Below are 230,686 nucleotides of genomic sequence, written 5' to 3'. Positions count from 1 at the left end.
GTACTCGGAGAAGCTGGGTGAGTTCGACGTGTTCCTCTACATCAGCCTGGGCACGGGCCTTTCGGGACTCATCCTGCTGGGCGTGGCGCCCATCCTGAAGCGGATGATGCACGGCACGGACGAAGAGAAGCCGCCCGCGCCCCAGGGCGCGTCGACGCAGGATGGTTCCTCGGTGGCCGCGGCCTGAGTCCAGACGACGAGAGGCGCGCTCCCTGAGGGAAGCGCGCCTCTTCGAGTGAAGCACCTGACGCCGGAGTTCCTCTCAGATTCGAGGGCTCCGGCGTTGCTCTTTGCGGGCAGAGGGCCAGTAAGATTCAGCGACGGCAGTGCTCCACAAGGGGGGACGCATGCAGCCGACGCCGACTCAACCTAGGCTTGAGATCTTATTCGAGGCTCTCTCTCGGATATCCATCCGGGTACATCTGTCACTCGAACAGGAACAGCCTGCGCGCCTGTTCCTGCTGCATCGTGCCTCGAAGCGGTCGCGGTCTTGGAATGGTTCGGCTTCGCTAGTAGCCGAAGTCGAACGGTGGATTCGTCAGAGGCAGCGTGAGGCGCCGACTCTATTCATTCGTGGCATCAAGGGTCCGCCCGCACGCCAGTGGGCGACATGGCTCGCTGATCTGCTGACGGAGCAAGGGCTTGGGGCACGTCGCAACGGCGGGCATTACCTTCTGTTTGTCGAGTCCGTAGGAGAGGTGGCGCCCGAGCCACCTTCCTCACGCACGAGCGTGGTTGCTCTGCCGATGCAACGAGCAAGCCCGCAGCCGCCTGCGATGGCGCCGCAACTGCGTACGACCTCGTCTTTCTTCGAGGAAGATCCGGACTTCGAAGTGGCATGCGCCAGCTTCGAGGAAGATCCGGACCTCGAAGAAGCATCCGCCGAGGAAATAGACTTCTGTGAGGTGAGCGGCGAGGAAATGGTGAATGACGAGCCAGTGGATGACTGGGATCCGCGCATGAGTGATAGAGCGCCTCCCGCGTGGCCCACCCCTCAAGCCGAGCCGAGCCGCGATCACAGGCCGCCTCCACCCAGGCGCGTGAGCCTCGCGTTCCAGCGCCTAGAGACGGCTCTCCCGGCTGGACAGGAAGCTCTGCCGCCAGGGAAGAAAATCTCCTGGCTTCCAGGGAACGTCTCCCTGTGTCAGCAGAAGAGCTATCGGCTGTGGTTGCGCATCGGTCGGGAACTTCCGGCGTCGCTATTGAAAGAGTCGCCGCCTCCGCCGCTTGACGACCTTCTTCCTCCAAGTGAAGGAGGGCACTCGCTGCACGTTGCTGTCTTTGGCGAAGATTTCACTGTGGAGGGAGACTTCTCAAAGATTGTGTTCCTTCCGTCCCAGGGAGACTCCGCTGCGGTGGGCTTCGTCGTGCGTGCCCCTGCTCTTCCAGGAATAGCCAAACTGGGGGTTGCTCTCTACCATCATCGGCATCTACTCCAGGCCTTCACTATCCAGGCACGAGTTGAAGCAATGGAGCGGATCAACGAAGGATGTACCGTGGTCACGGCAAAGCTGGAGGGTGGTTCGACGTCGAAGTTCACCAACCTCAGTCGGTTGTGGCCACGAGCCCTGTCGATCTTCATGGTGGACGAAAAGAGCGCGAGCGGCCCGGGAGTCCTGTCGCTGCGAGCCTTTGCCCGAGGCGGCGCCACCACCCTCCGACTGTCAGAACTCATGACGGCCGAGAGCACGGCGACGTATCGCCGCATCCTCCAGGAGTCCAGTGTCGACCCACTTACTCCTGATGAGCCTCGCTTCCTCGCATACCCGCCTTCCTTGGACGCGCAGCGGCCGGGCGTGGAGTCAGTTTTGGCGAAACTGGGGCGCCTAGGCTGCGATCTGTACCGCGCACTGCTGCTAGAGGTCCCGGAGTCTGCTCAGGTGTTCGAATCGTTGAGCACCAGACGGGATGAGGTCATTCAGGTACTGCGCACGCGCCCAGCTCAGACGTATCCCTGGCCCATTCTCTACGATTTCCCGGAGCCGGATGAGCGTGTGGGGGTGGACGTTCCGGTGTGCCTCGGCTTTGGCCCCAATGGTCGGTGGGGTGAATGTGGTTGCCCGCGGGCTGATCGCTGGTGCGCCCAGGGGTTTTGGGGTGTCCGACTCCAGGTCGAGGAACTTTTCGGTGAAGGGGTGCAGGCCGACGTCGTCGTCTCCATCGAGCAACCGGATAAGGGGAACTTGGTGGCTGTTGCCTGCGGTGACCGTGACGGAGGCAGCGAGCGGATGCGGAACGACCTTTCCGTTATTGTCAGCGGGCAGCGACTCAAGAACTTGGACCTGAGTGAGGACGTGTTGGCACCGCTTTGGAGTGCGGAACGGCCACCGGTCTTCATCGTACTGGGGCACCTGGAGACTCGCGAGCTTCAAGGCCAGCCCCGGGGACCGCGCATCGTCCTCCTTCAGAATGAGAAGTGGCTCCAAGGCAAGCATGTCATCGACCGCTGTCGTGGGGGCAAGACGTGGGGGCAACAGCCGCACACCCTGGTTATGGTGCTCTCCTGCGCTTCGGGGGCCATCGAGCCCGTCACCGTGACGGATTTTGTCCGAGCCTTCCGACATGCAGGTGCCGCCGCCGTGGTCGGAACAGAATGTACGGCCTTCTCTGGACTGCTAGGGCGCTTTGGGACCCATGTCACTGGATCGTTGCTCGCGAAGCGCACGCTAGGGTGGGCCATCACCGACTTCCGTCGCCAACTCCTGCGCGAACGCAATCCATTGGGCTTCATCTTCAATGTGGTCGGCAGTGCGGACTTGGTGCTCACGTCACGCACAGCCTGAGGAGGGGACATGAGACGTTCCACCGTTGCATGGCTGCTGGTGGTGTCCTGGGGGGGAAGTGCCTTTGCGGCCACGCTTGCCACCCCACCGAACATCACCGTGGAGCCGAGGCCTGGAGGAGACAAGGTCGTCGTTTCTCAGGGGCTCAAGCAGGTGGTGTTCCTCGCGGGGCTACAGCGGTGGCTCAAGGTTGTCCCCGAGTTTGGGAAGAACTCCTCAAGCGTATCCTTCGCCGTGCGGCTCCCCGACAAGGTGACAGCAGTCCAAGTCAACGCGACCGTGCAGGCCGTCACGCCCGGGCTCCAGGTGGAGGAGCGTCTACTAGGCAAGCTCCATGCGGAGGTGGTGCCGTCGGCCGATGCGAAGCGGACGGACCTGCGGCTTGACGTGGCCCTCGATGAGTCCCTTTCCGCAGGCACATATGGCCTCAAGGTTCAACTCACCTATCCCGGCACGGATGCGCAGGGGAAGCAGACGACGGTGCTCCAAGACGTCGACCTCAGTTTGGTTCTTCCCGCAGCCACGTTGCTGCTTCCGCCCAGGCTGGTGCTGGAGGTGGTGGATGGAGAAGCACCGGAGCACGCGGAGTTCCGACTGATGAACACGTCCGTGCTGTCCCGGCTCTCCATCGACAGCGTTGCCCACGGCAGCCTCCCGCTCAACGGCGGAAAGGCGGCGGCGGGGCAGCTCGGGCTCGACTTCCGCGCCAGGGACGCGGCGAAGTTCGCGTCGACGCTCACGCTGGGGGTCGGGCAGCCTGCCTATGCACGGGCTCTCATCGAGCAACCATTCCCGCTTGGGTCGACGTCAGGCTCCTTGCGCATCAGTGCGAAGGAACTGGCGAGCGCAGTGGAGCTGCCTTACGAGGTCCGCGTCCGACGCGGCTACGGCTGGCTCTTCTTCGTAGCCTTCCTGGGAGTGGTCGCGGGCAACGGGCTGCGCTGGGCCTTCACCCACATCGAGGAGCTGGGCAAGGCACGGGAGACACTCGACGAACAGTTGGAGCGGCTGCGCAAGGCGCGAGCGCAGCACCAGGACGCGACCTTCCATGGAGAGGTGGATAAGGCGCTCGGGCTCATCGCCGCCGCCTTCATCTCCGGACGGACCAAGGCCCTGGTCCATGTGTTCGACGCGTCGGAGAAAATATTCCAGGCTGCGCTGGGGCAGCTTCAGTCAACGAAGGAGCAGCTCGTCGCGAGGAACAAGGTCCTCGCGGAGGTAGCGGGAGCGCTGTACGGTCTTCCCGCGGGGCTCAAGCGCGGCGTCAGCGCGTTGTCTCTGTCGCTCCCGTCCATAGCCCGCCTGCTGGACGCGGACAATGTCACCGAAGCAGGGACGCTGCTGGCGGGCCTGGAGTCCGAGCTGAACCGTCACCTTGAGATTGAGGGCAGGGCCTGGAGCACGAGGGTCGCCGACTTGCTCGTGGCGCAGACCACCGTGGACGCTGTGTTGAAGGAGGCCAGTCCGGGGCTTGCGCGCACCGAGGTGAAGACGGCCGTGGAGTCCTTCGCCTCCACCTCTGCGTCCGTTGCACTCAAGGAGCGACTGACACTGCTCGATGGGGCCTGGCAGAAGGTGGCGAAATTCACCCGCCTGATGACGAGCCATATGGTGGCGGAGCTCGCGGCCGCGCGGGCCGCCCTTGCCGGAGTCGACTCCCCCTGTGAGCCGGGCGCCAGAGCCGTGGCGCAAGTCTCCTCGGAGCTGGCTTGGATGCAGAAGACCCATGGCGGCACCGAGCCCGAGCAGGTGTTGGAGTACATGCAGTCCGAGGTGCCGGAGCGCTTCCTGAACGCACTTCTCGGCTGCATGCGAGGCACGACGTCGGATGCCCAGAAAGAAGTCTCTACACTCGTGGACAAGGCGACATACGTAGAGGCGGCGAAGCTCGCCATCGCGAAGACCTCGAAATCGCTCACTGCGTCAGCCGAGGGTGTCATCAAGGGCGCGCATGACTCGCTGCCCTTCGGCGCTCCAATCTTAGCATCCGCCCGGTCACCGGACAGCCAGGAACCCTCGATGACCAGGGGCTTCGCGGCCTGGAGCCTGCGCACCGATGTCCTGGGAGGCGCGCCGCTGCCGCTGCGCATGGACGTGACGCGCTACTGGGAACTGGCGCGTCTGGGCGTATTGCTCTTCATGGGCCTGTTACTGTCGGCGGTGACAACAGCCCTCTTCGCTGACAACTGGATTGGCACCTGGGAGGACGTGATGAAGGTCTTCGTGTGGGCCTCGGCGCTGGACCTCACCGCGACCAGCATCACCAACACCCTGTCCAAACTGAAGAAGGAGCCCGTCCAGTCCACGAACCGCGGCTGAGCGCCGCCGCCTCATGAAGGTGAAGGCTCGAGCCTTCGCCCCGTGGAACCGCGGCCCCACCGTGACTCCCGGCGGGGCCGCGTGCGTCAGGCCGACCGGGCGGTGATTCCCGCGGCGTTGCGCTCCTCGGTGGGGAGGGGCGCGGACGTCTGGAAGTAGTCGCGCACCACGTAGCGGCGGGCGACCAGCGTCATCCCCACGGCGGCGATGAGCGCCATGCCCGCGTAGAAGAAGAACTGCCCGGAGCCGGAGAAGATGTTGAGCGCCGCGGAGATGGCCACCGCCACGTTGGCCAGCGTGTTCGTCACCAGCCACACGCTCTGGATGGTGCCCTTCATCTCCCGGGGCGCCTGCGTGTACGCGAACTCCAGGCCCGTGGTGGACATGAGGATTTCGCCCAGCGTCAGCACGATGTACGGGAGGATCTGCCAGGAGATGTTCAGCACCGTGCCGCTCTCCATCGCCACCTGGAAGAAGCCGGCGATGATGAACGACACCGCGCCGAACACGAGCCCCAGCGGCATGCGCCTGAGCGGCGTCAGCTCCCAGCCCGAGCGCTGGAACAGCGGGTACACCACCGCCGTCAGCAGGGGGATGAGCAGCATCACCAGCAGCGGGTTGATGAACTGCATCTGGCTGGGCTGGAAGGCGAACCCCAGGATGTTCAGGTCCATGGAGCGCGCCTGCACCACCCAGGTGGACGCCTTCTGGTCGAACAGCATCCAGAAGAACGGCACGAACGGCAGCATCAGCCCGCTCACCCGGAACACCGCCTTGACGCCCTCCACCGACTCCGAGGGGTGCGCCGCCTTGGCGCCGTCCAGCCAGTGGCCGCCCTGGCCCCGGTTCTTCAGCGCGCTGCCCACCACCTTGAAGAACGAGTGCGGGTTGGCCCCCGTCGGCGGGACGATGACGTAGTGGCGCCGGCCCAACCAGAAGATGATGGTCGCGATGAACATCAACACGCCGGGGATGCCGAACGCGACGGCCGGCCCGAAGTTCTTGAGCAACAGCGGGATGAACAGCGACGCGAAGAACGAGCCGAAGTTGATGGTCCAGTAGAAGATGGCGAAGAGCTTCTTCACCAGGTGGCTGTTGGACTCGTTGAACTGGTCGCCCGCCATGGCCGCGACACACGGTTTGATTCCGCCGCTGCCCACCGCAATCAGCGTCAGGCCCGCGAAGAAGCCCGTGGCGTTGTTCTCGAAGATGGCGAGAAACGCGTGGCCCACGCAGTACACGATGCTCAGCCAGAGGATGGTGCGGTACTTCCCGAAGAAGCGGTCCGCGAGATAGCCACCGATGAGCGGGAAGAAGTACACCCCCGCCATGAAGGTGTGCATCAGGCTCTTGCCCTGTGCCTCGCGCAGCCCTGAGTCGGGCACCGCGTTCTTCAACAGGTAGTCGATGAGGAACACCGTGAGGATGTTCCGCATCCCGTAGAAGCTGAAGCGCTCACACGCCTCGTTGCCGATGATGAACGGTATCTGCGGCGGGAACTTGTTGTTCTGCGCGGCGGGACTCTCAGCCATGAGGCGGGGTGCTCCCTGGTGGAGAAAGGTGGGGGCTCCAAGAAGACAAGAGGCCCAACCCTACCCAACGCGGGGCCCGGACTCCACCGAAGCCCCTCGCGGCACGTCCTCTCGTCCAGGCGGGCGGCCCTCTCCTCCACGGAGGGGCGACCTCCAACCCGGCCTCGCGGTCCGCCTGCCTTCAACCCGTGCGGGCCACGTGCTTCACGCTCCGCTTCGCAGTCCCACCGGAAATCTCCCGTCTGCCCAAGGCCCGGTTCCGGTGACAGTGCGTCTTTATTGATACACCTTAAGCGGGCTGGGCTGGTTTGACAGGAATTGATAAGGCCCTAGAATGCAACAGGCGTTGTCAATGATTTCGAGGCTCACACCCCACCTGTGAAGTCTTCCTCCAAGGTGGACGGGGGGTTGGGGGTGAATGAAGGCACCCTCAGCCCCCCGCTCCATGTTTTGGATGCGGTGGGAGTGCTCAGCCCGGTGCGGCGTGCTGCACGGGCGTCGAGCCATCCACGCGCTTGCCGACGCGAGCGCGCCGGGACTTGCCCAGCACGTGCGCCAGGTAGCGGCCGGTGTGGCTGCCCTGAACCTTGGCGACGCTCTCCGGGGTGCCCACTGCGAGCACCTGGCCGCCGCCCGCCCCGCCCTCGGGGCCCATGTCGATGAGCCAGTCCGCGCTCTTGATGACATCCAGGTTGTGCTCGATGACGAGCACGCTGTTGCCCGCGGCCACCAGCCGGTTGAGCACGGACAACAGCTTGCGGATGTCCTCGAAGTGCAGGCCGGTGGTGGGCTCGTCGAGGATGTAGAGCGTGCGGCCGGTGGCCACGCGCGCCAGCTCTCGCGCCAGCTTGATGCGCTGGGCCTCGCCGCCGGACAGGGTGGGGGAGGGCTGGCCCAGGCGGATGTAGCCCAGGCCCACGTCGCCCAGCGTCTGGAGCACGCGCATGAGGTCCTTGTGCGCGGAGAAGTGCTCCATGGCCTCGCGCACGCTCATGTCGAGCGTCTCCGCGATGTTCTTCCCCTTGTAGCGCACGCGCAGCGTCGCCTCGTTGAAGCGCTTGCCGGCGCACACCTCGCACGGCACGTACACGTCCGCCAGGAAGTGCATCTCCACCAGCTTGACGCCGTCGCCCTCGCACGACTCGCAGCGGCCGCCCTTGACGTTGAAGCTGAAGCGGCCCGGGCCGTAGCCGAACGTGCGCGCCTCCGGCGTCATCGCGAACACTTCACGGATGGCGTCGAACAGCTTGGTGTACGTGGCGGGGTTGCTGCGCGGGGTGCGGCCAATGGGCCGCTGGTCGATGTCGATGACCTTGTCCAGGTGCTCGAAGCCCAGCACGGCCTTGTGCTTCCCGGGAGACTCGCGGCTGTCGTACAGGTGCTTGGCGAGCGCGGGGTAGAGAATCTCGTTGATGAGCGTGGACTTGCCCGCGCCGGACACGCCGGTGACGGCGGTGAAGATGCCCAGCGGAATCACCGCGTCCACGTCGCGCAGGTTGTTCTCCTTCGCCCCTTGAATCACCAGCTGGTGCTTGGGATTGGGCGCGCGGCGCTGCTCGGGGATTTCAATCTCCAGCCGCCCGGACAGGTAGCCGCCGGTGGTGCTGTTCTCGTCCGCCATCACCTGCTTCGGCGTGCCCTGGGACACCACCTGTCCCCCCAGCTCGCCGGCGCCCGGGCCGAAGTCCACCAGCCAGTCCGCCTCCTCCATCGTCTCCTCGTCGTGCTCCACGACGATGACGGAGTTGCCCAAATCCCGCAGGCGCTTGAGCGTCGTCAGGAGCTTGCCGTTGTCGCGCTGGTGCAGGCCGATGGAGGGCTCGTCCAGGATGTAGATGACGCCCGTCAGCTCGCTGCCCATCTGCGACGCCAGCCGGATGCGCTGGCTCTCGCCGCCCGACAGCGTGGAGGCGGTGCGGTCCAGCATGAGGTAGCCCAGGCCCACGTCGACCAGGAAGGACAGACGGCTGCGAATCTCCTTCAAGAGCTCCGTGGCGATCTTCCGCTCCTGCGCCGTCAACCCCAGCTCGCCCAGGAACCCGAGCGCGTCGGAGATGGTCAGCCGGCTCAGGGCGACAATCGAGTGCCCGTGCACCTTCACCGCGCGGCTCTCCGGCCGCAGGCGCTCGCCCTTGCAGGAGGGGCAGGGCTTGTTGCTGAAGTACTTCTGCAGCTCGGTGCGCCGGGCCTCGGACGTGGTCGTCTTGAAGTTGCGCATCAAGCGCTCGACGAGCCCCTCCCACTCCATCTTGTACTGGCCGTTCTCGCCCCACTCGACGGTGAAGCTCTTGCCCTTGCCGCCGTTCATCAGCGTGTCGCGCTCGCGCTTGGACAGCTTCCCGTAGGGCACGTCCAAATCAATCTTGAACGCCTTCGCCAGGCTCTCCACGAAGTCCGCCGTCCAGCCCTCGCCGCGATTCATGCCGCTGGCCCAGGGTTCAACGGCGCCGTCGCGGATGCTGCGCGATGGGTCCGGGACGATGAGGTCCGGGTCCATCTCCGGCCGGGTGCCCAGGCCGTTGCAGTCCGTGCACATGCCCAGCGGGTTGTTGAAGGAGAACGACGCGGGCGTCAGGTCGCCAAAGGAGATGCCGCAGGCGGGGCACGCGTTCAGCTCGCTCATCACCCGGTCCGACGTGGACGCGCCCGCCTCGTCGGTGATGATGAGGGTGCCCTTGCCCTCGCGCAGCGCCGTCTCCACCGAGTCGGTGAGTCGCGTCTTGATGTCCGGCTTGAGCACCAGCCGGTCAATGACGAGCTCGATGTCGTGCTTGGACTTCTTGTCCAGCTCGACGCGCTCCTCCAGGCTCTTGAGCTTCCCGTCGATGCGGGCGCGGGCGAAGCCGCGCTTCTGCGCCTCGGTGAGCAGGTCCTTGTGCTCGCCCTTGCGGTTGGTGACCAGCGGCGCGAGCACCTGCACCTTGCTGCCCGCGGGCATCTTCAGGATTTCGTCGACGATCTGCTGCGCGCTCTGCTTGCCCACCTTGCGGCCGCAGTTGGGGCAGTGCTGCACGCCGATGGAGGCGTAGAGCACGCGCAGGTAGTCGTGCACTTCCGTGACGGTGCCCACCGTCGAGCGCGGGTTGTTGCTCGCCGCCTTCTGCTCGATGGAGATGGTGGGCGACAGGCCCCGGATGGTGTCGTACTTGGGCTTCTCCATCTGCCCGAGGAACTGGCGGGCATAGGCGGAGAGGCTCTCGACGTAGCGTCGCTGACCTTCCGCGTAGAGCGTGTCGAAGGCGAGCGAGCTCTTGCCGGACCCTGAGACTCCCGTGAAGACGACGAGCTTCTTCTTCGGGATGTCCAGGGAGACGTTCTTGAGGTTGTGCTCCTTGGCGCCTCGGAGGGAAATGACGTCGGGCTCGGACATGATGGGCGGGCGATTTACCACTGAATAGGTGTTCCGGTAGTGGGAAAACTCGTGACGGTGGGTGGATGGTCGTCAACGCGCGGCGTTGCGCCGCCACTCCCACCCGAGGCCGGCCTCCAGGCGTGCGGCCCGAGAGCACTGGAGGACGGCGGGGGAATCCGATAGAGGGGCGCCCTCCATGACACCCCGCTGGGTCCTCCCCGTGCGCTTCCGCGGCACGCCGCTGCTCGTCTTCTCGAGCGTGCTGTTCGCGGTGATGGCGCTGTGTACCCGCCTGCTCTCCGGCCGCCTGTCTCCAGGCCAGGTGGCGTCCGGCCGCTTCCTCATCGGCCTGCTCTTCCTCGCCATCTACTATCCGGTGATGGGCCGCGGGCCCCGCTTCGGTCGCCTGCCGCTGTGGTGCTTGCGAGGCATCTTCGGCGGCGCGGCCGTCTATCTGTACTTCGTCGCCATCGACCGGATGACGGTGGGCCCCGCGGTGCTGCTCAACGCGTGCTGGCCCATCTACGCGGCCATCATCGGCTGGGCCTTCTTGAAGGAGCGGGTGACGGGACCCCTGCTCGCGGGACTGGTGCTCACGACGGTGGGCGCGGGGCTCGTCATGTGGAGCACGATGGACGGCGGCGTGTCGCTGACCCTGGGCCTGGGCGCGTGGGCGGGCATGGGCTCCGCGGTGCTGGGCGGCGCGGCGGTCGTCGTGGTGCGCGCGCTGCGCCACGAGACGGACGCGGCCACCGTCTTCCTCTCCTTCTGTCTGTTCGGCCTGCTGTTCAGCCTGCCCTTCGCGCTGCACGACTGGAGGCCGCTCGGCTGGGATGTCGCCCTTCCTCTTCTGGGCGTGGGTTTGACCTCCGTGGTGGCGCAGATGACCTTCACGTATGCGTTTGGCTACGTCACCGCGGTGGCCGGCGGCGTCGCCACGCAGTTGACGCCCGTCTTCTCCTGGGTGCTGGGCGCGGTGCTGCTGGGCGAGGCCGTCTCGCCGCTGGCCGTGACGGGCGCCCTGGTGTGCATGGTGGGCGTTCTCTGGGGCACGGGAATGCTGGACCGCTGGCGCTCCGCGTCGGCCCGCACCGCGACCTGAGCCCCCGGATGGGTGGCGGTTTCTCCTGACTGTTACCCGCCGTTCCTGAAGGAATTCCAGTCCCACCCGGTCCGTGGGAAATGTTGTTCCCACGTCGGGGAAGGCCCTTTCCCAGGCAGGCCCACGGCTTGCCACGTTGGCCGGTGGACTTCAGACCCCTCTTTGGTCCGGGCACTCGGGTTGCAAAGCGCCCCCTCCGCCGGAATCGCGGGGTGCGAGGCCGCGCGGGATCCGGGCTTGGGGAGTCGTGGGGAGGCAGGCATGCGACGTGTGTTTTGGGTGGCGTGGGTGGCGGCGGCGTTGGTCTTTGGGATGGGCTGTGAGCGCCCGTCCTCGCAGAGAGCGAAGAGCGCCTTCGTGGTGCGCCCCGAGACCATCGACTTTGGCCCCGCGGCGCTGGGTCGCACCAAGAGCTTCAAGCTGAAGGTGACCAACGCTGGCCGCGCGCCGTACCGCGTGGAAGGCGCCGTCTCCAGCATCCCCAACGTGTCTGTGCCTCCGTTCGAGCCGTTCACCCTGGGCGCGGGGGCGGAGCGCGAAATCGAGGTTCACTTCAAGCCGGACGTCGAAGGCTCCGTGCAGGGCTCGCTGGAGCTCCTCACGGATGCGGACTCACAGGGCGAGGTGCCGGTGTCCGGGCGGGGCGTGAAGGCCTTCCTGGAGGTGCCCGACACGGAGCTGGACTTCGGCAACGTCTCCATGGGCTTCGTGGAGATGCGGCAGGTGACGGTGCGCAACACGTCGGACGTGGACACGGCGCTGGGCCTGTCCGTCCAGGGCGCGGATGCGGACCAGTTCACCGCGGAGCGCGGCGAGCCGGAGATGCTGGCCCCCGGTGAGCAGCGCGTGCTGTCGGTGGCCTTCGCGCCTCGGCGACTGGGCTTCGCGACGGCGGAGCTGCGTGTCGTGGTGTGCGAGGGCTGTGAGCCGGCCGTGGTGCCGCTCAAGGGCATGGGCGTGGCCTCCAAGCTGGAGGTGACGCCGCTGCGCCTGGACTTCGGGCGAGTGGCGCTGGGGGCCAGCGCGGAGCAGTCCATCACCGTGCGCAACCAGGGCACCGAGCCCCTGCGCTGGTCGGGCGTCGACCTTCAGGCCAATCCCGGTGGTGTCTACCGCGTGGTCAGCGAGCCGGTGCTCAGCGGTGGCATCTTGCCCCCGAGCGCGAGCGTGGAGGTGCGCGTGGCCTTCACGCCCGTGGTGCTGGGGCGCGCGGGTGAGGGCCGGGTGGAGGTGGGGGTGCGGGAGCAGGGCTCCTCCGCGCCGGGCCCCAAGGTGTCGTTGACGGGCGAGGGTGGCACGTCTTGCGTGGCGGTGCTGCCGCGCAAGGTGGACTTCGGCGTGGTGGCGGAGGGGATGACGGCGACGCGCGCGGTGGAGGTCGTCAACCGCTGCCGCGACAGCGTGCTCGTCAACAACCTGCGGCTGGACACGGCGCAGGGGGGCTACTTCACCCTGGCGCAGGCGCCGGCCAGCGTGACGGTGCCCTCGGGTCAGTCGGCCTTCGTGGGCGTGACGTTCAGCCCTCGCGTGGGCGCGGCGGGTGCCAGCGAGGGACAGCTCGCCGTCACGGTGCGGGCGGGGAGCACGACGTCGACGGAGGCGGTGGAGCTGAAGGGTGAGGGCCGCGCATTCAAGCCGTGCCAGTACGCGCTGCCGCAGCAGCTGCGCTTCGGCAAGGTACCGGTGGGCGCGGAGGTGGCGTTGGGCGTGTCGCTGCGCAACACCGGCGCGGAGGCGTGCTACCTGGCCTCCATGCAGCTGGTGGCGGGCTCGGACCCGTCCTTCGTCGCCGCGGCGGTGCCCAATGGCGTGCTCCAGCCCGGCCAGAAGGCCACGCTCGTCGTGCGCTTCAAGCCGGAGGCCGAGGGCGCTTTCGAGGGGCTCGCGGAGGCGTGGGTGAACCACCCGTCGCTGGGACATCCGCTGGTGACGCTCGTGGGCGAGGGCGTGAAGGGCTGCTTCGCGGTGCAGCCCACCACGGTGGACTTCGGCATCACCAAGCTGTCCTGCGGCCCGCGCACGCGGGAGCTGCTGGCCATCAACGAGTGCATTGGCCCGGTGAAGGTCGCGGGCATGGAGTTGGAGCAGACGGGCAGCGAGTTCGAGGTGGCGTCGGCCAACCCCTTCCCGGCGACGATTGCCCCGGGCGCGCGGGTGAAGCTGACGGCGCGCTACACGCCGACGGACGACGGGGATGACGCGGCGGCGCTGCGCTTCCGGCTGGAGGATGGGGGCGAGTACACGGCGGGCCTGGTGGGCCGGGGCGTGACGAAGGCGGAGCAGACGGACCGCTTCTTCCAGGAGTCGAAGGCGAAGGTGGACGTCCTCTTCGTGGTGGATAACTCGGGCTCGATGATGGAGGAGCAGCAGAGCCTGGGGCAGAACTTCGCGGCCTTCCTGAGCGCGGCGAGCGCGGCGGCGGTGGACTACCGCATCGGCGTCACCACCACGGGGTTGGACCCGTCTCCAGGGGGCTGGTCCGAGTGCCCCGGTGGCGCGCAGGGCGGAGAGAACGGGCGTCTGTTCCCGGTGGATGGCTCGCGGCCCCGCATCATCACCCCGGACACGCCGAACGCGGCGGGGGTCTTCGCCGCCAACACGCAGGTGGGTGTGTGTCATTGGAACGAGCAGGGCCTGGACGCGGCGCACCGCGCCCTGTCGGACCCGCTGCTCTACAACCTGGATGACGTCCGCACCCCGCTGGCCAACGACGGCAACGGCGGGTTCCTGCGCGAGGAGGCGAAGCTGGCCATCATCTTCCTCTCGGACGAGGAGGACTTCAGCTCGCAGCCGGTGTCCTTCTACGAGACGTACTTCCTGGCGCTGAAGGGCAACGACAAGTCCAAGCTCAGCATCAACGCGATTGTCGGCCCCATGGACCTGGCCACCTGCCCCACGTCGAGCAGCTCTGGCAGTCGCTACCTCCAGCTCGCGAGCGCGACGGGCGGCGTGGTGGAGAGCATCTGCACGCCGAACTGGGCCGCGTCGCTGGAGAAGCTCTCCAACAGCGCCTTCGGTCCCAACCGCAACTTCCCGCTGACCGAGGTGCCCGCCGACTCGACGCGCATCGTCGTCGAGGTGGACGGGGTGCAGGTCACCACGGGTTGGCACTACGACGCGCGCACCAACACCATCATCTTCGACCGTGACGCGGCCCCCGCGCCCGGCTCGTTGGTGGAGGTGACGTACCCGCTGGGCTGCAACTAGGGATTGCTCGCGAGGCAGTGACGGCGCCGCGCTTCACCTTCGGGTGGAGCGCGGCGTTTCGCATTCCCTCGCGGCGCGGGACGTCACGGTGGGAACTCGAGGGAAGCACGGACCGCGTCGTGGTCCGAGCCCCCGTTGCGCAGCACCTTGGCCTCGGACAGCGTGATTCGCCGGCCGAGGATGTGGTCGATCTCCACGATGGCCGGAAGGACGGAGGCCGCGCCCGGCCAGGTGGAGCCACAGCTCTCGCCCGGCCCTTCACATGCGTGCTGGAAGTCCGCCGAGGCGAAGGCCTTCATCGCATCACCCGAGCGGCCTTCGTTCATGTCCCCGAGCAGCAGCAGGGGACCCTGCTCCTTCGAATAGCGCTTCATCAGGGCGTCGGCCTGCTTCTTTCGGAGCACCGCGTTCTTCGCCATGGACTCAACCAGGTCGTCGTCCTTGCGATGCGTGGCCCCCGGCGCCATCAGGTGCACACAGGAGACCTTCAAGGTCCGCCCCGCGAGGCGCACGTCCGCTTCCAGGGCCGGCATGCGGTGTGGCTCCTGGGAGAAGTGCTCCGTGCGAGTCATCGGATGGCGACTCGCGATGCCCACGCCCCAGGTCCCCTTCCGGGGGACGAGCCGGACATGGGGATACTCCTTCCCGAGCCGTTTCCGGAAGGCGCTGGCGAACCCTGGCGTCAACTCGCGCAGACAGAGGATGTCCGGCGCCTCCTTCTCGATGAGGTCCAGCGACTTCGCCACATCCTCTGGCGGCGCGGAGTAGAGGACGTTGTAGGTCATGACCGTCACCTTCCCCTGCGCGGGTGGAGGTGACGAAGGCGCGGAGGCTTCCAGGACGGACAGCACCAGGGACGCGGCGAGGCTGGGGAGCCACATATCCAGACCCCATAGCAAGACCTGGGCTCGGACAATCGCAGGCGGCGTGTGGCCCCAGGGAGACACCTTCGGGGGTGACTGTCTCCCCTGTGCCGCGTGCTGAGGGCCTACACGGTGGTGTCATCGTTCCCATGCGCCGTGCCCCGGCTGCTGCTGGGGCTGTCGGGGTCCGCGCTGGGATCGGAGCGAACCTGTCCCGAGGGCGGGAAGAGGTTCGGGAACACCCGCTCGAAGACCGCCCGGATGATGGGCGGAAGCAGGGGACCCCCCATGGGGCGCGTACTGGTGGGGCTGTCGCCATCCGTGCTGGGATCTCCACCCCGAGCGACGCGCGCGGAAGCGGCGAACGTCGAGCGACCCTTCAGGGCCTGGTGGAGCGGGGCGGACCCGTGCTGCCGGTCTCCGGTGGGCTGGGAAGACTTCGGGCGTGGCTGCGCGGCGAGACGCCGCAGCGCGACCGCCGCGTGACGCAAGGGAGGCAACATGAGGGAGCTCCTGACTTCTGAATTCAGGCTTGCTTCATTCTCCAGGAAACCAAGGGCGGAGTTGCCGATGAGTGCTCAAGGCCTGGAATGAGCCTGCTTCCAGAGGGCCACCTCGCGGGCCTGGGCCTGTTTGGCTTTGCCTGCGGAGGTGAAGGCCGCGAGGGCCTCGTCGACGAGCGCGAGCGCCTGGCCTCGTGATGACTTCGCGTCCCAGAGGGCCTGGGCCAGGGTGAACTGGAGCTCCGCCCTGCGCGTGGGGCTCCACCCCAGCGGCTGGATGATATCGAGCGCGCGCTGTGCGGCGACGCGGGCGCGCTCGGGCTGCTTCAACTCCAGCCAGGTGCGAGCCAGCTCGACGAGCGACGTGACGAGGCGGGGCTGACGCGGGCCACCGTCCGCCTCCTTTCTCGCGAGCACCTCCTCCAACTCCGCCAGGGCTTCACGCGGCCGGCCCGCCTTGCGCAGCACGGCCGCGCGCTCCTCCCGCGTGCGCAACGTGGAGGAGTCCTTCGCCCCGAGCAGCCGCGCCTGGAGGGCCAGCGTCCGGTCATACCCCTTCAGCGCCGCGGCGAAGTGGCCCTGACGGTTCTCGAGCGCGGCCAGGGCCAGCAGGGACTGGGCGTACTCCGCATGCTCCTCGCCGAAGGCGTGGGCCGTCAGCGCCAGGGCCTTCTCGTGGTGCATCCGGGCTGAATCGAAGCGCTCGAGTTGCTCGTGCAGGCGGCCCAGGTCGTTGTGGAGACGGATGGTGTCCAGGTGCGTTTCGCCGAGCGTGGCTTCGCGCAGCGCGAGGGCTTGCTCGTAGAAGGCGACCGCGGCCTCGGGGCCCTCCACCCAGCGGCGTGCGTCTCCCAGGAGGATGAGGGTGTTGGCGACCAGGGGGTGTCCTGCTCCCAGCTCGCGTCGCTGGATGGCGAGCGCCCGCTCGTAGAGCGAGACGGCATCGAGCGGGCTCCCCTGCCGCGTGCGCACGAGGGCGAGGTTGGTGAGGACCTTGGCCGTGTCGAGGTGCTCGGGCCCGAGGGTTCGCTCGCGCAAGGCGAGGGCGCGCTGGTAGTGCTCCAGGGATTGGGGGAGCTGGCCTTCGCCGAAGTACACCAGGCCCAGGTTGTTCTCCAGCCGGGCCGCGCTCTCGTCCGCCGAGCCCACGCGCTCCATCAGCGCCCGCGCCTGGGCGGCGTGCTCCAGCCCGCGCTTCATGTCCTCCAACTCGTAGCCGATGACGAAGACCAGGTCCGTGCTCGCACGCAGGGCCAGCACGTCATGACGTCCGGCGAGCGCGGCCCGCATGGCCTCGGTCCAGGCGCGCTCGGCCTCTTCGTTCCGGGCGAGCCGATGCTCCAGCCAGCCCGCGACATGGAGCACCTCCGCCTCCAGCGGGCGGTAGCCGAGCGCGCGGGCCTCCTCCAGCGCCGCCGTGACCTCCGTTTTCCCCTGCGCGTAGCGCCCCGTCTCCAGCAGCACCTGGGCGCGCGACAGCCGCAGCCGCGCCTGCTCCATCCGGGTGCGCACGGCGGGGTCCTGGGGTTCGGGCGCGAGGGAGAGGATGGACTCCACGCGTGAGCAGTCGGAGACCGAGGGGAGGCGCAGGGAGGCCTCGGCGGCTTTCTGCACCAGGGCCGAATCGGCGCGCTCCAACGTGTCAGCGAGCACGTCAAGGGATTGGCGCCGGGATTCCAGGCAGGCCATGCGCAGCGCGAGCACGTTCTCCGGTTGCTCGTGGCGCACGTGGGTGGCCTCGCACGTCTCGGTGTAGCCCGCCTCCCAGGCCCGCGCGTAGTCGGAGAGGTGTCGTGATACCGCGTCCATGGTGGACCCCGCCAGGGAAGCGCCAGTGGAGAGCATGGCGGCGCGCACCCTGGCCTCGCGGGGGGCGCTCCACACCGGAGCGAGGCGCGCGGCGGCACCGGTGCAGGGCGCGGGCTCGGCGCACAGCCATGGCAGGAGGGCGAGGGCGGACACCCCGGCGACAGCGCACCCGGTGGCGAGCAGCCGCGCGCGCCGGCGGGCCGGGTCCTTCCCGAGGTCCTCCAGGAGCGCGGTCATGGAGGCGTAGCGGTCCGCGGGCTTGATGCCGAGGCCGCGCAGCACCACGCGACGCACCCAGGCGGGCACGTCCGTGTCGTGCGCGGGGGCCTGGAGGTGCTCGAAGTCGGGAGGCTGGCCCCTGGCGAAGGGGCGGATGCGGAAGAGGGCTTCGTACAAGGCGACGCAGAAGCTGAACTGGTCCCCCCGGGCATCCATGGGCTCGCCGCTCCATTGCTCGGGCGGCATGTAGGCCGGGGTTCCCACCAGGGAGCCCGTGCGCGTCAGGGGCGCGGCGTCGTCATCGGGCAGGTTCGCGCGCGGAGGCGTGGGCAGGGCGGGGGTGGTGTCCTGGAGGCGCGCGAGTCCGAAGTCCGTCACACGCGCGCGGCCCTGGCCATCGACGAGCACGTTGTCTGGCTTGAAGTCGCGGTGGATGAGCTGCGCGGCATGCGCGGCCGCGAGCCCCTGGCCCGCCTGCTTGAACAGGTGCAGCACCTCTCGCCACGAGCGAGGGCTGGCCTTGAGCCACTGGCGCAGGGTGGGGCCCTCGACGAACTCCATGGCCATGAAGAGTCGGCCGTCCACGGTGCCCACGTCGAAGACGGTGATGACGTGGGGATGGGAGAGTCGGGCCACGGCCTGGGCCTCGCGGAGCAGGCGCTGCTCCAGCTCCCTGGCGCCGTCACCGTCGAGCGCGCGCACCAACTTGAGGGCGACCCTGCGGTCCAGCCGAGGGTCATACGCGCTCAGCACCACCCCCATGCCTCCGGCGCCCACGCGGTCCAGGACCACGTAGCGGCCCAACTGGGTGCCTCGCCCGGGTGAGGACGAAGGGGCGGCCGCCGGCTTGTCGGTGCCGGGTTTTTCTCCGGGCGCGTCCATCAGCGTGGTGCGCGCGGCGCCCCGAGCCGCCTCACCCACCAGCGCGAGGCACGCGGAGCAATGGTCCACGTGGGCCTCCACGGCCTGGGCCTGGGACGGTTCCAGGGCCCGCTCGCAGTACGCCAGGAGGGTGTTTTCGTCGGGGCAGTCCATGGCCTCACTCAGCGCAGCAGGTGCCGCACGCTCAAGTCCAGTCCGCTCAGGAGCGTGCGGGCCAGACTTTCCAGCTCGGATGCGTCGACCTTCAGTCGTCGTCGCAGCTCCGCGTGGGTGCGCTCGGTGAGCGTGTCCCTAGCGGCCTTGAGCCACCGCGTCATGGTGGCGCGACTCACGCCATGCACCCGGCCAATGTCCTCCACGCCCACGTTCTCCACGAGGTGCAGCCGGAGGAAGGCGCGCTCGCGAAGCTCCATCGAGGCGAGCGCGGAGGCGATGGACGCTTCGATGTCCGCGTGGTGGCGATGCTTCAGCGCGGCGAAGGAGGCGTCCTGGACAGGCAGCAGCGCTTCCTCCAGGGCGATGGGGCGGGCGGCGCGCTCACGCAGCTCCGTGAGCGCGAGCCGAAGGGCCACGGTGCGGACCCAGGTCTCCAGGGGGCCGCGACCGTCGTATTCGGCAAGACGGGGTGGGGCATCCTCGCGGGGCAGCAGCAGGCGTTCGCGCAGCCGTTGCATGGCTTCGTCCACCACGTCGGGGGCCATGTTCCTTCGAGCCAGGGCCTGGCGCGCGGCGGGGAGGAGGCGACGCTCGAAGAGCGCGAGCGCCGCCGGAAGGCCCCGTGCGCACGCACAGGCGAGGTACAGGTCCTCCACGTGTCGGACGGGGTCCGTCCCGCCGCGTGCGCTCAGGTGCGCGAGGAAGACGCCGCGTTCGAGCACCACGCCGGGCCAGGCGGCGCGGGCCCTGAGGTACGCGTCCTCATCGGGGCGGGGTGGGTCCATGCGGTTGGGAGTGTACAACGCTGGCTCCTGTTCCAGCCCGAGGGCGCGCGCCGGGGCCGAGGGCTCGTACCGCGCCGAGTCATTCCCGCGGCGGGTGGATGGCGGTGGCGAAGCCTCCGGCGTGGTGCTCTGCGAGGAAGCGGGAGAGCTGGTCCGGGGTGAGTTCGCGGCAGGTGCTGGACGGGTCGTGGACGATGAAGTTGCCCTCGGGCGTCATGCCCGTCACCGCAATCCAGTGGCCTCCGGAGAAGTTGCCGGAGGCGTTGGGTGGCTGCTCGTTGGCGAGCATCACGCTGCTCTCACCGTTGACGGCGACGAGGTTGCCCGCTTCGAGCTGTTGCTGAATCCAGGCCGTATCGGAGCCGGCGTGGGTCTCCGATGTGAGTCCCTGGTTCGCGGCCATCTGCTCGATGCCGACGTAACCGGTGCCTTCGGCGCCCATGCCGATGGAGTTGGCGAGCTGGTTGATGAAGGCGCCGTCGGACAGGCCCTCGCCGAGCCCGTAGCCCTTGAGAATCATCGCCAGCGTCGTGGGGCCGCAGTTGGAGAAGCGGTTCCAGTCGTCCTCGGTGCCCTCGGAGGAGGTCTGATTGATGTACGGCACGGGGTAGCGCTCACCCGGCGCGGAGGGGCTGGAGGGCGTTGAGCCCAGCGTCGGCGTGGCGCCCGGCGTCGGAGCGGAATCCTGGGTGGGGACGGACGGCGGGAGGCCGTCGGTGAGGGTGGGAGGGGCGGGAACCTGGAGCGTGCTGCCCGCGTGGATGAGGTCCGGATTCTCCAGGCCGTTGAGCTCCACGATTTGTCGCGCGATGTCCTCGACGGGGCCCGGCACGCCTTGCTGCATCAGGCTCCACGAGATGTCCCCCAATGTGTCACCGGGTTGCACCTGCCAGTCGGTGGTCGGGGCCTTCGGCAAGCCGGGTGGAACGCTGTTTCTCAGCGCCTCCGCCATCTGGGCGCCCTGCTCACGAAGCGCATGCTGGAGGAGGAGGGCTTCAAGCTTCGCCATCTGCTCGTCCCGCCCCGGGTCGCCGAGCGCTTCGCGCAAGGCGTGCTGCCTGAGCGCGGCGCCGAGGTCCTCGAGCTTCTCGCCAGACCCTGCGTTGCCCAGCGCCTCGCGCAAGGCGTGTTGCCTGAGCGCGGCGCCGAGGTCTTCGAGCTTCTCGCCACGCTTTGCGTTGCCCAGCGCTTCGCGCAAGGCACGTTGCCTGAGCGCGGCGCCGAGGTCCTCGAGCTTCTCGCCACACCCTGCGTTGCCCAGCGCTTCGCGCAAGGCGTGTTGCCTGAGCGCGGCGCCGAGGTCCTCGAGCTTCTCGCCACACCCTGCGTTGCCCAGCGCTTCGCGCAAGGCGTGTTGCCTGAGCGCGGCGCCGAGGTCTTCGAGCTTCTCGCCACGCCCCGCGTCGCGGAGCGACTCACGGAGCATCCGCGCTCGAAGTGCCTCGCCCAGCTCATCGAGCTTCTCGTTCCGCCGTGCCTCGTCGGCGGCCTCGCGGAGTTCGGTGCCGACGGCACGCCCGGGGTGCTTCAACCCCTTCGTATCCTCGGCCCTGCGCGGGGACGGCCCCGGGGCGTCGAAGGCATCCATGCGTTGGCGCGGCGCCGGCCGTCCGGAGGCGGCTGTCCCGGAGGGACGAGATGTGTCGTGGGAAGGACTCCGGACGGGGCGCGCGGCAAAAGAGTGAAGGAGGGACCGGATGGTCATTTCGTTCTCCGCTGAGAGGGTTTGGAATGTTTGTCGATAAAACGCGAATATTTGTTTCGTGCGCCGGTGAGGTTTCCTTCATCACCCCGTCGCGCTGGGAACCTCATTGAATCCCAGTGAATTCATTGGGTTGGCGTGGATTTGAGAAATATTGAGCCACTAATTCCCCGGGTCCCGTCTTCCAGGTGGAGCGGTGTTTGAAACATTGGTTTTGTTTGTGATTGAGGGCCGGGGAAGGGATGGCCTCGTGGGGGGCACCCGCACTGAAGTGTGGGTTTTCTGTCAGCGGTCGGTCCCCTGGGGCACGGATGACTCGACAGAGTGGAGGAGCGGGTGCAGCCTTGCGGACGCGATGCCGGAGCCCCTCCTGGTTGCTGCCCTGGGTGACGTCCACGGTCGCTTCCACCGCGTGGAGACGTGGTTGGACGCGCTGGAGGAGTCTCGTGGGCGGCGTGTGGGAATGGTGCTCGCGGTGGGGGACGTGGAGGCGTTCCGCCGCGCGGATGACCACCGTCGCAAGGCCGCCAAGCGGATGATGCCCGCCGAGTTCGCCGAGTACGCGGACGGGGTGCGGCGCGTGAAGCGGCCGCTCTATTTCATCGGGGGCAACAACGAGGACTTCGATGCGCTGCACGACTTCCTGGACGGAGGCGAGCTGGCGCCGGGCGTGTCCTATCTGGGGCGTGCGGGCGTGCGGGAGCTATGCGGGCTTCGCGTGGCCTACCTCTCCGGCATCCATGCGCCGCGCTTCATCGACCAGCCGCTGAAGCGGCCCGTGACTCAGGACCTGATGAAGCAGGCGGGATACTTCCGCGCGGCGGAGGTCGAGCGCGTGATGTCCCTGCGAGACGTGGACCTGATGCTGGTGCACGAGTGGCCGCGCGGCATCGTCCAGCGCGCCCGCGAGGAGAATCCCTCGCCGCCCCGGCCCCTGCCTTCGTACTGGATTGGGAACGCGGTGACGCGGCGGGTGGTGGACACGGTGCAGCCGAAGTGGCTGTTGTGCGGTCACTCGCACAAGTCCTTCGCGGTGACGTTGGAGGGAGTGGGGCGGCCCGCCACGCGCATCGCCTGTCTGGACCAGGCCACCCGGCCGGAGGAGTCGGTCTTCTGGCTGGAGTACGACGGCTCGACGGTCCAGCGCGTCGGGTGGGGCACCACCGGGCAGGTGGCGTGGGAGGCAGGCCAACGCTGGGACATGTCCGCGCTGCCGCCTGCCCCCGTGGAGAGCGAGGCCAACGCCGACGACGCACCGGTCGGCGCGATGTAGCCCCGCTCAGGGCTGTCCTTCACCCCAATGCGTGAGCGTCACCCTCGGGTCGGGTGTCACGAGCGGGCTGGGGGGAGGGGGCGGGGCTCCCGGGATGACCAGCCTGCGCCGCACGTTCGCATCGAGGAACCTGCGCGTGGCGCTCGCCGTCGTGGCCCAGCCCCGGGCGATGTCCTCCGCGGACCGCGCGGGCGCGAGGCCCGGAGCCAGCACGCTCGCCGCACCCACGCTGGTGAAGTCCAGGTGCCGCATCCCCGCGATGCGCAGCGTCCATCGCTCCGCGCCGCGCAGGGACTCCAGCAGCTCGAAGTCGGGCACCACCTCCGCATCCCCCTCCTGGTAGATGTGGAGCAGCGGGACGCGATAGCGCTCGGGGTAGAAGTACGGCAGGCCCGTCAGCCAGTCCTTGCCCGCCTGGTTCGCGAGGCCGCCATCCAGGCTCACCAGGGCGGCGGCTTCGGGATGCGCGAGCACGAAGAGGAACGCGGCCCGAGCGCCCAGGCTGTGTCCCACCAGCGCCACGCGGGTGGAGTCGATGCGGCTGTCCGACTGGAGCTGGTGCAGCGTGCGTTCGAGCTCGTGCGCCTGGGCCCGGGCGGTGGCGAGCACGTCGAGGTCCGGTCCAGGCGGCGCGCGCCGAGTGGGTGAGGGCGTGGTCGCCACGACGTAGCCGTGGCTCGCCAGGTACTCGGCCAGCACGGCCTGATGCTGGGCGGAGTGGTAGCGGCCCTGGGCCACCAGCACGAGCGGGAAGCGGCCCGGCGCGGGCGGCGCGTCAGGTACCGCGGCCATGGGCGAGTCGAGCCAGGCGCTCGTGCTCTCCTCGGGAATGCCTCGGTCGACGAGGCCCTGCTCGTACCGCGTCACGGCCTCGTTCGCGAGGAGCGCGTCACCCGTGGCCTCGGGATGCTCCTCGGAGCTGGTGAGCCCCACGTAGTCGCGATAGTGCACGCGGCGCGTCGGGTCCCCACCCCGCGCGGGATACCAGAGGGTGAGCTGGAGCGTCGATGCGCCCGCCACGTCCGGAGGGAGGGTCCGCACGCGCAGCCCCACGTTCCAGGGCCCCGCTTCGAGCTGTCCCCACAGGGGCGGAGTCAGCACCACCGGCTGCGGAGGAACCAGCAGGTAGGTGGGCGCGAACCTGCTCGCGGACTGGCAGCCCGTCACGAGCAGCAGCGCGGCCAGGGCACCGAGCCATCGCGCGGTCCGGTGCATGCGCGGTGGCGCCGCGCGGAGCCACGCCGCGTGGCTGGAGGTGCTCAGAAGACGCCCGAGACGCCAGCCATGCGCGCGCCGGCGACGGGCATCAACCGGGCGGCGGAAGAAGAGCGGCGAGAGGCGTTGGCTTCCACGGTGCCGGTGCGCCCGTGAAGCAGCAGGGGCACCGCGACGCCGAAGGCCGCGCCCAGCAGGGCCCCGGTGGCCACGTCGGTGAGGTAGTGCTTGTCGGCGCCCATGCGCAGCAAGCCCACGGAGGTCGCCAGCGGCAGCCCCACCGCCCAGATCCACGCCTGATGCTCGTAGCCTCGCAGCGCGGCCACCGTGCCGGCGGAGACCACCAGCGAGAAGGCGAGGTTGGTGTGTCCACTGTAGAACGACAGGTTGTTGTCGCTGGGCTGCTCGGTGAGGCCCTTCTGGTCCTCCGGCAGCACGTGGACGAAGGGGCGCTCGCGACCGACGAGGAACTTCACCGTCTGGTTGGCCAGCGTCGCCAGCATGGCGCTCTCCAGGATGATGGTCGCGTCCTGGGCGAAGAACCGGTCCGGGCTGTCCGACGCGCGTCCCATCGCGAACTGCAGGCCCATCACTCCGGCGGGCAGCACGCCGAAGCCCAGGATGTTGCTCCATGTTCCTGCCCGGTTGCGCGACGCCTCCGTGCTCCCCGCGAGCCCCCGGCCCCAACGGTCCACCCGGTTGAGGGTGTCCGTCCCATCCGGCGCCCGGTCGCACCAGCGGCACGTCGCCGGCGCCAGGTCGCTCTTGAAGAACGCCTCGCTCGAAATCCAGAGCACCGCGGCCGAGCCGGTGATGACGCTGTCGCGAGCCCAGTCGAACCGCAGCTCATGCAGGCGGGGTGCATCCTCCGCCGCCTGGGCCAGGGCCGGAGTCGAGGGAGCGACCACGAGGAGGAGACCCAGCACGAGACTGGAAAAGGACGAGCGCACGGTTCGCAGCATAAGGGGCTTCGTCTCGTTTTCGAAGAACCGGATGCGGGGGCGGAAGGGGGCAGCCGTCACTGGCGTGCCGCGATGGGTTTGACTACAAGCAGCCGACTTCCATTCGCATTCCGAGGCACCATCGTGAGTGATCACCCCGTCGATTTGACGGCCGAGACCTTCGAGCAGACGACTGGCAAGCCGGGTCTGGTCCTGGTGGATTTCTGGGCGGAGTGGTGCGGTCCCTGCCGCGCCTTCGCCCCCACCTATGCGTCCACCTCGGCGAAGCATCCGGACGTCGTGTTCGGCAAGGTCGACACCGAGGCGCAGCAGGAGCTGTCAGGCCGGTTCGAGATTCAATCCATCCCCACGCTCATGGCGTTCAAGGACGGTGTCGTCGTCCACCGCTCCAGCGGCGCGATGTCGCCGGGGCGCCTGGACACGCTGGTCCGGTCCCTGAAGGCGCTGGACGCCGCCGTCGCCCGGCAGGCCGAGGAGAACAAGAAGCTCACCGAGCAGGGCATCGCTCCTCCCGGTGTTCATCCCGAAGCGGAATGGGATGACAGCGACAGCGAGTGGGTCCACGGCGGCAAGGACGCCAAGGGCCGCAACCACGGGCCCTATCGGTATTGGCGCGCGGACGGCACGCTCTGCAACGAGTGCACCTTCGAGCAGGGCAAGCCGCACGGCCCCTTCAAGCGCTTCCACGAGAGCGGCGAGGTGTCCCAGGACGGCGAGTTCGTGAAGGGCGACCTTCACGGCCCCCGGACGTGGTTCGCCTCCGACAAGTTCACCACCGAGCGCATGCACGAGAACGGCGTCTCGGAGAGGGTGCGCAAGACGGTCATGACCTATGACCACGGCCGCGTCGTCGGCGTGAAGCACTACGACGGCGAGGACCGCCGCGTGGTGCCGTCGACGGGAGAGCCGTACCCGGACCGGCCCGCGGGCATTCCCGTGGAGGCGGAGCTGCGCGAGGACCTGAACCAGTGGTCCCATGTGAATCTGAACGCGGAGGGTGAGCGTCACGGCCTGGCGCGCTTCTGGACCCAGGACGGCGAGCTGCTCTGGGAGGGAGAGTTCGTCGACGGCAATCGCCATGGCGTGTACCGCTCGCTGGCGAAGGACGAGTATGCGGACCCTCGGGTGATGTTCGACGAGGGGCGGTTCGAGGGAGACGACGCCTGCGGCACCTGGACGCTGTTCGACCAGGACCGCAAGGTGGTGCTGACGCGGGACCTGGGTGTCGCGCAGGGCGAAGACGAGATGAAGGCCTCGCCGGTCTTCTCCAATCTGCCCCGGGCGGCGGCGGCGTGGCGTGAATACGCGGACACGTGCATCGCGGCGCGCAAGTACCGCGAGGCCCTCCTGGCGCTGGCCCGTGCGACCTCGAGCGACCAGCAGGTGGGGCCGCTGAAGGAGTGGGTGGAGCGCGTGACGCTGCCGCGCACGCCAGAGAACGCGCAGGCGACGGCGGGTCAGGTGCTGGAGAAGGCGTCGGACTCCTGGTCGCCCATGGCGGAGACCCTGGTCCATGGCGGTGACGTGGCCATGCTGCTGCGGGGCTACGCGGTGCTGCTGGACCAGACGGACCGGCCTCGGGCGGCGCTGGACTTCGTCAACGCGGCGCTGCTGTTCGAGCCGACGCGGACGGCGTTCCTGTTCACGCGCGGCCTCATCCTGCTGAACCTGGGGATGGACGAGCACGCGCTGATGGATGCCGATGGACTGGCGAAGTCGGAGCCCGGCACGGCGGACTTCCTGCGGGCCTATGCGCACTGCCTCTTCCCCCGGTTCGATTTCTGGCCGGCGAAGGAGACGCCGCACTCGACGTACAACGACCTGCCGGAGAAGCCCGGCCAGCAGCTGAAGGCCATCCAGCGGGTCGCCCAGAAGTACGCGACGCGGCTGCAGATGCTTCGTGCGGAGTTGCTCAAGCGCTTCAAGCCGGGCGCGGCCATGCCCTGGATGCCGCCGGATGTGTCGGCGCTGCTTCCTGACGGGCCGGTGGAGCTGGCGGAGGACGAGGTGGAGATTGGCGAGGACTCGGTCGCCGTGGACGAGACGCTCGCCGTGGGGACGCTGGGGCTGCCGGACCTGGTGCGCACGGCTCGCGCGGAGTGGGCCGCGCTGACGTGGCTGCTGTGGGCCTGTGGTGAGACGCAGGTCGTGATGCCTCGGAAGCTGTCGCCGCCGAAGGACTTCGGCCACGCGGCGGGCATGGCCAGTCAGCGGTTGTGGCGCGCGAGGGATCGCCGCGTGACGGGAGGCCGGGGCGCTCAGGCGTCAGGGGCCGCCAGCTTCAAGTTCGAGGGTATCGACATCGACAATGTCCACCCCAACCTGGTGGGCATCGTCGAGCAGCAATACGGCGAGGTGCAGGCGATGTTCTACTGGATGGCCGACAGCGACAATGTGTCTCCCTGGCAGGACAACCTGAGGGGGAGCTGAGTCATGAACAGGACTCCTCGAAAGGTCGAAATCGCGGATCCGCTCTGGACCGCGCTGGAGACGATGAGCCGGGAGATGGGCGTGGACCGCGACGTCCTCGTCAATCAGGCCGTCTTCTCGCTCGCGCGACAGTTCGGGTTCATCCAGCCCACGCAGGTCAGCCTCGCGGAAGCGGTGGCTGCTCCGGCGGTAGTCGCCGTGGCGGCACCCGCGGTCGTTGTCGCCGTCGCGCCGCCCGAGTTGACGGTGGCGAAGGCCCCCGTCGAGACGAAGACGGAACCCAGTGACGCCACGCCGAGCGTCGAGGTCGCCGAGCGCGTTCGGGAGATTGTCCGCGAGGTCGAGCAGAAGGTGGAGCTGCGGACGGCACCGCCGGCTGTCGAGCTGGCGGATACGGAGGAGGACGAGTCCAAGACCGGGGAGCACGAAGGCTCACCGGATGCGGATGAAGCCTTGGCCAGTGACGCCGCGCCGGAGGAGAAGGCCGCCGTCGCGGAGGCTCCCGTTGATGTGGAGGCGCTGCGAGAGGCCGTCGGCGCGCGAGTCCGGGACCTCGTGCGGGATGTCGATCAATGGGTCGAGCCCGTAGAAGCGAAGCCGGAGGAGGACTCGGACGACGAGGACTCGGACGACGACGCTGATGACGAGGACTCGGACGAGGAGGATTCGGACGAGGGCGCTGAAGAGTCAGACGAAGACTCGGACGACGATGCTGATGACGAGGACTCGGATGACGAGGACTCGGATGACGACGCCGATGAGGAGGACTCCGACGACACGGATTCGGGCAAGGACGCTGACGACTCGGATGAGGATGCCGAGGGCGACGAGTCGGGTGCCGAAGACGCGGACGAAGAGGACGAGGCCGCGAGTGGTCCCGCCCTGGCGGACGATGACTCCGCCGACCTGGTGACCCAGGCCAAGGACGAGCGGAAGACAGGCGCCGCCGTCAAGCCGGACAAGACCATCATCGTCCAGGCGCCGCCGGAGCTGAAGGTGCACGTCAAGCTCGACGAGGGAGAGCCCGTGCTCGTCGCGCGCGAGCGGTTCATCATCGGGCGTGGGCCGAGCGCCGACCTGATGGTGAAGTCCGCGAGGGTGTCTCGCGAGCACGCGGTGATTCAGCGCGACGGCGACGAGGTCTTCATCGAGGACCTCAAGTCCTCGAACGGCACGTGGTTCGACAACACCCGCATCACCCGCCGGCAGGTGGCGGATGGTGAGGAGTACCTGCTGGGCGGTATCCGCATCACCTTCTCGCTGACCACCTGAGCCGCGAGGGAAGACTCACTGCCTCCACCGTCTTTCGAGAGGGTGGAGGCAGCCGGGGCTTCAGCGGGACAGTGGCACCGAAGCCACCCAGAAGTTCTCCGGCAGAGGCACCGAGGTGCCCTTGAGGAGTCGGTCGCGAAGACGCGCCTCCGTCACCCACACCGTGCCTTCGTCCGACACGGTGAGGTTGACGGGCGACTCCAACCCCGAGGCGAGCACTTCCAGCGCCCTCGGGCCCTGTGTCTTCCCGAGGACCTCGACGCGGATGAGGCGTCCGTCGCCGCTCTGAATCGAGCCTTCGACGAGGAGCAGGCGGCCATCCGGTGCGAAGCGCATCCCATCTGGGTTCTCCAGACGGCGAGGCAGCTCCACCTCGGTGACTCGGGGCGGGGCGTCGGACGACGCTCCGGGGTGAATCAAGAAGAGCCGCCCTGGCCCGTAGGTATTGACGGCGAGCGTGCGCCCATCAGCGGCGAGCGCGATTCCGGCGGGGCCGACCGCGCTCATGCCCGTGCCCTGGGCCTTGAAGCGCGGGTCTGTCACCCACGTCTCCAGGTGGTCACCACCGGGGCGCAGGTACAGCACGGAGGCACGGGCGCTGTCCGTGACATAGAGGCCGCCATCTGGCGCCACGGTGAGGTCATTTCCGAGCGCGCCTTCCGGCAGGTGGACGAGCTTGCGCAGCGCCCCCGTGCGAGCGTCGAGCGCGAAGATTCGAGCGTGACGTCGTCCACCCATGGTGCCCTTGGGGCGCAGCAATCCCATGGCATCGGGAGACGTCCCCCACAGCAGGTTCCGAGGTGCATCCAGACGGAGGCTCGTCGCGGAGAACACCTGCTCCGAGCCGGGAAACAGCTCTGTCCAGGTGCCTCCTGGCGCGCGCCGGAGCACGCGGCCATCCGCCACGGAGCCCACATAGAGCGTCCCGTCCACGGCGTGGGCGATGCCGTTCGGAATGGTGAAACCGGGAGGGAGTGGCAACTGCTCGGTAACGCGGGGACGCGACTTCGCGCTCACGTCGGAGGCCGAGGAGGCGGCGGGGGCGGGAGGTGACGCCGCGGGGGTGGAGGTGAGCAGCAGGGCGGTCAAGGCACCAGCGAGGGATGGTGAGCACATCCAGTGGACTCCCGAGGCAAGGAGAGGGGACTTCAGCGAGCCGCGCAGTGCGGGTTCGTGAAGGGCGCACGAGGCCCGTGGGCCTCGCCGCGCTTCGTCACGGCGTACCTGCGAGAGAGGACGGACTCGCGGGGACACGAGGGAAGTAACCCGGGAGTGGTGCCCCATCATCGGGAGTGGGCGCATTAGACTCGTGCGGAAGTCGCAACAATCGGAGGTTGGGCGTGGAGCGCTTGGAGTTGAGGGACCGACTGGAGGACATGCTGGGTTTCTCCGCCGTGGCGAAGGCGCTGAGCTTCGCGGATGCGGCGAGGGAGCTGCGGGTGAGCGCCTCCACATTGAGCCGCCGTGTGGCGCGGCTGGAGGCGGCCCTGGGGACCGCGCTGCTGCGTCGCACCACCCGTCATGTCTCGCTCACCGAGGCGGGCGCCCTGTACCTGGAGCGTTGCACGGATGTGCTCCATCGCGTCGAGGAGGCGGAAGCGCTCGTGTCCGGGCTCGGAGGCGACCCGAAGGGAAGACTTCGAGTGGCGCTGCCCAACCTCTTCGGCCAGCTCCACGTCGCGCCGCTCATCCCGGACTTCATGCGTCGCTATCCGCGCATCGAGCTGGAGCTCACCTTCCAGGACCGTTACGTCGACCTCGTCGAGGAAGGGGTCGACGTCGCCATCCGGATTGGCGCGTTGCCGGACTCCAGCCTGGTGGCGCGTCGTCTGGCCACGGTGCGGCGTCTGCTGGTGGCGTCACCTCGCTATCTGCGGGGACGAAAGCCGCCCGCGCGGCCACAGGACCTGTCGGCCCATCCCTGTCTCCAGTTCAGCCACTTCGCGGACGGAGAGACCTGGACGTTTTCGCGGGGAGCGGAGCGCGCCACGGTCCGCGTGCGGCCCGCGCTGAGGGCGGACAACGCCGAGGCGCTGAGGCTCGCCGCGTTGGGGGGCTGTGGTGTCTCGGCGCTGGCGACCTTCCTGGTGGGAGAGGACGTGCGCGCGGGTCGGCTCGTGCGGGTGCTGGAGGACTGGTCGATCCCGGAGGTGGGGGTGTTCGCCGTCCACCCACCTGGGCGACTGGTGGCGTCGAAGGCGCGAGCGTTCGTTGCCTTCGTGGCGGAGCGGCTCGCTGGCGAGCCTTGGGACAGCCCATAGCCGAGCGGCGCATCACGAGGCTCCGAGGGCGGGAGCGAGAGTGGTAGGGAGGGTGCTGAGTTCCGGAGACGTCATCGCCGTGGCGCGGAATGGACCGCGATCTCCGGGGTTCGAGCGACATCCCATGGACCTCATTTCCGCAGCGGAGTTGCCGTTCCTGGCCTTGTCCACGTTGTTCGCCCGTTCGTTCGAGGGCTACTTCGTCCCGATTCCCGACGCACCACAGGCCTTCGATGCGCGGGTGCGGAGCGAGCACATCTCGCTCATGGAGAGTCGGGTCGCGCGGGTGGACGGAGAGTGGGCGGGGCTGGTGTTGATGGCAAGGCGAGGGCGGGTCAGTCGTGTCGCGGGCATGGGCATCATTCCCAGTCGACGGGGACAGGGACTGGGTGGGGAGATGCTGCGGCCGTTGATGGCGGAGGCGCGAGCACGCGGGGATGCGCGGATGGTGTTGGAGGTCATCGAGCAGAATGCGCCAGCGGTGAAGCTCTACGAGCGGCTGGGTTTCCGGCGTGTGCGGCGACTCGTGGGGTTCGTGGGGACGCCGACGCCGGAGTCGGGGGCGTTGGAGGAGGTGGGGCTGCAGGAGTGCGCGAGGCTGCTTCCGGACGGACTGCCATGGCAGCTCGATGCGGCGACGGTGCGGGGGTTGTCATCTCCGGCGAGGGCGTTCCGGTTGGGGCCGGCGTGCGCGGTGGTGGCGGATATCTCAGCGCCGACGCTGGGGGTGCGGTCATTCGTGGTGGAGCCCGAGTCGCGAGGGCAGGGCGCGGGGCTCAGGTTGCTGCGGGCGCTGGCCGCCGCGCATCCCGGGAAGGCGCTGGCGGTGAGCGCCGTCGTTCCAGAGGGCCTGTGCGAGCGCTTCTTCCTGGGGGCGGGCTTCACGCATCCCGCGCTGTCTCAGTTGGAGCTCGTGCTCGACTTTTCGCCAGACGCGAAGTGAGTCAATCATGGGGGGGCAATGTCGCGACCGGTCCTCTTTGCCATCGTCCCCGTGCTCGTCTTCTTCGTGGCCTGCTCGGGGCGCAGGCTCTTTTTCGTGCGCTCGGAGTTGCCCATCCTGGAGGGACGATTCGATCTCGCGATAGCTCCGGGGCCGTGGTCCCATGGGGACGTGCCCGTGGTCATTTCCGATGCGGCCGATGTGCCGGATGACCTGGTGCTACCAACGCTCAAGACGTTGATGACCCTGCCGGGGGCTGTGGATGCCTGCGACCCAACGACGAGACGCCCACGCCCGGATGCGGCCGAATACTGTGTCGCCATCTACAAGACTCCGAGCGACTGGCGTGTCACGTGGCCTGTGCGCAACCTGATGAAGGAACAGAGTTCCTGCCAACCTCCGTTCGGTGGAGTCGATGACGAAGATTATGGGCGGGACCTTCCCGTCATCGGCTTCGCGCACAATCACCCTTGTGGATCCTGGATGAGCAGCCCAGACCTGACCCAGTTTCCCGCCATGAAGACCGAGGGAGGGGTGTGGACCATGGTGTCCTATGCGACGACCCCCAGTGGCCGACTGGCTCGTGACGCGAGGAATCAACTGATTCCCGCCTGGGCCTGGCTGGCCACCGGACACAAAGGAGCACCTCGTTTCTACAAATGGAATGCCGAGGGCAGGGTGTTCCAGTGGAATGAGGACAAGGCCCGCTGGGATTTTCAGTCCGTCTGCCGTCCGAGAGAGTCACCTGGAATGCGCGGTCCGAGGATGCTTTATCCGGAGTGCGTACCTGAACTGACGCAATAGAAGGCGCTGGAGCCTGGTCCCATGCTGACGCTTTCGCACTACATCCTGCTGATGACGCTCCTGTCAGACGGTGGGGTGCCTGTTCCTTCACCAGGGAACGGCGCTGGTCGCAAAGGCCCCGAAGTCTCGAGGGCCGAAGCGAAGAGTCTTCCCGAGCCTCCTCGGTCCATCAATGCAGTCCGGGATGGAGGTTCGCCGACGCCCGCAGCCAGCTCCTTGGTGCGGGACGGTGGAAGTTCTCGGCCCAATCCCCCCACGGCAGATGGAATTGAGTGGCCTGAGGACTTGAAGCCACTGGCTACGCTGGATGGCCCAGCGGTCCTGGCAGCGCATGCCGCTTTGAAGACGCTCCTGGCAAAATTGCCGAAGGAGTATGCGAGTGACTGCTCGTACTCGGCCAAGGCCATGGAGATCTCCGTAGGCCAACATGGCGGGCTCTACTTCGTCGAAATCAATCGACGGGTCGACAAGTGCGGATGGGCCGCTCCGGGGTTCAACCCTTCGCCGCACTGGTTCGAGCTGTACGCCGTATCACCTGAAGGGAAGGTCCTGGCGCGCTACCCTTACCACCCCTGAATCCGCAGGGGCGGACGCGGGCTCACCGCTCGCGCAGGTGGGCCGTGAGTCCCGTCAGGTGCTCCCTCGCGGGGGTGATGACTTCCGGCCGCTGCGTCTGGAGCGCGAGCCGGAACGAGGCGATGGCCGCCGCCAATTCCTCGCGGGCCCGTCCCGTGAGCTGGACATGCAAGGCATCTGCTCGCGCGAGCGCCGTCGTGTTCGGCAGGGCATCCTGGGGATGCAGCTTCAACGCCGCCATGGAGCGCCGCGCCTCTTCGATTTGCCCCGGTGACAGCTTGCCCGGCCGCTGCTCGATGACGAAGGCTTCCTTGCGACCCGTGGTGACGACGGTGACCTCCACCTCGAGGATGCCATTGAGGTCATACGAGAAGCGCACGTCGATGGACTGCTCTCCCGCCGGAGCCGGTGGAAGTCCCGAGAAGGCATACTCGCCCAGCTTCACGTTGTCGCTGCACTGCGCATGTTCGCCCTGGTACACCTCCAGCCGAATCTCTCGCTGGAAGTCGCCGGCCGTCCAGTAGCGCTCCACGCGGCTCGCGGGGATGACCGTGCCGCGCTCCAGGATGGGACTGAAGATGCCGGTGATTCGCCGGTGGCCCGCCTGCGCGGCGGTGCTCACCCCCAGCGTGAACGGCGCGACGTCCGTGACGACCAGGTCATCCACGGCCTGGTCTCCCGCCTTCATCGCCGCCTGCACCGCGGCGCCCATGGACACGGCCTCGTCCGGCGGCAGCTTGCGCAACGGCAACCGTCCAAACACCTGCGTCGCGAAGGTCGTCACGCACGGCATGCGCGTCGAACCTCCGACGAGCAGCACCTCCTCGATGTCCGTGGCCTTCAGTGACGCATCCTGCAACGCCCGATGAATCGGCCCGCGCATGCGCTCGAGCGCGGAGGCCCAGGCGTACTCGGCATCCTCACGGGTGAGCGCGAACTCGAAGTCCAGCTTCTTGCCTTCCGCCACCGGCAGCTCGGGAAGGACGATGCGCGTGCTCTCCGTCTGCGACAGCCGCCGCTTCGCGGCCTCACACGCCTCCCGCAAGCGCGCCCAGCCCGGTGCGTGGGCCTCCAGGTCGAAGCCCTTGTCCTGTCGCAACCGCTGGGCGACATGGCGCGCCAGCAACGTGTCGAAGTCCTCGCCGCCCAGCCGCGCATCACCCGCCGAGGACTGGATCTCCACCACGCCCTCGATGATCTCCAACACCGTGACGTCGAACGTCCCGCCACCCAGGTCCAACACAACGGCTTTCAGCTCCCGGTTGCGCTCGTGCAGCCCATAGGCCAGCGCCGCCGCCGTGGGCTCGTTGATGATGCGCTCGACCTTGAGTCCCGCGATGGATCCGGCGTCCCGAGTGGCCTGTCGCTGCGGGTCCCCGAAATAAGCGGGGACGGTGATGACGGCCTCTTCAACCGCCATTCCCAGGAAGGCCTCGGCGTCGCGCTTGAGCGCGGCGAGCACCAGCGCCGACAGCTCCTGGGGCGAGTACGTCCGGTCTCCCAGTCGATAGACCCGCGAGGTCCCCATGTCTCGCTTGAAGGCGAGCGCCGCCTGCTCGGGGTGGAGGACTCCGCGAGAGCGGGCCGCCGCGCCCACCAGCACCTGACCCTGTTCGTCGAGCGCGACAGCGCTGGGTGTCAGGAACTCGCCGAGGGAATTGGGAATGAGGACCGGCCGGCCCTCACTGAACACGGACACCAGCGAATAGGTGGTGCCCAGGTCGATGCCGAGGATGGGAGACTTGGAAGAAGGACTCATAGGGATTGGGGGCAGAGTCCCCGGAGTTCGTCCGTGAGACGGAACCGGGCGGCGGTCATTCGCGCCTGGCGCGCGGCGGGGTCCTGCTCGTTCGCGGGGACTCGGGCGGTCTGTTCCTGCACCACCGCGAGGACCTTCATGTACTTCCTCGACACGTCGGGACAGTCCTCCGCCTCCACCGAGTCGACCAGCTTGGTGAGCCCCGTACAGGCTTCCTTTGAGTCAGTGCCGGGGATTGCCGCGCACAGCACTCGGGCTGCCTCGCGCGCCGCCGACACGCGCTCCTCACGAGTGACCTCCTCGGTGCCTCCAGGACCCGACTTCGGCCCGAAGGTCATGACTCCCACGGCGACCATGGTCGCCATCAACACGCCGATGGACGCGAGCGCGTACGTGGTGTACCGCGAGGCGCTCCGTCCCGTGTCGGGCGCCGGCGGCTTCGCGTCAGCGGGGGCTTTCTTCGGCGGGGAAGGGCGGGTCACTCCGGGCGGCGGCCCCTTGGGCACCAGGCTCTCCCCGAGCGCGGCCTGGAAGGAAGGACAGCGGGCGCGAATCTGCTCCAGGGCATGGGCGGCGCGCTCGGGCTCGCGGCGGCGATAGGCGCGCATCTGCTCCCGGGTGTTCTCCAGGTTTCCGTTCAGCACCGCATCGGCGAGCAGCTTGCGCACGCCGGGAGAGACGTCGTCATCCAGCTCCGCCAGCTCCTGAACCAGCCTCCACACCCACGCCTCATCCTGTTCCTGGAACGCGTCGAGGAGTCCCTCGGCCTCCAGCCACGCTGAGTAGCTCGCCTGCAGCGCACGCGCTTCGCGGGGCCGGCCATTCAGGTGCAACTGCAGCAGGAAGGCGAGCACCCACGTGGGTTTCGGCGGTGGATGTTCGGGATGGCGCTTGATGGCAGCCAGCGCCACGAGCGCGGCCTGGCCCGCCTTGTCCCAGTCATCGGAGGTGCCCAGCTCCTCGGCGAGTCCCCACAAGAAGGGATGCGCGGCCGTCGTTCCGAGCAGGTTGATCTCCGCTTCGGTCAACCGCTGCGGAAAGGTCTGCGCGAACGCCAGGAGGAACTCGGGGTGCCCCTGGTTGAACGCGTCCCGGAAGGCTTGCGTCGCCTCCTCCTTCCGGTTCGACGCCATCAGGGCCTTGATGAGCCAGTGGCGGGCCTCGCCTGCCTCGGGAAGGGATTCCACCGCCTCGCGAGCAATCAGGACGGGCGCATCCGTGGGAGCATCCGAAGGCAGTGTGCTGAAGCGGGCCCGAAAGGTGTCGAGCCGCGCGTCGGCGCTCAGGGGCCCGGACGCGTGTGGCGCGTCGACCGTGGCGGGAGCCACCGGTTCCGGAGCGGCGCTCGTGCGCGGTGCCTCGGTGCCGTCGTGCGCGGCCTTGAGCAGCTCATAGGCTTCGCGCAGCCGGGCGAACCCTTGGGGGTCCACTTCCGGCTTGCGGGTCTTCAACATGCGCAGATACGTCCTGCGGACGAGGTCGGGCTCCGCCTCGGCGGCCACCCCCAGCTCCCCGCGAGCCTCTTCGAGCGTCATTCGAGTCGGAACGCTACACCGCGCCTCGAAGCGGAGCGACTGCCAAGAGTGGCTCGACCATCGACCCGATTTCAAACCCCAGGATTGGGAGCACGCCTGGGCTCGGGCCCTGGCCCGGCTCAACGAGTCTCAGCGGGAGGTGCTCGCCGCGACCTCGCTGCTGCCTGACCCCGCCGGGTTCGCGAAAGTCGCCAGCGAGGGTCCCGCGCAATGGAAGCTTGAGAGAGCTCCATCCGGCGGAGCTGCCCACGCTGACGCTCGATGAACAGGCCTGGAACGAACCCCGGGTCATCGCCGCGAACGTCGTCCTCACGGGCCCGGTGCGGTGGCGTGCGCCGCTCGTGTTCCTCGGGAGCGTCCTGTCCACGCTACCCCTCTCCGATTGTGGTCCCGACTCGTCTGTAACCATCGTCGGACGCGTCACCGCGCCGGGACTCGTCACCTCGGGCGACATGCAGCTCCTGGGCGAGGTGGACATTCCCCTCATCGAGGGGCAGGGCAACGACAACATGCTCATCGTGCTGGGGGACGTGAGCGCACGGGTCATCCAGGAAGCGGACCATGCCTGCTGCTGGGCGGGGACCGTCGTGGCGCGGACCCATGCGTCCCTGGGCGACCTCCCCAAGGAGCAGCGCCAGAAGCTGGAGGACGCCATCCTCCCCGAGTTCCTGGCGGAGAGTCGGCCGCGCCTGGCCCCCGCGATGGAGGCCCTGGCCGCCGGTCAGGACGTCTTCCGGGGGCGTCCCGAATGACGACCGCGGCGCCCGGATGCGCCGGGGCTTCGGGATAAACCCGGCACGGAGGTCCGGTTCACTCGTGAATCGTGTGAAACAGGTGGGCAAGCAGGCGGGCTTGCAAACACACTGGGCGCCGAGCGTGGAATGGAGCATGAAAGCGACCCGCTCGGTCGTTCTACACTCCGCGCATCCATGGCCCGCCCCATCCGTACCCTCCACGTGTTCCCCGATGCCAGTCGGCGTCAGGCCGCCTTGCGTGCGGAGCGGAGCGCCCGGGGCCTGGCGATGGGGACGGACCTGCTCACCTGGGATGAGCTGCTGGGCGTGCTCGGGGGCGCTCGCGAGCTGAACCGGCGTCCGTGCCCGGCGGTGGGCGCGCGCGCGGTGATGTCCTCGCTGGGGGCGTTGCTGGGTCCCACGCACTTCGGCGAGTACGTCCGGGAGCCGGCCTTCGCGCGCGCGGGGCTGGACGTGGTGCTGGACCTCAAGGCGGGGCGCCTGTCGCCGCGCGAGCTGCAGGACGCGGTAGAGGTCCTCCCGCCCGAACGGCAGAAGCACGTGCGGGTGCTCGCCCGGCTGTACCACCTGTACGAGCAGAAGCTGGCGGAGCTGGGCCTCGCGGACCGTGAGGACGTGTTGAGGGGCTCGCGCGAGGCGCTCGGTCGGGGTGAGTGGCCTACGAGCTGGGATGGCGTGGGCACGCTCGTCCTGCATGGCGTTTACGACGTGCGCCCCTCGGGCCTGGAGCTGTTGCTGGCGCTGGCGGCCGCGTGTGAATCGCGGCGCGTGACGCTGCGGGTGGAGACTCCGGTGGGTGGCTCTCCGGTGGCGGACGCGGCGCTGGCCTCGCTGTTCCGCGCGTTCGAGAACCGTGGCGAGACGATGCCACACGTGGACCTCTTCAAGGCGGACGTCACCTTCGAGGCCCGGCCCTTCATCGACCTGGGGCGCTTCGTCTTCTCTCCCCGGGCGCCGCGCGAGGCGCTGAAGGACGTGGAGCTCCAGCCCCGTGTGTGGAGCGCGGCCACGGCGCGGGAAGAAGCGCGACTGGTCGCCCGGGACGTGCGCCGACTCATCGCCGACGGGGCGTCTCCTTCGGACATCGCCATCGCCTACCGTGAGCTGGGAGCGGAAGCCGGGTGGCTCGCCGAATCGCTGGGCGAACTGGGGGTGCCCGTGCGTCTTCCCTGGGGCGAGCCGCTCGCGCTGGCGGGGCCGGTGCGCCTGGCGCTGGACCTGCCGTTCCTGGTGGAGGATGGCTTTCCGGCCGAGCGCGTGGCGGAGCTGGTGGGCAGTCGCTACGCGCCCACGTTGTCGCGGGGAGGACCGGAGGCGCCCGCGAGCTTCTTCGCACTGGCGGCCGTGCGTGATGACCGGCTGGGCGCGCTGCGCGGGCGTGGCGCCTATGACATCCGGCTGGATGGGCTCGCGCGTCGACTCCAGGCGTTGCAGGGTGCGCAGAAGAAGGACGGGAGCGCGCGCATCCATGCGGTGCGGCTGCTGCGCGAGCGCTGCCAGTTGCTGGTGGATTACTGCCGACGGATTCCCGAGAAGGGCACCGTCGCGGAGCTGCTGGCCACGTGGTGGCACGTGGTGGAGCGGCTGGGGTTGATGGACTCGGAAGGGCCGCTGGAGGGTCGTGACGAAGGCGGGCTCGCGGCGCGGGCCCTGGATGCGCGAGCCCGTGACGAGGCCGCGCGCGAGGCGCTCCGGTTGCGAGTCCAGGGACTGCTGCGGACGATGAAGGCGGTGGGCGGCGGCCCGGTGTTGCGTCGGCGCACCTTCGGCCGCTGGCTGCGCGATGCGATGGCGGACGCGCACCTGCCCGCGCGAGGGCCTCGTGGCTCCGCGGTGGAGGTGCTGGATGCCGCCGAGGTTCCAGGGCGCTCGTTCCGACATCTGTTCATCGCGGGGCTCACCGAGGGACGTTTCCCGGGACGGGATGCGCCCTCTCCGTTGCTCGGGGACGCGGAGCGCTCCGCGCTCAACCAGCACCTGGGACGGGATGTGTTCCGGCTGACGGGAGGCGAGTTCGAGGAGCGAGCGCCGTGGCGGCTCACCGAGGACCGGCTGTTGTTCGCCAGCGCGCTCGCGGCGGCGGAGGAGACGCTGAGCCTGTCCTTCGCGATGGAGGGCTCGGGAGGCCAGGAGCAGGTGCCGTCCTCGTTCCTGGAGGAAGTGCGCCGGCTCACCGCGCTGAAGTGGCAGCCGCGCTCGCTGCCGCCGATTCCCCCGCTCGACGAGGTGCTGACGGAGTCCGAGCTGCGTCGCTGCGTGGCGCTGGAAGCCCTGGCGCAGCCGAAGCTGCGCGTCACCGAGCCGGACGCGGCGGCGAGCCTCCTCAAGCGTCACTTCGACAAGGAAGCCTGGTACTCGGGCGCCCGCGAGCTGTCCCTGGTGGAAGTGGAGCGCCTGTTCTTCTTCGGCGACCCGAACAAGAAGCCGGGGCCCTTCACGGGCTCGGTGGACGGGAACACGCAGCGCGCGTCCTTGCGTGAGGCGTTCCGCTTCGACCTCACGCGGCCGCTGTCCGCTTCCGCGCTCGCGCGCTTCGGCAACTGTGGCTTCCAGGGCTTCCTCACGTATGGCCTGAAGGTGGCCGAGCCGGACCGTCCGGGCGAGGAGTTCGACGCGAGGGGCCGCGGCACCTTCTGGCACCGCGTCGTCGAGGAGGTGTTCCAGGCGCTCAAGGAGCACCAGCTCCTGGGCAAGGCGCCGGAGGACGTGCCGGACGAGGTGTTGGACACGGCGCTCCAGTCGGCGGTGGCGCACTTCGAGAAGTTCCACCACGTGGGGCATCCCGCGCTGTGGAAGCTGGCGCATGAGCGCGCGCGGGCGATGGCCCGTCGCATCCTCGTGGACGAGCGGCGCGGGCTGCCGTTCGAGCGGATGGTGCCAGAGGGCTTCGAGCTCCAGTTCGGCCCCGCGGCCACGGACGACCGTTGGCGGCATGTCGTCCTTCCCATCGAAGGGGACGCCATCGTCTTCGAGGGGAAGATCGACCGGCTCGACGTGGCGGGCTCGGAGGTGGGCGTCATCGACTACAAGTCCGGGAAGCTGGACAAGAACGAGCTGAAGAAGCGGCTGCTCACGTCGGACTTCCAGCTGCCGCTGTACCTCTTCGCGGCGCGGGAGAGCGGGCACGCGACGGCGAGTCAGGCCGCGTGGTTCTCGCTGCGCACCGGCGCCACCATCCATCTGTCCGACGTCGTCCCCGCGCAGGAGCTGGATGAGCTGCTGTCCACGGACCCGGAGGTGCGGGCGAGGGTCGCCGCGAAGGAGGGTGGACGCAACCTGCCCAACGCGGTGGAGTCACTCGTGAAGACGCTGCGAGAGGGACAGTTCGCCGCGCGACCCCAGGACTGCGGCATGTGTGGCTTCCGCGCCGTGTGCCGCATCACCGAGCGCCGGATGACGGAGGAGGGCGGATGAGCGTGGCTCCCTCCCTGCTCGCGCTGGAGCGCAACCTCGCGTTGATGGCGGGCGCTGGCGCGGGCAAGACGTACAGCCTGGTGACGATGACGCTGCACCTGTTGGCCGGTGCGCGCGAGGCGGGCGCGGCGATTCGTCCCGCGCGGCTGTGCATGTTGACCTTCACGGACAAGGCCGCGGCGGAGATGCGCTCCCGCGTGCGCCAGCGTCTGGATGGGCTGGCCCAGGGGGATGCTCGCCTGGACCAGGAAGTGGAGCTGCGCGAGTCGCTCGAACGGCTGGGCCGGCCCTTCCCGTTGCCCGATGCGTGGAGGCAGATGCGCGAGGAGCTGGGCTCGGCCACGGTGGGAACGTTCCACTCGCTCTGCGGCCAGTTGTTGCGACGGGCCCCTCCTGCGGTGGGTATCGACCCGAGCTTCGAGGTGCTCGACGAACTGGAGGCCTCCAGCCTCGTCCAGGACGTGGCCGAGCGCGTGGTGTTGGAGTCGCTGGAGGGCGGGGACGCGCAGGTGCGCGAGCTGTGCCAGGAGCTGGGCTTCTCCGGCTCGGGCTTCTCCGACGGACTGGTGGCCGCGCTGGTGTCGGTCTACGGCAAGCTGCGCGAGGAAGGGTTGAAGGCCGCGTCGGCCGCCGTCGGAGACGTGGCGGAGGCTCGCGAGGACCTGGATGAAGTCCTGACGCAGAGCCTTCGGCTGTGCGGTGAAGCGCGCGCGCTGGATGCGAAGGGCGAGTGGAGCCGGCTGGTGGGCGCCCTGGAGAAGGCGCTGAACGGGATGACGGCGGAGAACTTCCATCAGGGAGACCGCTACCCGTGGTTGCGCGCCAGCTTCGCGGCGGATGGGCGCAACTTCGCGAGGCTCAGCAAGGGCGCTGCGGGGCCGGTGCGTGAGCTGTACTGGCGGACGTTCGGCAAGAGCGACGGCTCGGTGCGCAGGCTGGAGGATTCCTGGGCCGCGTGGCGCACGGCGCCCTTCGAGGCCACGTTCCGTGAGCTGCTGGGCCGCGTGGAGACCCGGCACGACGCGGAGTTCTCCCGTCGCAACGTCTTCGACTTCACGTCGCTGCTGGTGAAGGCGAGGGACCTGCTCAGGGACTACCCCGAGTTCCGCCGACAGGTGCAGGAGCGCGTGGGCTCGCTGCTGGTGGACGAGTTCCAGGACACCAACCGTCTCCAGTTGGAGCTGGTGTTGTTGCTCTCGGAGCGGCGCGAGGAAGGCCCGCGCGAGCTGGCGCCGGACGTGGACCTGGCTGCCGCGCTGCCCTTGGAGCCCGCGTTCCTCTGCGCGGTGGGAGACCGCAAGCAGTCCATCTACGAGTTCCGTGGCGCGGATGTCTCCGTGTTCACGGTGCTCGCCAAGAAGATTGAAGACGAGGGGGGCACGCGCGGCTTCCTGCAGCACAACCGCCGCTCGGTGCCGGGGCTGTTGTCCTTCTTCAATCACGCCTTCGCTGGCGTGCTGGTGGCGGCGGATTCGCAGGCGCCGCGTCCGTTCGAGGTCATCTACGTCCCGGAGGAGGACGACCTGTCCCCGGTGCGTGCGTCGCTCTCCGAGACGGCCGCCGTGGAGCGGCTCCACCTGGAGGAGCAGGAGACCGCGGGCGACTTGCGCTGGCTGGATGCGGACTGCGTGGCGCGACGGCTGCGCATCATGCTCGCGCCGGGCGCGGCGCCCACCGTGGCGCGCGAGGATGGCGAAGGGGCCCGGCCCGCGCGCGGGGGGGACGTGGCCATGCTGTTCCGGACCTTCACGCACCTGGAGGTCTATCGACAGGCGCTCATCCGTCACGGTGTGCCGCACCGGGTGTTGCGCGGACGCGGCTTCTACGGCGCGCAGGAGGTGTTGGACCTGGCCTCGTTGCTGGCGCTGCTGGCGGACTCGGAGGACGCACTCGCGTTCGCGGCCGTGCTGCGCTCGCCGCTCGTGGGACTGTCGGATGCGTCCCTGTTCCAGCTCGCGGGGGAGCAGCCGTTGTCGCTGGCGTCGCCGCGCTTGTCGGACCCCACGGTGCTGGAGTCGCTGCCCGAGCGCGAGCGGGTGCGCCTGGTGGACTTCCTCGCCGCGCTGCCCGCGTTGCGCCAGGAGAGGGACCGCCTGGGTGTGAGGGAGCTGCTGCTCGCGGCGCTGGACATGACGGGGTATCGCGAGGCGTTGGCGGGCTCACCCTACGCGGAGCAGGCGAGCGCCAACGTGGAGAAGCTGCTGTCGCTGGCATCGCGGCGTGACGAGCGTGGCACAGGGGGCTGCGTGGCCTTCGCGCGAGAGCTGCGCATGCTGGCCGAGTCCGACCCCACCGAGGCGCAGGCGGACCTGCTGGACGCGGGAGACCCGCGCGCGGTGCAGTTGCTCACCATCCACCGCGCCAAGGGCCTGGAGTGGCCCGTCGTCGTGGTGCCGGGCATGGGCGGCCGCCGTCGGAGCACCTCCGGGCGCGCGCACTTCGAGCGCTCTCATGGCATCGCCCTGCGGCCGTGGGTGCCGGACTCGTTGGAGGGCTACACCTCCAATCGCTTCGAGGCGGTGCGACAGGAACTCAAGGCGCGCGAGGACGCCGAGTACCGCCGCCTGCTCTACGTGGCCCTCACGCGCGCGAGGGACTTGTTGGTCCTCTCTGGAGGCGAGGAGCCTCGCGCGGGCAAGGACTCGTGGTGGCATCTCGTCGATGCGCGGTTGGAAGACGTCACCACGCGCGAGTTCGTCGACGACGTGGACGTGGATGAACTGCCACCGCCCGCGGACCCGGAGCCTCCGGGACCGGAGTCGCTCGCTCGCGCGGGGGCTCGAGTGGAGGCCGCGCTGCTGCGCGTGCGGGGTGGGCTGGTGGAGATGGGCGAATCACCCGGTGGAGTCTCCGCGCCCGTGAGCGCGGTGCAGGACTTCCTCGCCTGTCCTCGACGCTTCCACTACGTGCACCGGCTGGGGCTGCGCGCGGCGCCCTGGCCCTGGGAAGCCCCTGTCCGGGACGCGCCGCTCCTGGTCGACCCGGAAGGCTGGCTGCCAGCGAAGAGTCCAGCGGAGCTGGTGCGCGAGCTGTTGCGGAGAGCGGACCTGCGACTCGCCTCGGCACGTGACGTGGATGTGACGGAGCGCCGAGCGCATCTGGAGTCATTGTTGCGCGAGGCAGGCGCGCTTCCGGACGACGAGGGCATGGAGGAGGTCCTGTCGACGGTGGAGCGCTTCCTCGTCACGGACTTCGCTCGCTCGGTGGCGGAGTCTCCCTCGCGCATGGTGCACCGGAGCCTGGCCTTCTCGCTGTCCCTGGAGGACGGCGTCTCCCTGGAGGGCGAGGTGGATGTCCTGTGGGAATCACCTCGCGGTGAGGCGGTGGTGGTCGCCTACAAGTCGGGTGGACGACATCCCCTGGGGGCCGCCGCGTATACACACGAGCTGGCGGCGCTGGCGTTGGCGGCTCGACGGATGGTGCGGCCTGGAGTCCCCGTCCGTGTGGGCGTGGTCTTCCTGGGCGAGGCCCAGCCCGAGCCCGAGTGGAGCATGGACGGGGTGGGTCAAGAGGAAGCGGCCAGGCGGCTCGCGGACGGCGCGCGGGCGCTGGCCAGAGGAGAGGTCCGAGGTGCCTGGGCGGGACGAGAGGTGGCGACCTGCCAGGCCCTGCATTGTGGCTTCTCGGAACACTGTCACCCGGCCCCTTCCGCGTGCTAAGCGGCGGGCACCATGCCGAACGTCGTCGTCATCGGAGCGCAGTGGGGAGATGAGGGTAAGGGCAAGGTCGTCGACCTGCTTACCGAGCATGCCCAGTTGGTCGTCCGCTTCCAGGGCGGCAATAACGCGGGCCATACGCTCGTGGTGGGTGGCCAGAAGACCGTCCTTCACCTGATTCCCTCGGGCATCCTCCACCCGGGCAAGACGTGTGTCATTGGCAACGGAGTGGTGGTGGACCCCGCGGTGCTCGTGGGTGAAATCGATGCGCTCAAGGCGCGCGGTTTCCTCAAGGAGGACTCGCAGCTCCTCATCTCCGACAATGCCCACGTCATCTTCCCGTGGCACAAGCTGCTGGACAGCTTCCGCGAGAAGGCCCGCGGTGGCAGCGCCATTGGGACCACCGGTCGCGGTATCGGCCCGTCCTACGAGGACAAGGTCGCGCGCCGGGGCATCCGCATGCGTGACCTGCTCAATTCGGACCGGCTGCGCAAGCGCATCGAGGAGCGGCTGCCGCAGGCGCTCGAGGAGCTGAAGGAGCTGTGCGCGAAGGCGGGCGTTCCCGTGCCGCAGCTGGAGGTGCCTCAGGTCCTGGCCGAGTTCTCCGCGCTGGGCGAGCGACTCAAGCCCTACGTGCACGACGCCTCGCTGTTCCTCGCGGAGCAGGTGCGCAAGGGCGCGCGCATCCTCTTCGAGGGCGCGCAGGGCACGCTGCTCGACGTGGACCACGGCACCTATCCCTTCGTCACGTCGTCGAACTGCGTGGCCGGCAACGCGGCGGTGGGCTCGGGCCTGGGGCCCACGGCCATCGACAAGGTGATGGGCATCAGCAAGGCCTACACCACGCGCGTGGGCGGCGGTCCGTTCCCCACGGAGCTGAACGACGCGATTGGCGATCAGCTGCGCAAGGTCGGTGATGAGTTCGGCGCGACGACGGGTCGTCCCCGCCGCTGCGGCTGGTTGGATGGCGTGGTGCTGCGCTACGCGGTGCGCGTCAACGGCCTGTGGGGCATCGCGCTCACCAAGCTCGACGTGCTCAGCGGGCTCAAGTCGCTCCAGCTCTGCAACGCGTACGACCTGGATGGCCAGAAGGTCACCGAGCTGCCCGGGGACTACGAGGACCTGGCGCGCGTCAAGCCCATCTACGAGACGCTGCCCGGTTGGGACGAGAAGCTCGCCGGCGTGCGCAGCTTCGACGAGCTGCCGGAGAACGCGAAGCGCTACGTCCGTCGCGTGGAGGAGATCAGCGGCGTCCCCGTGGTGTGCGTCTCCGTGGGCGCCGACCGTGGCGAGACGGTTTTGCTGCAGAACCCCTTCCGCAGCTGAGGCGGGGAAGCGCACCCTCGGAGGAAACTTCCCACCGAGGGTGCGGGAGCGCCGTGACGCCGTCCCCGGTTTCTGCTACGGCAGTCGGGAGCCACCCCCTGGGGGACGTCATGGTTTTCGTGAGCAGGTCCGTCATCGCCCTGACCGCGGTGTTGCTGCTCGGCGCCGCGGAGCCTTCCGAGCCCGCCCGGGCTGCCTTCGCTCGCGGTGAGTCAGCGCTCTCCGGTGGCCGTCTGGATGAGGCCGCCATCGCCTATCGCGAGGCGCTGGCCGCCACGCCTGGATACGCCCCGGCGCTCAATGGCCTGGGCAGTGTCCTGTTCCGCCAGGGCCAGCTGAAGGACGCCATGGCGCGCTTCATCGAGGCCACGGACGCGGACCCCCAGCACAAGATGGCGTTCTTCAACCTGGGCTACGCCGCGCGCAAGGCCGGGGATGCCTCCACCGCCGCGCGAGCGTATGCGCGCTACGTCCAGCTCGAGCCCGACGACGCGGACGGCTACTACGGACTGGCGGAGAGCCACCGTCAGCTTGGTGACAAGGCCCAGGCGATTGCCGCGTATCAGGGCTACATCGCCCTTGAGCGGCGGCCCTCGGAGCAGATCTGGGTGCAGAAGGCGCGAGGGCACCTGAAGGCCCTGGGCGGAGTGCCCCTGCCCGCGACAGCCGAGCGCACGGGCCCGCGTGTCGCCGCCGCGCCGCCACCTTCATCCGTTGTTCCCGCGAGCGAGGCCGTCCCTCCAGTGGGGAGCGCGGAGCCCGCGAGTGGCGTGCGTGAGAAGGGGAGCACCCCGAGCGCCACGCCCGTGGCGGGAAGTGCCTCCCCGGAGGGGAGCAGCGCGCAGAAGGGGACTGCTGCTCAGGCTGGGACTGTCGCTCCGGCGGGGAGCGCGGGCCCGGCGGTGGGGCTTGCCCAAGCTGAGTCGGCCTCACCCACGGGGAACGCCGCGCAGGATCCGCTGCCCTTCCCGTCGACCCGCGCGGCCACGGAGGGCTCCCAGGAGCGGCCGTCGAACCCGGCGCTCGCGGCCTCGCGCATCCGTGATGGCGATGCGTTGATGAAGGAGCGTCGCTACCGTGAGGCGGCCTTCGCGTTCCTGGACGCGTCGCACGCGGACTCCAGCCATGTGGAGGCCCTCTTCAAGCTGGGCAATGCGTTGGCGGTGCTCGGCTACTACGGGCAGGCGGTGGAGAAGTGGGAGACGGCGACGCGGCTCACGCAGGACGCCGCCATCCGTCAGAGCGCGCAGGACAACATCACCCGAGCTCGCGCGAAGCTGGCCCAGGCGGGCGCTTCACCCCAGGCCGCGGGGCAGGCACCTGGCTCCGGACCTGTCGCTGACACGACGCGCGCCCAGGCCCGGCGAGCCTATGAGCAGGGCGTGCAGCGCATCGGTGCGCGGGACTTCGCCACCGCGCTGACGCATCTGACCCAGGCCATCCAGCTCGAGCCCATGCTGGCGGTCGCCTACACCGCGCGCGGCAGCGCGAACATCGGCCTGCGTCGCTACGCGGAGGCCGCGGCGGACTACCAGTTCGCGTTGGAGTTGGAGCCCCAGGTGGCCTCCCCCCTTTACGGGTTGGCAGAGTCCTACCGCGCCCTCGGTCGCAACGCCGAGGCCCGTGGCCTCTACGAGCGCTACGCCGCTTCGTCCGCCACGGATGTCCGACCTCAGCTCCAGGAGGAATCTCGACAGAAGGCCACGAAGCTGCGTTGACCGGCTGGCAGGCGGGCGCCGGGGCAGGTGGATCCTGTCAGTCCCAGGCACTAATTTGGATGCATGGCCGTGCGCGACGCGGAGATGGACGAACGGCAGGTTTTCCGCCCCCGTCGGGGGCTGGCGGCCTCGATGGCGGTGGCTGGCCTGCTCTGGGTGGCGGTTCTTCTCTACCTCTTCAAGTTCGAAGGGGTCCCGCTGAAGACCTTCCTCTCGGCGGGCTTCTTCATCCTCTTCTTCGGCGTCTCGCTCACGTACTACGCGCGAACGCTCATCGTCGTGGATGCCCGGGGCATCACCTACCGGGGCATGGTGCGAACCCGGCGGTTCTCCTTCGCGGACATCCGCAACGTGGACGTCCTGCCGGGGCCCGTCACCGTCTACGCGATTCGTGGACAGTGGGGATTCGTACACTTCACGAGCTTCTTCCGGCACCACCAGACGCTCGCCCGGATTCTCGTCGAACGTGCCGGGTTGGGGCCTCTGCCGGGCTGACTATCCCGTCGCCAGCACATAGGTGACGAGCAGCCCCGCCAGCGCCGCTGCTGCGCCCAATCCAATGAGCCACCATTCCGCGTGAGCGCGGCGCACGGTGGGCCGAGCCTCCGAGGGCCCCTTTGCCTCGACCCCGTCGACGCTGGGTGTCGGAGCCTCGACGATTCCTTCCTGCGTCCGTGACGGGGGCTCACTGGCCACGGGCTCGGGTGTGGGTTCCTCCAACGGGGCCTGGAAGCGCAGCAGCGTCCGGCCCAGCTCCAGGACGTCGCCGTCGGACAGGGGCACCTGTTCTCTCACCCGCTGACCATTGACGAAGACACCGTTGGGACTGCCCAGGTCCTCCAGGGTGAAGTTGCCCTCGTCCTCGTCGTGAAGGATGCAGGCGTGGCTGCGCGAGACGGCGCGGTCTCGAAGGCGCAGCGTCGCCTCCTGGCCGCGACCCAGCCTGGTGCGTGCCTCCGCGAGCGCATGGGTGCGGCCCACGTCCAGCCCAGTCAGACAGGTGAGGGTGGCGGCTCGGGACGGCGCGGGCGCGTCCAGGCCCGTGAGCAATCCCTTGAGCACGGCGACCGTGCCCAGGCCGCGCTCCATGGGGGCTTCCGGCAGCACGCTCAGGAGCATCGTGTCGGGCAGGCCCAGCACTTCACCCGGGAGGACCAGTCGGGACACGCCGGGGGGCACGAGCACGCCATTGACGTTGAAGGTCCGCGTCGCCTCCACCATGAGCTGGGACCCTTCGATGCGCAGGGTCAACAGCTTGGGCGGGAGGGACTCCAGGCGGATGTGGTCGTCGGGACCGCCGCCCAGCAGGTGGTGTCCTTCGGGCAGTTCGAAGGGCGTGGTGGTGCCCAGGTGTTGGAACTCGAAGCGCATGGCCCGCCGTGGAGCAACGCGCGGACCGGCACGCCGCTCGGGGAATCGCGCGCTTACCGGGCGTGAGCGTCCGGGACGGCGTCAGTCCATCCCCACCGCGAGACGCTCGCCCGGGTACACCGCCACGCCCGAGCCATCCGCGACGAACGCCGACGCGGGAGTCCCGCTCAGGACGGACGTGAAGCGGTCGCCATACAGCCGCGAGACGTCACAGTCGAAGGCCACGTCGTCCGCCTGCCACACGGACCACCGCGGGTGCTCCACGCGGTACTCCGCGCAGCCGCCATCGCGCTGGGGCGTGTAACCCCAGTAGTGCTCGGTGATGAACTCTTCCTGCGAGCCGGGGGTGCTGGCGATGGGGCGGCCGCGAGTGCTCGCCGCCAGGCGCTGCCAGCGGCCCTCGTGCTTCCACGCATATTCCAGCCGGCCCGGAGCGCCCTGCTCGGCGCCCTCCATCTCCACGATGTGCCGCATGGGCAGCGCGAGATAGGGCTCGTTGTAGACGACGCGCGCCACGGTGGCGATGGCCCAGCGGGGGACCAGCTCCCGCACGAAGGCCACGCCGCGCCGCCAGCCTTCGGGGCCGCGATGGCGCACGTAGTAGCGCAGGTTCACCTCGTCGAATTCCCGGTGGAAGGGCACCGCGAGTCCGCGCACGCGGGTGTCCAGGAAGCGGAAGCCCACCATGCTGACGAAGGTCTTCCCCTGCCACGTGTCCAGCTCCGTGCCCCGCGGCACAAGCGGCGCGAGCACCTTCGGGTCCACCTCGTAGTTGAGCATCACGAGGTACCGCCACGTGGCCGTGAGAAAGGGGCGCATGCCCCTTCGTAATGCGCGCGAAGCCGCGACGTCCTGGCCGGCGCATCCTTCCTGGCACTCCGGCTTACTGGATTCGGAAGCCGATGTTTTGTGGCAGCGAGAACATGTAGAGGGTCGCCACCACCATCATTACCCCTGCCAGCGCGAGGAGGGCGATCTTCAGCGAGGGGTGGAGCAGCTTCGTCGACACGCCCGCGAAGAAGAGGACGGAGGCGAAGAGGACGACGCAGAAGGTGAAGTTGTCGCCGTTCTGGTTGGACTGTCGCGCCTGTTCGAAGGCCTTCTCGGCTTCTGCGGCCAGCTCCCGACTCTTGTCGAGCGTAGCGGGGTGGTACTCGGGTCGGGTGAAGGGCGTTCCCTCCGGAGTTTCGCCCGGGCGGGTTGCCTCCGCGCGCCAGGCTTCGAAGGCGGGTCGGAACTCTTCCCGGAAGCGGCGCTCGTAGAAGTCGAGCCTTTGCGAGTCGCCGTCGGTCCACGCGTCCGCCCAGCTCTCGAAGAGGCTGGTGTCGATTTCAACCAGCAGCGCCATCGTCGTGGAGGCGCGCACCGACTCCGCACGCAGCGCGTTCGCCTTGCTGTACTGGAAGGATTGGTCTCCGCTCCACCGGGTCGACTGGTAGGCGGTCCATGCGGACCCGACGGTGGCGAGGGCCAGCAGCACGGTGGCCAGGAGCTCCAGCACGTACTCACGGCGCCGCTCATGCGCGGGACGGAGGTGGAGGAGCGCGTCGGCGATCTCCTTCTTGAGCTCGGGCGGAACCGTCGCGGGCGTGTCCATGTCGTGGGCCCTTCGTTACTGCGGTGGGGTGGGACTCGTCGTGGCCTGGGTCGCCGTCACCACGGGCCCCTTGGGGCCTGGCTGGAGCTCGTACTGCACGGAGCCCTGTCGCGATGGACAGCAGAGCGGGTCGTCCGCGGCGTAGCGACGCACGGTGGCCGTCAGGTTCCTGGGGCTGTAGAGGCGGACCTCACCCATGGCTCCGTCGAACTGGAGCGGGCCCAGCAGCGTCCACCCCGCCTTCATCAAGGCCCGGTCCGACGCGGTGGTGGGCTTGCGCGCGAACTGTGCGCAGCGTCCGGTCCGCAGGGACTGGCCATCGCCCGGGAGCGCCTTGGGCAGGCGAGCGCCCGACGTGTTCCAGGAGGGCAGGGGCTTCGCGTCCAGCCAGGTGGAGCCCGTGGATACGGAGTCGTCGGAAGCCGCCATCGCGAAGAGGGATGTCAACACCGCGCAGAGCAGGGCCGTGGGTGCGAGCAACCGACTACGCGACATGAGCGAAACCTCCGGAAGGTGCCGGCTTGAAGATGGAGCCTGCGCCCCGCGAATGGGACGCAGGGGGCACGGCCGGGCAGGTGCGCGCAGGGCCGCCAGGGCTTCCCTTCGTGGCGAACGGGCCCACTCCCCACCGTGAAGTCGCTAGGATGCCCGCCGCCGATGCGCACCCCTTCCACCGTCCTTCTCCTGACCCTCTCGTGCCTCGTGGCCGCGTGCCGCGATGAACAGGCGGGCCCCAAGCCGCGCACGTCCCGTCTGCCCGAGCCCGCGAAGGCCCGCGTCCTGGACACCGCGCCCTCGGACCTGACGTACCGAAGCGGCGCCACGTTCGCGGGGGGCTCGGTGGTGTACCTGGGCTCGAAGGTGACGCCCGCTCATGCCGCCCCGGGCGAGCAGGTCCGGCTGGCGCACTACTTCCAGGCGGTGCGGCCGCCTCCGCAGGGGTACGGCTTCTTCGTCCACGTGGTGGACGCGGCGACCGGCGGAATGCTCGTCAACGCGGACCACGAGATTCAGGACGGCGCGGCGCCGCTGGCCTCATGGCCGGTGGGCAAGGTCGTCGAGGACGTCCACTCCGTGCCGATGCCGCCCGTGCCCTCTCGGGCGATGCTGGGCTTCTGGCGCGGCGACGAGCGGCTGCCGGTGGATGACGCCGCCTCTCACGACGGGGCACACCGGATGCTTGGTCCCCAGCTCGGCGGCGCGGCTCCGGAGCTGCCCGAGTATGTCGTCCGCAGGGCGGGCACCGCGCCCACCATCGACGGTGTGCTCGACGACGCGGTCTGGAAGGAGGCCGCGCCCGTGGTGTTGAGGGGCAGCTTCGACGGGCGCGCGGTGCGACTGCGCACCGAGGCGCGTCTCGCCTACGACAACGCGTACCTCTACGTGGCCTTCGACAGCGAGGACCCCGACGTCTGGGGCACGCTGCGCAAGCGCGACGACCCCATCTACGAGCAGGAGGTGGTGGAAATCTTCCTCGACGCCAACGCGGACGGGCGCACGTACAACGAGCTGCAGGTGTCACCGCACAACGTCAACTTCGATGCGTACTTCCCCGCGCGTCGGCAGGGAATGGACCTGTCCTGGGACTCGGGGATGACGACGGCGGTGAAGGTCCGGGGCACGCTGGACGACGCCTCCGACAAGGACGAGGGCTGGTCCGTGGAGATGCGGATTCCCTTCGCGAAGCTCGCCGAGGTCCCCCAGGTGCCTCCCCAGCCGGGAGCGCGCTGGCGCTTCAATCTCTACCGCCTGGAGCACCATGGCCGCCGCACCGTGGAGGGGCAGGCCTTCTCGCCCCTCTTTGTCGGTGACTTCCATGCACTGCCGCGCTTCGCGTGGCTGACCTTCCAGTGAAGACGACCGTGCCCCGCGCGCTCACGCGTGCGGAGTGATGTCCCACTGGGCATCCGCCACGGAGCGCTCGGAAGGGTCCCCGAGGAAGCGGAGGTAGCCCTGGAGCTCCAGCGTATCGATGAGCTCCTCGGCTTCCTGCTGGGAGAAGCCCTTCATGTCCACGAGCAAGTCCCGCATGAGCGACTTGCCGCGCAGGTAGCCCACGGGTTCTCCAGGGCCCAGCGCGTCCTTCAGGTCCGCCGTCAGTTGCCGCAGGTCGATGTCCTCGGGATTCATCGCCTCAACGATGGGAATGCCGCGCATCAACGGCAAGTCGAGCGTCCTCACCGGCGGGCTCGCGCGTCAGGTGAGGGACCAGCCGGACATCCCGCCCGTCACTCTCCACGGTGACGGCGCCGTCGATGTCCGTCCTCCAACACTCGCTGCCCGCGGCGCGATAGCGCGCCTCCACCTCCGGATGGGGAAAGCCGAAGCGGTTGCGCCGGCCGACACAGAACACCACGTGCTTGGGGCGTATGCGGTCCACCAGGGCCTGCGTGGAGGACGTGCGTGAGCCGTGGTGCGGGGCCTTCAGCACCGTCACCGGGCCCAGGCTGTCAGCCAGAAGCTCCTCCGCGTCGTGCTCCATGTCTCCGGGCAGCAGCACCGTGACGTCACCGTGGCGGACCCGCAGCACCACGCTGCGGTCATTCACGCCTTCCAACAGCTCGCGCTCCGCGTCCCCCGGCGGGCCCAGGACCTCCACCGTCGCCTCGCCCAGGAGCAGCGAGGGATGTCCGGCCTGCACTTCCTCCACGCTCGCATCGCGCGCGGCCGACACCACCCGCCGAGACAGCGGTCCACCCTCGTCGCCCGCCGGCAACCACAGGCGCGCGGTGGGCACGTGCTCCAGCGTGGACACCAACCCGAGCGCATGGTCCGGATGCGGATGGGACAGCACCGTCAGGTCCAGCGTGGAGATGCCCTGGTGTCGGAGGTAGGGGACGACGAAGCGCAGCCCCGTGTCGGCTCCTCCTGGCGAGCCACCGCCATCCACGAGCGCATGGTGTCCGCGCGAACTGAGTACCACCGCGTCTCCCTGGCCGACCGAGAGGAAGGTGACGCGCAGGCCCGGCTCGGGCGCGAGCCGTGGAACGAGCGCCGCGGCGACCAGGGCCACCGGCGCCAGCCATCCGCCCCCGCGCCACCGGCCCGTTCCCAGGGCCCACGTCAACAATCCGAAGGCATACAGCGCCGACCAGGCCCCGAGTGGCGGTACCTCCACCGAGGCCAGGGGCATGGCCGCGAACACCCGGGTGAGCCACAGCAGGGCCTCCGACGCCCAGGCGCCCGCCCACAGCACGGGAGTCGCCAGGGGAGGCGCCACCACGAACAGCGCAGCCCCGCCCGCCGCGAGTCCCGTGAGCAGCCCGCACAGGGGCAGGGCGACGACATTGGAGAGGAGCCCCGCGAGGCTCACCCGCCCGAAGGCCGACGCCGCCACGGGCAGTCCCGCGAGTGTTGCCGCCGCGCTCGCGCACAGCGTCTGTGCCACGGCCTCGCGTCCCTGCCCCCACAGTCGCGCCCATCGACGTGGCTCGCGCGGGTCCGGCCGAGGGAAGGGCAGGGCCAGTCGCAGGGCCGGCACGAGCAGCACGAGTCCGAGCACCGCGAGGAACGACAGTCGCAGCGACAGGTCCTCCACGCTGGAGGGCGCACACAGCACCAGCACCAGCGCGGCGGCACAGAGGCCATTCAACCCGTCCGCGCGCTTCCACCACGCCAGGCCCAACAACACCACCGTGGCCATCACGGCTGAGCGCACCGCCGGCGGCTGGCTGCCGGTGAACAGCACGTAGGCCCAGACGAAGGGCACCGCCGCGGGTGCCGCCACCCGTCGAGCATCCAGCTTCCGCCACCGGGCCCCCGCCCGCACCAGCAGACGCCGCAACAGCGCGAGGGTCATCAGCGCCAGGGCCGCGACATGCAGCCCGCTCACGCTCAGCACGTGCGCGAGGCCCGCCCGTGAGAAGGCCTCCTCCCAATCCGCGTCCAGCTCTGCTCGCCGCCCCGCCGCGAGCGTGAGGAAGAGGGCCGCGGAGTCACGCGAGGGAGCCACCCGGTGCGTCGCCTCGGCCAGTCGCTCCCGTGTGTCCTCCATCACCCAGCGCCACGCGGGCGCGAGCGACAGCACCAGCACACGCTCCGCGCTCGTCGCCCCCGTGAAGGCCACACCCTGCCTGCGCCGGACCGACGTGAAGTCCTTCTCGCCTGGATTGGCGGCGGGCGCGTCCGGAGCAAGGCGAACCCTGGCCCGCAGTCGTTGACCCGGCAGCAGTGGCGGCGCGGCTCCGCGAAGCGTCAGGTTCAGCTTGAAGCGGGCACTCTCGAGCGCCCCTTCCTCGGGCCCCGCGCGAACCACCGCGAGCCGGACCCGGGTGGCTCCGTCCAGGAGGTCCACCCGCTCGGCTTCGCCCTCCACCACGGCCTCGCCGCCCTTCGCCAGGGCCGTCGGAACCAGGGTCTGGGATTCCCAGCGCGCCAGCCCCGCCCCGGCCATCCAGAGTGCGCCCAGCACCGCCAGATGAGCACCAGGCAGCCGGGCGAGCGCCAGCCCGGCCACTCCCAGCAAAACCCCGCAGACCAGAAATAGCTCCGCCGGGCCGTCCGTTCCAGGAGACCAGAGAGCGCCTAGCAGCAAGCTCAACGAAGGAAAGAAAAGGGGACGCGTCCCCAGGTCGCGCCACGCGTAACGATCCACCCGCCACCCCGCCCAACACCGTCCGTCACGCCGGCTCGTACACCGAGCGATACCGCGTACGAAAACCGACAACGTAGTCGGGCGCGTCCTGGGTGGTCAAGGCGATATCGTTGCCCGTGGATGTGGTTTGTGGTAGTAGTGCCCGGCTTGGTGATGGAAGGCCGGGAGCGAGTCTTTCAAGGAGGCAGTTAGTGCAGACCAGCTTCAAGACTGGTGACAAGGCGGTTTATCCGGGCCAGGGCGTCGGTGAGGTGATGGGTATCGAGCACACCGAAGTGGCCGGGCAGCGCCAGTCGTTCTACGTGCTGCGCATCTTGGAGAACGGGATGCGGATCATGATCCCGATCAACAAGGTCGGGTCGGTCGGCCTCCGGGAGATCATCAGCGAGGAGGACGTCAAGCAGGTCTATTCCATCCTCAGGGAGAAGGACATCTCGGTCGACTCCACGACCTGGAACCGGCGCTACCGGGAGTACATGGAGAAGATCAAGACGGGCTCCGTCTTCGAGATCGCCGAAGTGCTGCGCGACCTCTACCTCCTGAAGGGCGACAAGGACCTGTCCTTTGGCGAGCGGAAGATGCTCGACACGGCGCGTTCGCTGCTCATCAAGGAGCTGTCGCTGGCCAAGGACTGCACCGAGGAAGAGATCGAGTCGGACCTGAAGAAGATCTTCAACCTCGCCTGAGCTACACGGGCTTCCGCCCGAGAGACTCCTTGCCCCGGGTTCCCGCGAAGGGAACTCGGGGCTTCGTCTTTTCACGTCATGAACGAGTCGCCTTCCTCCTCCTCGGTACAGGCCGAGCGAGACGCGCGCATCGCCGAGCTCGAGTCGAGCCTCGCGCGGCGTCGCGTGGGTGTCAGGCCGCTGGCGGCCGTGCTGGGCATCGTGGTGAGCCTGGCGCTCCTGCTGATGCAGCGTCGGGAGCTGGCGTACTTCTTCTCGTCCCGGGTTCCCCTGACCTTGGGTGTGGAGGGGGACTACCGCTTCGACGCGCTCGCCTCCAATCGCTACGCCCAGGTGCATGGCCTTCCCACGGCGCGAGGCGCCTACGAGCGGGATGGGAGCGCGCTGTTCGTGCTGGTGGGCCTGCGCGAGTCGCCCTTCGTCGTGCGCCGGCCCGCGTTGCCCGGCGAGGACTGGGTGACGGGGAGGCCGCCGCCCCCTCCAGACCCGAGGCCCTTCGGCATCAGGGGGCGTCTGCTCTCGGAGGACGATGCGCCGCGCTACCGCGATGCGCTCGCGCTGTTGCGAGGCATGGGGGAGCTCCAGGCCCACGAAGGCAGGCTGTGGTTGCTCATCGAGGGCGAGCGGCCGGGCGAGGACCGCGGGCTCGTCCTTGCCTGTCTGGCACTGGTCGCCTTCAGCGTGCTCAACGCGGTGCTGCTCTACAAAGCGCTCAAGGGGCCTGGTCGAGCCGCCTGAGTCCCTCGGTGGCCCTGCGGTTGCCCGCGTCGTACTTCAGGGCCTGCTGGAAGGCAGAGCGGGCCGCGTCGGAGTCTTGGGCCTTCATGTGGTCCGCGCCAGAGCGGACATACAGCGTCGAGAGCTGCGCGCGCAGCTGGGGCCCCAGGCGGCTCCACCCCCTGGACAGCTCCTGGTCGACGTTGACGGCGACGGTGAGCTGGGTGATGGCGCGAGTCGTATCGCCCTTCGCCAGGGCCTTGCGCGCCTCGCTGCCCGCGGCGTCGAAGCGGACGAGCTTCGCGTGCAGCGCCGTGAACCGGCCGGACTTCGCCATCTCCATGGCGGACGTCACCTCTCCGGCTTCATAGAGCCGCAGGACCTCCGCTTCCGTCGGAGGGCCCAGGGGCTTGGTGTCACGGGCCTTCGTGTTCGTGACGACCTTCTCAGCGGAAACGGCCTCGTCATCGGAGGACATGGCCTGGAACGCGGGGACTTCTTCCGTCGTGTCACGCGTCCCACGCGGGGGGGCGCGGACCGCTCCGGTGGCCAGGTCGCTCGCGCTGAGGCTCGAGGGCGAAGCAGCGGTGTCTGTCCGCGACGGACGCGCCGCGGCCGTGGCCAGGGCCGTCGCGCGCGGTTCTGCGGGCGCGGCGGACGTGTCGGTCCGCGAAGCCCGTGTAGCGCCCGACGCGATGTCCCGAGCGCTCAGGCCCGCCGTCGACGTGGACGAGCCGCCCTGGGACGGTCGGACCTTGTCAGGGGCGCGTGAATCGTCATCCCCGGACGGGGCCGCCTGAGCCTTGCGCTCCTCAGTCCGAGTGGCGGCGCGAGGCTCGTCACGTTCGGTGCCGCTTCTCCGCGTCCTCGCCGGTGTTTCGCCGACCGTGTCGTCGCCCGTGGGCGCACGGTCCGTGGCTCTGGCGGTGGGACGCACGTTCCCCGTGTCCACGAGGAGGGGACGATCATCCTCCGGTTGGGCGGGTTCGGACGGCGGAGTCTGCCCTCGCGTGGAAGCGGAGCCACCCGAGCGCGTCGCCTCGTTGGTGGGTGCCGTCCGATTCGAGCTCAGTCCCACCGCGAGCACGGTGATGAGGGCCGCCACGGTGGAGCCCAGGCCCGCGGCGACGAGTCCCACGCCCCAGGGGCCGAGACCTCGCTTGCGCGGAAGGGGTTCGGGGGTGGCGCCGGTGAGGGCGGGGATGCCCGCGGCGGGCGTGCCACCCGGACCGCGCAGCCGCAGCATCGCGTTGCCCAGGGTGATTTCGTCACCCTGCATCACCTCGACTTCATCGGTGACGCGGTTGCGGTTGATGAAGGTGCCATTCTGGCTGCCCAGGTCCTTGATGAAGACCTGGTCGCCCTGGCGGGTTATTTGCGCGTGACGCCGGCTGATGGACGGATGCTGGAGCCGCAGGTCCGACGAGGACGACCGCCCCAACACCAGGGGCCCCTGCTGCACGGGCACGAGCTGACCCGCCCCGGGGCCTCGCTCGACGTAGAGGAAGGCCGGTGGATGTCCGGGGTTCGAGTACTCGCGTCCCCAGTCGAACCGGCCGGACAACTCCCGGTCGTTCTTTTCCCGGCCCTTGCCGCCGCTCTTCGAGCGTCCCTTGCGAGAGCCCGCCGGAAACTGGGGCACCCGCTGGGGGCGAGGGTCGTCGGCCTGGAGGGGGGCCACCTCATCGTCGTCGAAGGGCAGCTCCACCTCGGGCTCCTTCGGCGCCTGCGTACCCGGCGGACGGGGAGGGCGGGGCGGGCGCTTGGGATTCGCTGGAGCCATGAACACCATTCTCGCTGATTGAGGACCGGCTGGAAGGTTCTCAGGCCCGGGTCGTCCGAAGTTGTCCACGTCCGGTGGATTCCGGAGTCATCCCGGCACCGAGGACCTCGTGAATGCTGGCCTGTTCAGGGACCGCGAATCTAGAGTAGCGGCCACACGCACAAAGACGGACCCCTCAGGAGGAATGGCGCAAGTGACTCCCCCACCCATCCGGCTCTTCAATACGATGACCATGCAGAAGGAGCTGCTGGAGCCCGCTGTCCCGGGCTGCGTCGGGGTCTACGTCTGTGGTCCTACCGTCTACAGTTACATTCATATCGGGAATGCTCGCACCTTCACGTCCTTCGACGTGGTGGTCCGCTATCTCCGGTACCGGGGCCTGAAGGTTCGCTACGTCCGGAACTTCACGGACGTGGACGACAAGATCATCAAGGCCGCGCACGAGACGGGGGAGGCCCCCGTGGCGTTGGCCTCGCGCTTCGTGGACATCTTCCACGAGGACGTCCGCGCGCTCCACATGCAGGACCCGGACGTGGAGCCGAAGGTGAGCGACCACCTTCCCGAAATCATCGCCATCATCCAGAAGCTGGTGGACAAGGGCTTCGCCTACGCGTCCCAGGGTGACGTGTACTTCTCGGTGAGCGCCGACAAGGACTACGCGAAGCTGTCCAAGCGACACCTGGACGAGCTGTGCGTTGGCGAGCGCGTGCAGCCGGGAGATCAGAAGCGCGAGCCGCTCGACTTCGCGCTGTGGAAGGGCGCCAAGCCAGGAGAGCCCGCGTGGGAGAGCCCGTGGGGGCTCGGCCGTCCTGGCTGGCACATCGAGTGCTCAGCGATGAGCGCGAAGTACCTCGGCGAGACGTTCGACATCCACGGCGGGGCGTTGGACCTCATCTTCCCCCACCACGAGAACGAAATCGCGCAGAGCGAGTCCGCCAACGGGCAGCAGTTCGCGAAGTACTGGATGCACTGCGGCTTCCTGGACCTCGAAGGCGCGAAGATGTCCAAGTCGCTGGGCAACGTGGTGCGCCTGCGCGACGCGCTGGAGAAGGTGGACGCGGAGGCCCTGCGCTTCTTCTTCCTCTCCACGCACTACCGCCATCCGCTCAGCTTCTCCGACAAGGCCCTGGCCGACTCGGAGGCGCGCATGGAGTACTTCTACGAGACGCTGCGCAAGGTGGATGAGCGCCTCGCGGGCAAGGACTTCGGCACGGGAGCGCTCCACGGCGAGCCGCACCGCTTCCTCGCGGAGTTCGAGTCGTCCATGGACGACGACTTCAACAGCGCGGGAGGCCTGGGCGCGCTGTCCGGCCTCTTCGGTCTGATGAACGAGCTGACCGACAAGCCGCCGGTGAAGGACAAGCCGATGGTGGGGCGGACGCTCCAGGCGTTGCGTGAGGACGTGCGCAAGGTGTCCGGCGTGCTCGGCCTGTTCGAGGACGACCCGAGCGCGTGGCTCCTGCGCCGTCGTGAGCGCGCGGTGCGCGAGCGTGGCATCGACGTGGCGGAGGTCGAGCGGCTGCTCGGTGAGCGGACGACCGCTCGGGCCGCGAAGGACTTCGCCGCGGCGGACAGGGTGCGGGCCACGCTGAAGGAGAAGGGCGTGGAAATCATGGATACGGCTGGCGGCACCTCGTGGAAGGTGGCGACCGCGCAGGGCTGAAGGGCTGCGGTGCCCCGGGCCTTCGTGTTAGGGCTCGGGGCACCATGAAGCATGTGCTGTCACTGTTCCTGGCCCTGACGTCCGTTCCCGCGCTCGCCCAGCGAGTGCCCTTGAGCACTCCCGCGGAGAAGGCCGCCGCGAGCAGCATCGACCCGGATGTGTTGCGCGCGCACGTGCGCTTCCTCGCGAGTGACCTGCTCGAGGGTCGAGGCCCTGGCACCCGGGGTGACGCGCTGGGGCAGGCGTACATCGCGGCGCAGCTGGAGGCCCTGGGGCTGAAGCCCGCGGGCACCGACGGCACGTTCTTCCAACCGTTCGACCTGGTGGGTGTCACCGGCCATCCGGAGACGATGTCCATCCGCGCACCGCTGGGCGCCGCGGAGCTGAAGTTCCACGAGGACTTCATCGCGGTGTCGGGCGTGCAGGTTCCCGAGGCGAAGCTGGACGTGTCCGAGCTCGTCTTCGTGGGCTACGGCATCCAGGCGCCCGAGTACGCGTGGGACGACTTCAAGGGGATGGATCTGCGCGGCAAGACGCTGCTCATCCTCAACAGCGACCCGGAGGATGATCCCCGGCTCTTCGGGGGGCGCACGCGCCTCTGGTACGGCCGCTGGGATTACAAGTACGAGCAGGCGGCGAAGGTGGGCGCGGCGGGCGCCATCATCCTCCACACCACGGCCAGCGCGGGCTACCCGTGGCAGGTGGTGCAGTCGTCGTGGACGGGCGAGCAGTTCGAGCTGCCCGCGACGTCGGGCCCCCGTCTTCAAGTGAAGGCCTGGGCCACCGAGGACGCCACGCGCCGGGTGTTGCAGCTCGCGGGGCGGGAGCTGGAGACGCTCCGTGCCGCCGCGCAGTCGCGCGACTTCCAGCCGGTGCCGCTGGGGGTGACGGTGTCCACGCGCTTCGCGAACGACGTCCGTCGTCGCCCCACGGCCAACGTGCTGGCGATGCTGCCCGGCAGCGACGCGAAGCTGTCCGGCGAGGTGGTGCTCTACAGCGCGCACCATGACCACCTGGGCAAGAAGGAGGGTGGCAAGCCGGGTGAGGACACCATCTACAACGGCGCGCTCGACAACGCGGCGGGCGTGTCCGCGATGCTGGCGGTGGCGCGGGCGTACCGTGCGATGCCGCAGGCTCCGCGCCGCTCCATCCTCTTCGCCGCGGTGGCCGCCGAGGAGCAGGGGCTGTTGGGCTCGCAGTACCTGTCCGAGCATCCGCCCGTGCCGGCCGGCCGCATCGCCGCCAACGTCAACATCGACGGCGCCAACATCCATGGCCGCACGCGCGACATCACCGTCATCGGCCTGGGCAAGTCCAACCTGGATGGCGTCATCACCGCGCTGGCGAAGACGCAGAACCGCGTGGTGAAGGCGGACCAGCTGTCGGACCGGGGCTTCTTCTACCGCTCGGACCAGTTCAACTTCGCGCGGCGCGGCATCCCCGCCGCCTACTTCGGCAGCGGCATGGACTTCATCGGTCGCCCGGATGGCTGGGGCCGCCAGCAGCGCGAGGCCTGGGAGGCGAAGCACTACCACCAGCCGTCCGACGAGCTGCGCCCGGAGTGGGACATGACGGGCGCGGTGGAGGACGCACGCCTGTTCTTCCTGCTGGGGGCCCATGTCGCCCGCGCTCCGGAGCTGCCGCGCTGGAACAAGGGGGACGAGTTCGAGGCCGCTCGCCTGGAGGCGCTGGAGGCACTCAAGGCCCCCCGGACGCCGCCCTCCGAGGGGGCATCGAAGTAGGGCTGGAAGCGCTCCGTCCGCCGCTCGACGGGCGGGTACAAATGTCCAGTGTTTCGCCCCGCGAGGGTGTTAAACCTCGCGGATATGCCTGAGTTCCAGATCGTCAGCGACCACCAGCCCGAGGGGGACCAGCCGAGGGCCATTGGCGAGCTCACGGAGGGCGTGCTTCGGGGCGACCGCTACCAGACGCTCCTGGGCGTCACGGGGTCCGGCAAGACGTTCACCATGGCGAACATCATCGCCAAGGTGCAGCGGCCCACCCTGGTCATCGCCCACAACAAGACGCTGGCCGCCCAGCTCTACGGTGAGTTCAAGAGCCTCTTCCCGAACAACGCCGTCGAGTACTTCGTCTCGTACTACGACTACTACCAGCCCGAGGCCTACGTCCCGTCGTCGGACACCTTCATCGAGAAGGACTCGTCCATCAACGACAACATCGAGCGGATGCGCCACTCGGCCACCCACTCGCTGCGCACGCGCGACGACGTGGTGATTGTCGCCAGCGTGTCCTGCATCTACGGCCTGGGCGCGGCCCGGAGCTACGTGGACCTGGCGGTGCGCGTGGACGTGGGCGGGGAGATGGGGCGCGACACGTTCATGCGCCGTCTGGTGGAGGGCCAGTACGACCGCAACGACATGGACTTCCACCGAGGCACCTTCCGCACGCGCGGCGACACCGTGGAGGTGTTTCCCGCCTACGAGGAGGAGCGCGCGGTGCGCATCAGCTTCTTCGGCGACGAGGTGGAGCGAATCACCGAGTTCGACCCGCTGCGCGGCGTCACGTTGGGCACGCTGGACAAAATCGTCATCTTCCCCGCCAGCCACTACGTCGCGGGCGAGGACGTGCGCCAGCGCGCGCTGCAGACCATCCGCGACGAGCTGTCCGAGCAGCTCCAGACGTTCAAGCGCGAGGGCAAGCTGCTGGAGGCGCAGCGGCTGGAGCAGCGCACGATGTTCGACCTGGAGATGATTGAACAGGTCGGCTACTGCAACGGCATCGAGAACTACTCGCGGCACTTCTCGGGCCGCGCCACGGGCGAGCCGCCCCCGTGCCTCATCGACTACTTCCCGCGCAACCTGCTGGTCCTCATCGACGAGAGCCACCAGACGGTGCCGCAGATTGGCGCGATGTACCGGGGAGACCGCGCGCGCAAGGAGACGCTGGTCACCTTCGGCTTCCGCATGCCCAGCGCGCTGGACAACCGCCCACTGAAGTTCGGTGAGTTCGAGGAGCTGGTGCCCCAGGCCGTCTTCGTCTCGGCGACGCCTTCCGAGTACGAGCTGCAGAAATCCCAGGGCGTGGTGGTGGAGCAGATCATCCGCCCCACCGGCCTGACGGACCCGGAAGTCGAAACGCGCCCTGTTGGCAACCAGGTGGATGACCTGCTCGAGGAGGTCCGCCTGCGTGTCACGCGCGGCGAGCGCGTCCTGGTGACGACGCTGACCAAGCGCATGGCGGAGGACCTCACCGAGTACTACGCGGACGTGGGCGTGCGCGTGCGCTACCTGCACTCGGACATCGACGCGATTGAGCGCATGGCCATCATCAGGGACCTGCGCAAGGGCGAGTTCGACGTGCTGGTGGGCATCAACCTCCTGCGCGAGGGCCTGGACATCCCCGAGGTGTCCCTGGTCGCCATCCTCGACGCGGACAAGGAGGGCTTCCTGCGCAGCCACGTGTCGCTCATCCAGACCATCGGCCGCGCCGCGCGCAACCTGAATGGCCGCGTCATCATGTACGCGGACTCCATCACCGATTCGATGAAGAAGGCGCTGGAGGAGACGACGCGCCGCCGCGAAATCCAGCGGCAGCACAACAAGGCCCACGGCATCACCCCTCGCTCCATCAAGAGCAACATCCTCAACTTCTCCGAGCACGCCTACGACGCGGAGGGCGGCGGCACGTTGCCCATGGCGGCCGAGGGTGAGGACGACTTGCTCGAGGCGAAGGAGATCCGGCGGCTGGTGAAGGAGTTCACCGAGGAGATGCAGCGCGCCGCCGAGTCGATGGAGTTCGAGAAGGCCGCCGAGTACCGGGACAAGGTCCAGTTGCTCAAGGACATGGACCTGGGGCTCAAGCCCGCCTCGCGCTTCCTGTTGAAGGGGCCCACGAAGGCGCCGGACGAAGCCCCGAAGCGTGGACGGGGCAAGGGCGGCCGGGCGCGAGGGCGCCGTTAGGAGGCGTCTGCCATGGACGTGAAGCTCCAGGAGAAGCTCGACGCCCTTCCCACCGAGCCCGGCGTGTACCTGATGAAGGACCGCCGGGGGCAGATCATCTACGTGGGCAAGGCCATCAACCTGCGCAGCCGCGTGCGCTCGTACTTCACGCGCACCGGGGACACGCGCGTCTTCGTGTCGCTGCTGGATGAGCTGCTCGGCGACCTCGAGACGGTGCTCGTCCACAACGAGAAGGAGGCGCTGCTCCTCGAGAACGAGCTCATCAAGAAGCACCGGCCGCGTTTCAACGTCCTGCTCAAGGACGACAAGCAGTTCATCTCCCTGCGCCTGGACCGCACCCACGCGTACCCGCGCCTGGAAGTCGTCCGCAAGTACGAGCGCGACGGCGCGCGCTACTTCGGCCCGTACTCCAGCGCGGGCGCCATCCGCGAAACGCTGCGCATCATCAACCGCTACTTCCGCCTGCGCACCTGCACGGACCACGTGCTGGCCAACCGCAAGCGGCCCTGTCTGCTGTTCCAGATCGGCCGCTGCCCGGCGCCCTGCGTCCACCCGGTGCCCGAGGACGACTACCACCGCAGCGTGGACGAAGTGGTGATGTTCCTGGAGGGCAAGGCCAGCGAACTGGTGGAGGGTCTCCGCCTGCGCATGAAGCGCTCCGCCCAGGAGCTGAAGTTCGAGGAGGCCGCGCGGGTCAGAGACCAGCTCCTGGCGATTGAGCGCAGCCTGGAGCGCCAGAAGATCGCCACCACGGACTTCAAGGACCAGGACGTCTTCGCGCTGTTCCGCGAAGGCGACCGCATCATGTTCTACGTCCTCTGGGTGCGGCAGGGCCGGCTCAACGGCGGCCAGGCGTTCCCCTTCGGCAACCAGGAGTTCCCCAACGAGGAGCTGCTCGCCTCGTTCGTGAACCTCTACTACGACCAGGGCAGCTTCGTGCCGGAGGAGGTGCTGCTTCCGCTGGACCCCGAGGACGGCACCGACGGACTCGAAGGCCTGCTCTCCGAGCGGAAGGGCGAGCGCGTGCGCGTGCTGGTCCCCAAGCGAGGGGAGAAGCACGAACTGGTGCAGATGGCGGTGAAGAACGCCGAACAGGCCTTCCTGGAGCGCCGCCGCACCAAGGACGAGACCGACCAGGTCCTCTCACGCCTCCAACAGCGGCTGAACCTCAAGAACTTTCCGCGCCGCATGGAGTGCTTCGACATCTCGCACTTCCAGAGCTCCGCCATCGTCGCCTCGCAGGTGGCCGTCACGGATGGCGACGCGGACAAGTCCCGGTACCGGAAGTACAAGATCAAGACGGTGGAGAAGCAGGACGACTTCGCGAGCATGTACGAGGTCGTGACGCGGCGCCTCAAGCGAGGGCTGGAGGACGGCGACCTGCCGGACCTGCTCGTCATCGACGGCGGCAAGGGGCAGCTGGCGAGCGCGCACGCGGCCATGAAGGACCTGGGCGTGGACTCCGTCGACGTGGTCGGCCTGGCCAAGAGCCGCGACTTGGAGGTCTTCGACCGGGATGCGGAGAGCGCTCGCAGCCCCGAGCGGGTGTTCGTCGTGGGGCGAAAGGACCCCATCGTCCTGGCTCAGAACTCGGCGGAGATGTTCATGCTGACGCGCATGAGGGACGAGGCGCACCGCTTCGCCATCACCTTCCAGAAGCAGGTGATGCGCAAGAGTCGGGTGCGTTCGGCGCTGGAGGACATCCCGGGAGTGGGGGAGGTGCGGCGCAAGACGCTCTTGCGGCACTTCGGTTCACTCAAGCGCGTGGGCGAGGCGAGCATCGAGGAGCTGGCCGACGTGGTGGGCCCCGCCGTCGCTGAGCGTGTCCATGCGGGGCTTCACGGACACCCCGACGAAGAGGAGGAAGACCCTGTCCGGGAAGCATCCCTCGACGATGCCGTCGAACCGGTGAACGAAAAATCGCAGGGAGGGTCGCCACCCGGTGCCGCGTGATTAATTTCCACTTCGGACTGCGGGGGAAGTGCGCTGGAACCGCGACGTTCCTGGGGTTTTTAATTGCGACTGGGCTCGGCGCTGATTTATAGCGGTTGACGATTCGAGCCGTCCAAAGAGGGCGAGGGACCGACATGAGGCTGTATCCGAAGGTGATCCCGATCATCTCGCGAGAGGCGATTCAGCAGCTCATGCAGGATGGGGACATCGAGGTGGAGCCGATGCGCGTGGCGGACGCCGAGATGGACCTGTCGGCCATCATGCGTGAGTACCTCGCGAATGAAGAGCGTGTGAACCAGGCGACGCGCGAGGCGTTGGAGCGTCGCGGATATGACTACTCCAAGTTCAACCAGGTGAAGCGCGAGATGGCGGATGTCCGCGGCTTCAAGATGGGCGACGAGGGCATCGAGTACGTCATCAACCAGATGATCGAATTCCTCCTCATCAGCCGGAACGTGGAGGAGGTCTACTCGGCCGACAACTCGCTGCGTCAGAAGATTTTCGCGGTGATGAAGCGGCACCTGGACGTGGATGATGAAATCGACAAGGAGGCTCGCTCCCGCCTGAAGCACCTGCAGGAGGGCACCAGCGCCTTCGACATCGAGTACAACAAGACGGTGGAGCAGATCCGCCGGGCTCGAGGCCTCATCTAGTTTTCTTGGGGGAGAGGGGACTGCCGTTCCCCGCTCCGCTGCCTACCTTGTTTTACAAGGAGGCAGCGTCGATGGCGGGACCTCTCACCGCGTTTCTCTTGTCCGGGTTGCTGGCCGCGGGGCCAGGCGGGTTCACGTTCGAGGGCCGGCAGGCCAGCGCGCGGACCGAGCAGCCGGACGCCTTCTTCATCCAAGGACCGCTGCCCTTCACGGACCTGGCCGAAAGCGGCCGAGGGAGCGCGGACCTCACCGTCGAGGACCGGGTGGACTCCCCCGAGGCCACGTACGGCGACAAGGCGAGCTTCTCCGCGTTGTTCCGCCTGGGGGCCACCGACTATCGGGTGGAGCTGTCCCAGGCCGGTTTCCCGCCCGCCCAGGCCCTTGGACAGGCGCCTTCCCGGCCGCTCCCTCCACCCCCGCCGCATACCGTGGCCGGCGGCGTGCTGCTGAACGTGCCGCTCTACGGCAACAGTGGCCTGGGGTGGTCAGCGATGACCCGCACGCATGCCGCGGTGGCGGTGTGGGGCGTGGGCAGCGTGTGGCGCAACGGGCGGCTGCTGACGGACACGGCCTTCGTGCACGTCGGGGCGTTGGATGCGGGGGCATTCTCGGACGACGACACGCACCGGATGCTGCGTCAGGCGCGCGTGGGTGACGCGGAGCTCGTGGTGCTGGTGTGGAACCTGCCTCCGGAGGCGGAGCCGCGAGGGTTCCTCCAGTTCATCTTCGAGGACGTGGCCATCCAGGTGGATGGGGTGTCCGTGCGCTCGGTGGCGGTGGTGGAGAACACGGGCCATGTGACGGGAGACCCGTATCTGCTGACGCCCGTGCCGGCGGGGGTCTATCCCGGTGTGCCGCCTCCGCTTCCGCCCGCGCCGGTACAGCAGACGGGGACCGGCGGCAGTGGGCTGGCGACGTCTGCGGCGGCGACGGCGGGGCAGGAGCCGTCGGTGGTCATTCCTGGAGGAAGCACGCGGGTGCTCGTGGGCGGGAGTGATGGCCAGGTGGTGACGGAGGGCGGCGCCACGCTGGGCACCGGCGCGAATGTCCTCGTTGCGCCTCGGGAACCCGAGGTGACGAGCGGCGTCTCCCCCATCACGAGCACGCCGAATCCACCGGTGAACACTTCGCAGGTGCTGCCAGGGACGCCCGTGCTGGGCCCGTCGTTCGCCGGGGACCAGACGGTGATTTCGGGGACGACAGCCCCGGGGGTGAATTCCACGGTGAGCGCCTTCGGGACTCCGGCGAACCTGTCGACCACGGGCTCGTTCTCCGTGCCGTCGCTGACCGCGCCCAGCTTCGATGCGTTCTCCGGGACGGCGCAGGTGAGCCCGGGCATCATCGGCACCGCGCCGCCGCTGAACGCGGACTCGGCGACGCCGCCCACCGCGCTGTTGGGCGCCCCCACGCCGCTCAATGCCGCGTCGGCGCCCCCGCTGCTGGGGTCGCCCACGCCACTGAACGCGGCGCCGGCCACGGGGCTGCCCGCCACGCCGGCGCCGGCCAATGCGGCGCCCGCGACAGGCGTGGGCTCGACCGGAGCGCCCGCGGCGGCACCGGCGGGTACGCCCGCGAACTGAGGGCGACGGGCGACACGCCAGCGGGCCAGGGCCGTGGATTCAGCGGCTCTGGGCGCGTTTCGCGCGGAGCGATTGGCGCGCAGGCGTGGGTCGTGGCGCCCACCGGACAGCGTCGAGGACGGGCGCGCGTCGTTCAGCGGACGCGCGAAGGGGGCGTCTGTCGCGCCATCGCGGCGGCCTGGGACAGGCGCTTGCGAAGCTGGAGGACCAGGTGCTGGAGGTAGTCGAGCCGCTCGATGATGCGCGGATCATCCCCCGCGTTCACCAGGTTCACCGGTGTCAGGGGCGCGGTGCGCAGCGTGCTCAGCAGGTCCGAGAAGTGGGCCTCCACGTCGCCGAGCGCATCCAGGCCTTCCCGCAAGTCATCCTCGATCATATCGACGAGCACGGTCGCGTCGGTGCGAGAGGGCAGGGTCCGAGCCAGGCGCTCGGTGGCCACTCGGACCGGGTCGGCCTGGCGCGACAGCACGGGGGCGGCGAGGGCGAGAGGGGACATGGCCTCGACGCTACAGGCCCGTAGCACCCCGTCAATTTTCCCGCCCTCGCGTCCCCGGTGCGTAGGGCTTCAGCGCCCGGCCGCCTTCAGGGTCTCGCGATGGCTCGTCAGGAAGCTCGCCACGCTGGTGGGAGCCTTGCCCGTGAGCTCCGCGACACTTCCCGTGGCCTCGCCCATGCGTCCCTCGGCCACCGCCACGTCGAACGAGGCATAGACCTCCGCCAGCGGCGCGGGCAACCCGTGCGCCACCATGCCCGCCTTGAGGCTCGCGGCGTCCACCGGAACGAACTGCACGGGACGACCGGACAGCTCGCCCGCCAGTCGCGCCAGCTCCGCGTGACTCACCGCCGAGGGGCCCGTCACTTCCATCGTGCGCTTGCCATCGAAGGTGGACATCAGCGCGGCCACTGCGATGCAAGCGCAGTCCTCGCGGGTGATGAACGCCGTCGAGCCCGTGCCGGTGGCGGCCACGAGCTGTCCCGTGGCGATGGCCTGCGGCAGGCTGTGCAGCAGCATGTCCGCGTAGATGTTATTGCGCAGCACCGTGTAGCTCAGCCCGCTCTTCGCCAGCGCCTGCTCCGTCGCCCAGTGGTCCTTCGCGAGGGTGATGGGCGAGTCCGGCTCGGGGCGGGTGAGGGACGTGTAGACGATGTGCCGGACACCGACGCGGAGCGCCGCGTCCAGGGCATTCTGGTGCTGGGTGATGCGGCGTCCGGGGACATCGAGCGAGTCCGTGCTGATGAGCAACAGTCGCTCCGCGCCCGCGAACGCGGTGTCGAGCGACTTCGCGTCATCGAAGTCCGCCTTTCGCACGACGACACCGCGCGCCGAGAGGTCCGAGAGCTTCGACGGCTCCCGGGTGGTGACGATGAGCGAGCCCTTGTGGGACTCCAGGAGCAACTCGACGACGCGACGGCCAAGATGGCCGGACGCGCCGGTGACGAGCAGGGTGGCGGACATGGGGACTCTCCGGAGCAGCGGGGTGACGTGAGCTTCGGCCCTTGGGTTAATCCCCGGACTCCCTGCTGCACAATGCCTCCTCGTGGAGCATACTGTTCCATGGAGGGAACAATGGACCTCAACCAGCTCGCGCTCTTCGTCGCCGTCGCCGAAGGGGCCAGCTTCTCCACCGCCGCGAAGAAGCTGGGCATGCCGAAGTCATCCGTGAGTCGAGGCATCTCCAGTCTGGAGTCTTCTCTGGGCGTGCAGCTCATCCATCGCACGACGCGTCGGGTGGCGCTCAGCACCGCGGGCCAGGCGCTGTATGAGCGCGTGTCTCCCATGCTCGCCTCGCTGCGCAAGTCGGTGGGGGAGCTGCCGGAGTTGGAGGACGAGCCCTCGGGCGAGCTTCGGCTGACGGCGGTGGTGGACTGGGGCACCACCGTGCTGGCGGAGATCATCACCCGCTTCGTGGCGCGCTACCCAGCGGTGAAGGTGGACCTGCACCTGGACAACCGCGTGGTGGACCTGGTGGCCGAGGGCTTCGACGCCGCCCTCCGGCTGTCCTCCAACACGCTCAAGGACTCCTCCCTGCGTGCCCGCCGGCTGGGGCCCTTCTCGCTGCGCCTCTACGGCTCACCCGCGTACCTGGCGCGCCGGGGCACTCCGCGCCATCCTCGCGAGCTGACCAGTCACACGTGGGTCTCCTTCCGGAGCGCGAAGCCCTTCTCGCTGGTGGGACCCGGGGAGACGATGCGCGTCCCTCAGTCGGGCTCCATCCGGTGCGATGACATGTTCTTCATGCGGGAGACGCTGCGCCTGGGCGCGGGCATCGGCTTCCTGCCATCGATGCTCGCGGAGCCCGAGGTCGCGGAGGGGCGGCTCGTCCCGGTGCTCCCGAAATGGAGCATGCCCGGGGGCAGCGTGTGGTTCGTCTCCACGGCGGAGCGGCACATTCCACGGAAGGTGGCCGCCTTCCGCGATTTCCTGCTGGAGACGCTGAAGCAGCGCCCGTTTCCACCCTGAGCCGGAGCGCGGTGCCGTCCCGCGCCCCTTCGCTGTCAGAGCGAGCCGAGGAACTTCATCAGCGCGGCGCGGTCGTCGCTGGAGAGCGCGCGGAAGCCATCACGGGCGGCGAGGGCCTCACCCCCGTGCCACAGCACCGCTTCTTCTATCGTCCGGGCGCGACCGTCATGCAGGAACCCTGAGTAGGGCAGCACCGTGTGCGTCAACCCCAGGCCCCACAGCGCGGGCGTGCGCCACTCGGTGCCGGTGGCCGCGCCATCCGGCCTGCCATCCGCGAGCTCCGGTCCCATGTCGTGCAGCAGCATGTCCGTGTACGGATGGATGCTCTGAAAGGCGAGTTCCTCGTAAGCGGACGCGCCTGTTTCGAGCGTCTCGCGGTGGCAGGATTCGCAACCCAGTGAGCGGAACAGCTTCTCGCCGCGCTGGACCACCGGGTCTTCCAGCGCCGCGCGCGCGGGAACGCCGAGCGACTGCGAATAGAAGACGGCGGCCTCCAGGAGTTCGGGCGTGAGTTCATGCGTCCCGTCGGGCTCTGGGAAGAGGGGGCTGCTGATGCCCATGTCGTTGAAGTATGCCTCGGCGGACTGCTGCAGCAGATGAGGGCTGTTCGCCTTCCACCCGAAGCGCCCGGGCACGAGCGTGTGCAGCGCCGCGTCCCAGACCTCGTTCATCCGCCCGGAGATGCCATCGCCGTCCCGGTCATCAGGGTCCTCCAGGGCGCGCAGCGTCTCGAGCGGCAGGGCTTCCAGCAACCCCAGCCCGAACACGGGAGGAGGAAGCCGCAGCGACATCAACATGTTCGCGGGCAGCGCCGAGCCATCCGACGGGGCGATGTTCACGCGCGGCGAGCGCAGCGAGTACGGCGTGCCGTCCGCGTACTGCCCGGTGCTCTCCACCCATGAAAGCGTGAGTGCGGCGGGTGGCATGGCGCCATAGACGGCCTGGTCCCTCACCTGCAACCCCAGGCCAGGGACCGGCACCGCGCCGTATGGATGCTCGGGCATTCCCTCGGGAAGGCTCACTCGCACGAGGAGCTGGGTGCGCTGGGCGGTCGGCCCCATCACCGGCATGCCGCGCCCGTTGCGCAGATGACAGCCGTTGCACGAGACGTTGTTGTAGGTCGGCCCCAGCCCTGGATTCACACGCGAAGGCGCCGGGACGAAGATGGCCTCGAAGGCCGCGTCGCCGTCCCGGTGCAGCCGGTCATACTCAGGTCGCAGATTGGCGGCGGGCTGGGCGAACGCCAGCGACGTGCGATTGTCGACGGTGGTGGCCCCACCCGCCCTCGGCGGAGCGAAAGGCACCTGGGGTGCCTCCTCTCCGCAGCCAGCGGTCCACAACAGCAAGGCCCCCATCATCACGGCACGTCGCATGGCGTTCACCTTCGCTTGTCACCCTACGTTACTTCGTCACCAGGGGCAGCACTTCGCCCTGGAAGGTGTCGTGCAGGGTGCGGATGGCTTCCTGCGCCGCCACGATCTTGGGGCGCTCCGTCTCGTTGGTGATGGACTCGCGGAACGGCTCGGCGATGGCGGCCAGGGCGCTGATGGACCCGGCGATCTGCTGGCGGATCTTGACGTCGAGCGTGCTGTCCACGCCCACCACGTCGCGCAGGGCGCTGCCCGTCTTCGTCTCACCCGGCAGGTGGCCCAGGTAGGCGTTCTCCACGCTGCGGATGTTGTTGGTGAAGTCCTCCAGCGAGTTGTACGCGAACTGGCTCTCCACCACGTCCGGCTCGCGGGTGTCGTACGGCTCGGCGATCTTCCCGTTGGCGACCTCGTCCAGGATGGTGGTGATGCCGCCCACCATCTCCTGCGCGGCGGCCTGCACGGACGGGTACGCGGAGTTGCCCGACTGGCCCGCGGTCGCCAGCGTGTCACGGAACGGCGCGTTGCCTTCCACCGACTGGACCCACCGGCCGTGCAGAATCTGGCCCACGGCCTTGAGCTCCGCGGATAGGGCCTTGAGGTACTCGAACTCGCGGGCCGTGAGCTGGCCCACCGTCTTGGTGCCGCCATTGCCGAAGATGATGTACTCCAGCGTGTGGAAGCCCTTCTGCTCGTTCTTGAGGTTGCTCACGTACTGCTGCGTGAGGGCGTCGTTGTTGGCCAGCACGGCCTCCAACTCGGTGTGGCTGACCGGCCAGCTGTCCAGCGCCGGGTCATAGCCGAAGCTGTCCACGGGACCGAACAGGAAGCCCTCGCTCTGCTCCCAGGGAATGCGCGCCGCGCGCCACGCCGCCTTGGCCGCCGCCAGCTTGTCCGCCGTGGGCGCCGCCGCCAGCGAGACACAGGCCGCGTCCAGCTCGGTGAGCCGCGTGGCCAGCCGCGCGTAGGTCGGCACCACGACCTTGTCCGCGAACGTGACGACGAGCTCCTGGGTGACCTTGGAGTCGTCGGTGGGGTTGTCGGAGTCGTCGCCGCAGGCGCCGAGGAACAGCGCGCTGGACAGGAGCGCCGGCGCGAGCGCCAGGCGGAGGGGCAGGGACATACGCTTCATGACTGACCTTTCGTTGGGGGTTGGTGGACGCAGGCACCTGGGCCGACGTCAGTAGTTGAAGCCGGTGGCGAAGCGCAGGGTGTTCTCCGGCCGGAAGGCGGAGGAGCCCAGGCGGCGGTGCCCGAAGTCGAGCTTCGCGAACGCCACGTTCATCAGGTTGTAGGACAGGCCCACGGTGTAGACGGAGCGCCGGAAGCGCGGGTTGTCGTACAGCTCCTCGCGCGGCTTGAACTGCGTGTCCGCGTAGTCGTAACGGACGAACGGGAAGAGGTGGTGCGAGTCGCTCAGCCCCACCACGCTCGCGATGTCGTAGCCAAGCTCGCCCCACACGGCCAACGCGTTGTCGGACACCGGCGTGCGTATCACTCCCAGCAGGTTGGACAGGCGCGCGTTGCGCTGGGAGACGAGCTCCGCGTTCTTCAGGTGGCCGTACATCACCAGGGCCTTCGCGCTCCACGGGCCCTTGCGCACGGACAGGTGCGCGTCGAGCAGCGTCAGCGGAGCCGACACGTAGCCGCACGGCGCTACTTCCCGGGGGTTCGCCTCCTCGCAGCTCTTCACCAGGTCCGCCTTGGGACGGTTGCGCGTGGTGTCGCCGTGATAGGCGGACACGCCGAAGGTGAACCCGTCGAAGTGCGTGACGTCCGCCCGGACGACGAGCGCCATGTCCGTGGCCCGCTGCACCTCGAAGCGGCGCTGGTGTCCGCCCGCCGACCAGAGTTGTGAGCTGAAGCCGGTGGAGTCCAGGCCGTTCACCAACTGGCCCGTGAGCCGCAGCCCCCAGGGGAACTTGTAGCGCAGGCGCACGCCCATCTCGTCCCACGTGTTGGGGATGATGCTCGTCTCCGCCTCGTCGCGGTTGGTGCCCAGGTAGTCGGTGGGCCGCGAGAACTCACTCAGCGTGCCCACCGCCACGTAGAAGCGGCCCACCGCGAGCGCGGCGTTGGCCCCCAGCTTCTTCGAGAGGAACATCTCCTCGACGAGGATTTCGCCGCCCTTGTCCAGCTCCTGGTCGAACTCGCCGAACTCCTCGTACTCCAGCTCCATCGCGGAGCCGGTGCCGCCGTGCTCGAATTCGACTTCGACCTCGGCCTCGAGACCGTAGTCGGGCAGGCCGCCCTTCACTTCAATCACGAAGCGGTTGGTGTCGAACTCGATGCGCGAGTCGCGCTGCGCACCACCCGCCCGGTTCTGGTCCAGCCCGTAGTTGAAGTAGGCGAACTGCAACTCACCGTACGCCGTGACGTAGACGTCGATCTTGGGACGCGTGGGCCCCAGCGGGGGCGTTGCGGGCGGTGCGGCGGGAACCGGAGCGGGCTGCGCGGGCTCGGCGATGGCCGGAGCCGAAGGCGCGGGCTCCACCTGGGGAGCCGAAGGCGGCTCCACGGCGGGCTCGGCCTGGGGGGCTGGGGGCGCCTGGGGACCGGCCGGAGCTTCGGCTCGGGCAACCGTGCCGGAGAACAGCAGCGTGGAACAGAGCAGCAGGGATGAACGGACGAAGCAAGAGCGTGGGCGCATCGGAGCGGCGCGCACCCTACGCTCGCGATTTTGATTTTGCAAACCAGAATCAAATTGTGTTCAGCAAGAAAGGCCCGGAATACCGCGCACCGGGCCTCTCCCGAGGGGACTTCAGCCTCTCGTCACCACTTCATCTCTTCCTTGCCGGGGCCGGCTTCCTGGCGCTTCTCGCCGGGACGGCTGACGGAGGTGAGGGTGGCGCGCACGGCGCCCAGGTCCAGGGTGCCCACGGCGGCCAGGGGCAGACGGCGTGCATCGTCGGAGAGCCACACGTGCACTTCGCGCTTCTGCTTGGGGCGGTCCAACCGAACCGCGGTGCCCTGCAGGTGCCACGCGGTGAACTGGCCCAGGGGCGTCGTCACCTGCTCCTTCTTGAGGACCTGTCCCTGCATGCGCCACAGCCGGCGCACGCCGTACACGTCGAAGCAGACGGACATGTTCTCCTCCAGGGGGAGCTGACGCAGCAGGTAGATGGAGCCCGCCACGTCGAGGCCGTCCTTGTCGTAGGTGTAGTTGTACTGGCCCTTGGCGCGCTGGCCGATCTGGTAGTCCACCTTGATGGCGCGGTCCTTGTGGGTGAAGGCGACCTCCACCTTGCGGCGCATCTCGTTCTCCGTGGCGTCCTCCACGTAGCGCTTGGGGCGCAGTGTTTTCGGGTGGAGCCACGTGGTGGCGCTGCCCCGGACACGGCGGACCTTGGAGAAGAAGGAGTTGGTCTGCGCCTCGGCCAGCACGGGGATCTGCCCGTCCTGCTGCTTCTGGACTCGCAGGGTCATCTTGCCCGCCTGCGCGCCCATGGCGTCCAGGTCGAACTCGAGCACCTCGCCGGGCATGAAGGCCAACGGCATGCGCAGCGCGGGCAGCGCCTGGGCGCACGGTTCCACGGTGATGGGGGGCTCTTCGGGTGTCGCCGCCGCGCTGGCTTCAGCGGGTTTGTCGGCTTCGGGCTTGTCGGCCTCCGTGTCCGGGAGCTGAGCCCAGGCGGTGCCGCCGGAGGACAGCATCAGCCAGGCCGCGAGGAGGGTGCGCAGGGAGCTCATCCATCTTCCTTCCACAAGGGACTACGGGGTGCTCTGGGGCGTGTGACGGCCCGGACGCTTCGCAAATTCGGACGTCGACCATCGCTGCCGGAGCCGGGCAGTCACGAGCTGGCGGACCTGGGTCCATTCTCGCGCATCCCGGCTGATGTCCCAACCCGACCGGACCAGGTGACGTGCCGCGTCTCGGGCGAACGCCTGGTCTCCCAGCTCGGAGAGGAGACGGAGGTACTCGTAGTCCTCCAGGCCGTCTCTCAAGTGTTTGAGCCGCAGCGACTGCACCGGGTGGTGTCCGGAATCTCCCAGGTGTCTGGGCGTGCCCGGGTAGAAGAGGGTGCCGTCGCCGTTGCCGCCGAACTCGAGGAGGTCCGTCCAGGGGTCCTCCTTCGTGTTGTAGGCGAAGACGGTGTCGAAATAGAGCTCGCCATCCACGCCACTCGCGAACGCCAGCGGGCCCATGGCCCGGTTGAGCGGGGCGGGGTGGTCCACCATGTACGAGGCCCAGCCGCTGTAGGCCCGCTCCCGCGCGGAGTCCGGAGCGGGGCCGCCGTTGCAACCATGCGAATTGCAACTCTGATACCACCACACCTGGGTGGCCTCGGGCAGCTTCGCGCGCAGCTCCGCGAGCTCGTGCACGGCGCGACAGGTGGCGGGGCCCGAGCGGGGATAGAAGCAGTTGAGCGTGGGCGCGAGGATGTCCGCGGCGGGCGCGAGCGTGGCATCGAGCGGGCTGGTGATGAGCACCCGGCTTCCACCGGCGGCGCGCACACGGCGCGACTGCGCCAGCACCAGCGGCACGTCCTCCGGCTTCGGCTCGTCCTTGGTGTAGAAGAAGAGCTGCGCGGGCCATCCCTTCGTCTGGAAGTGCTCGGCGAAGGCGCGGTAGTACGCCACCTTCTCTTCCTCGGTGACGGCCTGCTTGTTGTCGCGCAGGTCCGCGGTGGTGAAGCGGGCGCCGGAGTCCAGCAGGGTTCCTTCGAGGAAGGGCCCCATCTCCGCGTCGTACTCGCTCCAATCCAGGAGGGCCTTGCCGTCCTCGAAGCGCACCGGGGGCGGCGTCATGCTCATGCCGTGCGCGCTCACGCGGTGCTCCAGCAGGACGCGTGCGTACGCGCGCAGCAGCGCGCGCGCCTCCGGTGAGTCCGGGTTCAGGCCGTGTCCCCGGGCGATGCTGTAGAGGGAGATGCCGAAGCTGGTGGGCAGCGAGGACGTCGCAGGCAGCACGAAGGGCTGCACCTCCACCGTGAAGGGCACCGCGACGCGCTCCACCTTGTTGAAGCGTGCCCTCAACGTGCCCCGGTAGGTGCCCGGAGACTGGCCCTCCGGCGCGCACACCTCCACGTAGAGGACGGTGGGCAGGTCCGGGTCTCCGTCGGGGACGGGGGCGCTCAGCGGCAGCAGTGGATCCGGCCAGGCTCCCTGGTCGCCCTGGCTGTTGGATGCGAGGTGGACCGGAAGGTATCCCTCGCGCCAGAGGGCCGCGGGCAGCGCTTCCCCAGGGCCTCCGAGGAACAGGGGCGTCACCTTGAGCTGCCGGGCCGTGCCGGGGAGCACCACCTGCACGCCTTCGCACTCGCCGCGCGCGACGCTCAGGCGTGCCTGGGGCCGCCCCTGGAGCGCGGCACCGGGCCGCACCTTGACCAGGGCCGAGACCACCATTGGCTCCGGTGTAGCGGCCACCGCCGCCATCACCACCCACGCCCAGCCCGCGCCCATCCGCCCCCTTCACTCTCCAGCGGTGCTACCCACCGCTCTCGGCACTCGCCACCGTCATGGTGCGCCCGGGCTGGTAGTCGGTGATTTCCGCCACCACCATGCCCAGCGCGAACTCCGCCTCCACCCGCACCGGCACGTGACGCGCGTCCGTGGTGAGGTAGACGAACATGTCCCGCTTCGACGTCAGGCTGCCGCCGAACTCCGCCTGCACCCGCGTCTTGAACACCTCCTGGGTGCCCAGCTCCGTCTTCATCGTCTCGCGCGACTCCACCTTGGCGCGCATGGTGAAGCTCTTGCTGCCGGTGAACACGGGGTAGGCGTACTCACCGCCCACCGCCAGCTCCTGGTTGCGCAGCGCGAAGGTGGCGCCCGTCACGTCCAGCGTCCCTTCGACGACCTCGGCGGTGGACTCGCGCGGCGACTCGCCTTCCTTCTGCTTGACGACGAAGACGCTCTTGCCATCCGGCTGCATCTTGATGCGCTGCCGGCGGCGCTTGCCGTTCTCGTCCGCGTGCAAGTCACTGCCGACGACGCGCTGGGTGCTGGCCTTCCAGTACGACACGAACTTGTCCTTGATGGGCCACACGCCGATGAGCGCGTCGGAGCGCGCCACCGCGACGATGGGCCACACGTCCTCGCCCCACTGCTTCATGGGAGAGCCCACCGTCACCTGCGCGGTGCCCGCGGTCACACCGAGGTACTTCACGCGATACTGCGCCTGCTCACCGGGGCCGAACGCCGGGTTCGCGGAAGGCTCCTGGGCCACGGCCGATGCTGACCAGACCAGGCCCGCCAGCATCGCCGCGAACCCCCAATTGGACTGCGCACGCATCGGTTGAGCTCCATCGCTAGGAAGTTAAGTAGCCTGCCTGCTACCTGCCAGGCCCTGCCCCCGAACCATTCCCGCCACTCCACATTTCCATGGACGTGCCCGTCCCCCGGGCATTCAACGGACGCTCGTTCCCTGGCCGTGGGGGCGACGCAAGGGCCGAGCGGGGACGCAGTCTCGCACGCGAGGGCCCCCGGGCGCCTCTTCGCGGCCCAGGCCCGGCCGCCCTCCAGCAAGCCGGCCATGTCCACCGGCCGACACCGCTGCTAGCCTTCCGAACTGGCGCCTACAGGTAGGCGGCGCCTTGCCACGGAGGCACGGGAACATGGCCGGCAACTACGACTTCGACGATGACGACCACAAGGAATCGGCCCCGGTGGGGAAGAACAAGGAGTTCGACTGCCCGGGCTGCGACGCCAACAACCCCGTGCCTGACGGCTTCGGGGACGGTGACGAGCTGCGCTGCAACTACTGCGGGTGCGAATACAGCGTTCGCATCAGCGCGGAAGGCCGCATGAAGTTCAAGGAGATCTGAGGCGGCCCGCCAGCGAGCAAGCTCGGTCGTCTCAGGTCCGCTCGCCGAAGATGGCGGTGCCCACGCGCACCAGCGTCGCGCCCGCCTCGATGGCCAGCTCGAAGTCGTGCGTGGTGCCCATGGACAGCTCGGTCAGCGCGTGGCGTTGCCCGAGCTCGCGCAGCGCCTGGAAGTAGCCGCGCGCGCGGGCCTCGTCGTCGGTGGGCGGGGGCAGGGACATCAGTCCCACCAGCCGCAGCCCGGGCAACTCGCGCGCCTGCGCCAGGAAGTCGGGCAGGGCCGAGGGCTCCAGGCCGGACTTGGTGGCCTCGCCGCCCACGTTGACCTCGACGTAGCAGGGCAGGGGAGCCAGGCCCTCGCGCCGCTTGGACAGCTCGCGCGCGACTTCCAGCCGCTCCAGCGCGTGGAAGGCACTGGCCACCTTCGCCACGTACTTCACCTTGTTGGTCTGCAGGGGGCCAATCGCGTGCCAGCGCAGGCCCTCCAGGTCCGCCAGCTCCACGGCCTTGTCCCGCAGCTCCTGCGCGTAGTTCTCCCCGAAGTCGCGCTGGCCCGCGGCGTAGGCCTCGCGGATCAGCGCCGCGGGCTTCAGCTTGGAGACCGCCACCAGCGTCACCGACTCCACGGGGCGCCCCGCGCGAGCACACGCGGAGGTCACCCGCGCTCGCACCGACGCCAGCCGCTCCGCGACGTCCGAGCCCATGGTCATCGCTTCCAGGCCAGGGGCACGCCAGCGCGCTCGAGCAGCGCGAGCGTTTCCCCCAGGGGGAGTCCGACGACGTTGGTGGGGCTTCCGTCCACGGAGGCGACGAGGAAGCCGCCCTTGCCCTGGATGGCGTAGGCGCCCGCCCGGTCCACGGGCTCTCCGGTGCCGACGTACCAGGCGATCTCCGCCGCGCTCAGCTCCCGGAACGTGACGCGGGTGCGCACGACGAGCGCCTCCTCGTGGCGGCCCGCGAGCGCGACACCGGTGTGGACGTCATGCGTCCTGCCGGACAGTCGGCCGAGCATGGCGCGGGCCTCGGCCGGGTCCTGGGGCTTGCCCAGGAGCTCCGAGCCCAGGGCCACGGTGGTGTCCGCGGCCAGCACCCACGCGCCTGGGGAGCGGGCGGCCACGACGGCGGCCTTCTCCCGGGCCAGCCGGAGGACGTAGGGGCCTGCCTCCTCGCCAGGGCGGGGTGTCTCGTCGATGTCCGCCGCGGAGACGGTAAAAGTGAGACCCAGTTGCGACAGGAAGTCCCTGCGGCGGGGAGAACCGGAGGCCAGGACGAGCAACGTTTGATCAGCGTGCGTGTGCATGTTACGGCTCCAGGCGTCGCGTCCTTAGCAGACTTGCGCCTCGGAGTGGACTCTACGGATGAATCCCGCGGACCTCCTGTCGGCCATGAAGCGGACAGTGGAACAACTGGCCGCCTTCAACGAGATGGCGAAGGCGTTGACGTCCACGCTGGAGCTGCGCGAGGTGCTCGCGCTCGTCATGCAGAAGGTCAGCAGCCTGCTGCTGCCTCGCAACTGGTCCCTCATCCTCCAGGATGAGCGCACCGGAAAGCTCTACTTCGAAATCGCCGTGGGCGAGGGAGCGGGCGTCCTCAAGGGCCTGCAGCTCAACCCCGGCGAGGGCATCGCCGGCGCCGTCTTCTCCTCGGGCGTGGCCCGGCTCGTCCACGACGTGGGCGGCGACCCCAGCTTCTCGCCTCGCTTCGACGAGGCCTCCGCCTTCCACACCCGCTCCATCCTCGCCGTGCCCCTCTTGTCCCGAGGCCATGTGCTGGGCGTCATCGAGCTGGTCAACGGCCCCACGGACCCGCCGTTCTCCAACGACGACCTCACCACCCTCACCGCCATCGCGGACTACGCGGCCATCGCGATCGAGAACGCGCGCAACTTCCGCCGGGTGCAGGAGCTCACCATCACTGACGAGCACACCGGCTGCTACAACGCCCGGCACCTGCGCGCGCTGCTCGACACGGAGGTGAAGCGCTCCGCGCGCTTCCGGCATCCGCTGTCGCTCGTCTTCCTGGACCTGGATCACTTCAAGAGCGTCAACGACCGGCACGGGCACCTGATGGGCAGCGCCACGCTGAAGGAGGTGGGCGACCTGCTCATGTCCCTGGGGCGCAACGGCCTGGACGCCGTCTTCCGCTACGGCGGCGACGAGTTCGCCATCCTCCTGGTGGAGACGGACCAGGACGGCGCGGCCCAGATTGCCCAGCGCGTGTGCGAGGCGTTCCGCGGGCGCTCCTTCCTCCAGGAGCACGGCCTGGACGTGCGCGTCACCGCCAGCGTGGGCGTGGCCACGTTCCCGGAACACGCCACCTCCGCGTTGGAGCTCATCCGCTCGGCGGACTTCGCCATGTATGGGGCCAAGGCCCGGGGGCGGGACGCCATCTGTGTCGCCGAGCCCGGGGGGCCGGATACAGGCAGCGGCAACGGCTCCGATTTCCCGGCGCGCTGAAGCACCTGGCCCGCAAAGGCCGAGGGCCGGGGAGGGGAACACCCTCGGCCCGGCCCTCGTGGGACTGCGTCGTGCGGGACGACGACTACCCGGCGCCCACCACCGAGTCGATGGCCTCGGTGTTCGTCACGACGTTGCCGTTCTTCTTCAGTGCCTTGAGGAAGGACTCCGTCACTTCAATCTGCTTGGCCTGCTGGGCCTGGGCGCGCAGGGTGTCCTTCTTCGCCTCGAAGCCCGCGGCGTCCGGCTTCTGGCGCTCCACCACTTGCGCCACCACGAAGCCCTCGCCCACGGGGAACGTCTCACCCAGCACCTGGGGAGCGGTGGCCGCGAAGGCCGCCTTCACCAGCGCGGGCGCGGGGCCCAGGTGCGGCACGGCCTCACCCTCGGCGGTGAAGCTGTCCGTCTCCACGGCCTCCGGACGCGTCTCCGTCTCGAAGCGCAAGAGCGCGGGCTGCTCCTTCTCCGGCGGGAACAGCTCCTTCAGCGTCTTGCCGCCCTGCACGGTGGCCAGCGCCTTCTCGGCCTCCGTCTTCGCCAGCTCCTTGGCGCGCTCCTGCTTGAAGAGCGTGGTGGCGATCTCGTCCTGGACCTCCTCCAGCTTCTTGTCCTGCGCCGGCTGCTTCTCCTCGACCTTCACGAGGTGCACGCCGAACTTCGTCTCCACCGGCTGCGTGACGCCGCCCGCGGTGAGCGCGAAGGCCGCGTCCGCCAGCGCCGGCTCCCAGGAACCGCGCTCCACCCAGCCCAGGTCGCCGCCGCGGGCCTTGCTGCCCGGGTCCTCGCTGCTGTCGCGGGCAACCGTGGCGAAGTCCTTGCCGCCGTCGATCTCCTTCTTGAGCGCCTCCGCCTTCTTGAGCGCCTCCGCCTTCTGCTCGGCGGTGGCCTCCGGGGGCAGCTTCACCAGCACCTGACGGGCGCGGATGCGCTCGGGCTGCTGGTACACGAAGCGGTTGGCCTCGTAGTAGTCCTTGATCTCCTTCTCGTGCGCCTTCTTCCAGTCCGCCAGCTGCGCGGGCGTGGGCGCCGTCACCTTGTCCGCGAACATGGTGGGCAGGAAGCGCGCGAAGACGACCTTGGCCTGGTTGCCGTCCTTCTCGTAGCGGGCCCGGACCTCGTCATCGGAGACGACCGCGTTGGCGCGGACGACCTCGATCATCTTCTGCGCGGCCAGCTGGCGGCGCAGCTCGGTCTCGAACTCCTGGGGCGTCTTCCGGTAGAAGTCGCGCAGTACTTGCTGGTAGCGCGAGAAGTCGAACCCGCCCTCCTTGGCGTGAAAGTCCGTGTTCTGGTGGATGAGCTTGCGCAGCTCCTCGTCGGACGGGGTGATGCCACGCTGCTCGGCCGCCTGGGCCAGGAGCTCCGTGTTCACCAACCTGTCCATCACCTGGTTGTGCATGCCGAATTGCCGGGCCACGGACTCGGGGATGGGGCTGCCCTGCGATCGCAGGAAGCTCATCTGCCGGGCCCAGGCCGTGGCGAAGTCGCGCAGCGGGATTTCCTTGCCGTTCACCTTGGCCACCGAGCCCGGCGCCGTGGTGGCGGGACCCGTGGAGCCGAAGCCGGAGCTGCCCGGCCCGAACGAAAGCGTGAACACCACCGCGATGCCGATGATGAACAGCAGGGAAAAGACCTTCCGGGGGTTCAGACCGTCCATTGTCGTCACTTCGAGAGCAAACGCGCCGAGAAAAGTCGTGCGGAAGGACTCGCGACGCGGTGTTGTTGGTAGCCCGGCCGAAGGGTGGTTGACCTGCGGCCACCCCCGTCACAGGGCCTTGACTGCCTAGGACACTGCACCGGAAAATGCAAGCGATTTAGAGAGTTTAGCCGGACCCCCACCCTCCGCACTTCCCTCCCACCCCGGAATTCCCCTCTGTGCTGTCGCTCCTCAAGCGATATCGGCGCCCCCTCATGGTCGGCGTCCTGCTGCTCTACCCGCTGGTCGCCTTCCTGCTGAGCGGGCGAAAGGGCAGGGACCCCAACCCCATCGACCGGGCGGTCATCGCGGTGACGTCGCCCGTCCAGCAGGTGCTCACGGCCTCCATCGAGGGTTCGGTGTCGGCGGTGCGGCACTACCTGGATTTGCGCGGGGTGCGGCAGGAGAATGACGCCCTGCGGTTGGAGAACCTCCAGCTCCGGGCCTCGGTGCAGGCGCTGGGCGAGTCGCGCACGGAGAACGAGCGGTTGCGCAAGCTGTTGGGCTACGCGGAGGCCGCGGCGGGGCCGGAGATTCCGGCGCGGGTGGTGGGCGTCAATCCGGTGGCCAAGCTCTTGTCGGTGCGCATCAGCGCGGGGGAGAAGGAGGGCGTCTTCCGGGGCATGTCGGTGGTGACGCCGGATGGAATCGTGGGACAGGTCATCCGGGCCACGGGGAGCTATTCGGACGTGGCGCTGGTGACGGACTCCCAGAGCCGGGTGGCGGTGCGGGTGCAGCGCTCCAGGGCGCGGGGCACGGCGTCGGGTGCTGGCAGCGGACCTTTGAAGCTGGAGAACATGCTGCGCACCGAGGACGTGGACGACGGAGACCTCATCATCACCTCGGGCACGGATGGCATCTACCCACCGGGGCTGGTGGTGGGCCGGGTGACCCATCTAGAGAAGAAGGAACACGGCATGTTCCAGGGTGGGGACATCGTGCCGGCGGTGGACACCAGCAAGCTGGAAGAGGTGTTGGTGGTGGGCAGTCCCTACAGCGCGATGGCGCAGGGCAGCGCGGCGGAGGGTGCGTCGAAATGAAGTTCCTGGTGACGGTGGGCATCGCGCTGGCGCTGCTCACGTTGGAGTCCGTGGTCGTCAAGCAGGCGGGCCTGGTGCTGGGCCGCATCGACGTCACCGTGGTGCTGGTGGCGTTCCTCGCCCTGCGCGCCACGCTGCTGGAAGGCGCCTTCTCCGCGTTCGCGGTGGGCTACCTGTTGGACTTGATGAGTGGCCAGCCCACGGGGCTGTTCACCTTCCTCGCCGTCTTCACCTTCCTGGTGGGGCGGCTCGTGTCGACCTTCGTGGACGTGCGAGGCGGCCTGTCCTTCGCGCTGTTCGCGATGGGCGCGGACGTGGGGCACGGCCTTCTGGCGACCTTCTTCACCTGGCTGACGGTGAAGGACGGTGGCACGGGGCCGGTGCTGGCGGGGCTGCCCGTGCAGGTGGCGCTCACCGGAGCCGCGGCCCTGGCGCTCTTCCCGTTGCTGCGGCGCTTCGAGGCGGCGCAGGACCGTCCGGCGGGGTTGCTGAGGTGACGCCTCCGACGCTGGGCAACACGACGCCGGGCCGCGAGCTGCGCCGGCGCTTCCTGTGGCTGGGCCTGGCCATGACGGTGTTGCTGGGCGTGTTGTCCATCCAGCTCTACCGGCTGCAAATCACCCGGGGCGAGGAGTACTCCGCCAAGAGCGTGGCCAACTTCGTCAAGGAGGTGCGCCTGCGCGCCGACCGCGGCGTCATCAAGGACGCGCGCGGCACCATCCTCGTCGACAGCCGCCCGTCCTTCGACGCCGTCGTCACACCCGCCTTCTGCACCGACTGCTCCGAGCAGGTCATCCCCCGGCTGGCGGAGTTGCTCCAGTGGGACGCCGACCAGGCGAAGAAGGTGGAGGACCTGGTGCGGCAGGGCCGGCGCAACGCGCCCTTCCAGCCCGTGCCGGTGCGCGTGGACCTGACGCGGGACGAGTACGACCGGCTGGCCGCCCGCCGCGATATCCTGGACGGCGTGGAAGTGGCCCCCGTGCCGCACCGCCACTACCGGACCAACACGGTGCTGTCGCACGTGCTGGGCTACATGAACGAAATCACCCAGGAGGAGCTGGAGCGCCTCAACGGCGACGGCTCGCGCTACGCGCTGGGGGATTACATCGGTCGTCGCGGCCTGGAGCGCTACTTCGAGCAGCGCCTGCGCGGCCGGGACGGCGTGCGCAAGGAAGTGGTCAACGCGCGCGGCCAGAAGATTGAAGAGCTCAACGTCAAGCTGGGCGACAACGCCGTGGTGCAGCCCCAGGCGGGCAGCAACGTGGTCCTGTCCATCGACATGCGCCTGCAGGAAGAGGCCGAGCGCGCCTTCCCTGGCGTGACGGGCGCTGTCGTCGCCATCGACGTGCACACGGGCTTCATCCGCGCGCTGGTGTCGCGGCCCGGCTTCGACCCCAACCTCCTGACGGGGCGCGTGACGCCCACGCAGATGGCGCAGCTGTCCAGAGACCCGCTGGAGCCCATGGTCAACCGCGTGGCCGCGGAGCACTACAGCCCGGGCTCCACGTTCAAGGTCGTCACCGCGCTCGCGGCGTTCAAGTCCGGCGCCTTCCGTCCGGAGACGGTGGTGAACTGCCCGGGTGGTTACCGCCTGGGCGCGCGCACCTGGCGCTGCCACCTGGACCGAGGCCACGGTCCGGTCAACGGCCTGGACGCGATGAAGAGCTCGTGTGACACGTGGTTCTACAAGGTGGCGGACACCATCGGCCTGGACCCGATTGGAGAGATGGGCAAGTCGCTGGGCCTGGGCAGCCCCACCGGCATCAACGTGGTGGCGGAAGTGCCGGGCATCATGCCGACCAGCGCGTACCACGACAAAGCCTCGCCGGGCGGCTACACCAAGGGCATGGCGCTCAACAGCGCCATCGGCCAGGGCGACAACAACGTCACGCCGCTCCAACTCGCGCTGATGTACGCGGCCATCGCCAATGGCGGCACGCTCTACAAGCCGCAGATGGTCCAGCGGCTGGAGAACCTGGACGGGCAGGTGGTCCAGGAGTTCAAGCCGGAGGTCGTCCGTCGGGTGGAAATTCCCCCGGCGCACCTGAAGTCCGTCATCGAGGGCCTGGTGAAGGTGGCCCACGAGCCGGGCGGCACCTCCTACCGCTCACGCCTCAAGGGCATGCGCGACTTGGACGTCCTCGTCGCGGCGAAGACGGGCACCGCCCAGGTGGCGCGCCTGGGCGCCATCCGCCTCAGGACGCACCAGATGAGCTACTTCGAGAGAGACCATGCCTGGTTCGCGGGCTTCGCCCCGGCGGACAAGCCGGAGATCGCCGTCGTCGTGCTCAACGAGCACGGTGGCCACGGTGGCGTGGATGCCGCGCCGACGGCGATGGCCGTCATCCAGAAGTACCTGGACCTGAAGAAGCTGGACGCCTCGGCGCCGCCGCCGCGGCCCAATCAGCCCTACACCCCCTCGGTGCTGCGCGCGCCGTCTCCGGACGAGGCGGCCCTGACGCGCGGGGTGAAGCCCCCGAAGCTGTTGCCGGGCGACGAAGAGGCCTTGGAGGACACCCATGCAACTCCGGATTGAGCGGCGGATGGTGCCCCACGTTCCCTGGGGCCTCATCATCTGCGTGCTGGGCGTGTCGCTGCTGGGCATCTGGAACCTCGCCTCGGCGTCGCGTCCTCCGCTCGCGCCGGTGTGGTCCAGCCAGGCGCTCTACCTGGGGCTGGGCGTCGTCGCCGTGCTGGTGGTGTGTCTGGTGGACTACCGCTGGATTCAGCGCATGGCGATGCCCATCTACGTCGCCAACATCCTGGCGCTCATCGCCCTGCGCTTCATCGGCCACACGGCGAAGGGCGCGGAGAGCTGGTTCGTCATCGGCCCGTTCCGCCTCCAGCCCGCGGAGTTCATGAAGATTGGCGTCGTGCTGATGCTGGCCAAGGTCTACCACGACGACTTCCGCCCCAATGAGCCGTCCTACGGACTGGTCCGTCTGTGGAAGCCGGTCCTCGTCGTGGGCGTGCCCTTCGTCCTCGTGCTCGTCCAGCCGGACCTGGGCACCGCGCTGATGATTGGCCTGTCCTCGCTCACCGTCATCCTCTTCGGCAAGGTGCGCTGGTACCTGGTGGCCACGCTCGTCGCGGCCATCCTCGCGGGCGCCATCGTCATCTGGAACGACTACGTGCGCGACGTGCCGGAGCCCCGGCCCACCATCGTCCGGCACCACCTGAAGAAGCACCAGAGTCAGCGCATCTCAGGCTGGTTGGACCCGGAGGCGGACCTGCGCGGCAGCGGGTACCACGCGGCCCAGTCGAAAATCGCGGTGGGCAGCGGCGGTGTGTCCGGCAAGGGCTGGCGCGAGGGCACCCAGACAGGCCTGCGCTTCCTGCCCGAGCAGCACACCGACTTCATCTTCTCCGTCTGGGCGGAGGAGCACGGCTTCGTGCTGTGCACGCTCCTGCTCGTCCTCTACGGCGCCATCTTCATCTTCGGCCTGGGCGTGGGGTTCAACGCCCGCGACAGGTTCGGCGCCTTCGTGGCCGTGGGCGTCGTCGCCATGCTCTTCTGGCAGGTGTTCGAGAACATCGGCATGGTCATCGGCCTGCTCCCGGTGACGGGAATTACCCTGCCGCTGATGAGTTATGGCGGGTCTTCCATGATGTCCGTGATGCTCAGCATTGGCTTGTTGGTGAACATCAGCATGCGGCGTCACATGTTCTGAGACGTCGCGAGCCGCGACGCTCGAACCGGTGCTCCAAAGCGAAGGATGGCGAGGAGCGCTCGGCGGCTGCTCGCGGGTGGTGTATGAATCACCCCACCAATTCCGGGGGGAGGGCGAGTCCCTCTCGGGCCGGTGGAGGTCAGGCATGCAGAGGAAGGTCGGGCAGAAGGTGAGTGGGAGTGTCCGCGTGGCGGAGATTCCCGTGGCGGCGAGGGACGTGAAGCCCCCGGCGCCAGCGCCCGTGGCGCGGGCCCCCGTCGTGGTGAAGGACGAGGTCCGAAAACCGGCGGCGTCGCTGCCGACGTTCTCGCCCCTCATCGAGCGCAACCAGGGGGAGCCGGAGCACCGGGAGTTTCCCCGGGCGCAGCTGACGACGCGTTTCGAGGTCTGGGTGGATGACGCGGAAGGCGGGCGGCGCTTCGCCGCGAGCCTGGCCTCCATCAACGTCAGCGTCAGCGGGGCCTTCCTGGAGAGCACCTTCTACCTGCCCATGGGCACGGTGCTGGGCGTGAGCTTCTCGCTGGAGCCAGGCGCCTCGCCGGTGCGGGCGCGGGCGGAAATCGTCCGGGAGGAGCGTGAGGACGGCCCCGAGGGACGCAGCGGCTTCGGCATCCGCTTCCTCGACTTCAGTGGACAGACGGAGGTCGCCCTGGCGCGGCTCTTCGTGGGGGCCCGGCTGCGAGCCTTCGCGGAAGACTACCTGCACTCCCAGCGGGCGCGTTCGCTGCCCAACGAACTGGAGCGCGTGGTGGATGTCCTTTCGGCGTGGGAGCTGCTCAAGGCGACGAGCACCGAAGCGGACCCCTGGCAGGCCAAATAACGCCTGACACCCCACTCCGAGGGTCGGCCAGCCATGGAAGGGTGGGGGGGATTTGCTGGAGACACGGATTGAGGAGCGGCTCGCCCAGGGCCGTGGGCGCCACCGCGAACCGCCTGTCTCAGGCGGGCTTGCCACCCGCCAGCAGGCGTCGCCGCTCCGCCTGGTAATGCGCTGAACACAGTCCCTTCGAGCGCTGCTCCCGCGTGCAGTCCGGCATGGTGCAGCGCCGGTCTGATGCCACCATGTTGCCCGCAAGGGCCTTGGGCGGACGGCCACGACGACGGCTTGCCGCCATGCCGTTGCTGTTGCCACCCGTGGGAATGCCCTGGTTCATCGCCCGGAGGACGCCTCGGCCAATCGCATCGCCAAGCGCTTCCGCCCAATTCACCAATGCGGGGGTCAGGGGGACCTTCGACAACTCCTTACGTGGTCGTGCCATGAAAACTCCCGTGAAAACAGTCAAAACAAACAAGGCTTCCAATGCGCCTATTTGGCGGTGGATGTCAACGCTGTCAATACAACCAGGGAGGGGTCTCGTCTGACTCGCAAAACCCGCGCGGAAAATTGATGACAAGACTGCAAAGGGATACGTGTTTCCCGCAGGCGTGGCGGACGAGCATTCGGTATCCGCGCTGTATTTGTCCGCAGGGGTGAAAATGACGCGGAGTCTGAGAAATCGCTGAAGGCTCGTCACGACAACGTCGCGCGAGTCGATTCGGGTGTTGGGTTGGATTGAGTCAGTGCCGCGGCAGGGCAAAGCCGCTGCTCCAACGGTTCCGGGCTCGCGAGAAGGATCCGCTGACAAGCCATGCTTCGTGGAGTCAGTCCGTGGAACGAACGGGGCGGGCATCACGCCGGCCAGAGGCGCTCGGGGGGACGCTGGAACTCATCCCACGACCGGACAGCGCGAGAGGGCGACAGTGCCCTTGGGGTGACAACAAGGCCGGGCGAGGCGCGACGTGGGACTCGAGGTCCTCACGTGCGCACAGGCCCGGCGAAGCGGCCTACAGCGCCTTCTTGATGGCGTCTTCGATGCGCGCCTTGGGGACGGCGCCGACAATCTGCTCCACGACCTTGCCGCCCTTGAAGAGCAGCAGCGTGGGGATGGACCGGATGCCGTAGTCCTGCGGCGTTTGCTGGTTGTCGTCGATGTTCATCTTGGTGAACTTCACCTGACCGCCATACTGGGTGGCGAGCGCGTCGATGGACGGGGCGATGGCGCGGCACGGCGCGCACCAGGTCGCCCAGAAATCCACCAGCACGGGCTCCTGGGAGTCCAGCACCAGCTGCTTGAAGTCGCCATCTCCGACCGCCTTCACGTTGTCGCCTGCCATGGTGTCTCCTTCGGGCCCTCTCCGGCCTGCACGGCGCGTCGTCTAGTACGTGCCCCGGGAGCCTGCAAGAATCGGCGGACCGTCAGCCGATCTGCCAGAAATGATGCGGTGGACAAGCGGGGGTTTCACCCGTCATTCCGAACGGCTCCCCATAGAAGCCCGGCGCTGGTGTAGGCTGGCGGGCGTGACGAAGCTCTTTCTGCCCCAGTCCCAGCTCGAGGAGTGGGCACTGGCCGACAAAGCGGACGTGCGGGATGGCCGGCTGGTGGTCATGGCCGAGGGCGGCACCGCCTTCGCCGTCTCTCCCGCCGTGCATTTCCTGCAACTCGTGTCGGGCGAGGACACCCACGGTCTGGTGGCCAAGGTGAAGACCGAGGAGCAGCTCTCCCGCCTGGGGGCCGAGCAGATGGCCGACTCGGTGCTGGTGGGGGAGTCCGCCTATGAGGTCGTTCCAGGGTATGTGACGGAGGTGCCCTCCGGGGCGCCGAAGCCGGAGGCGGCGGGCAAGAAACCCGATTCGGAGACCGACCTGTTGGCGGCGTTCCTTCTCAACAAGATGGGCTGATTCGCTCGTCTGTCACGGTTATTGCCTGAATCCATGAGCCACACGCTCGTATCGCTCGCCTGCCACGCCTACGGCATCGCCGCCGTGGCCTATCTGGCCTACCTGGTCCGCCAGTCGGACGCGCTGGCCATGGCCGGGCGCGTGCTGGTGGGTGGGGGGCTCGTGCTGCACGGGGTGGCCCTGTTCGAACTGCTGGGGGCCCAGTCCGGCCGCCCCGTGGGGATGGCCCAGGGCTTCTCCACGCTGGCCTTCCTGTTGCTGGCCATCTTCCTGGCGTTGGATGTGCGCTACCGCCGCCCCGTCATCGGCGCGTTCCTCACCCCGCTGGCGGTGACGGTGCTGATACCCGGGCTCTTGATGCACGGAGGGCAGTCGCCGCTCCCGCCGGGGGTGCGACAGCCGCTGCTGCCGCTGCACATCACCCTGGCGTTGCTGGGGCTGGCGGCGTTCGCGGTGGCCGCGGGCGTGGGCGTCATGTACCTGTTGATGGAGCGGCAGGTGCGCGCCAAGCGCTTCGGCCTGCTCTTCTCCCGGCTGCCGTCGCTGGAGTTCCTGGACACCCTCAATCGGCGTTTGGTGGTGTGGGGCTTCATCGCGCTGTCCATCACCCTGGCGACGGGCGCGTTCTTCGTCGCCACGACGGTGGGCTGGCAGTGGGACGGCAAGTCGATTGCCACGGTGGTGGCGTGGGCCGTCTTCGCCGCGCTCGTCAACGCGCGCATCTTCGCGGGCTGGAGGGGACGCCGGGTGGCGTTGCTGACCATGGCGGGGTTCTGTCTGGTGCTGGTGTCGTTCCTCACTTCGTACGACGTGACGACGAGCACGGCGGCCGCCCTGAGGATTCCCTGAGTATGGAGCTCGTCTGCATTGGCCTGTCCCACCGTACGGCGCCCCTGGTGGTGCGCGAGCGGTTGGCCCTGTCCGAGACGCGTCAGGTGGAGGTGCTCCAGCGGCTGGCCCAGTCGCCGGTGGAGGTGCTCTGGGTGTCCACCTGCAACCGCGTGGAGGTGTATCTGTCCGCGCCGGACGGGCTGGTGGCTCGGGAGCGCGCGGTGATGGAGCTCCAGGCGCTCGGCGGTGAAGAGGCGTTGGAGCACCTGTACGAGCACCGCGGCGAGGCGGCCCTCATCCACCTGTTCCGCGTGGCCTCCAGCCTGGACTCCATGGTGCTGGGCGAGGCGCAGATTCTCGGGCAGGTGAAGGACGCCTTCGAGCGGGGGCAGGGCGCTGGGGCGGTGCGGGGTGAATTGACGCGGGCGTGCGCGGCGGCGTTCGGGTGTGCCAAGCGCGTGCGCACGGAGACGGCCATCGGCCGCGCGGCGACGTCCATGGCGTCCGCGGCGGTGCAACTGGCCAGCAAGGTGTTCGACGGCTTGAAGGGCAAGACGGTGCTGGTCGTGGGAGCGGGGGAGATGGGAGAGCTGGCGGCGCGCCATCTGCAGCAGGCGGGCGCGACGAAGCTGTTCATCACCAACCGGACGTTGGCTCGCGCGGAGGCGCTGGCGACGGAGGTGGGTGGGGTGGCGCGTCCCTTCGAGGAGCTGTTCACGCTCCTGGGAGCCGCGGACGTGGTGGTGTGCAGCACCGCGTCGCCCGTGCCCCTCTTCACGCGGGAGAACGTGAGCGCGGTGGGCAAGGGGCGCAAGGGCCGGCCGCTGTTCATGGTGGACCTGGCGGTGCCTCGAGACATCGACCCGGGGGTGGGCACGCTGGACTGGGTGCACGCCTACGACGTGGACGACATCCAGAAGTTCGTCGCGGACAACGCGGCCGCGCGCGCCGAGGAGGCGCACAAGGCGGGCGTGCTGGTGGCGCAGGAGGTGGCTCGCTTCGTCAAGGAGCGCGCGCTGCGCGAGGGCATGCCCGTGCTCGCGAGGCTGCGTCAGCGCGCGGAGGCGATTGCCCGCACGGAAGTGGAGCGCACGTTGACGGCGTTGGGTGACGGGCTGACGGACAAGCAGCGCAAGAGCATCGAGGCCATGGGGCGCGCCATCGTGAACAAGCTATTGCATGAGCCCACCTCGCGACTGCGCGCCGTGGGGCCGGAGGGCGAGGGCAACCGGCTGGCGGGTGCCGCCGCGGAGCTGTTCGGTCTGCTGGAGGCGGAGCTCGAGGCGGCGGACGCGGCTTCTTCCGCCCTGGCCCCTGTTCCACAACAGGTCGCCACGGGGGCGAAGCGATGAAGTCCGTGCGCATCGCCACCCGACAGAGTCCGCTGGCGCTCTGGCAGGCGCGTCACGTAGGAGCGCTCCTGGCCGCGCATCATCCCGGCCTGGAGGTGTCCTTCGTGGAGATGACCACCGAGGGAGACCGCTTCCTGTCCGCGCCGCTGTCCGCGGTGGGCGGCAAGGGTCTGTTCGTGAAGGAAATCGAGCAGGCGCTCATCGACGGTCGCGCCGACCTCGCGGTGCACAGCCTGAAGGACATGACGTCCGAGCTGCCGGAGGGCCTGGTGCTCGCGGCGGTGCCGACGCGCGAGGACCCTCGCGATGCCTTCTGTGGCCTGGAGGGACAGACGTTGGACTCGCTGCCCCAGGGCGCGCGCGTGGGCACGTCGTCGCTGCGTCGCAGCTGCATCCTGCGCTCGCGACGGCCGGACCTCGAAATCGTCAGCCTGCGTGGCAACGTGCAGACGCGTTTGCAGAAGACGAAGGAGCTGGGGCTCGCGGGCGCGGTGCTGGCTTACGCGGGACTCAAGCGTCTGGGCCTGGAGGGTGTCATCACCCAGGTGTTGTCCACCGAGGTGAGCCTGCCCGCGGTGGGGCAGGGCGTGCTCGCCATCCAGTGCAGGGGTGACGACGCGCGGGTGTGTGGGCTGCTTGCCCCGCTGGAGGATGCGACGACTCGCGTGGCGGTGACGGCCGAGCGCGCGCTGCTGGCGAAGCTCGAGGGGGGGTGCACCGTACCGCTGGCGGGGCACGCCACGGTGTCCGAGGGCATGGTGCACCTGCGCGGACTCGTGGGCCGGCCGGATGGCGCACGGGTGGTGCGGGGCGAGGTTCGTGGGCCCGTGGCACAGGCGCGGGAGCTGGGCGAGGCGCTGGCCGAGGACCTGCTGTCGCAGGGCGCGGCGGACATCCTGCGTGATTTCGCTCGCCGCCCGGACGCACGGCCCTAGACTGTCGCCCGCGTGGAACGGCGACTGGAAGGCATTCGAGTCTTGGTGACGCGCCCGCGTGAGCGGGCCGAGGAGCTGTGTTTTCTCCTGGAGGACGAGGGCGCGGAGGTGCTCAGCCTGCCGCTGCTGGAGTTGCGTCCTCCGGAGGACCCTCGGCCGCTGGCGTCCGCCGCCGAGCACATCCAGCGCTATCGCTGGGTGGTGTTCGCGAGTCCCTCCTCGGTGGACGCGCTGATGGATGCGCTGCGCGAGGCGGGCACGGCGCAGCGGCTCACCCGCGTGAAGCTGGCGGCGGTGGGGCCTCGCACGGCGCGCGCCGTGAGGGGTTATGGCCTGGACGTCGCCGCGGAGCCGGATGAGGGGACAGGGGAAGCGCTCTTCGAGGTACTCAAGGACGCGCTCCAGTCGGGTGACGAGGTGTTGTTGCCCGCGGCGGAAGAGGGACGGCGCGAGCTCGAGGATGCATTGCGAGACGCGGGCGTGCTCGTCACCCGCGTGACGGCCTATCGCTCTCTTCCAGCGGAGCTTTCGCCAGAGGCGCTGGAGCTGCTCGCCGGTTCACCGCCGGACGTCGCGGTGTTCGCCTCGCCGCGCACTGTCGAGGCCTTCCTGGACGCGGCGGGTCGCGAGCGGCTGGGGCCCGCGCGAGTGGTGGCGATTGGCCCCACCACGGCGTCCGCACTGGAGCAACTCGGTCTGCCTGCCACCGCCGTCGCGGAGAAGCCCACGCCCGAGGCGCTGGTGGATGCCACGGTCCGCGCGGTGCGCGGGTAGCTCACGGAAGTTGGCCTCGGCTGTCGCGGAGCGACCTCGGCCCGAGTCGTGGGTGGATGCCACGGTCCGAGCGGTACACGGGTCGCTCACGGGATTCGGCCTCGGCTGTCGCGGAGCGTTCTCGGCCCGAGTCGTAGGTGGATACCTCGGTCCTCGCTGTGTGCGGGTAGCCCGGGGGATTCGGCCTTGCCCGTCGCGGGAGGCGGCCCCGCTTGAGTCACGGGTGTGAGCCTCCGTGCCGTTCGCGGGTAGACTGTCCTTCCCGTCGACGTCCGGGCGAATGCGTACCCGGGGATGGTCGACGTGGAGGGGTCTTCGATGATTCGGGGTTCGCAGCGGAGCGCCGTCGTACTCGGGTTGTTGTTGTCCGTCACCGCGGCGGCGCAACAGGTGTTGGAATACAAGGACCTGGGCCACCGGGTGCTCAGCACCCCCGCGGACCCCTTCGTCTTCTACGTGGACGGCCGCCAGGCCCAGCCCGCGGGCAATGACCTCAACCTGGTGGTGGCCGCCAGCCGCGCGGCGGCCCAGACGTGGCAGGTGAGCTGCTCGTGGCCAACCTTCTCCTTCCCCCAGGACGGTGGCGTGGCCACGACGGGTTCGCCCATGGCGAACGTCAATGACCCCACCGACCGCTTCAACGTGGTGCCCGTCTGGGTGACGAGCGCGAGCGACCCGCGCTACACGGACACGCTCAATGGCGGGGACAGGCCCTCCGCCGCGCGTCCGCTGACCTTCAGCGGCTACGTGTACCAGTGCGACATCTTCCTCAACGCCGTGGACTTCACCTGGTCCACGCTGACGCCCACGCCCGCGGGCCAATACGACATCCAGAGTGTGCTGACGCACGAGATTGGCCACTGCCTGGGCCTGGGCGACTCCTTCGAGGCCATTGGCGCGGTGATGTTCTTCGACATCCCGAGGGGAGAGAGCCGACGCAACCTCGCGGACTACGACAGGACGGCGCTGTGCCGCTTCTATCCGAAGACGGGCGCCGTCGGTTCTCCGTGTGACACCACCGCGTGCACCACCGGCCTGACGTGTGTCACCGCGCCGTCCACCGTTTCTGGCGCCGACCTCAAGGTCTGTGCGAAGGGCTGCTTCGGCAGTACCTCCGGCGAGTGTCCGGCCCCCTATGTCTGTCGCGATTCCACGGCGGTCTCCGGGTACACCCGGGCCTGTCTGCCGGCCCTGCCTGACGGAGTCACCCCCGTGGGCCGCGAGTGCACGCCTGGCCCGAGAAGCTGCGGCAACACGAATGGCGACTGCATCGCCCCGGTGGCCCCTCCGTCGGGCAACGGCGAGTTCGACCGGTGGGACAATGGATACTGCACGGAGACGTGCAGCGGCTCCGGCTCGTGCCCCGCGGGCTCGGAGTGCTCCAACGTGGCCGGGCAGGGCTCCATCTGCCTCAAGGACTGTACGCCCGGTGGCAGTGACTGCCGCCCTGGCTATACCTGTGAGACCCGGCCCGAGGGCGACCTCTGTGTCCCCGGCTGCTATGGCGACCTGGATTGTGACAGCAACTCCGTCTGCCGGACGTGTGACCGTGTCTGTGTTCCGAAGCAGACCGCGGGCAAGCAGGTGGGCGATGCGTGCGCGGCGAACGCCGAGTGCGGCACCAACCAGTACTGCCTCTTCGCGGAAGGGGGCACGCAGGGTGTGTGCGCGCAGCAGTGCTCCGTCTCGGCGTGTGCCTGTCCGGGTGGAACGTCGTGCCAGGTGGTGAACAAGGACGGTGAGCGAGCCTGCGTCCGAGCGTGCTCCACCAGCTCGTGTCCCTCGACGCTGCGGTGTGGCGCGGTGGAGCAGGGGAGCTCCGCCTGCCTGCCTGTCTGTCTTTCCAACCAGGACTGCGCGCCCAACATGCTCTGTGCTTCTGGGGGCACCTGTTACGATCCGCTGGCGCGGCCCGACGCCGGCCCGTGCACGCTGTGCAACGATGGTGGCACCCAGCCGCCACCGCCCGTGGACGCGGGGCCTCCCCAGGGCAGCGTCAATGGTCCGGATGGCTGTGGTTGTACGGGTGCTCCTGTCTCGGCGGCGGCATTCCTGGGTGGATTGGTCCTGCTGCTGCTGGTGGCGGGAAGGAGACGGACTTGGCACAAGCAGTGAGCGGCTCTGGCAACCCTCCCGCGCGGAGCCGGGATGACTTCACCACGCTCTTCGTGCTGGAGGCGTTGGTGGGGCAGGGGCTGCTGACGGCCCAGCAGGCCCAGGAAATCCTCGCGAAGGAGGGGGCCGCGCGAGCGCGAGTCCTCAAGGCGCAGACAGCCGCGAGTGGCAAGGAGGCCGCGCGCTACGACGTGTCGCCGGTGGAGGTGGTGGCGGCCTTCCAGGTGCCCCTGGCCAGTGGCCGGGGCGTGCTGGACGAGGACCGCGTCACGGAGGCCGCCGCGCGTGCCGCGGGCATCGCCTACCGGAAGATCGACCCGCTCAAGCTGGACATGACGCTGGCCACGCGAACGGTGTCCCGGCCGTATGCGCAGAAGCACGTGTTGCTTCCGCTGGAGCGTACGGCGCAGGGGCGGCTGTTGGTGGCGGTGGCCAACCCGTTCGACCGGGAGCTGTTCGAGAGCTTCCATCGCCTCACCAGTCTCCCGGTGGAGCCGGTGCTGAGCTCGAAGGCGGACATCCTCAAGTCCATCTCCGACATCTACGGCTTCAAGAAGACGCTGGCCCGCGCGGCGGATGACTTCAGCGTGGCGGCGGGAGGGGGGCAGCTCTCCAACTTCGAGCAGCTCGTGTCGCTCAGCGGCACGCAGGAGTTGGAGGCGTCGGACCGGCCCGTGGTGCAGGCGGTGGACTATCTGCTGCGCTATGCCTTCGACAACCGCGCTTCGGATATCCACATCGAGCCCAAGCGGGCCACCAGTGTGGTTCGATTGCGCATCGACGGTGTGTTGCATCCGGTGTACTCGTTGCCGGCGCAGGTGCATCCGCCGATTGTGTCGCGCGTGAAGATGCTCTCGCGCATCGACATCTCCGAGAAGCGCAAGCCGCAGGACGGGCGCATCAAGACGGAGCGGGACGGGCGCGAGGTGGAGTTGCGTGTCAGCACGCTGCCCACGGCCTTTGGCGAGAAGGTGGTCATCCGCATCTTCGACCCGGAGACGCTGGTGCAGGACATCGCCCAGCTTGGGTTCGAGCCGGACGAGAAGAGCTCCTTCGAGTCGTGGATTGACCAGCCCCACGGCCTCATCCTCGTCACGGGGCCGACGGGCAGTGGCAAGACGACGACACTCTACTCGGCGCTCAAGGCGCTCGCGGGCCCGGACGTCAACGTCACCACGATTGAAGACCCCATCGAGATGGTGTGGGACGCCTTCAATCAGGTGCAGGTGCAGCCCAAGCTGGGGCTCGATTTCGCGAGCGCGCTGCGCCACATCCTGCGTCAGGACCCGGACGTCATCATGGTGGGTGAGATTCGTGACCAGGAGACGGCGGAGAACGCCATCCAGTCCGCGCTCACCGGACACCTCGTCCTTTCCACGTTGCACACCAACGACGCACTGGGCGCGGTGGCGCGCATGCGGGATTTGGGTGTCCCGTCGTTCCTGCTGGCGCAGAGCTTGTTGGGTGTCATGGCCCAGCGACTGTTGCGGCGCGTGTGCAGTCATTGCGCGGAGGAGGCGACGCTGACTCCAGATGAGCTCCTCGCGCTCCAGGCTCCGCTGCCCTTGTTGCCGGGTGGGGTGCGCCTCCTGAAGGGCGCGGGCTGCGTGCGCTGCCGAGGCACCGGCTACGTGGGCCGCACGGGCGTCTTCGAAATCGTCACCACGAATGGGGAGCTGCGCGAGCAGATTTCACGCGAGGCTCCCTACGAGAAGCTGGTGGAAGTGGCTCGGCGCGGAGGCATGCGCACGCTGCGCGAGGCCGCCGTGCGCAAGCTGGCTCAAGGGCTTACGGCTTTCGACGAAGTGGTGCGCATGACGTCGGCGTGAGGCGGGGCGTGGACAGGACTCCCGCTGACAGGGTGGGAGTCCCGCGGCCACCTGTATCTGACTTGACAGGAATTGCGCCAGGTCATGCATGCGAGGACCGCTCGAAGCGGCATGGCGTATGGCTTTCTGAAACAGTCGGCGTTGGGTTTGTGTTGGCTGGTTCATCTAGTATTGCTCCACTCCGCGTGTCCTGATGAGCCATCCAAGACCCGTGTCTTTGTGGGCCCTGGCTGAAGTCCCGTCACCTCACGCGGGCTCGGAGTCACTCCAATGACGCTCATCGAAGTTGAACTGTTCACGACGCCCGGCAACAACGCAGTGATTCGTCTCCCAGGACGCCGTTTTCCCGGCGTCGTCATCCAGGGAGACACGCTGCATTCCGTGGTGATGACCACGTCCGAGGCCCTCTCGGCCCTGATGCAGGGGGACACCTCGACTGCTCAGGAGCTACTTCAAGAGTCGGTCGAACAGCTTCGGGATGCACAGGAGCGCTATGAGACGGCGCTCCAGGAGCATGGCCTCGCGCTGCCGTATTGATGGGCTGGTCGGGCCACACCGGGATGAAACGACAACGGCCCGGTCCCCCGCGAAGGGAACCGGGCCGCGATGTCTGCTCAACCGAGCGAACGCCTAGAAGCGCGCCTGCAGCAGGGTGTTGAAGCCCAGCGCGTGCGGCTTCTCGAACGTGGCCTGCGCCACGCCCGTGATGTCATCCCGGAACGTGGTCCGGTTGGTGTCGTACGTGTAGTAGACCTCGCCCACCGCCGCGACGGAGTCGGACAGGTCCCAGCGGAACGTCGCCTTGGCGGAGTAGATGGGCTCCGCGCCGCACGCTCCCGAGCCACCGCACGTCTCCGGCAGGATGCTCAGCTGATTCACGTCACGCACCACGACGGTGCGCGTGCCCACCAGGTTCGGCGGCGGGTTGTTGCCACCGAGCAGCGACGTCGGGCTGCGGAACGACGCCGGACGCTGGATGCCGAAGATGAAGCCCGGCGTGAAGTGCAGCGCCGGCAGGTGGTAGTCCGCACCCAACGCCAGGAAGATCTCCGGGTTCAGCTCCGTGCCCTCGGGGAAGTCCTGGAACGGAGGGAAGCCCGGCACGTCGAACTGGATGTACGAGAGGCTGCGGTACAGGCCGAGCAGGCTCAGGCGCAGGAAGCCCAGCTTCGCGCGGGCCTGCAGCGCCAGCGCCGTGGCGCCCTGGGGCTCGGTCGCGCCAAACTGGTCCGGCTTCTCCAGCGTCTGGGACAGGTAGCTGCCTTCCAGCGACACGGAGTAGGACAGGCCACCCGGATACTTCTCCGGAGCGAAGAAGCGCTCGTAGATCTCCGGGTCGTTCTTGTAGAGCCGGAAGTCCACGCTCGTGCCGACGGGCACACCCACGTGGTAGACGACCTGCGCGGACACGCCCGCGGCGTTCACCGGCGCCTCCACACCCAGGGTCGCGAGCCCGGGGACCAGGCCCTTCTGGAAGTAGCCGCCGCCCGCCTCGACGCGCAGCGTCTCCAGGATGTCCACGCCCGCGCCGGCCATCACGCCGTAGAGCGTCTCTTCCTCGAGGACGAGCTCGTTCTGCACCAGCGCCGTCTTGCCGCCCACGTACGCGTACCACCTGTCGCGGGTGATCTGCAGCTTGGCACCCGGCACGCCGTTGGTGGCCGAGCGGGTGGTGAACACGCCGCTGCCGCCCCAGGAGATGCGGTACGCATAGCCCAGCCGGAAGCGGTCCGCGGACACCGGGAAGCCCACCAGCGAGATGCCTTCCTTCTCACCCCAGCCCGGGGGCTGGTAGTTGAGCCGGATGTAGCTGGAGTTGTCCTGGATGGCGACCTGACCGCTCGGGCGCTCCAGCACCAGCAGCGTCAGGGCCGCCTCCGTCGTCAGTCCCTCGAAGAACGCCGGTGCCCGCTTGTAGAGCACGATGTTCGACAGCGACTCGAAGCCGGAGAAGCGCGTGTTGAAGTTGTCGTAGAACTGGGTGTTCTGGTTGCCCGCGCCAAACCGTGCGTTGGGGCTGTTGGGCGTGGTTTCACCCGAGCCCGCGAGCACGTTGTCGTCCGCGAACACGAACGACAGACGCGTGTCCACGAAGTCACTGGCCCAGGCGGGCACACTCAGGGAGATAAGGCCGGTCAGGGCCAGCTTCTGCAGCGTTTTCAATGTCCCTCTCCACGGAGCGCCCGCTTGGGTTCGCTCCTCCCTGCACCCCGGTGACCCGGGGCGCGAGTTTCGTCAAAAGCCTACGGATTCACGCAAGGTTCGATGGGACGCGGGCACTCCATGCCCGGGCCAGGGTAGCAGCAGAGGTCGTCCTGATCTCGGGGCAGCACAATCCAGCGAGGCCGAGCCGCGCTGACGTGGCGCAGATGGCCCACGATGTCGAAGGTCGCTCCATGCAGGAACCGGCACTGCTCGGCGCGCTCCGCGTCGGCATCCGTCTCGCTGCAGTTGACCACCAGGTCCGGTACGGCGTCCTTGGTCACCAGGTTGATGCGGGTACGCGGGTGCTGGCTCACCTTGCAGCTGGCCGAGCCGTTCACCGCGTCCTGCACGGAGACCCACACAAACAACTGGTTGTCCTTGAGCGTGTGCTCCAGGCGCGTGGCCGCGGCCAGGGCGACGTTGGTCGCCACACCGGGCACGCTGCTGCCGCCGAACCGCACATTCACGGCCTTGTCGCACCAGATGTTCACCGTCACGCCCGTGGTGTAGGCGTTGGAGGAGCGCGTCCACGCCTCGGTGGCAGGGGACACGGGCGGCAGCGCGTTGAGCGCGTGCAGTCGGCCGTTCACGGTGGCGTCCAGGCCCGCTTCGGCGGCGCCCGTCGGGTTCATCTCCACCACGAACTGGCCGAAGTTGTCGTAGGTCGTCTTCTCCGCGCAGATCTGCCCACGGTACTCGCCCAGGCCCAGCGTGCAGTCGACGTTGCACTTACGCTCGGGGACGTCCGGGTCATTGGGGTCGTCCTCGCCGCAGGCGCCGAAGACGTTGGTGCGCGGGTCGGGACAGAAGAAGGGCACGCTGTTGTTGCCGTTGGCGTCGCAGCTCCGGAAGACCTGCGGGAACTTCACCCGGCGAATCTTCACCAGCGAGGACTCCAGGCCCTCCATCTTGTAGTTGCCGTAGCTGTAGCCGCACATCACGTCCGTGATGTAGGGCGAGCCGCTGAAGCCGCACAGCCGGCCGTTGATCTCCGTCGGCGGCGCCAGGGCCAGGTACTTGTTCCACTCGGCCTGGGGCAGCAGGCGGACCTTCTCGCGGATGCTCCACGAGGGGAACGTCAGCTGCGTGGTCGCCGTGAACTCCTGCACGGAGCCCGCGATGGACCACAGCAGGTCGCCCGGATCCAACCCTTCCGGGAAGGAGTAGTTGTAGATGTAGAGGGCGTTGAAGCGGCCTGGGAAGAAGCCCGAGGGCTCCGCCGTCTGGGTGTTGGCGCCGGGGATGCTTCCCTCGCGCACGCGGCACGCCGTCAGGTCCGTCACGAAGAAGCCGCCCGGGTCCGTGCCCGTCACCAGCAGCGTCACCGGCTGGTTGTAGTTCGGGTCGTCCGGCTCGCAGTTCTGGATCAGCGGCGAGCCCGCCTCGGGCGCGCGACCAATGCGCATGAACGTGCCGTTGTACGCGGTGAGCTGGTCGCTGTTCTGCGGCACCTGCACCGTGGAGATGGTGGGCTCCTCGAAGTGCATGGAGCGCGACAGGCCGGTGGAGAAGGTGCGCGTGGCGGGCTCCTCGGGGAGCTCTCCGGCGACGACCTCACCCTCGGCGTAGTCGACCTGGACGGGCTCGTCCTCCACCCACACGTGGGCTTCACCGTAGAGCTGCGCGCTGCGCACGGTGCCCGTGCCCTTGCCATTGGTGAGCTGCACCCACCGGTAGCGATAGGGGCCGGTGAGGTTTCCCGGGACGGTGCGGAAGGAGACGGGGCCGTTGAACGCATCCATCGGCTGGCCCTTCACGTCCACCGCCTGGATATCGAAGTCGATATCCACCGGCCCGCGAGGCATGGCCAGGCGGCAGTCCGGGGTGCCACGCAGCTCCATGGGCACGGCGGCCTGGGTGCCACCGTGCTGGGCAACGCAGCTGGCCACCACGGGCAGCGACGCGCGCGGATTGGAGTCCGCGACGTAGAAGCCCTTCACGGTGACTTCGAACGACGCGAGGCCCTTCGGCTGAGGCGACTCCTCGGTGTAACAGCCGACCAGGGCCAGCGCCGACAGCAGCATGAGCTTCTTCATTACTTCACCCTCCGGCCAATGCGGCCGTCTTCCACGGCGTCGGCGATGGGCATCGCCGTCGGGTTCGTGCAGAAGTTGCGCAGCTGCTGCGTCACCGTTCCGCACACGGGGTTGATTCCACTCATGACTTCGCGGCAGTCACACCGGCCGGTGAACGGGCCCGCGGAGACCGCGCAGGCGGCCTGGGCCTCCAGGGCGGTGGTGACGTCGGGGATGTTGCAGCCGTCCGGGTTGTAGCCCCGGGCCGCCAGATCTCCGCAGGTGCAGGTGCCCACCTGCTTGGCGGCGATGCAGGCCGCGCGGGCCTGGTCGGGGTTGGTGATGGAGGCGACACCGCAGCTCGACGGGTTGTAGCCGTTGCGCAGCAGGTCCTCGCAGGAGCAGCTCCCCACCTTGGCGGACAGCTCGTTCTCATAGTCCTGCATCTCCCGACAGGAGGCGCGCAGGCGATCATTGATGACCCACTGGCCGTTCACCAGCGAGCCACAGCGCTGCCCGTCAGCCCGGTTGCCACGCGTCGCGTAGCCCGCGTTGATGTCGTCGCAGGTGCAGAAGTCCTGCATGTAGCCGATGAGCGAGTCGCGCAGGGAGATGCCCGTCTCCTGGCGCGTGGTGTTGCGCTTGAGCACGTTGAAGCCCGAGCCACCCTTGGCGATGTAGTCGTTCACCGCCACGCGGTAGGTTCCGAACGGGTTGAGCGGCTTGCCGCCCACCACGATGTTCGTGCCGGGGTGGGCGTAGCAGCGGCCCGTCGTGGCCGAGGTGCTCGTGTCCTGGATGCACTGCCAGGGGGCGTGGCCTTCGCGGTTGTCCGGGGGGCAGTCCGCGCCCTCCAGCGAGAGCTTGCACTCGACGCGCAGGTCGTTGATCTGCACCTGGGCGCAGTCCATGGTGAAGCTGGCACCGGAGATCTGCGCCTGACTCACGCAGCCACGCTCGGAGGAGCGCTCGGCCACGAAGTCGAACATCTCCTGCATCTCCTTGCCCGACAGGTACATGATGTTGATGGTGTTCTCGAACGGGAACACGTTGAACATCGACTCCTGGGACACGACGCCGGAGTAGAGGTTGTCGCGGATGCCCAGCGAGTTGGTGAGCGCCATCTGCGCGTCCACGCGGCGACGCTTGCGCATCGAGTCCGCGGCGATGTTGCCCAGCGGCGAGTCGCCACCCGTCGAGTTGTTCCGGCGCGTCACGTCCGTGGGCGCGTACGCGAAGATGTTCGTGAGCTGCAGCTTCATGTCCATCCCGATGATGTAGGGCTGGAGCAGGTGCGTCGTCTGTCGGTCCTCCTGCTCGCGGCAGGCGTCGATGGCCGCGCGCACGGCGGGGGTCTGGATGAACTGGCCGTCCTCCCAGAAGATGTTGGAGTCGTAGCGGTAGCGGCGCATGGCGTCGTCGCACCAGAGCCCGTCGATGGGGAACACGCGGTAGTCCTGGCTGAGGACCTCGCCGCCTTCACCCGTGCCGAGCACGTCCGGCATCTTCACGACCAGCTCCAGCCGGCCCACGTACTTGGAGAAGGCGCCGGAGTGCGCGAGCACCACCTTGCGGCCGCTCGGGTCCGCCAGCAGCTGCGGCGGGTTGAGCACCACGTGCAGGTGGCCGCCCATGATGACGTCGACGCCGGAAACGCCGGGGACGAACACGCGGACGACCGAGTTCTCGTTGCCCTCCGGACCGAACCACTCCAGCACCTGCCAGGGGCTGTCCTCGCGGCGGATGAAGCTGCGGGCGCGGCCGTACTCGTAATAGGCCTCGTAGCCCTGGACGACGTCCTGGTCCTCGGTGAGGCCCAGGTGGCTGACGAGGACGATGAGGTCCGTCACCGGCCGCAGGAGCGCCACATAGGCGCGGACAACCTCGTTCTGCTCCAGGGGGGTGACCTGCAGGCTGTTGCCACCCTCGACGATGGAGTTGAGCGAGGAGATGTTGGCCATGCCGACGATGCCCACCCGCAGGCCCTTGATGTTGCGGATGGTGTACGGCGAGGTCTCCAGCCCCGTCTCGTTGCTGCCGTTCTGCCGCCAGTCATTCCAGTTGTAGTTGGCGGCGAGCAGCGGGAAGGTGGCGTTCTGCTTGGCCTGCTGCGTGAAGTTCAGCGCGCCGGCGTCGAACTCGTGGTTGCCCACCACCGCGGCATCCAGACGTGCCTGCGACAGGAAGCGGAACTCCACTTCACCGTTGTTGAGGTTGAAGATCGGAGCGCCCTGGAAGCAGTCGCCCGAGTCGACGTGCATCACCCGCTCGCCCCTCGCGCGCTCGCGCTTGAGGATGGCGGCCATGCGCGTCGCGCCACCGAAGGGACCGGCCTCGGGCACGAGGCCCAGGTCCTGGTCCGTTTTCAGCGGAGCGAAGTCATACGGGATGAGCCGGGAATGGATGTCCGAGGTATGAAGGAGCGTGAGGCGCACCTCCTGCCCCTCGAGGTGGTAGTCCTGGCCCTCCACCACTGGCATGCATGAGGCGGTGGCCAGGGCACTAAGAAGGCCGAGCAGGAGGCGACGCATCAGGAAGAATCCGTGTTTCGGTAGGACGTCGGGAGTAAAGCGCGCGCAAGGTACGGTATCGGACACGGGCGGGCAAGCTACGCCGCCATGGCATTCCTACTCGCACACCTTGACCGTTCAACTCCAGGAGAGCAGGCAGACATGCGGCAGAGCCATTCCAGTGTGACTGACATCGAGATCATCGAGGATTTCTCGGCCACGGCGCGCTGCGACGAGGGTTTCCTCCGAGTGAAGCGCCTGCGGTGTCGCAATCGACGCGCGGACGGCTCTTCCTCGCCAGTCTACCGGGTGGACGTGGTGGACAGGCCCCGACTCGATGCGGTGTCGGTGCTCGTTTATCGACGCGGTGCGGCGGGACTGGAGGTGTTGACGCGGATGAACCTGAGGCCCGCGGCGTACTTCCGGAAGGATCAGCGGGACGCGATGACGGTGCCGGACCCCGGTGCGGGCTACCTGCGGGTGGAGGAGATCGTCGCGGGGTTGCTGGAGCCGGAGGACAAGGGCGAGGAGGGCCTGCGGCGCCGCGCGGCCGAAGAAGTCCGCGAGGAGGCGGGCTACGCGGTGCGCCCCGAGGACATCCAGTTGCTGGGGGGCTCGTTCTTCCTGGCGCCGGGCATCCTCTCGGAGAAGGTGTTCCCCTCGGCGGTGGACGTCACGGACGTGAAGCAGGAGGAGCCGGAGGGGGATGGGTCGCCCCTGGAAGAGGGGACGCTGCTTCAGTGGCGGACGCTCCAGGAGGTCCTCGACGCGTGCCGGCGCGGTGACATCCCGGATGCGAAGACGGAGGTGTCGCTGACGAGGCTGCTCGCCCGACTGGGCTGAGACATGTCCGTGGGGTTTCTCGCGGGCCGCGTGCCAGGGTAGGGTGCGCGGCGTTTCCGCACTCCACTGACGAGGTCGCTGCATGTCGTCGCTGCCCCCGTGGCTGGCCAACCTGTTGCCCATTCTCATCCTGCTGGGGGCCATCTCGCTCGTGCTGGCCCGCCTGCCCAAGGTGGAGCTGGGTCACACGGACGCGTTCCGTCGCCGCCGCTTCTTCAACTGGTTCCCACTGGGGATGACGTACGCGTTCCTCTACATGGGGCGCTACAACCTCAACGAAGCCACCAGCGCGATGAAGGGCCACACGTCCAACGCGGACTTCGGCACCATCTTCTTCTGGGGCACGCTCGTGTACGGCTTCGCCTTCCTGCTCAACGGTCCGCTGACGGACCGGCTCGGCGGGCGGAAGACCATCCTGCTGTCGGCCGCGGGATCGTCCGTGGCGAACGTGCTGATGGGCATCGTCGTCTACAAGGTGCTCACGGACGGCTGGCAGCCGCCGGGTGGAATCGTGGGGACGCTGTCGTTCCTCTACGCCGTCAACATGTACTTCCAGAGCTTTGGCGCGGTCTCCATCGTCAAGGTGAACGCGTCCTGGTTCCACGTGCGCGAGCGCGGCCAGCTGGGCGGCGTGTTCGGCATCCTCATCTCCCTGGGCGTGTACTTCGCCTACGACTGGAGCCGCTTCATCGCCAAGGCGGCGCCCACGTACTGGGTGTTCTTCGTGCCCGCGGCCATCCTCGCGGCCTTCGTGGTGGTGGACTACTTCGTCATCCGCGACACGCCCAGCCACACGGGTCACCCGGACTTCGACACCGCGGACGCATCCAGCGGAGAGTCCCAGGCGGGCCTGGGCGTGTGGCCCGTCTTCAAGAAGATGATCACCAACCGCACCATCATCATCATCCTGATGGTGGAGTTCTGCAGCGGCTTCATGCGCAACGCCATCATGCAGTGGTACCCGAAGTTCGCGAAGGCGACGGGCATCGCCGACGGTTTCGTCGCGGCCAACTGGGGCATGCTGCTCTGCGTGGCGGGCATCACTGGCGGCATGTTCGCCGGCGTCATCAGCGACCGCGTGTTCGACTCGCGCCGGGGTCCTGTCTCCGCGGTGCTCTACGCGGGCATGAGCGTGGGCGCGGTGGCCACGCTGTTCCTCCTGGGCAGCCCCGCGCTGGGGTGGACCGTCATCTTCATGTCCCTGTGTGTCATCGGCGTGCACGGCATGTTGTCCGGCACGGCCAGCATGGACTTCGGTGGCAAGAAGAACGCGGGCCTCGCGGTGGGCATCATCGACGGCGCGGTGTATGCGGGCACGGCGCTCCAGTCGTTGCTGCTCGGGCGCATCCTGCCGGCGGGGGAGGTGGCCAAGGACCCCCACAACTGGGGCAACTGGCCCCTGGCCATGCTGCCCCTGTCCTTCGCGGGCCTGCTGCTGGCCACCAAGGTCTGGAACGCCCGGCCCCAGTCCAAGGCCGCCCCCGCCTCGGGCGCTTCCGCTGTCACGCAGACAGTTGCAGCTCCCAAGACTGGTACCGGGGGCTGAGCCCCCTGTGGACCGCTGGACGTCACGGGGGCGTCACTCCCCCGTGACAGGGTTGTAACGTAGAGTGGCGGTGTGTCCCAGGCACCCGCACCGCTCCATAGCCGCTTCGAGGTTCACGACCGGAAGCAGTTCGAGATCAAGCTCGAGTACCAGCCCTCGGGCGTGGACGAGACGCGCTACCTCGTGGAGGCGCATCTGTTCCTCCCTGGCAGCTTGAACATCGACCAGGAGACGTACCCCCGCGCGGACTTCTACGCGGACATCCACAACTACGTGCGCTTCAAGACGCCGGTGATGGCGGTTCAGGAACTGCTCTCGTCGGACACCTCGCCGCTGGTGCGGCTGGAGGCGTGGCTGCGCACGGGGTTGGGCTCGGAGCGGGACGTCGTCTACCAGGCGAAGCTCCTGTCGTGCGTGCTGCGCGGGGCCCTGCGCCGCTTCGCCACGGGCGTGGAGTCCCGCTGCGAGGGGCCAGTGGCGCTGCCCACCGACGCGTGCGCGACGCTGGAGTCGGAAGTCGTGGCGATGCAGGCGGGGGTGACGCAGGTGCTGGCGCGCTTCCGTCAGTGGCTGCGCTCGGTGGGGGAGCTGCGCCTGCAGGAGCGCTCGCGCGCGTCGCTGCGGCTGGTGGACGAGTACGTGAGCTTGCTGGTGGAGAACGGCTTTCGGCGCTCGGTGGCGGACATGAAGTCGCTGCCGCGCGGAGAGCCGTGGCTGGGGCTGCGCAAGGGGCTGATGGAGGCGGTGCTGCGCGAGGAGTCCTACCGCAAGGAGCACCGGCTGCGCAGCGTGCTGAGCCCCACGGGCGACAACGAGGAGTACATCCAGCGGCTGGGCATGCTGAAGAAGTTCTGCATGAACGTGCTCTTCCTGTCCTCGCGCCGGCTGCAGAAGCGGCAGGGGTGGGAAGAGGTGCTGTTCGCGCTGGCGGCGGGCATCGCGATGGCGTTCGCCACGGCGGTGGCGCTGTGGGCGCAGATCCGCTTCACCCAGGTGAGCCTCAACTTCTTCCTCATCGCCGTGGTCGGCTACATGATGAAGGACCGCATCAAGGAGGGCCTGCGGCGGCTGTCGAGCCGCGTGGCGGCCACGCACCTGTCGGACCGCACCGCGGACCTGGTGGACCCGGTGACGGGGCGCACCATCGGCAGGTGCGAGGAGCGCGTGGACTACGGGCCCAAGGTGCCGGACTCGGTGGCGGCGCTGCGGCACCAGGACGACTTCCTCACCGTGTCCCAGGGCGAGCTGACGGAGACGGTCATCCGCTACCGCAAGCACATCATCCTGGACGCGCGCCTCCTGCCGCGCTCGGACCGGGGCCTGTCGGGCGTCACGGACATCCTCCGGCTCAACGTGGAGCGCTTCCTGCGGGACATGGACGAGCCGGAGCTGGCGCTGGAGTACGTGGACCTGGCGGACCTGTCGGTGGGGCACATCCGGGGCGCCAAGCGCTACCCCGTGGACGTGGTGTTCCGCTTCACGGTGGAGGAGGAGGAGACGGACCGCCGCCAGGAGAGCACGCAGCTGGTGCGGCTGGTGCTGGACCGCAACGGCATCCAGCGCATGCTGCGCTTCGCGGACACGGCGCCGGGCGCGCCCCCTGGCCCCATGCCCTGGCAGTCAGCCGCCTGACACAGGCGGTTTCGGCGGCACGGGCGGGCGCGCGCGGGTAGTCTTCGCCGCGCCCATGGCCCACGAAGACTTCAAGAAGCGCATCCGCGACGACTGGCGCGACAGCCTGAACGCCATCCTGGCTCGGGCCCGCTCCCTCGGCGAGCGGGCGGTGCTGGCGTTCGACCTGGACTCCACCCTGCTCGACAACCGGCACCGGCAGGCCCGCATCCTCCGGGAATATGGCGAGGCCCAGGCCGTGGCGAGCCTCGCCGCCTGCGGCCCCGAGCACTGGACCTCCGGCTGGGACATGCGTGACGCGATGCGTGCCTGTGGCCTGGAGGAAGCCCAGGTGCAGGCCCACTTCCCGGAGGCCCGCCGCTTCTGGGGCGAGCGCTTCTTCACCAGCGAGTACTGCGAGGTGGACGAGGCCATCGACGGCGCGGCGGCCTTCACGCACGCCGTGGTGGCGACGGGCGCGCGGCTCGTCTACGTCACCGGGCGCCACGAGGGCATGCGCGAGGGCTCCGTCGCCTGCATGCGGCGCCACGGCATGGCGGTGCCGGACGACGTGCGGGTGCTGCTCTTGATGAAGCCCACGCTGCGCGAGGACGACGACGCGTTCAAGCGAGAGGCGCACGCGAGGCTGGGTCGGCTGGGCACCGTGGTGGCCGCCTTCGACAACGAGCCCACCCACGCCAACGACTACCGGGTGCGCTTCCCCGAGGCCACCGTGATTCACCTGGCCACGGATCATTCCGGTCGACCGGTGACGCTGTTGGACGGCATCATCAGCGTCCCGCATTTCACCCTCGTTTCCTGACGCACCGCGCCTGGAACACAGGTGCGGCCCTGAGGGGTTTGAAAGGCTTTGAAGTCCCCCTGCCGCGCGCTATGAGGCGCACGGCGTTTGCCGCCCCGGGTGAGGAGGGGCGGACAGCATGGAGGCACCCGCGGTGGCCAGCCCGTACTCGAAAGACTTGCTGTTGACGATGTACCGGAAGATGTACCTCATCCGCCGTTTCGAGGAGCGCGCGGGCCAGCAGTACACGCTGGGGAAGATCGCCGGCTTCTGCCATCTGTACATTGGCCAGGAAGCCGTGGCGGTGGGCCCCATCGAGGCCATCCGGAAGGAAGATTACATGCTCAGCGCGTACCGCGACCACGGCCAGCCCCTGGCGCGCGGCAGCGACGCGGGCATGGTGATGGCGGAGCTGTTCGGCCGGGGCACCGGCTACAGCAAGGGCAAGGGCGGCTCGATGCACATCTTCGACATCGAGCACCAGTTCTACGGGGGCTACGGCATCGTCGGCGGGCAGATTCCGCTGGCGGCCGGCATGGCCTTCGCCAGCCGCTATCGCAACGAGGACCGCGTGACGGTCTGCTACTTCGGCGACGCGGCGGCCAACCAGGGCGCGCTCCACGAGACGTTCAACATGGCGTCGAAGTGGAAGCTGCCGGTCATCTACATCTGCGAGAACAACCGCTACGGCATGGGCACGGCCATCTCCCGCACGTCGGCGGTGCCGGAGATCTACAAGCGCGCCGCCGCCTACGACATGCGCGGCGAGCCGGTGGACGGCATGGACGTGCTGAAGATGTACGAGGCCGTGAAGGACGCGGCCGCGTGGTGCCGCGCGGGCAAGGGCCCCGTGCTGCTGGAGGCGAACACGTACCGCTTCCGTGGCCACTCCATGGCGGACCCGGCGACCTACCGCTCCAAGCAGGAGGTGGAGGAGGAGCGCAAGGGCGACCCCATCCCCAAGCTGCGCGACTACGCCATCAAGAACGGCCTGGGCGCGGACGCGGACTTCGAGCGAATCGAAGAAGAGGTGAAGGCGCAGGTGGACGCCGCGGTGAAGTTCGCGGACGAGTCTCCGGAGCCGAGCCTGGAAGAGCTGTGGCGCGACACCATCGTCGAGCCGGGTGAGCCGGACGTGCGTCCCCGTGAGCGGGTGCTGGGCACGAAGGTGACGAACTGGCCGTCGTACCCGAGCGGCCAGGAGCTGAAGGTGACGTGGGACCTGGAGCCGCGTGAGCAGGCGGAGCTTGCGGACAAGAAGGCGGGCCTGACCCGCTAGTCCCCCCGCCCCCTGACCAAACCAACCTTTTTGATTTCGAGTCGGAGCCGACGATGCCCGAGTTGATGTACCGCGAGGCCCTGAACCAGGCGCTCGCCGAGGAGATGGAGCGCGACGCCAACGTCTTCCTGATTGGCGAGGAAGTGGGTCGCTACAACGGCGCCTTCAAGGTGTCGCAGGGGCTGCTGGACAAGTTCGGGAGCGCGCGCATCATCGACGCGCCCATCTCCGAGCTGGGCTTCGGCGGCATGAGCGTGGGCGCGGCCATGGTGGGCCTGCGTCCGGTGGTGGAGATGATGACCTGGAACTTCGCGATTCTCGCGATGGACCAGATCGTCAACAACGCGGCCAAGCTGCGCCACATGTCCGGCGGTCAGCTGCGCTGCCCCATCGTCTTCCGGGGGCCGGGCGGCGCCGGTGGCCGGCTGTCCAGCCAGCACAGCCAGGCGCTGGAGTCCAACTACGCGCACTTCCCGGGCCTGAAGGTGATTGCGCCCGCGACGCCCGCGGACGCGAAGGGGATGCTCAAGGCGGCCATCCGCGACGAGAACCCCGTCATCATGTTCGAGGGCGAGCGGCTCTACGCGCTCAAGGGCGAGGTGCCCGAGGGCGAGCACGTCGTGCCGCTGGGCAAGGCGGACGTCAAGCGCGAGGGCACGGACGTCACCGTCATCACCTGGAGCCGCATGTATTACTTCTGCATGCAGGCGGCCGAGGAGTTGGCGAAGGAGGGCATCAGCGTGGAGGTCCTGGACCTGCGCACGCTGCGGCCCCTGGATGAGGAGGCCATCCTGGCGAGCGTGCGCAAGACGAACCGCGCCGTCATCGTCGAGGAGGGCTGGGCGCTGGCGGGTATCGGCGCTTCCGTGGTGGACATCATCCAGTCCAAGGCGTTCGACGAGCTGGACGCGCCGGTGGAGCGCGTGACGGGGCTCGATGTGAACATGTCCTATGCGGCGAACCTGGAGAACGCGACCCAGCCGGACGCGCCCAAGATCATCGCGGCCGTGAAGAAGGTGTTGTACCGCCAGGGAGCCTGACCCGTATGGCCACGCCCATTCAAATGCCGAGCCTCTCCCCGACGATGACGGAGGGGAAGATCGTCAAGTGGCTGAAGAAGGTGGGGGACAAGGTCTCCTCCGGTGAGGCACTCGCCGAGCTGGAGACGGACAAGTCCAACCTCGAAATCGAAGCCTACGACGACGGCTACCTGCTTCAGATTCTCGTCGGCGAGGACCAGTCGGCCCCCGTCGGCGCGCCCATCGCCTATATCGGCGCGCAGGGCGAGAAGGTGGCGGCGGGTGGCGCTCCCGCGCCCAAGGCCGCCGCGCCCGCCCCCGCTCCCACGCCTGCTCCCGCCGCGAAGGTCGAGGCCCCCGTGGCCCCGGCCGCCGCTCCCGCGACGGGCGGTGGTCGCATCGCCATCCAGCTGCCGAGCCTCTCCCCGACGATGACGGAGGGGAAGATCGTCAAGTGGCTGAAGAAGGTGGGGGACAAGGTCACCTCCGGCGAGGCGCTCGCCGAGCTGGAGACGGACAAGTCCAACCTCGAAATCGAGGCGTACGACGACGGGACGCTGGCGGAGATCGTCGTCGGGGAGAACCAGTCGGCGCCCGTCGGCTCGCCCATCGCCTACCTCACGCCCAAGGGTGGCAAGGCCGCCGCTGCTCCGACTCCGGCCGCCGCGCCGAAGCCCGTCGAGGCCGCCGCGCCCAAGCCCCCAGCACCCGCCGCACAGGCCACGTCTGCCGCGTCGGCACCGGTGGCCTCCGGGGGACGACGCGTCCGGGCCAGCCCGCTGGCGAAGAAGATCGCCAAGGACCGGGGTCTGGACATCGCCCAGGTGCAGGGCTCCGGCCCGTCGGGTCGCGTGGTGAAGCGCGACATCGAGGAGGCGCTGGCTCGGGGCGTGAGGGCTCCGGCGGCTGCTCCCTCGGCGCCCGCCGCGCGCAAGGCTCCGTCCGCCGCGACGGTGGCCCGACCCGAGGCGCGGTCCGAGCCGCTGTCGTCCATGCGCAAGGTCATCGCGCAGCGGATGACGGAGGTGAAGCCCGGCGTGCCGCACTTCTATCTCACCCTCGAGGTGGAGATGGATGCCGCGGTGAAGGTGCGCGAGGAGGCGAAGGCGATGGAGCTCAAGGTCTCCGTCAACGACCTCATCGTGAAGGCCGTGGCGATGGCCGTGCGCCGCTACCCGAAGATCAACGTCTCGCTCCAGGGGGACCAGGTGGTCCACCACGGCTCGGTGGACGTGGGTATCGCCGTGGCGCTGGAGCAGGGGCTCATCACGCCTGTCATCCGCGACGCGGACACCAAGGGGCTCCAGGCGATCTCCACGGAGGTGCGTGAGCTGGCGGAGCGCGCCCGCAAGCGCGCCCTCAAGCCCGAGGAGTACACGGGCGGCTCCATCACCGTGAGCAACCTGGGCATGTACGGCATCGACCAGTTCGTCGCCATCATCAACCCGCCGCAGGCGTCCATCCTCGCGGTGGGCGCGGTGGCGGACAAGGTGGTGGCACGGGACGGGCAGATGGTGATTCGCAAGATGATGACGGCGACGTTGTCGTGCGACCACCGCATCATCGACGGTGCCATCGGCGCGGAGTTCCTGCGGGAGCTGCGCGGCCTGCTCGAGCACCCGACGCGGCTGCTCTTCTAGGCCGTTCTCGTGGCCCGCTCCTCGTCGTGCCCCATTCTCCGGGGCGCACGGGAGCGGGCCGCTTCGTCACTGGCGCGTCGGCTCTTCGCGGCGCGCTTCCTCTTCCAGTCGTCGCTGCTCGCACGTCACGCTCGCCTGCTGCTCGCGGCTCGTGCCCGTGGGCAGGTCGTGCTCGTCTCCCAGCGAACGCCCCCGCATGCCCGGCCAGGGCTCGGGGCGCGTGGCCTCCACGTGTTCGATGTGCTCCACGTAATCGCTGTCACTGGCCGCATTGCGCGGCACGTCGTCCGGCTTGTCCTGGTGCGCCATGGCGCTGTCCTCCTGGGGGTGGAGACTCGTGCGGAGTCCCTCCGTTAACGGTGTGACGCGAGGCGATAGGCGTCCACCCCGAGGCCTCGCCGCAAGGCCCGTTCCCTCGCTTGCTGAGCAGGCACGAAAAAAAGGCCGGCAGCCGCGTCGGTTCGCTGCTTAACTTCGTCCAAATGAACGACGACATGACACGCGAACGGCTCGTCCAGGGTGTGTCGGAGTTGGAGGAGCGGGTGGGCCAGCCGCTGCCTCTCGCGCAGTCGCTGCACCAGGCCCTGCTCGGCGCGGTGTTCCCCCTCACCGCTGAAGAGCTCACCTGGGTGGCCCGGGAGAACGAGGCCCCGCCCACGGTGCTCTCTCTGCTGGGCGTGCTGCCCAGGGGCAGCTTCCCCTCCGTGGACGCGGTGGCCGTGGCCCTCGAGCAGGATGCCGCCCACGCGGAGCAGCTCCCCGAGACGCGCGACTCCACCCTCACATCTCCCCGCTGAATCCTCCCTCCCAGGCGCGCCGGGCGCTCTCCCGGCGTGTCCATGCAAAGCCGCCTGGCACCTCCGTGCCCAGGCAGGGAACCATGCGGTCGTCTGGATTTTCCTGGGGGTCAAACCTGTCTGGTTGCTCTAGAGTTGAGGAGGCATTGCGTCCCGGGGGGACGGTTCCGTCGGCACCCAGAAGAAAGGGAGTCGGAGGAGGCGCTATCCTAGGCGTCACCAGCCTGGCCTCGTCGTGGGATAGCCGGCCAGGAGGAGCGTCATGAACCCGTCTGAGCTACCCGCGGTGCTGTACGTCGACGACGACGCCCTGAACCTGCGGGTCTTCGACGCGAACTTCGGACAACGCTTCCGCATCTTCCGCAGCGCATCGCCAAGCGAGGCGTTGACGCTGCTCGAGCAGCGCAAGGGAGAGATTGGCGTCATCCTCTCCGACCAGCGCATGCCGGGGATGACGGGCGTGGAGCTGCTGGAGCGGGCGCGTTCGATTGCGCCCGACGCCAAGCGCATGCTCGTCACGGCGTATGCGGACATGCAGGCCGTCATCGACGCGGTGAACCGCGGCCAGGTGACGCGCTACTTCGTCAAGCCGTGGGACCGCTCGGAGCTTCAGGCGGCGCTGGACGACGCGCTGAAGATTGCCCGGCTGGAGCTGCGCATCCGCGAGGTGGAAGGGCGGATGATGAAGTCGGAGCGTCTGGCCACGCTGGGTCAGGTGACGGCGGGCATCGCCCACGAGCTGATGGGCCCGGTGGGTTACCTGTCGCAGAACGTGGCGTCGCTGCAGCGCGACCTGACCAGCGTCATCCAGTACGTGTCGAAGCACCTGCCCGCGGACCCGAGTCCTCCTGTCGCGGAGACGGTGGAGGACCTGCCCGCGCTCATCAAGGACCTGGCGGACGGCGCGGAGCATCTGCGGCAGGTGGCGCTCGGGCTGCGCGCGCAGGCGCGTGGCGAGGACATGGAGGGCACGGCGGACGTGGCCGAAGTGGTCTCCTTCGCGGTGAAGCTGGCGCGGGCGGAGGTGCGGGACAGGGCGCGGCTGACGAGCAACGGCGAGCCGGTGCGGGTCGTCTTCGGTCCGGTGAAGTTGTGCCAGGTGTTGCTCAACCTCGTGGTCAACGCGGCGCAGGCCATGGGTGGCACGGGACGTCAGGGGCGCATCGAGGTGCGCTGGTCCGTACGCCCCGAGGACGTGGTCCTCACGGTGGCGGACAACGGCTGCGGCATCCCCATGGACCTGCAGGAGCGCGTCTTCCAGCCGCTGTTCACCACGAAGCCGGTGGGCATCGGCACGGGCCTGGGCCTGTCCATCTGCCGGGAGCTGGTGACGCAGGCGGGTGGCAACCTGCGGCTGTCGTCCACGCCGGGCGAGGGCACGGACATCGAAATCACCCTCCGGCGAGCCCCGCTCCCCTGAGGCCGAAGGCGTTGCTGAGCACGCGCCACATCCGGTGGAGTGACTCGCCTTCCGAGCGGCGCACGTCCTCCACCAGCACCGCGCGCTGGGGCTGCGCCCCTTCGGGGGCGTACTCCACGACGAGCGCGTAGCGGGGCCCGGGACGCTCGACGAGGTGCACCGCGCGCACGGCGTCGAAGGGCACCAGCTCCGAGCGGGTGGCGCCGGGTGTCCAGGCCAGCCGCTCCAGGCGCAGCGTCTCCGAGCGGAAGTGCAGCACGAATCGGCGGCGTCCCAGCCGGGCCTCGAATCGCAGGGCCACTCCCACGAGGGCCGCGGCGACGAGGGCCAGCGTCCCGGCTGTGATGGGGAAGGCGCCCTTCTCGAGGCCCACCATGACGGCGGCGCCCAGCGCGCAGCCCACGGCGACACCCACACACAGTCCCGGCAGCATTCTCCGCTCCCAGCGCGGAGGGAGGGATTCGCCCAGCAGCCGCCCCCCGTCGTAACGCAGGCGCACGTCCCCCAGCAGCGGGGGCACCCGGTTCTCCAGCAACGCGTCCTCGAAGCTCGCCACGGACGGCAGCATAGCGGCCCTCGCATGCGAGCCTCGAAGTCCGCGTGAAGCTGTGCGAATCTCCCAAGTCATGGATCTCCCGTTCGAGACCGGTGAGGGCGGCGGTGGGGAGGGGGGAACGCTCGCCTCGACGGTGTTGGTGGTGGACGACGAGCCCGTCGTGCTCGACATCTGCGCGCGGCTATTGGAGCGCGAGTCGGACCTGGTGGTGTTGGTGGCGGCGAGCGCGGAGGATGCGCTGCCCATTCTTCGCGAGCAGCGCGTCGACGTGCTGGTGACGGACAAGAACCTGCCCGGCATGGGTGGGGTGGAGCTCGTCGCGGAGGCGCGCAACCTCCAGCCCACGATGGAGGCGCTGATGATTACGGCCTACGCGAGCAGCGAGTCCGTCATCGCCGCGTTCGCCGCGGGGGCGAGTGACTACATCCTCAAGCCTTTCGACGACTTGCGTGTGCTGCGCGCCAAGGTGCGGGCGGCGCTGGAGCGGCGGACGTCCGGGACGCAGGTGCGGGAGCAGGCGCGGGAACAGGCCCGGGAAGCGGCCGCGCTGCTAGCGGCAGGGCAGGACGCACCGGAGCCGGCGCACGTGGCGCTGGAGGTGGAGCTGCGGGCCTACGAGGAGTCCTCTCGCACGGTGCTGGAGGGGAAGGTGGCGGTGGTGGGCAGCGAGGATGCGCTCCGCGCGCTGAGGGAGGCGGGCTTCGAGGTGCGGGAGGTGGCGCCGTACGCGCCTGAGCTGGAGACGGTGGACGTCGTCGTTGTCGAGACGGGCGATCCGCAGTGGCGCACGCTGGCGGAGCGCCTCCAGCGACGGCCTCCGGACGTGCTGCTGCTGGCCAGTCCGCAGGCGGACCTGGGGGACCTGCTGGAGGCCATCACCCTGCGCATGGACCTGGTGGGATTTGGCAGCACGCAGGGCGCGAGCGCGCTTCCGGAGAAGGTGCGGATGCTGCTCCTGCGCCGGGGCGTGCAGCGGGCACAGGACCGGCTCGCCGCCGCGCTCTCCGTGTTCCGTCGGAGCATCCCCACGCCGTCGGCTTGAGTCGGTTCAGCAGGGGAGGCGACGGGACGCGAGCGCCCTCAGGGGGCAGTGCCGTCGAGCTGCCGCGCGAACTCGAGCTGGACGTTCAGCAACTCCGTCATGGGGACCGCGCGCCGAGACACGAGGGCAGGGTCCTTGCCCTCCGCTGTCCATAGCGGAGGGTGGAGGGAGAAACCCTCATCCGGGGAGAGGCGTGAGACATCCTCGCTCCAGCCGGACCAGCGGTACGCGCCGTAGAACTCGGAGAGATCTCCTCCAAGAAAGAAGGCGAGCAGGTCCGAGTAGCCGCGTCCCAGGTCCTCCCACTTGAGCGAGTCGGGGGCGAAGTAGAACGCGCCGCCACGTCCTTCGCCGAGCGCCCCGCCGTCGAGTGCGAAGTGGCCACCGAGGACGTCGTGGGCGACGAGCAGCATCCCCTGCGTCGGTGCCACCGCCAGATGCGCGCCCAGGGCATTCCAATTCGCCAGGCTCCCGCGCATCCGCACACCACCGCTGCCCAGGACTCGGAGCCAGCCCTGGTCGACGAGCAACCCACCTGTTTCATAGGCCACCGCGCCCAAGGTGGAGCGGGTCGTCACTTGAAGCTGCTGGAGCACCTCGCCCGCAGCCACTTCATCCCGAGGCAGAACCTCGACGGGGCTGCTCGCGGAGGCGAGCCACTCCTGCACGAGGGGCAAGGCGGGCGAGGTTGCGTCGAGCAGCTCCTGCAACGTCCGCATGGCGAGCCACCGTGCCCCGGAAAAACAAAACGCCGCCTTCTTTTCAGAAGGCGGCGTCGGAGTGACCCTGCCGGGATTCGAACCCGAGTTTGAGCCGTGAGAGGGCTCCGTCCTAACCGCTAGACGACAGGGCCGACATTTCGCTGCAACCACCGTGTTTCTGCTGCTGCTTCCTACATTCTCGTTTTGCTCTCGTCAACCTTCTGATTTCGAGCTTCCTGAGGTGCTGCGGACTGCGGTGCTGCGAGCTGGGGAACTAGGATTCGAACCTAGATAAGCAGAGTCAGAGTCTGCTGTCCTGCCGTTAGACGATTCCCCAATCACTGCGGCTGCCTCTACTACCAACACCGCCCAGCGACTGCAACAACTTCGGTGGGCGGCTGCTGCTGCGACTTCTACTTCTTCTTCCCCGACTTCGTCTCCGGCTTTTTCACCGGCTTGACCGCCTGCTGGGTCGGGACGATGTAGATGCGAACTTCCTCGTTCGCCTCGTAAATATTCAGCCCCGCGAAGTTCTTCCCCGAGGGGTTGGTGATGTGGACCGCTTTCACGCCCGGCTGGTTGACGATCTGCCGTCGTGGATAGCTGCTCGTCGAGTAGACCGAGCGGTAGTAGTCCAGCGTCGCCTCGAAGTCCTTCGGCACCCTGTAACGATTCTCCCCCACCTTCTGAGCACCGTCCGGAAGCTGCGCGCCGCTGACCACGTCGGCACTCGCCCCCGCCACCCAGAGCGCACACAGCGCCGCACCGAGCGGGCGCGCCTTATAGAAATGCCGTTTCATGGTGTCAAGTGCACGCATCATGGGTGGTGAAGATAGGTGCCGAAGCGGCGGACGTCCACCGCTTCGTCGGGCGGTACGTCACCCGCCCCGCGTGAGCGCGGCGTCGATGCGACGCAGGGCCTCGTCCCGCCCCGCGAGCAGCAGCGTCTCTCCGATGCCCGGGCTCGTCGTGTTGCCGGTGATGGCGACCCGCACCGGCTGCGCCACCTTGCCCATGCCCACGCTGGAGGACTCGCTGACGGCCTTCACCACGCCGTCCAGCGACTCCACCGTCCACTCGGACAGCGCGGCGACGCCGTCGCGCACCTTGCGCAGCAGCACGAGCGAATCACCGACGAGGTGCTTGGCCGCGGCCTTCTCGTCGAGCGTGACGCCGGTGCCGAAGTAGAGCGCCGCCGTGGTGGCCATCTCCTCCAGCGTGCGAGCGCGCTCCTTGAGCGCATGCACCAGCGGAACCAGCCGCGAGTCGCCCTTCGCCTGGAAGCCCTTGGCCTCGAGGAAGGGCACCAGTCGCTCGGCGACGGTGGCCTCCGGCAGAAGCTTCATCCACTGCTGGTTGAGCCACAGCAGCTTCTCCGGGTTCCACACGCCGGACGTCGTGCCGACATCGGAGAAGTCGAACCACTCCTCCATCTGCTCGCGAGTGATGACCTCGTCGTTGCCGTGGCTCCAACCCAGGCGGATGACGAAGTTGCTCAGCGCCTCCGGCATGATGCCGGTGCGCTTGTGCAGCATCACATCCGCCTCCGGGTGCTTGCGCTTGGAGAGCTTCTCGCGGTCCGGCCCGAGGATGAGCGGCAGGTGCGCGAACTCGGGCGGCTGCCAGCCCAGTGCCTGGTAGAGCATCAGCTGCGGGAAGGTGGAGTTGACGTGCTCCTGCCCGCGCGCCACCAACGTGATCTCCATCAGGTGGTCATCGATGACGCAGCCGAAGTTGTAGAGCGGGATGCCGTCCGCGCGCAGCATGACCCAGTCGTCCAGGTCCGAGTACGGCTTGGTGATGACACCCAGCGCCTTGTCGTCGAACGACACGGTGCCCTCGGTGGAGGGCATCTTGAAGCGGATGACGGCCTCCTCCTCGCGACGGCCCGCCGGAGGACCCTTCAAGTCGCGGCACGTGCCCGGGTACTTGTAGAAGCCGCCGGACTTCTCCATCGACTCGCGCTGGGCCTCCAGGTCCTGCTTCGTGCAGTAGCAGCGGTAGGCCTTGCCCTCGGCGAGCAGCCGCTGGGAGTGCTCGCGATAGGTGTCCAGGCGCTGCGTCTGGAAGTAGGGCGCGTGCGGGCCCTCCTTGCCAGGGCCCTCGGTCCAGTCGATGCCCAGCCACACCAACCCGTCGAGGATGGCCTGCACCGACTCGGCGGTGGAACGCACGCGGTCGGTGTCCTCCATGCGAACAATGAACGTGCCGCCGAACCTCCGGGCCTGGAGGTAGTTCATCAGCGCCGTACGGGCACCGCCAATGTGGAGGTAGCCGGTGGGCGAGGGAGCGAAGCGGACGCGTGGGGCAGTGGGCATACGGGCGCGCGGATTAGCAGGGAGGCGGTAGGGGGTCAACGCGGATGGGCACGCTGAGGTATGGTGCGCGCCGAGGAGAGAAAGCGTATGTCGATTCGTCAGCTATTTCGCATGGGGATGGTGACGGTGGCGCTGTTGGGCGCCCTGCCCGCGGCCGCCACCACGCAGCTCCGGGTGGACCTGTCGCAGCTCTCCCGGGACTCGGACGCCGTCATTCACGGGGTCGTGCGTCGAGTGGAGAGCCGATGGAGCGGTGATGGTCGGCGCATCGTCACCGACGTCGAAGTCGAGGTGAAGGAGCCGCTCAAGGGACAGCCTGGGGGCACGGTGCTCGTGACGCAGCCCGGCGGTCAGGTGGGCGATATCGGACAGGTGGTGCACGGGCTCGCATCGTTCAAAACGGGCGAGGAGGTCGTCATCTTCCTGCGCAAGCGCGGCACGCAGGCCTTCCGTCTCTCCGGTCAGGCCCAGGGCAAGTATCAGGTGGTGCGCGAGGAGGCGGGCAAGCCCGCGATGGCCGTCCCGGAGCCCTCGGAGGCGCTCCTGCTGGACCCCGTCACGCGTCAGCCGAGCACGGTAGTGGAGAAGCCGAGGACCCTCGCGGAGCTCAAGGCGGCCATCCGCGCTGCGCTGACGGAGCCGGCGCCGTGACGCCCGCGGCAACCCTGCTCGCGGTCCTCGTGCTGGGACAGTTCGACCCCTATGTCCGCAGTCGGGTGACCCCGGGCGATGACGCCACCCAGTGTCTGTACTGGACGCAGCCGAGCATCACCTGGAACCAGAGCAGCTTCGGCAATCCGGACACGACGAGCGACACGGAGTTCGAGGCCATCCGCGTCGCCTTCCAGAGCTGGGAGGACATCTTCGCCGCCTGCGGCAACCTGACGCTGCGGCAGGGCCCCGTCATCGACGAGCGCAAGGCGGGCTATCTGCGCGGACAGCAGAACCAGAACGTGGTGCTCTTCCGCACGAAGGTCTGTAGCGCGTTGGTGGCGGCCACGGACGCGTGTTGGAAGGCGGAGACGTGCGGCAATCAATACGACTGCTGGGATGACGACGAGAGCACCCTCGCCATCACCCTGACGACGTACGACAAGCGCTCGGGCATCATCTACGACTCGGATATCTCCTTCAACGCGAGCCAGTACGTCTTCACCACGGCGAATGGGCCCACCTGCTTTCCTCCCGTGACGACGAACTGTGTCTCCACCGACGTGCAGAACACCGCCACGCACGAGATTGGTCACTTCGTCGGCCTGGACCACACGCGCCTCGCGAGCTCCACGATGTTCCCGAGCGCTCAGGCCGGAGAAGTGTCCAAGCGGACCATCGACTCCGGCTCCCGCGACTTCGTCTGCTCCGTCTACGCCAAGGGCGGCGCCAGTCAGGCGTGTCTGCATCCAGTGATGAACGACGAGCTGGGACCCAAGGGTGGGGGCTGCTCCGCGTCAGGCGCTTCGTCGCTCGGCCCCGCGCTGATGGCCTGGGTGCTGTGGCGGCGACGTCGTGCGCGGGAGGGCCGCTCATGAGCGTGCGGTGGCTACTGGGGCTTGTGCTCCTCGCCTCCTCGCCCGCCCTGGCGCAGGAGGAGTTCCCCTATCGTCGCACCGTCGTTCCCGGCAGGCCCTTGTGCCTGCTGTGGCCGGTGCGCGAGTACATCTACCACCTGGACGCGGACGGCAGCGCGCGCACGCCAGGGGACACCGAGGTCGCCGCCATCGAGGCGTCCTTCGAGTCCTGGCGACAGGTGTCGAAGACGTGCAGCGACTACGCCTTCAAGCGCGGTGACGACTGGAGCCTTCCCGTGGTCGTGGGCTACGACCAGGAGCGGCCCTTCGCCAACTACAACATCGTCACGTTCCGCGAGACGTCGTGTGATGACGTCGTCGCGGCGGACGACCCGTGCTGGGACGCGGAGACGTGCGGAAACCAGTACACGTGCTGGGAGCACGGCGATGGCACCATCGGCCTCACCACCTCCACGTTCAGCTTCACCGACGGCCGGGTGCTCGACTCGGACATCGAGCTGAACGCGTCCCAGCCCGGAGGCAGCACGGGCTTCCTCTTCACCACGGTGGACTCGCCGCCGTGCCTGGGCGTCCCGGCCACGAACTGCGTGGCCACGGACCTGCAGAACACCATGACGCATGAGATTGGCCACGTCGTGGGGTTGGACCACGTGCCCATCTCCGGAGCCACCATGGAGCCCACCGCGCCGCCGGGCGAGACGCGCAAGCGCATCATCGACGCGGGCTCCGCCGCCGGCTTCTGCTCCATCTATCCCCGGGGCCTTCCACCCAATCAGTGCCTCATGCGCGCGGAGGCGGGCATCGTGCTCCTGGCGGACGGGCGGGGCACCGGTTGCGCCGCCGCTCCTGGCGCGGGTGTCATGGGGGCCTGGCTGGCTGCCCTGGCGCTCTTGCGCGGGAGGCGGCGGACGGGCGGACGTCGGGATGGCACTGCGTCCACACGCGAGCGGACTTAGAACGAAGAGCGTGGCTGTCGCTTTCTTCGACCTCGACAAGACGTTGATTGCCGCCAACTCCGGCTCGCTGTGGGTCCGCCGCGAGCTGGAGCTGGGGCACATCACCCGGTGGCAGGCCGTGCGCGCGAGCCTGTGGATTGCCCGCTACCACCTGGGCTTCGTGTCCATGCGGGACGCGCTGGAGCGCGCGGTCGCTCTGCTCGCGGGCTCGCGGGCCCGTCCCATCCAGCAGCGCACCGCGGACTTCTACGAGCAGACGGTGCGGTCGCTCTATCGCCCGGGTGCGCTCGTCGCCGTGGAGGAGCACCGCCGCGCCGGTGACAGGCTGGCGCTCTTGACGTCCTCGTCGGGCTACCTGTCGGAGTGGGTGGCGCGCGAGCTGCGGCTGGACGCGGTGCTCTGCAACCGCTTCGAGGTGGATGCCGAAGGTCTGCACACGGGCCGTCCGCTGGGGCCCATCTGCTTCGGCGAGGGCAAGCTCACGTACGCGGAGGGCTACGCTCGCGAAGTGGGCGTGCCGCTGGCCGCGTGTGCCTTCTACACGGACTCGTACTCGGACTTGTCCGTGCTGGAGGTGGTGGGGCGGCCGGTGGCCGTGCATCCCGACCACCGGCTGAAGCGCGAGGCCCGGAAGCGAGGCTGGCCGGTGGTGAGCTGGGGTGTTCCGTCCGGAGGGGGCGCCATGTCCTTGCCGCCCGCGCCTCCGGTGGTGCCTTCCACCGGGCCCTGAGCGCGCGACGCCCAAGGCCCGGCGAGTCGCGCGGACCTCAGCGGCGCGGCGCGACCAACCGCATGCTGAAGGTGTAGTCCACGTTCACCGGATGGCCCTGGTACATGATGGGCTTGTAGGTGCGGGACTGGAGCGAATCCAGCACCGGCTTCTCCATGTACGTGACGGACTTGATGACGCGGCACTTCTCCACGCGGCCCTTGGTGGTGATGGTGCAGCGGACAATCATCACGCCCTCGGCCTTCGCCGCCATCGCCTCGCGCGTGTAGACGAGGTCCTTGCTCTGGTCGACCATCTCCGGGCGGGACATGTCCTCGTTGTAGGGCAGCACGTCGCCGCGCGCGGAGGCGAGCGCCGCGGTGGGCAGCACCGGCACCGCCAGCCCGCCCGACACGCCCTTGGCCTGCGTCGCCGCCGCCGCACCCACGCCGCCCGCGGTCTGCGGAGCCGCCGGCTCGGCGGCAATCGCCTGGGTGGGCGAGAGCAGCACCGGCGCGGACATTCCACCCGGCGTCGCCACGGGCTCGGCCACTTCGACTTCGTCCGTGGCGGCGGAGACGGACGCCACCTCCACGCCACCGCCCCGACCCGCGCCACCCCGGCGCTTCTGGAGCTTCTGCGACAGCACCACGTCACCGGAGCCGCCCGTGACGACGGTCTCCATCTGGTAGCCCTCCATCGCGAAGGTGAGCTCCACGGTGATGGAGCCGTCCTGTCCCGCCGGCAGCTCCAGGGTGAAGGGCGTCGTGCCGCGCTCCTTGCCCCGGTAGAAGACGCGCGCGCCGCTGGGCTGGCTCATCAGCTTGAAGCGGACCTTGTGCGCGCCGGCCGGAATGGGCGCCTCCTGCGCGGGCGCCGTGGGCGGAGCCTGCACGGGGGCCTGCGCCACCGCCTCCGGCTTCGTCTCCGGCGGTTTGACGGGGTCCTTGTTGCTCATGAAGAAGACGGCGCCCACGGCGACGAGTCCCGCCACCGCCAGTCCGCCCAGTCCGCCGATGGCCAGCGTGCGCTGACGGGCGCGCTGGACGGCCACCGGCACCTCCACGCTGATGTCCACCGCGAGCGTGTCACCAGAGTCCGTCCCCGAGCTGCCGGCGCTGGAGAACAGCGGGGAGGGGTAGGGGCCCGTCGTCGTCGCGCCACCGGGGCGCTTGAAGATGCCGCTGTTGCCGCCCGCGGACATGCTCGCCTCGCGCAGGCCCTCCAGCAGCTCGTCCATCGTCTGGAAGCGACGCGCCGGGTCCTTCTCCAGGCAGCGACGCACCACCGCCTCGATTTCCGGCGGCACCGCGATGTCCGGGCGCAGCTGCTGGAAGGTGGGCGGGGCTTCCTTGTAATGAGCGAAGATGAGCTCGATGTGGTCCCGCGCGATGAACGGCGGGCGCCCCATCAGCATCTGGAAGAGGACGATGCCCAGCGAGTACACGTCGCTGCGCGCGTCCGTCGCGTTGCGCGCCTGCTCCGGCGCCATGTACTGCGGCGAGCCGAGGAACGTGCCGTTCTGGGTGATCTCCGGGGCGATCTGCCCCTCCTGCGGCTCGGCCACCGACTTCACGAGCCCGAAGTCCAGGACCTTGACCAGGTCCTGATCCTGCTCGTTGAGCAGCATGATGTTCGCGGGCTTCAGGTCCCGGTGGATGATGCCCAGGCTGTGCGCCTCGCGCAGCGAGCGGCAGATCTGCTGGGTGATGGCGATGGCGCGCGACCACGACAGCGGCCCCACCTGCCCGAGCACCTGGGCCAGCGTGCGGCCGTCCAGGTACTCCATGGCGATGTAGAAGATGCCATCGTCCGTCTGCCCGTAGTCGATGACGGTGACGGTGTTGGGATGGCGCAGCTTCGAGGTGAGGGAGGCCTCGCGCAGGAAGCGCTTCTGGAAGCCGGGGTCCCGGGTGCTGGAGTAGCTGGGGTTGAGGACCTTGAGCGCGACGACTCGCTCCAGGGGGGCCTGGAGGGCTCGGTAGACCTTTCCCATGCCGCCGATGCCCAGGGGATCCAGGATGCTGAATCGACCGTTCAGGGTCCGGCCGATGAGCGGATCCGCGCCCGTCGCGGCGGGCGTCTCGGGGTTCGGCGAGTCGCCCTTGATCATTCGTACCCCCTGACTACAAGCAACATGGATTCTCCAGGAGTGTGCCGGGTACGCATCAAACCATATCTCCACTTCCGGACGCACTCCCGGCCTCGCGGATCCACGACGTACCAAGGCGGCTGACAGCACACACCTGGGCCGTCGGGTGTGGGACGGTCCATTTCACCCCGCATTGAACTCCTTCACGGCCCGGACTACCGTGAGTCCACCCGCGCGCCAGGGCTGAAGCGGGCGGGGACGCCCCCCATGGCAGACACCCCCAACTCCCCCGTCGTGGATGCACAGCTTCGCCGCGCCTCCGTTCAGGAGCGTCTTGGCGCGCTGGAGGTCGAGCAGGCGCGACTGCGCCAGGAACTGGTCTCCCTGTCGGGAGAGCTGCGACTGCCGGGCCTCTATCTCACCCTGGACGCGGCGGGCACCAGCGCGCTGCTGGTGGCGGACGCGGTCCAGGAAGTGGTCCGTCTGGTGGAGCTGGAGCCGCTGCCGGGAGCCCCCCCTCATGTCGCGGGGACCTTCATCTACAGAGGAAGCCCCGCCGTCGCCGTGGACCTGGCCGTGCTGCTGGGCGTGACGCGCGAGCCGGCGCTGGATGCGCACCTGGTCATCTGCAAGGGCGCTCGGCCGGTCGCCGTGCTGGTGGACAGGGTCCGCGACCTCGTCGAGGCGCCGGTGCTCGTGGAGGGCACTCCGGATGGTGACGTGGCCTTGCCGTGGGATGGCACCGGGTTGATGGCGGGCCTGTGCCGGACGCCCGAGGGGATTCGCCCGCTGCTGCGCATCTCCGCGGTGCTGGTGGGGTCGGAGGAGACGTGAGCGAGGCCGTCCTCGATGACGCGACGCTCGTGAAGGTCGAGGAGGTCCTCCGGGCCGCCTGCGGCCTGACGCTCGCGCACAGCCTGCGACGCTCATTGGAGACGGCGCTGGCGCGCTCCGCTGAGTCGCGCGGCCTGGAGCCCGAGTCCTTCCTGCGCGGCCTCTTGCGGCGGGACGCGCAGGCGGTGGAGACCTTCATCGAGTACGCCGTCATCGGCGAGACGTACTTCTTCCGTCACCCGGAGCACCTTCGCTCGCTCGCGAGGCTGGCGCTTCCCCAGGCCGGCCCGTTCTTCCAGGTGTGGAGCGCGGGCTGCGCCAGCGGCGAGGAGCCCTACAGCATCGCCATGGCGTTGCTCGCGGCGGGCGTGCCGGAGGGGCAGTTCCGCGTGCTGGCCACGGACGTGTCGGGCCGGGCGTTGGAGCGCGCGCGGGACGGGCTGTATGGCCCCTGGTCCCTGCGCCACATCGAGCCGGAATTGGAGCGGCGCTTCCTGGAGCCTCGGGGCGAACAGCTCTCCGTCGTGGCCCAGGTGCGGCGTATGGTGGAGTTCCGCCGCCACAACCTGGCCACGGAGCCGCCACCCCTGAGCGCACCGAGCGCCATCTTCTGCCGCAATGTCCTCATCTACTTCCCACCGGAGCTGGTGCGGCGGGTGCTGGAGCACTTCGTCTCCGTGCTCGCGCCGGGGGGGCTGCTCTTCGTCTCGCCCGCCGAGGTGCCCCTCACCAACGGGCTGGGCCTGGAGGCGGTGGACGCCGAGGGCAGCGTGGCGCTGAGGGTGCCTCCTCCCGGATGGACGCGTCCCGCGCCGCCGACTCCGCGCGCTGTTCGCGACGCCGCCACGGCCCTGCGTGCCGCGGCGCGAGCGCTGCCGCCTCGTCCTCCGCCCCCCGTGGAGCCTCCGCCGAAGCCCGTCGTCGTGGCCCAGGCGGCGACGCCCCCCGTCTCCGCCCTCAAGGACCCGATGGCGCGCGCGGTGGATGCGGCGCGGGCCGGACAGTTCGAGGAAGCGGAGGCGCTGGCGCGTGAGGCCGCGAAGGCGCTGGTGCCGGAGGCGTACCTGCTGCTGGCGATGGTGGCGGAAGGGCGCGGAGAGCTGAACGGGGCGGTGGAGGCGGTGCGCAAGGCGCTGTATCTGGACCCGAGGTTGGCGCTCGGTCACGCGACGCTGGTGGCGCTCTATGGGCGCATGGACCGGCCCGAGGACGCGGAGCGCGCACGACAGAATGCGCTGCGCGCGCTCGAGGGGCTGGACGACGAGCAGCCGTTGCGCGGAGTGGAAACGATGACCGCCGGAGGCCTGCGACAGGCCCTGGCTCCAAGAACGCAGTCCGGCTGGCAGGGTGTGCGCTGATGGCGCGCGTCCTTCACCGGTGGGAGGCAACGTGGACGACAAAGAGACGAAGCTGACGCTGCCGGGACGGCTCGCGGTGGGACGCCTCAGCCTGCGTTTCAAGATTGTCGCCGTGACGGGCGTGACGGGCGTGCTGGTGGCCGGCATCCTCATCCTCGCCTTCTGGGTGCAGATGAGCGGCGCGCAGCGGGAGGACCTGGCGCGGCGCTCGCGCTCGGTGAGCTCGGAGCTGTCCAGGACGCTGGCGCCCATGCTGGTGGCCAACCAGGACGCAAGCCGCATCCAGGCCACGGCGCACGGCGTCCTGCGCCACGTGCCCGACGTGGCCTACGTGCTGGTGCGCGATGCGAAGGGCGAGCTGTTGGCGGAGGTCGCCGCGGAGCGCTTCGCGGGCGCGGACCAGGCGTCCGCCGAGGGCGAGGACGCGGTGGAGCGCAGGCTCGTCATCCACGGCGAGTCGGTGCTGGAGTCCACCGTGCCCGTGCTCGCGCCGCAAGGGGGCTCCAACCGCCGCGTGGGCACCGTGCAGGTGGCGCTCCACGAGGAGGCGCTCACCAACGCGCTGAAGGGCACCACCCGCTTCACCCTGGTGCTCGGCCTTTTCATCCTGTCCGCGTGCCTGCTGGCGTCATGGTTCATGTCGGGCCTGCTCGTCGTCCCGCTGGAGCGGCTGGCGCGCGCGGCGTCGGGCATCGCGGGCGGCAACCTGCGCCAGCAGTTCGACACGGTGGCCTCGGATGAGATTGGCGAGGTGTCGCGCAGCTTCGCGGCCATGTCCGAGGGCCTGGCGCACCTGCTGGAAGACCTGCGCGGCGCGGCGGCGGCGATGGAGAAGGAAGCCGTCGGGGTGCTGACCACGTCCACGCAGCAGTCGGCCATGGCGCACCAGCAGGCGTCCGCCATCAGCGAGACGAGCACCACCGTGGCCGAAATCGCCCAGACGTCCAAGCAGGCGACCGCCTACGCGGACTCCGTCATCTCCCAGACGCAGAAGTCGGAGGTGCTCAGCACCGAGGGCCAGAAGGTCGTCTCGGAGAGCGTGGCCGGCATGGAGAAGCTGGGCGAGCAGGTGAAGGCCATCGCCCTGTCCATTACCGACCTGAGTGAGCGCACCCTTCAGATTGGCGACATCATCAGCACCGTGAAGGACGTCGCTGAACAGTCCAACCTGCTGGCGCTCAACGCCTCCATCGAGGCGGCCAAGGCGGGTGAACACGGGCGCGGCTTCGCGGTGGTGGCCACCGAGATGCGCACCCTGGCGGAGCAGTCCCGACTGGCCGCGGAGCAGGTGCGCGGACTGCTCAACGAAGTGCAGAAGGGAACGCGCGCGGCCGTCAGCGCGACGGAAGAAGGGAGCCGACGGGCACAGGCCGCGATGGAGCTGGCGCGCGGCGCGGGCTCGGCCATCCTCGGACTGTCCGAAGTCATTCGCGAGTCGTCCGGAGCGGCCCGACAGATCGCCGGCAATACCCGGCAGCAGACGATTGGCGTCGAGCAAATCGCCGCGGCGATGGGCGAGCTGACGTCCGCCATGGGAGACTCCGTCATAGGGACGCGACGCATCGAACAGGTGGCTGGAAACCTGACCAATCTCTCGAAGCGCTTCTCGGACCTGGTGGGTAGGTACCAGCTATGAACGCGAACGTGGCGACGTCACGACAGGCCTTGAAGGTCCTCATCGTCGAGGACACAAGGACCATCACCAACTTGCTCCAGGTCTACCTGATGGGATGGGGATTGGAGTTCTTCGACGCGCCCAACGGCGTGGAGGGTTTGAGCAAGGCAAGAGACCTCAAGCCCGATCTCATCATCTCCGACGTGCAGATGCCGCTGATGGACGGGTTCGCCCTGTGCGCGGCCGTCCGCGCGGACACCCAGTTGCACAACATTCCCTTCATGATGCTCACCTCCCTGAAGGACGACGCGAGTCGCCAGAAGGGCAAACTGGTGGGTGCCAATGCGTTCCTCAACAAGCCGGTGTCGGTGGATGACCTGCGCTCGAAGGTGAGTGACATGTTGAAGCTGCCCGCGAAGACCCGGTGATGCCCGCATGCCGAGTGACGAGGTCAAGGTGAACGACTCCTTGGGCCCCCAGCCCCAGCTCGACGTTTCCCACGCGCCCGGGGTGAGCGCGGACAAGCGCCGCGAGGTGCTCGGCGCCCGTGCGCGCGCCCTGGCCGAATCTCGTCACGAGGAGCACCACGAGGTCCTGTCGGTGCTCGCCTTCCAGGTGGGAGGCGAGCGCTACGCGGTGCGCATCGAGCATGTGGACCATGTGCTGGAAGCGCGTGGCATCTCCCCGTTGCCCGGTGCGCCGCCGCATGTGCTGGGCGCGCTGGCCAGCCGCTCGCGGGTGGTGCCGGTGTTGGACCTCCGCCAGTTGCTCGGGCTGGAGGGCGGCGGCATGTCGGACCTGGGAAAAATCGTGGTGGTGGAGGTCGGTGAGGAGACGTTCGGCCTGGCGGCGGAGTTGGTGGAGGGCCGCAAGGAGTTGCCGAAGTCCGAGCTCTCGGAGCCCCCGCCGGGACCCTTCCTGTACCTGACTCCGGACCGGCTGACAGTGCTGGAGTTGGAGCAGCTCGGAGGCCCGGCCGGCCAGGCGCGGGAATAGAGGCGCGACATGGACCCGCAGCTCTTGCGCAGCATCTGGCCGGTGTTCTCCGCGGAGACGCGTGAGCAGATCCAAGCCATTGGAGCGAAGGTGCTCGGGTTGGAGGGCCCGGCTCGCGAGCGCGAGGCGGACCTGTTGCCCTCGCTCAAGCGACTGGTGCACAGCCTCAAGGGCTCGGCGGCGAGCCTGGGGCTGGACGACATCGAGCAGGTGGTGCACGCCATCGAAGACGGGCTGACCCACATCGAGCCGGATACGGGCCTGCCTCGCGCCGCCGTGGAGTCCATGCTGCGCGGCCTGTCCGGCATCGAAGCGGCCATGGCCCGGGGTGACGCCGGCCAGTCTCCCGAGGTGGAGGGCCTGAGCGCGCTCCTGAAGCTGCTGGGGCGCGACGTCTCCATTCCCCAGTCGACGACGGTGGCCTCGGGCCTGTCCGCCCAGGGGATGGAGGCGCTGGACTTCCTCGAGGCCTCGCTCGGCGCGCTCTGCTCTCCGGACGTCCCGGACAGGGCGGCCGTCGTGCGCAAGGCGATGGAGCGGGCGCGCACGCTGCGAGGCGCGGCGCAGGAGTCCGGCGCCACGCGACTGGCGACGCTGGCCGAGTCCGCCGCGCTGGGCTTCGCGCGCATGGAGCCCGGAGGTGACGCGGCGAGTCTGGCCGCTTCCGACGTGGCCGGTACGCTGGTGGAGCTGCGGGCCCAACTGGAAGAGGGTGGGGCGCAGGGCAACATGGCGCGCACGGTGGATGCGCTGCGTGCCGTGCCCGCGCCGACTCCCGCTGACTCGGGCACCCCAGGCGCGCAGACGACCGCGCCGCAGCCGGAGGTGCGAGGCACCACGGCCGACCACACGGTGCGCGTGGCGGTGAAGACGCTCGAGTCGCTGGCGCTCCAGGTGGAGCTGCTCGTGGCGGGGCGCGCGCAGCAGGCGCGACGCTCCGAGGGCTATCGCGCGCTGTCGGACGGGACGCACGAGGTGCTGCGACACCTGGAGCGCGCGTCGTCGCAGCTCACGCTGGCGGGTGGCGGGCCGGCGCTGGAGTCGCTGCGCTCCGGCGTGGCGCTGATGCGGACGATGCAAAAGCGTCTGCTGGAGGTGTCGCGCGAGGCGCACCGCGACGGCGAGCAGTTGGCGCTGGTGGCGCAGGTGGCGCGCGATGACCTGCGCGACTTGCGCATGGTGCCCGCGTCCCAGCTCCTGGAGCCGCTGCGCCGCACCGTGCGCGAGGTGGCCACGCGACTGGGCAAGGACGTGGCGCTGGAGCTCACCGGCGGCGATGTGCGGTTGGACCGGCGCATCCTCGATGCGCTCAAGGACCCACTGCTGCACCTGGTGCGCAACGCCATCGACCACGGGCTGGAGTCTCCGGTGGAGCGGCGTGCCGCGGGCAAGCTGGAGACGGGCCGCCTGACGGTGCGAGTGGAGCCTCGGGGCGCGCGCATTGGCGTGGTGGTGGAGGACGATGGCTACGGCCTGTCACCGGAGCGCGTGCGCGCCACGGCCGTGCGCCGGGGGCTGTTGTCTGAAGAAGAGGCCGCCCGGCTCTCCGACGCGCAGGCCGCGCGGCTGGTGTTCCAGCCGGGCTTCTCCACGCGAGAGCAGGTGACGGCGACCTCGGGACGCGGCGTGGGGCTGGACGTGGTGCAGGCCATGGCGGCGCGGCTCCAGGGCTCCGTCGACGTGGAGTTCTGGGCCGGCCGGGGCACGCGCTTCACGGTGGACCTGCCGCTGACGCTGGCCTCCGCGCTGGGGCTCCTGGTTCGCACGGGCACGACGGTGTCCGCCATTCCTTCCGACAGCGTGGAGCGCGTGCTGCGCCTGAAGCCCGAGGACGTGGGCACGGTGGCGGGGCGCGTGGTGGCCCGCGTGGACGGCTCGCAGCTGACCTTCCTGCCACTGGCGGAGGCCATTGGCCTGCCCCGGCTTCCCCTGGCCATCGAGTCGGGGAACGTGCAGACGGCGGCGCTGATCGTCGTCGGCGGCGACAAGGTGCTGTACGCCATCGACGAGGTGGTGGGGCAGCAGGAAATCGTCGTGCGCTCCCTGGGCAAACATCTCCAAACCGTGCGGCACCTCGCCGGCGCGGCGGTGCTGGATGACGGACGCGTGGTGCCGGTGCTCAACGCGCCGGAGCTCGTTCGGGTGGCCCGGCCGGAGACGCGCTCGATGGCGGCGGAGGTGCGGCGTCCGCGCATCCTCGTGTGCGACGACGCGCTCACCACGCGCTTCGCCATGAAGTCGCTGCTCGAGATTGCCGGCTTCCCGGTGGTGACCGCGGCCGACGGCGAAGAAGCGTGGGGCATCCTGGAGCGCACGCCGTGTCAGCTCGTCGTGAGTGACTGGCAGATGCCGCGACTGGATGGCGTGGGGCTCGCCCGACGCATCAAGTCCCACCCGACGCTGCACTCCACGCCCGTCATCCTCGTCACCTCGCTCGACAGTCCGGAGGACCGCGCCGCGGGACTCGAGGCGGGCGCGGACGGCTACCTCGTCAAGCGCGAGGTGGAGCGCGGCAAGCTGCTCGAACTCGTGCGGCAGCTCCTGCCGACCCGCTGAAGTCGCTCAGGAACCGGAGGCTCCCGGAGGTCCCAGCTCCGCCGGGAGCTGGAGGACCCACGGGTGTCCGCCCGGGGCAGGGGAGCGCACGCTGCCGCCGAGTCGCCGCGTGAGTTCTCCCAGCAACATGAACGGGCGCTCACCTGGCTCGCGTCCTCCTTCTGTCGAGGCGGCCAGTCGCCAGCAGCGCATGGGTTCGAGCAACTCCAGTTGAAGTGTCACGGACGTGGCATGCGTCGACGCGAGCCCGCGCACCAGGGCTCGCACCCAGGCCTCCAACTGCGCCGGGCTTGCCTTCACCATCACCGCCCGGTCCGGCACCGCCAGCGCGACACTCCACCGGGACGCCCGCTTCGTATCGGGGCCGAATGCCGAGTGGAGCAGTGGACACAGGTCCGTGGCGCTGCCTCGTCCCAGCCGGAAGTCGATGAGGGCCCGCTGGTCCTGGGCCGAGCGCATCATCCGGTCCAGATAGCGCTGCATCGTCGCGCTCAAGGGTCCGGCGGTGCCCTTCATCATCATGTCCAGGTAGCCCTTGATGACCATCAACGGGGTTCGCAGGTCATGTGCCGCGAGCGAGCGGCGCTGCTCCCAACTGGCCGCGTTGCGTTCCTGTTCGCGTCGTGAGGCCAACAGGCGCGCGTGGCGGGCTTCGGCGGCGGACTCGCGGGCATGCGCGGCGAGCAGGGCGCTCGCGAAGGCGGACAGCCGTTCGAGCACCTGTCCGTCCGAGCGTCCTGTTCGCTCGGGCCACACCTTCAGGAGCCGTCCGCCTCCTGACGATGGACCGGCGACGCCCGTGCCCGCCCTGGCCACGCAGGTGCGCCCATCATAGAGGGCCGCGCCGGAGGCCTCCGTCAGCCGGAGCGTCTCGCGCAGCAGCAACTCCATCCCCGCATGGGAGCCACAGCGCAGCGCGCGCTCGGCCACCGCCGCGAGCGCCTGCTCCACCCCTGCGTCGAGCGTGGGGTCCACGCTCCGCCCACTCCAAGCACCGGCTTGCACGCGCAGAGGTATGGGCACGCCTCGGTCACGGCGCAACACTGCCCACGGAGGGCAAAGAAAGGGACGCCTACCGGCAATCCTTTACCCACGTGCGCCGATGGGCTCCCGACTTTTTACTGTCCCGCGGGGCAGGGTGATCGCCCAACCCCGCTCAACTCCTCGCGCGCACCCCTTGGCCGGACCCTTGCTAACGGCCACTGCGACGGGCGGCGGAAGGGACGAATGGGGACTCTCGACTACTACGCGGCAATCGCAAGACTCGCTCCGGGGGCCCTGGCCCTCAGTGCGATGCGGCGAGTGCAAGGCGTGGCACGGCAGGCGCGATATCGAAGGCGCGAGCGCACCGATGAGGTGTTGCTGCTTCAAGCCTTCGGCGCGGCCCGTGCGGAGGAGCTGGCGGAAAGAGCCCTCGGCAATCGAGCCTCCCGTGTCTGGTGTGAGCTGTCCCAGCGTGACTCCGTGCTGGAGGCGCTCGCGGCCATTCCCGGAGCGCGTGAGCGTGCCAGGGCCCGCGCCCAGGCCGCGCTCCGTCAGGAATGGGACGCCTTTGGAACGCACGTCGCCTTTGGTGAGGGCCGCCCGGTGGACTGGTCGCTGGACGCGCTCAGTGGCCACCGATATCCGCTGGCCCCCGTGGAGCGGATGCCGCTCCACTCGAAGGGGAATGACCCGAAGTACCCCTGGGTGATGGGGCGGCTCGACAGCGCCATCGCGCTGGCCCAGGGCTACTGGGTGGAGAAGTCACCGGACGAGCGAGACAGGCTGTCCTCCGCCTTCGCCATGCAGGTGCTCGACTTCCTGCAGGCCAATCCCGTGGGGCAGGGCGTCCACTGGACGTGCGCCATGGAGGTGGCGCTGCGCGCGGCCAATCTCGCGCAGGCGCTGGTCATGTTCTCCGATGCCGCCGTGGTGCGCCGTCCGGAGTTCCTGGTGCCGGTGCTGGGCTCGCTCGCGGACCATCTGTCCTGGGTGGAGGCGCATCTCGAGGACCGGGGCGCGGTGCCCAACAACCACCTGGTCTCCAACTACGTCGGCCTGCTCGTGGTGGGGCTGCTCTTCCCCCAACTGCCGGACACGTCGCGCCAGGTGTCGATGGCGGTGTCGGGCCTGTGCGAGCAGATGTCCGCGCAGGTGCACGTCGAGGGCACGTCCTTCGAGGGCTCCATTCCCTACCACCGGCTGTCGGTGGAGCTGTTCACCCTGGCGCTGCTGGTGGCGCGGGGCTCGGGCGTGGCGCTGGGCACGGCCTATGAGACGCGTCTGCGCAGGATGTTCCATGCCGTGCGCGCGTGGTGCTCGGAGACGGGGCTGGCGCCGCAGCTGGGTGACAACGACTCCGGTCGCGTCTTCCCCCTGCGGGAGCGGGGCGACCTGGAGCAGGGCTATCTGGTGGGCCTGGGCGCGGCCCTCTTCGGAGACGCGGGCCTGGGAGGCGGCGAGCCGCCGGACGAGGCGGCGTGGCTCCTGGGCCAGGCGGGCCTGGAGCGTCACCGTCGGCTGTCGCCCGCGGCGCCTCCTCTGTCCGTGAGCTTTCCCGAGGGAGGCTTCCACGTGCTGCGGGGCGCGGGAGCCGTCGTCACGGTGAGCGCGGGCAAGCAGGGGCAGCGCGGGGTGGGCGGGCACAGCCACAACGACAAGCTGTCCTTCGAGTTGCACCTGGGCGGCCGTCCTCTCATCGTCGACCCTGGCACGGGCTCGTACACGAGAGAGCCGGCGATGCGGAACGCGTTTCGTGGCACGGCCGCGCACAACACCGTGCAGGTGGATGGGGTGGAGCAGGCCCCGTTGGACCCGGCGCGTTTGTTCGCGCTGCCCGAGGGTGCGAAGGCGCGCGTGGTGGCCTTCCTTCCTGGCTCGAGCGTGGACAGATTGCGTGTCCGTCATGATGGGTACCGCATGCTCCCCGCGCCGGTGGGCATCGAGCGCACGTTCCGGTTGAACCGGCACGAGCGCGCGTTGGCGGGGTGCGACAGCTTCATCGGGACCGGGCAGCACGAAGTCATTGGACGCTTTCATCTCCCCGACGAGCAGGCACGGCGCGTGACGCCGGATGCGCAGGTGCTCGCCCGGGCGCAGCGCGCGGCGGAGGAGCCGCTGGAGTTCGAGCCCCTCGTGGTGGAGCTGGGCCCCGCGGGCGCGCCGCTCGCATGGATTCTGCTGGAGCGCGGACTGGAGTCTGGACTGGTGGCGTCTGGGTATTCACCCGGCTACGGGCGGGTGGTGCCGGCGATGACGGTGGAGTTCCGGAGGCAGGTGAAGCCTCCGACGGGTTTGAGGTGGTTGGTTGTCTTCAGGTGAGTTTCGGGTCGGGGCGTGACCGTCTTGACGGCACGTCGCATCAGGAGAGGTGAGGACGATGAGGGTGATGGTCGGCAGCCCGCTGCTGGAGCGTATTCGTCGGCGGGAGGCGAAGGTCGGTGTGGTGGGGTTGGGGTACGTCGGTCTTCCTTTGGGTATGGCGTTCGCGGAGGCGGGCTTCCCGGTGTTGGGGCTCGACGTCGACAAGCGCAAACTCGACAAGATTGAGAAGGGCGAGAGCTACATCAAGCACATCCCCAGCGGGCCGCTGGCGGAGCTCACGAAGTCCGGCAAGCTGAAGGCGACGAACGACTTCGCGAAGGCGAAGGACTTGGACTGCGTCATCATCTGCGTGCCCACGCCGCTGACGGCTTCGCGTGAGCCGGACATGAGCTACATCATCCAGACGGGTGAGTCGCTCGCGCCGCACGTGCGCCGGGGGCAGCTCTTCATCCTGGAGTCCACGACGTACCCGGGCACCACCGAGGAGGTGCTCAAGCCCCTGCTCGAGAAGAACGGCCTCAAGGCGGGCGTGGACTTCCACCTGGCCTTCAGCCCCGAGCGCGAGGACCCGGGCAACAAGAACTTCAACACGAAGACGATTCCCAAAATCGTCGGCGGCTACTCCCCGGAGTGCTCCGAGGTGGCGGCCGCGCTGTACGGCAGCGCGCTGAAGGAAGTGGTGCCGGTGTCCTCCACCCGCGTGGCGGAGCTCGCCAAGCTGCTGGAGAACATCTACCGCTGCGTGAACATCGCCATGGTCAACGAGATGAAGATGCTCTGCGACCGGATGAACGTGGACGTGTGGGAGGTCATCCAGGCCGCCAGCACCAAGCCCTTCGGCTTCCAGCCGTTCTACCCGGGCCCGGGGCTCGGTGGGCACTGCATCCCCATCGACCCGTTCTACCTGACGTGGAAGGCGCGCGAGTACGAGTTCCACACCAAGTTCATCGAGCTGGCCGGCGAGGTGAACTGGCAGATGCCGTACTACGTGGTGCAGCGCACCATGGAAGCGCTCAACAAGAGCCGCAAGACGCTCAACGGCGCGCGCGTGCTCTGCCTGGGCGCCGCGTACAAGAAGGACATCGACGACATGCGCGAGAGTCCTTCCCTGCGCATCATGACGCTCCTGGCGGAGAAGGGCGCGGACATCAGCTACCATGACCCGTACGTGCCCGAGCTGCACAAGGGCCACGGCTTCAACATGGAGATGAAGTCCGTCCCGTTGGTGCCGGAGAAGCTGGGCGACTACGACGTCGTCATCATCCTCACGGACCACTCCAACATCGACTACGCGGCGGTGGTGGCGAATTCGTCGTGTGTGATTGACACCCGCAACGCGACCAAGGGCGTGTCCCTGGGCCGCGAGAAGGTGACCAAGGCGTAAGCAGGGGCCCGGAAGCCGACCCTCCGGGCAGGGGTCCACGACTCCAGGTGTCGGGAGGGGCACCTGGGGTCGGCGGACCTGCTCGTCTTGCGGGGTGGTTTGGGTACAGTGGGGGCCGTGAATTCCCTCACCCGACCCGTTCTCCCCCTGCTGGCGGCCTCGGCCGTGTTGCTGGCGGCGACGCCCGCGCAGGACTCGCGACTGACGCTGCTCGATGCGATGTCGAGCGAGCTGTCGCGCAACCAACAGCAGCTCAAGCTCCAGAGTCACGAGCCGCCGTACTTCATGAGCTACCAGCTCAAGGACTACGCGCAGGAGGTCGTGGCCGCGCGTTATGGCGCCGTCTTCCTGGACGACGGCTACCGCGAGCGTCGGCTCTACGTCGACACGCGGGTGGGCGACTATGCCTTCGACAGCTCGGTCGAGGAGGGGCTGGAGTTCTCCTTCTCCACCAAGGGCACCAGCTACACCTCGCGCAAGGAAGGCCCGCTGGATGACTCGCCGCTGGCGCTGCGCACCGCGCTGTGGCTCATCACCGACGAGAAGTACAAGTCGGCGCTCTTCCAGTTCCTGAAGAAGAAGGGCGAGGACGTCTACTCGGTGGAGGACCCGAAGCGTCCGGCCTCCTTCACGAAGGAGAAGGCGAGCAGTTTCGTCCAGCCGCCGGTGGCGAACCCGTTCAACCGCGAGCGTTGGGTGAAGCTGTCGCGTGAGGTGTCCGCGCAGTTCAACGCGCATCCGGAGATCTTCGACTCGGAGGTCCGAGTCACCTCGGACAAGGTGACGCGGCTGTTCGTGTCCACGGAGGGCACGCGGCTGGTGACGGAGGAGACGTTGTACGGGCTCCATGTCACGGCGGTGACGCGGGCGCCGGATGGGCAGCTCCTGGATGACTCGCGGGACTTCTACGCGCCCACGGAGGCGGGGCTCCCGGACGATGAGCGCGTGCGCGCGGCGGCGGTGAAGGTCATCGAGGAGCTGCTCGCGCTGCGGCAGGCTCCCGCCATCGACCCGTACTCGGGGCCCGCCATCCTCGCGCCGGAGGCCTCGGGCGTGCTCTTCCACGAGACGGTGGGGCACCGGCTGGAGGGCGACAGGCAGGACGGGGACAACGAGGGGAAGACCTTCAAGGGGCAGATCGGGAAGCTGGTGCTGCCTGCGTTCCTGTCCATCCACGATGACCCGTCCCAACGTGCACTGGCCGGGGAGCCACTCAACGGGTACTACCTCTATGACGAAGAGGGTGTGAAGGGGCAGCGGGTGACGCTGGTGGAGAAGGGCGTGCTGCGAAACTACCTGCTGGGTCGACGTCCGGTGGATGGGTTCCTCAACTCCAACGGACACGGGCGCAGCCAGGGCACGCTGAAGCCGGTGGCGCGCATGGCGAATCTGATGGTGGAGAGCACGCGGCAGGTGAGCGACGCGAAGCTGAAGCAGATGCTCATCGACGAGGCGAAGCGGCAGAACAAGCCCTATGGCCTCATCATCCGCGACATCACCGGGGGCAACACCAACACGTCCAGCTACGGCTACCAGGCCTTCAAGGGGGTTCCGCGCATGGTGTACCGGGTGGATGTGAAGACGGGGAAGGAGTCGCTGGTGCGTGGCGTGGAGATTGTGGGCACGCCGCTGTCAGCGGTGAACCGCATCATGGCCACCGGTGAGAAGCGGGGCATCTTCAACGGCTTCTGCGGCGCGGAGAGCGGCAACGTGCCCGTGTCCACGGTGGCGCCCGCGGCGCTGCTCCAGGAGATCGAGCTCCAGCGCGCCGTTGAAGGCAAGGACCGTCCGCCCATCCTCCCCAGCCCGACGACCCTGCAGGCGTCGCCGGCTCGCGAGAAGCCCTGATTCGCCAATGCGGGGGGCATGGCACAAAGAACGTCCGGCACCGCCGGGCGGATGGGCGGAGAGCGGCGCGGTGCTCCTGAGGGGAGCCCGCGTCGTGTGGCGTCTGTTGTCGGCTCGGGCCGCTGATTCAGGCGCGGAGGGCGAACCGCCGAGAAGAAACCGTGCCGTGCCGCGAGCGAGGACTGGCGTCGTGTGGAGTCATGCGATGTCCCGGGACGGAGGTCGCGTTGCGAGGAGTTTGTGGAGCCGGATGGCGCCACGAGCAAGGACTGGCGTCGTGTGGAGTCATGCGATGTCCCGGGACGGAGGTCGCGTTGCGAGGGGTTTGTGGAGCCGGATGGCGCCGCGAGCAAGGACTGGCGTTGCGTGGAGTCGTGCGACGGCCCGGGACGTAAGTTGCGGCGCGCGGAGTCTATTGCGCCGCATGGCGCCGCGAGCAAAGGCTGGCGTCATGTGGAGTCGTGCGACGTCTCGTGACGGAGGTCGTGTCGCGAGGCGTCTGCTGTCGGCGTTGGGTGTCCTGTTCGTGCTCCTCGTGGGCGGTGTCGGAGTCGCGGAGCCCCTGCCCACGGGCGAAGCGTCGTTGGAGTTGGTGCATGAGGACAGGCTGAGCCCGGGTGGTAACTGGGAGCTCATCTCGGTGGAGTCCACGTTGGATGGACGCCCCCTGCCATCGGCCCCAGAAGATGGCGCGCGGAGCGCGTCGGGCGGCCCCCGGCATGTGCTGCCGCTCGGGTTGCACTGGCTCGACGTGACGACGGTGTACGAGGGACGCTCGGATGTCTTCTCGTACGTGGAGGGCTATCGCTTCGTGATGCGCGGGCGAGTGACGCTCGACGCGCGGCCTGGCGATACGGTGCGCATCACCTCCACGGCGTATGAGCGCGACGGCGTCACCGTGCAGTGGCAACAACGTCCCGCCTTCCTGCTCATGGGGCAGCCCCAGGAATCGGTGGTGGGAATCGAGTACGGCGCCGCTGCGAACAGGCCGCTCCCGGAGGACGTGGCGGCGCGGGTCGTCGATGAGGTGCTCGCGGAGGCTCGACGGCTGTCTCCCATTCAATCCGTGGCCACGGCCTCCGTGTCCTCTGCTGCCGAGCCTCCTGGCACCTGCGAACTGGAGCCCATCTTCTTCGCCTTCTTCGACACCCGACTCTCCCCGGAGGGCGATGCCTCGCTGCTGCGCGCGGCGGACTGTCTCCGTGAGCGTCCGAGCCTGCGCGTCCGGCTGCGAGGCCACGCGGATGTGCTGGGGACCGAGTCCGTCAACGCGTCGCTGGGCTTGGGGCGCGCTCAGTCCGTGGCCGCGAGACTCGAGGCGCTCGGCGTGGAGGGAAGCCGCCTGCTGCTGGAGACGCACGGCGCGGACCAGCCTCCGTGTGATGACGGGACTCCAGGGTGCTTCGCGCGCAGCCGCCGCGTGGAGTTGGTCGCGGAGCCGTCGCCTCCCTGAGTCGCGAGCCTCCGCCCGGCGCTCAATCGAGCCGCGCGGAGCCCACCGTCATCACCATGTCGCGCAGGTGCTGCGCCTCGAAGGGCTTGGCGAGCACCGGGTTGCGCACTTCCTGGAGGAAGCGCTTCGTCTCCGGGGTGAACGCGCCGCCGCTGATGAAGACGATGCGGTCATGCAGCCCCGGCCAGGTGTCGCGGACGGAGTGGTACACGTCCATGCCCGTCAGCTCCGGCATCATCAAGTCGCAGAGGATGACATCGAAGGCCCTGTCCTGGCCCAGGTGCGCCAGTGCCTCGCGGCCATTGGCGACGGTGACCAGTTCGTGGCCTCGCAGCAGCCTGCGCATCAAGTCGAGCACGCGAGGCTCGTCATCCACCACCAGCACGCGTCGCCCCAGGGACGGAGGGCCGACCCGGGGGAGCGGTGCGACGAAGGCGTCATGCTCCGCGCGGGGCAGGAACACTTCCACGGTGGTCCCCTGGCCCGGCTCACTGCTCACGCCAATGCGTCCCCCCAGCGCGGAGATGATGTCGCGACAGATGGCCAGGCCCATGCCCATGCCTTCGCCCGAGCGACGCGTGGTGAAGAGCGGGTCGAAGATGCGGGGCATGACGTCCGCGGCGATGCCGCAGCCGGTGTCGCTGATGGAGAGCCGCACCTCGTCGGCCTCGGCACGCAACGCGACGGTGATGCGATGCTGGGAGGCGTGCCCGTCGGGGATGGCGTGGGCGGCGTTGAGCACCAGGTTGAGCAGCACCTGGCCCAGCTTCGTCGCGGTGCCACGCACCCGGGGCACTACGGTGTCGTAGTCGCGCACGACTTGCGCCCGGTGGCGCAGCTGGTTGGCCGCCATCCGGAGCGTGCTCTCCGTGACGGCCTTGAGGTCCACCGGCTCCATGGCCTCGGCGCTCGTGGCCGAGAGGGCCTTGAGGTCCGCGACGATGCGCTGGATTCGCAGCGTGCCCTCCAGGGCTTCGTCGAGGACCTGGCGACATTCCTCGTCCGTGGGCTCGTTGGGGCCGGGCAGTCGCTCGCGCAGGTATTCGAGATTGCCCGCCGTGTACGCGAGCGGGTTGTTGATTTCGTGCGCCAGCCCCGCCGCGAGGATGCCGAGGGACTGCGCGCGCTGCTCCCGCTCCTTCTCCTGGAGGAGCTGCGCATCCCGGCGCTTGCGCTCCACCGCGTTGACCAGCACGTGGCCCGTCAGGCGCATCAGGTGCCGCTCTTCCGGCTTCCACTCCCGCGGCTGGTCCATGGCGTCGAACCCCATCCAGCCGATCAACCTGCCCGCGAGCAGCAGCGGCGCGTTGATGTAGGAGCGGATGGACAGCAGTGCGCAGAGGCGCCGCTCTTCGGTGGCCTCGAGGGGAAGCTTCGCCGCGTCCGTCACCGTCACCATGCGGCCCGCGCGCAGCTCGTCCAGCGACCAGCGGAAGTCCACCACGGAGCGTCCCCGGTGGGTTGCCAGTCCGTGGGGCTGCATGCCATGAGCGCACCACTCGTAGGAGTCCGACAGGTGCTCGCCGTCGTCGGAGAGCAGGTTGACGTAGCCGCGCTGCGCGTCGATCTGCCGGCCAAGCACTTCCAGCGCGGCGCGGACGCCAGCCTCCAATTCGTCGGGTGGCAGGTTGAGCAGCTTCTGGGACGTGTCGGTGAGCAGCGACCAGCTCTTGAGCAGGAGCCCCAACTCCCCGCGCATCTCCCGTAGGGCCTCGGCTTCCTGGCGCAATGTCACCTGCGCGCCCTCGGGAAGCCCCGGGGCTCGCGTCACGCTGAGTTGATCCAGGACGTCGGCGGACTGCTGGAGTCGCTCCAGCAGTGTCCGAGAGTCCGTTGCCTCGGCGGACAGCGCTGGGCTGCTCCGCTGCTGCTCGGCCATTGATTACCCCCTCCCGTCCCCGCACAGGCTTCCCCAACCTGTGGCGCGGATTTCAGCTCGGCCGAAATTGTGCCACCAGTTTGTTCTCTGCATCCAGTGTGCATTTTTGAAATATGCAACCGGGCAACAGGTGGTGGCGGCGACTCAGGGGGAGGTGGGGGGAGGGATGCCCAGCGGCTCCGGAGTAGGAGGGGGCGCGAGGCGAAGTTGCCGGCCGCCCTTGAATCCGCGCCATTGGATGTAGCGGCGGAAGTCCTGGAGGAAGGTGTCGGGGGAGAGGCCCACGGCCTGGGTGAAGGCCTCGGCGAAGTCGGGCCCCTGGCTCATGGCGTGGAGGATGCCCCGCACCACGGGCTCGCCGTAGCGGCGGGCCAGGAAGGTGAAGGCGTGGTGGGCGGCCCCGTAGACGATGTCGCTCTCGCGTCGGTAGAGGGTGTCGGCCTGGGCCAGCGGGTCCGCGCGGGGATGGGTGCTCCAGTAGCGGGCCAGGTCCTCGAGGGACGTGACGCGGTAGCCCTGCTCGGCGGTGTACGAGGCCATGCCCTCGCGGAACCACAGGGGGATGCGTTTGCGCGTCCAGCCCAGGCGGTCCGAGGCCACCTGATACATCAGGCTGTGGGTGAGCTCGTGCAACAGCAGCTCGTCCACCTGGGCCTGACCCGCGCCCAGGAGCGTCCAGGTGCGGGGGCTCTGGAGTTCGATCTGCTCGTAGCGGGCCCACGCGCGCAGGAAGTCATGGTCCGGGCGGTTGGCGGCGCGCTCCAGGGCGGCGTGGTTGGGGTGGATGATGATGGCGACGGAGTCGTCGAAGGTGCCCCAGCGGGCCATGCGCGGCAGGGCGCGTTCGACGGCGAGGCGGACCTGGGTGGCGGCGTCGGAGTCTCGCGGCTGGAACTCCAGGGTGATGCGCGCTCCGCTGGCGGTGGGCGTGCCGGGCCTTCGCATGGCGTCCGTCGGAACGTCCATGGTAGTTCGTCGCGGCGCGGAGCAGCCGGCGAGAAAGCCCAGCACCAGCAGGACCAGGGCTTGGCCGAGGCTCCCCTGTCTTCGCATCCATCCCCTCGTCACGAGCCTCACTCCACCCCGAGCCAGCGCAGCACCGCGCGCCCCACGTCCGCGACGGTGGTGAAGCCTTCGACGTCCGGCGCGGGGGGGCCGAAGTAGAGCACGGGGACGCGGTGCAGGGTGTGTCCTCGCGTGGACAGGTCCTCGACGTTGCCGTGGTCGCTGCACACCATCACCCGGGCATCGGCGGGACGGTGTGCCACCACGGCGCGCAGGAAGGCGTCGAAGGTGTCCAGCGCGGCATGGGCCGCGACGAAGTCCTGCGCGTGGCCGGCTTCGTCCGCGAGGTAGTGCTCGAAGAAGGTGAAGTCCGCGCCCGCGGCCACGCGCCAGAAGATGTCGGCGGCCTCCTCGGGCGTGCGCTCGGGAGCGGGCAGGCCGTAGGCGCGAGCGTTGGCGCCGGTGATGTCCGGGGTGAGGCCGTCTCCGGCCCGGGCGTCCTCCAGCGTGCGCAGGGGCACGGGGCCCGCGGCGAAGGCCAGCTTGGACGCGGAGGGCTTCATGCGGCGCCGGGCCTCGGGTGTCGGGGTGAACTCCGGAGGCAGGGTGGTGGGGCGCCGGGGGACGCCGAGCGCGTCCAGGTAGGGCGCGGGGTAGGCGTTGGCGAAGGTGGCGGTGCGGCCGGCCGCGAGCAGGCGCTTGACGATGGAGCGGTCCGCGAGCATCCCGCGCAAGGGGGCATTGGGGTAGCCCAGCACGTGCTGGCCGATGAGGGCGGGGGCCGGGTCTCCCGTGAGGATGGCCGTCTGGTTCGAGGCGGACTGGGGCCTTCCGGACACGCCGAACGTCGTGTCCACGGGAATACAGCGCCCTCCGTCCGGCAGGGTGGGGCCTGGGGCGTCCTGGAAGAAGGAAAGCAGGTGTTCACGGTGGGCGAGCGGGTTGATGGCCGGGTCCTTCCGGCCAATGCCCACACCATCGATGAACAGGAGCGCGACGCGCACGGCTCGCGACTGTATCCTCGAAACAGAACGCATGGCCCTCCACGGCGACCTCTTCAGCTATCCGCTTCCCGAGTTCCTTCAATGGTTGGACAGCTCCCGCAAGACGGGGACGCTCCAGCTCTCCTGGGAGGCCGGCGAGCGGAAGCTCTTCCTTCTCTCCGGTCAGGTCGGGGCCACGGCCTCGGAAGGACTGCGTGGGAGGGTGGCCCGCCTCCTCGCGCTGGCGAAGCTCGCCTCGGGCGCCAAGGTGCTCGCCGCCTTCGACGAGCTGTCGCGCACGCCGGACGTGGACGCCGCGTTCGACGTGCACGGGCTCCAGTCGCGGTGGATTCGGGATTTGGGCCGCGAGGAGCTGTTCGCGGCGATGACGGACCTGACGATTGCCGAGCGGGGGACGTTCCACTGGACGGAGGACGCGGACCGCTCGGGCGAGGACTGGGTTCCGTCCGACATGAGCATCCGCGAGCTGTTGTTCGAATCGCTGCGCTGGGTGGATGAGCAGCCGGACGTGGACAAGGCGCTGCCCATCGACGCGCTCAGCGTCCGCGCGTTGACGCCGCCCAGCCCGAGCCAGCCGCTGATGCATCGAATCATCCTGGGGTTGTGCGCGACGCCGCAGAACCTGGGACGACTGCGGCTGTCGATGGGCGTGTCCCGCTCGTCGGTGACGCGGCGGGTGTACGAGCTGCTCCGGGCGAAGCTGGTGGAGGTGGATGGCGCGCCGCAGGTGGAGGCGGACCCGGTGGCGGAGATGCTGGAGAAGGGCGCGGTGCTGATGCGCGAGGGCCAGTTCGACGCGGCGGGCATCGTCTGCGCGTCCCTGCTGGCGAGTGACCCCGCGGACCGGCGCGTGCGCGAGTTCGCGCGACTGGTGCAGCGTGAGCACGTCGCGGCGCTGTACTCGGACATGCCGCCGCTGCTGGTTCCCCTCGTGATTCACGACCCGCAGGGCATGTCGCTGCTCAAGCCCGAGGAGCGGCAGATCGCGGGCCTCGTGAGTGGGACGTGGGATGTGTCCACCATCGTCCTGGCGAGTCCCGCGAGGGAGCTGGAGACGCTCAAGACGCTCGCGAAGTTGCACCGCATGGGCTTGCTGCAGCTCACCGCGCCGCGCTGACCGGTGCGCCCGAGTCGGCTCCGCGCCCCGTGCGAAGTGCCGGGGCGCTCCACCATCCAAGCTACTCCGAGGCGGGGAGGCCCACCGCGTTGAGGCGGACGAAGGTCTGCATCAGCACGTAGAGGGCGAACGCCGCGTCATCGACGCGCAGGTGTTGCTGGGTGGCAAGTCCCTGGATGCGCAGCAGATCCGCCCCGTCCACGCGGAGCAGGAACGCCTGTTGCGCCAGCGTGCCCTCGCCCGCGAACGCCAGCGAGCGCCGGATGGCGTCCGTGCAGGCCGTGACGCAGGTGGAGTAGTTGCCCGCCATGAACGCGGCCTCGGCCGCGCGCGCGTGGTCAAACAGGTCTCCCGGCGCCAGCGCGCTCACCGCGCCGAGCAATTTGGCGGAGGCGGCCTGCGAGATGGGGGCCGCGATGGGAGGTGGAGGCGGCGCCACCATGGGCTCCACCCGAGGCGGGGGAGCAATCGCGGGGAACGAGCCCGAAGGACGATGAGGCACTGGCGTCGGCATCATCGCCACGGCGGGGCCATGGCCCGAGGGCGGGGCCAGATGCGTCGAAGGGGGCGGCTGCCGGTGCTGGAGGTGCTGGGCGAGCTGCGCTTCCAGTCCCGCGGGCTGCGCGCCACCGACGGGGGCCACCGGGCGCGGCGGCGGGACGATGCGCTTGGCGCGCAGGTCCTTGATGACCAGCCGGGTGATGGCCTTGAGCGTGTCGAGCACCCCGCGCCCATTGGTGGCGGCGGTCTCGAAGTCCGGCACGCCGCGCGGGTTGAGCTCCTGGCGGAGCTGCTCCACGGGCAGCACATTCTCCAGGTCCCGCTTGTTCCACTGCATCACCAGCGGGAAGCGGTCCAGCCGGATGCCATGCTCGAAGAGGTTCTCTTCCAGGTTCGCCAGCGACTCGCGGTTGGCGTCCATCGCGTCCGGCTGCGAGTCCGCCACGAAGACGACGCCGTCGGCGCCCTGGAGCACCAGCTTCCTCGTCGCGTTGTAGAAGACCTGACCGGGCACGGTGTACAGCGCCAGCCGCACCGAGCAGTCCCCGACGCGCTCCACCTTCACGGGGAGGAAGTCGAAGAAGAGCGTCCGGTCGCCTTCGGTGGCGATGGACATCATCTCGCCCCGGTGCGCGGGCCGGACGGTTTCGTAGATTTTCCGCAGCGAGGTCGTCTTGCCGGACAAGCCAGGTCCGTAAAAGACGATTTTGGCGGCCACCTCGCGGGCCATCAGGTTCACGCTGCTCACGGTGTCAGCTTTCCTAGAACGACTCGACGCTTCGCGCCAGTTGCGGACGGGACATTCGCGGGGGTTCCCACGAGGAATTCGGCGGCCAGCAACGCGAACAGGGCCGCTTCCTTCGCTCCTTCCGGAAATCCCAGGGTATCAAGCCGGCGGACGGGAAGGGGGGCCAGCCGCTCCTCGAGCCGCTCCATCAACCGGGGATTCCGGGTACCCCCTCCCGAGGCGTACATCGCCTCCAGACCTGGAGTGCGAGGCAGGACCCACGTCTCGTACGCCCGCGCGGTGCTCTCCACGGTGAACTCCAGCGCGGTGGCCATCAAGTCATGGGGGCGGTCCGCGTAGCGCGCCCACAGGCGCTCCACCATCACATCACCGTAGCGCTCGCGCCCGGTGCTCTTGGGAGGAGCCTGCGCGAGGAACGCGTCCGTGAGCAGCTCCGCCAGCAGCGCCGGAATCACCTGGCCTTGCCGTGACAGACTCCCGTCCAGATCGCACGCCAGTTTCCCCTGGGTGACGCGCCGCGCCAGCCCATCCATCACCATGTTGCCGGGCCCGGTGTCGAAGGCGAGGGTGTCATCCAGTCGCGCGCTGACGACGGACACGTTGGCGATACCGCCGATGTTCTGCAGGGCGCGAGGGGCCTCGGGGTTTCGGAAGGCCACCCAGTCGAAGTAGGGCACCAGCGGCGCGCCATGGCCTCCGGCGGCCACGTCCCGGGTGCGGAAGTCGCTGACGACGGGCAGGCCCGTGCGCTCGGCGATGACGGAGGGTTCGCCAATCTGCAGGGTGGAGGGGAAGGCCGAGGTCCCTGGTGGCAGGTGCGCCATCGTCTGCCCGTGAGAGCCGATGGCGCTCACGTCCGAGAGCGCCACCCCGGCCCGCTCAATCGCCTGGAGCGCGGCGCGGGCGAAGTGCTCGGCCAACTCGAAGTCGAGCTGACTCAGGGAGCGGGCGTCCTGGGGCCCCAGCATCCGGACCACCAGCTCCGGAGGAAAGGGCGCGGAGACGTGGGACAGCAGTCGCAGCCGGGCTCCGCCACCCGTGCCCGTCACCTCGCACAGCGCGGCCTCCACCGCATCCGCGCTGGTGCCGGACAGCAACCCGACGCACAGGCGCGGGCGCTGGGAGTCAGGGAGGGGAGGTTGGAGGCGCATGCCTCCAAGTCTAAGACTCGCCCCCCACGCCGCGCCGTCAGCGGCCGGGCGAGCGGGGGCTCCGTGCGTGCGCGCCCTTACGTCCCGGGCCGCCAAGCGCACGCAAGCCGTTCTCCTGGAGACGCTTCCGGGCGCCCCGGGCGTCCAGCCCCGTGAAGTGCATGGCCACGGCCACCTTCACCTCGCCGCCGGAGGCCTCCAGCAGACGGGAGGCTTCCGGAGCGGGCAGGTGCGTCAGCTCGGCCACCATTCGCGCGGCGCGGGCTCGCAGCTTCGCGTTGGCGGGGCGCACGTCCACCATGCGGCCCCGGTACACCTTGCCCAGCGCCACGAAGGCCGCGGTGGTGATGGCGTTGAGGATCAGCTTCGTCGCCGTGCCGGCCTTCAGCCGCGTCGAGCCGGCCACCAGCTCCGGCCCCGTGCGCGCCAGCACCAGGGTGTCCACGTCCGCGCGAGCTTTGGGAGGGTTGCAGCACACCAGCACCGTGTGCGCCCCACGCCGCTTCGCTTCACGCAGCGCACCCCGGACGTACGGCGTGGAGGAGCTGGCGGAGATGCCGCACACGACGTCGAGAGGGCCCGCGTCGAAGGCGCGCACGTCGGAGGCGCCCGCGTCGGCGTCGTCCTCGGCGCCTTCCACGGCGCGAGTCAGCGCCCGGCGTCCACCAGCGATGCGAGCCTGGACCTGGGAAGGAGGGCTGCCGAACGTAGGAGGACACTCGCTGGCGTCGAGCACGCCCAGACGTCCACTGGTGCCAGCACCTACGTAGAGAAATCTGCCGCCCGCCCGCAACGCATTCGCCACGGCCGTCGCTGCCTGGGTGACAGCGGGCAACGCGGGGCGAACCGCACGGACGGCAACGACGTCCTCGTCATGTAACCGGCGGACGACCGACCCGATGGAGCGTAGATCAAGGTCGTCCGCGCGGGGATGAAGCCGCTCGGTGGGAGGGAGTTTCTTGGATGAAGCGCGTGAGGACCCCACCCCCGAGCGCATTACTTCAAGCCGCCTTCGTCACCTTGCCCGCTTTGATGCAGCGGGTGCAGGCGAGAACGCGCTCCGTGCGGCCCTCGACGCTGGCCCGGACCTTCTGCAGGTTCGGGAGGGTTCGCTTCTTGGTCTTGTTGTTCGCGTGGCTGACGTTGTTGCCGACGAGCGGACGCTTGCCACAGATGTCACACTTCCACGCCATGACCTCTAACTCCTTGAAAACTGGGGCGTTGGACGCCTGCCGATAAAGAGCGGCGGAACCTGCCAGAAAGCCGCTTGGAAATCCAGCCTTTCAGCCGTTTGGATCAGCCCTTGAGCGGATCCTTCTTGTTCAACATGTCTTGAACCAGGCGTGCGGCGCGCACTCCGGCGAGCAGCTCGCCCTCCAGGCCGAGGCCGGGAAGCACCTCGCGGCCCGCGAGCAGCAGGTTCTTCACCGGGGTTCGCTGACTCAAACCGGTGACGCCCAGCACTGCTTCCGATTCGAAGCTGTAGAGCGGGTGCGGCATCAGCCGCGTGCCGCGCGAGCCGCTGGCGTCGAGGTAGGGCACGGAGCGCAAGAGCCGGTGCTGCGCGGTGAAGGGCATGACGGCGTCCAACTGCGCGTCGATGCGGGTGGCCAGGGCCTGAAGGTGCTCCTCGCCCAGCTCCCGAGCGGACGCGGGGATGAAGACGCCGGCGCACACGACGCGCAGGGCCTCCGCGTCCTTGCTCTCCTTGCCACCCGTGGCCGAGGCCCGCGCGGGGTGGAGCTGGAGCAGCATGGCGCCCAGCTCCGCGTCCTGGGTGTCCACGAGGGTCAGCTCGCCCAGGCCACGAGGGAGCGCTGTCTCCGGCACCACCCAGTTGACGGTGAAGAGGATGGACTTGGTCGTGGACTGATCCAGGTGCTCCATCAGGCCACGGTGGTGCTTCTTGTCCGTCACCAGCCGCCGCAGCGCGCCGGAGTCGGTGGCGGCCACCAGGCAGGCCGCGCGGTAGATCGTGTCCGAGCGGACCAGCTTCACGCCGGCGAACTTGCTGCCGTCGAAGGACAGCTCCTCGACGATGAAGCCGGTGGGGCTGTCGCGTCCGAGCACGTCGCCGCCCAGCTCCGCCAGCCGCCGGGTGAGCATCTCTCGCAGGCCGTCGTGGCCGCCGGCGAAGAAGGAGGGCGCCGCCAGCACCTGGGACAAGGTCCGGGTGAGCGCGAGCGGCGACTCCGGCTTCTCCAGGTGGTTGATGAAGGGGCGCAGGCCGCGCACCAGGGAGGCCGCGGGGGCGTCCGAGGCCAGCCGGAGCGGAGTCTCCAGCCCGGGGTGGGCCTTGATGAGCTTCTTGAGGCCCCATCCCTCGAAGAATCCATCCGGGGGCAGGGCGGGGTGGGCCTTGAAGAAGGCGTCGCTCGCCTCGTGCTGCGCGGTGGTGCCGACCAGTGCGCCCAGCAGCGCCTCGCCTTCCTCGCCCAGCTCACGCGTCACCTCGGCCTTGCGGCGCGTGGCGTCGGAGTGCAGGTCCATGCGGTTTCTTGGCAGGACGAGCTGCAGCTCGGGGGAGTGGGGGCGCAGCGCGCGCTGCACGGTGGTGGTGAGGCCCAGCTCGGTGAGGGCCTCCTCCACGGCGGGCATGGCCTTGAGGGGCGGCGCGACGAAGGGCGCGTAGGGGAGCACGTAGCCTCCGTGCTCGTAACCCGGGCCCATGCCGTCGTGCTCCACCAGCAGGACGCGGTGGCCGCGCTTGGCGAGCAACGCGGCCGAGAGCGCACCACCCAGCTGACTGCCCAGCACGATGACGTCATACACGTGCCGGGATGGACCCGAGGGAAGCTTGAGTTTGGCTGCGGACGTCATGAGGCGGGCAACACTACACAACGTCCCGCGCCGCTGGCTCCCTTTTGGCGCGCCGTGAAGGCCGGTGGGGGCGGAGTGACCCGGCCCCGGGCTCAGCTCCCCACGCCGAAGAGGCGCGCCTCCAGCTCGGGCGGAAGGGTGGTGAAGTCCGGGAGCGTCCAGAGGGCGCCGGCCTGGCGCAGCTGCGTCGAGGACGTCGTGGTGGTGATTCCCACCACGGGCATTCCGGCGTCGTGCGCGGACATGACGCCGAGGATGGCGTCCTCGAAGGCCAGGCACTGGGAGGGGTCGACGCCCAGGCCCTGGGCGGCCGCGAGGAAGATGTCCGGGAAGGGCTTGCCCCGGGAGACCTCCTCGGCGCCGACGATGCGGTGGAAGACGGGGCGCAGGCCCAGCCCGTCAATCACCAGCTCCCGGTTGCCGTGGGGTGCCGCGGTGGCGATGGCCATGGGGATGCCGGCCGCGCGCAGGCGGGAGATGAAGGCTTCGGCGCCCCGGTGCAGCCGCAGATGGGGCCGGTAGAGGGTGCGGTAGTGGTTCTCCTTCTCGTCCGCGAGCCGCTCCAGTTCGTCGGGGGCGAGCGCTCGGCCGAGCAGCTCCGGGAGGATTTCTTCGTTCTTCTTGCCGGCGAAGCGGGTCTGGAAGTCGTCGGCGGTGAGGGACAGGCCGAGCTTGCGCGCGAGCGCCACCCAGGCCTGGTTGTGGAACACCATGTTGTCGACGAGGGTACCGTCCATGTCGAACACGGCGGCGCGCAGGGGCGTGTCGGAAGGTGTCATGGTTTCCCACCCATAGCGCGGCGGGGGACGGGGCGGTCCACGAATCGCGCGCGTCAGGCCGACATGACTGATATTCGGGGCTCCACATGAGTGATGGCGTGCTGATGGAGACGCGTGGGGCGGTGGGCGTGGTGACGCTGAACCGTCCGAAGGCGCTGAACGCGCTGAATCTGGAGATGTGCCGACAGCTGCATCCCCAGCTGGATGCGTGGGCGGCGGACCCGGCGGTGAAGGCCGTGGTCATCCAGGGCGCGGGTGGCCGGGCCTTCTGTGCGGGAGGCGACGTGCGCGCGGTGGCGGCGTCCGTGGCCGAGTCTCCTCGGGGCGAGCAGGAGCGGGTGTCGCGTGAGTTCTTCCGCGCCGAGTACGCGCTGAACCACCGCATCCACCACTTCGGCAAGCCGTACGTGTCGCTGGTGGACGGCGTCTGCATGGGCGGCGGTGTGGGGCTCTCCATCCACGGGGCGTACCGGGTCGTGACGGAGAAGCTGGTGCTGGCGATGCCGGAGACCGCGCTGGGGTTGTTCCCGGACGTGGGGGGCGGCTGGTTCCTGCCGCGCTTCCCGGGTGAGTCGGGGACGTATCTGGGGCTCACCGGGGCCCGGTGTAGCGCGGCGGACGCGATGTGGCTCGGCTACGGGACGCACCACGTGGAGTCCGCGCGGCTCGCCTCGGTGTTGGAGGCGCTGGTGAAGGCGGAGTGGGGGACGGGGCCGGCGAGCGCGGTGGTGGAGCGGATCCTCGCGGGCTTCCACGCGGACGCGGGGACGTCGGTGCTCGCCACGCAGCACGCGGCGATGGACCGGTGCTTCGCGGCGGAGCGGGTGGAGGACATCCAGCAGGCGCTGGAGGCGGAGGGCTCGGCGTGGGCCCAGGAGACGTGGGCGACGCTGGTGCGCATGTGTCCGACGAGTCTCAAGGTGTCATTGCGCCAGCTGCGGATGGGGCGCACGCGGGACTACGACGAGATGGTGGCGGTGGAGTATCGGCTGAGCCAGTCGATGACGGCGCGCGCGGACTTCCGCGAGGGCATTCGCGCGGTGCTCGTGGACAAGGACAACAAGCCGCGCTGGCACCCGGGCACGCTGGGCGATGTCACCGAAGCGGACGTGGAGGCGTGCTTCGCGCCTCGGGCGGGTGACGAGTTCGTCGTGTCGTCGAATTAGAGCGCCCAGCTCCACGGGCCCTGGCGGGCGGCTTCGTCGCCGGGATTGGGGAGGACCTGGAAGTCCCAGTCCAGGCGGCCACAGCCTCGGCATGGAGGAGGCAGGCCACCGACGTTGCGCCAGACGATGGTGAGGTCCGCCGGGTCGAGGTAGAGCGCCTCTGTTTCCGAGTCGTGCAGGTACTGTGTCTCGCACGAGGCGCAGCGGACGAGCTCGAAGTCCTCGTCGCCGAGCACCTCTCCACCCCTGCGGCGAATCTTCTCGGGACAGGGCGAGAGCACGGACATGGAAGGGCTCTGGCGCGACAGGCTACAGGTCCTCGTCACTGACAACGGTGACGCCCTCGGAGCGGAGCAGCGCCGTGGTGATGCCCTCACCGGGCCTCAGTGTCCCGGACTCGTAGACGCGCTGGCTTCCGCAGGAAGGACTCTTCTCCTTCAACAGCGCTACCGAAGCACCGAAGTTGCGCGCGGCATCCAGGGCCAGTTGGGCGCCTCGCTTGAAGTCCTCGGTCCGGTCGACGCGAGCTTCTCGTTCCAGCGCCCGCGCCTGTCCCGCCCAGACGTCGACACCCGAGCCACCGCAGAGGTCCACGGGAGGACGAGGGATGGGAAGGCCCGAGCCCACTTCGGGGCAGACGGGAACGACTGCCTTGCCCTCCAGCGCCGCGAGCACTCTCTCGGAGCGCTGCGAGCGACCGTCGTACCGGCAGGCTTCCCCGAGCAGGCACGCGCTCACGAGCACCGTGGATGCCTCGCGAAGCGCCGCGCGCCTGTCGTCCTTTGACGGGTCCGCGCACGCCTGCGCCGAGCCGGGCTTCGAAAGGTCGGCATGCTCCGTGACTGGGCCCATTCCACCAGCCGCGTCGCCGAGCGCGCCGGAAGGCCCTCGCGAGCCCGTCACTTCACGGCCCCGGGACTGCGCAGCGCCAGCTCTCCCGCCGTCGCTACCGCCGTCACGCGAGTGCACATCCCATTCAGCGCAACCTGTCCCGTCACCGCGAGCCGCACGGCCAACGGATAGAGCCGATGCTCCTCGACGAGGATGCGAGCGCTCAGGCTCTGCTCATCGTCATCCGGCAGCACAGGCACGGCCGCCTGTCCGATGATGGGCCCGGTGTCCGTGCCCGCGTCCACGAAATGCACCGTGCACCCGGCCACCTTCACGCCACGCTCCAAGGCCTGCCGCTGCGCATGCAGCCCTGGGAATGACGGCAGCAGGGAAGGGTGGACGTTCAGCACCTTGCCCGTGAAGCGCCCCAGGAAGTCCGCGCTGAGCAGCCGCATGAACCCCGCAAGGCACACCCACTCCACGCCCGCCGCGCGCAGCGCCTCCAACAGCGCCGCCTCGAACTCCACCTTCGACGCGTGGGCCTTGTGGTCCACCACCACGGCCGGAACTCCCGCCGCGCGAGCCCGCTCGAGCGCGTAGGCGCCAGGCATGTTCGAAACGACGCAGGCCACCTCGGCCGGGAAGTCCTCCCGGGCGCACGCGTCGAGCAGCGCCTGGAGATTGCTCCCGCTGCCGCTGACGAGCACGCCCAGCCGGACCCGCCGTCCGCTCATGGCTCGATGACCGCCGTGGCCTCGCCCTGGCCCGCTTCCACGCGGCCCACCTCGCTGGCCTCCACGCCCCGTCCGCGCAGCACCTCCAGCGCCTTCGCGACGTCCTCCTGTGCCACCACGACGATGAGGCCCAGGCCCATGTTGAACGTATTGAACATCTCGTCCCGGGCCACGCTGCCCAGCTTCGCGATGAGGTCGAAGATGGGCGGCTTCACCCAGGACTTCTCGCTCAGCACCGCGCGCGTCCCATCCGGCAGGCACCGGGGCAGGTTGCCCGGAATCCCGCTGCCGGTGATGTGCGCCATGCCCTTCACCTTCACCTCGGCCAGCAGCGCCAGCGCGTCCTTCACGTAGATGCGCGTGGGCTCCAGCAGCGCGTCGCCCAGCGGACGCCCCAGGCCCTCGGGCGTCGCGTCCAGCGCGAGCTTCGAGTCCTCCAGGAGCACCTTGCGCGCCAGCGAGTACCCGTTGCTGTGCAGCCCCGAGGACGTCAGCCCGATGAGCGCGTCACCCGGCTTCACGCTCTTGCCGTCGATGATGGCCGACCGCTCCACCACGCCCACGCAGAAGCCCGCCAGGTCGTACTCGCCCCGCGCGTAGAAGCCCGGCATCTCCGCCGTCTCGCCGCCCAACAGCGCGCAGCCAGCCTGCTCGCAGCCCAGGGCGATGCCCTTGACGACCTCTGCCGCCGCGTCCACCTCCAGGCGCCCGGTGGCGAAGTAGTCCAGGAAGAACAGCGGCTCCGCGCCACAGGTGAGGATGTCGTTCACCGACATGGCCACCAGGTCGATGCCCACCGTGCCGTGCCGGCCCGCGGAGAAGGCCACCTTCAGCTTGGTGCCCACCCCGTCCGTGCCCGCCACCAGCACCGGCTCCCGGTACTTTCCCGGCGGCAGGGCGAACAGCCCGCCGAAACCGCCGACGCCCGCCAACACCTCCGGACGCATCGTCCGCGCGGCGAAGGGCTTGATTCGGTCGACGAAGGCGTCGCCGGCCTCGATATCCACTCCGGACTGCTTGTAGGTCGTTCCCACGGGCGGCCTTCTATCGGCCGGCGCGCCCGTTGTCTCGGCCAGCGAAAAGGGGGTGTCGGGTTTGAGGCGCGGACGCCTGCACACACTCGCTGTCCCACTGATCCGCACAACATGGAATTTGACCAGGGGGGGAGGGGCTGATTGACTCCTCGCAGGATGGGCGCCGAGGAAACCCTCTTTCAACGTTTCGGCAAGGAATTCTCAAAGGGCACCGAGCTCTTCCGCGAGGGAGAGGCCGGCCGGGAGATGTACGTCATCCAGGCGGGCAAGGTCTCCATCACGAAGCGCGTGCGCGACGTGGAGAAGACGCTTGCCGTGCTGGGCGCCGGAGAATTCTTCGGGGAGATGGCCATCATCTCCAACAAGCCCCGCAACGCGTCCGCGGTCGTCAACGAGGACGCTCGTCTGCTGGTCATCGACCCCAAGACGTTCGAGGCGATGATCCGCGGCAACGCCGAGATCGCCGTCCGGATGATCAAGACGCTGGCGGGGCGGCTCTCCGAGGCGGACGCCCAGATTGAGAACCTGCTCCACAATGATCCGGCCAGCCGGGTCGTCCACCAGCTCATCCTGTTGTCCCAGACCCGGAGTCGTCCGTCCGAAGAGGGCACCGAGGTGGACTTCGTGGTCCGCGACATGCCCCGCCAGATTGGCGTGGGCGAGCCCGCGGTGCGCAACGTGCTGGACCGGATGATCCGGGCCGGCCTCATCTCACGCAGTGGTGACAGAGTCACCGTGTATGACACGGCCAGACTCCACGACTTCCTCCAATACCTGGAGATGAAGTGGAAGTTCGGAGACCTCTAGCGTGAAGCTCCGAGTCCTCGGCTGCCACGGTGGCGAGCTTCCCACGTGCAAGAGCACGTGTTTTCTCGTCGATGACGTGCTGGCGCTCGATGCGGGCGCACTGACGGGGACGCTCTCGTTGGAGGAGCTGTGTCGGGTGGACCACGTTCTCGTGGGCCACAGTCACTTCGACCATGTGAAGGACCTGCCGCTGATGGCGGACCTGGTCATCGGTCGCCGCGACAAGCCCGTCACCATCCACGCCTCGCGCGAGTGCGCCAAGGCCCTGCGCGACAACATGTTCAACAACGCGCTCTGGCCGGACTTCACCCGCATCCCGACCAAGGCCAACCCCGTCCTGCGCATCAAGACGTTCCGCGCCGGCGGCACCTTCGAGGTGGGGCCCTACACGGTGCGCAGCGTGCCGGTGAGCCACCCCGTGGAGTCCTGCGGCTTCATCATCTCCAATGGGAAGACGTCGCTCGCCATGAGCGGCGACACCGGCCCCACCGACAAGCTCTGGAAGGCCCTCAACCAGACGCGCGACCTCAAGGCGCTCCTCTTGGAGACGTCCTTCCCCAACGCCCTCCAGTCGCTGGCCGACATCTCCGGCCACCTCACGCCCCACACCCTGGGCCTGGAGCTCCAGAAGTTCGAGCGCAACGGGACCTCCGTGATGCTCTACCACCTCAAGCCAGCCTTCGTGGCCCAGCTCAAGAAGGAGCTGGCGAGCATGCCGGTGGAAGTCCTGGAGCTGAACGACACCTTCGAGTTCTAGCCCCGTCCCAAGAGGGACGACGCGGCGCGCCACACGGAACGGTTGACGGGCGGAGACGGTCGGATTAACCCCCGGCCCCTCATGGCCTGGTTTTCGAAGAAGCCCCGCATCGCCGTCGACACCCAGCAGCAACCCGAGCCCGGTCCGTCTCGCATGGAGGGCTTGTGGGCCAAGTGCGAGAACTGCGACGAGATCATCTACCGGCAGGAGCTGGAGAAGCACTGGATGGTGTGTCCGCACTGCGACCACCATCATCCGTGGAACGCGCGCGCGCGGCTGGCGACGCTGCTGGACCCGGACAGCTTCGAGGAGTTCGACAAGGAGCTGGAGCCGCAGGACCCGCTCGGGTTCAGTGACACGAAGAAGTACAAGGACCGGCTGAAGTCCACGCGCAAGAACCTGGAGGAGAACGACGCCTTCGTCTCGGGCGTGGGCCGCATCGCCGGCCACCAGGTCTCCGTGGGCGCGTTCATCTTCGAGTTCATGGGTGGCTCCATGGGCTCGGTGGTGGGTGAGAAGGTGGCGAGGACCTTCGAGCGCGCGCACGAGCTGAAGTGCTCGGCGCTCATCTTCTCGGCCTCCGGCGGCGCTCGCATGCAGGAGGGCATCTTCTCCCTGATGCAGATGGCGAAGACGTCCGCGGCCATCGCCCGCTTCCGCACCGGCAACAAGCCGTACATCTCCGTGCTGCTGCACCCGACGACGGGTGGCGTGGCGGCATCCTTCTCCTGGCTGGGCGACGTCATCATCGCCGAGCCCAAGGCGCTCATCGGCTTCGCCGGTCCGCGCGTCATCGAGCAGACCATCCGCCAGAAGCTGCCGGAGGGCTTCCAGCGCTCGGAGTTCCTGCTCGAGCACGGGATGATCGACAGCATCGTCAACCGCAAGGACCTGCGCGCGAAGCTCGGGCAGATTCTCGGCCTGCTGGGCTGAGTCCGCGCGGCTCGCGTCCCTGGCATGAGCGCGCCCCGCACACCGGAGGAGGCCCTGGGCTTCCTCTCCCGGCTCAACCCCTCCGGCATCAAGCTGGGGCTGGAACGGGTGCGCGAGGCGCTCGAGGCCCTGGGCCACCCGGAGCGCCGCTATCCGGTGCTCCACGTCGCGGGCACCAACGGCAAGGGCAGCACCTGCGCCTTCGCCGCCACCGCGCTCCAGGCCGCGGGCCACCGCGTGGGGCTCTACACGTCCCCGCATCTGGTGCGCGTCAACGAGCGCATCCGCGTGGGCGGCGAGGACATCTCCGACGAGGACTTCGGCCGCGCCATCCTCGACGTGTTGGAGCGCTATCCCTCCGCCGTCGCGGAGCCGATGACGTACTTCGAGTTCGGCACCGTCGTCGCCCTGTGGCACTTCGCGCAAGCGGCCGTGGACGTGGTGGTGCTGGAGACGGGCCTGGGTGGGCGGCTGGACGCCACCACCGCCGCGCCGTCGATTGTCACCGCCATCACCCCCGTCTCCTTCGACCACATGGAGTACCTGGGCAACACCCTGGGCTCCATCGCCGGTGAGAAGGCCGGCATCCTCAAGCCTGGCGTGCCGTGCGTCGTCGCGCGGCAGGAGCCCGAGGCCCTGGAGGCCATCGAGGCCCGTGCCCGTGCCCTGTCCGTTCCGCTCTGGGTGGAGGGCCGGGACTTCTCCACCGAGCCTCAGGCCGACGGCAGCCTGGCCTACAGGGGACCAGGCTGGAGGCTGGACGGATTGCGGACCTCGCTGCGCGGACCGCATCAGCTCCAGAACGCTGGAGTGGCGCTGGCCTGTCTGGAGGCCCTCGACGCGCGAGGCATCGCCGTCACCCCCGAGGCGGCGCGAGCGGGCCTGGGCTCGGCGCGCTGGCCGGGACGGCTGGAGGAAGTAGGGCAGGGGCCCACTGTCCTGTTGGACGGAGCCCACAACCCCGCGGGTGTGGCGGTGCTGCTGGCGTCCCTGCGGGCGCTGTATGCGGGTCGCCCCATTCACTGCGTCTTCGGCGTGGTGGCGGACAAGGACCGGGGGCCGATGATGCGGGCCCTCTTTCCCGCGTGTGCTTCCGTCCAGCTCACCCCCCTGGACACCCCGCGCTCGTTGTCACCGGCGGCCTATCTGGACGAAGCGCGCGCCCTGGCCGCCGACGTGGCCGCATGGCCCGACGTGGATTCCGCGCTGGCGGAAGCCCGGCGGCGAGCGGGCGTGGATGGCGTCGTGCTGTGCACCGGTTCGCTCTTCCTGGTTGGCATGGTGCGAGCCCGGAAAGACCGGACCCGAACACCCTGAAGGGCCACCGCGAGACACCTGGACGACGGTGTTTCACCCAGCAGGACCAGGGCTCTCCCGACGAGGCTCGTTGGGGCGACCTTGTAGGGTGGACCTTCGGTCTTCGCTGAGCAAGACGGGTGAGCAGAGGGACTGAATCCTTGGCGCGCTGCATCAGCCGCCGTAGATTCAAGATATGCGCCTGCCGGACTGGAGAGCCGCGACGACCACGGGACCAGCCATCCCCTCCATCGATGAAGTCGACTTCCGGGCGCTTTACTCGAAGACGAAGTACGTGGTGGAGACCGCGGACGGCTGGTCGTTGGTCATCACTCGCTACCGGCCGGTGAAGCAACCCTTCGCCCAGCCGCTGTTCGGTGAGCCCCTGCTGCTGGTGCATGGCTTCTCCCAGAACCGGCACACGTGGACGAGCGGACAGTTCGTCAAGAACCTCCTCTTCTTCGGCGTGGACATCCACATCCTGGAGCTGCGAGGGCACGGCAAGAGCTCCATCGCCTTCCAGAAGGAGCGGGCCGAGCGCTTCAAGCGCCCCCTGCCTCCAGACCTGGACTACGGCTGGGACATCGACAGCTATTTCCTCTACGACCTGCCCGCCGCCGTCTCCGGCGTGAAGCGCATCACCCGCCGCGAGCGCATCTTCTACTGCGGCCACTCCATGGGCGGGATGCTGGGCTACGGCTACACCGGCATCCACGACGACTTCGAGGGCCTCATCACCATCGGCGCTCCAGCGGACCTGGGGCGGGGCTTCATGCTGCTGCGCATGGTGGCGCGCGGCGCGCCGATGCTCGGCGGCATGGTGGACCTGACGCTCGCGGGGCTGAATCTGGGTGGTGAGGTGGAGGGGCTGGGCAGGAAGGTGCTCGCGCGAGGCGTGGGCACGGTGAACGCGAAGCTGGGCAAGAGGCTGGAGCCCGAGGCGCGCCGCAAGCTGCGCTTCAACGCGATGCCGGTGGACCTCATCCTCAAGTTCGTCGAGCGGCAGATTGGCAAGGCGGAGGACTCGCCGCTGTATCAACAGCTCACCACGCGGATGAACCGGCTCATCAACCCGGAGCGCGTGGGCTCCGACGACATCCGCTGGCTGTTGCGCGAGGGCGGTGAGCGAGAGCCGCGCAAGGTGCTGGAGCAGTTCGCCCGCTGGATTCGTCGCGGGGAGATGGTCTGCTACCGCACCGGCTTCGACTTCAAGCGCGGCTTCGAGAAGATTCAAATCCCCATGGCCATCATCTTCGGGGACATGGACCCGCTGGCGTCGGTGGAGTCCACCCGGAGCGTGTATCGCGCCGCCAAGAGCGAGTACCTCCTCTGGCGACCGGTGAAGGGCAACAGCCACATCGAGCTGACGATGGGGCACGACATCCGGCAGATCTGCTACGACATCAAGAACCTCATCGAGTACGCCCGGACGCACCGTCACCGCACGCCGGCCCTGCCGCGCCTTCGCTGAGGGCCGTACGGCTGGAAAGTTGGAGGGTGAGGCGCGCGTGTTAGCATCCGCGCCCACTGTCAACGTGAAGGGGAGTGGTTGATGAAGGCCTCAGCGGTGTGGCTGCTCGGTGTGGTGCTCGTGCCCTTCTGGGCGCTCGCGCAGGCTCCGGCGAACCTGAACACCATCACCGGCGTGCAGGTGAATGGCGGGACGGTGACCATCACCGGCTCGAAGAAGGCGAACTTCACCACCTTCACCATGACGGACCCGCCCCGGCTCGTCATCGACATCGCGGAGGCCGTCTTCTCCGGCGTCCCCGAGGAGACGCAGGTGGGCAATGGCACGGTGACGGGTATCCGCACCGCCAGCTATGGCTCGGATGACTCCGCCATCGCCCGCGTGCTCATCGGCTTCGAGCGCGAGGTGGAGACGGACATCCAGGCCACCGACACGCAGCTCGTCGTCAAGGTGGTCGGCGGGGGCGGACAGGCCGTGGCCCAGGCTCCCACCACACAGCCGGAGCCCGCCGCCGCGCAGCCCACCACGGACGGCACCGCCGCGAAGGCCGCCGCCGCGGCCGAAACCGAGCGTCAGGCCCAGGAGAAGGCCGCCGCCGAGGCCACCGCCCGCGCCGAAGCGGACCGTCAGGCGCAGGAGAAGGCCGCCGCCGAGGCGAGCGCCCGGGCCAAGCAGGACGCGGACGCCGAGCGCCAGCGCCAGCAGGAGGCCGAGGCCCGCGCCACGTCCCAGCGAGAGGACGAGCAGCGCGCCGCGCAGGCCGCCGCCGACGAGCGCAAGCGTCAGGAAGAGGAGGCCCGTGCCTCCGCGCAGGCCGCCGCCGCCGACGAGCGCAAGCGTCAGGAAGAGGAGGCCCGTGCCTCCGCGCAGGCCGCCGCCGACGAGCGCCGTGCCTCCTCCGAGTCCGCCGCCGAGGAGAAGAAGCGCCAGAAGGAGGAGGCGCGTGCCGCCGCGAAGGCCGCCGCCGAGGAGAAGCAGGCCGCCGCCAAGGCCGCCGCGGACGAGGCCGTCGAGGCCCGCCGTCAGCGTGAGGAAGAGGCCCGCGCCGAGCGCGAGCGTCGCCAGCAGGAGCGGGTGGCCTCCGCCACGCCGCGTCCGCGTCGCGAGGTGGCCAGCGGCTCGGACTCGTCCGCGGAGGTGTCGTCGCGGCGCAAGACGATGACGCTGGTGGGCTTCCAGCAGCAGCCGGGAGTCTCGCGCGTCTTCATCCGCACCAACGAGCCGGCGCGCTACACGGTGAGCGAGCAGGGCAACGCGGTGGTGCTGGAGCTGGAGAACAGCCGCATCGACCTGAACAACAACACCCACCCGCTGGACACGTCCTTCTTCAACTCGCCCGTCACGCGGGTGGAGGCGGACGCGAACGGCCGCGATGTGCGTGTCACCATCCAGCTCCGGCAGCAGGCCCCGGTGCAGGCGCGGCAGGACGGCAACGTCATTTCGTTGGATTTTCAGCGCACGGCTCGGTGATAAGGGCGACCGCGCGGCCGTGGCGCGGCATACCCTGCACCCCTGAATGAGCCTCCTCGTTCCGCTCGCCGCAGCGCTGCTGGTGTCGTCAGCGCAGATTCCGCTCGCCACCCAGGTCCAGCTCCCCTCCGGCGAGACGGTGGAGCTGGCCGCGGACTTCCTCACCTACGAGGCCGACAAGCAGCTTCTCACCGCGCGCGGCCACTGCGAGCTGCGCACCGGCGAGATGCTGCTGCGCTCCGACGAGGTGACGTACGACGAGGCGAACCAGGTGGCCACCGCCACCGGCAACGTCATGTTCGTGGGCCCCGACGGCATGGCCGCGGTGGCGGACGACGTGCACGTGGACATCCGCACCTTCGTGGCCACCCTCAAGGGCGGCCTCTTCATGCAGAAGAAGGGTGTCACCCAGGAGGCGCTGCTCACGGCGAAGACGCCCCAGGAGCTGCGTGCGATGGGGGAGACGCCCATCATCCTCAGCGGCTCGCGCATCCGTCGCACCGGTCCCAACGCCTTCGTGGTGGATGACCTGGCCTTCACCCCGTGCGAGTGCGGCCCCGGAACGCCGACCTGGCGCATGGAGGCGAGCTCCGCCAACGTCATCCTCGGCGAGCGCGCCACGCTGACCTGGCCCGTCGTCTACATCCAGTCCGTCCCCATCTTCGCGCTGCCCTGGGTGTATCTGCCGCTGGCGGAGCGACGCACGGGCTTCCTCTTCCCCAGTCCGCAGTTCTCCAGCCTCAATGGCCTCGGCCTGGAGCAGCCCCTCTTCGTCACGCTGGGTCGCAGCTACGATTTGACGTTCACCCCGGGCTACTACCATGGCGCGCTCGTGGAAAAGACGCACGACCCCGATGGCAATTCCGAGACGAAGAACACGATTACCTACGAGGAACCGCGGCCCAACGGCGTGAAGGGCCCCCGGTTGCTCACTGAGTTCCGCTACGTGCCCAGCGAGCGGACGCGGGGGCGCGCCACGCTCGGGTTCCTCTACGACTCGCGGCCCAAGCTGGACCCCACGACCCTCGACTTCTTCCGCTATCCGGTGGATCCGAACGGGATCAGAAAAATCATCGACGCCCCGCGCGGACTGCGAGGAGAGGCTTCCTGGCAGCACTTCCAGGACCTGGGCTCGGGTTGGTACGACCGGGTGGACGCGTCGGTCGTCTCGGACGGCAACTACACCCGCGACCTCACCGCAGACATCCTCGTCCAGGGGCTGGATTACCTGCGCAGCACCGCCACCGTCTTCCGGCGACAGGAGGACTCCTACGCGGGCCTGGACGTCTCCCTGCGCCAGGACATCCGCTGGCCCTACCGCTTCTTCCAGGACAACCGCGTGCCGGCGGAAGTCGACCCGCTGCGGCCGGACCTGCCCTCACCGAGGACCTTCCAGCGACTGCCCGGGCTGGTCCTGTCGCTGCCCGAGCGCCCCCTCCTCGGGGGCCTCACCGGAGGACTGCGCGCGGAGTTCACCCGCCTGGCCCCCATCCATGAAGGCTTCGGGGACGAAGGCGTCGACGGCATCTTCCGACCCAATGGCAACTACCTCCGCCTGGGGGTCGGTGACGCGCCGGACCCCGGTCAATCCAATGCCCTCTTCGACTCGAGGGACCGCGAGGCCAGGGACCGCATCGACTTCACGTCCCGGCTGTCGACGTCGGTGGCGCTGGGGGACGTCGCGCGCGTGACGCCGTCGTTGTCGCTGCGCCAGGACGTGTGGGCCGGTGAGTACTCCGGCAAGTCTTGGCAGCGCGGCTACCCCATCGGCGGGCTCATGCTGGACACGCAGCTGAGCCGGACCTGGACGGGCGCGAAGACGAGCTACCGCCACAGCTTCGCGCCCTCCCTGGAGCTTCGCTACGTGCCGGGAGGGTGGGGGCGGGTGCCTTCGGCGGGCGCCGAGGATGGAGGCCTTGCCCAGCCCTACGACCAGATTGATCGGGCGGTGCCGCTCGCGCCTGATGGCTCCACCCGGGGCTTCCTCCAGGGTGTGCTCGCCGTGGACCAGTCCCTGCGCGTCAAGACGGGCACCCAGGTCCGTGAGCCCCTTCGGCTTCGCATCGGTCAGGGGTTCGACCTGACGCGCTACGTGCCGGCCGCCAACAAGCTGGGAGACCCCGAGCCCGTCCTGCGGGACACCTTCGCGCGACTCAGCGCGAGCGCCGGCGTGTTGACCGCCGGAGGGCTGGTCCGGCTCGACCCCAGGTCCGGCCGCATCACCCAGCTCAGCGCTGACTTCGCCATCGACGACGGCAAGGGCAACGCCCTGTACGCGCGCTACGACGACATCCTCACCACCAGCCGGGAAGCCCTCGCCAAGGGTGATTCCCCCTTCGCGCAGGGTCCCGATACCCTCCGCCGCCCTCTGGATGCCTTGGTAGGCGGTGTATCCCGAGAAACGCCCGGCCTCCCTCCGGCCGAGCGGTCTCAAGCTCTCATCGCGGGTGCGCGTTTGAAGCTCGGATTTGGCCTCGGGGTGCGGTACGAAGCTCTGGTGCAGCCCCTTTACCAAGATCAAATAACCCAAGAGTACAAGCCCCTCGCCCAGCAGACACTGGGCGTGTCGTATGGGCCAGCATGTGACTGCTGGCGCATCGAAGGGGTTGTGACTCTGCGACGTGATATCGGGTTGGAATTTTCCGATGTGAATGTCAGCGTCGCGGGTGTCGGATCGTTCGGTTCGGGCGGCTAGGAATCACCCCATGTGCATGGTGGTTCCACCAACCCCCAAGCAGCCAGGAGAAGTATTTCGTGTCGGACCTCGGAAAACGAATCGGCCAGCGCATCCGCGAGCTTCGTACGCAGAGGCCGGAGCGGTGGACGCAGGAGGAGCTCGCGGAGCGGGCTCAAATCAGCGTCTCTTTCCTTTCCATGATCGAGCGTGGAGAGCGTGTCCCCCACGTGGAAACGCTCGCCGCCCTGGCCAACGCCCTTGGCGTCAGCCTTGGAGAGCTTTTCACCGGAACGGAGCAGACCCTTGCCCAGACGGAGGACCTGCTGCGTCCTCTGTCTGATTTCGCGCGCGCCCGGGGCCTCACGGCACGGGACGTGGACCGCCTGCTGGGGGTCGCCCGGGTGATGTTCAGCGGCACCGCCGCCTGAATTCCACCCCGGGGGGCCCCTCGCCGGACGCAAGGGGCCCATCGGTCTTCCTGTCCTGTCCTTGACTGGACGGTAGGTAGACCGGGAAGATGATGGAAATGCGCTGTGCGCTGCTCGCGCACAGCGTGCTTCCTTCTTCGTCAAGGAGTCGTCGCTGATGCGTCCGGGTCTGGCCTCGTGGATGGCCTTCACGAGCATGGTGTTGTTGGCGTGCTCTTCGCCAGCTCCTGCCACGCTTGAGTTCGTGGATCAGTCTCCGGCTAGGCCGCGACTGGGAGAAATCACCACACTGCGCTTCCGCGCGGTGGACTCGCGAGGCATGGCGCAAGCCGGCACGCAGGTGACTTTCACCCTCCAGTCACCGGTACCGGGTGTTGAGATTTCTCCCACCGAGGGGACGACCAACCCCGGTGATGGACTTGTCTCCATGCAGGTGGTCGCCCGAGGAGGCCGTGTCGCCTCGGTGGTCGTGGTCGCGTCGGCGGGAACGGGTGCGGAGGCCAAGTCGGTCATCTCCCCGGTCATCAGCTTCGCGGGCACCAACTCCAGCTCCCGTCAGCTCACGTTCCAGTGTGGCTCGTGGTCCGGTGATGGTTCCGGTCTGCACCACGCCATTGGCGCCTGGGATGAGGCGCGGCACCTGATCGCCGGCGTGAAGGTGCGCTGCATCGCCCACGTGGGTGATCGCAACGGCGACGGCATCGAGGGCGCGCAGGTGTCCTTCCTCACCGAGGCCGGCACCATTGGCCCCACGGCCACGTCGACCACCGACGTGGTGGGCAACGCGGAGGTCCTCTACAAGACCTCGCTGCCGCTGCCGCAGGACGTGGCGCCGGGCGTGTTCACCTGGAATCCCGTCAAGGACGCCACCCACACGGGTGACTACATCGCCCCGCTGTGGATGGAGCCGTTCCTCTGGGAGAGGAACCCCCTGGCGGCCCATGGGACTCCGGCGCAGCCGTTCATCGACCGTTCCGAGCCCGAGCGCCCCGACCCCATCCGCCCGGGCATCACCAACAACCCGCGCGACAACCTGGTCGCCCTCATCGCCCTCACCACGGGCGAGGAGGCCTTCAACGACGACAACAACAACGGCCAGTGGGACACGGGCGAGCGGTACGACGACCTGACCGAGCCCTTCGTCGACAACAACGACAACGGCACCTGGGATGCGGGCGAGCGCTTCGTCGACACCAACGGCGACGGCCGGTGGAACGGCGGAAACGGCGCCTATGACGTGTCCACGCTCATCTGGGTCCAGGAGCGCATCCTCTGGACGGGTGTGCCCCACGGGTTGGACAAGGCGGACACGGTGCGGCAGATCTCCCCGCCGCCCCCGGCGACCAACGTCCAAATCGACCACTTCGGCTCCGCCGGCGCCACCTTCCTCGTGTCGGACCCCTGGTTCAACCACATGGCCCAGAACTCCGAGTCCGACGGCTGCACCGGCGGCGCCGAGGGCCCCGTGCAGGTCGACCCGTTCGTCACCGGGATGATTCCGCTCACGTATCCGTCGTACAGCGTGGAGCGCTACCTCATCAGCGACAAGCACGACATCACCCAGGAGCCACAGCCCGCGCCGTTCCCCGCGCCCGTTGCCTGGAAGACGGAAGCCCTCTGCAAGTACACCGCCGCGCAGCTCGAGGGCCACAAGGTGTTCGTCACCGCGCCCCTCGTGACGGGCACCGTGCTCTAGCCCGCTGTCCCCGCGCGGGCCTCCCGGAGAAGTACCCATTGACCCCGGGGGCCCGCGTTCGTAGGGTCCACCCGGCTGATTGAAGAATCAACCAGCCGGTGGAGGACGTCGTGGGCCAGAGCAAGTCGGCGGCGGACAACGGGAATCGCGAGAGCGAGCGCCGCCGGACCATCCTGCGGGCAGCCATCGATGTGTTCGCCCGAAAGGGCTATCACGGCTGCCGCATCGCGGACGTGGCGAAGGAGGCCGGTGTCGCCTACGGCCTCGTCTACCACTACTTCAAGAACAAGGATGAGCTGCTGGAGACCGTGTTCGACACGGGCTGGAGCGGCTTCGTCACGCGCGTGCGCGCGGTGGTGGAGGGGGAGGGGGCGCTTTCGGCCAAGGTGTACGGCGTGGTGGACGTGGCCTTCGAGGCGTACCGGGTGGACCCGCGTGCGGTGAAGGTCCTCATCCTGGAGATTGCCCGCAGCCCGGCGGGCTCCCGCATCAACCGGCAGACGGCCTTCGTGGACGCCATCCGCCTGAGCTCGGAGCTGTTCATCCGGGCGAAGGAGGCGGGGGAGCTGCGCGCGGACACGGACCCGTTGCTGTCCTCCGCGCTCCTGTTCGGCGCCATCGAGATGGGGCTGACGGCGTTCGTGACGGGGCTGGCGGACTCGCGCGACGCGCAGGCGCTGGAGCGGGCGAAGGCGCAGATCGCCGATACCTTCCTTCATGGCGTGCTGGCGGACGCGTCGCCAGGCGCGGAGACCGCCGCATGGAAGCCGGAGAAGCCGTCGTCGGAGAAGTCCTCTACGAAGTCCAAGGCCCCCAAGCGAACCTGACCATCAACCGGCCCAAGGCGCGCAACGCCTTGTCGCCCACGGTGGTGAAGGCGCTGATGGACGGGCTGGAGCGCGCGGAGGCGGACCCCGCCGTCCGAGTGGTGGTGCTCACCGGCGCGGGCGAGAAGGTCTTCTGCGCGGGCGGAGACCTGGGGCAGATGGTGGGCGACGGCGGCTTCCTCGCCACCCACGAGGGGCGCCGCTCCTACGGGAAGCTGCTGACCCGGTTCCAGGAGGCGCGCAAGCCCACCGTGGCGCGCGTCAACGGGCACGCGCTGGCCGGTGGCCTGGGGTTGGTGCTCGCGTGTGACCTGGCCGTGGCGGTGGAGACCGCGGACTTCGGGACGCCCGAAATCGACGTGGGCCTGTTCCCGATGATGATGATGGCGCTGCTGCAGCGCCACGTGGGCCGCAAGCGGGCGCTGGAGCTGGTGCTGACGGGGGACAGGCTCCCCGCGCGCGACGCGCTGGCGCTGGGCCTGGTCAACCGGGTGGTGCCCGCCTCGGAGCTGGACGCCGCCGTCGCGGCGCTGGCGGGGAAGCTGGCCGGCAAGAGCCAGGCGGTGCTCGCCCTGGGTCGGCGCGCCTTCTTCACGGCGGAGGACCTGCCGCTGCCCGCGGCGCTGGAGTTCCTCGCCTCGCAGCTGTCGCTCAACGTGCTCGCGGACGATGCCGGCGAGGGCGTCTCCGCGTTCATGGAGAAGCGCGCGCCGAAGTGGAACGACCGCTGAGCGTTGCCGCCGCCGCGCTCAGGGCACGCCGAGCGCGGTGTCCCCACTGGCCACGGCGGGCGACGCGGGCGGGAAGAAGTCCAGGCGCAGCAGCGACTCGCCATCCACCCAGATGCCGTCCACCTTCACACCCCAGTGGAGGTGGGGGCCGGTGACGCGGCCGGTGCTGCCCACGAGGCCCAGATGCTGGCCCTGCTCCACCTTGTCGCCCGTGCGCACCTGGATGCGCGACAGGTGGAAGTACGCGGTGAAGAGGTCTCCGCCGTGGTGCACGAGCACCGTCTTTCCGGCGGAGTAGTTGTCGCGCGCCATCACCACGGTGCCCTCGTTGCTGGCCGTCACCTGCGCGCCCGGGTCCCCGTCGATGTCCACGCCGAAGTGCTGGCTGGACAGCTTGCCGTTGAAGGTCCGCCGGTCTCCGAAGGGCGCGGTGATGCGGTCCTGCCGGGGCCAGACGAAGTTCTGCGCGAAGTGCGGCGCGCTGAAGGGCTGGGAGAAGGCCGCCGCGAAGGCCTTCCGGTCCGCGGCGATGCGGGCCTTCACCGAGGCCGGAGGCGCCACGTACTTGCCGGACACCTTCAGCTCGCGCGACGGATAGCCCGGCTCCGCCACGTCCAGCGTCCCCGTCAGCTCCAGCGGCGCGCCGCCCAGCGACGACGGCCCCACCACCTGCACCAACGCACTGCCGGGCGCCAGCTCCACCGGAAGGCCCGTCACCGCGAGAAAGCCATCTCCCCACGGGAAGAAGCGCAGCGCGCGTCCCGCGAGCGTGCCCGTGGGCATGCCCGCCATGCCCCGCACCGCGACCATCACCGGGTCGCCGGGCTTCGCCGTGCCGGGCTGGAGCGAGAGCAGGGGGCGGCCCTGCGCCGCAGAGGGCGCCTGCACCGAGGAGGCGGGGAGGACGACGGCCGCGGGCGTCGGCTCGGCGGCCTGGGCCTTCGCACCGAGGGCGAGCAGTGCGAGCAGCGCGTGGGAGGGCGCGGAATACAACCAGCGGGCGGGGTGCGGAGCCATGAGCGGTCCTTTACACCACGAAGTCCCGGATTCTTCCCAGGGTGAGAAGAGCAGGTGTCGGACGCCTGCCCCTTTCCCCGGGAGCGCCCGCTGGGGTGCCTGCCTGGCGACGTCCGGCCCCTCGGTCCGCGAGCGAGCGGCGCACGCCAGACATTGTCGGCACTTGGACGTCGCATGGGGCTGGAATCGTGGGCAGGTGGGCTGGAGGGCAGGCAGCCGACTGTCAGCCATGGCGTCAAGCCGTACCGGCGCGCCTCCAGGCTTCCTAGCTTCTGCTCGAACCCAATAACCCTTTGGAGATTCGTGGATGCCTCGTCCCTATAGCTTCGACCATTTCCAGGTACCGAAGACTCTGCCGCAGAGCCGCAGCATGCGCCGGCGGGACAAGGAGCACCTCGCTCAATCCCGCTCGCAGACGGAGGAGCTGGCGGCGCGCGAAGGAGTCCACTACGGCAAGTCCTTCTCCGAGACGGAGGAGAACTTCCACGCGCGACAGATGGAGGCGCAGCTCGAGGAGCTGGCGCGTCAGGAACCCGACGGCAAGTTCTCCCACGGCATGTCGACGCCCGCCCGCGCGGCGTCGAAGCGCGCCTCGCGTGAGGACAAGGTCCGGGAGGACCAGAACAGGAAGCAGGCGTCGAAGGGGGAGCCCGTCATCCGGGGCACCTTGCCCATTGGCGCGCTGCCTCCCACTCGCGAGCAGCCTCCGCGTGGCCGGTTCCCGGACCTCATCGACGATGCGGGGCGCCAGTTGCAGACGCTGCGCGGCGGCCTGGGGGACGCGGTCAAGGCGGTGGCGAGGCTGGCGGCGCTGCCCTTCGAGGTGATCCGCCTGGCGGCGCGGCGCCTCAATCCCCTCCACGGCTAGCGGCGCCCCGTGGAGCTGACGCTCGTCAGTTACAACATCCACAGCGGCATCGGGACGGACGGCCGGTTCGACCTGGGCCGCGTGGGTGAGGTGCTCCGCGAAGTCGGAGCAGACATCGTCGCACTCCAGGAGGTGGGCGACTTCCGCGCGCGCACCTCGCGCGAGGACCAGCCCGAGCACCTGGCGGACATGCTCGGGATGCACATGGCCTTTGGCCCCAACGTGGTGCGCAACGGCCGGCGCTACGGCAACGCCATCCTCACGCGGCTGCCCATCCTCCACTCGAAGAACTACGACTTGAGCGTGGGGCGGCGCGAGCCTCGGGGCGCGCTGCGCTGCGACCTGGACCTGGGCGGGGGACAGCAGCTCCACGTCTTCTCGCTCCACCTGGGCCTGCGGGTGTCCGAGCGTCGGCGCCAGGAGGCGTTGCTCCTGGGCTCGGACATCCTCCGGGACGCCGTACGCAAGGACCCGGCCGTGGTGTGCGGGGACTTCAACTACTGGGGCAACGGCGCGGTGCCGTCGCTGGTGCGCCAGGCCATCCACGACGCGGCGCTGGAGCTGGGCACTCCCGCACGGACCTACCCCACGCGGTGGCCCGTGCTGCGGCTGGACCGGATTTACGTGGACTCGGGTGTCCGGCCGCTCTCCATCCACCCCCACCGCACGGAACGCAGCCGGATTGCATCCGACCACCTGCCGCTCGTCCTGCGTTTCGCGGCGCCCATCGCCGAGGTGGCGTCGTCCCCCTCTCCACCGGTGGAGCTCATCGGGTAGCGTGGGGGAACGGCGGGCGCGTTGAGTGGCCGACGCTTGCGAACGCCGGACAGAAACGCCGGGAGGAGGTTGTCCCGGAGGGCAGGGGTGCCTAGGTTGGCGCCACTTCTGTGAGGACGTGAGCGCCGGCCGGAGAGTGAATGCACGTGGGGAGCGAACAGACGGAGCGTGGCCTCGCCGCGCTCGTCGGCCGCATGGCGGACAGCTTCAGCCGCCTGGTGACGCAACATCTCCAACTGGCGCGCCTGGAGCTCGCGGAGGACTTGAAGGCCACGGGCATGAACGTGGCGATGATCGCCGCCTTCGTGCCCTTCATCCTGGTGGGGTATGCCTTCGCGTGCGGTGCGCTCGCGGCGGTGCTGTCCGCGTACCTGGGATGGGCCGGGGCGCTCGGGGCGGTGTCGCTGCTCAACCTGGTGGCGGGCGGGGGCGGCATCGCCTGGGCGCTGCAACGACTGAAGGCACGGCGGATGATGGACGACACGGCGGATGAGTTGACCCGTAGCATGGCGGCCCTCTCCACTCCGGCCCCGGTACCCGTGGGCAACCCGCTCTTGAAGGAGTCTTCGAATGGGCGCTAGCAATGGACACCCCAAGCCCGTGGGCCCTCGCACCAGCGCGGGGCTGCGCGAGGACATCGAGCGGACGCGCGCGGAGCTGGCCACGTCGGTGAGCGCGCTGCGCGAGGAAGTGGCGGTCGCCGCGGACTGGCGCGAGTGGGTGCGGCGTCATCCGCACGAGTGCGTGGCCGCGGCCTTCGCGGTGGGATTCCTGCTGGGCTCGCGCCGCTGAGCGCGCGGGCCGACGACTTCGTGGTTTTACCCTTTGAATCGAGGAGAACGCCTTCATGGACATGAACCCGCAGCAGGTGGCCGACCGGGCCCGACAGCTTCAAGACCGCGTGGTGCCGCAGATTGATGAGGCGCGGCAGAACCTGGTCGACATGAACAACCGCGTGGTGAGCTTCATCCGCGCCAACCCCGGGACGTGCCTCTTGGGCGCGGTGGCCGTGGGCTTCCTGGTGGGGCGCATCGCCTCGCGTCGCTGAGTGGCACCGCTGACGCAAACACGAGAGAGGGCACTCATGACGAACTATCCAGGGGCTTCAGGTAACGGCAACCCTTCGTCGCGGGAGCATGGCTCCGACGCGGGGTTCGGCCAGCGGGTGGACCAGATTGGCTCGGAGGCGCAGCAGCTCTGGAGCGATGCGAGGGGCGCGGTGGATGACCTGGGACAGACGCTGGACCTGCGGGGCCGCGTGGAGCGCAACCCGTACGGGATGATGGCGGCCGCGCTGGGCGTGGGCTACGTGCTGGGCGGTGGGCTCTTCACGCCGCTGACGGCGCGCATCCTCAAGCTGGGCGTGCGGCTGGCGGCGCTGCCCTTCGTGAAGGACGAGCTGCTGGGCATGGCCGAGACGGCCTTCCAGGGTTATCAGACGGGGCGGAGCGTGGTGGGCTCGCCCGCGCGGGAAGGCTCCGCGTCGGCGGATGCGTCCGCAGCGGGGACTCCGCGCCCTCCGTCCTACTAGCGTTTGCTGTCTCATCTCCCCACGACGTAACAGCCTGTTGGAGTCGCGAATGAACCTGAACGCCCTCAAGAAGATGGACAAGGACGACCTGCTCAACCTCATCGGTCTGGAGAGCCGTCGCAGCGCGGCGGAGGATGTGTTGCCGGTGCTGGGCGCCTTCGCGGCGGGCATCCTGGTTGGCGCGGGACTGGGCCTGCTCCTGGCCCCGAAGGCGGGCAACCAGCTCCGCGATGACCTCAAGCAGCGGCTGCAGAGCGGCCAGGACTATCTGTCGAACACGCTGGGCCGGGGTGAGACGTCGCCCTCCCAGGGTGCGCAGCCGCCGGTGTCTCGCACCGCGTGAGCCTTGCGTCCGTGCGCACAGCGCGGACCGTGACGTGAGGGCCTCCATCCGTGTGCCGCGAGTCGGCGTCGGGTGGGGGCCTTCGTGTTTTCACGAGCAGGGGCGGCGCCAGGCCCGGCGCGGATGAGAACGGCTCCGTTCGAGGCAGGGTGTAGACTCCGGCGCCGTGAGTGAGACGACGAAGGGTGGGGCGTTGGGGCCCGTGAGCGCGGCGGCGGGGCCGGAGGCGGCGCTGTCGCGGCTGCGCGCGCTGGAGACGCTCGAGTCGGGCTACGAGGCGTGGCTGGAGTTGAAGGGGGAGCATGCGGCCTCCTCGGCGCGGTTCCGAGAGGAGCGGGAGCGGTTGGATCAGCAAGGCTCCTTCCTGCTGGGCGCCGTGCGCGCGGCGGGCCTGGAGTCGACGTCGTCTCCGGAGCCGGGGCTGGTGCCCACGTCGGCATCGGCGGGTGACTTCCTGCGCGACGCCGAGGAGAAGCTTTCGAAGACGCGCGAGGCGCTCGCGGCGCGCGAGGCCGAGTCCGAGGCGGGCTACTCAGCGGCCTTCGCGGAGATTCGCGCCACCCTGAAGGACCGCGTGCAGCGGCACCTGGCGGTGCATCGTCCGCGCTTGACGTTGCTGCTGCGCCGCGTGGGAACGGAGCGCTCCATCCTCCATGTCGAGCGTGTGTCCGGCGACACGCCCGTGCTGCTGTGCATGCTCTTCACGGGGAGGATTCCGTCGCGGTATGGCTTCCTCCTGGATGATTCGACGGAGGATGTGGCCCTGCCTCCCGCGCCGCTCTATCCGGACGAAGGCGTGGCGTCCGCGGACGTGAGACCGGATGCCTCCGCGTTGGTGGAGCGCGTGCGCGTGGCGGGCGAGGTGCTTCCGGTGAAGGGCATGTTGCCGCTGGCCGTTCCGCGTCCGGGAGGAGGAGAGGACTTCTTCCGACTCCTGCAGCGTGGGGCCGTGCTCGAGGTGGAGGTGGTGGAGGGCTCGACGTTTCGCAACGTCCTTGGCCGCGAGGAGTCCGAGCGCTTCGCGGGGCACCTCTTGCGCCTCAAGCTGGCGGGGCGCATCGACCTGGACATCGAAGCGGGCTGAAGTCGATGGCAGGGACTGGGCACCCCGCCTTCGAAAATGGCGGCGACCTCTGGTAGACGCGACGCTCCGTGTCCGACGCCAGCCCCTCGAGCCCCAGTCCCTCGCGCCATCCGTGGTGGCCCCTGCTGCTGGTGGGGGCTGGTGCCTGGCTGCTTCGAGTCGCGGGCTTCTTCCACCGGGGCGGCGCGTTGGGCTACCCGGTGGACTACGACGAGGGCGTCTATTTCAGCGCCGCCGCGCTCCTGTCGCAGGGCGTGTTGCCCTACCGCGACTACTTCTTTGTTCATCCTCCAGGCCTGGCGGTGCTGCTGTCGCCCCTGGCCGCGCTCACCCGTGTCTTTGATTCAGCCACGGCCTTCACCGTGGTTCGCTGGTTCATCCCCGCCCTCGGCGCCCTGAGCACGGTGTTGAGCGGACGCATCGCCCAGGAGCGGTGGGGGATGCGGGAGGGGCTCGTCGCGGCGCTCGTGTATGCGGTCTACCCAGAGGCCGCTGCGACGGAGCGAGGCCCGTTCCTCGAACCGCTGCTCAACCTCACCTGTCTCGGGATGGCATGGGTGTGGCTTCGCCCGGGTGGGGAGGGCGTGGCTCGGCGACAGGATGGGTGGGCGGGGGGGCTGCTGGCCACGGCCTGCGCCATCAAGCTGACGGCGGGCGTCTGGGTGCTCGCGGTGGTGTGGGCTCGCGGAGCGGCGGGGGAGTGGAGGCGCGTCCTGAGAGTCGTGGGCGCAGCGGTGGGAATGGGACTGCTCTGGGTCGGGCCCTTCTTCGCGCTGGCGCCCGGTCCGATGTTTGACGGACTCCTGCGCTTCCAGTTGCTGAGGCCACCCGATGGAGAGCTGGAGCGCTGGCGTCGGCTCCTCTCGATGCTGGGCGAGGGCCACGTCGGTGTCTCCGTGCTGAGCGTGCTGGGGCTGCTCGTCGTGCTGGTGCGCTCTCGGCGGAAGGAGGCCGTCGCCGAGAGGCTCTTCGCGGGGGCCTGGGGCCTCACGTGTGTGACGTTCCTCGCATCCAAGAGCTATTGGGGCCAGTACAACGCGAGCCTGGCCCCGGCCACGGCGGTGCTCGCGGGGCTCGGTGCGTCGTTGCTGCTCGGGTGGGCGGATACGCGCTCTCGCGCCGTCGCCGCCTTCGTGACGGGGGTGGTGGGGATTGCCGCGCTCTCGCCACTGCCGGCCTCCCTCCGCGGTGCTAACCAGAAAGACCGTGGACTTCTCGCGCTGGGGAGCAGCATCCGCGCCGGTGTGCCTGCTGACTCGGCGCTCTGCGTGTTTGAGCCCTCGTGGGGCATCGTCGCGGGGCGACTGCCAGGGATTCCCAAGGGCGCCCCCGTGCTCGTCGACCCCTACGGCCTCATGTTGCACGACGCGCTGGGCGGCACCGAGCGCTTCGCCTCCGCGGCGGCGGCCTTCGAGGAGGAGCGTTCGCAGCGAACGATGCTCCCGCTTCTCGCGCGCTGTGACGTCCTGGTCCTCAATGGCCGCGGCGAGTGGCAACTGTCCGCGGCCAGTGAGCGCTGGATTCACGAGCACTTCTCACAGGATGGGCCCCTGTGGAGGTCGACCTCCTCGGATTGAGGAGGCCGTGGCCCTCGTACCTGGTACTCAGTTCGTCCGGATGATGCCTACGTCGGCGGTGCCCGCGAGCAGCGCGCTGCCGATGAACAGGTTGTTGGACTCCGCGCCGCCCAGGCGCACGGCCTGGAAGATGACCAGGTACGTCTGATTGGCCTTCGGGAAGGCCGTGCCCGGAATCGTCACCTGCGCCTCACGGTACGTGCCCGGCACGGCGACGAGTTGGAGGAACTCCACGGGCGTGGTGGGCACGTTGGAGTAGGTCGGCTGGCCCTTCTCTCCGTCCGAACTCACGGGCACCACGGTGACGAAGCCCAGCGTGCGCTCCTTGTTCCCCGCCGCCGCCGCGCGGTCGAACGTCAGCGCGGTGCCCGAGGCGTGCCGCAGGAAGCCCTCGAGGGGGTGGAATTTGGCGATGGCCTCCTGAATCGGCGCGTCGTCGACCTGACCCACGTAGCGCGTGCCGTTGCGCGAGGCGATGAACTGGTACGTGGCGCCGGACTGGTAGGCCAGCTCCGGGTCGCTCCCGGCCACGTTGGTGCGGCTGTAGCTGCCCGAGCCGTCCTCCGTCAGCGCAGTGGCCTGGCCTCCCACCGGCTGCAGCGTGGCCGTGGCGCCGGACACCCCCGAGGGCTGCGAGTTCTCCCCGGACTTGGTGCCGAAGAAGACGACCGCCGCCGTCTGAGCGGGCAGCGAGATGACGTCGCCCCCATCCGGGATGACCGTCCCGGCGTCGAAGCCCGCGAGCGCCAGGGCGCTGATTTCCACCTCGGGCGTGGCCAGGAGGGTGCCCACCATGACGTGGTCGGCGGTGAGCTGGGCCCCCGTCTTCTCCAGGTCGCACGCCAGGGGGGCAAGGGAGAGGGCAGCGACGGCAGCGGACAAGAGGAAGCGTTTCATCGGAGTACCTGGGTTGCGACGAGTCGGCCGAGCATAGCAGGCACGTGCGACAAGCCCCGCGCACTCGGCATCTCGGGGTATCCTCCGGGCACTCGTGCAAGGACACCGCGTTCACTCCGCGAGCCGGCGCTTCTTCAAGCGGCTCGGCTTCTCCCTGGCCATGGCCGCCTTCTTCGGCTGTGTGCTGGGGATCCTCGTCTATCTGCGGGCACCCCAGCCGGCGGCGCCGCGAGGAGACTCGCCCTCGTGGATGCCCTCGGGCGTCGTGGAGATGGCGCAGGGCTGGCTGGAAGGCCTGGAGCGGCGCACCTACGACTGGCGCGTGCTGGAGCTGGGCGCGCGCTCGGAGCGCCCGGACGAGGCCGTGGTCGTCGCCATCGACGATGAGACGCTCGCCGAGGCCCGGCAGGACGACAGGCCCGGCGTCGCCACCCAACCCTGGCCCCGGCAGCTCGTGGGCGCCATGGCGCACCGACTGGTGGAGGAGGGGGCGCTGCTGGTGCTGCTGGACCTGCCGTTCCCCGAGCTGAGCCCGAATGCCTGCGTCAACCCGAAGCTGTCACCCGGCGCCATCTCCAGCGACGACGCCTCGTTCCGCGAGTTCCTGGAGCGTGACTCGGGCAAGGCGCTGCTGTCCTTCTCGTGGGAGTCGCAGGGCTCGCGGGTGCTGCCTCCCGCCAGCCGCCTCTGGCCCTACCGGGTAAAAGTCGGGACGTTCCCCGGCACCTCCGAGGCGCGCGCGAAGGCGCAGGCGGTCCTCGCCGTGCAGCGGCCCGCGTTCGTCATCCCCGCTGGAAGTCAGGTGGAGGTCTGGGGTGGTGCCTCGGACGAGGCGGATGCGCGCGAACTCGGGACTCGGCTGGGCTCGCCGGGGGCCGCTGTCGCGGAGCGCCGTGCGGCGGACGACACGTTCCGCATCGGCCCGACGGAGCTCTTCGTCTCGCTGGCGGAGGTGCAGGTGGTGGGGTTGGACCCCGCGAAGCTGGTGGAGGTCCGTCAGCTCCAGCACCCGGTGGCGCCGCTCATGGGCGGTGGTGCGGGCTATGGGGCCGCCACCCTGACGACGGACCCCGACGGTGTGGTGCGAGGAATCCCTCATCTGGTGGCGTACACGGCGAGGGATGGGCGTCATGTGCTGCCCTCGTTGCCGCTCGCGGCGGCGATGCGGCTGGCCAATACGCGCTCGCTTCGCTACGCGGACGGGCGTCTGCACGTGGGAGACGCTTACTCGGTGCCGATGGACACGTCGGGCTTCAGCCTGATGCGTTGGGACGCACCGACGGCGGGGCGCGGCTCTCGCGGCTCCCTGGCGCGCTCCATCCGTGCGTGGAACGTGCTGCTCAATGTCTTCGACGTGGCGGACGAGCGCCCGGCGCGCTTCGACAACGATTTGGAGGGCCGCACCGTCGTCCTCACGCGCACCGCGGGCGAGTCAGGCCACTTGCGGCCCACGCCCATTGGTCTGGAGACGCCGGGGGGCGCGATTCTGGGGCAGGCGCTGGCCAACATCCTGCGCTCCGAGGGCATCTCGCGCGCACCAGCGGATTACGACCTGGGGCTGACGGTGGGCCTCGCCTTCCTGGGGGCCTTCCTCGCGCTGTCGCTCAGCTTCCTCCTGCGTTCGCTGCGGGGCGCGATGCTGTACCTGAGTGGCCTGGCCCTCGCGGGTGCGGGCTACACGGCGGCGGCCTTCTACGTGTTCATCGAACAGCGGCTCTGGGTGGCGATGGCGGGCCCGCTGCTGGCCATGGTGGGGGCCTTCGCCGTCACGACCGTCTACGCCTTCCGCAACGAGCAGCAGATTCGCGACTTCGTGCAGACGGCGCTGGGCCGCTACGTCAGCCCGGAGGTCGCCCGGCTGGTGACTCGGGACTTGAGCCTGATGCGCCCCGAGCGCCGACGGATGTCGGTGTACATCTGCGACATCGAGGGCTTCACCCGCTTGTCGGAGGGCATGACGCCCGAGCAACTCGTGGGCCTCTTCAACGAGTACCTCCTGGAGATGGCGGCGGTGGTGCGTTCCACCGCGGGGCAGGTGGACAAGTACATCGGCGACTCGGTGATGGCTTTCTGGGGCGCGCCGGTGCGCACCGAGCGCCACGCGCATCTGGCCTGTGAGGCCGCGCTGAAGATGCGCGCGGTGCTGTCGGAGAAGCAGGACGCCTGGGAGAAGAAGTACGGCCGCCGTCTGAGCTTCCGCGCCGGAGTGGACACGGGCGAAGTCGTCGTCGGCGACATGGGCAGCGAGCTGAAGTCGAACTACACCGTGCTCGGCGACGCCGTGGGCATGGCCGCCCGGTTGGAGTCGCTGAACAAGGTGTACGGCACCTACGTGCTGGTGGGGGACGGCACCGTGTCGCTCGCGGGCGACAACTACGTCTTCCGCGTGGTGGACCGGGTGCGACTCAAGGGGCGCGCGGAGCCGCTGCGCGTGCACGAGCTGGTGGGGCGGAAGGGTGAAATCACCAGCCCGCAGCAGGAGCAGCTCGCCCTGCACGAGAAGGCCCTCACCGCGTACCACCAGCGACGCTTCGCGGAGGCGCACGCCCTCTTCGAGCGCTCCGCCACCGAGTTCAAGGACACCGTCTCCGCCGTGTATGCCGCCCGCTGCGCCCGCTTCATCGTCACGCCGCCGCCCGCGGAGTGGGATGGGGTGCACGGCGTGGAAGAGGGTGAGCACCTCGCTGTCGCGGCGTGAGGGGCTTCGCCGCCGGACGGTGCTCGCGTGCCGCGCTGGGGCGCGAGGTGTTCCGCGTCAGCCGTCGTCGGGGTCCGGCGTGTCCGGCTGGCCGAACAGCTCGCTCACGGGAGCGTCCTTCGCAATGTGCTCGTTGACCACGCGGCGCATCTTCTCGGGCGTCATCTCCGAGTAGTACACCTCGCCGTCCCAACCCATGAGCTGGTAGTCCTCGGGCGACAGCGGGTCCCTCTTGCGGCCCGTGTCCTCGCGGACGACGACGTTCGGCCCCATGTGGCAGAAGCCGTAGCAGCCGCCCCGGTACAGCTCGCAGCGTGGCACCAGGCCCTGCTCGGACAGCGAGTCCCGGGCGGCGGCATACACACCATCCGCGCCGCCGGCCTTGCAGGTCGACCCTTTGCACACGGACAAGCGGTAGCGCTTCATCGCCAAGACACCACCCACCCTACGGAGTCCACGCCCCGAGCGAAAGCAGCCAGCCCCCACCTTCGTGTGCCAGGCCGCACTCCACACCGTCCCGGGGCCGAAAGCCCGGACGCCAGACGCCAGGGCCATTGAAGAGCTGCAACGTCATCACCCGCACCCCGTAATGAAACCGGCCCGCCTACCGCTCGAGGAGCGGGGAGGCGGGCCGGGGCAGCTACACATCCGTACGCGCGGAGCGCGCGGGTGGATCTACTTGAGGAACTTCGTCACCTGGATGGGGCCCTGCTGTGTGACGACGGTCTGTCCGTGCGTCACGACGGCCTTGCCGTGCCCACCCTGGTGGTCGTGCCCCGCGCCCAGCTGCGGCGTCTTGAGCTGCACCAGGCCCTCGCCAATGCGCGTGTGGGCCTCCTTGTGCGTGTGGTGCGGCTCCTCGGAGCCTTCGCGCTTGTTCCACGGATCCGAGGGGTGCGAGACGGCCGGCCCCTTCAAGAGCTTCGGGATGTCGTAGACGAAGTTCTGCCGCGTGTACTCGGACGGCGTGTGCATGTACGTGTCCATGCGGATGGCGTCCTTGGGGCACGCATCCACGCACAGGCCACACACGATGCAGCGCAGCTCGTCGATGACGAACTGGGTGGGGTACTTCTCGATGACGCGCGACTCGCCGTCCGCGTCCGTCTCCTCGTACTCACCCGCCTCAATGTAGATGCACTGCGCCGGGCAGATGGTCGCGCACATATAGCAGGCCACGCAGCGCGGCTTGCCGTCCTCGCGCGGAACCAGCCGGTGCAGACCACGGTAGCCCTCCGGGTAGATGGGCTTCTCCTCGGGGTACTCGACCGTCGTCATCAGGCTGGTGCCCGTGCGGTCCTGTACCTGCGTGTTCGTGTCACGCGTGCCGAAGAGGTTGCGGAAGAAGTGCTTGGTCGTGATGGCCAGACCGTGCAGCAGCCCCGGGATGTACATTCGCTCCCGGATGTCCGTGCGGGGGTCCTGGGTGACCTTGGTAACCTTGATGGCCATGATGGTGTCTCGATTCCCGGTGCCCTAGGGCCTAGTGCGAAGACGTCGCGCTCGCGTGGGACGGCAGCCCATGCGCGTCGTGCCCGTGGTCATGGCCATGGGCTCCATGCGCGCCGTGCGCACCGCCCTCCGCCGCTTCTGCCTTCTTCGTCATCGTCAGCACCACCAGCACGCCGATCTCCAGCATGCCCACCACCGCCAGTGCCCGCAGCGACGGATCCCACAGCACCAGCGCACCCGAGACGAACACGTTCACCAGGGCCAGCGGCAGGAGGATCTTCCAGCCCAGCGTCTGGATCTGGTCGTAGCGGAAGCGGGGGAAGGTCCAACGAATCACCAGCTGCACCCAGATGAGGAAGACCACCTTCACCCAGAACACGGTGCCGAGGATGGTGCCGTACAGCCAGCCGTGCTCCTGCATCAGCGGCTTGTTCGCCAGCCACTCGTTGAAGAAGGGCAGGTGGTGACCGCCGAAGAACAGCGCCGTCGTCACGCCGGCCAGCACCACGACCTCCACGAACTCGGAGATCATGAACATGCCGAACTTCATGCCGGAGTACTCCACGAAGTAGCCGATGATCTCCGACTCGCCTTCCGGCACGTCGAAGGGCGCGCGCTTGGTCTCCGCGAAGGACGCGGCGAAGAAGCCGATGAAGCCGATGGGCTGGAGCAGGAAGCCCCACGCCGGCAGGCCGAAGTCCAACTCCTGCCCGAAGAGCGTGAAGGTTGAACTCCACAGGTACTGCGCCTGGCCCGAGGCCTGCGCCCCGGCGAGGCCCAGCTCACCGACGATCGCGGGCAGCTGCAGCGAGGAGAACGCCATGAACAGGCCGATCAGCGACAGGCCCAGCGCCACCTCGTACGAAATCATCTGCGAGGACGCGCGCACGCCGCCCAGCAGCGCGAACTTGTTGTTGGAGGACCAGCCCGCGAGCGCCGTGCCGTAGACGGCCAGGGACGCAATCGCGAGCAGGTACAGCACACCGAAGTCCGGCGTGGCGACCACCATGTCCACGCGGTGACCGAACACCGTCACCGAGGGGCCCGCGGGCACCACGGCGAACAGCGCGAACACCGGCGCGAAGGCGAGGATGGGGCCCAGCTTGAACAGGAACCGGTTCGCGGTGCCGGGGATGAAGTCCTCCTTCGTCAGCATCTTCAGCACGTCCGTGAGGATGTGCGGGATGCCGGCGAGGGAGCGGTTGCGCAGGCCGGGCAGGTCGATGCGCGCGCGGTTGGGGCCCACGCGGTCCTGCATCAGCGCGCTCCACTTGCGCTCGGCGAGCGTGAGGAGCGTGGCGATGATCATCACGAAGACGAGCATCAGGAAGATGATGTTCGACAGCCGGCTCGCACCCGGGAAGAGGTGCTTCTCGGCCAGGCCGGCCACCACATAGGCCGCCGCCGAGACACCCGCGAGCGTCGCGACGATGAAGCCCGTCGCGAAGAGGACAGTCAGTACGCGCTTCATCGCTAGATACCCCTCACCCGGGGAGAACCGAACTCACGGTAGCCCGGAGGACGCCCATCGGCGCCGGTGGGCAGCGGATTGATACCCGGCTTCTCCCGGTCCGGCGGAGAGGCCTTGTCCCAGTTGAACTCGGCGAACTCGGCCACCTTGCCGGACAGCTCGCGCCACACGTCGCGCGCGGAGGTCCAGGCCGGCGCCTCGCCGCCCACTTCGCGCGTCAGCTCCGCGACCCACTTCCAGCCCGGAATCACGTCGCCCTTGGGCGGGTACGCCTTGCGGAAGCGCTGGGTGATGCCGTCCATCTGCGTGAAGGAGCCCTCGTCCTCGACGTGAATCGAGGCGGGCAGGAGCACCGTCGCCTGCGCCGTCACCGGCGACTCGTTCTTCTCCTGCACCACGAAGACGTCCAGCTTGGAGGCGGCCTTGGCGAAGGCCTCCACGTCACCCGGCACCTCGGTGCCGATGGCGTAGAGCGCCTTGACCTGACCCTTGTCCAGGGCCGTGGTGAGCGCCTCGAAGGTCTCCACCTTCAGGCCCAGGCCCTTGGCGATCCACTCCAGGCCCTTGCGGTTGGGGTTCTTGTCCGCCGTCTTGAGGAAGTGGTCCGCCTTGCCCGCCGGACGGCCGCCCACGTAGACGGTGGAGATGCCCAGCGTGGCCTTCGCGAAGGTGAGGCCCGCCAGCAGCTCCTCGTTGGAGGACACCGGCGAGGCGAGCACCGCGAGCTTGCCACTGCCCACCAGCGGCTTGAGCGCCCTGGCGGCGGCCTGAGCGGCCTCCTTGCGCGTCACCACCGGAACGACCTCGGAGGCGGCCTGGACCGTGGCGCGACCAATCCTCGCCTGGAGCACGCGGCCCAGGTTGAAGGACTTGTACATGAGCCGGCCCTGGTCACACATCCAGCTCTTGTTGATCTCCTCGTTCTCACGAGGACGGATGCGGTAGGTGTCCTGCGACATCCAGTCCGCGTACGTGTTGCAGCCCTTCGCGCAGCCCGTGCAGATGGACGGGGTGGCGGAGAGGAACCACGCGCGCGCCTTGAAGCGGAAGTCGCGGCTGAGCAGCGCGCCCACCGGGCAGACGTCCACGGTGTTCAGCGAGTAGTCGCTGTCCAGCTCGTTGCCCGGGAACACGTCGATGCGCTCGTGGCTGCCGCGGCCGAACACGCCCAGCTGCGGCTCCTTGGCCACTTCGTTCATCACGCGCACGCAACGGGTGCACATGATGCAGCGCTCCTGGTCCAACACGACGCGCGGCCCCAGCACCTTGCGCTTGTTCTTCAGGGCCTTGCCGCCCTCCAGGCGCGAGGGGCGGTAGTCGTACTTCATGTAGTAGTCCTGCAGCTTGCACTCACCGGCCTGGTCGCAGATGGAGCAGTCGACCGGGTGGTTGAGCAGCAGGAACTCCATCACCGAGCGCTGCTGCTCCTTCACCTTGGGCGTCGTCGTCTTCACGACCACACCTTCGGCGAGCGGCGTCTGGCACGCGGGCACCATCTTGGGCGCGTTGGACGCCTCGATGAGGCAGATGCGGCAGTTGGCCGCGATGGAGAGGCGCGGGTGGTAGCAGTAGTACGGAATCTCCGAGCCGACCGACTTGGCCGCCTCGATCATGTTCGTCCCCGGCTTCACGACGACTTCCTTGCCGTCGATGGTGCAGGTGACGAAGCCCGGGTTCTTCGGCGCGGGCTTGGGCGGCGGGCCCGGAGGGGCGGCGGCCTTGGGCGGCGCCGTGACGCTGCTGGCCGCCGCGGGGGGCGTGTCCAGCTTCGCGCCGGCCGGAGGGTTGGAGGGCTCGGGACCGATCTTCGCCGCAGGGGTGTCCGTGGGCGCGCCCTTGGGGGGCGGCTGCGCATCACCAGTCGGCTTCTTCGTGTCGTCGTTGCTCACTGCTCGACCTCGCCGCCAATCATGTTGATGGTGTCAAACGTGGGGATGAGGTCCGCCAGCATCTTCCCCTCGATGATATGGGGCACCGCCGCGAGCACCGGGAAGCCCGGGGCGCGCACATGGACCTTGTACGGACGACCGCGCCCGTCGCTCACCAGGTACCAGCCCAGCTCGCCGTTCGAGGCCTCGGTCGCGTCGTAGCACTCGCCGGGCGGCACCTGGATGCCCTCCATGACGAGCTTGAAGTGCGCCATCACGCCTTCGATGGTGCCGTAGACCTCCGGCTTGGGCGGCAGGGCGATGCGCCAGTCATCCACGATGATGGGGCCCGCGGGGATGGTCTCCAACGCCTGGCGGATGATGCTGATGGACTGACGCATCTCCTCCATGCGGACGAGGTAGCGGTCGTAGTTGTCGCCGTGCTCGCCCACCGCGACGCTGAAGTTGAAGCGCTCGTAGACCCAGTACGGGTGCGCCTTGCGCAGGTCGTGGTCGATGCCGCACGCGCGCAGCGCCGGGCCCGTCCAGCCGTAGTCGATGGCGTCCTCGGCGCTGATGACGCCGGTGTTCTTGGTGCGGTCCACGAAGATGCGGTTGCGCGTGAGCAACCCGTCCATCTCCACCAGCAGCTCCTCCGTGCGGGTGAGCGTCTTGTGGACCTTGTCCGCCCAGCCCTCGGGCAGGTCGCGGTTGATGCCACCCACGCGGCCGAAGCTGGTGGTGAGGCGCGCGCCGGTCAGCTCCGTGACGCGGTCCTGGATGAGCTCGCGGGCCTCCATGCCGTAGAGGAACGGCGCGAAGCCGCCCATCTCCAGGCCGGTGGCGCCCACGCACGTCAGGTGGTCCGTCAGCCGGTGCAGCTCGCTGCCGATGACGCGGATGTACTGGGCGCGCTCCGGAATCTCCAGGCCGATGAGCTTCTCCACGGCGTTGAGGAAACCGAAGTTGTTCATCATCGCGGACAGGTAGTTGAGCCGGTCCGTGTACGGCAGGCACTGCGTCCAGGTGACGTTCTCGCAGCTCTTCTGGAAGCCGCGGTGCAGGAAGCCAATCTCGGGGTCGATCTTGACGATGGTCTCGCCGTCCAGCTCCACCTTCAGCCGCACGGTGCCGTGCGTGGCCGGGTGGGACGGGCCCATGTTGATGACCATGTGCTTGCTTTGGAGGTGGGCCTCCAGCTCCGAGCCCTCCGGCGGCAGCGAGCCGTCGGTGTCCGGATTGTGGCCCTTCGCATCAAACGTGTGGCTGTCGGCCATGGTGTCTGTCGTCCTCAGGAGTGCCCGCTGGTGCCGGGACCGCGGAAGATGTCCTTGATGGGGCGCTCAGGGATGAGCGGCTGCCGGTCTCGCAGCGCGTAGTCCTTGCGCAGCGGGTGGCCCTGGAACTCGTCGTACAAGAGGATGCGGCGCAGGTCCGGGTGGCCCTCGAAGCGGATGCCGTAGAAGTCGAAGGTCAGACGCTCCCACCAGTTGGCGCCCCGGTACACCGGCACCAACGAGGGGATGACCGGCTGGTGCTCGCTCACGCGCACCTTGAGCCGCACGTGCTCATGGCGCTTCAACGAGTAGAGGAAGTAGACGACCTCGAACCGAGGGTCGTTCTCCGCCAGGTGCAGCCGGTCCACGCCGTCGATGGAGCCGAAGAGCTTGAACTCCAGCTCCGCGTCGTCCTTGAGGAACGCGGCGACCTTCGGGAGCGAGTCGGGATGGATCACGGCCCAGGCGCCACCGGCCCGGTCCACATAACGCTCCACCACCGCCTCGGGAAAGTGGGCGGAGACCCTGTCCAACGCGAAAGTGCTCAAGGGGGACCCAATGACTGAGGGAGAAGAATCCGCGGCTTTATAAGGAGCCCAGAAGGGGGGCGTCAACGTAAACCCTCAACCATGTAGGCCACTTAGGAAGCCCAGAAGCCCGCGTTGCGCACGCGGCGTCCGAGCGGGCGTGTGGATCGGTGGAAGGGGAGGAATTCAGGCCGCCGAGCCCGGGGAGCCGACGAGGGCGGGGGCCGTCGCCAGGGGGACGAAGGTGGCCACCGGCCGACTCTTGCCGGGCACGAGCGCCTGGGTGATGGCCTCCCAGTGGAAGAGGGGGCCCGCCTGGTCCCGGGTGGCCTCCGAGACGAGCACCGGGACGCCCACCCGCTTGGTCAGCCCCTCAATCCGGCTGGCCAGGTTCACAGTGTCGCCAATGGCGGTGTAGTCCAGGCGCCGGGCGGTGGAGCCGATGTTGCCCAGGACGACGGGGCCGGTGTGGACCCCCACCCCCATCCGCAGGGCCGGAGCCCCCTGGAGCGCCCGGTCCGCGTTGAAGTCCTCCAGCTCCCGCACCATCGCCAGGGCGCAGCGCACCGCGCGCTCGGCGTGCTCGGCGTCCGCCAACGGGGCCCCGAAGTACACCATGAGTGCGTCCCCGATGAACTTGTCGAGCGTTCCTCCATGGCGGAATACCACCTCCACCATCCGGCCATAGTAGGCGTTGAGGAGCTTGACGACCTCGCCCGGGGGGAGCCGCTCGCTCATCGAGGTGAAGTCGCGGATGTCGGCGAAGAGGACGGTCACCTCGCGCAGCTCCGGCTCCGGGGAGGCGAGGCGCTGGAGTCGTTCCGCGACGGCGGGGGCGAAGTAGCGGCCGAGGCGGGCGCGCTTGAGCTCCTCTTCTGAGACGGCGGCGGAGAGCGCGCGGATGCGGTTGAGCAGGTGGCGGGCGCCGGCGGCGGCCACGGAGAGCATGACCACCGAGGCCAACTGGGCGCCGATGCCGATGCCGGCCTGGTGCTGGAGCGCCATCTCCGCGACGGCGGCGAAGGCGGTGACGACGAGCGTCACGGTGTTGCGCAGCGACAGCGCCGCGAGGATGACCAGCACCGCGAAGATGCCGAGCGTGAAGCCGGCGACGCCCCCGGGGGAGGGCGACACTGGAATCGCGTGGCTCTGGAGCCAGTACACCGCCGGCACGTCGATGAAGGCCACGGACAGGCCGGCCCAGCGCACGGCGCGGGGCGAGCGGGCCACGGCCACCCACACCGCCGCGGTGCAGAGCCAGTAGACGGAGAGGGGGCGGAGGTACTCGACCCAGTCCGCCTTGCCCACGCCCAGGCCCAGACAGGCCGACATCACGAGCATGACGGTGACGGCGACGAAGCGAATCCTCGAGAGCTGGCGCGCGTTGCGTCGCCGCTCGTCGTCGAGGGCCCGGTTCACCGAGTCCTGGATGCCTTCTGGCGCGTTGGACCTCAGGCCCTCACCCCCCATCCCAGGCTCCACGGGTCGACTTCCGCAGCACGTACATCTTGCACCGTCTGGACCGCGCTCGCACCTTCCGGGCCGGAAAGGGTCCTTGCCTCGCGAGCCTGTCGCGTTGCGGTATACACGCGGATGCATGGCTGAGTCCGTTCCTCCTCATCCGTTCCGTTCGCTCGGTTGGCGCCTCGTGCTGGGCGCGGGCCTGGGGTTGGTGTTGTTCGCGGGAGAGTCCTGGCTGCTCTTGCGCTCGGGGCTGGTCGGCGTGGACATCCCGGTGGACGGGCCCTACGCGGCGCTGGCGGCGGCGGTGCGGCCGGTGCTCCCGGGCCTGCTCCTGCGCGTGGCGGCCGTCTACCTGGTGGCGGGGATGGTGCTCGCGGGCGTGGCGTGGGGGCTCGCGCACGTCTGGGGGCGGGGTGGGGTGGGGGTGACGGTGATGGGCTGGTGCGTGCTCGTCCTGCTGCTGGCGTGGGACCGCGCCATCTCCCGGCCCGCGCTCTTCGACGACCTGCCCGCCGTGCGTCCGCTCCTGGCCTGGCTGGTGGACCATGGCGCACCGTGGCATCCGCGCGCGGCGGCGGTGCTGCTCGCGCTGGTGCATGTCGCGGTGCTCCTGGCCCGACTGGGGACGTGGAAGCGCCGGCTCCAGGTGGGCCTGGGACTGGTGGCCACCGTGGCGGTGCTGTTCGTCGCGGGGCGCGCGGGCGGTGGCGGGACGACGGACGCCAGTCCTCCGCTGGTGGTGCTCATCGGGATCGATGCCTTCCGGCCGGACCGGCTGCGCACGCTGGGCGGAAACGGCGAGGTGGCGCCGCACGTGGACCGGTTCGTGGAGGACGCCACGCTCTTCACGCGGGCGTATACGCCGGTGGCCCAGACGGAGCCCGCGTGGCGCTCGCTGCTCACCGCGCGCTGGCCTCACGAGACGGGCGTGCGCTACGCGCTGACCTCCGAGTCGCGGATGAAGCTCCAGCCCACCTTCGCGGAGTCCTTCGCTCGGGCGGGGTGGCGCACGGTCTTCGCCACGGATTGCTCGCGCTTCCACGCGGAGGGGCCCGCTTCGGGTTTCGCCACCCGGTTGCAACCTCCACGGGGCGCGGTGAACTTCCTCCTGGAGAAGCTGCGTTACCGCGCGCTGGGCGTCTTCGCGGACCATGCCGTCGGTGCCGCGTGGGTGCCGGAGTTCATCGACAACCGCGCGCTGGCGGGCATCCATGACCCCATGGGCTACGCCGGGCGGCTGACGTCCACGCTGCTCGACGAGGCGAGCCAGGGCCCCACGCTGTTCGCCTTCCACGCCACCGCCGCGCACTTCCCGGGCGACCCCGTCCATCCCTTCTACCGGCGCTTCGTGTCGTCGTCCGAGCCCCTGGAGCGCCGGCTGCGCATGCACTTCGCTCCCGTGTCTCCCGGCGCGAAGGGCGGATGGAGTCGCGACGGGGCGGAGGCGCTCTACGACGAGCTCATCTCCCAGGCGGATGCGCAGGTGGGCATGCTGCTGGACGCGCTGCGCCGCTCGGGGCGGTATGACGACGCGCTCATCGTCCTCATGTCGGACCACGGCGAGAGCTTCCACGAGGACCGGCCGGACCTGGCGGGCGCGACGCCCGTGCATGGCGCGCGGCTGTCCGAGCTGGAGAACCGCATCCTGCTCGCGGTGAAACCGCCGAAGGGACGCGCGGGTGCGCCCGCGACCTCGGAGGCGCTGGTGCGTCTGGTGGACGTGGGGCCCACGCTGCTGGAGTTGTCGAGCCTGCCCGCGCTCTCCGGTGTGGACGGCGTGTCCCTGGCGCCACTCTTGCGCGGTGAGTCGCTTTCGCCGTTGAACCTGTACGCGGAGACGGGCTTCACGCACGTCTCGCCCGAGGTGTTCGACAGGGGGCACTGGCCCGGCGCGCCTCGTGCGTTCGACGCGTACCGCATCCGCCCGGACGGCGTGGTGGAGCTGGGTGACGCGGCGCACGAAGCTGTGGTGTTGGAGAAGGACCGGGGCGCGTTCGACGGACAGCGTTGGTGGGTGGACCGACCGCAGGCGGATGGCACCCTGCTGCGCGTGTGCGAAGGGGACTGTGAAGGGCTGGACGCGCTGGCGCTGGAGTCGTGGCTGGACACGGTGCGAGGACGGACGCCGGAAGGGGACTCGCGTAAGGTGGCCGGCCATGTCGACGACTCCAGACGCCCCGTCTCTCCAGGAACAGTACGCCCCCCACAACAGCTGCTTCGGCTGCGGCCCGGCCAACACCCAGGGCCTGCGCATCCGCAGCCGCGTGGAGGGTGACCTCGTCGTCGCCGAGTGGACGCCGTCCGAGCACCACCAGGCCTTTCCGGGCGTGCTCAACGGCGGAATCATCGGTGCGCTGCTGGATTGTCACTGCAACTGGACGGCGGCGTACCACCTGATGAAGGCGCAGGGCGCGTCCTCTCCGCCGTGTACCGTGACGGCCGACTACTCCATCACCCTCAAGCGCCCCACGCCCATGTCCGGGCCGGTGCGGCTGGAGGCGAAGCCGGTGGAGCTCAAGGGCGACCGCGCGGTGATTGAAGGCATGCTCACCGCGGGCGGCAAGGTGACGGCGCTGTGCCGGGGCACCTTCGTCGCGGTGAAGGAAGGCCACCCCGCGTACCACCGCTGGTGAGGGCGGAAACACCAGGGGCCCCGACGCCACCCCTCTGGAGGGGAGGCACGCGGGGCCCCGGGAGCAAGACGAAGGCTTTTGACTACTTGCCCATGGAGATGAGCAGGTCGTGCCGGGCGGCCGTCTGGTTGGGCTGCTCGCGGTCCGCGATGCGGTGGACCTGGTTGGCGATCTTGTCCTGGAGGAGCATGAGACCGTCCAGCACCTGCTCCGGTCGGGGCGGGCAGCCGGGGATGTAGACGTCCACCGGGAGGATGCGGTCGATGCCCTGGAGCACCGCGTAGTTGTCGTAGAAGCCGCCCGAGGACGCGCACACGCCGAAGGACACGACCCACTTGGGCTCGGTCATCTGCTCGTACACGCGCTTGAGGATGGGGGCCTGCTTCAGGTTGATGGTGCCCACCACCATCAGGAGGTCCGCCTGACGCGGCGAGAAGCGGGGGAACTCGGCGCCGAAGCGCGCGATGTCGTGACGGCTGGCCGCCACGGACATGTACTCCATGCCGCAGCAGGCGGTGGCGTACGGGTAGGTGAACAGCGAGTACTTGCGGGCCCAACCCAGGCCCTTGGAGACCATGCGCTGGAAGAAGCCCATGGCTTCGTCGCGGCGGGTCGTCAGCACTGGAGCGATGTCTGAATCAGCCATGATGTCTCAGCTCTCCCAATCCAGGGCGCCCTTTTTCCAGACGTAGATGAGGCCCACCACCAGGGTCACCGCGAAGACCAGCATCTCCACGTACCCGAACCAACCGAGCGCCTGGAAGTTCACCGCCCACGGGTACATGAACACGGCTTCCACGTCGAACACGATGAACAACAACGCGACGACGTAGAACTTCACGGCGAAGCGCTGGCGTGCCGGGCCGCTCGACTCGGAGCCGGCCTCGAACGGAGTGGACTTGATGGCGCTCGGGCGACTGGGGCCCAGCAGCGACGTGATGAAAGGAATCGCGACGCCCATGATGCCGGCCAGCAGCAGCACCACCGCCAGGGGCAGGTAGGGCGAGAGGGGAGAGGGAGTCATCGCGCGCGGAACCTAATGACACCGGCCTTGCCATGTCAAAGGGAAAGTCCCCCTGCTCGGTGCCGCAACCCCTTGAGATAACGATGAAAAGCAGGGCTTGTCGACTCCGGCGGCGAGCAGGGGGCCTGGGACGGTTCCCCGCACGCCCCGCGAGCAGCGGGCTCGTTTGACGCTTCTGGGGACGCACGCCTACCGTCGGGCGGCGCCGGCGGCCGGCGATCAGCGCGTCACTTGGGAGACGACAGGCATGTGGGGGCGGCTCGGCTTGCGGATGCAGGTGGCCATCGCGGTGCTCGTGCCCTGTCTCACGGTCATCGGCCTGTGCATCTGGAACTTCTCCGCCCGGCAGCGCGAGGTCTCCCTGGAGCTGCTCCAGAAGCGGGCCCGGGTCCTCGCCACGCTCGTGGCCAACCACCCGGCGACGCGGGAGTGGGACGGCACGGAGGCTTCCAAGGAGCGCCTGGACACCGTGCTGGCCCAGTTGGAGGCCCGTGACGTCAACGGTGAGGGTGGCTTCACGGTGAACTATCAGGGGCTGCTCGGGCCGGACGGCCGCCCCGTGTACGAGTCCGCGACGCGGCTGCCCGAGCATGCGCGCGGTCGGACGGCGGTGACTCGGGAAGGCTGTGTGACGTCGCTCCTGGCGCTGCGCGAGGTGTCGGTGCGCTGCGCGAGCGGCGAGCGGACATATGTCGTGGGCCTGGGCCTGGACGAGGCGGCGGCCTCCGTCACCGAGCTGAAGGGCTCCGTGGTGGCGGGGCTGGTGGGCGCGCTGGTGCTGGGGCTGCTGCTCGCGGCGCTCATCGGGCGGACCATCGTCGAGCCCGTGTCCCAGGTGACGGACGTGGTGCGGGACGTGGCCCGTGGAGACGTGTCGCGCGTGGAATTGGACGTGCCGGCCACGGGCGAGGTGCGGTTGATGGCGCAGTCCTTCAACCAGATGCTCGGCACGCTGCGAATCACGGTGCTGGAGCTGGTGTCGCGCACGGAGCAGTTGTCCGGGGCATCACGCGGACTGCTGGGCGCCTCCGCGGACCAGGAGCACGTCATCAGTCAGCAGGCGGCGTACGCGCAGCAGATCGCCGCGACGTTCGAGGAGCTGAGCCGCACGGCGGAGCAGATCTCCAGCTCCACGGAGGTGGTGGAGTCGAGCGCCCGTCGCACGCACGAGGCCGTGGCCGAGGCGATGGCGGTGGTGGCGCAGGTGGTCGCGGGCATCAACGACATCCGCACCGAGTCCAAGGGCGTGGCGGACGCGATTGTCGGCCTCAACCAGGACCTGCAGCAGGTGTCCAAGATTGCCCACGTCATCAATCAGGTGGCGGAGCGCTCGGACCTGCTGGCGTTGAACGCGGCGCTGGAGGGCACCAAGGCGGGCGAGGTGGGGCGGGGCTTCTCGCTGGTGGCGGCGGAGATGCGCAAGCTGGCGGAGAACGTGTCGGCCTCCGCGCGGGACATCGGCCGCATCGTCGAGAAGGTGCAGGACTCCGGCGAGGAGGCCGCGTCCAAGGCGCGCGTGGGTATGGCCACCAGCGACCGGGGCGTCGAGGTGGCGGAACAGGCCTCCTCGGTGTTCCAGCGAATCGTGGAGCTGGCGCGCGGCACCAGCGAGGCCGCGCGGCAGATCACCATCGCCACGCGGCAGCAGCGTCAGTCCAGTGAGCAGGCGGTGCAGGGCGCTCGCAACGTGGCGGAGCTGGTGAAGCAGGGCGTGGACGCCACGGGCCGCACCACGCGCATCGCGCAGGACCTCCAGGCGGTGGCCGAGGGGCTCACCGCCGTCACCAGCCGCTTCAAGACGACGCGGAGCTGAGAGGCGCCTACTCGTCGCGCGTCCAGCGGACCTGGAGCTCCAACTCGTCCACGTCGCCTTCGCGCTCGTGCTCGATGCTGAAGTGCGCATGGGCGGGGACGTGCAGGCGCTCGCCGGCCACCTGGATGCTGAACCCCTTGCCGCTCTCCACCGCGTCCGCGAGGCGTCGCAGCTTCGCGACGAACTGCGCGCGGGGATAGACCTTCTCGATGTCACGCTTGGGTCGCTTCGCCATCGCTTCATCCTGCCAGCGACGTGCAAACCCGTCGAACTTCATTACTGTGCGCGCCCATGGGCTCGCTCGAACTGTCCCCCGCGCATTTCCGGCGTCTGGCTGACCGCGTCTCCACCCTGGCCGAGGAGTGGCTCGAAGGGCTCGACTCACGCCCCATCGCGCCCTCCATCACCGGCGCCGCATCGGAGGCGATGTTCTCCGAAGGGCTCCCCGAGCAGGGCCTCGGAGACGCCGCGCTGGATGCGCTGCGGCCCTTCATGGAGGGCTCGCGCGCGGGCAACGCGCGGTTCCTCGCCTACGTGTTCGGCTCGGGCGAGCCGGTGGGTGTGCTCGGCGACTACGTGGCCAGCGTGGTGAATCAGAACGTCACCGCGTGGCGCTCGGCGCCCACGGTGGTGAGTCTGGAGCGCTCGGTGATTCGGAGCCTCGCGAGCGCGGTGGGCTGCGAGGGCTTCACCGGGAGCTTCGCGGGGGGAGGTTCCTCCGCCAACCTCATGGCCCTGGCCATGGCGCGTGAGTCGCTCGCTCCCGCCAATGAGGACGGCGCGCCGTCCGGCGTGGTGTACGCGTCGGCTGAAGTCCACATGTCCATTCCCAAGGCCGTCGCGCTCCTGGGCCTGGGGCGCAAGAACCTGCGGCTGATTCCCACGGATGCGCAGTGGCGGATGCGTCCGGACGCGCTGGCTCGCGCGATAGCGGAGGACAAGGCCGCGGGCCTACGTCCCCTGGCCGTGGTTGCGACGGCGGGCACGGTGAACACCGGCGCGGTGGACCCCCTGACGGCGGTGGCGGCGCTCACGCGCGAGCACGGCCTGTGGATGCACGTGGATGGCGCCTACGGCGCGCTCGCGGCCATGGCCTTCCCGGAGCGCTTCGAGGGACTGGGCCTGGCGGACTCCCTGTCCATGGATGCGCACAAGTGGCTCTATCAGCCAGCGGACTGCGGCGTGCTGCTGTTCCGCGACGCGAAGGCCGCGCGGCGGGCCTTCTCCTTCACGGGGGACTATGCGCGCGCCCTGAACGCGGACCCGGTGGAGGGCTTCGCGTTCTTCGACGAGTCGATGGAGCTGTCACGTCGCGCTCGAGCCCTGAAGGTGTGGCTCTCCGTCCGCTTCCATGGGCTCGCCGCGTTCCGCGAGGCCATCCGCCGCGACGTGCGGAACGCGGAGCGCCTGGAGGCGCTCGTCCGGGAGACGGCGGGACTGGAGCTGCGCTCCCCGGCGACGCTGAGCGCGGTGTGCTTCCGCTACACGGGCGGACTTCCGGACGCGGGGCTCGACGACTTCAACACGCGACTGCTGGCGCGAATCAACCGGCGGGGCCGTGTCTATCTCTCCAACGCGACGCTGGAGGGGCGCTTCTTCCTGCGTGCCTGCTTCGTGAACCACCGCACCACGCCCGAGGACGTGGCGACGGTGGTTCACGAGGTGCTCGCGGCGGCGGAGGAGCTCAGGGCCTCGTAGTCACGTCACGAGGCCCTGGGCGCGGGCTCAGGCGTGACTCTGCTGGAAGCGGTGGAGGGCCTCCTCCACCTCGTTGGCGAGCGCCATCACCTGGTCGCCGACCTCCGACTTCCCGTCGCGCTGAGCCTCCTTCATCTTCTCCTTCACCTTGTCCTTGAGGGGGCCGATGCTCAGGCTGCCCGGGGCCTGACTGGGCACGTAGTCGATGAGGCTCTCCGCGAACTTCTTCACCAGCGCCTGGGCCGGGACGAAGAGGAACATGCGCTGGCCGTACCATTGCGTGTACAGGCCGGAGAAGAGCGCCTCCTCGAACGGGTCCGAGCGCAGGTTGAGGATGTAGGGCCAGGAGGGGTTGAAGCGCTTGCCGCTGAACCACATGTCCGGGCCCCGGCCATCCTGGTAGCTGAAGATGACCTTCCAGTCGTCGTAGCGCACCGCCGCGATGTTGCCGCTGTCGAGCACGTAGATGAACTCGTGTCGCTGTCCCGGCTCCTTGCCCGCGAGCAGCCCGCGCTGGTCATACCCATCCAGGTGCACGCGGAACTTCTTCTTCCCCACCGTGTGGCCCTGCTTGCACTTGTCCACGATGTCCTCGGGACCGCCCGACGCCGCGACGAAGGTCGGCATCCAGTCCTCGTGCGCGAAGATGTCGTTGATGACGGTGCCCGCCTCGATGACCCCGGGCCACTTCACGACGCAGGGGACACGCACGCCGCCCTCCCACGTGGAGCCCTTCTCGCCCCGGAAGGGCGAGTTGCCGCCGTCGGGCCAGCCCATCTTCTCCACGCCGTTGTCGGTGGAGAACACGACGATGGTGTTGTCCGCGATGCCCAGGTCATCCAGCTTCTTCAGCAGCATGCCCACGTGGTCATCCAGCTCCGTCATCGCATCCGCGTACAGGCCCTTGCCCGTCTTGTTGCGGTACTTCTCCTGCAAGAACGTCCACACGTGGGTGCGCGTGCTGTTGTGCCAGAGGAAGAAGGGCTTGTCGTCCTTCGCCGCGCGCTCCATGAATGACAGGGAGGACTTGAGGAACTCCTCGTCCACCGTCTCCATGCGCTTCGTCGTGAGCGGCCCGGTGTCGACAATCTTCTGCCGGCCCACGCGGCCCCAGCGTGGATCCTCCGTCGGGTCATCGCGGTCCGTGGACCAGCAGTGGAGCACCCCTCGCGGACCGAAGCGCTCCTTGAACGCCGGGTCCTTCGGGTAGTCGGGGCACTCGGGCTCGTTCTCCGCGTTGAGGTGGTAGAGGTTGCCGTGGAACTCGTCGAAGCCGTGCACCGTGGGCAGGTAGCGGTTCGAGTCGCCCAGGTGGTTCTTGCCGAACTGCCCGCACACGTAGCCCTGGGGCTTGAGCAGCTCCGCGATGGTGGGGTCCGAGTCCTGGAGGCCGTAGGCGGCGCCTGGCATGCCGATGGTCGTGAGCCCCGTGCGCAGCGGGTTCATGCCGGTGATGAAGGCGGCGCGGCCCGCGGTGCAGCTCTGCTGGCCGTAGCAGTCCGTCATCATCGCGCCCTCCTTCGCGATGCGGTCGATGTTGGGCGTCCGGTAGCCCATCATTCCCTGGTTGTAGGCGCTGACGTTCCACAGGCCGATGTCGTCACCCCAGATGACCAGGATGTTCGGCTTCTTCCCCGGCTGCTTGCTGTCGTGGCCGTTGCCGTTGCCGTTGCCCTTGTTCTTGGATTTTCCGATGAACGCCATTCGCTCCGCCCCCCGCTGTCCCGCCGTCGGTGAAATCCGTCCGGCCGACAGGCAAGGTGAGGCGGGGTGGTGTGAGAGGCGACTTGCCCTGCGGGGCAGTGGTCGGCCGGCTCCGTTCCCGAGCCCGTGCGTCCAGGCGAGCGTCGCCCCGCCCCAATGACTCACACCCGCGGCCGTTGCGCCTCCCTCTTTCAAGAAACGAGGGGGGACCCATGACGCTGGACCGCATTCGCCGCATCGCGCGCACGTGGCGCATCAACACGCTCAACACCGCTGTCTATGTCGCGTCGGGTGGCACCAAGACACTGCACGAAGGTCACTTTGCCCGCTGGCGTGGAACCTGGCGCAACTGGAGCCGGACCTTCGAATGTCAGCCCGAGCGCTTCGAGACGCCGGGCACGGAGGCGGAGCTGTGTCGCATCGTCCGTGAGTCGGAGAAGGTCCGCGTCGTGGGCGGGGGACATTCGTTCAACCGCTGTCCGCTGACCCAGGGGACCCTGATTTCGCTCGATGCGCAGAACCGCGTCCTGGAGGTCGACATGGGGCGGCGCGTGGTGCGCGTCCAGGCCGGCATCCGGCTGCGCGACTTCACCCGGCGGCTCCTGGAGCACGGCCTTGCGTTACCAGTGCTCGGGTCCACGAACGCGCAGAGCCTGGGGGCGCTGATTGGCACGGACCTGCACGGCACGGGCAGGTCGCATGGCTTCCTCTCCGAGCAGGTGCTGTCGCTGCGCGTGGTGGACGCCGCGGGCGAGGCGCGCACGCTCCGGCGCGGCACGCCCGGGTTCCATGCGGTGGCGGGCTCGATTGGCACCTGCGGCGTCGTCACCGAGCTGGAGCTCCAGTGTGTCCCCGCGTTCAACCTGGAGAAGCGCCTGGAGGTCGTCCCGCGTCGGTGGGCCGAGGACCACCTGGACGAAATCCTCGGCACGAATGACCACGTCAGCTTCTATTACGTGGGCGGGATTGACGCGGAGCACGTCCGGATGAACGTGTGGAACCGGTCGACGCGGCCTCCATCGCGGTTCTGGCACCTCCGGAAGATGGGGCTGGAGCTGCTGGACATGTCGCTGTCGGGCTATCTGCTCGGCTTGTCCCGGGTGCTGATGTTGACGGAGCCCTTCGCGAAGGTCGGCTTGTTCTTCATGAAGTTCACGCAGCAGGGACGCAAGACGGTGCTTCCCATGTGCTCCGCCTTCTCGCGCCAGCTCTTCTACCACCACGATGAGATTGAGTACGGCGTGCCCTTCGCCGTGCATCAGCGGTGTCTCCAGGACGTGTTCGACCTGCTGAAGCGACGGCGCTTCGTCTGCATCGTCGAGGTGCGCTTCACGCCCGCGACCTCCATGGCCACGGTGGGGCCGGGCGTGGGACGGCGCACGTGTTTCATCGAGCTGGCGCCCAGCCTGTCCGTCGACTCGAGCTCCGTCTTCGCGGAGGCGGAGCAGATCTTCCTCAAGTACGGCGGACAGGTCCATCTGGGGAAGGCGACGCGCGCCACCGAGGAGGACATGGAGCGGATGTATGGCGTGCGCTGGCACGCGCTGCGCACCGTGCAGCGCGCCCAGGACCCCGATGGGAAGTTCGTCAACGACTTCGTGGCCCGCGTCTTCGGCCCCACGCGGAGGCTGGAGACGCGGGACGAAGGCGCGCCGACACCGGAGCCCGTCGTCTCCTGGGGCTGAAGCGCCGCGCGCTACTGGTCCAGGACGTAGGCGAACAGCAGGGGGGCGACGATGGAGGCATCGCTTTCGACGATGTACTTGGGCGTGTCGAGGCCCAGCTTGCCCCAGGTGATCTTCTCGTTCGGCACCGCGCCCGAGTACGAGCCGTAGCTCGTCGTCGAATCGCTGATCTGACAGAAGTAGCCCCAGAGCGGCACGCCGGTGCGCTGCAAATCTTGATGCAGCATGGGCACCACGCAGATGGGGAAGTCGCCCGCGATGCCGCCGCCAATCTGGAAGAAACCCACGGGCGTCTTCGGAGCCACGTCCGTGTACCAGGCCGCCAGCGTCTGCATCGCCTCGATGCCCGTGCGCACCGTGTGCACGTTCTTCACGTCCCCGGAGATGCAGTGCCCCGCGTACATGTTGCCGAGCGTCGCGTCCTCCCAGCCCGGCACCCAGATGGGCAGGTTCTTCTCGCACGCGGCCAGCAGCCAGCTGTTCTTCGGGTCGATTTCGTAGCTCGACTCCAGCTTGCCGCCGCGGAGCACGCGGTACATGAACTCGTGCGGGAAGTAGCGCTCGCCCGCGCGGTCCGCCGCCATCCACTCCTCGAGCACCACCGCTTCGATGCGCCGCATCGCCTCCATCTCCGGGATGCAGGTGTCGGTGACTCGGTTCATGTGCCGTCCGAGCAGCGCCAGCTCATCCGCGGGCGTGAGGTCCCGGTAGTTCGGCACCCGCTCGTACGCCTCGTGGGCCACGAGGTTGAAGAGGTCCTCTTCCAGGTTCGCCCCGGTGCAACTGATGGCGTGGACCTTGTCCTGGCGAATCATCTCCGCCAGGGAGATGCCCAGCTCGGCCGTGCTCATGGCCCCCGCCAGCGTCACCAGCATCTTTCCGCCGCCATCGACGTGACGGCGGTAACCCTCGGCCGCGTCCACGAGCGCGGCGGCGTTGAAGTGACGGAAGTGCGTCCGACAGAAGTCCCTGATTCCCATGCGTGCTGCTCCCGGCGACCACGAGGTACAAGCGCGGGGGCTGTCGCCAGGAACACACCACGCCTGAACGCTCTACGGTCCGGACTGGCACCGCCATCGAAGCGTCGGGTGGCTCGGCGGGGTTCGTATATTCGCTTCACCCACGCGCCGCAACATGGGCGGCGGGCCTGCTCGGCGGGCAGGGAACTCAGGCGGCGGCGCGGGACTTCAGCTTCGCGAACAGCTCCGGCGGCATCGCGGCCGTGCCCAGGCGGTGCTCGGGCGACACGGCCTCGCCATGGAAGTCACTGCCCGCGGTGGGCACCAGGTCGTGCTCCTTCGCCAGCGCCAGGTACTTCTGGCGCAGCCCCGGGTTGTGGTCCGCGTGCAGCACCTCCAGGCCGGAGAGCCCCGCCTTCGTCAGCTCGCGAATCTCCATCCGCTCCGCCTTGGACGAGCCCGGGTGCGCCAGCGTCGCCGTGCCGCCCGCGTTGCGGATGAGGCGGATGGCGTCCGCGCCGTCCAGCTTGAAGCGCTCCACCCAGGCCATGCCCCGCGTCCCCAGGAAGCGGTCGAACGCGGCCTTCATGTCCACCGCCCAGCCCTGGTCCACCAGCACCCGGGCCAGGTGCGGCCGGCCCAACTGCGCATCCCCCGCGACGGCCAGCACATGCTCCATGCGCACCGGGAAGCCCAGTTGCTGCATCCGGGCCACCATGGCCTCCATGCGCTGCTCGCGCTCGCCGCGCAGGCGCTGGGCGAACCGCGCGAGGTCCTCGTCGTCCGGCCTCACGAAGTGCCCGAGGATGTGTACCTCGCGACCCAGGACGAAGGCGGACACCTCGATGCCCGGCACCAGCTCCACGCCGTGAGCGCGCGCCGCTTCGCCGGCCTCCGCCAGCCCCGCCACCGTGTCGTGGTCCGTCACCGACAGCACCGTCACCCCCGCCGCCGCCGCGCGCGCCATCAGCTCCGTGGGCGTGTACTGGCCGTCGCTGGCGGTGGTGTGGGAGTGCAGGTCGATCATCTCGGGCTCCGGGGCGAGCGGTTGAAAGCCGCACTGTCGCGACCTAGGCTCTTCTTCAAACCACGGACAACGTCAAGAGCGATGCCGCAGCACCCACTCCAAATCTCACGAAAGATTGAGTACGGGCTGCGGGCCATGACCTTCCTGGCCTCACAACCCCTGGAGCGCATGGTTCCCTTCCGGGAAATCGCGCGCCGGATGGACGTGCCCGAGGACTTCCTCGCCAAGATTCTCAAGGTCCTCGTCTCCCAGAAGCTCGTGCGGTCCACCCGGGGCGCGCACGGGGGCTACGCGCTGTCCCGGCCCGCCCGCGAGGTGACGTTCCTGGAGGTCATCGAGGCGGTGGAAGGGCCCGTCCACGTCAATGTCTGCCAGGACACGCAGCACGATGGATGCAAGGCCACCGGCAGCTGCACCATGTACGGCGTCTGGAAGCTGGGGCAGCAGCGGATGCTGGACGTGTACCGCTCCACCACGCTGGACCGTCTGGCGATGACAGAGCTGCGGACCCCGTCGGAAACCGGCTCGCCGGCCGTGACGGCGCGGGCCTAGACTGCCCGCCCCATGGCCAAGAAATCCGACACGAGCATCGAGAACCGGGTGTACCTCTTCGAGTCGCTCGCCAGCAGCTACGTGGCCGCGGCCTCGGAGGCGCTGGGCTCCAAGGACTCCGCCGAGCGCGAGCGCGCCCGGAGGGCCCTCGCGGAGCTGGCCTTCGTCTCCTGTGTGGTGGCGGACACCGGGGACCTGACGCCCGAGCAGGTCCGGGAGCGGGTGCTGAGCGCGCCCGCCGTCGACGCCGCCCCCCAGAAGCGCGGCAGCCGTCGCAAGCGCGACAAGTAGGGGCGGGGGCTCAGGCGGTGCTCCCCTTGGCGGGCGGGCGGTGTTAGATCGCCGCGCCATGGCCAAGACCTCCTCGAACCCGAAGAAGTCCCTCCGCTCCGCGTACTCCGGCGCCCGCAAGGCGGACCCCCGTCCCATCACCGGCAAGGAGAGGCCGGCGGAACTGCTCGCCCACGCCTTCAGCGCCTACGTGGGCCGCCAGGAGCGCACCGCGTTCGAGCTGATGTCCAAGTCGATGGAGGACGACGCGTCCATCTTCCTCACGCTGTCGGGCGCGATGACGCCGGCGGGTCTGCACCAGAGCTGTCTGATTCCCCTCATCGAGAAGGGCGTCATCTCCGCCATCACCACGACGGGCGCGAATCTGTACCACGACGCCCACCGCATCATCGGCCACGCCATCAGAGAGGTGAACCCCAACGCGGGCGACCTCCAGTATCGGCTGGCGCGCATCATCCGCATCTACGACCTGGGTTTCTGGGAGGAGGCGCTGCTCGACACCGACCGCCTCTTCTCCGCCATCATCCGGCAGCCCGAGTTCCAGAAGAAGATGACCACGCCGGAGTTCCACTTCCTGCTCGGCAAGGCCATCCACGGAATCGAAAAGCAGCTGGGCGTGAAGCAGCCGTCGCTCCTGTCCACCTGCTACAAGCACGCGGTCCCCATCTGGGTGGGCGCGGTGCAGGACGGCTCCATCTTCCTGAACATCGTCAAGCTCAAGCGCCTGCTCGGGCCCGAGTTCAAGTTCGAACTCGACATCAACGATGACGTCTACTCCATGGCGGCGATGCAGCACTTCTGCCGGCACAACGGCAGCAAGCGGCTGGCCATCTGGATTCTGGGCGGCGGCGTGCCGAAGAACTACACGCTCCAGGGTGAGCCGCTGCTGGACCAGATTCTCAACGTCCCCACGTCGGGCTTCGACATCGACGTGCAGTTCTGCGTGGACCCGGTGGACAACGGCGCGCTGTCCAGCTGCCCCGCGGGCGAGGGCCACACCTGGGGCAAGGTCTCCGTGGAGGCGGTGGAGACGGGCTCCGTCTACGTCCACTGCGACGTGACGGCGGTGTTCCCCTGGCTGACGCACGCGCTGCTCAACGAGCCGAAGAACAAGCGCAAGCCCATGCGGCTGATGGACCGGCTGCCGGAGGCCATCACCTTCCTCGACGCCGACGTGAAGAAGCGCAGCAAGGCGCTGATGAAGACGCTGGACTGGAGCGTGGAGGAGGCGGAGCCTTCCACCAAGAAGGACGCGAAGAAGCACGAAGCCTACGTCCGCTGAACGCCCCAGGCCCCCAGGCTCCAAGGAGCTTCCGACCCATGAGCACGCAACAGCCCCCTGCCACCGGCGTGGTGATGACCCTGGTCAGCCACGCCCAGTTCAAGACGCAGCTCACCCACGGCCCCTCCAGCGCGGGTCTCCAGACGGAGGCGCCTCGCGACAACGGCGGCACCGGCGGCAGCTTCTCGCCCACGGACCTGGTGGGCGCGGCGCTGATGTCCTGCGCGGTGACGACGATGCACTTGTTCGCCTCGCGCGAGGGCATCGCCCTGGGAGAGATTCGCGCGAAGGTGGAGAAGCGGATGACGCCGCCGCCGCGCCGCATTGGCGAACTGGTGCTGGACATCCAGATGCCCGCGGGCCTGTCCGCCGAGCACCGTGCTCGCCTGGAGCAGGTGGGCCGTGAGTGTCCGGTGGCTCGCAGCCTCCACCCCGAAGTGAAGCTGCCGCTGACGTTCAGCTACCCGGACTGAGCCGGCGCCCGGCTGTCCGGCCGTCCTCCAGTGGAGCCTCCGGGCCTTTGCTGCCCGGAGGCTCCCGCGTGAGAACCCTTCCCCCGCGGCGGTGTGGGCCGCGTGGCCGGGAGGGGCGGCATGGATGCGAAGCGACTGGGTATCTATCTCAGCGATCACCACGCGGGCTCGGTGGCGGGCATCGCGCTGGCGCGGCGCACCGAGTCGGAGAATCACAGCAACCCCGTGGGCCACTTCCTGGCCGCGCTCATCCCGGAGCTGCGCCAGGACCAGCGGACGCTCGAGGCGGTGATGCGGGCCCTGGAGCTGCGCAAGGACCCGCTCAAGTCCCGCGTCGCGTGGGTGATGGAGAAGGCGGGCCGCCTGAAGCTCAACGGCCACTGGGTGCGCTACTCGCCCTTGAGTCGCCTCATCGAACTGGAGGGCCTGTGCACGGCCACCGAGGGCCGCATGTCCCTGTGGAGCACATTGGCGCGGCTCCAGCTTCACGACTTGCGGCTGGCGGGCTTCGACTTCGAGTCGCTCGTCGCCCGGGGTGAGCTGCAACAGGCGGGGCTCCAGCGGCTGCGCGCCCGCGCGGCGGATGTCGCCTTCGCGGACGAGCCCACGCCCTTCGGCGCCGGGGAGCCCGCCATCGCCAGCTACTGAAAACACCACGCCCCCCGACGCTTCCCCTGGAGGGGCGCGGCGGAGGGCGGGGTTTGAAGCGTCGAAGGCGAAGTGACTACGTGCCCGACGGAGACACCGGAGGACGGGTGGCGTCCGGCACCGGCACCAGACGGAGCTGGCTGGCGCTGCCCGCGAAGGTCGCGTCCACGCCGCGCTCCAGGTACGTGTAACCGGACAGGCCGTCCTCGTACATGCGCAGCAGGGTGCGCGACTCGTCCAGGGAGATGCGGCCCTGGCGCAGCGCCATCTCGGTGAACTTGCGCAGCCGGGCCACCAGGTCATCCCTGCTGTAGCTGACGTAGTTCAGCACTTCCGTCACGGTGTCACCGGCCACCACGTGGTCGATGAGGTAGCCCCCGTTGGGCGCCAGCGACACCTGCACCGTGTGCGTGTCCCCGAAGAGGTTGTGCAAGTCGCCGAGGATCTCCTGGTACGCGCCGACCAGGAAGATGCCCAGGTAGTAGTCGTCATCGTTGAGCGCGTGCAGCTCCAGCGCGTCCTTCACCTCGCGCTTGTCGATGAAGTGCTCGATCTTGCCGTCCGAGTCGCAGGTGATGTCCGCCAGCGTCGCGCGGCGCGTCGGCTTCTCCGCCAGCCGGTGGATGGGCATCATCGGGAAGAGCTGGTCAATCGCCCACGAGTCCGGCAGCGACTGGAACACGGAGAAGTTGCAGAAGTACGTGTCGCTGAGCGCCTTCTCGAGCGAGTCCAGCTCCTCGGGAATCTCGCCGGCCTCCTTCGCGATGCGCATGATCTTGTGGCAGGTGGCCCAGTAGATGTTCTCGGCCGCCACGCGCTGCTCCAGCGACAGGTGACCCAGCGAGAAGAGGGTGAGGCTCTCCTCCTTGGCGTCCTGCGCGTCGTGCCACGCCTCCAGCAGGTTCTTGTTCGTCACCTCGCGGAAGGTGGACAGGAGGTTGCGCACCACGGAGGGCGCCTTCTCGTCCACCTTGTCCGGCACGTGGGCCGGGTCGAACTCGCTGGTGCCCAGCACGTCCACCACCAGCACCGCGTGGTGCGCGACGACGGCGCGCCCCGACTCGGAGACGAGCGTCGGGTGCGGCACGCCAGCGCGGTCACACGCCTCCATCACGCCGAAGACGACGTCGTTGGCGTACTCCTCCGTCGTGTAGTTCATGGAGGAGGCGAAGTTCGTCTGGGAGCCGTCGTAGTCCACGCCCAGGCCGCCGCCCACGTCCAGGTACTTCAACGGCGCGCCCTGACGCGCCACCTCCACGTAGAAGCAGCCCACCTCGCGCAGCGCGTTCTTCACGTTGCGGATGTTGGAGATCTGGCTTCCCAGGTGGAAGTGCAGCAGCTCGAACGCGGGCAGCAGGCCCGTGTCCTTCATGAAGCTGATGCAGCTCATCAGCTCCGACGAGGACAGGCCGAACTTGGAGCGGTCTCCACCGCTGGCCTCCCACTTGCCGGCGCCACGGGTGGACAGCTTCACGCGCATGCCCAGCCGCGGGGTGATGCCCGTGCGGCGCGAGACCTCCGCGATGAGGGGCAGCTCGCTGGGCTTCTCCACGACGAGGATGACGTTGCGGCCCAGGCGCGAATAGAAGAGGGCCGTCTCGATGTACTCCTCGTCCTTGTAGCCGTTGCAGATGACGAGCGCTTCCTCGTTCTCCAACAGCGCCATCACCGCCATCAGCTCCGGCTTGCTGCCGGCTTCCAGGCCGTAGTTGTAGCCCTTGCCCGCCTCGATGATGGTCTCCACCACGTAGCGGTGCTGGTTCACCTTGATGGGGTAGACGCCCCGGTAGCCGCCCTTGAAGCCCTGGTCGGCCATGGCCTTGCGGAAGGCCTCGTTGAGGTGGACGACGCGGTGGCGCAGCACATCCGTGAAGCGCAACAGCAGCGGCAGTCCAATGCCCCGGCGACGAACTTCGTCCACCAGGTCCTTCAAGTCCATGCTGGGGGCCTGGGGGCCGTCCGGATGGACGCAGACGTGGCCCTTGTCGTTGATGCCGAAGTAGGGCGAGCCCCAGTTCCGGATTCCATAGAGCTCGTGCGCGTCAGCGAGGGTCCAGCGGTGCGGAGGGGCGTTTGCGGGCATCGGCGGTTCGAGGCTCCCAGGGAAATGGAGGGTGGACTCCAGTCAACACTGGAGGGGCGCGGGAACTATAGGAAAGCCCCCCCGCATACAACAGCCGGCTGAAGGGACAGCAAGCTGGCGGGCAGGCGACCACCCCGGGCCCCTGTCCTGGCGGGCGGACCTTCCATCTGATTCCTACCCTTTGGACGGAGTGTCGGGAGGACGCGTGGATAGAAGGGAAGGGTACATGGAGTCGTCCGCACGCAGGGAAGAAGCGCCGCTGACCCCTCGGGAAATCTTCGAGCGACTGGACCGCTACGTCATCGGCCAGGACGCCGCCAAGCGGGCGGTGGCCATCGCCGCCCACAATCACCTCAAGCGCGTGCAGGCCCGGAGGCTGCGTCGGCAGTCGCTCATCAAGAAATCCAACATCCTGCTCATTGGCCCCACCGGCAGCGGCAAGACGCACATCGCCCGCAACCTGGCGGACATCCTCCAGGTGCCCTTCACCACCGTGGACGCCACCGAGTACACGGAGGCGGGCTACTACGGCAAAGACGTGGAGGTGATGATCTCCGACCTGCTCCTCAAGGCGAACCACTCCGTCGAGGACACACAGCGGGGAATCATCTTCGTGGACGAGGTGGACAAGATTGCCCGCCGCTCCCAGGGCGCCCGCAACGGTGCGGGCAGCCGGGACATCGGTGGAGAGGGCGTCCAGCAGGCCCTGCTGAAGCTCCTGGAGGGCCGCGAGGTGTACGTGCCGCTCAACGTCACCCAGGCCTGGAACAAGAGCGACTTCGTCCAGGTGGACACGCGGGACATCCTCTTCATCTGTGCGGGCACCTTCAGTGACTTGCACGACGCCGGCGACGAGGCGTCCTGCAGGCCCCTGGGCTTCGGCGCGGACGACGCCTCCAAGCGGCTCCGCAAGCGCATCAGCACCCGGCAACTGGTGGAGTTCGGGATGCTGGCGGAATTCCTCGGCCGCCTGCCCGTGGTGGTGCAGTTGGATTTGCTGGGCGAGGCGGACCTCATCCGTGTGCTCACGGAGCCGCCGGACTCCATCGTCCGGGAGTTCCGTGAGCTGTTGGCCATGGACGAGCTGGAGTTGGAGTTCGACGACGCGGCGCTGCGCGAGGTGGTGCACTACTCGGTGTCGCGCGGGCTGGGGGCTCGTGGCCTGCGCTCCATCCTGGAGCACGTGATGGCGGACATCATGTTCGAGGCGCCCGAGCGTCGGCGTCGGCAGTTGAAGGTGGACGCGGACTACGTGCGTCCCCGGCTGGTGGGGCTGGACGCCGTGCAGCTCAACGTATGACGTCCCCGGCATGCTCCGAGGCCCGGGCCGCCGCTCCCAGTCGGGCGGCGATGTCCGGGTCCTGGATGAGCTGGAGGACCAGGTCGTTGCGCAGGAGCGCGGCCGTGTCGCCCCGGACGAGCGCCTGCTTCACCTTGTCGTCCTGGAGGAGCCGCTGGAAGCGCGGGTCCTTGCGCAGGGCCTTGAAGGCGGGGTCGTTCTTCAGTGACGCCGCGCGCTCCGGGTCCCCCGCGGCCTTGGCCACCTGGACCATGTCGTCCATGGGGGCGAACTGGGTCATCTCGAAGAGGTTGTAGCGGCGCGCGGCGTGGGCGGCCAGGGAGTCCTTGGGCGACACGCCGATGCGCTTGCCGGCGACGATGACGTGCTGCTCGAAGAAGGTCATCGCGCTCAGGGCCATCCAGGCGAAGGCCGCCGTCTTCCCCGCGCCCAGCACGAAGCCGAGGAACCGGTCGATGCCCCGGTTCTCGTTCTGCTTGCCCGTGGCGAGGAAGCGCTGGAGCAGGGTGCCCAGCGCGTAGCGCACGGTGAGCCACACGCCGACGAAGAGGAGCACCGTGCCCAGCAGGAGGCCCAGCAGCAGCGGGCCGTCGAGCGCCTCCGCCAGCCGGGGGGCGACGAAGGGGCCCAGCCGGCGCGAGGCGAAAAACCCCAGCGCCAGGCCCACCCAGTTGGCCACCTGGCGTGAGGCGCCGGTGAGGGCGCCGATGAGCCCGAAGAAGAGCACCATGCCCAGGATGATGAGGTCGATGACCATGGGGCTTTGCCGCGCCTCCGGACGACGTCAGCGAATCTTGAACGAGTCGCCCTTGGCCTTGGCTTCTTCAGACAGGCGCTTCTGCGCCTCGGCCAGGCTCTCCTTGTAGCGGGGATTGGAGGGCTCGTAGGTGAGGGCCATCTTCAAGTTGCGCTCGGCGGCGGACCAGTTGCCGGCGTCGATGTCCTTCTGGGACTGCTGGTAGAACTGGCGCCCCTTGGGGTGGGTGCCAATCTGTTCTTCCTGCTCCTTCTTCGCGGCGGCCTTCGTCTCGGATTCGGACGCCTCGGTGAAGCGCAGCTTCTGCGCGCGCTCCGCGCCCGTCACATCGACGAGGTACTTCTTGCGCTTCGTGTCGTCGCGCAGGACGTAATAGGCCTCGGTGACGCGCTTGTAGAGCTCGTGCACCTGCTCCTTGAGCTGCTTGTCGTCGATGTGGAAGAAGCGGTCCGGATGGTAGGTGCGGCTCTCCCGGTAGAACGCCTTCTTGATGTCGGCGGGAGTGGCCGTGCGCTCCAGCAGGAGCACCTCGAAGTAGTCGAGTTGGTCCAGCTTCGCGCAGCGCGACTGGAGGTCCGCGAGCTGGTGTTCATCCAGGCCCGGGCCCTTGGCCGCGCTCGGCGGTGGAGGCGGCGCCATGGGCGCGATGGAAGGGACCGCCGGCGCGATGGGCGGCACCATGGGGCTGATGGCCGGAACGCGGGGCGCCGTCATCGGCGGGATGCCCGGGACGGTGGCCGCGGCGGGAGGTCGGGGCGGCAGGTCCGAGGGCGCCAGTGCCGGCAGCGACATCGTGGGCCGTGCGCCCGGACGTGCCTGCGGAGCTGGGGTCGGCGGCGGAGGCGGGACGACCTGTCCGACGGCGAGCGTCGGAGGTGGACGGGGCGTGAGCGCGGGACCCCGTGGCGCGGCGCCTTGCGGCGGTACGGCCGGGGCGATGCTCGGAACGGTGGTGTGGGGCGGTCCCGCCAGGGGAGTGGTCGCCGGACGGACGGAGGGGGCCGCCGGGGCGATGCTCGGCACCGCGGGCGCGATGGACGGGACTCCAGGAGGAATGCTCGGCACCGCACCATGGGGCGCGGCGCCAGCGACGGGAGGTGGCGGCGGCACGATGGCGCGAGGCGCGACGGGCGGAGGCGTCAGGGGCGAGGTGCCGGCGGATGCCACGCGAGGCGGGGTGCCCGCGACAGGCGGAGGAGGCGGCACGGTGCCGACAGGAGCCGCGCGAGGTTGCGTGCTGGCGACAGGAGGCGGCGTCGGCGGCGTGAGACCCGCGGGAGTCCCACGCGGCGCGGGGCCCGAACCTGGAGGAGGCGGCGGCACCGTGCCGACGGGAGCCGCCCGGGGGGGAGTGCCGGCGACAGGAGGTGGCGTCAGCGGCGCGAGACCGGCGGGAGTCCCACGCGGCGCCGGGCCCGAACCTGGAGGAGGCGGCACCGTTCCCACGGGCGCAGTGCGAGGCGCAGCGCCAGCGACGGGAGGAGGTGTCAGCGGCGCGAGGCCCGCAGGCGTCGGACGCGGGGCGGGGCCCGAAGCGGAGGGGACTGCGCCCCCGGGTGCCCCGCCCGCGACAGGCGGGGGAGTCAACGGCGCGATCCCGGAAGGTGCGCCTTGGGGCGAGGGCGGTGGTCCTGCTCGCGCGGCGGGGGCTGTGGGCCTCGCTGTCGCTTGAGCCTGCGGCGTACCCGTTGCGGGACTCGCGGGTGCACCGCCGGCGGCGGGCATGGCAGCAGCCACCGTGGGCCGCGCACCTGTTGCCGGAGTCGCGGGCGCACCGACGGCGGGAATGCCTGCGGCGATCGATGGCCTCGCACCCGTTGCTGGAGTCGCGGGCGCACCGACGGCGGGAACGCCTGCGGAGACCGTGGGCCTCGCACCCGTTGCTGGACTCGTGGGTGCACCGACGGCGGGAATGCCTGCGGAGACAGTGGGCCTCGCACCCGTTGCTGGACTCGTGGGTGCACCGACGGCGGGAATGCCTGCGGAGACAGTGGGCCTCGCACCCGTTGCTGGACTCGTGGGTGCACCGACAGCGGGCATCGCGCCCGCTACCGAGGGCCTCGCACCTGTCGCCGGAGTCGCGGGTGTACCGACAGTGGGCACCGTGGAGACCGTGGGCCTCGCACCTGTCGCCGGAGTCGCGGGCGCACCGACGGCGGGAACGCCTGCGGAGACCGTGGGCCTCGCACCTGTCGCCGGAGTCGCGGGCGCACCGACGGCGGGCATGGCGGCCACCGTGGGCCTCGCGCCCGTGGGCGTGGAGGTGGGGCTTCCCACCGAGGGCAGCCCCGTGGCGCTCGTGCGCTGCGGCGTGGGCGCGGTGATGGCGGGCACGGACACCGTGGGCCGCTGCGATGGAGGCACGGCCGGCGCCGCGACGCCCGGAGGTCTTGCTGTCGGCACCCCAGCGGGCGCGGCTTCCGTTCCGGGAGGACGCGGCGGGGCGGCGGCGGGAGGCCTGGCCACCGGCGCCGGAGTGGGCGGCACGGGGCCCGGGGTGGCCGCCGTCATCCGCGGAATGGCGGGGCGCGCGGGAGCCGCCGGTGTCCCGGGCGGGCTTCCCGGCGGCCTGCCGGAGCTGGGATCGGAAGGCTCGGACATCGCGCTCGTCTACTGGGCCACGGCGGGCAGGTCGTTGTTGTTGTGTCCGGCGAGGCGGGTGCTCCGGTTCGCCTGGATGGACTTCTGGATGTCGTCCTCCGACATGCCAGACGACAGGGTGATGGTCGTCGACGTCTTCTGTCCTGTCTCCGTGTCACACGCGGACACGTTCACCAGGCCGTCCGTGTTGATCTCGAACGTGACTTCGATCTTCACCTCGCCGCGATAGCCGATGCGGAAGCCCGCGAACTCGAACTCACCGAGCATCTCGCACTCGTCGGCCCGGTTGGACTCGCCCTGATACACGCGAATCTTCACCTTCTCCTGCCCGTCACGGCTGGTGGTGAACGCCTTCGAGCGGTCGATGGGCACCGGCGTGTTCTTGTCGATGATCTTCTCGGTGTACCCACCCACCGTGCCGATGCGCAGCGTCAGCGGCGTGACGTCCACCAGGAACGTCTCCGTCTTGCTGTCCAGCAGCGCATGCGACTGGAGCGCCGCGCCCATGGCCACGACCTGGTCGGGGTTGATGCCCTCCAGCGGAGCCTTCTGGAAGTAGTGCTTCACGGAGTTGCGGATGATGGGCAGCCGCGTGGGCCCGCCGACGAGGATGACCGCGTCGATGTCCGCCGCCGTCAGCCGCGCGCTCTGCAGCGCCTCGTCGCAGACCTTGAACGTGCGCTGCACCAGGTCCATCACCATCCGGTTGAACTGGTCCTGGTTCAACGTGTGGCGCAGGTCCATCACGTTGCCCTGCGCGTCCTGGCAGATGCCCGCGCAGAGGATGTCCGCGGAGCCCGTCTGCCCCACGTCGATCTTCGCCTTCTCCGCGGCCTCCTTCAGCATCTGCAGACAGAACTTGTTCTGCCGCAAATCCAACCGCGTCTTGCCCAGGAAGTCGTCCGCCAGCCACGTCATGATGCGGTCGTCGAAGTCGTCGCCGCCCAGGTACGTGTCGCCCGCCGTCGCGAGCACCTCGAAGACGTCCTTGCCGATCTCCAGGATGGACACGTCGAACGTGCCGCCGCCCAGGTCGTAGACGACGACGCGCTGGTTGACGTCCCGGCCAAAGCCGTACGCGAGCGCCGCCGCCGTGGGCTCGTTGAGGATGCGCAGCACCTCCAGCCCGGCGATGCGGCCCGCGTCCTTGGTGGCCTGTCGCTGGTTGTCGTTGAAGTACGCCGGAACGGTGACGACCGCCTTGGTCACCTCACGTCCCAGGTACGTCTCCGCGACGGCCTTCATCTCCTTGAGCACCAGCGCGGAGATTTCAGGCAGCGAGTACGCACGCTCCCTCACCCCGATGCGCACCGAGTTGTTCTCGCCCTCGACGATGCGGTACGGCATCACCGCCTGCGCCTTCTTCACCTCGTCGGAGAAGTAGTAGCGACCGATGAGCCGCTTGGCCGAGTACACCGTCGTCTCGGGGCTGGTGATGATGTTCTTCTTGGCCGCGTTGCCCACCAGCACCGAGCCATCCTCGAGGAAGGACACGCAGGAGGCATGCGTCGTCTCTCCCCACTCGTTGGGGATGACGATGGGCTGGCCATCCTGGACCACCGACACGCACGAGTACGACGTGCCAAGGTCGATGCCGATTGCGATGTCGTCCGACATTCCATCTCCGGTGAAGGGTCTAGCCCGAGGCCGTCGGTGAAGCGCCCGGAGGTTAGGAGCCTCCGGAAGAGGTGTCAATGTTCGATCAATGTAAAGCCCAGCCATTTCAAGCACTTAGCGAAGTGGCAAGGGGGCGTGCCCGCTGGCTTGAGGGGGGGAGGGGACGTCATTATCTATGGAGCAAAGGAGTTCTCCCTCATGTCCGTCGTCCTCGCAGCCCTCACGTCAGACCCGAACCTGCTCAGGTGCGAGCTCCACCGGCTCGCCGAGCAGGTGCTCGTCCAGACGGAGCCTCGCGCCAACGCGGTGGGGGTGGGAGCGTACGCCCAGGACGAGGTCCTCCTGCGCCGTTTCTCCAGCGCGGAAGGGGAGCCCTCGCTCGTGGGGCTCGCCCCACCGGGTGAGTCGGAAGCCCTCTTGTTCCACGCCAGCCGCATTCCGGTGGGCCAGTCGCTGGAGGAGAACACCCAGCCGTTCCGCTCGCGCCGCTGGCTGTTCGCCCACCAGGGCAGTGTCAGTGGCTTCGACGAACTGCGCGCGACCCTGTTGGACTCGCTGCCAGAGCACCTGCAGCGTCAGGTGCACGGCGGAACGGACAGCGAGGTGCTCTTCGCGCTCTTCCTGCGTCACCTGCGTGACGTGGGGCGCACCGACGACCCCCGGCTGGAGGCGCACGTCGCCGGTCGCATGCTGGCGGACACCGCGCGCGAGGTCATCAAGCGCTCCGTGGACGCGGGCATCCCTCGCGCGTCCACGCTCAACCTGGTGGCCACCAATGGATACCTCCTCGTGGCCTGCCGCTTCGGCGAGGAGCCGCTGTTCTATTCGCGACTCGAAGGCGGCGCGGAGTGCGTGCCCTGCGGAGTGACGGCCAGCTCTTCAGAGTCGCAGCCCGCGGTGGGCGCCCACCGGCGTCGCCGCACCGTCGTCCTGGCCAGCCACCTGAAGCGCCCGGGGAGTTGGGTGGAACTGCCTCGTGGAACCACCCTCGCCGTGGGGTTGGACCTTCAGGTGCAGTTGCTCAACGGCGGCTGAGCCCGGAAGGCGCTCTCCTGGTCGAACGCCCACGCACTTCGCGTGGGTCGTTCCCGCCCCGTGGCTCTCGGAGACGCTGGAGCTGAAGTGACGGATTCCCGGAGCATCCCGGCACAAGCGGGTGAAGCACGGGAGTAAAACGAAAAAACCCAGGAATCTAGACGCCTCTTCCGGGAAACCGAAGCGGATTCCATGGGTGGAATGTGAACCGCTTTACAGGCCCCGCAGATTTGTTGCCTCATACTGGCGTAATTCCAAGGGTTTTACTCCGGGAATGAGTTTTGCCGCTGCCACTGCCTTCCTCTGCTTCGCTTGAGTCCCGGCTGTCCGTCGTTGTTCGCCATCCCGTGGATGCGGTGGTGGCGGCCTCGATGGGCCGGCGCTTCGCCCGGGACGCGGGATTGTCGGCGGCCTCCAGCGCGGAGGTCGCGGTGGTGGTGAGCGAGCTGGCCACCAACCTGGTGCGTCACACGCGGGCGGGCGGGACGGTGGAGGTGTGGTGTGAGGACGGCTGGCTCTGCATCCGCTCGCTGGACCGGGGCCCGGGCATGGCGGAGCCGGAGCGGCTCTTCGTCGGCCGCGAGGGACGCCCAGGGCCTTTGCCAGGAGAGAGCCTGGGTGAAGGCGGCGCCGCCGTGCGACGGCTGACGGACGAGGTCCGCGTGTCCAACCGCGAGGGCGGTGGCCTGGAAGTGTTCGCGCGCAAGCGCATGAGACTGGAAGCAAGGAGACCGTGGTGAGTCGGGGCGTGACGAGTACACAGCTGCTGGGCGTCTTGCAGCACTTCATGACGGAGACCGCCGCGCGGCTGGTGCTTCGAGGAACGCTGGAACCGCTGCGATTGTCGGCGGACACACTGGGCGCGGCGGAGCTGCCGCGGGTCATCGAGGCGCTGGAGCCCGCCACGCGCCACTTCGTGGACCCGGCCCGACGTCCGGACCTGGCCGCGCGGTTGCGGGCCCTGACGGCGACGGCCACCGTCCCCTCGGGGTTGAGCGCCACGCGCGAGCCGACGCCGGCCCCCGCGACGACGACGATGGACGCGCGGCCCACCACGTACCTGGTGCGGACGGAGGCGGACGCAAGCCATGCGCGGCTCGCGGCGCGCGCGCTGTGCGAGTCGATGGGGGGACGCGGCTATGAGTGCCAGAAGGTCGCGACGGCGGTGAGCGAGCTGGCGCGCAACCAGATCTCCTACGCGGGCGGCGGCACCATCCAGCTCATCCCCGTGCAGACGCCGCGCAAGTTGTTGCGCGTGCGCGCGGAGGACCAGGGGCGGGGCATTCCAGAGCTGGAGCGCGTGCTGTCGGGCACCTATCGGAGCAAGACGGGCATGGGCCTGGGCATCCTGGGCGTCAAGCGGCTGGCGGACCGGTTCGAGGTGAAGACGGGCGCCACCGGAACGCAGGTGGAGTTCGAGGTGTGGCTGTGAGGTTGTCCATCGCCCACCGGACCCGTCCGAAGGTGGGCGAGGTGGAGAACGGCGACGGCGTGGTGGTGCGCGTCGACGGGCCGCACACGCTGCTGGCGGTGGTGGACTCGCTGGGCCACGGGCCCGCGGCGGCACAGGCGACGGCGGAGGCCGTGCGCTGCCTCGGCCAGGCGCCGCTGGGCCCGTCCGTGGAGCCGCTGATGGAGGCGCTGCACGCGGCGCTGCGCCATGGCCGGGGCGCGGCCATCATGCTCGCCGTGTTCGACGGGCACACCCTGCACTGTGGCGGCGTGGGCAACGTGGAGCTGCGCACCGTGGGCACGCGCGTGCCCGTGCTGCCCACGCCGGGCATCCTCGGCCAGTCCTTCCGCACGCTGCGCACCGTCTCCACCGTGCTGTCGCCCGGAGACCGTCTGGCGGTCTTCACCGACGGCTTGAGCTTTCGCCTGGACCTGGAGCTGGTCCGTACGCAGTCCCCCGATGCGGCCTGCGCGTTCCTGATGGAGCGCTTCGGCCGTGTTACCGATGACGCCACCGTGTTGGTGGCGGATGTGGAGCCGTCGTGAGCCACCCGGACAGTCCCCTCCCTTCGCGCGACCTGTCGCGCATCCCCATCATCCCCCTGTGGGGACAGCTCATCGTCCCCCTCCAGGGCGACATCACCGACGCGCAGGCGGCGCAGCTCTGCTCGGACGTGCTGCGCGACATCCAGCGCACCAGCGCGAAGGGGATGGTGGTGGACATCTCCGGCCTGTGGCTCGTGGACAGCCACCTGTGCGCGGTGCTGGCGCGGCTGGCCGCATCGGCCCGGCTGATGGGCACGCGCACCGTGCTGTGCGGCATGGGCGCCGACGTGGCGCTCACCCTCCAGAGCATGGGCATCCAGCTCGACGGCGTGGAGACGGCGCTGGGGCTGGAGGAGGGACTGTCGCTGCTCGGCGTCCGGGCGGTGGGCGCGCGCACGGCTGAATCGGAGCGCGAGGAGGCCCAGCGCCTCGCGGACGAGATGCTCGGCATCATCGCTCCCCCCGTGGCCAGGAACGTCGTCTGAAGGAGACCCCATGAGCACCGCCCTGCCCACACCCCTGACCGTCGACCCCGAGCGCGTGGGGCGCATCATCGACGTCCTGTCCCTCATCTCCGTGGGGGAGTTCTCGCCCGAGCGCACCACCATCTCCATCCGTGAGCAGGACGAGCTCGCCGCGTTGGAGGAGACGCTCAACGTCTTCGTGCGCGAGCTGGCCACCACCCGCCGCGAGCACGAGGAGGCCCTGACGCGCCTGGCGGCGAGTCACCGCGAACTGGAGGAGAAGCTCTCCACCATCGACCGGCAGCGCGACGCCATCCGCGACCTGTCCACGCCCATCATCGAGCTGTGGGAGGACATCCTCACGCTGCCCATCGTCGGCGTGGTGGACACGCAGCGCTCCGTGGAGATGACGGAGCGGCTCCTGCAGCGGGTGGTCCAGGGAAAGGCCCGCTGCGTCATCATCGACATCACCGGCGTCGAGGTGGTGGACACGATGACGGCCAACCACTTCATCAAGATGGTGAACGCGGCGCGCCTGCTGGGCGCCTACTGCGTGGTGACGGGCATCAGCCCGCTGATTGCCCAGACGCTGGTCCAGATTGGCGTGGACCTGCGGGAAGTGAAGACGCTCGGCAGCCTGAAGGAAGGCCTGCGCGATTGCTTCCAGCACCTGGCCGGGCGTGGCGGCAACACCTCCACCTCCCGGCGCTGACCCCTTCGACTTCCGAGAGGAGACACGGCATGGTCCGCATGTGGACGTTCGGTGACAACAAGGTGTGGCTCGAGTCGCCCGACATCATCCGACTGGTCAACGTCGGGGTGTTCGACCTCAAGCTCCTCCACGAGCTGAACCAGGTGGCGCTGGAGCTGAGTGCGACGCATCCCCGGCTCTATCTGATCTCCGATGTGCGTCGCGGGACGAGCATCTCCGCGGACGCGCGCAAGACGCTGAGCGAGAACCCGGAGGCGATGCCCTTCGTGGGCACCGTCCTCTTCGGCGCGAGCTTCGCCTTGCGGACCATGGCCAACATGATGGGGCGGGCCTCGGCCCTGCTCGGGCGGACGCAGGGCGCTCCATTCGGCATGGTGGAAACGGAAGAGGAAGCCCGGAGCTGGGTGGCCGCCCAGCGCGCGCTGCAGGGCGCTGCCCGAGCCTCCTGAAGGGGCTGTCCGGAGGAGGCGCGAGAACCTCCGGATGCCGACCCGCTCACCGCCGCCGGCGCAGCCCGAGCAGGCCCACCCACGCCAGCCAGACGAGGCCGAGCGGGAGGGCGCCCGCGGTGCTGGAGCAGCCCACGCCGCCTCCCTCCACCAGGCTGGGACGGATGACGTTCCACTGGTGATGGGCGGGAGTTATCTGCACGTTCCCCGCGATGTCCGTCGCCAATACATCCAGCGAGTGGATGCCCTCCGACAGCGAGCGGACGGTGAGGGGATTCTCACAGGGCGACAGCTCCACGCCGTCCAGCGTGCACTTGAAGCCGGAGACGGGCTCGGAGGTGTTCAGGGTGAAGGTGACCTCGGAGAGCGTGCTGGTGCCCGTGGGGCCCCCGCTCAGCGTGGTCGTCGGCGGCAGGCTGTCCACCGTGAAGGTGCGAGGCGTGGACTTGTCGCCAATGTTGCCCGCCATATCCGTGGCGAAGACCCGCAGGTCCTGCAGCCCGGTGACGATGGCCAGCGTCACCGCCACCGTCCACTCGCCGCGCTCGTTGGCCAGTGTCGTCCCCACCGTCAGTCCGTTGAGGGTGGCGGTGAGCGTCGTCCCCGGCTCCGAAGTGCCGGTGATGGTGTAGTTGTCCGGCCTGACGATGGCGTCGACCGTCGGGGTCAGGACGACGGGGGGGGCGGGCTTCGAGGTGTCCACGGTGAAGGCGTGGGTCGTGGAATCGGGGCCGTTCCGCTTGAAGGCGTCCGTGCAGTACGCATTGACCCGATGGAGCCCATCCGACAGGGCCGCCGAGGGCGTGAACTTCCACTCGCCCGTGCTGGCGGTGACCGTGATGGTCGGCTCCTGGGGCAGGTCATCCAGGCGCACGGTGAGGACGCATTGCTGCGGGGCCGTGCCGACGATGAGCGGCGTCGGCGAGTTCACGAGCGCGGCATTCGCGGGGGTCCGCAGCTCGGGCTTGCCCGGGAGCTCCAGGTCGAGCGTGAAGGCGCGCGTGATGCGAGGCCCCTCGTTGCCGGCGAGGTCCACCGCCTGCACCAGCATGTCGTGCCGCCCGTTGGCGAGGCCCTGGGGAGGCACGTAGAACCACTCCCCCGCGCCGTCCACGGTGACGCCTGGGAGGCTGACTCCATCCAGGGTGATGAAGATGGTGCTGTCCGCCTCCGCCGTCCCTTCGATTCGAGGGGTGGGGGTGGTGAGAATCGCGTTCTGGATGGGCTTGGAGACCACCGTGGTGGGAGGCGTCGTATCCACGCGGAAGGACCTCGAGGAGGACGGGTCCCCAATGTTCCCGGCGAGGTCGGTGGCCTGGACCTGAACGTCGTGTCTCGCCTGGCTCAGCCCCGCCACCGGGGCGAACGTCCAGGCACCGGTGCTCGACGCCGTCACGGCGCCCGCCAATGCGCCGTCGATGAAGATGCTCACCTTGGCGCCCGCCTCGGTGGTTCCGACGAAGTCGGGGCGCGCCTTGCCCACCACGGCATCGGCGGCCGGGCTGGTGAGGATGGGAATCGCCGGGCGGGAGGCATCCACGGTGATCTGGATGGCCACGGAGGGGGCGCTCTCGTTCTTCGCGACGTCGGTGGCGGTGGCCGTCACGGTGTGGGGGCCATCACCCAGCGTGGTGCTTATAGGCACGGCCCACTGTCCGCTGCTGTTCGTCACCGCCGTGACGAACACGGCCTCGTTGATGAGGAGCTTCACCATGCTCAGTGGCTCGGCGGTGCCCTCGAAGGCCGTTCCGTTCGCGTTGACCAGGGTGCCCGTGGTGGGTTTCAGGATGGCGGGGGCGCCAGGGGGCGTCACGTCCACGGTGAAGCGGACCTCCGCGGGCGCACTGGTGTTGTTCGCGGGATCCGTGGCGGTGGCTGTCACCAGGTGGGTGCCATGCGGATATTCCACCAGGGTGGGCAGTGACCAGTTCCCGCCGCCATTCACCACGGCGGTGCCGACGAGGTCCCCATCCACGAGGACTCTCACGCTGCTGCGGGGCTCGGCGGTGCCGGAGAAGCCCGTTCCGTCCTCGCCCACCACGATGTCCACGGTCGGCGTCAGGATGACGGGCGCGGCGGGGGGCGTCAGGTCCACGGTAAAGGTGGACGTCGCGGTGGTGCTCGTGTTGTTCAAGGCGTCGGTGGCGATGGCCGTCACCGTATGCGAGCCCGCGCCGAAGCCCGTGCGAATCGCTATCGACCAGGTGCCCTCGGCGGTGGTCTGCGGGGACGCGATGAGGCCGCCGTCGACGCTGACCCGGACGGTGCTCAGTCGCTCGGCCGTGCCCGAGAAGGCCGTGCCCGCGGCGCCCACCACGGTGTCGGGATTGGGGGTCTGAATCACGGGAGCCGCGGGGGCGGTGATGTCCACGGTGAAGGTGGACGTCGCGGTGGCGCTCGTGTTGTTCGACGCGTCGGTGGCGGTGGCGGTCACCGTATGTGCCCCGTCCGTGAAGCCGCCCTGCGTGGGCAGGGACCAGGCGCCGGAGGTATTGGCCTGGGCGGTGCCGACGGGCGCGCCATCCACGCTGACCTTCACCGTGCTGTCCGCCTCGGCGGTACCGGAGAAGCCCGTTCCCGCGGGGCCCACCACCGTGGTGGAGTTCGGCGTCTGGATCACCGGCGCGGTGGGCGCCTCGATGTCCACGGAGAAGTGGCGCTCCGCGACGACGCTCGTGTTGCCCTGCGCGTCGGTGGTGGTGGCCGTTACCGTGTGAGGGCCGTGCGTGAAGGTCGTGCTGACGGGCAGGGACCAGGCCCCCAGGCCGTTGGCCTGGACGGTGCCATGCGCGGCGCCATCGACGCTGACCTTTACCGTGCTGTTCGCCTCGGCGGTGCCGGAGATCCCCGTGCCAACGGGGCCCACCACCGCGCCTTCGGTGGGAACCAGGATGACAGGCGCGGAGGGGGCGATGATGTCGACGACGATGCCATGGCTGGCGGTGGCGCTGAGGTTGTTCGCGGCATCGGTGGCGGTGGCCGTCACGGTGTGGGCGCCGTTCGTGAATCCCGTCCGGACGGGCAGGGACCAGGTGCCGGTGCCGGAGGCCTGGATTCCGCCGACGGACTGGCCATCCACGTAGACATTCACCATGCTCAGGTTCTCCGCGGTGCCGGAGAACGAAGTGCCGGCCGGGCCGATGACCGCGCCCTCCGCCGGCGTCTGAATCACGGGCGCGGCGGGAGCGGCGATGTCCACGGTGAAGGTGCTCTCCGCGGTGCTGCTCGTGTTGCCGAGCGCGTCGGTGGCGATGGCCGTCACGGTGTGCGTTCCATGGGTGAAGCCAGCCTGGGGCGCGAGCAGCCAGTTCCCACTGGGGCCGGCCTGGGTGGTGCCGACGGGCGCGCCATCCACGCGGACCGTGACGGTGCTCACGTTCTCCGCGGTGCCGGAGAAGCCCGTTCCCGCCGTGCCCACCACGGTGAGGGGGTTGGGGGTCTGAATCACGGGCGCGGCGGGCGGCGTCACGTCCACGACGAAGCTGATGGCCGTGGGGAGACTGGTGTTGTTCGCCGCGTCCGTGGCGGTGGCGGACACCGTGCGGGTGCCGTTGGCGAAGCCCGTGCTGACAGGAAGGGACCATGCCCCGCCGGGGCCGCTCGCCTGGGCGTTGCCGATGGGCACTCCGTCGACGCTGACGCTCACGGTGCTGTTCGCCTCGGCGGTGCCGGAGAAGCCCGTGCCCGCGGGGCCCACCACTGTGTCGGGATTCGGCGTCAGGATGACGGGCGCGGAGGGCGCCGCGGTGTCCACGGTGAAGGTGCGGGTCGTGGTGGGGCCCACGTTGTTGCCAGCATCGGTGGCGGTGACCGTCACGGTGTAGGAGCCGTGCGTGAAGCCCGTCTGCGTGGGCACCGACCAGGCGCCCGTGCCAGTGGCCTGCGGGGTGCCGACGACGGTGGTACCCACGCGGACCGTCACGGTGCTGTTGGCCTCGGCGGTGCCGGAGAAGCCCGTTCCAGCGGTGCCCACCACGGCGCCCGAGGCGGGCGTCTGAATCACGGGGGCAGGGGGGGGCGTCTTGTCCACGGCGAAGGTGCGCTGCGCGGTGGGGCTCGTGTTGCCGGCGGCGTCTTTGGCCGTGACGGTCATCGTGTGCGAGCCTTCGGCGAGCGAGGTGTTGTTGGGCAGGGACCAGGCGCCGGTGGTTGCGTGCGCCGTGGTGGTTCCAATGAGAAGGCCGTCCACGAGGACTGTCACGGTGCTCGAGTTCTCGGCGGTGCCGGAGAAGGTCGTGCCGGCGCTGCCCACCACGGTGCCCGCGACGGGCGTCTGAATCAGGGGGACAACGGGCGCCGCCGCGTCCACGGCGAAGGCGTTCTCCGCGGTGGGGCTGATGTTGCCGACGCCGTCGGTGGCGGTGGCCGTCACGGTGTGCGGCCCTTCATCCAGGGAGCTGCTCGCGGGAACCGTCCAGGCACCGGTGGTGGCGTGCGCCGTGGTGGTGCCGACGAAGGCTCCGTCCACGTGGACCGTCACGATGCTGTTTGCCTCGGCGGTGCCGGAGAAGTCCGTTCCAGCGGCGCCCACCACGGCGCCCGAAGCGGGCGTCTGAATCACGGGGACGGCGGGGGGCGTCTTGTCCACGGAGAAGGTGCGCTGCGCTGCGGGGCTCGTATTGCCAGCGGCGTCTTCGGCCGTGACAGTCATCGTGCGGGAGCCCTCGGCGAGCGAGGTGTTGGTCGGCAGGGACCAGACACCGGTGGTGGCGTGCGCCGTGGCGGTGCCGACGAGGAGGCCGTCCACGAGGACCGTCACGGTGCTGTTTGCCTCGGCGGTGCCGGAGAAGTCCGTTCCAGTGGCACCCACCACGGTGCTCGCGGCGGGCGTCTGAATCACGGGGACGGCGGGGGGCGTCTTGTCCACGGTGAAGGTGCGCTGTGCGGCGGGGCTCGTGTTGCCAGCGGCGTCTTCGGCCGTGACGGTCATCGTGCGGGAGCCCTCGGCGAGCGAGGTGTTGTTGGGCAGCGACCAGGCGCCAGTGGTGGTGTGCGCCGTCGCGGTGCCGATGAGGAGGCCGTCCACGAGGACCGTCACGGTGCTCGAGTTCTCCGCGGTGCCGGAGAAGCCCGTGCCAGCGGTGCCCACGGCGGCGCCCGAAGCGGGTGTCTGAATCACGGGGGCGTCAGGCGCCGCCGCGTCCACGGTGAAGGCGTTCTCCGCGGTGGGGCTGATGTTGCCGGCGGCGTCGGTGGCGGTGGCCGTCACGGTGTGCGGCCCTGCTCCCTGGGAGCTGCTCGCGGGCACCGTCCAGGCACCGGTGGTGGCGTGCGCCGTGGCGGTGCCGACGAAGTTGCCATCGAGATAGACCGTGACGGTGCTCGAGTTCTCGGCGGTGCCCGAGAAGTTCGTTCCAGTGGCGCCCACCACGGCGCCCGAAGCGGGCGTCTGAATCACGGGGACGGCGGGCGGCGTCTTGTCCACGGTGAAGGTGCGCTGCGCGGTGGGGCTCGTATTGCCAGCGGCGTCTTTGGCCGTGACGGTCATCGTGCGGGAGCCCTCGTCGAGCGAGGTGTTGTTCGGCAGGGACCAGACGCCGGTGGTGATGTGCGCTGTGGCGGTGCCGATGAGGAAGCCGTCCACGAGGACCGTCACGGTGCTGTTTGCCTCGGCGGTGCCGGAGAATCCTGTCCCGGCGCTGCCCACCCGTGCGGCGTTGATCGGCGTCTGAATCACCGGTGCGACGGGGGCCGTCTTGTCCACGGAGAAGGTGCGCTGCGCGGCGGGGCTCGTATTGCCAGTGGCGTCTTCGGCCGTGACGGTCATCGTGCGGGAGCCCTCGTCGAGCGAGGTGTTGTTCGGCAGGGACCAGACACCGGTGGTGGCGTGCGCGGTGGCGGTGCCGATGAGGAGGCCGTCCACGAGGACCCTCACGGTGCTGTTTGCCTCGGCGGTGCCGGAGAAGCCTGTTCCGGCGCTGCCCACCCGTGCGGCGTCGATCGGCGTCTCAATCACCGGTGCGAGAGGCGGCGTCGTGTCCACGGTGAAGTGGCGCTCGGCGACGGGGCTCGTGTTGTCGTCGGCGTCGGTCGCGGTCGCGGTCAGCGTGCGCGCCCCATCGGTGAGCGCGGTGCTCGTCGGCAGGGACCACGTTCCGGTAGGGCTCGCATCGATGGTGGCGTAGGGGACGCCATCCAGCAGGAGGTCCACCCGGCTATCGGGTTCGGCGGTGCCCGAGAAGTCGGTGCCGCCGGTGCCCACCAATTCCCCTTCGGTCGGCGTCAGAATCACGGGCGCGAGCGGGGGCGCGAAGGCTTCCACGGTGAAATAGACGGGGTCGCTCGACAGGCTGCTCAGCCCTTCGAACTCGGCGTGCGCGGTGAGCGAGTAGACGCCGTCATCGAGGTCCGTGGGCACACGGGCAGAGAAGTCCCCGGAGGAGCCCACCGGCGTGGCGGGAAACTCCCACTCCGGCGTGGCGGGGCGCTCGATGTTGCCCATGCGCAGGAAGACGGTGGCGCCGGGATCTCCCGTGCCCGTGACGACTGGCGTCGGAGCGGTCAGCGCCTGGCCATCGCCGGGCGTGGTGATGACCGGCGTCCTCGGAATGACGAGCGCGTGCTCCACCAGCGTGACGTCACCCGGTTCACCCACGCTCGTCCCCACGTCGCCGGAGACGCTCTCTCCGCCCGTCACGCGGACGGGACAGCCCGTCAGGGTGCCTGCCTGGAGCAGCACCTTGCCACCCGCTCCCGGGCCAAATCCCTCCTGGGCGCCAAATGACTCCGCGGGAACCCCGGGCCCGCCCTGGGCCATCAGCGCTTCGCACTCGGCGCTCTCCACCAGCCGCGCGGAGATGCTTCCTCCCTCGCCACCGCCCTCGGTGCCCAGGTCCCACGGCAACGCCTGGCCATTGGCTTCGATGCGGCCCGCGCCCGTGAGCTTGCGCGCCCGGAAGAAGACGACGCCGCCATCACCCAGGGGCTGCTGACGCAGCAGCGCGCCGCTCGCGGTGATGACCCCGCCGTTGTGCAGCGTGCCGGAGGCCAGGAAGGCCACCACGCCACCAGAGGTGCCATTCCAGCTCCGGGCCTTCAGCTCCCCGGTCGGATGGATGGTGACGCTCGTGTACTCAGGCACGCGGATGACCTGCGTGGACAGGGGCACGAAGTCATTCAGCACGGGACGCGTCAGCGTCAGCACGGCGCCCCGCACCCGCGCCACTCGCGCCAGCTCCCAGACTCCCCCCGGGCTCTGCTCCCGAGGGCCAAAGGTGAACGTGGCCACGGACGAGGCCCGCACGGGGCCGACGCCCAGCGTCTGCAACACCATCACCAGGTCACCCGCGACGAAGCCCTCGGGGGCGTCGACCTGAAGCTCGTGGTCCCCCTTGCTCAAGGGCGACGTCACCGCGGCATAGCTGTTGATGACCCGGCTCTCATGCGCCTGGACGGTCAGCGTCTCATCACGCCCCGCGCCGAGCCCGAAGACATCCGCCTCCGCGAATGCGGGAAGCGCGACCAGCGCCAGGGCGCAGGTCAGAAGGTGCATCCATCCCGATGATTTCATGGCGAGGCTTCCTGAGTGGTCGGCAGCATGAGGAGGAGCTCAACCCGGCGGTTTCGCTCCCGGCCCTCGGGGGTGCTGTTGCTTTGAGCGGGATGCTCCGGGCCGTAGCTCCGGAGCCGCAGCTTGTTGGGGGACACCCCGTGTTCCACGAGGTAGCGCCACACGGCCTCGGCGCGGCTTCGGCCCAGGCGTGGATTGAACGTCTCCGCGGTCGAGTCATCCGTATGACCGTCGACCGTCATCATCTTTACCGCGGGATTCGTGAGCAGCATCTCCACGGCGCGGTCCAGGTCCGCGGACTCGGCGGGCAGCTCCGTGCTGCCACTGCGGAAGTACACCTTGCCCTCGAGCACGAAGCGGTCCCTCGACACGTTCGCGATGGGCGACATCTCCCCGGGGTTCGGAATCATCGAACCCTGGCTGCTCTGGAACTCGCTCGCGCGCCTCGTCGGGATGGGCAGGGGCACGGACTCGTGGACGATGCTCGTGTCCGAGTCCGGTCGCGAGTCCTCCCCCAGCATGTACGAGAAGGACACGCCCGCGAGCAGCCGGAAGAGAGGGACGCCCGGCTCCGCGCCGAAGCCCAGGCCGCCGAGCGCGAACAGCTCCACGCCGTCCCGGGGCGCATAGCGCCCGCCTCCTAATAGTTCCACCGCGCCGCGTGCCTGCTTCCAGGAGAGGCCCGCGTTGAGCGCCAGCTCCGCCCGCAACGGCGAGCCCACCGTCATCAACCCCGCGCCAATCCGGAGCTCACTTCCCAGCTCACGTGACTCCAGCGTGGGGACCTGGATGACCGCGGTGGGGCGCACCAGCATGCCCAGCTCGAAGGACGGAGCGAAGCGGGTGCCCAGCCTTCCTCCCACCATCACCTTCGCGAGGAGGCTCGTCTCCGCTTCGCGCGCCAGCGCTCCCTGCGTTCCCATGGGGAGGAAGACCCCCACCTCCGCGGCCAGGTCCACGGAGTCGTCCTCCTCCGTGCGCAAGAGCCCCACGCGGGCACCCACTCGCGGCGCGCCGACGCCATGGCGCGTGGGGGCGATGACCCCTTGCGACGTCAGGTCATCTCCCTCTCGCTGGGTCAGCACGGGCAGCCGGACGTCCAACTGGAGCCGGGAGCTCAGGCCCCAGCCCATGACGAACACCGCCGTCGAGCGACTGCGCAACAGGGGCATGTTCTCCCCCTTGGCGTTCAATGTCAGCGGCTCGTGTTGGTAGTGACCGAGCACCATCACCCGCAGCTCGCCGTCGCGTAGCACGGTGCCGCCGCCCGTCGCCAGCGGGCCGGGGCCTGGATTCACCTCCAGGCGCTCCAGGGCGAATGCTGGAAGGGACGCTGGCTCCTGGGCGCGAGCCACCTGCGCCAGCAGCAAGGCCGCCAGAGTCCATCTTCGCTGCCACCTGGCGCGCCAACCGCTCATCCGCATCCCATGGCACGTGACAGACAAGGGGTTCATGCGGGAGACAGCCCGCGGACACGTGCCGGGTTGAGGCCGAGAGCAAGGCACGTACCAAGGCCGCTGCGTCGCAAGCACCCCAGGCGAGGCCTCGTCATGCGTGCCGGTGGAACGCGGTTGCGTCCTCGCGGACCGCAAGCGAGGCGCAGGGCGGCGGGTTTCGGGGCCAGGGGCCCGGCTTCGGGCTGGCACGGAACGGGCAAGTGCTCGCGGACGCATGGCCTTCCAGGAACGACTCGCGCTGTCCCTCACGCTGACCCAGGGCGGGCAGACCTTCGTCATTCCCGGCGGACAGGTGGAGGCCTTCTCCGTCCAGCTCCTGCCGCACGGCTTCACCGCCTCGGTGCGCTTCTGGACCGGACTGGAGAAGGATGACGCGGCGCTCTTCACCGCGTTCTCCACCCAGGACCTCCTGGACGTGAAGCTCTCCATCATCAAGGGGGGCTACCCTGTTCCGAAGACGCCGCCGGAGCCGCTCACCCTCCATGGGCTGGCGCGTGCCCGGGGGATGGAAGCTCGGACGCACGGCCCGGTGGAGGGCGCGCCGGTGCGCTTCCGGCGCTACACGGTGGAATTCGAGGACGCCGCCCGGGTGCTCTGGCGCCAGCATCGTCCCACCGAGCTGCGCACGGACACCACCCTGGCGGCCCTGCTGACGGAGCACACGGCGGGGGCCTTCGCGCTGGACTGTGACTGGGACGTGCTCGACGAGAAGCGGCCCCTCATCTGTCTCGCGCTGGGAGAGGACGCGCCGGGCGTGGGCTTCCATGACTTCGTCGCGTGGCTTGCGGCGAGCCGGGGCGGCGTGTGGACCTATGACAGCGTGAAGGACCGCTACGCGCTCCTGGGCCGCAAGGCGCCCGTGGGCACGGCCGCGCCCCTGTCACGCGAGAAGGTGGAGCGGGTGGAGGTGGTGATGCCGGCCGTTCCCAGGCACGCGGCTCGGGTCCTCAATGTCTCCGCGCTCAAGCCCTCCACGCTGGATGTCCCGGCGACCGTGGGAGTCGTGGGGCTCCATCAGGACCATCTGGTGCGCACGCCCATCGTCTCCCAGGTGGAGCAGCGGCAGACGCTGGAGGTCTCCCGCCTGCGCGTTCCCCAACGACGGATGCGACTCACGTTCCGCCACTACCCCACCGTCGCGGTGAATCCCGGCGCGGGGATTCGGCTGGAGGGCGTGCTGTGGGGCAGCGCGGCGGTGGGGATGGGGGAGGACCTGCGTTCCGTGGAGCTGAAGCTGGAGGCTCGGACGCTCAACGAAGGGCCTCACGCGGGGCTTCAGATGCAGGACGCGGGTTTCACGGTGGAGATGTCGCTTCTGGTGGAGCGCACGACGGACACCACGGTGACGCTGCCGGTGCATCGGGCGCCGCGATATCCCATCCACGTCGAGGGCAAGGTGCTCAGCCCTGGAGGCGGGGAGAAGGACCGCATCTATCTGCTGTCGGAGGACAAGAAGACCTCGGTGCTCACGTGGCGGGTGACGGTGCCGCTGTGGAACAAGGCGGTGAGCGTGCCGGCCGAGCCGGGCTTCTTCCCCGGACACTTCTACTTCCCGCCGTACAAGAACGCGCGCGTGCTGGTCGCGCTGCACTTCGACCGGGCGGAATTGCATCGTCACCTCGACTGGGCTGACGCCGCGCGGCTTCCCCAGGCAGGGCAGGGGGACGGAATCCTGCTGGGGAAGAACGACACCAGTCAGACGTCCATCGTCCACGACTACCAGGACATGAAGCCCGTGTGGCACCTGCGCCGGGTCTCCGGTCCGGACACCGAGACGGTGCGCATGGCCGAGGGCGTGATGATGTTCCGCACGAAGGAGGAGCCAGGCGCCGCCGCCGCCGAGTCCACCTACGATGTCTCGCCGCAAGTCGAGACGGCGCGCGCGGACCTCACGGCGGGCGTGAGCGGGGCCATGGGCGAGACGACCGCCGCGTACAAGACGGCGGCCGGTGCCTCTCAAGCGAAGCTGGACGGCGCCACGGCGGAGACGCAGGCGAAGCTGGAGGGCGCTCAGGCGGCGGTGAACGCGAAGGTGGCCGAGACGCGCGCCGCGCTCAACGGGGCCCTGTCGGGACTCAACGGGAGCACCGCTCCGCTGGATGGGGCCGCGGCCGAGGCACGCGTGGCGCTGGAGCGACTCAAGTGACGCGCGAGGACCTGTCGCCCGGGCACGGCCCATGGGCGCGAGTGACGTGGGGCCTCCATGCGTGGGCCCGGAGCCGAAGGGAGGTCGAACCGTGAAGGCACTGCTGGGGACGCTGACGGAGCTTCGAGGCGACCTGGAGTCGTGCGGGACGGGCTGCACGGCGCGCGTGGGCTCCTCGCGCACGGCCGTCGAGTCCGTGGGAAGTGGCATCGATGCCCTCATCACGTCGATTCGTCCCGAGCTGGAGCCCGTGCTTGCGGCGCTCCTGGGGCGCATCGACGCGCTCGACGCGAAGCTGGCGTCGCGAAAGGACGACGCGGACGCGGCCCGGCTGCGCGCGGAGTTGTCCCCCCTGCGCACCCAGGTGGATGGCGCTTCCGTGTCGATGGCGTCGTCGTTGGCCGCGCTGGAGGGGAGCGTGGGCTCGCCACTGCGTTCGAGCCGCGAGGGCGCGGCGACGTCGCTGGGCACGCTCGAGTCGACGATGTCTGGGCAGGTCGAGTCCCTGCTCTCGCAGGTGGAGACGGTGGAGAAGGCCGTTGTGCCCGCGCAGGCCCAGGTGGAGGGCATCATCACCCAGGCGAGCGAGGCGCTGGATGCCCTGGTGAAAGGCGCGGTCGCCGCCGTCGCCGCCATCCGCGAGCCGCTGCAACAGGCGGTCAACACCGCGCTCGCGACGCTGGAGTCCGTCCTCACGCAATTGGCCACGGTGAAGGAGCAGGTGCTGTCGCTCTTCACTCCGCTGCCCGCGGTGCTGGAGCAACTCCAGACGCTGTATCAGACGCTCGTCGGCTCGCTGGAGGCGCTGCTCACGCGCGTGAGTACGCTGTTGGATGCGATTCCGGCGGCGAACCTCCCCAAGCCGCTCGTGACTCCGGCGGTGCAGTCCATCCAGCAGGTGGTGACGCAAATCACCACGCAGCTCGGCACGTTCTCCTCGCAGATGGCGACGCAGATGCAGTCACTCCAGGAGCAGGTGCTCACCCAGGTGGACACGGTGCGGACCCAGGCTCTCCAACAGGTGGACACGCTCCAGCAGCAGCTCGTGCAGCAGGTCGACTCGCTGAAGCAGGCCGTTCTCTCGCAGGTGCAGCCCGCGAGCGCGCAGATGGACGCCGCGGTGTCCGCCGCCGTCACGCAGGTGGGGACCGCGAGGGACCAGGCTGTCGCGCAAGTCACGGCCATCCAGGACCAGATGGCCGCGCAGGTGGAGGCGGTGAAGTCCCAGGTGAAGGCTCGGCTCCCGGCGCTGGAGCAACAGGTCGACGCCGGGGCCCAGGCAGCCCAGGCGCAGATGGAGGCCGCGGGCGCTTCCGCCGAGGAGCAGGTCACCACGGCGCGCACGGGTTTGAAGTCCCAGGTGGATGGCGTGGCGGGCACCGTCGGTGCGTCGCTCGACTCACTGGAGGCGCGGATGGCGCTGCCGCCAGCTCCCGTGACACCAGGGCCCGGAGGCCCGCTCCGGGCGTGAGTCGCTGTCATTCCGTCGGGTGATTCCGAGACAAGGGGTTGTCGCGGACATGCGACAACTCGCACGAATCCAGGCTCGTAGTCGTTCGAGAGAGTCTTCTCGACGGAGCCTGGTCGGATGTTCCAGGACCCTGGGCGTTACAACTCCCCGAACAGGTTGGCCAGGAAGTTACCGACGGGCACGCGCGGGGGCATCACCCGGGTGTCGTAGATCTTCACCTCGCCGGCGGAGGCGAAGTAGTCGGTGGCGACCAACGCGCCGCCGACGCGCACGGGGTTGGGGACTGGGATGATGTTGAACGTGCCCGGGGTCTCCAGGGCGACCGTCGCCGCCCCGTTCCACTGCTTCAGTTCGATGGCGGGCGGCGCGCTCGCCTGGGTGCGCAGGCCGTCGACGTTGAAGACATACCCCGTGTTCACGACGCGGACGGCGGGGTCCTTGATGTCCATCCCGGCGGAGGGGATGACTTGAATCATCGGCTCGATGGTGTCGATTCCCTCCGGGCTGTTCTTCATGCGCCGCTGCAAGTGGTCCAGGCAGACCTCCACTCCGATGCAGACCTCGTTGATGTCCTCGTGGGCATCGCCGAGCCGGAAGATGCAGCCTCCCTGCAAGGAGTTGGTGGACCACTCGTCGCGGTTCTGGCTCCGGGTAGGGGCCTGGGACAAGGCGTCGTGAGAGCCCAGGGTGGGCACCGTGGCGCGGTACTTGTTGACGGAGCCGAGCAGGCTCATTCCGCGTGTGTCAACGTGTCCGATGCGAGCCCAGGCGGCATCGAAGGTCGTCGTCGTCTCGTTGATGTAGTCGATGCCGGAGACGTATTCCTTGTAGACGAGCCGCTCGTGCTTCCCGTCGGGGTTCAGGAAGCCCCCTTGTTGGATGAGCGCGATGTTGAAGACCTCGACGCCCGTCTTCCTGTTGGGCACCACGGGGTCCATCACATCCATGTACCCGATGATGGTCCCGAGGACGAACAGCCAGTTCCTGAACCGGTCCGGCCGCGCATTGAACGACCACTTGCGGAAGTCCTTGAGCACGTCGGCGATGAGCTCCAACGGGTAGCCGCCGCGGACGCCCCGGAAGAAGAACTCCGGCATCACGAACACCTTGAGCGTGGTGGCGTCCATGTCCGTGTGCGGACTGCTGGCCGCCGCCAGGATGGCATTCTTCACGTAGGAGCACCGGTTCGTCAGGTCGGTGCGGTCGTTCGCGTGGCCCTTGTACGCCTGGGTCCCCTTGCCGGCCACGACACGGTGTGGAGGGCCAGGGAAGAGCTTGTGCGTCCCGTTCCAGATTCGCCCAGGGGCGCCCGGGTTCTTCGCGTTGTAGCCAAGCTGGTGGTGATAGCCGATGAACTGAACGTCGTCGTAGCTCATGGGGTCTGCTCGAAGTGAGGGGGCTTCGGTGGGGCTGCGCCCCGCACGACGGCGCGGGACGCCTTTGGACTACTTCCCGGCGGAGGGGGCCTCGATTTTCGGGCCCTCCACCTTGGGTGGCTCGACCTTGGGCGGTTCGACCTTCGGGGGTTCGACCTTGGACCCCTCGCCCTTGGGGGCGCGCTTCTTCTTCGGCGCGTCCGTGCGGATGCGGCTCTCTTCCAGTTCGATATCCACGCGCCCCGGAATGGGCGTGTCCAGCAGCACCTGCCAGGCCCCGTCCGGCGTGGTGAAGAGGAAGGAGATGGCCAGCGGCGACTCCTCCGGAATCTTCACCTTCGTCTGCGTCTTCTCGCCGGGATAGACGACGAGTGTCTGCACCACCGAGTCATCCGGGTGGACCACACGCTCGGCCACGTCGGCGTAGAACTCCGTCATGTAGCGCTGCGAGTCCACCGCGCGCACCAGCATGTGCATGGGCCGTCCCTGGTTCGTCCCGGGCGGCGACTTCACGTTGATGGTCAGGTGCGTCGGCGCGCAGGCCACGCTGCCCAGCGCGAGCGCCAGCATCACCAGCCAAGGCCCCTTCGTCGCGCTCATCGCGTCACCTCCTGGAACAGCGTCCA

General features: G+C 69.0%; 188 protein-coding genes, 2 tRNA genes and 1 pseudogene (2 of these 191 cut by a window edge). 110 read left to right on the top strand and 81 right to left on the bottom strand.

The annotated features are described in order from the left end of the window. From HUA75_RS20360 to HUA75_RS20350, 3 genes are all read left to right on the top strand, one after another. Positions 1-187, top strand: partial view of a peptide MFS transporter gene (locus HUA75_RS20360; protein WP_141647078.1) — the 3' portion only. It extends 1,205 nt beyond the left edge of the window; 187 of the gene's 1,392 nt are visible here — the last part of the coding sequence; its start codon lies off the left edge, out of view; the stop codon is at positions 185-187. A gap of 589 nt (positions 188-776) precedes the next feature. After that, positions 777-2,783 (top strand): hypothetical protein, encoded by a 2,007-nt coding sequence (locus HUA75_RS20355; protein ID WP_174487332.1) that lies wholly within the window; start codon positions 777-779, stop codon positions 2,781-2,783. A 9-nt stretch (positions 2,784-2,792) separates the two neighbouring features. Beyond that, a complete protein-coding gene (locus HUA75_RS20350; protein WP_174487331.1) occupies positions 2,793-5,102 on the top strand; it encodes a hypothetical protein in 2,310 nt (769 codons plus the stop codon). 86 nt (positions 5,103-5,188) lie between these two features. Here the strand turns inward: HUA75_RS20350 and HUA75_RS20345 are convergent, their stop codons facing one another. Continuing rightward, complete coding sequence (locus tag HUA75_RS20345; RefSeq protein ID WP_141647079.1) at positions 5,189-6,634, bottom strand: POT family MFS transporter; 1,446 nt, start codon at positions 6,632-6,634, stop codon at positions 5,189-5,191. A 469-nt stretch (positions 6,635-7,103) separates the two neighbouring features. Then, complete coding sequence (gene uvrA / locus HUA75_RS20340) at positions 7,104-10,004, bottom strand: excinuclease ABC subunit UvrA (RefSeq protein ID WP_174487330.1); 2,901 nt, start codon at positions 10,002-10,004, stop codon at positions 7,104-7,106. 178 nt (positions 10,005-10,182) lie between these two features. Between uvrA and HUA75_RS20335 the strand changes: the two genes are divergently transcribed. Beyond that, positions 10,183-11,088 (top strand): DMT family transporter, encoded by a 906-nt coding sequence (locus HUA75_RS20335; RefSeq protein ID WP_174461877.1) that lies wholly within the window; start codon positions 10,183-10,185, stop codon positions 11,086-11,088. A 261-nt stretch (positions 11,089-11,349) separates the two neighbouring features. Next, positions 11,350-14,295 (top strand): choice-of-anchor D domain-containing protein, encoded by a 2,946-nt coding sequence (locus tag HUA75_RS20330; RefSeq protein ID WP_174487329.1) that lies wholly within the window; start codon positions 11,350-11,352, stop codon positions 14,293-14,295. Positions 14,296-14,378: 83 nt separating this feature from the next. Here HUA75_RS20330 and HUA75_RS20325 read toward each other — a convergent pair whose 3' ends face one another. From HUA75_RS20325 to HUA75_RS20305, 5 genes are all read right to left on the bottom strand, one after another. Next, positions 14,379-15,176 carry an endonuclease/exonuclease/phosphatase family protein gene (locus HUA75_RS20325; protein WP_174487328.1) on the bottom strand — a complete coding sequence of 266 codons (798 nt, stop codon included), beginning with the start codon at positions 15,174-15,176 and terminating at the stop codon, positions 14,379-14,381. A 107-nt stretch (positions 15,177-15,283) separates the two neighbouring features. Next, entirely contained in the window at positions 15,284-15,661 is a 378-nt protein-coding gene (locus HUA75_RS20320; RefSeq protein ID WP_174454920.1) for a hypothetical protein, read from the bottom strand. A gap of 75 nt (positions 15,662-15,736) precedes the next feature. Further along, entirely contained in the window at positions 15,737-18,724 is a 2,988-nt protein-coding gene (locus HUA75_RS20315; protein ID WP_174487327.1) for a serine/threonine-protein kinase, read from the bottom strand. A gap of 8 nt (positions 18,725-18,732) precedes the next feature. Then, positions 18,733-19,530 carry a sigma-70 family RNA polymerase sigma factor gene (locus HUA75_RS20310; RefSeq protein WP_217446162.1) on the bottom strand — a complete coding sequence of 266 codons (798 nt, stop codon included), beginning with the start codon at positions 19,528-19,530 and terminating at the stop codon, positions 18,733-18,735. Positions 19,531-19,591: 61 nt separating this feature from the next. Then, on the bottom strand, positions 19,592-20,521 hold the full coding sequence (locus tag HUA75_RS20305; RefSeq protein WP_174487325.1) for a C39 family peptidase: 930 nt from the start codon (positions 20,519-20,521) through the stop codon (positions 19,592-19,594). Here HUA75_RS20305 and HUA75_RS20300 point away from each other — a divergent pair. Beyond that, positions 20,489-21,232: a hypothetical protein gene (locus tag HUA75_RS20300; protein WP_174487324.1), complete on the top strand. Its 744-nt coding sequence runs from the start codon at positions 20,489-20,491 to the stop codon at positions 21,230-21,232. The two genes, HUA75_RS20305 and HUA75_RS20300, sit on opposite strands and share 33 nt — an antisense overlap. Positions 21,233-21,569: 337 nt before the next feature. Further along, positions 21,570-22,487, top strand: coding sequence for a metallophosphoesterase (locus tag HUA75_RS20295; protein ID WP_141648917.1), 918 nt, complete (start codon positions 21,570-21,572; stop codon positions 22,485-22,487). Between the two features lie 6 nt (positions 22,488-22,493). Here HUA75_RS20295 and HUA75_RS20290 read toward each other — a convergent pair whose 3' ends face one another. Continuing rightward, positions 22,494-23,702, bottom strand: coding sequence for a dienelactone hydrolase family protein (locus tag HUA75_RS20290; RefSeq protein WP_174487323.1), 1,209 nt, complete (start codon positions 23,700-23,702; stop codon positions 22,494-22,496). A gap of 44 nt (positions 23,703-23,746) precedes the next feature. Beyond that, a complete protein-coding gene (locus HUA75_RS20285; RefSeq protein ID WP_174487322.1) occupies positions 23,747-24,664 on the bottom strand; it encodes a phosphatase PAP2 family protein in 918 nt (305 codons plus the stop codon). 123 nt (positions 24,665-24,787) lie between these two features. Here HUA75_RS20285 and HUA75_RS20280 point away from each other — a divergent pair, with 123 nt between their 5' ends. Next, entirely contained in the window at positions 24,788-27,094 is a 2,307-nt protein-coding gene (locus HUA75_RS20280) for a thioredoxin domain-containing protein (protein ID WP_174487321.1), read from the top strand. A gap of 3 nt (positions 27,095-27,097) precedes the next feature. Next, entirely contained in the window at positions 27,098-28,366 is a 1,269-nt protein-coding gene (locus HUA75_RS20275) for an FHA domain-containing protein (RefSeq protein WP_174487320.1), read from the top strand. 60 nt (positions 28,367-28,426) lie between these two features. Here the strand turns inward: HUA75_RS20275 and HUA75_RS20270 are convergent, their stop codons facing one another. After that, on the bottom strand, positions 28,427-29,482 hold the full coding sequence (locus HUA75_RS20270; RefSeq protein WP_174487319.1) for an SMP-30/gluconolactonase/LRE family protein: 1,056 nt from the start codon (positions 29,480-29,482) through the stop codon (positions 28,427-28,429). Positions 29,483-29,706: 224 nt separating this feature from the next. Here HUA75_RS20270 and HUA75_RS20265 point away from each other — a divergent pair, with 224 nt between their 5' ends. The 3 genes from HUA75_RS20265 to HUA75_RS20255 all read left to right on the top strand — a co-directional run bounded on the left by HUA75_RS20265 (position 29,707) and on the right by HUA75_RS20255 (position 32,374). Then, positions 29,707-30,627 (top strand): LysR family transcriptional regulator, encoded by a 921-nt coding sequence (locus HUA75_RS20265; protein WP_217446160.1) that lies wholly within the window; start codon positions 29,707-29,709, stop codon positions 30,625-30,627. Positions 30,628-30,751: 124 nt separating this feature from the next. Beyond that, positions 30,752-31,570 carry a GNAT family N-acetyltransferase gene (locus HUA75_RS20260; RefSeq protein ID WP_174487318.1) on the top strand — a complete coding sequence of 273 codons (819 nt, stop codon included), beginning with the start codon at positions 30,752-30,754 and terminating at the stop codon, positions 31,568-31,570. A gap of 18 nt (positions 31,571-31,588) precedes the next feature. Continuing rightward, entirely contained in the window at positions 31,589-32,374 is a 786-nt protein-coding gene (locus tag HUA75_RS20255; protein ID WP_217446159.1) for a hypothetical protein, read from the top strand. 598 nt (positions 32,375-32,972) lie between these two features. Here the strand turns inward: HUA75_RS20255 and HUA75_RS20250 are convergent. Together HUA75_RS20250 and HUA75_RS20245 are read right to left on the bottom strand one after the other, a co-directional pair. Continuing rightward, on the bottom strand, positions 32,973-34,709 hold the full coding sequence (locus tag HUA75_RS20250; protein WP_174487316.1) for an Hsp70 family protein: 1,737 nt from the start codon (positions 34,707-34,709) through the stop codon (positions 32,973-32,975). Then, positions 34,706-36,244: a hypothetical protein gene (locus tag HUA75_RS20245; protein ID WP_174487315.1), complete on the bottom strand. Its 1,539-nt coding sequence runs from the start codon at positions 36,242-36,244 to the stop codon at positions 34,706-34,708. The genes HUA75_RS20250 and HUA75_RS20245 overlap by 4 nt, the downstream gene beginning before the upstream one ends. Before the next feature lie 218 nt (positions 36,245-36,462). Between HUA75_RS20245 and HUA75_RS20240 the strand changes: the two genes are divergently transcribed. The 6 genes from HUA75_RS20240 to HUA75_RS20215 all read left to right on the top strand — a co-directional run bounded on the left by HUA75_RS20240 (position 36,463) and on the right by HUA75_RS20215 (position 47,608). Next, the gene (locus tag HUA75_RS20240) at positions 36,463-36,996 is read left to right on the top strand and encodes a hypothetical protein (RefSeq protein ID WP_174487314.1); all 534 of its coding nucleotides are present in this window, start codon (positions 36,463-36,465) and stop codon (positions 36,994-36,996) included. Positions 36,997-37,173: 177 nt separating this feature from the next. Beyond that, the gene (locus HUA75_RS20235; RefSeq protein ID WP_174487313.1) at positions 37,174-40,413 is read left to right on the top strand and encodes a PD-(D/E)XK nuclease family protein; all 3,240 of its coding nucleotides are present in this window, start codon (positions 37,174-37,176) and stop codon (positions 40,411-40,413) included. After that, positions 40,410-44,072, top strand: coding sequence for a UvrD-helicase domain-containing protein (locus tag HUA75_RS20230; RefSeq protein ID WP_174487312.1), 3,663 nt, complete (start codon positions 40,410-40,412; stop codon positions 44,070-44,072). The genes HUA75_RS20235 and HUA75_RS20230 overlap by 4 nt, the downstream gene beginning before the upstream one ends. A 12-nt stretch (positions 44,073-44,084) precedes the next feature. Continuing rightward, the gene (locus HUA75_RS20225) at positions 44,085-45,395 is read left to right on the top strand and encodes an adenylosuccinate synthase (protein WP_141646300.1); all 1,311 of its coding nucleotides are present in this window, start codon (positions 44,085-44,087) and stop codon (positions 45,393-45,395) included. 110 nt (positions 45,396-45,505) lie between these two features. Next, positions 45,506-47,113 (top strand): tetratricopeptide repeat protein, encoded by a 1,608-nt coding sequence (locus HUA75_RS20220; protein ID WP_174487311.1) that lies wholly within the window; start codon positions 45,506-45,508, stop codon positions 47,111-47,113. 63 nt (positions 47,114-47,176) lie between these two features. Further along, complete coding sequence (locus tag HUA75_RS20215; RefSeq protein ID WP_141646302.1) at positions 47,177-47,608, top strand: PH domain-containing protein; 432 nt, start codon at positions 47,177-47,179, stop codon at positions 47,606-47,608. On the opposite strand, the gene HUA75_RS20210 is transcribed toward HUA75_RS20215, so the two are convergent. The 4 genes from HUA75_RS20210 to HUA75_RS20195 all read right to left on the bottom strand — a co-directional run bounded on the left by HUA75_RS20210 (position 47,609) and on the right by HUA75_RS20195 (position 50,576). Then, positions 47,609-48,484, bottom strand: a complete 876-nt coding sequence (locus HUA75_RS20210; RefSeq protein ID WP_174487310.1) for an FHA domain-containing protein — start codon at positions 48,482-48,484, stop codon at positions 47,609-47,611. Positions 48,485-48,565: 81 nt separating this feature from the next. Further along, positions 48,566-49,303, bottom strand: a complete 738-nt coding sequence (locus tag HUA75_RS20205) for a YqjF family protein (protein ID WP_174487309.1) — start codon at positions 49,301-49,303, stop codon at positions 48,566-48,568. 64 nt (positions 49,304-49,367) lie between these two features. Then, entirely contained in the window at positions 49,368-50,081 is a 714-nt protein-coding gene (locus HUA75_RS20200; RefSeq protein ID WP_174487308.1) for a hypothetical protein, read from the bottom strand. A 15-nt stretch (positions 50,082-50,096) separates the two neighbouring features. Beyond that, the gene (locus tag HUA75_RS20195; RefSeq protein WP_174487307.1) at positions 50,097-50,576 is read right to left on the bottom strand and encodes a hypothetical protein; all 480 of its coding nucleotides are present in this window, start codon (positions 50,574-50,576) and stop codon (positions 50,097-50,099) included. Between the two features lie 162 nt (positions 50,577-50,738). On the opposite strand from HUA75_RS20195, the gene HUA75_RS20190 reads away from it, so the two are divergent. Further along, positions 50,739-51,935, top strand: a complete 1,197-nt coding sequence (locus tag HUA75_RS20190; RefSeq protein ID WP_174487306.1) for a carbohydrate-binding family 9-like protein — start codon at positions 50,739-50,741, stop codon at positions 51,933-51,935. Between the two features lie 21 nt (positions 51,936-51,956). Here the strand turns inward: HUA75_RS20190 and HUA75_RS20185 are convergent, their stop codons facing one another. Both HUA75_RS20185 and HUA75_RS20180 read right to left on the bottom strand, forming a co-directional pair. Further along, complete coding sequence (locus HUA75_RS20185) at positions 51,957-52,211, bottom strand: hypothetical protein (RefSeq protein ID WP_174462013.1); 255 nt, start codon at positions 52,209-52,211, stop codon at positions 51,957-51,959. 4 nt (positions 52,212-52,215) lie between these two features. Further along, positions 52,216-54,675 (bottom strand): DNA internalization-related competence protein ComEC/Rec2, encoded by a 2,460-nt coding sequence (locus HUA75_RS20180; protein WP_174487305.1) that lies wholly within the window; start codon positions 54,673-54,675, stop codon positions 52,216-52,218. 191 nt (positions 54,676-54,866) lie between these two features. On the opposite strand from HUA75_RS20180, the gene HUA75_RS20175 reads away from it, so the two are divergent. After that, entirely contained in the window at positions 54,867-55,361 is a 495-nt protein-coding gene (locus HUA75_RS20175; protein ID WP_002639129.1) for a CarD family transcriptional regulator, read from the top strand. Between the two features lie 78 nt (positions 55,362-55,439). Next, positions 55,440-56,099: a hypothetical protein gene (locus HUA75_RS20170; RefSeq protein ID WP_174487304.1), complete on the top strand. Its 660-nt coding sequence runs from the start codon at positions 55,440-55,442 to the stop codon at positions 56,097-56,099. Here the strand turns inward: HUA75_RS20170 and HUA75_RS20165 are convergent. After that, positions 56,074-57,861 (bottom strand): FHA domain-containing protein, encoded by a 1,788-nt coding sequence (locus HUA75_RS20165; RefSeq protein WP_174487303.1) that lies wholly within the window; start codon positions 57,859-57,861, stop codon positions 56,074-56,076. The genes HUA75_RS20170 and HUA75_RS20165 overlap by 26 nt on opposite strands. A gap of 184 nt (positions 57,862-58,045) precedes the next feature. Here HUA75_RS20165 and cysS point away from each other — a divergent pair, with 184 nt between their 5' ends. The 6 genes from cysS to HUA75_RS20135 all read left to right on the top strand — a co-directional run bounded on the left by cysS (position 58,046) and on the right by HUA75_RS20135 (position 67,630). Then, a complete protein-coding gene (gene cysS, locus HUA75_RS20160; protein WP_174487302.1) occupies positions 58,046-59,524 on the top strand; it encodes a cysteine--tRNA ligase in 1,479 nt (492 codons plus the stop codon). A 44-nt stretch (positions 59,525-59,568) separates the two neighbouring features. Further along, entirely contained in the window at positions 59,569-61,266 is a 1,698-nt protein-coding gene (locus HUA75_RS20155; RefSeq protein WP_174487301.1) for a M28 family peptidase, read from the top strand. 84 nt (positions 61,267-61,350) lie between these two features. Further along, positions 61,351-63,444 (top strand): excinuclease ABC subunit UvrB, encoded by a 2,094-nt coding sequence (uvrB, locus tag HUA75_RS20150; protein WP_174487300.1) that lies wholly within the window; start codon positions 61,351-61,353, stop codon positions 63,442-63,444. 12 nt (positions 63,445-63,456) lie between these two features. Further along, positions 63,457-65,397, top strand: a complete 1,941-nt coding sequence (uvrC, locus tag HUA75_RS20145; RefSeq protein ID WP_174487299.1) for an excinuclease ABC subunit UvrC — start codon at positions 63,457-63,459, stop codon at positions 65,395-65,397. Between the two features lie 134 nt (positions 65,398-65,531). Further along, positions 65,532-66,050 carry a DUF507 family protein gene (locus tag HUA75_RS20140; protein ID WP_141648986.1) on the top strand — a complete coding sequence of 173 codons (519 nt, stop codon included), beginning with the start codon at positions 65,532-65,534 and terminating at the stop codon, positions 66,048-66,050. 71 nt (positions 66,051-66,121) lie between these two features. Next, positions 66,122-67,630 carry a hypothetical protein gene (locus HUA75_RS20135; RefSeq protein ID WP_174487298.1) on the top strand — a complete coding sequence of 503 codons (1,509 nt, stop codon included), beginning with the start codon at positions 66,122-66,124 and terminating at the stop codon, positions 67,628-67,630. Positions 67,631-67,763: 133 nt separating this feature from the next. Here the strand turns inward: HUA75_RS20135 and HUA75_RS20130 are convergent, their stop codons facing one another. Together HUA75_RS20130 and HUA75_RS20125 are read right to left on the bottom strand one after the other, a co-directional pair. Continuing rightward, positions 67,764-68,126, bottom strand: coding sequence for a hypothetical protein (locus HUA75_RS20130; RefSeq protein WP_174487297.1), 363 nt, complete (start codon positions 68,124-68,126; stop codon positions 67,764-67,766). Positions 68,127-68,195: 69 nt separating this feature from the next. Next, positions 68,196-69,086: an SDR family oxidoreductase gene (locus tag HUA75_RS20125; RefSeq protein ID WP_174487296.1), complete on the bottom strand. Its 891-nt coding sequence runs from the start codon at positions 69,084-69,086 to the stop codon at positions 68,196-68,198. A 111-nt stretch (positions 69,087-69,197) separates the two neighbouring features. Between HUA75_RS20125 and HUA75_RS20120 the strand changes: the two genes are divergently transcribed. After that, on the top strand, positions 69,198-70,091 hold the full coding sequence (locus tag HUA75_RS20120) for a LysR family transcriptional regulator (RefSeq protein WP_174487295.1): 894 nt from the start codon (positions 69,198-69,200) through the stop codon (positions 70,089-70,091). A gap of 35 nt (positions 70,092-70,126) precedes the next feature. Here the strand turns inward: HUA75_RS20120 and HUA75_RS20115 are convergent, their stop codons facing one another. From HUA75_RS20115 to HUA75_RS20090, 6 genes are all read right to left on the bottom strand, one after another. Beyond that, positions 70,127-71,464, bottom strand: coding sequence for a di-heme oxidoredictase family protein (locus HUA75_RS20115; protein WP_174487294.1), 1,338 nt, complete (start codon positions 71,462-71,464; stop codon positions 70,127-70,129). A 28-nt stretch (positions 71,465-71,492) separates the two neighbouring features. After that, positions 71,493-72,590, bottom strand: a complete 1,098-nt coding sequence (locus HUA75_RS20110) for an imelysin family protein (protein ID WP_174487293.1) — start codon at positions 72,588-72,590, stop codon at positions 71,493-71,495. A 48-nt stretch (positions 72,591-72,638) separates the two neighbouring features. Further along, entirely contained in the window at positions 72,639-74,108 is a 1,470-nt protein-coding gene (locus tag HUA75_RS20105; protein ID WP_174487292.1) for a hypothetical protein, read from the bottom strand. Positions 74,109-74,230: 122 nt separating this feature from the next. After that, entirely contained in the window at positions 74,231-75,148 is a 918-nt protein-coding gene (locus HUA75_RS20100) for a DUF3108 domain-containing protein (protein WP_141647672.1), read from the bottom strand. Positions 75,149-75,169: 21 nt separating this feature from the next. Further along, positions 75,170-76,861: a DUF4091 domain-containing protein gene (locus tag HUA75_RS20095; protein WP_174487291.1), complete on the bottom strand. Its 1,692-nt coding sequence runs from the start codon at positions 76,859-76,861 to the stop codon at positions 75,170-75,172. Positions 76,862-76,886: 25 nt separating this feature from the next. After that, on the bottom strand, positions 76,887-77,693 hold the full coding sequence (locus HUA75_RS20090) for a DUF3108 domain-containing protein (RefSeq protein WP_174461900.1): 807 nt from the start codon (positions 77,691-77,693) through the stop codon (positions 76,887-76,889). 322 nt (positions 77,694-78,015) lie between these two features. Here HUA75_RS20090 and HUA75_RS20085 point away from each other — a divergent pair, with 322 nt between their 5' ends. Further along, positions 78,016-78,225, top strand: coding sequence for a hypothetical protein (locus HUA75_RS20085; RefSeq protein WP_174461901.1), 210 nt, complete (start codon positions 78,016-78,018; stop codon positions 78,223-78,225). A gap of 31 nt (positions 78,226-78,256) precedes the next feature. Here HUA75_RS20085 and HUA75_RS20080 read toward each other — a convergent pair whose 3' ends face one another. Then, the gene (locus HUA75_RS20080; RefSeq protein ID WP_174487290.1) at positions 78,257-78,928 is read right to left on the bottom strand and encodes a YggS family pyridoxal phosphate-dependent enzyme; all 672 of its coding nucleotides are present in this window, start codon (positions 78,926-78,928) and stop codon (positions 78,257-78,259) included. Positions 78,929-78,930: 2 nt separating this feature from the next. Next, on the bottom strand, positions 78,931-79,524 hold the full coding sequence (locus HUA75_RS20075; RefSeq protein ID WP_141647667.1) for a nucleoside triphosphate pyrophosphatase: 594 nt from the start codon (positions 79,522-79,524) through the stop codon (positions 78,931-78,933). 58 nt (positions 79,525-79,582) lie between these two features. On the opposite strand from HUA75_RS20075, the gene HUA75_RS20070 reads away from it, so the two are divergent. Then, positions 79,583-80,680 (top strand): diguanylate cyclase, encoded by a 1,098-nt coding sequence (locus tag HUA75_RS20070; protein WP_141647666.1) that lies wholly within the window; start codon positions 79,583-79,585, stop codon positions 80,678-80,680. 85 nt (positions 80,681-80,765) lie between these two features. Here HUA75_RS20070 and HUA75_RS20065 read toward each other — a convergent pair whose 3' ends face one another. Further along, positions 80,766-82,337 (bottom strand): SurA N-terminal domain-containing protein, encoded by a 1,572-nt coding sequence (locus HUA75_RS20065; protein WP_174487289.1) that lies wholly within the window; start codon positions 82,335-82,337, stop codon positions 80,766-80,768. Between the two features lie 218 nt (positions 82,338-82,555). Here HUA75_RS20065 and mreC point away from each other — a divergent pair, with 218 nt between their 5' ends. The 5 genes from mreC to HUA75_RS20040 all read left to right on the top strand — a co-directional run bounded on the left by mreC (position 82,556) and on the right by HUA75_RS20040 (position 87,907). Continuing rightward, complete coding sequence (gene mreC, locus HUA75_RS20060) at positions 82,556-83,416, top strand: rod shape-determining protein MreC (RefSeq protein ID WP_141648964.1); 861 nt, start codon at positions 82,556-82,558, stop codon at positions 83,414-83,416. After that, positions 83,413-83,913: a hypothetical protein gene (locus HUA75_RS20055; protein WP_141648963.1), complete on the top strand. Its 501-nt coding sequence runs from the start codon at positions 83,413-83,415 to the stop codon at positions 83,911-83,913. Before mreC ends, HUA75_RS20055 begins: the two co-directional genes overlap by 4 nt. Next, on the top strand, positions 83,910-85,952 hold the full coding sequence (gene mrdA, locus HUA75_RS20050; protein WP_141648962.1) for a penicillin-binding protein 2: 2,043 nt from the start codon (positions 83,910-83,912) through the stop codon (positions 85,950-85,952). The genes HUA75_RS20055 and mrdA overlap by 4 nt, the downstream gene beginning before the upstream one ends. Further along, positions 85,936-87,087: a rod shape-determining protein RodA gene (gene rodA, locus HUA75_RS20045; RefSeq protein ID WP_141648961.1), complete on the top strand. Its 1,152-nt coding sequence runs from the start codon at positions 85,936-85,938 to the stop codon at positions 87,085-87,087. Before mrdA ends, rodA begins: the two co-directional genes overlap by 17 nt. Positions 87,088-87,232: 145 nt before the next feature. Continuing rightward, the gene (locus tag HUA75_RS20040) at positions 87,233-87,907 is read left to right on the top strand and encodes a PilZ domain-containing protein (protein WP_141648960.1); all 675 of its coding nucleotides are present in this window, start codon (positions 87,233-87,235) and stop codon (positions 87,905-87,907) included. A 118-nt stretch (positions 87,908-88,025) separates the two neighbouring features. Here the strand turns inward: HUA75_RS20040 and HUA75_RS20035 are convergent, their stop codons facing one another. Both HUA75_RS20035 and trxA read right to left on the bottom strand, forming a co-directional pair. After that, positions 88,026-88,346, bottom strand: a complete 321-nt coding sequence (locus tag HUA75_RS20035; RefSeq protein ID WP_141648959.1) for a hypothetical protein — start codon at positions 88,344-88,346, stop codon at positions 88,026-88,028. Between the two features lie 565 nt (positions 88,347-88,911). Further along, entirely contained in the window at positions 88,912-89,241 is a 330-nt protein-coding gene (gene trxA, locus HUA75_RS20030; protein WP_141648958.1) for a thioredoxin, read from the bottom strand. Between the two features lie 184 nt (positions 89,242-89,425). Between trxA and HUA75_RS20025 the strand changes: the two genes are divergently transcribed. From HUA75_RS20025 to HUA75_RS19990, 8 genes are all read left to right on the top strand, one after another. Beyond that, positions 89,426-89,806 carry a hypothetical protein gene (locus HUA75_RS20025; RefSeq protein ID WP_141648957.1) on the top strand — a complete coding sequence of 127 codons (381 nt, stop codon included), beginning with the start codon at positions 89,426-89,428 and terminating at the stop codon, positions 89,804-89,806. A 33-nt stretch (positions 89,807-89,839) separates the two neighbouring features. Further along, entirely contained in the window at positions 89,840-90,655 is an 816-nt protein-coding gene (locus HUA75_RS20020; protein ID WP_141648956.1) for an inner membrane protein YpjD, read from the top strand. A gap of 2 nt (positions 90,656-90,657) precedes the next feature. Then, positions 90,658-91,989, top strand: coding sequence for a glutamyl-tRNA reductase (gene hemA, locus HUA75_RS20015; protein WP_174454964.1), 1,332 nt, complete (start codon positions 90,658-90,660; stop codon positions 91,987-91,989). Next, the gene (hemC, locus tag HUA75_RS20010; protein ID WP_174487288.1) at positions 91,986-92,924 is read left to right on the top strand and encodes a hydroxymethylbilane synthase; all 939 of its coding nucleotides are present in this window, start codon (positions 91,986-91,988) and stop codon (positions 92,922-92,924) included. The genes hemA and hemC overlap by 4 nt, the downstream gene beginning before the upstream one ends. 42 nt (positions 92,925-92,966) lie before the next feature. Further along, entirely contained in the window at positions 92,967-93,698 is a 732-nt protein-coding gene (locus tag HUA75_RS20005; RefSeq protein ID WP_217446157.1) for a uroporphyrinogen-III synthase, read from the top strand. A 318-nt stretch (positions 93,699-94,016) separates the two neighbouring features. Further along, positions 94,017-95,813 carry an adhesin gene (locus tag HUA75_RS20000; protein WP_174487287.1) on the top strand — a complete coding sequence of 599 codons (1,797 nt, stop codon included), beginning with the start codon at positions 94,017-94,019 and terminating at the stop codon, positions 95,811-95,813. Continuing rightward, positions 95,798-97,642: a GspE/PulE family protein gene (locus HUA75_RS19995; protein WP_217441818.1), complete on the top strand. Its 1,845-nt coding sequence runs from the start codon at positions 95,798-95,800 to the stop codon at positions 97,640-97,642. The genes HUA75_RS20000 and HUA75_RS19995 overlap by 16 nt, the downstream gene beginning before the upstream one ends. Positions 97,643-97,912: 270 nt before the next feature. Further along, a complete protein-coding gene (locus HUA75_RS19990) occupies positions 97,913-98,179 on the top strand; it encodes a hypothetical protein (protein WP_174487286.1) in 267 nt (88 codons plus the stop codon). 93 nt (positions 98,180-98,272) lie between these two features. Here the strand turns inward: HUA75_RS19990 and HUA75_RS19985 are convergent, their stop codons facing one another. From HUA75_RS19985 to HUA75_RS19975, 3 genes are all read right to left on the bottom strand, one after another. Continuing rightward, positions 98,273-99,805, bottom strand: coding sequence for a hypothetical protein (locus tag HUA75_RS19985; protein ID WP_141644744.1), 1,533 nt, complete (start codon positions 99,803-99,805; stop codon positions 98,273-98,275). An 80-nt stretch (positions 99,806-99,885) separates the two neighbouring features. Beyond that, on the bottom strand, positions 99,886-101,883 hold the full coding sequence (locus tag HUA75_RS19980) for a hypothetical protein (protein WP_141644743.1): 1,998 nt from the start codon (positions 101,881-101,883) through the stop codon (positions 99,886-99,888). Further along, a complete protein-coding gene (locus HUA75_RS19975) occupies positions 101,883-104,393 on the bottom strand; it encodes a bifunctional UDP-sugar hydrolase/5'-nucleotidase (protein WP_174487285.1) in 2,511 nt (836 codons plus the stop codon). Before HUA75_RS19975 ends, HUA75_RS19980 begins: the two co-directional genes overlap by 1 nt. 141 nt (positions 104,394-104,534) lie before the next feature. Between HUA75_RS19975 and HUA75_RS19970 the strand changes: the two genes are divergently transcribed. From HUA75_RS19970 to HUA75_RS19940, 7 genes and pseudogenes are all read left to right on the top strand, one after another. Continuing rightward, positions 104,535-105,215: an NUDIX hydrolase gene (locus HUA75_RS19970; RefSeq protein ID WP_141644741.1), complete on the top strand. Its 681-nt coding sequence runs from the start codon at positions 104,535-104,537 to the stop codon at positions 105,213-105,215. 82 nt (positions 105,216-105,297) lie between these two features. Continuing rightward, positions 105,298-106,761 carry an MFS transporter gene (locus HUA75_RS19965; RefSeq protein ID WP_174487284.1) on the top strand — a complete coding sequence of 488 codons (1,464 nt, stop codon included), beginning with the start codon at positions 105,298-105,300 and terminating at the stop codon, positions 106,759-106,761. A gap of 72 nt (positions 106,762-106,833) precedes the next feature. Then, positions 106,834-108,393, top strand: a complete 1,560-nt coding sequence (locus tag HUA75_RS19960; RefSeq protein WP_141644739.1) for a hypothetical protein — start codon at positions 106,834-106,836, stop codon at positions 108,391-108,393. A 55-nt stretch (positions 108,394-108,448) separates the two neighbouring features. Next, complete coding sequence (locus tag HUA75_RS19955) at positions 108,449-109,195, top strand: hypothetical protein (protein WP_174487283.1); 747 nt, start codon at positions 108,449-108,451, stop codon at positions 109,193-109,195. A gap of 133 nt (positions 109,196-109,328) precedes the next feature. Next, positions 109,329-110,453 (top strand): pyruvate dehydrogenase (acetyl-transferring) E1 component subunit alpha, encoded by a 1,125-nt coding sequence (gene pdhA / locus HUA75_RS19950; protein ID WP_141644746.1) that lies wholly within the window; start codon positions 109,329-109,331, stop codon positions 110,451-110,453. Positions 110,454-110,497: 44 nt separating this feature from the next. Then, a pseudogene (locus HUA75_RS19945) lies at positions 110,498-111,493 on the top strand (pyruvate dehydrogenase complex E1 component subunit beta); the annotation flags it as partial. 5 nt (positions 111,494-111,498) lie between these two features. After that, complete coding sequence (locus tag HUA75_RS19940; RefSeq protein WP_174487282.1) at positions 111,499-113,112, top strand: pyruvate dehydrogenase complex dihydrolipoamide acetyltransferase; 1,614 nt, start codon at positions 111,499-111,501, stop codon at positions 113,110-113,112. A 66-nt stretch (positions 113,113-113,178) separates the two neighbouring features. On the opposite strand, the gene HUA75_RS19935 is transcribed toward HUA75_RS19940, so the two are convergent. Further along, positions 113,179-113,421 (bottom strand): hypothetical protein, encoded by a 243-nt coding sequence (locus tag HUA75_RS19935; RefSeq protein WP_141644735.1) that lies wholly within the window; start codon positions 113,419-113,421, stop codon positions 113,179-113,181. Between the two features lie 185 nt (positions 113,422-113,606). Here HUA75_RS19935 and HUA75_RS19930 point away from each other — a divergent pair, with 185 nt between their 5' ends. Beyond that, positions 113,607-113,909 carry a DUF2795 domain-containing protein gene (locus HUA75_RS19930; protein ID WP_141644734.1) on the top strand — a complete coding sequence of 101 codons (303 nt, stop codon included), beginning with the start codon at positions 113,607-113,609 and terminating at the stop codon, positions 113,907-113,909. 262 nt (positions 113,910-114,171) lie between these two features. Beyond that, positions 114,172-115,329 (top strand): sensor histidine kinase, encoded by a 1,158-nt coding sequence (locus HUA75_RS19925; RefSeq protein ID WP_141644733.1) that lies wholly within the window; start codon positions 114,172-114,174, stop codon positions 115,327-115,329. On the opposite strand, the gene HUA75_RS19920 is transcribed toward HUA75_RS19925, so the two are convergent. Beyond that, positions 115,301-115,897: a hypothetical protein gene (locus HUA75_RS19920; RefSeq protein ID WP_174487281.1), complete on the bottom strand. Its 597-nt coding sequence runs from the start codon at positions 115,895-115,897 to the stop codon at positions 115,301-115,303. The two genes, HUA75_RS19925 and HUA75_RS19920, sit on opposite strands and share 29 nt — an antisense overlap. Positions 115,898-115,955: 58 nt before the next feature. Here HUA75_RS19920 and HUA75_RS19915 point away from each other — a divergent pair, with 58 nt between their 5' ends. After that, the gene (locus tag HUA75_RS19915) at positions 115,956-116,927 is read left to right on the top strand and encodes a response regulator transcription factor (protein WP_174454974.1); all 972 of its coding nucleotides are present in this window, start codon (positions 115,956-115,958) and stop codon (positions 116,925-116,927) included. 38 nt (positions 116,928-116,965) lie between these two features. Here HUA75_RS19915 and HUA75_RS19910 read toward each other — a convergent pair whose 3' ends face one another. The 5 genes from HUA75_RS19910 to gltX form a co-directional block, all read right to left on the bottom strand. Continuing rightward, complete coding sequence (locus tag HUA75_RS19910; RefSeq protein WP_174487280.1) at positions 116,966-117,646, bottom strand: DUF2625 family protein; 681 nt, start codon at positions 117,644-117,646, stop codon at positions 116,966-116,968. Positions 117,647-117,708: 62 nt separating this feature from the next. Continuing rightward, a tRNA-Glu gene (locus tag HUA75_RS19905) sits at positions 117,709-117,780 on the bottom strand. Between the two features lie 114 nt (positions 117,781-117,894). Then, a tRNA-Gln gene (locus HUA75_RS19900) sits at positions 117,895-117,965 on the bottom strand. Between the two features lie 76 nt (positions 117,966-118,041). Further along, positions 118,042-118,428, bottom strand: a complete 387-nt coding sequence (locus HUA75_RS19895) for a hypothetical protein (RefSeq protein WP_254614359.1) — start codon at positions 118,426-118,428, stop codon at positions 118,042-118,044. A 78-nt stretch (positions 118,429-118,506) separates the two neighbouring features. Then, on the bottom strand, positions 118,507-119,946 hold the full coding sequence (gene gltX, locus HUA75_RS19890; protein ID WP_141644728.1) for a glutamate--tRNA ligase: 1,440 nt from the start codon (positions 119,944-119,946) through the stop codon (positions 118,507-118,509). A gap of 87 nt (positions 119,947-120,033) precedes the next feature. Here gltX and HUA75_RS19885 point away from each other — a divergent pair, with 87 nt between their 5' ends. Genes HUA75_RS19885 through HUA75_RS19870 form a run of 4 tightly spaced genes read left to right on the top strand, consistent with a single transcriptional unit; the run spans position 120,034 to position 123,161 of the window. Continuing rightward, a complete protein-coding gene (locus HUA75_RS19885) occupies positions 120,034-120,597 on the top strand; it encodes a hypothetical protein (RefSeq protein WP_141644727.1) in 564 nt (187 codons plus the stop codon). Further along, entirely contained in the window at positions 120,594-121,475 is an 882-nt protein-coding gene (locus HUA75_RS19880; protein ID WP_174487279.1) for a myxosortase-dependent metalloprotease, MXAN_2677/MXAN_2678 family, read from the top strand. Before HUA75_RS19885 ends, HUA75_RS19880 begins: the two co-directional genes overlap by 4 nt. Beyond that, complete coding sequence (locus HUA75_RS19875; protein WP_174487278.1) at positions 121,472-122,431, top strand: myxosortase-dependent metalloprotease, MXAN_2677/MXAN_2678 family; 960 nt, start codon at positions 121,472-121,474, stop codon at positions 122,429-122,431. Before HUA75_RS19880 ends, HUA75_RS19875 begins: the two co-directional genes overlap by 4 nt. 10 nt (positions 122,432-122,441) lie before the next feature. Next, on the top strand, positions 122,442-123,161 hold the full coding sequence (locus HUA75_RS19870; protein ID WP_141644724.1) for an HAD family phosphatase: 720 nt from the start codon (positions 122,442-122,444) through the stop codon (positions 123,159-123,161). A gap of 37 nt (positions 123,162-123,198) precedes the next feature. Here the strand turns inward: HUA75_RS19870 and HUA75_RS19865 are convergent, their stop codons facing one another. Next, positions 123,199-125,253 (bottom strand): TonB family protein, encoded by a 2,055-nt coding sequence (locus HUA75_RS19865; protein ID WP_141644723.1) that lies wholly within the window; start codon positions 125,251-125,253, stop codon positions 123,199-123,201. A gap of 246 nt (positions 125,254-125,499) precedes the next feature. On the opposite strand from HUA75_RS19865, the gene HUA75_RS19860 reads away from it, so the two are divergent. From HUA75_RS19860 to HUA75_RS19835, 6 genes are read left to right on the top strand one after another with little or no spacing between them, the layout of a single operon-like run. Next, complete coding sequence (locus HUA75_RS19860) at positions 125,500-126,066, top strand: chemotaxis protein CheW (protein WP_141644722.1); 567 nt, start codon at positions 125,500-125,502, stop codon at positions 126,064-126,066. Next, the gene (locus HUA75_RS47750) at positions 126,063-127,424 is read left to right on the top strand and encodes a protein-glutamate O-methyltransferase CheR (protein WP_174487277.1); all 1,362 of its coding nucleotides are present in this window, start codon (positions 126,063-126,065) and stop codon (positions 127,422-127,424) included. Before HUA75_RS19860 ends, HUA75_RS47750 begins: the two co-directional genes overlap by 4 nt. Positions 127,425-127,455: 31 nt before the next feature. Continuing rightward, the gene (locus tag HUA75_RS19850) at positions 127,456-129,060 is read left to right on the top strand and encodes a methyl-accepting chemotaxis protein (RefSeq protein WP_371746152.1); all 1,605 of its coding nucleotides are present in this window, start codon (positions 127,456-127,458) and stop codon (positions 129,058-129,060) included. Next, a complete protein-coding gene (locus HUA75_RS19845; protein WP_141644719.1) occupies positions 129,057-129,467 on the top strand; it encodes a PleD family two-component system response regulator in 411 nt (136 codons plus the stop codon). Before HUA75_RS19850 ends, HUA75_RS19845 begins: the two co-directional genes overlap by 4 nt. A 7-nt stretch (positions 129,468-129,474) precedes the next feature. Beyond that, positions 129,475-130,035 (top strand): chemotaxis protein CheW, encoded by a 561-nt coding sequence (locus tag HUA75_RS19840; protein ID WP_141644718.1) that lies wholly within the window; start codon positions 129,475-129,477, stop codon positions 130,033-130,035. Positions 130,036-130,044: 9 nt separating this feature from the next. Continuing rightward, complete coding sequence (locus HUA75_RS19835; protein ID WP_174487275.1) at positions 130,045-132,591, top strand: response regulator; 2,547 nt, start codon at positions 130,045-130,047, stop codon at positions 132,589-132,591. 6 nt (positions 132,592-132,597) lie between these two features. On the opposite strand, the gene HUA75_RS47550 is transcribed toward HUA75_RS19835, so the two are convergent. Beyond that, positions 132,598-133,566 (bottom strand): histidine kinase dimerization/phospho-acceptor domain-containing protein, encoded by a 969-nt coding sequence (locus HUA75_RS47550; protein ID WP_141644716.1) that lies wholly within the window; start codon positions 133,564-133,566, stop codon positions 132,598-132,600. Between the two features lie 252 nt (positions 133,567-133,818). Here HUA75_RS47550 and HUA75_RS19825 point away from each other — a divergent pair, with 252 nt between their 5' ends. The 4 genes from HUA75_RS19825 to HUA75_RS19810 all read left to right on the top strand — a co-directional run bounded on the left by HUA75_RS19825 (position 133,819) and on the right by HUA75_RS19810 (position 140,582). Continuing rightward, positions 133,819-135,894 carry an alginate lyase family protein gene (locus tag HUA75_RS19825; protein ID WP_174487274.1) on the top strand — a complete coding sequence of 692 codons (2,076 nt, stop codon included), beginning with the start codon at positions 133,819-133,821 and terminating at the stop codon, positions 135,892-135,894. A gap of 67 nt (positions 135,895-135,961) precedes the next feature. Next, entirely contained in the window at positions 135,962-137,281 is a 1,320-nt protein-coding gene (locus HUA75_RS19820; protein ID WP_141649134.1) for a nucleotide sugar dehydrogenase, read from the top strand. Between the two features lie 117 nt (positions 137,282-137,398). Then, positions 137,399-139,129, top strand: coding sequence for a TldD/PmbA family protein (locus HUA75_RS19815; RefSeq protein WP_371746151.1), 1,731 nt, complete (start codon positions 137,399-137,401; stop codon positions 139,127-139,129). Between the two features lie 511 nt (positions 139,130-139,640). Continuing rightward, positions 139,641-140,582 (top strand): OmpA family protein, encoded by a 942-nt coding sequence (locus HUA75_RS19810; RefSeq protein ID WP_217446154.1) that lies wholly within the window; start codon positions 139,641-139,643, stop codon positions 140,580-140,582. Between the two features lie 22 nt (positions 140,583-140,604). On the opposite strand, the gene HUA75_RS19805 is transcribed toward HUA75_RS19810, so the two are convergent. The 3 genes from HUA75_RS19805 to HUA75_RS19795 all read right to left on the bottom strand — a co-directional run bounded on the left by HUA75_RS19805 (position 140,605) and on the right by HUA75_RS19795 (position 144,470). Then, positions 140,605-142,461, bottom strand: a complete 1,857-nt coding sequence (locus HUA75_RS19805) for an ATP-binding protein (protein WP_141649131.1) — start codon at positions 142,459-142,461, stop codon at positions 140,605-140,607. Between the two features lie 144 nt (positions 142,462-142,605). Beyond that, complete coding sequence (locus HUA75_RS19800; RefSeq protein WP_254627645.1) at positions 142,606-143,427, bottom strand: hypothetical protein; 822 nt, start codon at positions 143,425-143,427, stop codon at positions 142,606-142,608. Between the two features lie 107 nt (positions 143,428-143,534). After that, on the bottom strand, positions 143,535-144,470 hold the full coding sequence (locus HUA75_RS19795; protein WP_174487271.1) for a metalloenzyme: 936 nt from the start codon (positions 144,468-144,470) through the stop codon (positions 143,535-143,537). 31 nt (positions 144,471-144,501) lie between these two features. Here HUA75_RS19795 and HUA75_RS19790 point away from each other — a divergent pair, with 31 nt between their 5' ends. Next, positions 144,502-145,587: a DUF4388 domain-containing protein gene (locus HUA75_RS19790; protein WP_141649099.1), complete on the top strand. Its 1,086-nt coding sequence runs from the start codon at positions 144,502-144,504 to the stop codon at positions 145,585-145,587. A 61-nt stretch (positions 145,588-145,648) separates the two neighbouring features. On the opposite strand, the gene HUA75_RS19785 is transcribed toward HUA75_RS19790, so the two are convergent. From HUA75_RS19785 to HUA75_RS19760, 6 genes are all read right to left on the bottom strand, one after another. Then, positions 145,649-146,836: an ATP/GTP-binding protein gene (locus HUA75_RS19785; RefSeq protein WP_141649100.1), complete on the bottom strand. Its 1,188-nt coding sequence runs from the start codon at positions 146,834-146,836 to the stop codon at positions 145,649-145,651. Further along, entirely contained in the window at positions 146,833-147,987 is a 1,155-nt protein-coding gene (locus HUA75_RS19780; protein ID WP_141649101.1) for an anhydro-N-acetylmuramic acid kinase, read from the bottom strand. Before HUA75_RS19780 ends, HUA75_RS19785 begins: the two co-directional genes overlap by 4 nt. 37 nt (positions 147,988-148,024) lie before the next feature. Further along, positions 148,025-148,984: an N-acetylmuramic acid 6-phosphate etherase gene (locus HUA75_RS19775; RefSeq protein ID WP_141649102.1), complete on the bottom strand. Its 960-nt coding sequence runs from the start codon at positions 148,982-148,984 to the stop codon at positions 148,025-148,027. Positions 148,985-148,988: 4 nt separating this feature from the next. Next, positions 148,989-149,180: a 50S ribosomal protein L28 gene (rpmB, locus tag HUA75_RS19770; protein WP_015348676.1), complete on the bottom strand. Its 192-nt coding sequence runs from the start codon at positions 149,178-149,180 to the stop codon at positions 148,989-148,991. 103 nt (positions 149,181-149,283) lie between these two features. Beyond that, on the bottom strand, positions 149,284-150,807 hold the full coding sequence (locus HUA75_RS19765; protein ID WP_174461922.1) for an NAD(P)-binding protein: 1,524 nt from the start codon (positions 150,805-150,807) through the stop codon (positions 149,284-149,286). A 92-nt stretch (positions 150,808-150,899) separates the two neighbouring features. Continuing rightward, entirely contained in the window at positions 150,900-151,586 is a 687-nt protein-coding gene (locus tag HUA75_RS19760; protein WP_141648197.1) for an HAD family phosphatase, read from the bottom strand. Between the two features lie 86 nt (positions 151,587-151,672). Between HUA75_RS19760 and HUA75_RS19755 the strand changes: the two genes are divergently transcribed. Beyond that, positions 151,673-152,752, top strand: a complete 1,080-nt coding sequence (locus HUA75_RS19755; protein ID WP_141648196.1) for an enoyl-CoA hydratase/isomerase family protein — start codon at positions 151,673-151,675, stop codon at positions 152,750-152,752. On the opposite strand, the gene HUA75_RS19750 is transcribed toward HUA75_RS19755, so the two are convergent. Genes HUA75_RS19750 through purM form a run of 4 tightly spaced genes read right to left on the bottom strand, consistent with a single transcriptional unit; the run spans position 152,749 to position 155,351 of the window. Beyond that, positions 152,749-153,039: a hypothetical protein gene (locus HUA75_RS19750; RefSeq protein WP_141648195.1), complete on the bottom strand. Its 291-nt coding sequence runs from the start codon at positions 153,037-153,039 to the stop codon at positions 152,749-152,751. The two genes, HUA75_RS19755 and HUA75_RS19750, sit on opposite strands and share 4 nt — an antisense overlap. Before the next feature lie 22 nt (positions 153,040-153,061). Then, positions 153,062-153,604 carry a DUF523 domain-containing protein gene (locus HUA75_RS19745; protein ID WP_141648194.1) on the bottom strand — a complete coding sequence of 181 codons (543 nt, stop codon included), beginning with the start codon at positions 153,602-153,604 and terminating at the stop codon, positions 153,062-153,064. Positions 153,605-153,651: 47 nt separating this feature from the next. Further along, positions 153,652-154,317 (bottom strand): phosphoribosylglycinamide formyltransferase, encoded by a 666-nt coding sequence (purN, locus tag HUA75_RS19740; protein ID WP_174487270.1) that lies wholly within the window; start codon positions 154,315-154,317, stop codon positions 153,652-153,654. Then, a complete protein-coding gene (gene purM / locus HUA75_RS19735; RefSeq protein WP_141648192.1) occupies positions 154,314-155,351 on the bottom strand; it encodes a phosphoribosylformylglycinamidine cyclo-ligase in 1,038 nt (345 codons plus the stop codon). The genes purN and purM overlap by 4 nt, the downstream gene beginning before the upstream one ends. A 156-nt stretch (positions 155,352-155,507) precedes the next feature. Between purM and HUA75_RS19730 the strand changes: the two genes are divergently transcribed. The 11 genes from HUA75_RS19730 (at position 155,508) to HUA75_RS19680 (ending at position 168,444) form a co-directional block, all read left to right on the top strand. Then, entirely contained in the window at positions 155,508-156,158 is a 651-nt protein-coding gene (locus HUA75_RS19730; RefSeq protein ID WP_141648199.1) for a Crp/Fnr family transcriptional regulator, read from the top strand. 1 nt (position 156,159) lies between these two features. Then, positions 156,160-156,915 (top strand): MBL fold metallo-hydrolase, encoded by a 756-nt coding sequence (locus HUA75_RS19725; RefSeq protein WP_141648191.1) that lies wholly within the window; start codon positions 156,160-156,162, stop codon positions 156,913-156,915. Between the two features lie 81 nt (positions 156,916-156,996). After that, complete coding sequence (gene accD, locus HUA75_RS19720) at positions 156,997-157,848, top strand: acetyl-CoA carboxylase, carboxyltransferase subunit beta (RefSeq protein ID WP_141648190.1); 852 nt, start codon at positions 156,997-156,999, stop codon at positions 157,846-157,848. Between the two features lie 24 nt (positions 157,849-157,872). Then, positions 157,873-159,165: a folylpolyglutamate synthase/dihydrofolate synthase family protein gene (locus HUA75_RS19715; protein WP_174487269.1), complete on the top strand. Its 1,293-nt coding sequence runs from the start codon at positions 157,873-157,875 to the stop codon at positions 159,163-159,165. Between the two features lie 175 nt (positions 159,166-159,340). Beyond that, positions 159,341-160,615: an alpha/beta hydrolase gene (locus HUA75_RS19710; RefSeq protein WP_174454997.1), complete on the top strand. Its 1,275-nt coding sequence runs from the start codon at positions 159,341-159,343 to the stop codon at positions 160,613-160,615. 81 nt (positions 160,616-160,696) lie between these two features. Next, positions 160,697-162,085, top strand: coding sequence for an AMIN domain-containing protein (locus HUA75_RS19705; RefSeq protein WP_174487268.1), 1,389 nt, complete (start codon positions 160,697-160,699; stop codon positions 162,083-162,085). Positions 162,086-162,131: 46 nt separating this feature from the next. Further along, positions 162,132-164,780: an LPS-assembly protein LptD gene (locus HUA75_RS19700; RefSeq protein WP_174487267.1), complete on the top strand. Its 2,649-nt coding sequence runs from the start codon at positions 162,132-162,134 to the stop codon at positions 164,778-164,780. A 59-nt stretch (positions 164,781-164,839) separates the two neighbouring features. After that, the gene (locus tag HUA75_RS19695; RefSeq protein WP_002634858.1) at positions 164,840-165,190 is read left to right on the top strand and encodes a helix-turn-helix domain-containing protein; all 351 of its coding nucleotides are present in this window, start codon (positions 164,840-164,842) and stop codon (positions 165,188-165,190) included. A gap of 157 nt (positions 165,191-165,347) precedes the next feature. Continuing rightward, a complete protein-coding gene (locus HUA75_RS19690) occupies positions 165,348-166,886 on the top strand; it encodes an Ig-like domain-containing protein (RefSeq protein WP_174487266.1) in 1,539 nt (512 codons plus the stop codon). A gap of 110 nt (positions 166,887-166,996) precedes the next feature. Further along, positions 166,997-167,713 carry a TetR/AcrR family transcriptional regulator gene (locus HUA75_RS19685; protein WP_174455000.1) on the top strand — a complete coding sequence of 239 codons (717 nt, stop codon included), beginning with the start codon at positions 166,997-166,999 and terminating at the stop codon, positions 167,711-167,713. Next, entirely contained in the window at positions 167,647-168,444 is a 798-nt protein-coding gene (locus tag HUA75_RS19680) for an enoyl-CoA hydratase/isomerase family protein (RefSeq protein ID WP_174487265.1), read from the top strand. Before HUA75_RS19685 ends, HUA75_RS19680 begins: the two co-directional genes overlap by 67 nt. An 18-nt stretch (positions 168,445-168,462) precedes the next feature. On the opposite strand, the gene HUA75_RS19675 is transcribed toward HUA75_RS19680, so the two are convergent. After that, positions 168,463-169,461: a M23 family metallopeptidase gene (locus tag HUA75_RS19675; protein WP_141648733.1), complete on the bottom strand. Its 999-nt coding sequence runs from the start codon at positions 169,459-169,461 to the stop codon at positions 168,463-168,465. A 307-nt stretch (positions 169,462-169,768) separates the two neighbouring features. On the opposite strand from HUA75_RS19675, the gene HUA75_RS19670 reads away from it, so the two are divergent. From HUA75_RS19670 to HUA75_RS19630, 9 genes are all read left to right on the top strand, one after another. Beyond that, positions 169,769-170,329, top strand: coding sequence for a hypothetical protein (locus HUA75_RS19670; RefSeq protein ID WP_141648732.1), 561 nt, complete (start codon positions 169,769-169,771; stop codon positions 170,327-170,329). 9 nt (positions 170,330-170,338) lie between these two features. Continuing rightward, positions 170,339-171,106, top strand: a complete 768-nt coding sequence (locus HUA75_RS19665) for an endonuclease/exonuclease/phosphatase family protein (protein WP_174487264.1) — start codon at positions 170,339-170,341, stop codon at positions 171,104-171,106. A 140-nt stretch (positions 171,107-171,246) separates the two neighbouring features. Then, positions 171,247-171,687: a phage holin family protein gene (locus HUA75_RS19660; RefSeq protein ID WP_141648730.1), complete on the top strand. Its 441-nt coding sequence runs from the start codon at positions 171,247-171,249 to the stop codon at positions 171,685-171,687. Then, a complete protein-coding gene (locus HUA75_RS19655; protein WP_141648729.1) occupies positions 171,677-171,898 on the top strand; it encodes a DUF3618 domain-containing protein in 222 nt (73 codons plus the stop codon). The genes HUA75_RS19660 and HUA75_RS19655 overlap by 11 nt, the downstream gene beginning before the upstream one ends. A 55-nt stretch (positions 171,899-171,953) precedes the next feature. Further along, positions 171,954-172,154, top strand: a complete 201-nt coding sequence (locus tag HUA75_RS19650) for a hypothetical protein (protein ID WP_141648728.1) — start codon at positions 171,954-171,956, stop codon at positions 172,152-172,154. 36 nt (positions 172,155-172,190) lie between these two features. Further along, on the top strand, positions 172,191-172,637 hold the full coding sequence (locus HUA75_RS19645) for a hypothetical protein (protein WP_141648727.1): 447 nt from the start codon (positions 172,191-172,193) through the stop codon (positions 172,635-172,637). 49 nt (positions 172,638-172,686) lie between these two features. Further along, positions 172,687-172,980, top strand: a complete 294-nt coding sequence (locus tag HUA75_RS19640) for a YtxH domain-containing protein (protein WP_141648726.1) — start codon at positions 172,687-172,689, stop codon at positions 172,978-172,980. Positions 172,981-173,146: 166 nt separating this feature from the next. After that, on the top strand, positions 173,147-174,064 hold the full coding sequence (locus HUA75_RS19635; RefSeq protein WP_174487263.1) for a hypothetical protein: 918 nt from the start codon (positions 173,147-173,149) through the stop codon (positions 174,062-174,064). Between the two features lie 68 nt (positions 174,065-174,132). Then, complete coding sequence (locus tag HUA75_RS19630) at positions 174,133-175,641, top strand: hypothetical protein (RefSeq protein WP_174487262.1); 1,509 nt, start codon at positions 174,133-174,135, stop codon at positions 175,639-175,641. Between the two features lie 27 nt (positions 175,642-175,668). Here HUA75_RS19630 and HUA75_RS19625 read toward each other — a convergent pair whose 3' ends face one another. Next, positions 175,669-176,538 (bottom strand): hypothetical protein, encoded by an 870-nt coding sequence (locus HUA75_RS19625; RefSeq protein ID WP_174487261.1) that lies wholly within the window; start codon positions 176,536-176,538, stop codon positions 175,669-175,671. Positions 176,539-176,698: 160 nt separating this feature from the next. On the opposite strand from HUA75_RS19625, the gene HUA75_RS19620 reads away from it, so the two are divergent. Continuing rightward, on the top strand, positions 176,699-179,236 hold the full coding sequence (locus HUA75_RS19620; RefSeq protein ID WP_174487486.1) for an adenylate/guanylate cyclase domain-containing protein: 2,538 nt from the start codon (positions 176,699-176,701) through the stop codon (positions 179,234-179,236). Between the two features lie 57 nt (positions 179,237-179,293). On the opposite strand, the gene HUA75_RS19615 is transcribed toward HUA75_RS19620, so the two are convergent. From HUA75_RS19615 to HUA75_RS19585, 7 genes are all read right to left on the bottom strand, one after another. Beyond that, entirely contained in the window at positions 179,294-179,662 is a 369-nt protein-coding gene (locus HUA75_RS19615; RefSeq protein WP_141648286.1) for a ferredoxin, read from the bottom strand. Positions 179,663-179,911: 249 nt separating this feature from the next. Next, entirely contained in the window at positions 179,912-180,688 is a 777-nt protein-coding gene (locus HUA75_RS19610) for an NADH-quinone oxidoreductase subunit I (RefSeq protein ID WP_141648285.1), read from the bottom strand. Between the two features lie 31 nt (positions 180,689-180,719). Beyond that, positions 180,720-182,159 (bottom strand): complex I subunit 1 family protein, encoded by a 1,440-nt coding sequence (locus HUA75_RS19605; RefSeq protein ID WP_174487260.1) that lies wholly within the window; start codon positions 182,157-182,159, stop codon positions 180,720-180,722. 2 nt (positions 182,160-182,161) lie between these two features. Then, on the bottom strand, positions 182,162-184,048 hold the full coding sequence (locus tag HUA75_RS19600; protein ID WP_174487259.1) for a 2Fe-2S iron-sulfur cluster-binding protein: 1,887 nt from the start codon (positions 184,046-184,048) through the stop codon (positions 182,162-182,164). Then, positions 184,045-185,304, bottom strand: coding sequence for an NADH dehydrogenase (quinone) subunit D (gene nuoD, locus HUA75_RS19595; RefSeq protein WP_141648282.1), 1,260 nt, complete (start codon positions 185,302-185,304; stop codon positions 184,045-184,047). Before nuoD ends, HUA75_RS19600 begins: the two co-directional genes overlap by 4 nt. A 14-nt stretch (positions 185,305-185,318) precedes the next feature. Next, the gene (locus tag HUA75_RS19590) at positions 185,319-185,837 is read right to left on the bottom strand and encodes an NADH-quinone oxidoreductase subunit C (protein ID WP_141648287.1); all 519 of its coding nucleotides are present in this window, start codon (positions 185,835-185,837) and stop codon (positions 185,319-185,321) included. Between the two features lie 180 nt (positions 185,838-186,017). Beyond that, positions 186,018-187,301: an adenylate/guanylate cyclase domain-containing protein gene (locus HUA75_RS19585; protein ID WP_141648281.1), complete on the bottom strand. Its 1,284-nt coding sequence runs from the start codon at positions 187,299-187,301 to the stop codon at positions 186,018-186,020. A 127-nt stretch (positions 187,302-187,428) separates the two neighbouring features. Between HUA75_RS19585 and HUA75_RS19580 the strand changes: the two genes are divergently transcribed. Continuing rightward, positions 187,429-189,570 carry a sulfatase-like hydrolase/transferase gene (locus tag HUA75_RS19580; RefSeq protein WP_174487258.1) on the top strand — a complete coding sequence of 714 codons (2,142 nt, stop codon included), beginning with the start codon at positions 187,429-187,431 and terminating at the stop codon, positions 189,568-189,570. Beyond that, positions 189,560-189,928, top strand: a complete 369-nt coding sequence (locus HUA75_RS19575; protein WP_254627644.1) for a PaaI family thioesterase — start codon at positions 189,560-189,562, stop codon at positions 189,926-189,928. Before HUA75_RS19580 ends, HUA75_RS19575 begins: the two co-directional genes overlap by 11 nt. Positions 189,929-190,010: 82 nt before the next feature. On the opposite strand, the gene HUA75_RS19570 is transcribed toward HUA75_RS19575, so the two are convergent. Both HUA75_RS19570 and HUA75_RS19565 read right to left on the bottom strand, forming a co-directional pair. Then, entirely contained in the window at positions 190,011-190,574 is a 564-nt protein-coding gene (locus HUA75_RS19570) for an NADH-quinone oxidoreductase subunit B (protein ID WP_141642903.1), read from the bottom strand. A 6-nt stretch (positions 190,575-190,580) separates the two neighbouring features. After that, complete coding sequence (locus HUA75_RS19565) at positions 190,581-190,952, bottom strand: NADH-quinone oxidoreductase subunit A (protein ID WP_141642904.1); 372 nt, start codon at positions 190,950-190,952, stop codon at positions 190,581-190,583. Positions 190,953-191,199: 247 nt separating this feature from the next. On the opposite strand from HUA75_RS19565, the gene HUA75_RS19560 reads away from it, so the two are divergent. Continuing rightward, positions 191,200-192,765: a methyl-accepting chemotaxis protein gene (locus HUA75_RS19560; protein WP_174455014.1), complete on the top strand. Its 1,566-nt coding sequence runs from the start codon at positions 191,200-191,202 to the stop codon at positions 192,763-192,765. Between the two features lie 7 nt (positions 192,766-192,772). Here the strand turns inward: HUA75_RS19560 and HUA75_RS19555 are convergent, their stop codons facing one another. After that, positions 192,773-193,000, bottom strand: coding sequence for an amphi-Trp domain-containing protein (locus tag HUA75_RS19555; protein WP_141642906.1), 228 nt, complete (start codon positions 192,998-193,000; stop codon positions 192,773-192,775). Between the two features lie 56 nt (positions 193,001-193,056). Between HUA75_RS19555 and HUA75_RS19550 the strand changes: the two genes are divergently transcribed. Next, complete coding sequence (locus tag HUA75_RS19550; RefSeq protein WP_174487256.1) at positions 193,057-194,463, top strand: aminotransferase class V-fold PLP-dependent enzyme; 1,407 nt, start codon at positions 193,057-193,059, stop codon at positions 194,461-194,463. 27 nt (positions 194,464-194,490) lie between these two features. Here the strand turns inward: HUA75_RS19550 and HUA75_RS19545 are convergent, their stop codons facing one another. Further along, entirely contained in the window at positions 194,491-196,167 is a 1,677-nt protein-coding gene (locus HUA75_RS19545; protein WP_174487255.1) for an arylsulfatase, read from the bottom strand. A gap of 212 nt (positions 196,168-196,379) precedes the next feature. Here HUA75_RS19545 and HUA75_RS19540 point away from each other — a divergent pair, with 212 nt between their 5' ends. Beyond that, entirely contained in the window at positions 196,380-197,852 is a 1,473-nt protein-coding gene (locus HUA75_RS19540; protein ID WP_174487254.1) for a D-arabinono-1,4-lactone oxidase, read from the top strand. Positions 197,853-197,863: 11 nt separating this feature from the next. Here HUA75_RS19540 and HUA75_RS19535 read toward each other — a convergent pair whose 3' ends face one another. Together HUA75_RS19535 and HUA75_RS19530 are read right to left on the bottom strand one after the other, a co-directional pair. Continuing rightward, the gene (locus tag HUA75_RS19535) at positions 197,864-198,832 is read right to left on the bottom strand and encodes a deoxyhypusine synthase family protein (RefSeq protein WP_141642910.1); all 969 of its coding nucleotides are present in this window, start codon (positions 198,830-198,832) and stop codon (positions 197,864-197,866) included. 187 nt (positions 198,833-199,019) lie between these two features. After that, positions 199,020-199,838: a PHP domain-containing protein gene (locus tag HUA75_RS19530; RefSeq protein WP_141642911.1), complete on the bottom strand. Its 819-nt coding sequence runs from the start codon at positions 199,836-199,838 to the stop codon at positions 199,020-199,022. 81 nt (positions 199,839-199,919) lie between these two features. On the opposite strand from HUA75_RS19530, the gene HUA75_RS19525 reads away from it, so the two are divergent. From HUA75_RS19525 to HUA75_RS19505, 5 genes are all read left to right on the top strand, one after another. After that, the gene (locus tag HUA75_RS19525) at positions 199,920-200,390 is read left to right on the top strand and encodes an Rrf2 family transcriptional regulator (protein ID WP_174487253.1); all 471 of its coding nucleotides are present in this window, start codon (positions 199,920-199,922) and stop codon (positions 200,388-200,390) included. Positions 200,391-200,402: 12 nt separating this feature from the next. Then, positions 200,403-200,681 carry a hypothetical protein gene (locus tag HUA75_RS19520; RefSeq protein WP_174455018.1) on the top strand — a complete coding sequence of 93 codons (279 nt, stop codon included), beginning with the start codon at positions 200,403-200,405 and terminating at the stop codon, positions 200,679-200,681. Positions 200,682-200,739: 58 nt separating this feature from the next. Beyond that, positions 200,740-201,963: a deoxyhypusine synthase family protein gene (locus HUA75_RS19515; RefSeq protein ID WP_141642914.1), complete on the top strand. Its 1,224-nt coding sequence runs from the start codon at positions 200,740-200,742 to the stop codon at positions 201,961-201,963. Positions 201,964-202,001: 38 nt separating this feature from the next. Continuing rightward, positions 202,002-202,436, top strand: coding sequence for an OsmC family protein (locus tag HUA75_RS19510; protein ID WP_141642915.1), 435 nt, complete (start codon positions 202,002-202,004; stop codon positions 202,434-202,436). 120 nt (positions 202,437-202,556) lie between these two features. After that, positions 202,557-203,084, top strand: coding sequence for a hypothetical protein (locus HUA75_RS19505; RefSeq protein ID WP_141642916.1), 528 nt, complete (start codon positions 202,557-202,559; stop codon positions 203,082-203,084). A 76-nt stretch (positions 203,085-203,160) separates the two neighbouring features. Here HUA75_RS19505 and speA read toward each other — a convergent pair whose 3' ends face one another. Beyond that, on the bottom strand, positions 203,161-205,167 hold the full coding sequence (speA, locus tag HUA75_RS19500) for a biosynthetic arginine decarboxylase (protein WP_141642917.1): 2,007 nt from the start codon (positions 205,165-205,167) through the stop codon (positions 203,161-203,163). 226 nt (positions 205,168-205,393) lie between these two features. Here speA and clpX point away from each other — a divergent pair, with 226 nt between their 5' ends. Further along, the gene (clpX, locus tag HUA75_RS19495; RefSeq protein WP_174487252.1) at positions 205,394-206,467 is read left to right on the top strand and encodes an ATP-dependent Clp protease ATP-binding subunit ClpX; all 1,074 of its coding nucleotides are present in this window, start codon (positions 205,394-205,396) and stop codon (positions 206,465-206,467) included. On the opposite strand, the gene HUA75_RS19490 is transcribed toward clpX, so the two are convergent. The 3 genes from HUA75_RS19490 to dnaK all read right to left on the bottom strand — a co-directional run bounded on the left by HUA75_RS19490 (position 206,457) and on the right by dnaK (position 211,442). Further along, positions 206,457-207,224 carry a CvpA family protein gene (locus tag HUA75_RS19490; protein ID WP_141642919.1) on the bottom strand — a complete coding sequence of 256 codons (768 nt, stop codon included), beginning with the start codon at positions 207,222-207,224 and terminating at the stop codon, positions 206,457-206,459. The two genes, clpX and HUA75_RS19490, sit on opposite strands and share 11 nt — an antisense overlap. 27 nt (positions 207,225-207,251) lie before the next feature. Continuing rightward, positions 207,252-208,016 carry a J domain-containing protein gene (locus HUA75_RS19485; RefSeq protein WP_141642942.1) on the bottom strand — a complete coding sequence of 255 codons (765 nt, stop codon included), beginning with the start codon at positions 208,014-208,016 and terminating at the stop codon, positions 207,252-207,254. Between the two features lie 1,818 nt (positions 208,017-209,834). Further along, positions 209,835-211,442 carry a molecular chaperone DnaK gene (dnaK, locus tag HUA75_RS19480; protein WP_141642920.1) on the bottom strand — a complete coding sequence of 536 codons (1,608 nt, stop codon included), beginning with the start codon at positions 211,440-211,442 and terminating at the stop codon, positions 209,835-209,837. Positions 211,443-211,640: 198 nt separating this feature from the next. On the opposite strand from dnaK, the gene HUA75_RS19475 reads away from it, so the two are divergent. From HUA75_RS19475 to HUA75_RS19445, 7 genes are all read left to right on the top strand, one after another. Further along, positions 211,641-212,477, top strand: coding sequence for a class II glutamine amidotransferase (locus HUA75_RS19475; protein ID WP_141642921.1), 837 nt, complete (start codon positions 211,641-211,643; stop codon positions 212,475-212,477). Positions 212,478-212,836: 359 nt separating this feature from the next. Continuing rightward, positions 212,837-213,217 (top strand): ATP-binding protein, encoded by a 381-nt coding sequence (locus HUA75_RS19470; protein WP_371746148.1) that lies wholly within the window; start codon positions 212,837-212,839, stop codon positions 213,215-213,217. Then, positions 213,214-213,909, top strand: coding sequence for an ATP-binding protein (locus tag HUA75_RS19465; RefSeq protein ID WP_371746147.1), 696 nt, complete (start codon positions 213,214-213,216; stop codon positions 213,907-213,909). The genes HUA75_RS19470 and HUA75_RS19465 overlap by 4 nt, the downstream gene beginning before the upstream one ends. Beyond that, positions 213,900-214,475: a SpoIIE family protein phosphatase gene (locus tag HUA75_RS19460; RefSeq protein ID WP_371745574.1), complete on the top strand. Its 576-nt coding sequence runs from the start codon at positions 213,900-213,902 to the stop codon at positions 214,473-214,475. Before HUA75_RS19465 ends, HUA75_RS19460 begins: the two co-directional genes overlap by 10 nt. After that, entirely contained in the window at positions 214,472-214,960 is a 489-nt protein-coding gene (locus HUA75_RS19455) for an STAS domain-containing protein (protein ID WP_174455022.1), read from the top strand. Before HUA75_RS19460 ends, HUA75_RS19455 begins: the two co-directional genes overlap by 4 nt. A 10-nt stretch (positions 214,961-214,970) precedes the next feature. Continuing rightward, a complete protein-coding gene (locus HUA75_RS19450; RefSeq protein ID WP_141642923.1) occupies positions 214,971-215,651 on the top strand; it encodes an STAS domain-containing protein in 681 nt (226 codons plus the stop codon). A gap of 29 nt (positions 215,652-215,680) precedes the next feature. Continuing rightward, positions 215,681-216,100, top strand: a complete 420-nt coding sequence (locus HUA75_RS19445; protein ID WP_174487251.1) for an STAS/SEC14 domain-containing protein — start codon at positions 215,681-215,683, stop codon at positions 216,098-216,100. 46 nt (positions 216,101-216,146) lie between these two features. On the opposite strand, the gene HUA75_RS47745 is transcribed toward HUA75_RS19445, so the two are convergent. Next, positions 216,147-223,610, bottom strand: a complete 7,464-nt coding sequence (locus HUA75_RS47745; protein ID WP_217446152.1) for an Ig-like domain-containing protein — start codon at positions 223,608-223,610, stop codon at positions 216,147-216,149. Continuing rightward, the gene (locus tag HUA75_RS19435) at positions 223,607-224,980 is read right to left on the bottom strand and encodes an OmpA family protein (RefSeq protein WP_141642926.1); all 1,374 of its coding nucleotides are present in this window, start codon (positions 224,978-224,980) and stop codon (positions 223,607-223,609) included. The genes HUA75_RS47745 and HUA75_RS19435 overlap by 4 nt, the downstream gene beginning before the upstream one ends. Before the next feature lie 301 nt (positions 224,981-225,281). On the opposite strand from HUA75_RS19435, the gene HUA75_RS19430 reads away from it, so the two are divergent. Beyond that, positions 225,282-227,213, top strand: a complete 1,932-nt coding sequence (locus HUA75_RS19430) for a hypothetical protein (protein ID WP_174487249.1) — start codon at positions 225,282-225,284, stop codon at positions 227,211-227,213. 91 nt (positions 227,214-227,304) lie between these two features. Next, the gene (locus HUA75_RS19425; protein WP_174487248.1) at positions 227,305-228,684 is read left to right on the top strand and encodes a hypothetical protein; all 1,380 of its coding nucleotides are present in this window, start codon (positions 227,305-227,307) and stop codon (positions 228,682-228,684) included. Between the two features lie 137 nt (positions 228,685-228,821). On the opposite strand, the gene HUA75_RS19420 is transcribed toward HUA75_RS19425, so the two are convergent. The 3 genes from HUA75_RS19420 to HUA75_RS19410 form a co-directional block, all read right to left on the bottom strand. Next, positions 228,822-230,060 (bottom strand): hypothetical protein, encoded by a 1,239-nt coding sequence (locus HUA75_RS19420; protein ID WP_174487247.1) that lies wholly within the window; start codon positions 230,058-230,060, stop codon positions 228,822-228,824. Between the two features lie 69 nt (positions 230,061-230,129). Beyond that, positions 230,130-230,660 carry a hypothetical protein gene (locus HUA75_RS19415; protein WP_174487053.1) on the bottom strand — a complete coding sequence of 177 codons (531 nt, stop codon included), beginning with the start codon at positions 230,658-230,660 and terminating at the stop codon, positions 230,130-230,132. Continuing rightward, positions 230,657-230,686, bottom strand: partial view of a type VI secretion IcmF C-terminal domain-containing protein gene (locus HUA75_RS19410; protein ID WP_141642931.1) — the 3' end only. 3,855 nt of this gene lie beyond the right edge of the window; the window shows 30 of its 3,885 coding nt (coding positions 3,856-3,885); its start codon lies off the right edge, out of view; its stop codon occupies positions 230,657-230,659. The genes HUA75_RS19415 and HUA75_RS19410 overlap by 4 nt, the downstream gene beginning before the upstream one ends.

It is taken from the genome of Myxococcus sp. CA040A (genome assembly GCF_013336725.1).
GTDB lineage: Bacteria > Myxococcota > Myxococcia > Myxococcales > Myxococcaceae > Myxococcus > Myxococcus llanfairpwllgwyngyllgogerychwyrndrobwllllantysiliogogogochensis.
Note: the sequence above shows the minus strand (reverse complement) of the source record. Positions and strands in the feature narration are given on the sequence as shown.

Coding starts and splice junctions, on each gene's coding strand:
- HUA75_RS20140 (WP_141648986.1), top strand. CDS start 65,532: ATGAGGCTGTATCCGAAGGTGATCCCGATCATCTCGCGAGAGGCGATT.
- HUA75_RS20255 (WP_217446159.1), top strand. CDS start 31,589: ATGTCGCGACCGGTCCTCTTTGCCATCGTCCCCGTGCTCGTCTTCTTC.
- HUA75_RS20185 (WP_174462013.1), bottom strand. CDS start 52,211: ATGAATCCCGAGGACATCGACCTGCGGCAACTGACGGCGGACCTGAAG.
- HUA75_RS20085 (WP_174461901.1), top strand. CDS start 78,016: ATGGCCGGCAACTACGACTTCGACGATGACGACCACAAGGAATCGGCC.
- HUA75_RS20105 (WP_174487292.1), bottom strand. CDS start 74,108: ATGCGCCCACGCTCTTGCTTCGTCCGTTCATCCCTGCTGCTCTGTTCC.
- HUA75_RS19430 (WP_174487249.1), top strand. CDS start 225,282: ATGGCCTTCCAGGAACGACTCGCGCTGTCCCTCACGCTGACCCAGGGC.
- HUA75_RS20290 (WP_174487323.1), bottom strand. CDS start 23,702: ATGCACCGGACCGCGCGATGGCTCGGTGCCCTGGCCGCGCTGCTGCTC.
- HUA75_RS19620 (WP_174487486.1), top strand. CDS start 176,699: ATGGCCGCCTTCTTCGGCTGTGTGCTGGGGATCCTCGTCTATCTGCGG.
- HUA75_RS19515 (WP_141642914.1), top strand. CDS start 200,740: ATGGCCAAGACCTCCTCGAACCCGAAGAAGTCCCTCCGCTCCGCGTAC.
- HUA75_RS20225 (WP_141646300.1), top strand. CDS start 44,085: ATGCCGAACGTCGTCGTCATCGGAGCGCAGTGGGGAGATGAGGGTAAG.
- HUA75_RS19585 (WP_141648281.1), bottom strand. CDS start 187,301: ATGGGGGGTGAGGGCCTGAGGTCCAACGCGCCAGAAGGCATCCAGGAC.
- HUA75_RS19490 (WP_141642919.1), bottom strand. CDS start 207,224: ATGGTCATCGACCTCATCATCCTGGGCATGGTGCTCTTCTTCGGGCTC.
- HUA75_RS20095 (WP_174487291.1), bottom strand. CDS start 76,861: ATGGGCGCGGGCTGGGCGTGGGTGGTGATGGCGGCGGTGGCCGCTACA.
- HUA75_RS19530 (WP_141642911.1), bottom strand. CDS start 199,838: ATGATCGACCTGCACTCCCACACCACCGCCAGCGACGGCCAGTACACG.
- HUA75_RS19970 (WP_141644741.1), top strand. CDS start 104,535: ATGCGGCAGAGCCATTCCAGTGTGACTGACATCGAGATCATCGAGGAT.
- HUA75_RS20070 (WP_141647666.1), top strand. CDS start 79,583: ATGAATCCCGCGGACCTCCTGTCGGCCATGAAGCGGACAGTGGAACAA.
- speA (WP_141642917.1), bottom strand. CDS start 205,167: ATGCCCGCAAACGCCCCTCCGCACCGCTGGACCCTCGCTGACGCGCAC.
- HUA75_RS19940 (WP_174487282.1), top strand. CDS start 111,499: ATGGCCACGCCCATTCAAATGCCGAGCCTCTCCCCGACGATGACGGAG.
- HUA75_RS19800 (WP_254627645.1), bottom strand. CDS start 143,427: ATGGACGTTCCGACGGACGCCATGCGAAGGCCCGGCACGCCCACCGCC.
- HUA75_RS20295 (WP_141648917.1), top strand. CDS start 21,570: ATGCCGGAGCCCCTCCTGGTTGCTGCCCTGGGTGACGTCCACGGTCGC.
- HUA75_RS19450 (WP_141642923.1), top strand. CDS start 214,971: ATGAGCACCGCCCTGCCCACACCCCTGACCGTCGACCCCGAGCGCGTG.
- HUA75_RS19790 (WP_141649099.1), top strand. CDS start 144,502: ATGGCCCTCCACGGCGACCTCTTCAGCTATCCGCTTCCCGAGTTCCTT.
- HUA75_RS19775 (WP_141649102.1), bottom strand. CDS start 148,984: ATGCGCTCGGGGGTGGGGTCCTCACGCGCTTCATCCAAGAAACTCCCT.
- HUA75_RS20230 (WP_174487312.1), top strand. CDS start 40,410: ATGAGCGTGGCTCCCTCCCTGCTCGCGCTGGAGCGCAACCTCGCGTTG.
- hemC (WP_174487288.1), top strand. CDS start 91,986: ATGAAGTCCGTGCGCATCGCCACCCGACAGAGTCCGCTGGCGCTCTGG.
- HUA75_RS19645 (WP_141648727.1), top strand. CDS start 172,191: ATGACGAACTATCCAGGGGCTTCAGGTAACGGCAACCCTTCGTCGCGG.
- HUA75_RS19920 (WP_174487281.1), bottom strand. CDS start 115,897: ATGCTGCCGTCCGTGGCGAGCTTCGAGGACGCGTTGCTGGAGAACCGG.
- HUA75_RS19755 (WP_141648196.1), top strand. CDS start 151,673: ATGAGTGATGGCGTGCTGATGGAGACGCGTGGGGCGGTGGGCGTGGTG.
- HUA75_RS20350 (WP_174487331.1), top strand. CDS start 2,793: ATGAGACGTTCCACCGTTGCATGGCTGCTGGTGGTGTCCTGGGGGGGA.
- HUA75_RS19980 (WP_141644743.1), bottom strand. CDS start 101,883: ATGAAGAAGCTCATGCTGCTGTCGGCGCTGGCCCTGGTCGGCTGTTAC.
- HUA75_RS47745 (WP_217446152.1), bottom strand. CDS start 223,610: ATGAAATCATCGGGATGGATGCACCTTCTGACCTGCGCCCTGGCGCTG.
- HUA75_RS20130 (WP_174487297.1), bottom strand. CDS start 68,126: ATGTCCCCTCTCGCCCTCGCCGCCCCCGTGCTGTCGCGCCAGGCCGAC.
- HUA75_RS19570 (WP_141642903.1), bottom strand. CDS start 190,574: ATGGCTGATTCAGACATCGCTCCAGTGCTGACGACCCGCCGCGACGAA.
- HUA75_RS20300 (WP_174487324.1), top strand. CDS start 20,489: ATGCTGGAGGAGGAGGGCTTCAAGCTTCGCCATCTGCTCGTCCCGCCC.
- HUA75_RS19930 (WP_141644734.1), top strand. CDS start 113,607: ATGACACGCGAACGGCTCGTCCAGGGTGTGTCGGAGTTGGAGGAGCGG.
- HUA75_RS19805 (WP_141649131.1), bottom strand. CDS start 142,461: ATGGCCGAGCAGCAGCGGAGCAGCCCAGCGCTGTCCGCCGAGGCAACG.
- HUA75_RS19510 (WP_141642915.1), top strand. CDS start 202,002: ATGAGCACGCAACAGCCCCCTGCCACCGGCGTGGTGATGACCCTGGTC.
- purN (WP_174487270.1), bottom strand. CDS start 154,317: ATGAGCGGACGGCGGGTCCGGCTGGGCGTGCTCGTCAGCGGCAGCGGG.
- hemA (WP_174454964.1), top strand. CDS start 90,658: ATGGAGCTCGTCTGCATTGGCCTGTCCCACCGTACGGCGCCCCTGGTG.
- HUA75_RS20245 (WP_174487315.1), bottom strand. CDS start 36,244: ATGACGCTCGAAGAGGCTCGCGGGGAGCTGGGGGTGGCCGCCGAGGCG.
- HUA75_RS20345 (WP_141647079.1), bottom strand. CDS start 6,634: ATGGCTGAGAGTCCCGCCGCGCAGAACAACAAGTTCCCGCCGCAGATA.
- accD (WP_141648190.1), top strand. CDS start 156,997: ATGGCCTGGTTTTCGAAGAAGCCCCGCATCGCCGTCGACACCCAGCAG.
- HUA75_RS19715 (WP_174487269.1), top strand. CDS start 157,873: ATGAGCGCGCCCCGCACACCGGAGGAGGCCCTGGGCTTCCTCTCCCGG.
- cysS (WP_174487302.1), top strand. CDS start 58,046: ATGGCGCAAGTGACTCCCCCACCCATCCGGCTCTTCAATACGATGACC.
- HUA75_RS20210 (WP_174487310.1), bottom strand. CDS start 48,484: ATGCGCTTCGAGTTCCAACACCTGGGCACCACCACGCCCTTCGAACTG.
- HUA75_RS20020 (WP_141648956.1), top strand. CDS start 89,840: ATGAGCCACACGCTCGTATCGCTCGCCTGCCACGCCTACGGCATCGCC.
- HUA75_RS19675 (WP_141648733.1), bottom strand. CDS start 169,461: ATGGCTCCGCACCCCGCCCGCTGGTTGTATTCCGCGCCCTCCCACGCG.
- HUA75_RS20170 (WP_174487304.1), top strand. CDS start 55,440: ATGAACGAGTCGCCTTCCTCCTCCTCGGTACAGGCCGAGCGAGACGCG.
- HUA75_RS19965 (WP_174487284.1), top strand. CDS start 105,298: ATGTCGTCGCTGCCCCCGTGGCTGGCCAACCTGTTGCCCATTCTCATC.
- HUA75_RS20270 (WP_174487319.1), bottom strand. CDS start 29,482: ATGTGCTCACCATCCCTCGCTGGTGCCTTGACCGCCCTGCTGCTCACC.
- rodA (WP_141648961.1), top strand. CDS start 85,936: ATGCAACTCCGGATTGAGCGGCGGATGGTGCCCCACGTTCCCTGGGGC.
- HUA75_RS19910 (WP_174487280.1), bottom strand. CDS start 117,646: ATGCGGACGTTGCAGGAGCTGCTCGACGCAACCTCGCCCGCCTTGCCC.
- HUA75_RS20205 (WP_174487309.1), bottom strand. CDS start 49,303: ATGCGCCCCTTTCTCACGGCCACGTGGCGGTACCTCGTGATGCTCAAC.
- HUA75_RS19825 (WP_174487274.1), top strand. CDS start 133,819: ATGGGGACTCTCGACTACTACGCGGCAATCGCAAGACTCGCTCCGGGG.
- HUA75_RS19650 (WP_141648728.1), top strand. CDS start 171,954: ATGGACATGAACCCGCAGCAGGTGGCCGACCGGGCCCGACAGCTTCAA.
- HUA75_RS20200 (WP_174487308.1), bottom strand. CDS start 50,081: ATGGACACGCCCGCGACGGTTCCGCCCGAGCTCAAGAAGGAGATCGCC.
- trxA (WP_141648958.1), bottom strand. CDS start 89,241: ATGGCAGGCGACAACGTGAAGGCGGTCGGAGATGGCGACTTCAAGCAG.
- HUA75_RS20035 (WP_141648959.1), bottom strand. CDS start 88,346: ATGGCACGACCACGTAAGGAGTTGTCGAAGGTCCCCCTGACCCCCGCA.
- HUA75_RS20155 (WP_174487301.1), top strand. CDS start 59,569: ATGAAGCATGTGCTGTCACTGTTCCTGGCCCTGACGTCCGTTCCCGCG.
- dnaK (WP_141642920.1), bottom strand. CDS start 211,442: ATGTCGGACGACATCGCAATCGGCATCGACCTTGGCACGTCGTACTCG.
- HUA75_RS19835 (WP_174487275.1), top strand. CDS start 130,045: ATGGACCCGCAGCTCTTGCGCAGCATCTGGCCGGTGTTCTCCGCGGAG.
- HUA75_RS20165 (WP_174487303.1), bottom strand. CDS start 57,861: ATGGCTCCAGCGAATCCCAAGCGCCCGCCCCGCCCTCCCCGTCCGCCG.
- nuoD (WP_141648282.1), bottom strand. CDS start 185,304: ATGGCCGACAGCCACACGTTTGATGCGAAGGGCCACAATCCGGACACC.
- HUA75_RS19660 (WP_141648730.1), top strand. CDS start 171,247: ATGCACGTGGGGAGCGAACAGACGGAGCGTGGCCTCGCCGCGCTCGTC.
- HUA75_RS19555 (WP_141642906.1), bottom strand. CDS start 193,000: ATGGCGAAGCGACCCAAGCGTGACATCGAGAAGGTCTATCCCCGCGCG.
- HUA75_RS20190 (WP_174487306.1), top strand. CDS start 50,739: ATGCGCACCCCTTCCACCGTCCTTCTCCTGACCCTCTCGTGCCTCGTG.
- HUA75_RS19565 (WP_141642904.1), bottom strand. CDS start 190,952: ATGACTCCCTCTCCCCTCTCGCCCTACCTGCCCCTGGCGGTGGTGCTG.
- HUA75_RS19875 (WP_174487278.1), top strand. CDS start 121,472: ATGAGCGTGCGGTGGCTACTGGGGCTTGTGCTCCTCGCCTCCTCGCCC.
- HUA75_RS20110 (WP_174487293.1), bottom strand. CDS start 72,590: ATGAAGCGTATGTCCCTGCCCCTCCGCCTGGCGCTCGCGCCGGCGCTC.
- HUA75_RS19670 (WP_141648732.1), top strand. CDS start 169,769: ATGCCTCGTCCCTATAGCTTCGACCATTTCCAGGTACCGAAGACTCTG.
- HUA75_RS20260 (WP_174487318.1), top strand. CDS start 30,752: ATGGACCTCATTTCCGCAGCGGAGTTGCCGTTCCTGGCCTTGTCCACG.
- HUA75_RS19545 (WP_174487255.1), bottom strand. CDS start 196,167: ATGGCGTTCATCGGAAAATCCAAGAACAAGGGCAACGGCAACGGCAAC.
- HUA75_RS19760 (WP_141648197.1), bottom strand. CDS start 151,586: ATGACACCTTCCGACACGCCCCTGCGCGCCGCCGTGTTCGACATGGAC.
- HUA75_RS19710 (WP_174454997.1), top strand. CDS start 159,341: ATGCGCCTGCCGGACTGGAGAGCCGCGACGACCACGGGACCAGCCATC.
- HUA75_RS19445 (WP_174487251.1), top strand. CDS start 215,681: ATGGTCCGCATGTGGACGTTCGGTGACAACAAGGTGTGGCTCGAGTCG.
- HUA75_RS20090 (WP_174461900.1), bottom strand. CDS start 77,693: ATGCGTGCGCAGTCCAATTGGGGGTTCGCGGCGATGCTGGCGGGCCTG.
- HUA75_RS20080 (WP_174487290.1), bottom strand. CDS start 78,928: ATGGGCTCGGACGTCGCGGAGCGGCTGGCGTCGGTGCGAGCGCGGGTG.
- HUA75_RS19955 (WP_174487283.1), top strand. CDS start 108,449: ATGGCCCACGAAGACTTCAAGAAGCGCATCCGCGACGACTGGCGCGAC.
- HUA75_RS19560 (WP_174455014.1), top strand. CDS start 191,200: ATGTGGGGGCGGCTCGGCTTGCGGATGCAGGTGGCCATCGCGGTGCTC.
- HUA75_RS20075 (WP_141647667.1), bottom strand. CDS start 79,524: ATGCACACGCACGCTGATCAAACGTTGCTCGTCCTGGCCTCCGGTTCT.
- HUA75_RS19610 (WP_141648285.1), bottom strand. CDS start 180,688: ATGGCCATCAAGGTTACCAAGGTCACCCAGGACCCCCGCACGGACATC.
- HUA75_RS20250 (WP_174487316.1), bottom strand. CDS start 34,709: ATGAGTCCTTCTTCCAAGTCTCCCATCCTCGGCATCGACCTGGGCACC.
- HUA75_RS19485 (WP_141642942.1), bottom strand. CDS start 208,016: ATGTCGCTGCCGGCACTGGCGCCCTCGGACCTGCCGCCCCGACCTCCC.
- HUA75_RS19895 (WP_254614359.1), bottom strand. CDS start 118,428: ATGAAACGGCATTTCTATAAGGCGCGCCCGCTCGGTGCGGCGCTGTGT.
- clpX (WP_174487252.1), top strand. CDS start 205,394: ATGGAGTCGTCCGCACGCAGGGAAGAAGCGCCGCTGACCCCTCGGGAA.
- HUA75_RS20335 (WP_174461877.1), top strand. CDS start 10,183: ATGACACCCCGCTGGGTCCTCCCCGTGCGCTTCCGCGGCACGCCGCTG.
- uvrB (WP_174487300.1), top strand. CDS start 61,351: ATGCCTGAGTTCCAGATCGTCAGCGACCACCAGCCCGAGGGGGACCAG.
- HUA75_RS19840 (WP_141644718.1), top strand. CDS start 129,475: ATGCCGAGTGACGAGGTCAAGGTGAACGACTCCTTGGGCCCCCAGCCC.
- HUA75_RS20330 (WP_174487329.1), top strand. CDS start 11,350: ATGCGACGTGTGTTTTGGGTGGCGTGGGTGGCGGCGGCGTTGGTCTTT.
- HUA75_RS20355 (WP_174487332.1), top strand. CDS start 777: ATGGCGCCGCAACTGCGTACGACCTCGTCTTTCTTCGAGGAAGATCCG.
- HUA75_RS19640 (WP_141648726.1), top strand. CDS start 172,687: ATGAACCTGAACGCCCTCAAGAAGATGGACAAGGACGACCTGCTCAAC.
- HUA75_RS19655 (WP_141648729.1), top strand. CDS start 171,677: ATGGGCGCTAGCAATGGACACCCCAAGCCCGTGGGCCCTCGCACCAGC.
- HUA75_RS20325 (WP_174487328.1), bottom strand. CDS start 15,176: ATGTGGCTCCCCAGCCTCGCCGCGTCCCTGGTGCTGTCCGTCCTGGAA.
- HUA75_RS19975 (WP_174487285.1), bottom strand. CDS start 104,393: ATGCGTCGCCTCCTGCTCGGCCTTCTTAGTGCCCTGGCCACCGCCTCA.
- HUA75_RS19990 (WP_174487286.1), top strand. CDS start 97,913: ATGACGCTCATCGAAGTTGAACTGTTCACGACGCCCGGCAACAACGCA.
- HUA75_RS19415 (WP_174487053.1), bottom strand. CDS start 230,660: ATGAGCGCGACGAAGGGGCCTTGGCTGGTGATGCTGGCGCTCGCGCTG.
- HUA75_RS19580 (WP_174487258.1), top strand. CDS start 187,429: ATGGCTGAGTCCGTTCCTCCTCATCCGTTCCGTTCGCTCGGTTGGCGC.
- uvrA (WP_174487330.1), bottom strand. CDS start 10,004: ATGTCCGAGCCCGACGTCATTTCCCTCCGAGGCGCCAAGGAGCACAAC.
- HUA75_RS20305 (WP_174487325.1), bottom strand. CDS start 20,521: ATGGCGAAGCTTGAAGCCCTCCTCCTCCAGCATGCGCTTCGTGAGCAG.
- HUA75_RS19605 (WP_174487260.1), bottom strand. CDS start 182,159: ATGAAGCGCGTACTGACTGTCCTCTTCGCGACGGGCTTCATCGTCGCG.
- HUA75_RS20120 (WP_174487295.1), top strand. CDS start 69,198: ATGGACCTCAACCAGCTCGCGCTCTTCGTCGCCGTCGCCGAAGGGGCC.
- HUA75_RS19750 (WP_141648195.1), bottom strand. CDS start 153,039: ATGTCCGTGCTCTCGCCCTGTCCCGAGAAGATTCGCCGCAGGGGTGGA.
- HUA75_RS19820 (WP_141649134.1), top strand. CDS start 135,962: ATGGTCGGCAGCCCGCTGCTGGAGCGTATTCGTCGGCGGGAGGCGAAG.
- HUA75_RS19865 (WP_141644723.1), bottom strand. CDS start 125,253: ATGATCAAGGGCGACTCGCCGAACCCCGAGACGCCCGCCGCGACGGGC.
- HUA75_RS20115 (WP_174487294.1), bottom strand. CDS start 71,464: ATGCGACGTGCCGTGATGATGGGGGCCTTGCTGTTGTGGACCGCTGGC.
- HUA75_RS20215 (WP_141646302.1), top strand. CDS start 47,177: ATGGCCGTGCGCGACGCGGAGATGGACGAACGGCAGGTTTTCCGCCCC.
- HUA75_RS20285 (WP_174487322.1), bottom strand. CDS start 24,664: ATGCTGCGAACCGTGCGCTCGTCCTTTTCCAGTCTCGTGCTGGGTCTC.
- HUA75_RS19525 (WP_174487253.1), top strand. CDS start 199,920: ATGCCGCAGCACCCACTCCAAATCTCACGAAAGATTGAGTACGGGCTG.
- rpmB (WP_015348676.1), bottom strand. CDS start 149,180: ATGGCGTGGAAGTGTGACATCTGTGGCAAGCGTCCGCTCGTCGGCAAC.
- HUA75_RS19680 (WP_174487265.1), top strand. CDS start 167,647: ATGGAAGCCGGAGAAGCCGTCGTCGGAGAAGTCCTCTACGAAGTCCAA.
- HUA75_RS19700 (WP_174487267.1), top strand. CDS start 162,132: ATGAGCCTCCTCGTTCCGCTCGCCGCAGCGCTGCTGGTGTCGTCAGCG.
- HUA75_RS19625 (WP_174487261.1), bottom strand. CDS start 176,538: ATGAAACGCTTCCTCTTGTCCGCTGCCGTCGCTGCCCTCTCCCTTGCC.
- HUA75_RS19535 (WP_141642910.1), bottom strand. CDS start 198,832: ATGGGAATCAGGGACTTCTGTCGGACGCACTTCCGTCACTTCAACGCC.
- HUA75_RS20320 (WP_174454920.1), bottom strand. CDS start 15,661: ATGTTGCCTCCCTTGCGTCACGCGGCGGTCGCGCTGCGGCGTCTCGCC.
- HUA75_RS20100 (WP_141647672.1), bottom strand. CDS start 75,148: ATGAGCTCCCTGCGCACCCTCCTCGCGGCCTGGCTGATGCTGTCCTCC.
- HUA75_RS19475 (WP_141642921.1), top strand. CDS start 211,641: ATGTCCGTCGTCCTCGCAGCCCTCACGTCAGACCCGAACCTGCTCAGG.
- HUA75_RS20065 (WP_174487289.1), bottom strand. CDS start 82,337: ATGGACGGTCTGAACCCCCGGAAGGTCTTTTCCCTGCTGTTCATCATC.
- HUA75_RS19705 (WP_174487268.1), top strand. CDS start 160,697: ATGAAGGCCTCAGCGGTGTGGCTGCTCGGTGTGGTGCTCGTGCCCTTC.
- HUA75_RS20315 (WP_174487327.1), bottom strand. CDS start 18,724: ATGGACTGCCCCGACGAAAACACCCTCCTGGCGTACTGCGAGCGGGCC.
- HUA75_RS19885 (WP_141644727.1), top strand. CDS start 120,034: ATGTCGATTCGTCAGCTATTTCGCATGGGGATGGTGACGGTGGCGCTG.
- HUA75_RS20000 (WP_174487287.1), top strand. CDS start 94,017: ATGATTCGGGGTTCGCAGCGGAGCGCCGTCGTACTCGGGTTGTTGTTG.
- HUA75_RS19540 (WP_174487254.1), top strand. CDS start 196,380: ATGACGCTGGACCGCATTCGCCGCATCGCGCGCACGTGGCGCATCAAC.
- HUA75_RS19780 (WP_141649101.1), bottom strand. CDS start 147,987: ATGCGCCTCCAACCTCCCCTCCCTGACTCCCAGCGCCCGCGCCTGTGC.
- HUA75_RS19845 (WP_141644719.1), top strand. CDS start 129,057: ATGAACGCGAACGTGGCGACGTCACGACAGGCCTTGAAGGTCCTCATC.
- HUA75_RS19925 (WP_141644733.1), top strand. CDS start 114,172: ATGAACCCGTCTGAGCTACCCGCGGTGCTGTACGTCGACGACGACGCC.
- HUA75_RS19765 (WP_174461922.1), bottom strand. CDS start 150,807: ATGACGTCCGCAGCCAAACTCAAGCTTCCCTCGGGTCCATCCCGGCAC.
- HUA75_RS20275 (WP_174487320.1), top strand. CDS start 27,098: ATGAACAGGACTCCTCGAAAGGTCGAAATCGCGGATCCGCTCTGGACC.
- HUA75_RS19615 (WP_141648286.1), bottom strand. CDS start 179,662: ATGAAGCGCTACCGCTTGTCCGTGTGCAAAGGGTCGACCTGCAAGGCC.
- HUA75_RS19505 (WP_141642916.1), top strand. CDS start 202,557: ATGGATGCGAAGCGACTGGGTATCTATCTCAGCGATCACCACGCGGGC.
- HUA75_RS20235 (WP_174487313.1), top strand. CDS start 37,174: ATGGCCCGCCCCATCCGTACCCTCCACGTGTTCCCCGATGCCAGTCGG.
- HUA75_RS19745 (WP_141648194.1), bottom strand. CDS start 153,604: ATGGGCCCAGTCACGGAGCATGCCGACCTTTCGAAGCCCGGCTCGGCG.
- HUA75_RS19520 (WP_174455018.1), top strand. CDS start 200,403: ATGGCCAAGAAATCCGACACGAGCATCGAGAACCGGGTGTACCTCTTC.
- HUA75_RS20220 (WP_174487311.1), top strand. CDS start 45,506: ATGGTTTTCGTGAGCAGGTCCGTCATCGCCCTGACCGCGGTGTTGCTG.
- HUA75_RS20135 (WP_174487298.1), top strand. CDS start 66,122: ATGGCGGGACCTCTCACCGCGTTTCTCTTGTCCGGGTTGCTGGCCGCG.
- HUA75_RS19935 (WP_141644735.1), bottom strand. CDS start 113,421: ATGGCGCACCAGGACAAGCCGGACGACGTGCCGCGCAATGCGGCCAGT.
- gltX (WP_141644728.1), bottom strand. CDS start 119,946: ATGCCCACTGCCCCACGCGTCCGCTTCGCTCCCTCGCCCACCGGCTAC.
- HUA75_RS19690 (WP_174487266.1), top strand. CDS start 165,348: ATGCGTCCGGGTCTGGCCTCGTGGATGGCCTTCACGAGCATGGTGTTG.
- HUA75_RS19860 (WP_141644722.1), top strand. CDS start 125,500: ATGGCAGACACCCCCAACTCCCCCGTCGTGGATGCACAGCTTCGCCGC.
- HUA75_RS20040 (WP_141648960.1), top strand. CDS start 87,233: ATGCAGAGGAAGGTCGGGCAGAAGGTGAGTGGGAGTGTCCGCGTGGCG.
- HUA75_RS19915 (WP_174454974.1), top strand. CDS start 115,956: ATGGATCTCCCGTTCGAGACCGGTGAGGGCGGCGGTGGGGAGGGGGGA.
- HUA75_RS20055 (WP_141648963.1), top strand. CDS start 83,413: ATGAAGTTCCTGGTGACGGTGGGCATCGCGCTGGCGCTGCTCACGTTG.
- HUA75_RS19730 (WP_141648199.1), top strand. CDS start 155,508: ATGGGCGCCGAGGAAACCCTCTTTCAACGTTTCGGCAAGGAATTCTCA.
- HUA75_RS19550 (WP_174487256.1), top strand. CDS start 193,057: ATGGGCTCGCTCGAACTGTCCCCCGCGCATTTCCGGCGTCTGGCTGAC.
- HUA75_RS19420 (WP_174487247.1), bottom strand. CDS start 230,060: ATGAGCTACGACGACGTTCAGTTCATCGGCTATCACCACCAGCTTGGC.
- uvrC (WP_174487299.1), top strand. CDS start 63,457: ATGGACGTGAAGCTCCAGGAGAAGCTCGACGCCCTTCCCACCGAGCCC.
- HUA75_RS20195 (WP_174487307.1), bottom strand. CDS start 50,576: ATGTCGCGTAGTCGGTTGCTCGCACCCACGGCCCTGCTCTGCGCGGTG.
- HUA75_RS20125 (WP_174487296.1), bottom strand. CDS start 69,086: ATGTCCGCCACCCTGCTCGTCACCGGCGCGTCCGGCCATCTTGGCCGT.